Raw genomic sequence first — 226,627 nt, 5'->3', positions numbered from 1 at the left:
ACCTGCTGGCGGGGAACGGGCCGTCGGTCAGCGACATCGCGAGTCGGTGGCACTTTCACCATCTCGGCCGGTTCGCCCAACAGTACCGGCAGCGGTTCGGCGACTCCCCGTCGCAGACGCTACGCAGCCGCGCCGTCACCGTCCTGTAGCCTGCGGGCTCGTCTCCGAGCTCTGACCCAGCAGCAAGTACGCCGAGCCCCGGTCGCGGTCCCGGTCGGGCAGCAGGCCCGATGCCGCCTGTGCGCCGAGACAGTGCTCGCGCATTGACTTGCTCCTCGGGCTGAAGCCCGAGGATTCTGGCCTTCTCGATCGTTGCTGTGCCGCTACGCGGCACGGGCTTGGGTCGGGAGTCCGTGGCTTCCTGCTTCTTCGCGCTGTGCCGGGATCGCTCCTGGTCTTACCGGCGCTCCGCAGGCCGATACCGCCAGTCCGGCGGCCGTCTTCACGTTGATCGCGGCATTGTGGTCCCGGTCATGGACGCTGCCGCAGGCGGTACAGGTCCATTTCCGGACGCTGAGGGGTTTGGGTCCGTCCACGGCGCCGCATGTCGAGCAGGTCTGGGAGGTCGGCTCGAACCGGCCGATCGTGACCAGGGTGCGGCCGTACCGGGCCGCTTTGTACTCCAGCATGCTGACGAACGAGGACCATCCGGCGTCGTGCACGGACTTGGCCAGTCTGGTGCGGGCCAGTCCCGCCACCGACAGGTCCTCCACGGCGATCCCTTGGTTCTCGGAGATCAGCCTGGTGGAGAGCTGGTGGTGGAACTCGCGGCGGGCGTCGGTGACCTTGGCGTGAGCGCGGGTGACCTTCAGGCGGGCCTTTTCGCGGTTCTTGCTTCCCTTCTGTTTGCGGGACAGCTCCCGCTGGGCCTTCTTCAGCTTCTTCTCCGCGCGCCGCAGAAAACGCGGGGAGTCAATTTTCGTGCCGTCGGACAGGACGGCAAAGTGGGTGAGGCCGAGGTCGATGCCGATGGTGCGGTCGGTTTCGGGCATCCGTGCCTGGTCGGCGGCGGGGTCGGTGTCGATGACGAAGGAGGCGAAGTACCGCCCGGCCGCGTCCTTGATGACGGTGACGGAGGAGGGCGTGGTGGGCAGCGTGCGGGACCACTTCACCTTCACCGCGCCGATCTTCGGCAGGTTCAGACGGCCACTGTCGGTGATGGACCAGCGGGCGTTGGCGGTGAACCGGATCGACTGCCGCTTGTCCTTGCGGGACTTGAAATGGGGAGCACCCATCCTGGGCCCCTTGCGACCACCCTTGAGGGAGGCGAAGAAGTTGCGGTACGCCGTCTCGACGTCCCGCAGGGACTGCTGGAGCACCACCGCGGAGACCTCGCCCAGCCAGGACCGCTCCACCGTCTGTTTCGCCTCGGTAATCAGCCTCTTCGACAGCTCTGCGGCCTTGGGGAACGGCTGCTTGGCCGCTCTGGCCTCCTCACGGGCGCGGACCGCGTCGTTGAACACGACACGGGCGCACCCGAACGCCCTCGCCAACGCTCTCTGTTGGCCGGTGTCCGGGTACAACCTGAAGGAGTACCGGAGCTGCATGACCATTACGATACATACTTGGGTTATGGGCGACATGCATGAAATCAGAACTGGTAGGCACTGCGCTTTCGTGATGCACGTCCACTTGGTCTTCGTGACCAAGTTCCGGCACAAGGTGTTCACCGATGCCCACTTGAAGCGTATGGAAGAGATCATGCGGTCGGTGTGTAGGGACTTCGAATGCGAGCTGGTGGAGTTCAACGGCGAGAACAACCACGTCCACCTGCTGGTGAACTTCCCGCCCAAGGTCGCCGTGACCAAACTGGTCAACTCCCTCAAGGGCGTCTCCTCCCGCCGCCTGCGCCAGGAGTTCCCCGACCTGGTACGCCACTACTGGAGGGCCAACAAGCTGTGGTCCGGCTCCTACTTCGCCGGAACCGTCGGCGGCGCCCCGCTCAGCGTGGTCAGGCAGTACATCGAACAGCAGAACCGGCCGGTGTGAGCACCGCCCGGCTCCGCCGGGACCAGCCCGCGCGACGCTCCGCACCGCAGACGAGGAACTGCGGTGTCCGGCTCCGCCGGACCTGAATCCGCGACGCTCCGCGTCGCCGCCATCAGATTCGCTTCACCACCGGCCTGAAGGCCAATGCACTGCGAATGAATTCCGGTAGCGCAGAAGCCGCTGCCGGTGATGCCGTATCGAGCGTCCTGGTCGGCGAGTTGTCGCGCCGCGTCCACGTTCGCCCGGTTCAAGCCATGGCCATCAGGACCTGGGAATGAGGGTGGGCGTCAAGAAGCTCCTCGATCCGGGCGGCGAGGAGCAACAAAGGGGCGAAAATCCGGCTCGGCGTCGACCGTCGCGGCTGCCTCTGTCGATCGGCCGAGCTTCAGGCGGTCGACCGTCGGGCCTGCCCACAGGGCGAGGAACCGGTTCGCGGCGGTGCCGTGTCCGTGTTCCGCACCGTGTGGGCAGGTGACGGTCCTGCCGGGGTACGCGTCGTCAGGAGGCCGCGGGGAACGCGTGCACGCCGGTCAGGTCGGCCGAGAGCCGCCACAGGCGTGCCGCGGCCTCACGGTCGATCGCGTACGCCGCCACGCCCGGGCCGAGGCCCTCCACACCGCTGCTCTGGCTCACGGGCCTGATGTCCGCGACGTCGGTGTCCTCGCAGTAGACGCCGCCGGTGTTGACGAGCTGCGGGGAGGTGGCGGCCCACACCTGGGTCGACGCGCCCTGCTCGGGCGTCTTGAAGTCGGTCGCCAGCATGTTGCCCTGCTCGTCGACCCAGCCGAAGGCGACCATCTCCTCTTGGGGCAGATGGCGCTGCAGGTCGGTCATGATGTTGCCGGGGTGGACCGCGAACGCCCGCACGCCGGAGTCCTTGCCGAGCGCGTCGAGCTGTACGGCGAAGAGGATGTTCGCCGTCTTCGCCTGCCCGTACGCCTGCCACTTGTCGTAGCCGCGCTCCCACTGGACGTCGTCCCAGCGGATGTCCGAGAGCTGGTGCCCCAGCGAGGAGGTCGATACGACACGCGCGCCGCCTTGTGCGAGCGTGGGCCAGAGGTGGTTGACGAGGGCGTAGTGGCCGAGGTGGTTGGTCGCGAACTGCGCCTCCCAGCCCGGGCCCACGCGGGTCTCGGGGCAGGCCATGATGCCGGCGTTGTTGATGAGCAGGTCGATGGCGCGATCGGAGGCGAGGAAGCGCTCCGCGAAGGCGCGGACGCTGTCGAGGTCGGAGAGATCGAGTTCGTCGACCTCCACGTCGTCCAGATCCGCGATCGCGGCCTGGGCGGCCTCGGGCCGCCGCGCGGGGACGACGACATGGGCTCCGGCCGCGACCAGCGCGCGGGTCGTCGCCAGTCCGATGCCGGAGTAGCCGCCGGTGACGATCGCGAGCTTTCCGGTGAGGTCGATACCGTTCAGGACTTCGGCGGCGGTGCTGCCGAACCCGAAGCCCGAGCCGATCTTGTGCTGTTGCGTTGTCATGATCCGTTCCTGGGGTGTGACTGCGAAGCCTGTCGTTTCCCCCCGGGGTGGGCGTCACGCCGGTTTGATCGTCATCCTGTACTGGTACTTGGAGAGGTTCAGTAGCCCTACGTCTTCCCGGACATCGCCGAGGTGCACCAGGACGAACGGCGCCATCTTGCCGTTGCCGTAGAAATGACGACGGCATTCCAGAACTTGGAGTAGCACAGGTCGCCCCTGCGCGGACTCGACGTGGCCGGGGCCCCGTCGACGGGAAGGGGCGTGGGCGTCGGACCGTAATAGCGTTGTCCGCCGTCCTCGCCCACCGTTATGTCCATCGGGAGATGACGGAGCAGGCTGTCGACGGTCTTGTTGTCGTTCAACTCGACCGTGAAGTCATGTTCGTCGAGCATGACTTCGACCTTCTCCATGCCGTGCTTTTTCTCACTAGTACATGTATGCGCCATTGTCGACGGTGAGAACGCGGCCCGTGACCGCTCGGCTCATGTCGCTGGAGAGATACAGAATGGCGTTCGCCTGGTCGATCGGCTGCGTCGGCGCCAGCTTCGTGTTCGAGTAGGTGGCGGCGTACTCGAGCATGGTCGAACCGCCCGGCAGTTCGCCGGCGGCCCAGGCCTGCATCATCGGCGTGTCGGTTTCCCCGGGAGCGACCGCGTTGCAGCGAATGCCGGTGCCCGCGAAGCGGAGCGCGATGTTCTTGGTCATCGTGTTCACCGCGCCCTTGGTCGAGGTGTAGGCGACACCGCACACCGGCAGCGAGCCGTTGACCGACGTCACGTTGACGATCACGCCTTCGTCGCGCGGGATGAAGTGCTGGACCGCCTCGCGACAGAAGCGGAACACGCCGAAGTAGTTGATCTGGACCACTTCTTCGAAGTGCTCATCGGTCGTTTCCTCGATCGCGTACATGTCGCCGTAACCGGCGTTGTTCACGAGGATGTCGACCTGGCCGAACGCCTCGATCGCCTTGCCGAAGACAGCGCTCGGGGCGGCGGGGTCGGCGGAGTCGGCGACGACACCGATGGCGGTGTGGCCGGCCTCGGTGATCGTGCCGACGACGTCGTCGATGCCGGCCTGGTTGCGCGCCGTGATGACGACGTTGGCGCCTTCGGCGGCGAAGAGTTCCGCCGTCGCTCGTCCGATGCCCTTGCTGGCGCCGGTGATGACAGCCGTCTTGCCCGCGAGGAGTTGTGTCATGGTCAGTCTCCGATGAAAGGGTTGGTGCGGGGGGTGCCGTTCAAGGGCCTCGAAGCCGGGTGGGGTCTTTCCACTCGCGTTTCGGCCCCTGAGCGGGCTTGTGTGCCTGTGTGATCAGTTGCTGCGGGTGCGAGGGCCGCGGTACTGCTCCTCCGTGACCTTCTGCAGCCAGGTGCTCTCCGGGCGGTCGACCGTGGACCGAGGCTTGATGGCCTTCTGCGCGGCGGAGGGTTCCTGCGCCATGTCGTGCTCTCCATGGGTTCGAATCATGCAGAGCGGGCACCCATTCCGGGGTCGGCCGCGCTCTTTGGAGGCTGGTGGCTGCACAACGACCCCCCTCGGACTTTCCATCCGAAGAAGGGACGCTCTGTCTTTCCGACAGCCGCACGCACAATCCTCACGCCGACTTTGGAGCAAGAAAAGGGGAGGGTCTTTTCATGGGAGAGAATCATCCTGGGAAGAAACTCTCCCCCCTTCGCGCGGGAACGGCGATGCGAGACTGACTTCATGAGCCCTGACGCGCATCTGAACGAGCTGGGCGAGTTCCTCAAGGCCCGCCGGGCCGAACTCGCCCCCCGCACCGTCGGCCTTCCCGACCCGCCACGGCGGCGCCGCGTCGGTGGCCTGCGTCGCGAAGAGGTGGCTCAGCTCACCGCGATCTCCACCGACTATTACACCCGGCTGGAGCAGGGCCGCCTCCAGCCGTCCACAGCGGTTCTGATCGCTCTGGCACAGGCCCTGCACCTCGACGACGACCAGCGCACCTACGTCTTCGGTCTCGCCGGGAAGCAGACCCCGCGCCCGCGCAATCGCGCCCGGCAGAAGGTCCAGCCGCAGCTCCAGCGACTGCTGGACGACCTCAGTGCCACACCCGCCATCGTCCTCGGACGGCGCGGGGACATCATCGCCTGGAACCAGCTTGCGGCCGCCCTCATCACGGACTTCGCGACGATCTCCGAGAAGCACCGCAACTTCCTCCGGATCCTGATGACCGACCCGGCCATGCGCACGTTGTACGCCGACTGGGAGAACGTCGCACGTACGGCCGTCGCCCAGTTGCGCATGGAGGCCGCCAAGTATCCCGACGACCCCCGCCTCACCGCGCTCGTCGGCGAACTGTCCGTCCTCGACCCCCACTTCCGCCAGTGGTGGGCCGCCCACCGCGTGGCCACCCGCGCCGTCGGATCCAAGAAGCTCAACCACCCCGTCGTCGGTGAACTGTCCCTCGACTGGGACACGCTCACGGCCAGCACCGACCCGGAGCAGCAGCTCGTCATCTGGACCGCCGCCGTCGGCACCCCCACCCACGAACGGCTGCGTACCCTCGCTTCCTGGGCTACCGACCATCAACTTGACGTTCCGTCAGAGGACTGAGCCCGTCAACGGCTCCTGCTGCTCGGAGGCGGCGGAGCAGGCGCAGGAAATGTCCGGCAGCCTTTCGTGAAGGCCGTCAGTCAGCCGGCAGAACTGGAACCTGAGAGGTGGGGCAGGTCAGATCCGTCACCTGCGGCACGGTGTGCTTGATGCCCCCGAGCGTGGCCCGGCTCTCGGAGAACGACACCGCGCGGACGGCGGGCAGCAACGCGGGACCGCACCCGGTGGGCGATCTGACGGACAGCCGCCGGACCCTTGTCGATGGGCTTCGCGAGCCATTGGGCCGGATCATGTCGCACCGGTCCTGGCAGGGCGTCAGGTTTCGGGGGTGGCGTGCAGAGAGCGTGTCAGATTCTTGTGGACGTGCGAGAGGGCGGTGGCGGTCGCGATGAGGATGATGTCGAGGACGGCGAGGGAGGCGAGCGCGGGCAGCCAGATAGCAGCGATGCCGGCCGCCAGGCAGGCGGCGCAGGCGAGAAGTCGTTCGGTCCAGGCTCCATGGGTGGTGGTGCGGAAGAACCAGGCGGTGGCGGCGAGATAGAGCGCTGGGGCGCCGAAAAGGAGGAAGGCAAGGGCGAGGGAGCCGTGGCCGAGAGGGTGGACGATGGCGAGTTCGCTGCCGACAGCGAGGGCAACCAGGGCGGCCAGTACGGCGTAGGCGCTGTTCGTGCCCATCCGGACTGACCGCAAGGGATCGGTGGTGGTGGCGACGGCAGTGGTGAAGGCGTCCTCGGCACCGCCGAAGTAGACCGCCCACAGGCAGACCAGGGCGGTGAACGCGCCGATGGCCGCGAGCACACTGGACACGTCGACAGGGGCGTTGGCCATGGCGGTGCCTGTGGTGAGGACGGTTTCACCGAGGATGATGATGAAGAACAGCCGGAGGCGTTCGATCATGTGATCGGCGTCGAAGGGGAGTTCCTGGCTGCTGAGGGCGCGGCCGGGCAGCGGGTGGGCCAGCCAGGTGCCGGTGAGGTCGATCAAGGCGGCAACGGCCCACCACCACAGGCGGGCCCCGGAGCCCACGATGGCTCCGACGATCCACAGCGGGGCGGAGGCCAAGATCCAGATCAGGGTGCGGCGGAAGTGCTCACGCAGCGTGTCGGTTCGGCCGGCCACGGCGGTCACGGCACAGACGAAGAACAGGATCAGCAGCAGCGCTACGACGAAGACCCAGGCCCGTTCCCCGAAGGCGCGGGGAATCGCGGAGTTCATGAACAACCCCAGGCCCATGACGATGACCACCATCCATCGGGTGACGTCACGGTGGACGTCGAGCAGCGTGGCCACGTAGCTGGTGTAGACCCAGGTGCCGAAGACGGCGACCAGCAGCACGGCGGTCTCCGCGGCGCCCCGCCAAGTGAGGTGTTCCAGGAGGTGGTGGGAGAGCTGGGAGACCGCGAAGACGAAGACGAGGTCGTAGAACAACTCCACCGGGGACACTTCCCGGCGCACTCTCAGCGACTCGGGCATGCTCATCTCTGGCTCTCCTGTGCCTGTGGCGACGTTCCGGCCGGCACGTCGGGTGTTGTCCACGGGGCGTCGCGCCCTGTCGGGCCGCGGACGCGGCGGCATGGTGCGGCAGGCGGCCGCACTACGTGACCGGCCGCCTGCAGTGTAATCGGGGAGATTCGTCACTCCTGGTCAACGGGCTTGGCGGTGAGCGTTCCGGCAAGCACCGTGTGGAAGCGGCAACGCCTGGGACGGCTGGTCGAATCCGGCGCGAGGGGTGATGGTCACGTGGGCGGACGCCCGCGGCCGACGAGTCGTGTGCGACCCCCGCCCGGATGCGCGCGCGGCGGGGACGGACCGTAGGTGTCTCCGGGCCGCCCGCAGGCGCGGACGACGGCCGGGGCGCCGCGCACGCCCGATCCGGCGGTGCCCGAGCGGCGCCCCGGTACCGCGACCGGTCGTCCCGAAGCGGGAAGGCCGCGGGAACCGCCGGGGCGGCCGCCGGGTGGACGGCCGCCGGTTCAGCGGTACAGCGCGGGCCGGTCGATCAGCTCGACCTCCGTCCGGCGGCCCTCCGCCTGGGCACGCACCCCCGCCTCGCAGACGGCGGCCGCCGCGTAGCCGTCCCAGCTGCTCGGGCCGGTGACCTCGCCGCGCAGAGTGGCGTCGACCCAGGCCTGCACCTCACGGTCGTACGCGTTTACGAAGCGCTCCACGAAGTCGGGGGCGATGGAACCGCCCCACCGTCCGGCCGTGTTGACCAGCATCCCGTGCGCCTCGCCGATGCGTGCCGTGCCGTTCTCGCAGACCGCCTCGGCCTGCACCTGGTAGCCGAAGCGGCAGTTCGCGTAGATCTCCACGTCGACCAGGACGCCCCCGTCCGTCTCGAACACGACGAACTGCGGGTCGGACAGGCCCTCGGGCGCCTTGCCCGAGGGCCTCGGCTTCATCACCGTGATCGCGGTGATCTCCTGGTCCAGCAGCCAGCGGGCGACGTCCATCTCGTGGACGACGGAGTCGTTGATGAGCATCTGCTCGGTGAAGTACGGCAGGACGTCGGCGTTGCGGTGCCGGTTGTGCAGCATCAGCGGCCGGCCCAGCTCACCGCTGTCCAGCAGCGCCTTGAGCCTCAGGTACTCGGCGTCGTAGCGCCGCATGAACCCGACCTGGACCCGCCGGTGACCGAGCCGCTGTTCGGCCTCCATGACCCGCAGCGCCGACGCCGCGTCCGGGGTGAGCGGCTTCTCGCACAGCACCGGCAGGTCGTGTTCGAAGGCGGTGAGGAGCGCCGCCTCGTGCGCGGGTCCGGGGGAGGCGGCGATCACGGCGTCGACGTCGTCCGCGGCCAGCGCGGCGGCCGGGTCCGTGTACGCGGTGCAGCCGGAGATGCCGTCGGCGAGCTGCTTGGCCCGCTCGGCGTCGATGTCCACGACGGCGCTCACCCGCGCCCCGCTGGTCACCTCGGAGATGCGGCGCACGTGGTCGGCGCCCATCCGGCCGGTGCCGATGACGGCGACCCCGAGGGTTGCGTGCTGGGTCATGGTGGTCGGTGGTCCCTTCGGGTGGTCAGGCGCCGCAGGAGCGGAGGAACGCGCGGGTGCGGACGGCGATGGGCAGCGGCTTGTCCGGTTCGCAGGGGTACATGTCCTGCTCGACGATGGCGAACAGGTCGACGCCCAGTCGCTGGGCGGCGGCCAGCACCGGCTCCAGATCCGGTACGCCCGTGGGGGGTTCGCACATCACGCCGCGCTGCACGGCGGGACCGAACGGCACCTCGTTCTCGACGACGTCGGCGAGGACGGCGGGGTCCACCTGCTTGAGGTGGAGGTAGCCGATGCGTTCGCCGTAGGTCTCGATGAGCTTGACGCTGTCGCCGCCGCAGTAGGCGTAGTGCCCGGTGTCCAGGCACAGGTTGACGAGGTCGGAGTCGGTGGAGTCGAGGAAGCGTTCGACGTGGTCCTCGGTGTCGATGTGGGTGTCCGCGTGCGGGTGGACGACGATGTCGAGACCGTACGTCTCCCTGACCTCGTGGCCGAGCCGTTCCATGCCCTTGGTCAGATGGGCCCACTGCTCGGCGGTCAGCTCCCGCGGTTCGAGGAGCTCGGCGGTCTTGTCGTCGCGCCAGAAGGAGGGGATGACGACGAGATGCCGGGCGCCCATGGCGCGGGTGAGCGCGGCGACCTGGCCGACGTGCTCCCAGGTGGCGTCCCACACGGCCGGCCCGTGGTGCAGGGAGGTGAAGACCGTCCCGGCCGACACCCGCAGGTCGCGGGCGGCCACCTCGTCGGCGAGCCGGGCCGGGTCGGTCGGCAGATAGCCGTACGGGCCGAGCTCGATCCAGGAGTAGCCCGCCTCGGCGACCTCGTCCAGGAAGCGTTCCCAGGGCACCTGGTGCGGGTCGTCGCGGAACCAGACGCCCCAGGAGTCCGGGGCCGAGCCGACCCGGATGCGGTCCAGGGCTTGGGTCATGTCAGGGGGTCCCTTCCTCGGTGGCCGGTACGGGGGCGGTGGCCTGGAGGTCCTCGGCCTCCGGGAGCCCCTCGACGTCGACGCCGCGTACCTGCGCCAGTTCGTGCTTGAGCGCGGCGAGTTCGGCGCCGCCCGCCATGTGGTTGGTGAGCTCCTCCAGGCCCACCTCGTCGCGGTCCGCGCTGAGCTCCATGGTGCCAAGGCGCAGGACGCTGAAGTGGTCACCGACCATGTAGGCGTGGTGCGGGTTGTGGGTGATGAAGATGACGCCGAGTCCGCGGTCGCGGGCGGCGGCGATGTACTTGAGGACGACGCCGGACTGCTTGACGCCGAGCGCGGCGGTCGGCTCGTCGAGGATGAGCACGCGGGCGCCGAAGTAGACGGCGCGGGCGATGGCCACGGACTGGCGCTGGCCGCCGGACAGGGTGCCGATGGGCTGGTCCAGGTCGTCCAGGACGATGCCCATGTTGCGCAGTTCCTGGTCGGCGGTCCGCTTCATCCGCGCGATGTCCAGGCGTCGTACCGGCCAGGGGCCGCGGGTCATCTCGGAGCCCAGGAAGAAGTTCCGCCAGACCGGCATCAGCGGGACCGTGGCGAGGTCCTGGTAGACGGTGGCGATGCCGGCGTCGAGGGCCTCGCGCGGGCTGCCGAAGCGGACCGGCCGCCCGTCGACGTGGAACTCGCCCTCGGTGTGCTGGTGCAGCCCGGAGATGATCTTGATGAGGGTGGACTTGCCGGCGCCGTTGTCGCCGAGGACGCAGGTGACCTGGCCCGGGCGGACGGTGAGGGAGACACCGTGCAGGGCGCGGATGTTGCCGTACGACTTGCCGGCGGCGCGGAGTTCGACGATCGGGGCGGCGCCGTCGTCGGCCGGGGTGTCCTGGAGTACGGCGCCGGAGGGGCCGGAACCCTTGGTGGTCATGAGTCGGTTCACCTCCGGGTCGCCGTGCGGCGGACCCACAGATTGATGAGCGTGGCGCCGAGCAGCATCACGCCGAGGAAGGCCTTGAACCAGTCGGGGTTCCAACCGGCGTAGACGATGCCCTGGTTCACCATGCCGAACATGAAGGCCCCGAAGACCGGGCCGATCGCGGAGCCGTAGCCGCCGGTGAGCAGGCAGCCGCCGATCACCGCGGCGGCGATGTAGATCAGCTCCTGGCCGACGCCCTCGCCCGACTGCACGGTGTTGAAGGAGAAAAGCTGGTGCATGCCCACGAACCAGGCACCGAAGCCCACGGTCATGAACAGCGTGATCTTGGTGAAGGTCACCGGTACACCGACCGCGCGGGCGCTCTCCTGATTGCCGCCGACCGCGAAGATCCAGTTGCCGTACTTGGTGCGGAGCAGCACCCAGGTGGCGAGCGCGGCGAAGACCAGCCACCATACGATGGTGATCTTCACCTGGACGCCGCCGACGTCGAAGGACGAGGCGAAGATCTTCCGCGCCTGGCCGAAGCCGTCCATGTTGCTGATGTCGTCGGTGGCCACGTTGCCGGTCACCAGCTTGGTGATCGCGAGATTCACGCCTTGCAGGATCAGGAAGGTGCCGAGGGTGACGAGGAAGCTCGGCAGCCCGGTGCGGACCATCATCCAGCCGTTGAACGCGCCGACCGCCAGTGACACCACGAGGGCGGTGATCACACCGGCCCAGACGTTCATGGTCAGTTGGTAGCTGAGCATGCTCGCGGTGAGCGCCGAGGTGATCACCGCGACGCCGGACGACAGGTCGAACTCGCCGCCGATCATCAGCAGGGCCACCGGCAGGGCCATGATGCCGATCGTCGACGACTGGTAGAGCACGGTCGCCATCGAGCTGCCGGAGCGGACCGACGGCGCCGCCGCGAGGAAGAAGACGAACACGGCGACCGCACCGAGGAAGACGCCGACCTCGGGGCGGGCGAGCAGTCTGAGCGCCAGGGGGCGTTGCGCCGTCCGTCCGTCGGTCTCCTTGGGGCCGGGGGCCGGCGGTGTGGTCACCGCCGGCTCAGCCTGTTGGGCCATGCTCATCACCGGGTGCCCTTCGAGGCGAACTTGGCGACGGCGTCGACGTTGCTCTTGTCGACGAAGGCCGGGCCGGTCAGGGTCGGCTGCTCACCGCCGCCGCTGTAGTTGCCGTTGTTCTTGTAGAGCCAGAGGGAGTCGACCGCCAGATAGCCCTGGAGGTAGGGCTGCTGGTCGACGGCGAACTGGATGGTGCCCTTGCCGATGGCCGTGGTCAGGTCCTTGTTGAGGTCGAAGGTGGCGATCTTCGCCTTGCTGCCGGCGTCGCCCGCCGACTGCACGGCGGTCAGGGCGAAGGGGGCGCCGAGGGCGACGACGTAGTCGATGCCCTTGTCCTGCTTGAGCTTCGCGGTGATCGTCGACTTCACGGACGGCATGTCGGTGCCGTTGACGTAGAGCGTCTGCGTCGAGCCGCTGAACGTCTTCTTCACGCCGTCGCAGCGCTGGGTCAGGCCGATGTTGCCCTGCTCCTGGATCACGCAGACGGCCTTCTTGGCGCCTTCCGCGTTCAGCTTGTTGCCGAGCGCCTCGCCCGCCACCGTCTCGTCCTGGCCGAAGAACGACATCAGACCGAGCTTCTTCCAGTCGCTGACACCGGAGTTGAGCCCGACCACGGGTATGCCCGCCGACTTCGCCCTGCCCACGACGTCCTTCATGGCGTCCGGCTTGGCGAGGGTGATGGCGATGCCGTCGACCTTCTGGTCGATCGCGTTCTGGACGAAGTTGGCCTGGGTGCCCGCGTTCGGGTCCGCGGAGTAGACGAGCTTGATGTTGTCCTTGGCGGCCGCGGCCTCGGCACCCTTGCGGACGATGTCCCAGAACGTGTCGCCGGGGGCCTGGTGCGTGACCAGCGCGACCGTCATCCGGGGCGTGTTGGCCTTGCCGGCCGACCCGTCGGCGCTGCTCTCCTCCGCCTTCTTGCCGCCCGAGCTGCTGGAGCAGCCGGCGACCAGGAGGGCGGATGCCGCCGCCACCGCTACGAGCGGGGCGATTCTGCGTGAACGGGCGTGAAACGTGCGGTCCATCTTTCCAGCACCTCACTGTGCGACGGGGAAAGGGAAGGGGACGGCGCGGGGCGCAAGACCCAGCGGGGCCCGGACCGGGGGTCCGGGTCGTGTGGTGGTGCCGCGGCTGCTTCGTTGGGACGGGATACAAGTCCCTGTGGTACCCGCCTGTCAATACTTTGTTAAGACATCATTTCAGGAGCAGGTCCGAATGTCCGTACATACTCTTGACACAGGAGAACGAAGGGTCCTACACCTAAGAGGCATCGGGCGCCCCGTCGGCCCGCATCCCACGCATCAGGAGCGTCACGCATGCCTGAGTCCGCTGATTCCTTCGACCTCATCACCATGGGACGCATAGGCGTCGATCTCTACCCCCTGCAGACGGGAGTTCCACTCGCACAGGTCGAGTCATTCGGGAAGTTCCTCGGCGGCTCCGCGTCCAACGTCGCGGTCGCCGCCGCCCGGCTCGGCCGGAGCACCGCGGTGATCACCCGGACCGGCCGGGACCCCTTCGGCGGCTACCTCCACCAGGCACTCAAGGAGTTCGGCGTCGACGACCGCTGGGTCACACCGGTGGATGCCCACCCCACGCCCGTCACGTTCTGCGAGATCTTCCCGCCCGACGACTTCCCGCTGTACTTCTACCGGCAGCCCAAGGCACCGGACCTGGAGATCCACACCGACGAACTGGACTTCTTCGCCATCCGCGCGGCACGCGTCTTCTGGATCACCGGCACCGGCCTCAGCGAGGAGCCCAGCCGCTCGGCCACACTCGCCGCGCTCAAGGCGCGCGACTGGTCGGGAATCACCGTCTTCGACCTCGACTGGCGCCCCATGTTCTGGAAGGACCCCGACGCCGCGCGCCCGTACTACGCCGAGGCCCTGCGCCACGCCACCGTGGCCGTCGGCAATCTCGACGAGTGCGAGATCGCCACCGGCGTCCGCGAACCACGCGCCTGCGCCCAGGCGTTGCTCGACGCGGGCGTCGAACTCGCCGTCGTCAAACAGGGCCCGGACGGAGTCCTCGCCGTCCACCGCGACGGCACCGTCGCCGAGGTCCCGCCCGTCCCCGTCGAGGTCGTCAACGGCCTCGGCGCGGGCGACGCGTTCGGCGGCTCGCTCTGCCACGGCCTGCTGGCCGGCCTGCCGTTGGAGAAGACTATCCGGTACGCCAACGCGGCCGGCGCGATCGTCGCGTCCCGGCTCGCCTGCTCCTCCGCCATGCCCACTGAGTCCGAGATCGAGGACCTTCTCGCGCGCGGCTGACCGAGGCCACCCCCGAACGGAGCCCGACTTGAGTATCAGCATCCCCGACCTCGTCACGGTGCGCGCCCGGCACCCGGAGGCCATCGCCGAGGCGGCCGCCCGCCGTGTGCGCCGCCCGCTCGTCGGCGACAGCGGCCGGCTGATGATCGTCGCCGCCGACCACCCCGCCCGCGGCGCGCTCGGCGTCGGCGGTCACCGGCTCGCCATGGCGAACCGCGCGGACCTCCTGGAACGCCTCTGCGTCGCGCTGTCACGGCCCGGCGTGGACGGGGTGCTCGGCACCGCCGACGTCCTCGAGGACCTGCTGCTCCTGGGCGTCCTGGACGAAAAGGTCGTGATGGGCTCCATGAACCGCGGCGGGCTCGCCGGGGCGTCCTTCGAGATGGACGACCGCTTCACCGGCCACCGCGCCGAGGACATCGAACGGCTCCGCTTCGACGCCGGCAAGCTCCTGCTGCGCATCGACCACGACGACCCCGGATCACTGGAGACCCTGGAGAGCACCGCCCGCGCCGTCGACGACATGGCGGCCCGCCGACTCCCGCTGTTCGTCGAGCCGTTCGTCTCGCGCCGGGTGGACGGCACGGTCCGCAACGACCTCGGCGCCGAGGCCGTCACCCGTTCCATCGCCATCGCCTCGGGGCTCGGCGGCACCTCCGCCTACACCTGGCTCAAACTCCCCGTCACCGCCGACCCCGACGACATGGCCCAGGTGCTGGAGACCTCCACCCTGCCCGCGGTGCTGCTCGGCGGCGACGTGGCCGGGGACCAGGAGGGCGCCTACGAGAGATGGCGCAAGGCCCTGCGGCTGCCCACCGTCCAGGGCATGGTCGTCGGCCGGTCGCTGCTGTATCCCGCCGAAGGCAGCGTGGAGGCCGCGGTGGACACCGCGGTCGGGCTGCTCTGAACCTCCCTGCGGGAGCCTCCCGTCGGCCGTGCGCGGCAGCCCCCCGAACTCCGCGCAGGGGCAACCTGTTTGACGCACAGCGCACCAGCCGGCCGTCCGGTCCGGTGGGTGAGCCTCCCGCCTGGTCTCGTGGACGAGCCTTCCGGCCCGGTCCCGTGGACGAGACACCGACACGATCCGGCGCATGAGCCTCCTGCCCGAGCTCCCTCGCCCGAGCCACGGCCCGAACCCCCATGCACGAGTCACCCGCCCCAACCCCCTTGCAGGAGCCGCCCGATGACCACCGCGCACCATCTCCCCGCGGGCAAGGCCGCGACCGGCGCCTACGCCGTGGACGTGAACCCCGAGTCGGCCGGCTGGGGCCACTCCAGCCTGCGCGTGCTGGAACTGCCGCCCGGCGGCACGCACGGCCTCGACACCGGCGACAGCGAATGGATCGTGCTTCCGCTGTCCGGCGGATGCACCGTCTCCGTCGACGGCGAGACGTTCCCCTTGACCGGCCGGGCCGATGTCTTCAGCGGCGTCACCGACTTCGCGTATGTGCCTCGCGACGCCCGCGTCTCGATCATCTCCGAGGACGGCGGACGGTTCGCGCTCACCGGAGCCCGCTGCACCCGCCGGCTGCCCGCGCGCTACGGCCCCGCCTCGAACGTGCCGGTCGAACTGCGCGGCAGCGGCACCTGCTCCCGGCAGGTCAACAACTTCGCCGCCGCGGCCCCCGCCGGCGCCGGCCCGGAGTACGGATTCGAGTGCGACAGCCTCATCGCCGTCGAGGTGATCACCCCCGGCGGCAACTGGTCCTCCTTCCCTCCGCACAAGCACGACGAGCACCGGCCGGGCACCGAGTCCGAACTGGAGGAGATCTACTACTTCGAGTTCGCCGGCCACCGGGGCACTCCGGGCCTCGGCTACCACCGCGTCTCGCCCTCGGGAGACGGACGCGGCACGGACGTGCTCGCCGAGGTCCGCGACGGCGACGTCGTCCTCGTCCCGGACGGCTGGCACGGACCGTCCATGGCCGTGCCAGGACACCACATGTATTACCTGAACGTCATGGCGGGACCCGGCACCGAGCGCGCCTGGCTGATCTGCGACCACCCCGACCACGCCTGGATCCGCGACACCTGGCCCGAGCAGCCCGTCGACCCCCGACTGCCCCTCTACACCGCCCCCGAGAGGTCCCGATGAGCCCCACCACACGCCGCCTGACGACCGCCCAGGCCCTGGTGCGCTTCCTGTCCGTCCAGTACAGCGAGCGCGACGGCGTACGCCACCGGCTGATCGCCGGCACCTGGGGCATCTTCGGACACGGCAACGTGGCCGGCATGGGTCAGGCGCTCCTCGAGGCCGGCGAGGACGCCATGCCCTTCCACCAGGGGCGCAACGAACAGGCCATGGTGCACGCGGCCGTCGCCCACGCCCGCCAGCTCGACCGTCTCTCCGCGCAGGCCGTCACCACCTCGATCGGCCCCGGCGCCACCAACCTCGTCACCGGCGCCGCTCTCGCGACGATCAATCGGCTGCCCGTACTGCTCCTGCCGGGCGACTACTTCGCCGCCCGTTCCGCCGATCCCCTGCTCCAGCAACTGGAGCACCCCGTCGAGGCCGACGTCTCCGTCAACGACACACTGCGCCCGGTCTCCCGCTACTTCGACCGGATCACGCGCCCGGAGGCACTGATCCCGTCCGCGCTGAGCGCCATGCGCGTCCTGACCGACCCCGCAGAGACCGGCGCCGTCACGCTCGCGCTGCCCCAGGACGTGCAAGCGGAGGCCTACGACTGGCCCGAGGCGTTCTTCGCGGAGCGCGTGTGGCCGGTACGCCGTCCCGCGCCCGACCCGGCCGAACTCGCCGAAGCCGTACGGGCGATCCGCGCCGCCCGGCGCCCCCTCCTCGTCGCGGGCGGGGGAGTGCACCACAGCGAGGCCGAGGACGCCCTCCGGGCGTTCACCGACGCCACCGGAGTCCCGGTCGCCTCCACCCAGGCAGGCAAGGGATCGCTGCGCCACGACCACCCCGCCGACCTCGGCGGCATCGGCCACACCGGCACCGCCGTCTGCGACGCCGCCGCGCGCACCGCCGACCTGGTCATCGGCGTCGGCACCCGCTACAGCGACTTCACCACCGCGTCCCGGACACTGTTCCAGAATCCCGCCGTCCGCTTCGTCAACCTCAACATCACCGGCCTCGACGCCCACAAGCTCGCCGCCCGGCCCCTGGTGGCCGACGCGCGCACCGGCCTGGAGGCACTGACCGCGGCCCTCGCCGGACACCGTGTCGACCCCGCCTACGAGGCCGAGTACCGTGAGGGCAAACGCCGTTGGGAGGAGATCGTCGAGGCCGCCTTCCATGCGCCGGACGAGCACGCGGTCCCGACCCAGACGCAGGTCCTCGGAGTCCTGGACTCCGTCGTCGGCGACGACGACGTGATCGTCAACGCGGCCGGATCGCTGCCAGGCGACCTGCACAAACTGTGGCGGGCCCGCGGCCCGCGCCAGTACCACCTGGAGTACGGCTACTCCTGCATGGGCTACGAGATCCCGGCCGCCGTCGGAGTCCAGCAGGCCGCGCCGGACACTCCGGTCTGGGCACTGGTCGGCGACGGCACGTACCTGATGATGCCCACCGAGATCGTCACCGCCGTCCAGGAGCACCTGCCCGTCAACCTGGTGCTGATCCAGAACCACGGATACGCCTCCATCGGAGGCCTGTCCGAGGAGACCGGCGGCGAACGCTTCGGAACCGCCTACCGCTACCGCGCCCCCGACGGCACCTTCTCCGGCGACCCGCTCCCGGTGGACCTCGCCGCCAACGCCGCCAGCCTCGGCATGGACGTCCTCCGCGCCAAGACCGTGGGCGAACTCCGCCACGCCCTCGCCGAAGCGCGCGGCTCGCAGCGGCCGACCTGCGTGTACGTCGAGACCGACCCGACGTCCACCGCCCCGGCGGCCGAGGCCTGGTGGGACGTGCCCGTCGCGGAGGTCGCCGCCCGCGAACCCGCCGTACACGCCCGTGAACGCTACGACCGCCGGGCCGCCGACCGCCGGCACCACCTCTGAACTCCCCGCCGCCCAAGGGCCCCGCACCGGGCGCCCGGTGGACCGACCGTCAGGAGGACACGATGCCAAGGGGGCGAACCCGGCAGGCCGCCGGATCCCCGCGGGCGACGACCGCCGTCCCGCCCGCGGACCTCGACTTCACGCTCGACCGGAACAGTCCCGTTCCGCTCTACTACCAGCTCGCACGGCAGTTGGAGGCAGCGATCCAGCGGGGCACACCGGCCGCCGGAAGCCTGCTCGGCAACGAGGTCGAACTCGCGGGACGCCTCGGCCTGTCCCGCCCCACCGTCCGCCAGGCCATCCAGACCCTGGTCGACAAGGGACTCCTGGTCCGCCGCCGCGGAGTGGGCACGCAGGTCGTGCACAGCCAGGTGAAGCGCCCGCTGGAACTCACCAGCCTCTACGACGACCTGGAGAGCGCGGGCCAGCGCCCCACGACCCTCGTCCTGCACAACGCGGTCGAGCCGGCCGACGCCGAGGTCGCCGCAGCCCTGGGCATCGCGGAGGGCGGCGGAGTCCACCGCCTGGAACGACTGCGCCTCACCCACGGCCGGCCCGTGGCCGTCCTGCGCAACCACATCCCCGAGGGACTCCTCGACCTCGACACCGCCCGGCTGGAGTCGACCGGGCTGTACCGCATGATGCGTGCCGCCGGCATCACCCTGCACAGCGCCCGTCAGTCGGTCGGCGCCCGCTCGGCCGGCGCCGGCGAAGCGGAACGCCTGGACGAACCGTCGGGCGCGGCCCTGCTCACCATGCGGCGCACCGCGTACGACGACACCGGCCGCGCGGTCGAGTACGGCACCCACATCTACCGAGCCTCGGGGTACGCCTTCGAGTTCCAGTTGCTCGTCCGGCCCTGAGCGCGGAACGGGGCGTGACGGCGGACGCGGAGGAGCCCGGCAGGCGGTCCGGGACGCCGGTGAGCGCGCTGCGTGCGGTGCGCGCCAACGGTCCGGCGCAGGACGCGGGGGAGTGGGCGGGCGGTGCGAGGCCGTCCACCCGGGGACCCGGCCCCGGGCTCAGACGGCCTTGCGCGCGGCCTCGCGACGCTGCCGCTTGCCCAGCGGCGCCTGGGACAGGTCCTCGGCCTGCGACCTGAGGTTCTTGTACCCGTATCCGCGTGCGCCGAGCCAGGCCCTCGCGGCTTCCTCGGCGCGCTCGGCCGCCTCCAGGATGTCCTCCTCGGCCTCCCCCGAGTCGAGGAAGCGGAAGGTGAAGGCGGGGCGCGCGGCGATGTCGTAACTGAGGTGGCCCTCGGGGGTGAACGCCGCGCGCAGGACGTCGTGCTCGGCGGCCCGTGCCAGGAGTTCGGCCCGCTGGTCGGTGCCGAGCCCGTCGAAGACACCGCGAACGGTGATGCGGAAGGTGCGCGTACTCATGGCGCGACCCTAGACACCGCGGCCGTCGTCGATCCAACGGGTTTTCGCGGGAGCGAGGTGCCCGCACCCCTTCGGGCCGACTTCGGGCGACACGGCCACCCTCACACCCTCTCCTCGCCGGTCCGCTGCCCACGTCGCCCCGGCGAAACCCCGCGCCGCGCCCCGCAGGGCTCCGGTCATGCGAGGGACACCCAGGCACCCCGCTCGGCGGAGCGTGCCATCGCGTCGAGCGTCTCCGCGCTGTGCACCGCGTCGTCGAGCGTCGCCCCGTACGGAGTGCCGTCCTCGATGGACCGTAGGAAGTGGTGCGCCTCGATGACCTTGAGGTCGTCGTAGCCCATGCTGTTGGCCGCGCCCGGCTGGAAGGCGGCGTACTCGCCGTGTGCGGGGCCCACGTACACGGTGCTGACCGGCTGGTCCTGGTAGGCCGTGCCCCGGCTGACCGCGAGCTCGCCCATGCGGCGGAAGTCCCAGAACACCGCGCCCCGGGTGCCGTGCACCTCGAAGCCGTAGTTGTTCTGCTCGCCGACCGAGACCCGGCACGCCTCCAGCACACCCCGGGCGCCGGAGGCGAAGCGCAGCAGACAGCTGACGTAGTCCTCGTTCTCCACGGTGCCGAGCTCGCCGCCGGTCGCGCGTGCGTGGCCGGCCGTGGCACCCGCCGGGCGCGCACGTCGCGGCAGGAAGACCGCGGTGTCCGCGGTGAGCGCCTCGATCTCGCCGAGCAGGTGCCGGGCCAGGTCCACGCCGTGCGAGGCCAGGTCGCCCAGGACGCCGCTGCCGCCGCGCTCCCTCTCGTAGCGCCAGGTCAGCGCGCCCTCAGGGTGTGCGGCGTAGTCGCTGAGGAGCCGGATGCGGACATGGGTGACGGTGCCGATGCCGCCGGAGGAGATCAGTTCGCGGGCGGCGGCGACGGCGGGCGCGTTGCGGTAGTTGAAGCCGACGGTGCCCTGGACCCCGGCCTTGGCCGCCGCCTGCGACACCGCGCGGGCGTCCGCGGCGGTGAGCCCCACCGGCTTCTCGATCCAGATGTGCTTGCCGGCCTCGGCCATGGCCACGCCGATCTCGCGGTGCAGGAAGTTCGGTGCGGCGATGCTCACCGCCTCGACGCGCGGGTCGGCGGCGACCGTACGCCAGTCGCGGGTGCCCGTGGCGAATCCGTACCGCGCGGCCGCCTCCTCGGCGCGGCCCGGCACTTCGTCCGCCACGGAGACCAGCTCGGGCCGCAGCGTGAGCCCGGGGAAATGGTGCGGCACGCGCGCGTAGGCCTGGGTGTGCACCCGTCCCATCCAGCCGAACCCCACGACCGCAACGCCGAGCGTACACACCATGACTGCTCCTTTTGGACCGGTCCAAGACTCCTCCGGCCTCACACTGGGCTGCATCAGTGCACGTGTCAACCCTCCTGGCACCCTTTGACAAGCTCGCCACCGCTGTGGAACGGTCCAGACCATGAGAGCGCCGACGATCCGTGACGTCGCCGAGCGGGCCGGGGTGTCGAAGTCGCTGGTCTCCCTCGTGCTGCGCGGCTCCGACCAGGTCCGCGAGGAGAAGCGGCAGGCCGTGCTGGCCGCCGTCGAGGAGCTCGGCTACCGGACCAACGCCGCGGCCCGCAGCCTCAGCGAGCGCCGCACCCGCACCGTCGGCGTGCTGCTCAACGACATGCGCAACCCCTGGTTCGTCGAACTGCTCGACGGCCTGAACTCCCGGCTGCACGACTCCGGTCTGCACACACTGCTCGCCGACGGCCATCTCGGCCGGCGCCTCGGCGAGGATCTCACCCGTACGTTCATGGACCTGCGCGTCGACGGTCTGATCGCCGTCGGCACCCTCCCGCCCTCCGAGGCGCTGCGGGCGGCGGCGGCGCGGGTCCCCACGGTGGTGGCCGGTGCGCGGGAACCCGAACTGCCCGGTGTGGACATCGTCGCCAACGACGACGAGCGCGGCGCCCGGCTCGCCACCGAGCACCTCCTCGGCCTCGGACACCGCCGCGTCGCCCACATCGCGGGGGAGGGGACCGTCGGTGAACTGCGCCGCCGCAGCTTCGAGACCGTCATGCGCGAGCGCGGGCTCGGCCGGGAGGCGGTCGTGGAGCAGGGCGACCTGACGGAGGAGGGCGGCTACCGGGCCATGGTCCGGCTGCTCGCGGCCCGCGAACGGCCCACCGCCGTCTTCGCGTTCAACGACATGGCCTGCGTCGGTGCTCTGTCGGCCGCCGAGGAGCTCGGCCTCCAGGTGCCCCGCGACCTCTCCCTCGTCGGCTACGACAACACCTACCTCGCCCGCCTGCGCCACCTGTGGCTCACCACCGTGGACAACGCGGGTCACGACGTCGGCCGCCGCGCCGCGCAGCGCCTGCTCGACCGGATCGCCGATCCCGCCCGCCCCGCCTCGCTCGTCCTCGCCGACCCCGTTCTCGAAGTCCGGGGCACGACCGCGCGGGTCAGCCGCTCTTGAGCTCGTCGAGCCGCACGGGTCCCCGGACGGAGACCGACCGGACCGCGGCGAGGGCGATGGCGAGGCCGGCGCGGGCGTCCTCGCCGGTGACCGCCGGGGTGCCCCCGCGGCGGACGCAGTCGGTGAAGTCGGCGATCTCCGCCACGTAGGCGTCGTGGAAGAGGTCCTGGTCGTAGCCGACGCACTCGGCGGTGACGCCCCGCGGGCCGTAGCCGGTCAGGTGGGTGCGGCGCAGGTCTCCCATGGTGAGCATGCCGTCCGATCCGAAGACCTCACCGCGCACGTCGTAGCCGTACACCGCCTGGAAGCTGGCCTCGGCGGTGGCGAGGGCGCCGTTGTCGAAGCGGACGGTGACGAGGGCGGTGTCGAGCAGACCGCGTTCCTTGAAGTCGGGGCGCACCAGCGCGTCCGCCAGTGCGAAGACCTCGACCGCCTCGGCCCCCGGGTTGAGATACCGCAGGGTGTCGAAGTCGTGGATGAGGGTCTCCAGGAAGATCGTCCACGGCGGGACGGGCGCCGGATCGGCGAGCTTCGGATCACGGGTGAGCGAGCGGAGCAGCTGCGGGGTGCCGATGCCGCCCTCCGCGATCCTTTCGTGGGCGGCGCGGAAACCCTTGTCGTAGCGGCGGTTGAACCCGACCTGGAGAGGCACGCCCGCCTCGCGGGCCGCGGCCGTCGCACGGTCGGCCTCGGCGAGTGTGACGGCCATCGGCTTCTCGCAGTACACAGCCTTGCCCGCGCGGGCCGCCGCCACGACCAGATCGGCGTGCGTGCGCGCCGGAGTGGCCAGCACCACCGCCTCGATCCGCGGGTCGGCGAGCAGCTCCGCGATCTCGGTGTACGTCGTCGTACAGCCGAGCCGGTCGCCCAGGCGCCGTGCGGCGCCCGGTGCCGGGTCGGCGACCGCGGCGAGCCGGACGCCGGGCAGCCGGTGGGCGAGGGTCTCGGCGTGGAAGGCGCCCATCCGGCCGGCGCCCACGAGGCCGACGGCGAGGGGGTGGTGCGTGGTCATACGGCTTCTCCGTACCTCAGTTGGCGATTCGGTGATTCAGCGATTCAGCGATTCGACGATTCGATGGCTCGACGGCTCGACGGCTCGATGGCTCGACGGCTCGACGGCTCGACGGCTCGGGCGCCGGCGCCGTGACCGTCAGGGGGTGAAGGCGGTCCGGAAGCGTTCCAGCGCGAGGTCGCTGTCCTCGGAGGCCCAGGCCTCCAGGGCGACCGTGCCGTCGTATCCGAGGTCCGTCAGGGCGCCTGCGACGGCCGGGTAGTTGATCTCCCCGGTGCCGGGTTCGTGGCGGCCCGGCACGTCCGCCACCTGGATCTCCCCGATCAGTCCCAGACCGTGGGCGCGGCGGACCAGCTCGATCAGGTTCCCCTCGCCGATCTGCGCGTGGTACAGGTCCAGATTCATCCGCAGCCCCGGCCGGTTTACGGCCGCCACCAGGGCCAGCGTGTCGGCGGCCTTCGCGAACGGCACACCGGGGTGGTCCACGGCGGTGTTGAGGTTCTCCAGCGTGAAGACCACCCCGGAGCGCTCGCCCAGGTCCGCGACCCGGCTCAGCGTGCGCTGGGCGGCGATCCACATCGGACCGGTGGCCTCACCGGTCACCGCGGTCACCGGCAGGCCCTCGCAGTCCAGGCCGGTGCCGTGCAGATTGAGCCGGGTACAGCCGAGGCGCTCCGCGGCCCGCACCGACTCCGCGGCGGTGCGCAGCAGTTCGTCCGCGCCGTCCGGGTCCGTCAGACTTCCGCGGACGTACCCGGTCATGGAGGAGAAGGCCGCCCCGCTGCGCACAAGGGCGGTCAGGTCGTGCCGCGTCCAGTCCCAGATCTCGACCTGGAAGCCGGCGTCGTGGATATGTCGTGCCCGCTCGTGGACGGGGAGGTCCCCGAAGACCATCTCGGCACAGACCGCCAGCGTGTACATCGTCCATCGCCCGCTTCCCGGCTCTCGCGTCGCTAGAACGTTCTAGTCCCGGAGCAGCAGTACGCCAGCAGCCGAGCGCCTTGTCAAGGTGTCGCGGGCGCGCTGGACTAGAACGTTGCAGTACACCCGACCAGTGCGTTCGGCGCTGGTCTACGATCTCGTCGGGAAGCCGTGCCGCATCAGGAAGCCATGCCGAACAGGGAGGGCAGCCGTGTCTCCGAGCCCCTCGGTCCCGGGCGGGAAGCGGCCCACCCTCGCCGACGTCGCGGAACGGGCGGGGGTGTCCGTCGCCCTGGTGTCCATCGTGATGCGCGGGACCAAGGGTGCCGGTGCCGCCACCCGCGAGCGGGTGCTCCGGGCGGCGCGGGAGATCGGCTACCGGCCCGACGCGCGCGCCCGCCTGCTGCGCAGCAGCCGTTCGCGCCTGCTCGGCGTGCAGTTCGGCCTCCAGGAACCCTTCCACACCGACCTCGTGGAGGGCCTGTACGCCGCCGCCGAGCCGGCCGGCTACCAGCTCGCGCTCGGTGCCGTCGCGCCGAGCCGCGGTGAACAGCAGGCGGTGGAGGCCCTGTTGGCGGACCGCTGCGAGGCGCTGATCCTGCTCGGCCCACGGGCCCCGGCCGCCCGGCTGGCGGAACTCGCCGCCCAGGTCCCGGTCGTGTCCGTGGCCCGGCGGCTGCGCCCGCCCGTCGCCGGCGTGGACGTCGTGCGTACCGCGGACGACGAGGGTGCCCGCCAGGCGGTCGACCACCTCGTCGCACTCGGCCATCGCGACGTCGCGCACATCGACGGCGGCCGGGCACCGGGCGCCGCCGACCGCCGCCGCGGCTACCGCACCGCCATGAACCGGCACGGCCTCGGCGACCGGGCCCGGGTCCTGCCGGGCGGACCGACCGAGGACGACGGCGCCGCCGCGGCCCGCGCCCTGCTCGACGCGGACCCCCGGCCCACCGCGGTCCTCGCCTTCAACGACCGCTGCGCCACCGGCGTCCTCGACGTCTTCCTGCGCGCCCGCCTCTCGGTGCCCGGTGACATCTCCGTCGTGGGCTTCGACGACAGCCGTCTGTCACGCCTCGCGCACATCGACCTCACCACCGTCGGCCAGGACATCCCCCGGCTCGCGGGGGAGGCGGTCGGCCGGGCTCTCGCGCGTCTGGAGGGCGATGCGGCCTCCGACGGCCGGCCGTCGGAGGGGACCCGCCCGGGGGAGGAGACCGTCATCGCTCCGCACCTGGTGGTGCGCGGCACCACGGGGGCTCCGGCGGGTGACTGAACGGCCACCGAGGCTGGACGGCGCCCCGTCGCATGGCTACTGTGATCGGCGAATAGTCAATTTGTTGAGTATGGGTATGAGGATGAGGTGGGCGTGATGGATTCCTTCCGCAAGGCCGTGGAGGCCGGTGACCTCGCCGCGGTCGAGGACATGCTGGCCGACGACGTCGTCTTCCACAGCCCCGTCGCCTTCAAGCCCTACCCCGGGAAGGCGATCACCGCGGCCATCCTCCGCGGTGTCACACGCGTCTTCACCGACTTCCACTACGTCCGCGAGATCGGCGGCGCGGACGGCCGCGACCACGCGCTCGTCTTCGAGGCGAAGGTCGGCGACAAGAAGATCACCGGCTGCGACTTCCTCCACTTCGACGAGGACGGGAAGATCGACGACTTCATGGTCATGGTCCGCCCCCTGTCCGCCGCCCAGGCGCTCTCCGAGGCGATGGGAGCCCAGTTCGACCGGATCGCTCAGGAGGCGGCCGGCGCGTGACGCCGGGCGGCCCGGCGCGCCCGGTGCGCACCGGGCGGCGCACGCGGGCCGCGTTCCGGACGCGGCGGAGGGGTTTGAGGCGTAGGCGCGCGGCAACCCGCGCGTTGTGACATCGACGACTTCCCAGCAGGAGCTCATCCGGTTCCTGGAGGACCGCTTCGCCTGCGCCCAGGCGTGCACCGAGTGCGCCAGGGTCTGTGCGCTGCGCGCGAGCCTCATGGATCCGGACGGACCCAAGGAACAGGACCTCGTACGCCGCAAGGGCATCCAGTGCACGGAAGTGTGCGACGCGACCTGTCTGGTGCTGTCCGAGGGGGTGCACCGGGACGAGGCCGCCGTCCGTTCCCAGGTGGAATGGTGCCGCGACGTCTGTCTGGAGGGCGCCCAGGTCTTCGACGAGTACGACGGTGCGCAGGACGCGGCGAAGGAGTGCCGTGCGTGCGCGCAGGCGTGCGCGGACTTCCTCGCCGTCCTGCGCTGAGCGCCGTCCCGGCCGTCCTGCGTTGTCCCGGCCGTCCTGCGGCGTCCCGGCGGTCCTGCGGCTTTCGGGCCCCCGGGCTGAGCGGCGTCCGAGCCGTCCTGCGCCGAGCGTGGCCGGCCCGCCCGACGCTGAGCACTGTCCGAGCCGTCCTGCGCTGAGCGTGGCCGCACCGCCCAACGCTGAGCACCGTAGGGGCCGTTCCGGGCCGAGTGCCGTCCGGAGCCGCCCGCTCGCCCGCCGGGGCGTGGGTGGGAGCGGCACGGCGCGACGGGACCGCAACCACCGGGCCGGGACCGGCGCTCCGGCCGACGACCCGAACTCCGGCCGACGACCGGCGCTTCGGTCGGCAGGTCAGGCCGGCTCCACCAGCGGCCGCCCCGCGCGGACGTTCCAGCGTCCCGATCGCCCGCTGAACTCGGTGGCGGTCAGGGGCGGTACGTCGACGCGCCAGAAGGCCGCGTCCGGCGCCCCCAGAACGCGCACCAGCGCGGCCCGTACGACCTCCGGCTCCACCACGGCGACCGTCCGGCCCGACGTGTGCGCGGTGCCGTCCAGCCAGCCGGCCACCCGGTCGCAGAACGCTCGTACCGACTCGCCGCCGTGCGGCGCGGCCCCGGGGTCGGCCAGCCAGCCCGCCACCGCCTCGGGCTCCTCCGCGCTCACCTCCGCCAGCGTCGCACCGCGCCAGCGGCCCACGTCGAGTCCGGCCAACTCGGTTGCGTCCGGAACGTCTTCGAGGCCGAGCGCGTCGGCGGTCTCGCGGCAGCGCACGACGGGGGAGACCCACAGCCGCTCCGCGGCCGGCAGCCGTCCCGCCGCCGCCCGCGCGAGCCGCAGTCCGGACGCGTCGAGCGGACGTCCGTCGTCGAAGCGGGCCTCGCGCAGCGCGGCGCCGAGCGCGGCTGAGATCAAGATCACTCGACTTGTCATGTCCTCACTCTCATGGGTTCTCGTGGTGTCCACCGGCCCGAAAAGCCTTGCGGGGCAAGGGAATCCGCCGCACACCGGGTCCGTGGGGCGCGCCCCGTGCTCCCCCGTGCGCCCTTGGCCGGAACCCTCCGACGCGGTACCGTCGCGTCGAAATCGACGACGGCTCGGCGGAAGCCCGGTGGAAATCCGGCACGGTCGCGCCACTGTAAGCCCAGCACGAACCCCCCTCGCCAGGGGCGGTGAGGGCCGGGGCAAGTCAGACCCGCGGCTGTCGTCCAGTGCACCACCGGAATGGGACGCGAGTTCCCCAGGAGGTTCTGCCCCATGGCGCAGTCCGTTGCTCAGCCGACCGCCACACCCACCGCGGTACCCGCCAAGCTGCCGATCGGCGCGATCGCCCCCTGGGCGGTCTTCTTCGGCATCCTGATGCTGGTCCTGCTCTACTTCGTCGGCGCCGAACAGGGCGCCACCGCAGTCGTGTCCGGCGAGAACGTCCACGAGTGGGTCCACGACGCCCGCCACCTGCTCGGCTTCCCCTGCCACTGACGACCACGGGACGTACGAGCCGATGAATTCCGCAATCGTAAGAAATCTGCTGGTGCGTGGCATGCTCGCGGGACTCGCCGCGGGCCTGCTCGCCCTGGTCGTCGCCTACTTCCTGGGCGAGCCGCGCGTCGACTCGGCGATCGGCTACGAAGAGGCGCACTCCCACGCGCACGAGCACGGCGTGGAAGCGGTGTCCCGCACGATGCAGTCCACCGGCGGCCTGGCCACCGGTGTCCTCGTCTACGGGGTCGCGTTCGGCGGTATCGCGGCCCTCGCGTACTGCTTCGCGCTCGGCAGGATCGGCCGCTTCGGGCCGCGGGCGAGCGCGCTGCTGCTCTCGGTGGCCGGCCTGCTCGCGGTCTATGTCGTGCCGTTCCTGAAGTACCCGGCCAACCCGCCGTCGGTGGGCGATCCCGACACCATCGGGAAGCGCACGACGCTGTACTTCCTGATGATGGTGCTCAGCGTGCTGCTGGCCGTCGCGACCGTCATCCTGGGCAAGCGCCTCGCGCCGCGCCTGGGCAACTGGAACGCGACGATCGCGGCGGGCGCGTTCTTCGTCCTCGCGATCGGTCTCGCCTACGCGTTCCTGCCGGCCGTGAACGAGGTTCCGAAGGACTTCTCGGGCACCCTGCTCTGGCAGTTCCGACTCGCGGCCCTCGCCATCCAGCTGACCCTGTGGACCGCCTTCGGGCTCGTCTTCGGGTTCCTGGCCGAGCGGGTGCTGGCACCGAAGCCGGCCGCCGCGGGCGGTCAAGAGGTCACCGCGGGGGCGACTCCCGTGGCCCACTGAGCGGTGACGGAAGGGCGGCCCCGGTCCTCGACCTGGGCCGCCCTCCTCTGTACGCCGGACGTCAGGCCGGCCGGATCAGCAGCTCGAAGCCGTCCAGCAGCGCCGTGAGGCCGATGTCGAAGTGCTCGTCGATCTCCGTGTCGTCGGCGGCGCGGGCCAGGATGTTGTAATCGGGCGACTCGGGCGCCGGTTTGCGGCTGCGGCTCTGCGAGCCCAGCCGCACCACCGCCAGACTCAGTGCGTGCCCGATGGTGAACTCGCGCAGACAGCGGGCGATCTGCAGGGCACGGGTCGGTGTGAAGCCGCCGGCCTGCAACAGTTCGATGATGCGTACGCCGGTGTCGATGGACGAGGGCGAACGCACCGGGCGCGTCGCGAAGACGGACACCGCGTGCGGATGCCGGAGCAGCGTGTCCCGCAGCCGGTGGCAGTACTGCTCGGCGACCGCGCGCCAACTGCCGTCCCAGGGCAGCGAGTCGACGTCGAGCTCGTCGAAGAGCGCCTCCGCGATCCCGTCGAACAGCTCCTCCTGGTCCGTGAAGTGGCGGTACACCGCCATCGGGTCGACCCCGAGCCCCGCGCCGAGCTTGCGCATCGAGAAGTTGCCGAGGCCGTTGGCGTCGATCAGCGCCAGTGCGACCGCGCAGATGTACGGCCGGTTGAGCGTCGATCTGACGCCGGGGGAAGGCCGCGTGCCCCCCGCGCCGCCCTTTTCCGTCTTCATGAGGAGAGCCGGTCCAGAATTGTGGTGAGCCGTCGGGTGAATTCCTCGGGAAGCTGCTGGTACACCGTGTGCCCTCCGGGGAATTCCTCGCATGTTACGCCGAGCAGTCCGCCCAGGACGTGCGCGGGACGGTGGTACGGGCGTCCTTCGCTGTCCCGGCCCGTCGCAAGGCACCAGGGGGCGTCCGTGTCCCGCAGGGCCTGGAGATCCGGCCGGTAGGCGAAGCAGAACTCCGGCAGTTCCCGCTCGACGAGCAGGGCGGAGTTGGCCAGGATCCGCGTCATCGTGTCCGGCTTGCGTCCGGTGACGCGGCGGACGGAGCCGCCCGTGGCGAGCATCAGCCGCGAGGCCGCCGCGATCACCGCCTGGCCGCGCGGCGACACGAACATCCGGGGCGGCTCGGGCATCGTCATCGCCCCGAAGGCCGCGGCGGCCCGCAGGGGCCCCTTCTCCCGGCCGAGCCGCTCGATGTCCTCGACGGCCCGGCGCTCGGAGCTGTCGGCGGGCAGGATCTGCACGAGCGGCGGTTCGTGCGCGACGGCTCCCAGCAGGCGTTTCGCATGACGGGCCAGCAGTTCCAGCACGATGATCGCCGCGCTGCTGGTGCCGAACACGTACGCCCGGTCGATGCCGTGGTGGTCCAGGACCGCGACGACGTCGTCGGCCTGCCGCGCCACGTCCACCGGCGCCGCCGGATCCGTGAGCGGGCTGCGCGAGTTGCCCCGCCGGTCGAAGGTGATCACCGTGAACCGCTCGGCGAGCAGCGGGACGACGTCCTCGTACACGCCGGCGTCGCCGCCTCCTCCCGGGATCAGGACGAGCGCGGGTCCGTGACCGGTCCGCTCCGTGTGCAGTCGCGCGCAGGAGACGAGGACGGTCCCCGTGCCGGCGACGTCCGCCCGCCCGCGGATCGGCCCGTGGCCGCTCATGTCTGTCGTCATTTCACTTCTTGCCTTGAGATGTGATTGTGTCTACGTCGTAGTTCGAGTCTACGGTGTAGGTATCGATATTTCGAATGGGGGAATTCCAGTCATGAGCGCGGAAGTGGCGGACGGGACGACCACCTCGCCGGCCGAGCACGGAAGGGACCGCAGAAGGCGGACGTACGGGCGTGTGTACGCGGTGCTGATGTATGTGGTGGCCCTGGCGTACTTCGGGCAGGCGGTGCTGGCCGGACAGTTCCTTTCGGGCAGTTACGACGCCCTGCGCTGGCACCAGTACGGTGCGACCTTCACCGATGTGCTCCTGGTCTGCGCGCTGGTCGCCGCGGGCCTGCTGCGCTGGCACGGCAAGGGACGGCTGTGGCCGTTCCTGTCGGCGCTGGCGCTGCTGCTCGCCAACCAGGCCCAGAACGGCGCGGGCGCGGCCCGGCTGCTGTCCCTGCACATCCCGCTCGGCTTGGCGATGATCGCCGGCGCCGTACTGGTGGCGGTGCGGGTCCACAGCGCCGGTGCGCCCGTGGAGCGGGAGGTCTCCTCGTGACCGGACGAGTCTCCCGCCGTTCCCTGCTCCTGGGCAGCGGAGCCGCGGCACTGGCCATCGGCGGATCGGGCATCCTGGCCTTCGGCTTCCGCGGCACCACATCGACCGGCACCCTTCTGCGCAGCGAGATACCGCTGCCCGAGGCCTTCCGCAGGCCGCTGACCGTGCCGCCGGTGCTCAAGCCGTCGGGCACCGCGTCGGGTGTGGACACCTACGACGTGACGCAGCGCGAGGCGAGCGTGGAGATCGTCGACGGACTGCGCACCACGATCTGGGGGTACGACGGCATCCTCCCCGGCCCGACCCTGGTCACCCGCCGCGGCCGCAGAACCGTCGTCAGGCACCGCAACGAACTCCCCGTGCCCACCGTCGTCCACCTGCACGGCGGCCGGAACGCCCCCCGGCACGACGGCTATCCCACGGACCAGATCCTCCCCGAGGGCGGGGCCCACAGCGGCGCGCACCAGCACGGAGGCGACCTCAGCCACGGCACACGCACCTACGAGTACGACACCGACCAGCGCGCGGCCACCCTCTGGTACCACGACCACCGGATGGACTTCACCGGTCCGAGCGTGTGGCGCGGCCTCGCCGGACTGCACATCATCACCGACGACGAGGAACGGGCGCTGCCGCTGCCGGACGGCGACCGCGACCTGCCGCTCGTCATCATGGACCGCTCCTTCGCCGCGGACGGCAGCCTGCGCTATCCCAGCGTCGACAAGGACCTGGCCAGGACGCCCGGCGTGACCTCCGGCTACGAGGCGGGCGTCCTCGGAGACGTCGTCCTGGTCAACGGAACTCCCTGGCCGTACCGGGAGGTCGACGCCGTCCGCCACCGGCTGCGCCTGCTCAACGCCTCCAACGCGCGCCGCTACCGGCTGCGTCTCGACCCGGCGCCGGACGGCGTGGCCGAGCCGTTCGTGCAGGTGGCCTCGGACGGCGGACTCCTCGCCAGGCCGCTGACGCATCCGTACCTCGATCTCGCTTCGGCCGAACGGCAGGAGGTCGTCGTCGACTTCTCTGGCTACCGCGTCGGCCAGAAGGTCCGGCTCGTCAACGACTTCGGCGACGGACCGACGCGCCGGATCATGGAGTTCCGTGTCGCCCGCCGGGCGAAGGACGACAGCCATGTCCCGCGCACCCTCTCGGTGATCGAGCCGCTGGATCCCCGGCACGCGGTCCGCGAGAGGGACATGGTCTTCCAGTCCAAGTCGATCGGCGACCGGCACGGCTGGACCGTCAACGGCGAGCCCTTCTCCGTGGACCACGTCCACGCGGCACCGCGGCTCGGCGACATCGAGATCTGGAACCTGTACGCGGACTTCCACCATCCGATCCATCTGCACCTGGTGCACTTCCAGGTCCTCAACCGCGGCACCAAGGACCCCGGACGGTTCGACCACGGCTGGAAGGACACCCTGGACCTGCGGCCCGCCGAACAGGCCCGGATCATCACGCGGTTCGACGGACACCGCGGCAAGTACGTCTTCCACTGCCACAACCTGGAGCACGAGGACATGATGATGATGGGCAACTTCGAGGTCCGCTGAGCACGCCGCCCCAGGTGGGGAGGGTGCGCCGAGCGCGGGTCGAGCCCTTCTCCAGGCCCGTTCATGGCGGCGGGCATACGTTCGGCGCACCTCACCGGGTGCCTATCCGGGTGGGATCGACGACCGAGTCAGCCCAGGAGAGCCATGCCCCGCCGCCTGTTCACCTCGGAGTCCGTCACCGAGGGACATCCCGACAAGATCGCCGACCAGATCAGCGACACGATCCTGGACGCACTGCTGAAGGAGGACCCCACCTCGCGCGTGGCCGTGGAGACACTGATCACCACCGGTCTGGTGCATGTGGCCGGCGAGGTCTCCACGACCGCGTACGCGCCGATCGCCCAGCTCGTGCGCGAGAAGATCATCGACATCGGCTACGACTCCTCGAAGAAGGGCTTCGACGGAACGTCCTGCGGGGTCTCGGTGTCCATCGGAGCCCAGTCCCCGGACATCGCGCAGGGCGTGGACACCGGCGGCGCGGGCGACCAGGGCCTGATGTTCGGCTACGCGTGCGACGACACCCCCGAGCTGATGCCCCTGCCCATCCAGCTCGCCCACCGGCTGTCCCGGCGGCTCGCCGAGGCCCGGCGGGGCGGCGCCGTCCCCTATCTGCGCCCGGACGGCAAGACCCAGGTCACCATCGAGTACGACGGCGACCGCGCGGTCCGCCTGGACACCGTGGTGGTCTCCTCGCAGCACGCCTCGGACATCGACCTGGAGACACTGCTGCTCCCCGACATCCGCGAGTTCGTGGTGGAACCCGAACTGAAGGCGCTGCGCGACCACGGGATCGACCTGGTGACCGACGGCCACCGGCTGCTCGTCAACCCGACGGGCCGCTTCGAGATCGGCGGCCCGATGGGCGACGCGGGCCTGTCCGGCCGGAAGATCATCATCGACACGTACGGCGGCTACGCCCGGCACGGCGGCGGTGCCTTCTCCGGCAAGGACCCCTCCAAGGTGGACCGTTCGGCGGCCTACGCCATGCGCTGGGTCGCCAAGAACGTCGTCGCCGCCTCGCTCGCGCGCCGCTGCGAGGTCCAGGTCGCCTACGCGATCGGCAGGGCCGACCCCGTCGGGCTCTTCGTGGAGACCTTCGGCACCGCGACCGTCGACCCGGAGAAGATCGAGAACGCCGTCTCCGCGGTCTTCGACCTCCGGCCCGCCGCCATCATCCGCGACCTCGACCTGCTGCGGCCGATCTACGCCCAGACCGCCGCCTACGGCCACTTCGGGCGCGAGATGCCGGACTTCACCTGGGAGCGCACCGACCGCGTCGACGCGCTGCGCCGGGCCGCCGGTCTCTGACCCCCACCCGCCGACCGACGGTTCAAGGAGATCCCCGTGCGCATTGCCGTCACCGGATCCATCGCGACGGACCACCTCATGGCGTTTCCCGGGCGCTTCGTCGACCAGCTCATGAGCGAGCACCTGGAGAAGGTGTCGCTGTCGTTCCTCGCCGACACGCTGGAGATCAGGCGCGGCGGGGTGGCCGCCAACATCGCCGTGGGCCTCGGCCGCCTCGGGCTCACCCCCGTCCTGGTGGGCGCGGCCGGCACGGACTTCGCCGAGTACCGCGACTGGCTCGGCGCCAACGGCGTCGACACCGGGTCGGTGCGGGTGAGCGCCACCCGGCACACCGCCCGCTTCGTATGCACCACCGACGCCGACCAGAACCAGATCGCCACCTTCTACGCCGGCGCGATGGTCGAGGCACGCGAGATCGCCCTGGCCGACGTCGTCGAACGGGTCGGCGGGGTCGGCCTGGTGATGGTGGGACCCGACGACCCCGAGGCCATGCTCCGGCACACCGACGCCTGCCGCGCGCTCGGACTGGACTTCGCGGCCGACCCCTCGCAGCAACTCGCCCGACTGGGACGGCAGGAGACCCGGCGACTCGTCGACGGGGCCCGCTTCCTGTTCACCAACGCCTACGAGGCGGCCCTGCTCCAGGAACGAACGGGCTGGAGCAGGGCCGACGTCCTCGAACGGGTCGGCAGCTGGCTCGTCACCCACGGCCCCGAGGGCGTCGCCGTGCTCCGCTCCGGGCATCCCGAGCTGCGGCTGCCCGCGGTCGAGGCGGCCGAGGTCGTGGACCCCACCGGCGCCGGCGACGGCTTCCGCGCCGGATTCCTGGCCGGCGCCTCACGGGGATGGCCGCAGGAACGGGCCGCCCGGCTCGGCTGCGCCCTGGCGACCCTCGTGCTGGAGTCCCTCGGCACCCAGGAGTACAAGCTGTCCGCCGCCGAACTGCACCTGAGGACCGAGCAGGCCTACGGGGCCTCCGCTGCCGCCGAGATCACCCACGACCTGGAGAGGCGATGACGATCAAAGAGTGCCGCATCTGCGGCAACCGCACCCTGCTGCCGATACTCGACCTGGGCGAACAGGCCCTCACCGGCATCTTCCCGCGCACCCGCGACGAGGTGGTCCCCTCCGTACCCCTCGAACTCGTGCGCTGCTCACCGGACGGCTGCGGACTCGTCCAGCTGCGGCACACCGCCGACTTCGGGCTGATGTACGGCGAGGGCTACGGATACCGGTCCGGACTCGGCGAGTTCATGATCCGTCACCTCGCGGGCAAGGCCGCCCTGCTCACCGACCTCGTCCGTCCCGGCCCCGACGACCTCGTCCTGGACATCGGCAGCAACGACTCCACCCTCCTGCGGGCCTACCCCGCGGACGGACCCACCCTGGTCGGCATCGACCCGACCGGTGAGAACTTCCGCGAGTACTACCCCGAACACGTCAGGCTCGTCCCCGAGTTCTTCTCCCGCGAGGTCTTCACCGGGCACTTCGGCCGGCGCAAGGCCAAGATCGTCACCTCGGTCGCGATGTTCTACGACCTGCCGCGCCCCCTCGACTTCATGCGGGACGTCCACGACATCCTCGACGACGACGGGGTGTGGCTGCTGGAACAGAGCTACATGCCGGCGATGCTCGAAGCCACCGCGTACGACGTGGTGTGCCACGAGCACCTGGAGTACTACGCGCTGCGGCAGATCGAGTGGATGGCGGCGCGTACCGGACTGAGCGTCATCAGGGCGGAGCTGAACTCCGTGTACGGCGGCAGCCTCTGCGTCGTGCTCGCCAAGAACCCCGCACGCCACCACGTGGACGAGGCCGGGATCGCGGCGGTCCGTGCCCACGAGGCATCGCTGGGCCTGGACACCATGGCCCCCTTCGAGGCCTTCGCGCACCGGGCGGCCCAGTACCGCGACGGGCTGCGGGACTTCCTCGACTCCTCCCGCGAGGCCGGTCGGCTGACCCTCGGGTACGGCGCGTCGACCAAGGGCAACGTCATCCTCCAGTACTGCGGCATCACCGAACGCGACCTGCCCTGCATCGGCGAGGTCAACAAGGACAAGGACGGCTGCTTCACCCCCGGCACCGGCATCCCCGTCGTCACCGAGTCCGAGGCCAAGTCCCGCCGGCCCGACCAGCTGCTCGTGCTGCCGTGGATCTACCGGGACGGGTTCGTCGAACGGGAGCGGGCCTACCGCGAGAGCGGTGGCAAGCTGGTCTTCCCGCTGCCCGAACTCACCATCGTGTAGGCCCTGTCGACCGGAATCCGATGAACCACATTTGATCAGCGGTTGGGGTTCGCGCGCGGCCGCTGCGGCACAATGAGGACATGCCCACCGGTGCCGCCATCCGCATCCTCGGACCGTTGCGCGTACGCACGACGGACGGCGGGACGGCCGACGTGCGCGGGGCGCGGCTGCAGACACTGGTCGCGGTCCTCGCGCTCGCGGCGGGCAGGGAAGTGGCGCGCTCCGACCTCCTCGAAGCGCTCTGGGACGACGCCCTGCCGTCCGCTCCGGACAACGCGCTCCAGGCCCTGACCTCCCGGATGCGGCGCGCCCTGCCCGGGCTCGTCGTCGACTCCAGCCCCACCGGCTACCGGCTCGCCGTACGGCGGGACGATGTCGACGCGCTCCGCTTCGAGTCGCAGGTGTCGGCCGTGGCCGCGGTGCGGGGCGACCACGCGCGGCGCGCCGCCGCGCTGCGGGACGCCCTCGCCCTGTGGCACGGCCCCGCCCTGGCGGGACTGACCCCCACCCGGGCGGTGCGCGCCCACGCGACACGGTTCGAAGAGCTCCGCCGCCGCGCCCGCGAGGACCGGATCGACGCCGAACTCGCCCTCGGCGGCGGGCCCGCGCTCGTCGCCGAACTGGCGGGCCTGGTCTCCGAGGACCCGTTCCGCGAGAAGCTGCGCGTCCAGCTCATGCGCGCCCTCCAGACCGACGGCCGGCAGACCGAGGCGCTGGGCGTGTACCAGGAGGCGAGAACCCTGCTCGCCGAGACGTACGGGATCGACCCCTCGGCGGAACTCCATCAGGCGTACCTCGACGTCCTGCGCGGCGAAGGCACCACGGCGCCGCCCCGGCGCCCGCCGCGCGGGACACGGTTGCCGGTCCCGCTCACCGAACTCGTCGGCAGGGAGGCCGACGTGGAGCGGGTACGGGAACTGCTCGGCCACGCCCGGCTGGTGACCGTCGTCGGCCCCGGAGGCGTGGGCAAGACCCGGGTGGCCCTCGAAGCGGCCCGGCGCGTCGACGAGCGCGGCACCCTGCGCGTCGTCCTCGTCGAACTCGCCTCGGTCACCGACCCGGCGAACGTGCCCCGTACCGTCCTTGACACCCTCGGCGCGGGCGAGGGCGGGCTGCTGTCCGCGCCGGGATTCGAGACGCCCGGGCACGGGCCCGTGCTCGGGCGTCTCATGAGCCTGCTGGCGGGCGAACCGACCCTGCTCGTCCTCGACAACTGCGAACACCTCGTGGAAGCCGTCGCGGAGACCGCCGCGACCCTGCTCGCCCACTGCCCCGACCTGCGCGTCCTCGCCGCCGGCAGGCAGCCGTTGGAGGTCAGCGGCGAACGGCTGCACCGGCTCACCGGCCTCGCCCTGCCCAAGGGGCCCACGGACGCGGCGGGTTCGCCCGCGGTGCGTGTCTTCGTCGACCGCGCCCTCGCCGTCCGCCCCGCGTTCACCCTCGACGAGCGCACCCTGGACACGGTGGTCGCGATCTGCCGCGCCCTCGACGGGCTCCCCCTGGCCCTCGAACTCGCCGCCGCCCGGCTGCAGTCGCTGTCCGCCGAGCAGATACGCGACAGGCTCGACGACCGGTTCCGTCTGCTGGGGGCCGAGGGCAGGCCGGCCGACGGGCGGCGCCGCACCCTGCGGGCCGTGATGGACTGGACCTGGGACCTGCTGGACGACACCGAGCGCACCCTCGCCCGGCGCCTCGCCGTCTTCGCGGGCCGCGTCGACCTCACGCTCGTCGAGCGGGTGTGCGCGGGCGACGGACTCGACCCCGCCGACCTCGACATGCTGCTCGCCTCCCTCGTAGCCAAGTCCGTCGTGCAGACGGAGGAGAACGGCCGGCAGGTCGGCTACCGCATGCCCGAGACCGTACGGCTCTACGCCGCCGAGCAACTCGCCGCGGCGGGGGACGAGGCACTGCTGCGCACGCGCCACGCCCGGACCCTCCTCACAATCGCCGAGGCCGCCGAACCGGGGCTCCGCCGCCACGGCCAGGCCGCCGAACTCGCCCGGCTGACCGCGCTGCTGGACGACTTCCACGCCGCCCTGCGCTGGTCGCTCGACCACGCTCCCGACGGACTCGCGATGCGCCTCGTCGCCTCGCTGGAGTGGTTCTGGCTGCTCGGCGGACGCCGCGCGGAGGCCATGGAATGGACGCGCCGCGCACTCGACCTGCGGTGCGACAGCCGGCCCCGGGACCGGGCGATCGTCTGCGCCGTCGGGGGACTTCAGCACGGGGCCCTGCTCGGCGAGGAGACAGGCGTCACCTACCTCTTCGAGGCGCTGGCGCTGATCCAGGAACTCCCGGAGGCCGACCACCCGGTGCTCGTGGCCGCCGGCATCCTCGGCTCACTCGCCTCCGGCTCCCCGGAGGTCGTGAGCGAACAACTGCGCGCGCTCGGCGGCCACCGCGACCCCTGGATCGCCTCCCTCGCCCGGATGCTGGGGGCCCGCATGCTCGCCAACGCCGGACAGCCGCACGCGGCACGGGACGAACTCCTCGCCGCCCTCGACGGGTTCCGGACCCTCGGCGAGCGCCTCGGCCTGACCTACACGCTCTCCGCGCTCGCCGAGTCCGAGAGCGCCCGGGGCGACCACATGGGCGCGATCGGCGCACTGGAGGAGGCGCTGCGCGCCGTGACCGAACTGGGCCACGCCGAGGACCGGCCCATGCTCATGGTGCGCCTGGCGGTCGAGCAGGCCAGGTCGGGCCACCCCGAGGCGGCGGAGGCCGGACTGCTGGAGGCGGCGGCCGAGGCGTCCCGGCTGGGCCTCGGCGAGACCCTGGGCGTCGCCCACCACGCGCTCGGCGACCTGCGCCGTACGCAGGGCCGGACGGCCGAGGCGCGCGGGCTGCTCGACCGGGCCCTCGCCGAGGTCATGGCACACGGTCCCGGCGTCGGCTACCGCCCGGCCGTCCTCACCAGCCAGGGCCACCTCGCGGTCGCCGAGAGCCGCCTCCCCGCGGCGCTGGAGGCCTGCACGGCGGCGCTGGACCTCGCCCGGCAGGTCGACGAGGCACAACTGCTGGCCCAGGTCCTGGTGCTGGCCGCGGACATCGCCCTCGCCCAGGCCGAACCCAAACACGCGGCGGTCCTCCTGCACACCGCCGCGGACGTCCGCGGCCAGCCGCTCGATGCCGACCCGGACGTCCGCCGGGTGGCGCGGGCGACCCGGCTCGCCCTCGGGGACGACCGGTACGGGGCCGCGCGCCCCGTGGGCCACGACGAGATCGAGGGCCTGGTCGCGGGCCTCGCCGGCCGGCTGGCGCCGCCGCGGGCCGGGTGACCTGCGCGGCCGGCCGTCCACGGGGACAGCCGGCCGCGCAGGTCAGTGGCCCACAGGTGTCGCCGCCAGCTCCGTGAGCAGCGGCACCACGTCGCTCGGCGCCGGGAGCCGCCTGATCTCGTCGGCCAGGGACTCGGCGGCAGAGCGGTACCCGGGAGTGGAGAGCACCGACTCCACCGTCGCCCGCAGGCCCGCGGAGGAGTCCGCACTCAGGGCCGCGTCGAGGTCGAGGACCACGCCGGCCCCGCGCGCCGCGACGCGTTCACCGACCGCCGCCCACGACGGGTTCGACTGGGCGAGGACCAGCTGCGGCACCCCGAAGGCCAGGCCCGTCAGCGCGGTCCCGGCGCCGCCGTGATGCAGCAGCGCGTCGCAGTCGCCGAGGAACAGGTCCAGCGGAACCGCGCCCGGCGCGTGCACCGAGGCGGGCAGACCGGCCGCGTCGCGCGGGACCGCGGTGACGACCGACTCCATGTCCCGCACGGCGGCGAGCTCACGGATCAGCGCGTCCCAGATCTCCGGTCGCGTCAACATGGGGGTCTCGCCGCCGAAGCTGACGCACAGGCGCCTGCCCGTGTCCGGCCGCGGCGCCCAACGAGGCGGCGAACCCGCGCCGTTGAAGGGCACGAAGCGCACCGGCTGGGCCGCCGACGCCTCCGGGCACTGCAGACTCGGCGGGCACGGGTCCAGCACCAGCGAGGGCAGCGCCGGACCCGAGTCCACACCGCGCCGGGCGGCCACCTCGCCGAGCGCCTCGACGGCCCGCGGAACGGACTGGGAGCTGATCCGGTCCGGTCCCCATCGGTGCAGCACAGCCGGCACCCGCAGGGCGGCCGCCACGATCAGACCGCTGAACTCGATCGGATCCACCAGCACCAGATCCGGCCGCCACCGGCGGGCGACGTCCAGATGCTCGTCGAGTACGCCGTCGACGCGCTGTCGCCACCTCTCCTGGAGCAGCGTCCAGTCGGGACCGGCGCCGGGCAGCCCGGAGGGTGCCGCCGACCGCCGTACCGGTCGGCCCGGCGGCTCGCTCACCACGGCGCCCGACAGACCGGCCGCCGCGGCGCGCTCCACCACGGGAGCGCCGCCGGCGACCAGGACCTCGTGCCCGGCCGTCCGCAGGGCCCAGGCGACCGGGACCATCGACATCAGATGACTCGGTACCAGGGCGACGATGAGCACCCTCATCCCTGGACCTCCTTACCGTTCACGGTGGTAGGCGCGCAGGGCCAGCGGGGCGAAGACCACGAGGAGGACCGCCGCGGCGATCAGCGTCTTCGTCACGGGTTCCCCCACCGGTCCGCCGACGAGCAGACCGCGGATCGAATCGGCCAGCATGGTCACCGGGTTGAGCTTGACGACCGCCTGGAGCCAGCCCGGCATGGTGTCCACCCGCACGAAGGCGTCACTGATGAACGTCAGCGGCAGCATGAGTCCGAAGGCGAGGGCCTGCACGCTTTCGGGGTCCTTGGAGAGCAGCCCGGCCAGCACGGAGGCCCAGGACAGCGCGAACGAGAACGCCAGGAGCAGCAGGAACATCGGGATCAGCCGACCCCAGTCGGTCTCGATCCGGAAACCCAGCAGCATGCCGAAGGCGAGCAGCAGCACCACGGACCAGACCAGCATCACGTAGTCCGCCAGGATCCTGCCGATGAGCGGTGCCGTACGCGAGATCGGCAGGCTGCGGAAGCGGTCGAAGAGGCCCTTGGTGACATCGGTGTTCATCCCGATGGCCGTGCGCGCGGTGACCAGGACGGTGCTCTGCACGATCAGCCCCGGGACGACGAACTGCAGATAGGCCTCGCGCGAGCCGGCCATCTGACCGGCGAGGACGAAGGCGAAGAGGAAGACGAAGATGACCGGCTGGATGCCGACCTCCACCAGCGTCTCCGGGCTGTGCTTGATCTGCACGAGCTGCCGCCAGGCCACCGTTGCGCTCTGCCGCACGGCGGAGCCGGGCCCGCGGCGCCGCACCCGCGGTGCCTCCTCGGTCGTGGTGATGGCCGTCATACCGCCGCTCCCGTCACTGTCAGCTGCTTGAAGACCTCGTCGAGGCTCGGTTCGCGCACGGAGAGTTCGGCGACCTCGATCCCGGCGTCGTCGAGCCGTCGCACGATCGCCGACATCGCCGCCGTGTCCCGCACCCGCGCCTTGACCACCCGGCCGTCGCTCGTGTGCTCGCCGATCACCTCGGACACCAGCGCGGCCACCCGGTCCACCTGCGCGCCGTCCGTGGGACGCACCTGGAGGGTGGGCCTGCCGACCTCCCGCTTCAGCGTCTCAGGGGTTCCTCGAGCCACGACCGAGCCCTGGTCGACGACCACGATGTCGTCGGCGAGCTGGTCGGCCTCCTCCAGGTACTGGGTCGTCAGCAGTACGGTCACGCCGCGACGGACCTCGCCGCGGATGATGTCCCACAACTGGTCGCGGGCATTGGGGTCCAGCCCCGTGGTCGGCTCGTCCAGGAAGATCACCCGCGGCTCGCCCACCAGGCAGGCCGCCAGGTCCAGGCGCCTGCGCATACCGCCGGAGTACGTCTTGGCGGTGCGGTCCGCCGCGTCGGACAGCCCGAACCGTTCGAGCAGGCTCAGCGCCGTACCGCGCGCGTCGGCACGGGACTTGCCCAGCAGCCGGCCGAGGAACAGCAGGTTCTCTACGCCGGTGAGGCTGTCGTCGACCGCCGCGAACTGGCCGGTGAGGCCGATGAGTTCGCGGACCCGGTCCGGGGACTTGGTCACGTCGTGGCCGTGGATGAGGGCCTGTCCGGCATCGGGCCGCAGAAGGGTGGCGAGGATACGGACGACCGTGGTCTTGCCCGCGCCGTTGGGGCCCAGCAGCCCGAGCACGGTCCCCGCCTCGACATCGAGGTCGACGGAGGTGAGCGCGGCCGTCTCACCGAAGCGTTTGGCCAGACCACGGGCCTGGATCGCGGATGTCACAGGATTCCCCTTCTCTCTCCTCCCGAACCGGACGTCCCGGCTCGGACGGGGTCGCTCTGGATGCTAGGAACAGGTACTTCCATGTCGCTGACACGGCGCTGATACGCATCCGGGGCGAGTGTGGGGGCCGATCCTGGACCGCCGTTCCAGCCCCGCTTGAGCCCGGCCGACGAAGCTGGCCGGGACTTCAGGCGCCGACCGGGCGCCGCATGCTCCGGGCGAGGTGAGGGCGTATGCGCGTGCTGTTCACGACCTGGGCGGCACCGGGGCACTTGTTCCCGATGGTTCCGCTGGCGTGGGCCTTCCAGGCCGCCGGGCACGACGTCCAGGTCGCCGGACCGCCCGGCTGCCGGGACGCCGTGACCCGGGCGGGGCTGTGCGCGGTCGCCGTCGGCGACCAGGACGCGATCGCCGGACTGCCCAAGCCGCCCGAACTGGCCGCCTGGGGCCGCCCGGCCCGGTGGCCCCGCGGCTGGTCCGCCCACCTCGACCTGCTGGACAGCGGTCAGCGCAAGGTGATCCGCGCTCTGTACGAGAAACAGTGCGCGGTCGCCGGGCTGATGCTGGACGACCTGGTCGACTTCGGCCGCTGGTGGCGGCCCGACCTGGTCGTCCACGACGTGCTGGCCATGGCCGGGCCGGTGCTCGCCGCCGTGCTCGGGGTCCCCGCGGTCGGCCACGGCTGGGAGATCGGCAGCACCCTGCACACGCCGACCGGCGACACGGACAGCGAGCCGCTGCCCGCCTACCTCGGCCTGTTCGAGCGGTTCGGCGCCGACGTCACCGCGCCCGCCGGCTGGGTCGACCCGTGCCCGCCGTCGCTGCGGCCCCCGGACGGCGCGCCCGTGCGGCGACTGCCCATGCGCTGCGTGCCGTACAACGGTTCGGGTCCCCAGCCGGACTGGCTCGCGCGGCCCGAGCGCCCCCGCCGGGTGTGCGTGACCGCCGGAGTCGCCGGCGCACGCTATCGCGACCCCGGCGGCCCCGACGTACTCGCCCTGACGCTGGAGTCGCTGGACTCCGTCGACGCCGAGATCGTCCTGGCGCCGGGCGGAACCGTCCCGACGGACGCCCTGCCCGGGCAGGTGCGTGTCGCCCGTGACGTCCCGTTCCGCACGCTGCTGCCGACCTGCGACCTGGTGGTCCACCACGGCGGGGCGGGCACCGCACTCACCGCCGTCGTCATGGGCGTACCGCAGCTCGTCGTGCCGCCCTCCCCGATCTGTACGGAGATCGGCCACGGCATCGCCCGCTCCGGCGCGGGCATCATGCTGGACCGGCTCGACAGCACCGAACTGCTGCTGAAGACGGTCACCGAGATGCTGGCGGACCCCGGCCCCTGCCGGGAGGCCGCCGGCCGGGTGGCCTCGGAGACGGCGGCGCTGCCGTCCCCGAGCGCCCTGGCGGCCGGACTCGCGGCGTCGTGACCGCGCCGGAGCTGAACGGCGTCCTGACCGGCCCGCGGCGGGACGGTGCCGTGACCGGGCCGGGGCCGAACGCCGTCGTGGTCGGCGGCAGCGGCTTCCTCGGGCGGCACGTCTGCGCCGCGCTCACCGCGCACGGCGCCCGCGTCCTGTCGGTCGCCCGGCGCCCCGCGCCCGGTGTGGCGTCCGCGCGGATCGACCTCGTCGGCGGACCTCAGGCCGCCCTAGCCGACCTTCTCGTCGAACACCGCGCGAGTGTCGTCGTGAACGCCGCCGGAGCGGTCTGGGACTACGACGGGCGGGCCCTGGACGAAGCCAACGTGACGCTCGTGGAGCGGCTGCGCGACGCCGTCGCCAAGGTGCCCCACCGGGTCCGCCTGGTGCAGCTCGGCTCGGTCTTCGAGTACGAGATGCCCGCGCGCGGACGGCTCCTGACCGAGGAGGCGCCGACGGCCCCGTCGACCGCCTACGGCAGAAGCAAACTGAGGGGCAGTGAGATCGTCCTCGAAGCCACCCGGGCAGGCCTGCTCGACGGGGTCGTGCTCCGCGCGACGAGCTGTGCGGGACCCGGACTGCCGCGCTCCAGCCTGCTGGGCCGGGTGGCCGCCCGGCTGCGCGACGCGGCGGTGCGGGGCGAGCCGGCGGTGGTGACGCTCGCGCCCCTGACCGCCGAACGCGACTTCGTGGACTGCCGCGACCTCGCCGCCGCCGTGGCCGCCGCCGCGACCCTTCCCGTCGTCGGACGGACGGTCAACATCGGCAGCGGCACGGCCGTCGGCGTGCGCCGGCTGGTCGACCTGCTCGTCGCCGTGAGCGGAGTGCCCGCGACGGTCGTCGAGGAGGGCACCGCCACCGGGCGCAGCGCCGGGATCGACTGGCTCGCCGTGGACGGCGGGCTCGCCGCGCGACTGCTCGGGTGGCACCCGCGGCACAGCCTGGCCTCGACGGTGCGGGCGATGTGGAGCGAGGTCATCACCAACGCCGAGGAAGGGCCTGACTGAGCCGATGGACATACGCAGCGCACTGCTGGAACTGACCCGGAAATTCCACCAGGAGCAGACCGAGGACAGCTTCGTCCCCGGACAGACATCGATCCTCACCTCGGGCGCGGTGCTGGACGAGGAGGACCGGGTCGCCTTCGTCGAAGCGGCCCTGGACATGACGATCGCCGCCGGAGCGCGGGCCCGGACCTTCGAGAGCCGGTTCGCCCGCGCCATGAAGGCGCGCAAAGCACATCTGACCAACTCCGGTTCCTCGGCCAACCTCCTCGCGCTCAGCGCACTCACCTCGCCACAGCTGGAGGACGCCCGGCTGGTCCCCGGCGACGAGGTGATCACGGTCGCGACGGGCTTCCCCACCACCGTCAACCCGGTGCTGCAGAACGGCCTCGTACCGGTCTTCGTCGACATCGAACTCGGCACGTACAACACGACACTGGAACGCGTCGAGGAGGCCATCGGGCCGCGGACCCGCGCCATCATGGTCGCGCACGCGCTCGGCAACCCCTTCCCGGCGGCCGAGATCGCCGAACTCGCCTCCCGCCACAGCCTGTTCCTCGTCGAGGACAACTGCGACGCCGTCGGCTCGCTCTACCAGGGCCGGCTCACCGGCACCTTCGGCGACCTGTCCACCGTCAGCTTCTATCCCGCCCACCACCTGACAATGGGGGAGGGCGGCTGCGTACTGACCGGGAACCTGGCGCTCGCGCGGATCGTCGAGTCGATGCGGGACTGGGGACGCGACTGCTGGTGCGAACCCGGCGAGGACAACCGCTGCCTGCGCCGATTCGACTACAGCTTCGGCACGCTCCCGCAGGGATACGACCACAAGTACGTGTTCTCGCATGTCGGTTACAACCTCAAGACGACGGACGTCCAGGCGGCCCTCGGCCTGAGCCAGCTGCGCCGCCTGGAGGAGTTCGGCGCGGCACGGCGGCGCAACTGGCAGCGCCTGCGCGACGGGCTGCAGGACGTCCCCGGGCTGCTGCTGCCCGAGGCGACGCCCGGCAGCGACCCCAGCTGGTTCGGCTTCGTCCTCACCGTCCTGCCCGACGCCCCCTTCACCCGCGCCGCCCTGGTGTCCTTCCTGGAGGACCGCAAGATCCGCACCCGGAGGCTGTTCGCGGGCAACCTCACCCGGCATCCCGCCTACGAGGGACGGAACTTCCGGGTGGTGGGGGAGCTGACCAACAGCGACGTCACCACCGAAGCGACGTTCTGGATCGGCGTGTACCCCGGCATCACCCCGGAGATGGTGGACTACATGGTCGCCTCGATACGCGAGTTCGTGGCGGCGGCGTCCTGACCGGGCGGCCCTGACGCGCACACAGGTGAGGGGGCGGCCACAGGGCCGCCCCCTCACCTCGTGTCTTCGTGTCTCTCCTCGTCCACCCGACGGGGACCGTGTCACTCCTCGCCGAGCGCGTGCTTCGCCCAGCCGTCGGCGTTCACGTCCGGCTGGAGCGCGGCGTGCCCGGCCATGCAGTGCACGTCCCGCCACACCCGCTGAACCGGGTGGGACAGGGCCTGGCCCCGGGCGCCGCTCATCCGCATCAGCCCGTTCACGGAGTCGAGCAGCAGGTCCACCGCGGTCGAGTAGTCGCGCGTGACCCGCAACGTCAGGGCCGGGGTCAGCTCCGCCTCGTCGGCCTCGGCCGCCGCGTGGTCGACGATCAGCCGTGCCGCGTCGAGGCCGGCCGCGGCCCGGGCCAGCGTCAGGCGCACGCCGGGCCGGGACCCGGTCCGGACGCCGTTGATCTCGACGCGGCTCGCGGTCCATCGCGTCCACGCCCCGACGGCGCCCTCGACGGCGCCGACACCCGGGGCCACGAAGAACAGGCCGTTGATCAGCTTGAGCGGTACGCGGTGCAGGCGCGGAGCGGAGGGGGCCGGGTCGCCCGCGAGAACCGTACGGTGCTCGAAGCTGCGGTGCTCCGGCACGAACACGTCGTCGAGGACCACGCTGTTGCTGCCCGTGCCGCGCAGCCCCACATTGCGCCAGGTGTCCAGCACCCGGTAGTCACGGCGCGGCAGCACGAAGTGCCGCAGCGCCGGCGGACCTTCGGGACCGCGGACCAGACCGCCCACCATCGTCCACTGCGCGTGGTCCACCCCGCTGGCGAAGTCCCAGGTGCCGCTCAGCCGCCAGCCGCCCGGCACCGTGTCGACCGTGCCCGACGGTGCCAGCGATCCGGCGAGCGGCACGTCCGGCCCGTCGCCCCACAGTTCCTCCTGCCCCTCCTCGGGCAGGTGCGAGCACATGCGGCCCACGGCCGCGAGCACCCCGGCGCACCAGGCCGCCGACATGCAGCCGGTGCCCACCACGGACAGCGCCCGCGCGAGGTCGCGCATCGCGCCCGGGGCAGCGGCCGAGCCGCCCCAGCGCGGGCCCACCAAGTGCCGCGCGAACCCGGCGCTCACCAGCGCCTCGGCGACGGTGGCGGACAGCCGGTCGTCGGAGTCCGCGGCGGCCGCGTGCTCCGCGGCCAGCTCGGCCACCTTGCCCGCGGCCGCCGACAGACCGGCGTCCGGAGGAGGAGCGGTGGGCGTCGCGTTCGTCATCGGGAATCCGCCTCTCTGTGGTGGGTCGGGGGCTGCAGGCCGTGGAACGACCGCGCGAAATACACCAGCGGAGCACCCGTGAACGACTCGCAGCGGTGCACCAGACCGACGAGGATCACGTGGTCCCCGGCATCGATCCGGCGGTCCAGCACGCATTCGATACGGGCCACCACGCCGCCCAGCAGCGGCACTCCACCCAGGCCCGCGGAGACCGGCAGCCCTTCGTACTTGTCGATGTTCTTGGTGGCGAAGCGCTGCGCCAGGTGTGCCTGGTCCTCGCGCAGCAGATGCACGGCCATCACGCCGGCCGTCTCGAACGCCGGGCGGCAGTCGGCTCCCCGGTCCAGACAGACCAGCACCATCGGCGGGTCCATCGACAGCGACGAGAAGGCCGTCGCGGTGAAGCCGCGCGGCGCCCCGGACTCGTCCACCGTGGTCACCACGGCGACCCCGCTGGGCCACCGGGACAGCGAGTCGCGCAGGAGGGTCCGGTCGACGCCGGTGGACGCGGTGGTCATGGCGGACTTCCCGGACCCGGGCCGGCCGCCGCACGCACGGCGTCCACCAGCTCGGCCTGCCGCACGGCCGCCGTGCGCTCCGCCGCCGGATCCGCGCGGCCCCGCACCAGATCCGCGAAACGGGCCGCGATGTTGGCGAACTGGTCGTCGGCCGCGAGTGTCAGCTCCTCCACCCGGTCCTGCCGTTCGATCCGCAGGACGGGACGGTGCTCCGGGGGAGGGGTGAAGGCGCGGTCGAGGACGATCCGGCCGGCACTGCCCCACAGGGTGTACGCCGACCGGTAGGAGTGGCGGAAGCCGAACGACACATGGGAGCCGACGCCGTCGCCGCCGCGCAGCAGCGCGGCGCCGCCGACGTCCACGCCCGTTGACGCGTCGGCCGTCAGGGCCGCGCCCACCACCGACACCGTCCCGCCGAGCAGGAGCTGGGTGACGCGCAGCGTGTAGACGCCGGCGTCGAGCAGGGCGCCGCCGCCCAGCTCGGGGCGGTGCCGGATGTCCTGGGCGGGCAGCGGCGGGAAGCCGAACTCGGCACTCATCTGGCGCAGTTCGCCGATCTCGCCGCGTTCGAGCAGGTCCGTGACGGCCGCGTGCTGGGAGTGGTGGAGGAACATGAAGCTCTCCATCAGCACGAGCCCTCCCTCTTCGGCGAGCCCGGCCAGGTCGCGCGCCTGACCGGCGTCGGTGACCATCGGCTTCTCGACCAGGACGTGCTTGCCCGCCTTCAGCGCCCGTGCGGCCCAGGGAGCGTGCAGCGCGGGCGGCAGCGGTATGTACACAGCGGTGATGTCCTCGCGCTCCAGGAGCCGTTCGTATCCGTGCACCGGGTCCGCGTCGAACCGGTCCGCCGCCGACGCCGCGCGGTCCCGGTCCCGGCTCGCGATCGCCGTGACGCGGACCCCAGGGGTCCGCGCCATCGCGGGCAGCATGCGGCGCATGGCGATGCCGCCGCAGCCGAGGACACCGACCGGCAGGGGAGCCGTCCGCCCGGTCACCACAGGCTGTGCAGACATGCGACGAGGCTGCGCGCCTGGACGTTGAGATAGTGACTGTGCCGCAGCAGCCCGGTCACCTGATGGACCGTCAGCCATCGGTATCCCTCCGGTTCTTCGACGGGGAAGCCGTCCTCGACCTCGATCACCGTGTAGCGGCACTCGGCGTGGTGGAACCGGCCGCCCTCCTCGGACTGCACCGCGTCGAAGCGCACGCGGTCCCGGGGGACGCCGGTCACGTAGTCGAGGAACGGCGGCCGGTGGTCGTCGGGCAGCCCCCGGTAGGTGTCCGGGGTGCACTGCACGGTGGGGCCCAGCTCGACGCCGTGCGGGAATCCCGCCTCGGGACGGGCGTGGAACAGCAGATGGGTCACACCGCCGATGGTGCGCACCAGCAGTGCGGCCAGGCCGAGGCCGTGCGGGGCCAGCAGCGGCTGTGTCCAGTTGAGCACCTCGCGGCTGCCGGCCGTCACCCGGGCGCCGATGATCGAGAAGTGCCGTCCCTCCGCGTGGCTGATCGCGTCCTCGGTGCGGTTCCAGCCCTCGACCCGGTTCAACGGAATGCGTTCCGTGCGCAGTTCGTGGCGGGCCGTGGTGTCGGCGAACCAGCTCAGCACCGACGGCGTGCTGTGCAGCGCCCCTTCCTCCGGCGCCATGGAGCGGCGCAGGCCCGCGCGGAACTCGCCGTGCGGACCGGGCGGCGGCGCTCCGGTGGGCCGGGCGAACGGCACACAGGACAGGACGGTCCTCGCGTCCATGTTCACCATGTTGTCCAGGCGCAGGAGTTCCTGGATCTCGCCGACCGTCATCCAGCGGTAGTCGTCGTGCGGCGGGACGTCCTCGGTCGTCTCCACCACGATGTTGCGGTTGCGCTTGCCGAGGAACCACGAGCCCTGTTCGGACTGGAGGACGTCGACGAGCACCCGCGCCCGCCCGGGATCGGTGAAGTACTCCAGATACCTGACGCCCGAACCCTGGTGCACCCGCTTCTGGTTGCTCCGGGTCGCCTGCACGGTCGGCGACAGCTGCACGACGTTGACGTTGCCGGGCTCCATCTTGGCCTGCATCAGACAGTGCAGGACGCCGTCGATCTCCTTGACCAGGAAGCCGAGCATGCCGATCTCGGGCTGGTTGATGATCGGCTGGTCCCAGCGGGGCACCTTCCCGTGGTCGGTGTGCACGCGATGGCCCTCGATGGTGAAGAAGCGGCCGCTGCGATGGCCGAGATCGCCGGTGTCCGGCCGGAAGGACCACTCCGCCAGCTCGGCGAAGGGGACCCGGGTGACCTCGAAGGTGTGGGCCTTTCTACGTGCGGTCAGCCAGGCCAGCGTGGCCTTGACCGACGTCCGGTCCTCGGCCGCGGCCCCCGACTCGGTGAACCGCGCCTGCGGGCCGGGTCCGTCGGCCGTGAGCGGGTGCTCGGTGGTCATGAGGTCACCTCGGCCCTCGTCCCGTCCAGCAGACCCCGCAGAGCCTTCTTGTCGGGCTTGCCGACGGGTGTGTGCGGGAGATCGGGCAGGATCTCCAGGCGCTCGGGAATCTTGAACGCGGCCAGCCCTCGCGCGGTCAGCGCCGCCGACACGTCCTCCAGGGTGAGCGCGCGGCCCTCGTGGAGACGCACGAACAGACAGACCCGCTCGCCGACTTCGGGGTCCGGCGCCGGCACCGCGGCCACCTCCGCGACCTCGGGCATCTCCTGCACCAGGGTCTCTATCTCCCCGGCCGCGATCTTCTCGCCCCCGCGGTTGATCAGGTCCTTGACCCGGCCGCACACCACCACATGGCCCTGCGCGGTGATCCGCACCAGGTCACCCGTGCGGTACCAGCCGTCGGACGTGAACGACAGGGCGTTCTGGTCGGGCACGCCGTAGTAGCCGCGGGGCGTGTAGGGGCCGCGGGTGAGCAGCTCGCCCGTCTCACCGGGCCGCACCGGACGGCCGTCCGGGCCGACGACCAGCAGTTCGTCGTACGCGCTGACCGGTGCGCCCTGCGTGCCGTGGGCGACCTCGTCCGTCGCGTCGGGAGGGGTGTAGCAGATGAGGCCCTCGGCCATCCCGTACACCTGCTGGATCCGGCAGCCCAGGGCGGGCCCGATCCGGGCGGCGAGCTCCGGCGAGAGCACCGAACCGCCCACGTGCACATGGCGCAGGCTCGACAGGTCGCGGCCGCAAGCGGGCGCGGCCTCCGTCCACTTCAGGGCCACCGCGGGCACCGCCGAGGTGGTGGTGACGCGCTCCCGCTCGACGGCGGCGAACACCGCGTCGGGCCGCGGCGAGGACAGCAGCACGACCCGGCCGCCGGCTGAGAGGGTGCCGAGGATGCCCGGGCTGGCGAGCGGATAGTTGTGGCCGGCGGGCAGGACCGTCAGGTAGACGGTCTCCGCGGTGACGGCACAGGCGGCGGCGGACTGCCGGATGTTGTACTCGTAGTCGTTGTGCGTCCGGCTGATCACCTTCGGCAGGCCGGTGGTGCCGCCGGACAGCAGGAAGAGGGCCACCTCCATGGCGTCCGGGGCGGCCTTGTCCAGCCTCCCGCGCCGCGCGGCCGTGTCGCCGTCCGGCCTCAGCAGGGCACGCACGTCGATGCTGCCGGGCCGTACGTCGTCGCCGACGACCAGCACCAGGGGCTCGCCGGGCAGCCGTCCGGCGACCCGGTGGGCGAGTGCCTGATGGTCGTAGCCCCGCCAGGTGCCGGGCACGACGAGCGCCTTGGCGCGCACATGGGCCCCGATCGAGGCCAGTTCGTACTCGCGGTGCGGTGGCAGCATCATCACCGGCGCCACACCGAGCCGGAAACAGGCCAGTGTCACGACCACGAACTCCCAGCAGTTGGGCAACTGCACGAGAACCGTGTCGCCGTCGGCCAGACCCTGGCCCGCGAGCCGTTCGGCCAGGGCGTCCGCCGAGGCGGCCAGCTCCGCGTAGCCGAGCCGGACGTCGCCGTCGACCAGCGCGGTCCGGTCGGCCCAGGCGTCCGCCCAGTCCCACATCAGCGCGCCCAGCGGGCGGCCGCGCCAGCAGTCCGCCTCGACGTAACGACGCGCGGCGTCGGCGGGCCAGGGCACGAATCCTTCGCGTTTCACCGTGCGCTCCTCTCGTCGGCCGGAGCGGGGTCGGGGGTGCCGACGCGCTGCGCGAGCAGGTCGGCGACCGCGTGGACGGTGGGGCGGTCCCAGAAGAGCGTCGCGGGCAGCGGCATCCTGAACTGCCTTTCGAGACCGCGCCGGATCCGCACGGTCATCACCGAGTCGAGGCCCATCTCGGCCAGGGCCCGGTGCGGATCCATCTCGGACGCCGCCAGCCGGGTCTCGGCCGCGACCTGTCGGCTCACCGCGGAGGTGAGGAAGGTGCGCAGCTCCTCGCCCTCCAGGCCGGCCCACGGGACCTCGGCCTCGTCGTCCTCCTGGTCCTGCGGCGCGTCCGTGGGCACCTCGCCGAGCAGCGGGAGCCGCCGCTGTCCGGGTTCCGGCGGCAGCGTGCGCAACACGGCCGCGTAGCCGAGGCCGTAGCGGTCCGCCAGCTCCCAGGAGGCGAAGGCCTCCAGGGAACTGATGTCGGCGGTGCCGTGCGCGGCCAGCTCGGCGTCGATGACCTCGGACGAGGTGGACATGCCGAGCCCGCGCCACGACGTCCAGCCGAAGCTGACGGTGCCGGTGTCCCCGGCGGCACTGCGGTGCGCCGCCAGCGCGTCGAGGAACGCGTTGCCCGCCGCGTAGCTGGACTGCCCGGGCAGGCCCAGCAGTTGACCGCAGGACGAGAACAGCACCAGGAAGTCGAGACTGCCGGGCGGGAACAGCCCGTGCAGCACCCAGGCACCCTCGGCCTTCGGCCGCAGCACCGCCCGCAGCGAGTCCTCGTCGAGCGCGCGCAGCGGCCGGTCGTCCAGGACACCGGCGGCGTGCACGACGCCCCGGACGGGCGGCAGCCCCAGCGCGGTCGGCGACAGGAGCTTCTCCGCGGCGTCCGCGTCCGAGACGTCCAGCGCGACCGTGACCACGGTGCAGCCCAGCCGCTCCAGGGACCTGACCGCTTCCACCCGGCTCCGGACCGGCGGATCGGTGATGTCGTCCCACTCGTCCCGTGGCGGCAGCGACCGCCGTCCGGTCAGCACGAGACGGCGTGCGCCCCGCTCGGCCAGCCAGTGCGCGACCTCCAGCCCGAGCGCGCCCAGTCCGCCCGTGACCAGATACGTGCCGTCCGGGCGGCAGGTCGTCGCGGGCCGGACCGGCTCGCCGTCCAGCAGCGCGAGCCGTGCCACCTCCGGCTGTCCCTCGCGCACCGCCACGACGTCCTCGCCGTGCGTCGTGCCGAGCAGGTCCACGAACCCCGCGACGTCCCGGGGCGAGGACCCGAGGTCCACGATGCCGCCCCACAGGTCCGGATGCTCACCGGCGATGACGCGGCCCAGCCCCCACAGGGGACCGTGGGCGAGCGAGGCCTCGGTCGCGCTCTCGCGCACTCCCTGCGTCACGCACCACAGCCGGGGTGGACGCGGGGCCGGGGCCAGCCGCTGAGCTGTCCGGGCGAGCAGCCAGGCCGCCCGCAGGGACGCCCTGCCGACCGGTTCCCGAGGCCGTCCCGGAGCCGGCACGACCACCACGGTGTGGTCGTCGGAGAGCTCACCCTCGCGCAGCTCGTCCGGGTCGGACGCGATCCGGTGCGGCACCGCCTCGGCGACCAGCCGGCGGCTCAACCGCTCCACCAGGGAGCGGTCGTCGCCGACGAGCACCACCGTCCGATGCGCACCGGGGTCCTGCTGTTCCATGGGACGCCACCGCATGCGGTGGACGAGCCGGCGGGGACCGGTGGTGGTCCCCACGTCGCCCTCCAGCAGTCCGTACCGCAGGCCGTCGAGCCGGCCCGCCGGCGTGCCCCGCTCGTCCTCGATCTCCACGTCGACGACGTCCTCGCCGGTCAGCCGTACGGTGATGCGGGCGGTGGCCGGGCACGCCCCTTCGAGCGCGACCCGTTTGATGTGCGCGGGCATGCGCAGCACCGGCGGACCGGGGAACACCACGGACGCGGTGGACAGCGCGGCGTCCAGGACCGAGGCCCAGGTGGCCGGCGGCTCCGAGGACCCGGGATCCGCGACGACCCGGGCCACCAGGACGCCCTCGCCCCCGTGCAGTTCGGTGATCTTCCAGGCGAAGCCCATGGCGGCGACGCCGAGTTCCGCGAGGCGGTCCACCACACGCCCGGTGGGCAGCACGTCCGGTGCGACGACCGGGGTCGGCTCGCCGAGAGTGCCGTGCGGTTCGACGACGGCCGTGGTGTGGGTGACCAGGCCCCTGTCGTCTCCGGGCTCCCCGACGATGCGCGAGGTGAGCCGGAGCGTGGCGTCCTGGCTGACGACCTGGACCTCGCGCGGCTGGGACACCGACACGGGCACGCGCAGCGCCACGTCGGTGAGATCCGGCAGGGTGCCTCCCGAGGCGGCGGCGTTCAGGAAGGTGTTCAGCAGCACGGCGGCCGGGATGATCTCCACCTCGCGGACCGGATGGTCACCCGGGTAGGGCCGGCTGCCGTGGTCGAGGTGGGTCCGCCAGGCCTGCGCCGGGGTCGTGCCCGCGAACGTGGTCCGTCCGCCGAGCAGGGTGTGCGTGGTGACGTCGTGCCGGTCGCCGGCGGCCCGGCGCGGCGGCGGCTCCTCCAGCCAGTACGGCTTGCGCTGCCAGGCGACGCACGGCAGTTCGGCGGGGTCCGTCACCGGCCAGGAACGCGACCAGTCCACGTCGGCGCCGTGGCAGTAGAGCTGTCCGAGACCGGCCAGCAGTGTCTCGCGCTCGGGCCGGCGGCGACGCAGCGAGTGGGTGACGAAGGCGTCCTCGACGCCGAGATGGTCGAGCGACTCGCCGACCGAGTGCTCGACCACCGGATGCGGCGACACCTCCAGGAAGAGCCGGTACCCGTCCTCGACGGCCGCCGCGACGCCCTGCGCGAACCGCACCCGGCCGCCGAGGTTGGCCGCCCAGTAGCCGCCGTCGCGCGGGGCGACGCTGCGGGGGTCGTCCAGAGCCGTGCTGTAGACGGGAAGCGTGGCGGGGGACGGCACCAGGTCGGCCGCCGCGGCCGTCAGGTCGTCGAGGAGGGGGTCCATGTGCGGACTGTGGAACGCCACGTCCGAATCGACGGCCCGCACCGCGACGCCCTCGGCGCGCCACCGCTCGGAGATCTCCGCGACCGCGGGGACGTCCCCGGAGACGACGGTGGAGCCGGGCGACGCGGTGATCGCCACGGTCACGTCCCGGCGGTCGCCCAGACGGCGTGCGGCCTCCTCGGCGGTCAGCCCCACCATGGCCATGGCTCCCCGCCCGGCCACCCGGCGCAGCAGCAGGGAGCGCCGGCACACCAGCCGGGCGCCCTGCTCCTGCGTGAGCATCCCGGCGGCCACGGCGGCGGCGATCTCACCGACCGAGTGGCCGATGACCGCGTCGGGGTGCAGCCCGCGCTCCCGCCACAGTGCGCTCAGCGCCGTCTGCACGGCGAAGATCAGCGGCTGCACCACGTCGACGGGCTGCGGGGCGTCGTCCAGGAGGGCGGCGGTGGGGGAGACGCCCATCTCCTCAAGGAAGACGGGCTCCAGCTCCTCGACGACCCGCGCGAACACCGGTTCCTCGGCGAGGAGTTCGCGTCCCATGCCGGTCCACTGCGAGCCGTGCCCGGAGAACACCCAGACCAGACCGCGCCCGGCAGTCGGCAGCACCGAGCCGGTGCCGACCCCCGGCGCACCACCCGAGTCCGCGAACTCCCGGAGCCGAGAGAGGAGTTGGTCGCGGTTCGCGGCCACCACGGCGGCCCGGTGGAGCAGCTGGGTGCGCCGCGCGGCCAAGGTGTGGCCCACCTGCGCGAGGGCCGTCGCGGGGGTCTCGTCGAGCCGGTCGGCGAGCCTGCCCGCGTACTCCCGCACCGCGGCCTCGCTCGCACCCGACAGCGGATACACCGCGGGTTCCGCGTCCCGCGCGGCGCGCGGTCCCTTGTCCAGGGTCTGCGGACCCTCGGGGTCCGGAGCCTGCTCCAGGACGACGTGCGCGATGGTGCCGCCGTACCCGTAGCCCGAGACCCCGGCCCGCCGCGGACCGTCGGACGCGGGCCAGGGCGTCGGCTCGGTGACCACCCGAAGGCCCGAAGTCGCCCACGGGATAGCGGGGTTGGGCTCGGTGAAGTTCAGACTGGGCGGGATCTCGGCGTGCTGGAGAGCGAGGACCGTCTTGATCACACCGGCGATGCCCGCGCCCGCCTCCAGATGCCCGATGTTGGGTTTGACGGACCCGATCAGACACGGCCGGTCCTGCGGCCTGTTCACGCCGAAGACCGAGGCCATCGCCCCGGCCTCCAGCGGATCGCCCGCGCGGGTGCCCGTGCCGTGCGCCTCGACGTAGCCGACGGTGACCGGGTCGAGCCCCGCGTGCTCGTACGTCCGGCGCATCAGATGGGCCTGCGCCTCGCCGTTGGGCGCCATGATGCCGCTGGTCCTGCCGTCCTGGTGGACCGCGCTGCCCCGGATCAGGGCGAGGACGCGGTCCCCGTCGCGCCGGGCGTCCGACAGCCGCTTGAGGACGACGACCCCGCCGCCCTCACCGCGGCCGTAGCCGTCGCCGTTCGCGTCGAAGGACTTGCAGCGCCCGTCGGGTGCCGTCGCGCCCGCCGCGTCCAGCACCAGCGACAGACCGGGCGACGCCATCACGAGCACGCCGCCCGCCAGCGCCACCGGGCACTCGCCCGCCCGCAGGCTCTGCACCGCCATGTGGACGGACACCAGCGACGACGAGCACGCCGTGTCGACGGCGACGCTCGGCCCGCGCAGGTCCAGCGTGTACGAGACCCGGTTGGCGACCCCGCAGTAGGCGCCGCCGATGCCGGTCCACGCCTCGATGCGGGGCAGGTCCTCCAGCATCCGGCGCCCGTAGTCGTCCGAACCGACGCCCATGAACACACCGGCGTCGCTGCCCGCGAGATCCCGAGGGGGGATGCCGGCGTGCTCCAGCGCCTCCCAGGCCAGCTCCAGGACGATCCGCTGCTGCGGGTCCATCAGCGCGGCCTCGCGCGGGGTGACGTCGAAGAAGTCGGCGTCGAACCCCTTGATGTCGTCGAGGAACGCCCCGTACCGCGTCACGCCGTCCAGGGCCGCCGCGTTCTCCCGGTCGAGGGTTCCGTACCACTCCCAGCGGCCATCAGGCACTTCGCCGATCGCGTCCCGCCCCTCGACGAGCAGCGACCAGAACTCCTTCGGCGAATCGATCCCCCCGGCGAACCGGCACGCCATGCCCACCACGGCGACGGGTTCGGGCGCCGTCGTCACCGTGTCCACGACGGCACCTCGGTGATCTCGAACATCGCGCCCGCCACCGTCATACCGGGCCCGAGCCCGTACATCAGGTAGTGGTCGCCCGGCTTCAGCCTGCCGTCGCACAGCAGCCGGTCGAGCGCGACGAGCTGGTCGCTGACGCCCAGGTGCCCGATGTCGCGTCCCACCTCCCAGGTGGTGCGCTCCGCCGGCAGCCCCAGCAGGGGAAGCAGCCGCTTCTCGATCGTGGTGCGCGAGGTGTTCATGTAGCTGAGGAAGGTGACGTCCTCGACACCGAGGCCGGTGGCCGCCGTCCACCGGTCGTACAGGTCCTGGTGGGCCTTCATCAGGAGCGGCCGCATCTGCTCCCCCTCGTGCTTGAGGAAGTGCTGGTTGCGTTCGGAGAAGTCGAGCCGCCGCCCGATCGTGGCACCCGGCGGGAACATCGGCTCTCCGCTGCGGTGCATCGCCTCCAGCTCGGGTACGGCGACGCAGTCGACCCACAGCAGCTTGGCGAAGCCGGGTTCCTTGCCGAGCAGCAGCGCGCTCGCGCCGTCGCCGACCAGCATGCCGCCGCCCGTGGCCCGCCAGCGGTCGATCAGCGGCGTGCCGAAGTTCTCCGCGCCGAGCAGCAGCGCGTCCGACGACCGCGGATTGCCGCGCAGGAAGCCGGCGGCGAGCTGCAGACCGCTGAACACGCCGGTGCAGCCGTGCCGGAGCTCCACCGCGAGGGCCTCGCCCCCGAGGTGGCGCTGCACGTACGACTGCGGGCCCCAGCCGTCCGGGCCCTGGTGCCACACGCTCGCGTACAGGATCAGATCGACGACCGACGGGTCGGTTCCGACGCGTTCGAACAGCTGGCGGGCCGCGCGCACCGCGAGCTCCGGGGCGGGCACGTCACCGGCGACCCGCACGCCCGTCAGCTCGCCGTCGGCGACGTCCTCGGCATCCAGGCGGCCCTCGGCCACCGCCTGCGCGGTGCTCACGGGCTCCGGCAGATGCACCCCGAGGGACCTCACGTACAGGTCTTGTCCTTGCACTGAACTCTCCTTCTCCTGTGGGCCCGGGGGCTGCCGCCGGCCCGGACGAGGCGCCTACTTGTGGCCGACGACCAGGGAATGGCTGAACCCGAGGCCGTCGTAGCGCTCGACGCGGGAGAAGCCGGCGTCGCGAATGGCCTTGTCCATGTCCTTCGGGGCGTACGTCATGCCCTCTCCGGAGGCGAGGGTGAGGAAGTAGGGCGAGACCAGCCCGCCGCTCATCGAGCCGGTGCCCTCGTCGTTCGAGACGAAGTTGTAGACCAGGCAGACACCGCCGGGCGGCAGGGCCTCGTAGCACTTGCGCAGCAGCTCGGTGTTCCGCTCCAGCGACCAGATCTCGAAGATGTGGAAGAACATGATCCCGTCGGCGCCCTCGGGCAGCGCGTCGGTGAACAGGTCGCCCGGGTGGAAGTGCACCCGCTTGCTCAGCTCGGCGTCCTCGGTCCGCTGCGCCGCGATGCGGGTGACGCTCTCCTGGTCGAAGACCGTCACCTCCAGGTGCGGGTAGCGGCGGGCCAGTTCGATGCTGTTGGTGCCGTCGCCGCCGCCGATGTCGATGACGTGGTGCAGCCCGGAGAAGTCGTACCGGTCGAGGATCTGCGCGAACGCCTTCTTCGACGCGTCGCCCATGTTCCGGTAGAACACCTCCTGCAACTCGGGGTGCGCCGTGAGCCGTTCGTACAGCGTGTCGCCGGGACCCTCGATGTGGCGCAGCCCCACGTTGGTGTTCTGCCGCATCGACTCGGCGAAGTCGTCGAGCGAGCGGTTGATGATGTCGGCCTGGATGTCCACCAGCGGGCCCAGGAAGCGCGGGCTCGACCTCAGCAGCTTGCGCCGCACCATCTCGCTGTTGACGTACTTGTCGTCCTTCTTCTCCAGAAGCCGCAGCGAGGCGAGTCCGAGGAGCAGGATGCGGGCGGGCTGGGCCTCGGTGCCGATCGCCTCTGCGGCCTCCTCGATGTCCATGCCCTCGGCCGCCTCCAGGCGCTCGAAGAGGTCGAACTCGAGCCCCGTACGCAGCAGTTCGAACGCGGTCGTGCCGTGAATGAGGATCCGCAGGTAGTCCGCTTCGCTGACGGTGATGGTGCCGCTGGCCATGGACGTCCCTTCCGATGTGGGGAAGGCGAGCGGGCGCTCGCGGGCACACCGTCGCAAGGGCCTCTAGCGCGCGCCTCGACGCCCGCTCGAATCGAACCGGCGGCTGCCCTTCAACTTGCGTTCGAGGTCGCCTCAAGCGGTGCCCCGAATGCTTCGGGACGCGGCATTGCAGGCTGGATCCACTTCAGATATCGGGGGATGAGACAGCATGGCCCGAGATGTAGTGATAACGGGTGTCGGCGTCGTGGCTCCAGGAGGCATCGGCAGCAAACCGTTCTGGGACCTGCTCGTCTCCGGCCGCACCGCGACCCGCACCATCACCCACTTCGACGCCTCGCCCTTTCGGTCGACCGTGGCCGCCGAGTGCGACTTCGACGCGCAGGCCGAAGGGCTCACGGCCGAGGAGGCCGGCCGGCTCGACCGGGCCACCCAGTTCGCGCTGGTCGCCGCCCGCGAAGCCCTGGAGGACAGCGGCCTCGCCGGCGACGGGCCCGACCCCTGCCGCACGGGCGTCACGCTCGGCAGCGCGGTCGGCTGCACCACGAGCCTGGAACGCGAGTACGTCGTCACCAGTCACGGCGGCCGCGACTGGCTCGTCGACCCGGACCTCGCGGTCCCGCACCTGTACGACTACTTCGTCCCCAGCTCCATGGCCGCCGAGGTGGCCTGGGCCGCGGGCGCGCAGGGCCCCTGCTCCGTGGTCTCCACGGGCTGCACCTCCGGGCTCGACGCGGTCGGCCACGCCGTGCGGCTCATCGAGGAGGGCTCGGCGGACGTCATGGTCGCGGGCGGCACCGACGCGCCCATCTCGCCCATCACGGTCGCCTGCTTCGACGCGATCCGGGCGACCACGCCCCGCAACGACGAACCGGCCACCGCCTCCCGCCCGTTCGACCGCACCCGCAACGGCTTCGTCCTGGGCGAGGGCTGCGCGGTGTTCGTCCTGGAGGAACGGGAGCGGGCCAGGGCCCGCGGTGCCCATGTGTACGCCGGTGTCGGCGGGTTCGCCTCGCGGTGCAACGCCTTCCACATGACCGGACTGCGCCCGGACGGCAAGGAGATGGCCGCCGCCATCGAAACGGCCCTGGACGAGGCCCGGGTGCGCCCGGATGAAGTGAGCTACGTCAACGCGCACGGCTCCGGCACCAAACAGAACGACCGGCACGAGACGGCCGCGTTCAAGAAGGCGCTGGGCGACCACGCCCGCCGCACCCCCGTCAGCTCCATCAAGTCGATGATCGGCCACTCGCTCGGTGCCATCGGCTCCGTCGAACTCGCGGCCTGCGCGCTCGCCATCGAGAACGGCGCCGTCCCGCCGACGGCCAACCTGCACGAGCCGGACCCGGAATGCGACCTCGACTACGTGCCGTTGACGGCACGCGAGGCCCGGCTCGACGTCGTCCTCAGCGTCGGCAGCGGATTCGGCGGCTTCCAGAGCGCGATGGTGCTCACCCGTCCCGGTCGGGCGGAACAGTGAACGCTGTCGTCGTCACGGGCCTGGGCGTCGTCGCGCCGAACGGCCTGAGCACCGAGGAGTACTGGAACGCCACCCTCGCGGCCCGTTCCGGCATCGGCCGCATCACCCGCTTCGAACCCGAGCGCTACCCCGCCACCCTGGCCGGCGAGATCCGCGGCTTCGAACCCGCCGCCCACCTGCCCGGCCGGCTCGTCCCGCAGACCGACCACTCCACCAGGCTCTCCCTGGTGGCCGCCGACGAGGCGGTCCGCGACGCCGGCCTCGACACCGGACAACTGCCCGAGTACGGCGTGGGCGTGGTGACTGCGAACAGCGCGGGCGGTTTCGAGTTCGGGCACCAGGAACTCGACAACCTGTGGCGCAAGGGACCCGAGTACGTCAGCGCGTACCAGTCCTTCGCCTGGTTCTACGCGGTCAACACCGGACAGATCTCCATCCGGCACGGCCTGCGCGGCTCCAGCGGGGTGCTGGTCGCCGACGAGGCGGGCGGCCTCGACGCGCTCGCCCAGGCCAGGCGGCTGCTGCGCCGTGACCTGGACGCCGTGGTCACCGGCGCGGTCGACGGCTCCCTGTGTCCCTGGGGCTGGATCGCCCAGACCTCGACCGGGCAGCTGAGCACGGCCGAGGACCCGGCCCTCGCGTACCGGCCGTTCGACGAGCGGGCCGCGGGCTTCGTGCCGGGGGAGGGCGGCGCCATCCTGGTCGTCGAGGACGAGGCGAAGGCCCGCGCGCGGCACGCACCCCGGATCCACGGCAGGATCCTCGGACACGCCGCCACGTTCGACCCGAGACCGGGCACCGTGCCCGTGGACGACGCGTCCGCCCTGACCAGGGCCATCGAACTCGCCCTCGCCGACGCCGGTGCCGTGGCCGATGACATCGATGCCGTCTTCGCCGACGCGGCCGGTGTTCCGCACCTGGACCGGGCGGAGGCCGCCGCGCTCGGCGCGGTCTTCGGCGCGCGCGAGCTCCCGGTCGCCGTGCCCAAGACGCTGACCGGACGACTGTGCGCGGGCGCCGGTCCCCTCGACGTCGCCACCGCGCTGCTCGCCCTGCGCGACGGGGTCCTTCCCCCGGCGGCGCACACCCGGCCGTCCCCCCGGTACGGGCTCCGTGTGGTCGTCGGCCGGCCGCTGGAACTGCGCCTGCGTGCCGTGCTGGTCGTCGCCCGCGGCCTCGGCGGCTTCAACTCCGCGATGGTCGTGGGCGCCTCCCACTGAGCCCTGACCACGCTCGGCAACCCCACATAGGAGACCCAGCCATGCCAGAACTGACCATGGGCGAGCTCGCCCGCATCCTGCGTGAGTGCGCGGGCGAGGGCGAAGGCGTCGCCCTCGACGGGGAGTTCGCGGACACGCTCTTCACCGACCTCGGCTACGACTCGCTGGCCGTACTGGAGACCGCGTCCCGCCTCAAACGGGACTACGGCGTCGAGCTGACCGACGACGAGGTCGTCGACGTCGGCACCCCGGCCCGGCTCCTCGAACTGGCCAGGCGCCAGATCGCCGCGCGTTCATGAGCGCCCCGGCCGAGACGACCACGCCCGCGGCCTGGTGGCTGTGCGACCACTGCCGGCGGCCCGTCTACGCCAAGCGGCTCGCCCGGTCCTCCGGGGTGTGCCCGGAGTGCGGCCACCACAGGAGACTGTCGGCCCCGGAGCGGCTCGACCAGCTCCTCGACCCGGGGTCGGCCCAGGCCCTGGGCGTGCCGCGCACCGCCGACGACGTCCTCGGCTTCACGGACACCCGGCCCTACCACGAGCGACTGGCGGAGGCGCGCGACCGGACCGGACTCGACGACGCCGCGATCGCCGTCCGCGGCCGCATCGGCGGTTGCGAAGTGGCGGTCGTCGCCATGGAGTTCGGCTTCATGGGCGGCAGCCTCAGCGGCGGCGTCGGCGAACTCATCACGCTCACCGCCGAGACGGCCCTGGCCGAACGACGCCCGCTGGTCATCGTCTGCGCGTCCGGCGGCGCCCGGATGCAGGAGGGCCTGATCTCCCTGATGCAGATGGCGAAGACGAGCCAGGCCCTGCTCGCCCTCGACGAGGCCGGCATCCCCACCGTCTCCGTCATCACCGACCCGGTGTACGGCGGAGTGGCCGCCTCGTTCGCCACGCTCTGCGACGTGATCGTGGCCGAACCGGGAGCCCGTATGGGGTTCGCGGGGCCGCGCGTCATCGAGCGGACCATCGGCGAGCGGCTCCCGGAGAACTTCCAGCGCGCCGAGTTCCTCCGCGAGCACGGTCAGGTCGACGTGGTCGCACCGCGCCAGGAGCTGCGCGCCACCCTGATCCGGCTGCTCGGCGCGCTGGCTCCGCCGCGGGACACCCGGGCGGGACATCCGCGGGCGGAACGGACCGAGCCGGAGTCCACCGACACGGCACCCGGCGCACCGGACCCCGGCCTGCTCACCCGTCCCGAACAGGTCCCCGACCTCGACCCCTGGCAGGCGGTGCGCCTGGCGAGGAACCTCGAACGCCCCACCGCGCTCGACTACATCGGCCTGCTCGTCGACGACTTCCAGGAACTGCACGGCGACCGGCTCGGCGGCGACTGCCCGGCCACCGTCGGGGGAGTCGGCCGCCTCGACGGCCGGCCCGTGATGGTGGTCGGCCAGCAGAAAGGACACACCGCGGCGGCACTGCGGGAACGGAACTTCGGCATGCCGGTGCCCGCCGGCTACCGCAAGGCCGCCCGGCTGATGCGCCTGGCCGCGAAGGTGGGCATCCCGGTGCTCACCCTCGTCGACACCAGCGGTGCCTTCCCGGGCATCGAGGCGGAGCGCGGAGGCCAGGCCGTGGCCATCGCGGAGAACCTGCGGCTGATGTCCGGGCTGCCCGTGCCGATCGTCGCCGTGATCGTCTCGGAGGGCGGCAGCGGCGGCGCCCTGGGACTCGCCGTCGCCGACCGGGTGCTCGCGCTCAGCAACGCCGTCTACTCGGTGATCAGCCCGGAGGGATGTGCCGCGATCCTGTGGCGCGACCCCGAGGCGGCACCGCACGCAGCTCGTGAACTCGGCCTTCACGCACGCGAGTTGCTCGCCCAAGGAGTGGTCGACGGAGTCGTCCTCGAACCGGAGGGCGGCGCGCAGAGCGATCACCGCGTCGCGGCGGAGCGTCTCGCCGGCGCCGTACGGCCGCTGCTCGAGGAACTGACAGTGCTGACCACCGATCAACTGCTGGCCGGACGACGGGCCCGTTTCCGCGGCTTCGGCAGCCCGGCACCGGCCGGCCGCCCCGCGCCGGAAAGGTGATGAGATGCCCACGCCCGACAGCGTCGCCACCCTCGACGCCCTGCTGAGTGACGGACGACCCGACAGTCTTCCCTCGGTCCTGGAGGCCGCCAAGACGAGCATGATCGAGCTCTTCTCGGAGGCTCCCGTCCCACCGTCCGCCGTCCGTGTGACGGTCGGGCCGGTCACCATCGAGATGGACTGGCCGGGCACCCGGACCACGGCGCATGAGCTCGCGGCCCCCTCGCAGGCAGGTACCGCACCGGTCGCGACGCCCGCGGCCGAGCCGGCCGGACAGCCCCCGCTCGACCACATCCACGCCCCGACGGTCGGGGTCTTCTACCGCGCGCCCGAACCGGGCGCCAAACCCTTCGTGACCGAGGGGGACACCGTCGTCCCCGGTCAACAGGTGGGCCTCATCGAGGCGATGAAGCTGATGATCCCCGTCGAGTCGGACCGGCACGGTGTCATCGGCGAGTTCCTCCAGCCCAACGCGGGCCTCGTCGAGTACGGCGACCCGTTGTGCTCCCTCGTCCCGGCCGACGGGCGGTGAGGCGCAGTGTTCCGCACCGTCCTCGTCGCCAACCGGGGCGAGATCGCCCTGCGTGTCGCGCGCGCCTGCCGTGAACTGGGGATCAGGGTCGCCGTCGTGTACTCGACCGAGGACACCGACAGCGAGGTCGTGCGGTACGCCGACGAGGCGGTCCGCATCGGCCCGGGGTCGGCACAGGCGAGCTACCTCAGCATCCCCGCCGTCATCGAGGCCGCCCGGCGCGTCGGAGCGGACGCGATCCACCCCGGCTACGGATTCCTCTCCGAGAACGCCGACTTCGCCGAGGTGTGCGCCGCCGAGGGCATCACCTTCATCGGCCCGCCCCCGGAGGTGATGGAGGCGCTGGGCGACAAGTCCACCTGCCGCGGCCTCATGGCCGACGCCGGGCTGCCCCTGCTGCCCGGCACGCTGGACCCCGTGTCGTCGCCGCGCGAGGCCGAGGCGTTCGCGGCCGAGATCGGCTACCCGGTGGTGGTGAAGGCGGTCGCCGGGGGCGGCGGCCGCGGGATCGGAGTGGCGCACTCGGCCGCCGAGTTCCCCGCCGTCTACCGGGAGACGCGGCGCCACGCCGCCGCCGTGTTCGGGGACGGCAGGGTCTATCTGGAGCGCTATCTGCAGTCGGCACGGCACGTGGAGATCCAGATACTCGCCGACCGCTTCGGCAATGTGATCCATCTCGGCGAGCGCGACTGCTCGGTGCAGCGCCGCCACCAGAAGCTCATCGAGGAGACCCCGGCTCCCGGGCTGGACCGCGACGTGCTCACCGCGATGGCGGAACACGCCGTGCAGGGGGCCAAGGCCGCCGGATACGTCGGCGCGGGGACCTTCGAGTTCCTGTACGACGACAGCGGACGCTTCTACTTCATGGAGGTCAACTGCCGTATCCAGGTCGAGCATCCGGTCACCGAGATGGTCACCGGCGTCGACCTGGTCCATGAGCAGTTGTGGGTCGCCGCCGGGCATCCGCTGCGGCTCGGCCGGCGTGACGTCGTGCCCCGCGGGTGCGCCGTCGAGTGCCGCATCAACGCGGAGGACGCCGACCGGGACTTCACCCCGACGCCCGGGCTCATCGACGAACTCACCCTGCCGGCAGGCCCGTTCGTGCGCGTGGACACGCATGTGCGGGACGGCTCGCGCATCTCCGTCTTCTACGATCCGCTGCTCGCCAAGGTCGCCGTCTGGGCCCCCGACCGGGAGCTCGCGCTGGCCCGTATGCGCCGTGCCCTGGACGAGGTCCGGATCGAGGGCAAGGGCATGCACACCACGGCGGGCTTCCTCCGCTCGGTCGTCGAGAGCGACGAGTTCAGCACGGCCCGGCACGACACCGGGCTCGTCGGCCGGCTCCTGGAGCCCGAGCCGGCTGCCGCGGGGACCCGGGACCCGGGGCCCTCGCCGGCACAACCACCGAACGCCTCGTAGGGAAGGTTCAGCTCATGAAAGCGCTCGTGCTTTCCGGCGGTTCAGGAACCCGGCTGCGGCCGATCACCCACACGCTGGCCAAACAACTCGTGCCCGTGGGCAACAAACCGGTGCTGTTCCACGGTCTGGAAGCGATCGCCGCCGCGGGGGTGACGGAGACCGGCATCGTCGTCGGGGACACCCGTGCCCAGATCGAGGCCGCGGTCGGCGACGGATCGCGGTTCGGCCTGGAGGTCTCCTATCTGTGGCAGCGGGAGCCGCTCGGTCTGGCCCACGCTGTGAAGATAGCCCGTGACTTCCTCGGTGACGACGACTTCGTGATGTATCTGGGGGACAACATCGTCTTCGACGGCATCACCGACTTCGTGGAGCGGTTCCGGGCCCACCGGCCCGCCGCGCAGATCATGCTCGCCCAGGTCGACGACCCCCGGCAGTTCGGCGTGGCCGAGGTGTCCGCGGAGGGCCGCGTCACGGGGCTCCAGGAAAAACCGCGCCGGCCGCGGAGCGATCTCGCCGTCGTGGGCGTCTATCTGTTCAGCTCGGCCGTGCACAAGGCGGTCGCCGAGGTGGAGCCCTCGGCGCGCGGCGAACTGGAGATCACGGATGCGGTGCAGTGGCTCATCGACCACGACCTGCGGACCGACGCCGCCGTCATGACCGGCTGCTGGAAGGACACGGGGAACGTGCCGGACATGCTGGAGGTCAACCGGCTGGTGCTGCGGTCCCTCGATCCCTCCAGCGCCGGCATCGTGCGCGACAGTGAGATCAGCGGCCAGGTGGTCGTCGAGCCGGGGGCGCGGGTGACCGGTTCCGTGGTCGTCGGCCCGGCCGTGATCGGCTCGGGAACGACCGTCACCAACTCGCGTGTCGGCCCGTACACCTCGATCGCGGAGGACTGCCGTATCACCGACAGCTGGATCCGCGACTCGATCGTGATGCCGCGTGCCTCGATCACCGGTGTCCGGCCGCTGGAGTCCTCGCTGATCGGACAGGACGTCGAGATCGCCCGCACCCCCGAACCGCCGGGTGCGCACAATCTCGTCCTCGGGGACCGCAGCCGGGTGCGGATCGCGTCATGAACGGACCGCGCATTCTGGTCACCGGCGGCGCCGGTTTCATCGGCTCGCACTACGTGCGTGCCGTGCTGGCCGGGCAGTATCCCGCTTTTGCGGACGCGGAGGTGACAGTCCTCGACAAACTGACCTACGCCGGAAATCCCGCCAATTTGGGCGAAGTACGGTGCGAGTTCGTGTGGGGAGATTTATGCGACCCCGAGCTGCTGAGCAAGGTGATACCCGGCCAAGATGTCGTCGTCAATTTTGCCGCGGAATCCCACGTCGACCGTTCCATCGCCGGTTCCGCGGAATTCGTGCAGACCAATGTGCTCGGGGTCCACGCCCTGCTCCAGGCCTGTCTGGAGGCGGGCACGCCGCGTGTCGTGCAGGTCTCGACGGACGAGGTGTACGGATCGATCGACGCCGGCTCGTGGGACGAGGAGGCCCCGCTGCGGCCGCGTTCGCCCTACGCGGCGTCCAAGGCCGGCGGAGACCTGGTGGCCCGCGCCTACGCGGTCACCCACGGCCTGCCGGTGTCCATCACCCGCTGCGGCAACAACTACGGGCCGCGCCAGTACCCCGAGAAGGTCATTCCGCTCTTCATCACCAGGCTCCTGGAGGGCCGGAAGGTGCCGCTGTACGGCGACGGCGGCAACGTCCGCGACTGGGTGCACGTCGAGGACCACTGCCGTGGCGTGCAGCTGGTCGCCGAGCGCGGCGAGCCGGGCGAGATCTACCACATCGCGGGCACCGCGGAATTGACCAATCGTCAATTGACCGAGCGTCTTCTCGAAGCCTGCGGTCGTGACTGGGACATGGTGGAACACGTCATGGACCGCAAGGGGCACGACCGGCGCTACAGCCTGGACGACAGCAAGCTGCGCGCTCTCGGTTTTGCTCCACGCATACCTTTCGCCACGGGATTGGCCGAGACTGTTCGCTGGTACGCGGATCACCCAGAGTGGCGTATAGGGCAGAGCTTTGTTTCACGAGAGGGGGATCAGTCGTAACGGACGGTGTCCACGTTTGCGGCACGCCGCCGATTTTTCAGAGCTGCGCATTCGTGTGCAGTCTTGATCGCAATACTCACGAGTAAGGCATGGTTTTTTTGTCCGCTCGTGATAATCTGATTCATCTCGGATTGCCTTAGCAGCACTGACTGCGGGGGTAAGTTGTTTTTGGCCATCCTGGGGGTAAGCAAGATGAAGCTCGGAGTGCTCGGTACATTAACCATCGATGATGTCGAAGTAGCCGAAATCCTGACGGCACCCAAGCCTCGCAGCGTACTGGCGATGCTGATGCTCGAACCCGGCCGTGCGGTGTCCACGGCCTCCCTGATCCAGGAGCTCTGGGACGAGCGCCCGCCGCGCAGCGCGTCCACCACGCTCCAGACGTACGTCCTGCAACTGCGGAGGATGTTCCGCGACGTCGCCCAGGAAGTGGGCCGGCCTCCGACGGACGCGCTCGTCACCCGGGTCCCCGGGTACCTCCTCCAGGCGGACCACACCGAACACGACCTCAGCGCCTACGAGAACCTGGTCGAGCAGGGACAGAAGTTCCTGGAGCAGGGCGACAACGAAAGAGCGGAGGAGCTGCTCTCGCGCGCACTCGAGCTCTGGCGCGGCGCCCCGCTGAGCGACGTACGCCCCGGCCCGCTGCTCTATCCGCAGATCTGCGGCCTGGAGGAGAGCCGGCTGGCCGCGACCGAGATGCGCATCGAGGCCAACCTGCGGCTCGGCCGGCACCGCGAGGTACAGAGCGAACTGACCGTCCTGGTGGGCAGTTACCCCCTGCACGAGGGGATCCGCGTCAAGCACATGCTGGCCCTGTTCCGGGCCGGCCGGCTGTCCGCCGCGCTCGACTCGTTCCACCAGTACCGGCACCGGCTGGTCACGGACCTGGGCCTGGAACCGTCCCCGCGCATACGGGGCCTCCAGCACGCCATGCTGTGCTTCGACCCCATGGCCGACTCGCTGGCGATTCTCGACCGTGTGGCGTCAGGCGTTTCCCACTGAGTATTCCGTGAATGGAATCGGGGGAAATCCACACCTGTTTTATGTGTGTCATTGGGTTTGAGAGGTCTCGCCCGAGAAATGTTCGCCGGGCGCGCTCCGCCCGGGGCGTGCAGCCCCGGACGGAGGGGGACGGCCGGCGTCCTCGCGGCGGTCAGCGACCGGTGTCCCCGCCGCCTTCGGGAACCCGGCTGTCGATCATGTGCAGATACGGGCCGACCGGCCGGACGTCGGTCACCGTCAGCCCGGCCTCCTCGACCAGGCGCAGCAGACTGCGGCGCAGGTGCTTGCGGCCGTCGACGTTCAGCAGCAGGAGCAGGTCCATGGCAGTGGTGAACCCGGTCTCGGGGCTTCCGTCGACCAGGTTCTCGATGACGACGACCCGTCCGCCCGGACGGGCGGAGGCGGCGACATTGCGCAGCGCGGCCACGGTGGCCGCGTCGTCCCACTCCAGGACGTTCTTCAGGATGAAGACGTCCGCCTCCACCCGCACCGACTCCCGGCAGTCACCGGCCACCAGACGGCAACGGCCGTCCAGCGCACCGCCCTTGCGCAACCGCGGATCGACGTCCTCCAGCACACCGGGCAGGTCGAACAGGGCACCACGCAGGGACGGGTCGCGCTCCAGGACGGTCGCGATGAGATCGCCGTGCCCGCCGGCGACGTCCACCACGGTCAGGTCGCCGCGCAGGTCGAGCGTCTCGGCGATCGCCCCGGACGAGAGCCGGCTGGCCTGCGTCATGGCGCGGTTGAAGACCTCGGCCGACTCCGGCGCGTCCTCGTACAGATAGGTGAAGAAGTCCTTGCCGTGCGTCTCGCCGAAGCCGCCCTTTCCCGTACGGACGGCGTCGGCGAGACGCGGCCAGACCTCCCAGGTCCACGGTTCGGTGGCCCACAGGACCATGTCGCGCAGGCTGCGCGGAGTGTCGCCGCGCAGCAGCCGGGAGACCGGCGTGTGCGCGTAGCGGTCGCCCTGGGCGATGAACACGCCCTGCGAGCTGAGCGCGCGCAACAGCCGGTCCAGCGTGCCCGGTTCGGCGTTCACCAGGCGCGCCAGCTCGGCGGCGGTCGCGGGTTCCTCACCGAGCGCGTCGGCCACGCCGAGCTGTACCGCGGCGCGGAGCGCGGCCGCGTGGCCTGCGGCCAGGGCGAGTCTGCGGAGGTTCGTCACGGCTTCGAGAGCGGGAGCTGTCATGACACCAGCGTCGTCAACTCCACTCGACGGCAACTGGACCGCTGGTCGAAGCGGTGAAGTCCCGCCCGGGGCGCGGATGTCCCCTGGGCCTGGGTGTCCCTGGGGCGCGAACACCCCCCGGGGCACGGACATCTCCTGGGCCTGGGTGTCCCTGGGGCGCGAACACCCCCCGGGGCACGGACATCTCCTCGGCCCGGGTGTCGCTGGCGCGCGAACACCCGCCCCAGGGTGCGGATATCCCGGGGCCCGAGTACCCCCGGGGCGCGAGTACCCCACCCAGGGTGCGGCCACCCTCCGTTCGGCGTGCACTCGACCCTGCGGCGCGCCTCGGCCCCTGTGGCGTGCCCTGGCGGCCCCTGCGGGGTGCCCGGCCCCTGCGGCGTACCCCGGCCGCCCGTGCGGGGTGCCCCGGCCCGTGTCGCGTGCGCCCGCCCGTGCCAGGTGCACCCGCCCGAGCGAAGCGCACCCCCCCGTCCTCGGGAGGCGTGCAGCCGGTGTTCGTGCTCCCCGCGCGCTCCGCTCCGGCTCCAGCCACGATCGACCGTTCTGGGACACGGTGACAGCAACCAACCCACCCACAGGGCCAGTTCACCGAGTGCAGCCCGCGGCGGCCCGGACAGCGAGAGGAAGTGCACCGTGTCGGAACCGCACTCGCGCAGCGAAGTACCGCCGCTGCCAGGCCTGAAGGGCAGGAGCGCCCTCGTCATCGGCGGAACGCGCGGAGTGGGCCGGGCCGTCACCGAGAAGCTGGCCGTGTCGGGATGCGACGTCGTCGCGACGTTCGCCCACTCCGCCGCGGACGCCGGGACACTGCTCGCGGACCTGAAGGACACGCCCGGCAGCCTGGAGACGCTGCGCGGCGACGCGCGCCGGGCCGAGACCCTGCCCGAGGCGATGCGCCACGTCCGCGAGCGGCACGGCCGTCTCGACATCCTGGTCCACGCAGCCGCCTCGGCGCACCCCATGCCGGTCCTCGGCATGCGCCTGACGGAGGTGTACGCCGACACGGCGACCGCGCTGGTGCCGCTCGCCGCGTCCGCGGGGCCCGCCGCGGACCTGCTGTCCGAGGGCGGCCGGATCATCGTCGTCTCGGCGAGCGTCGCCCGCGGTGTGGCTCCCCACATGGTCAGCCTCGGCGTCGCCAAGGCCGCCCTGGAGAGCCTGACACGCTTCGTGGCCGTGGAACTGGCCGACCGCGGCGTGACCGTCAACGCGGTCTCCGCGTCCAAGCTCGACAAGGGCGCCGACACCCCGCGCCCCGAGGTCGCCCGCGCGATCGGTGCCCGCACCCCCGCGGGACGCCTCGCCACACCCCGGGACGTCGCCGACACGGTGGCGCTGCTCTGCCTGCCCGAGGCCCAGTGGATCACCGGCCACGTGGTGTCCGCCGACGGCGGCCTGAGCCTGCTGGCCTGACGGAGGACGACATGGAAGAAGACACTCGCACGGACGTCTGCGTCGTCGGTGGCGGCCCCGCGGGCATGACCCTGGCACTCCTGCTGCTGCGGTCCGGCGCGCGCGTCACCGTCGTCGAGCGCAGCTCCTCGCTCAGCCGCGAGTACCGCGGCGAGATCCTCCAGCCCGGCGGCCTCGCCGTGCTCGACGAGATCGGTGTCCTCAAAGGCGCCACCGACCGCGGCGCGCACGTCCTGGAGCGGTTCCGGCTGGTCGAGCACGGCCGCGTGCTGATGAACTTCGACTACCGCAGGCTCCAGTCCCCGTACAACTATCTGCTCAGCCTGCCCCAGGCGCATCTGCTCGCCGAACTCCTCGACCGATGCCAGGAGTTCCCGGAGTTCCGCTACACGGTGGCGCGGGTCAACGGCCTGATCCGGGAGGGCGACGCCGTACGCGGTGTGTACGCCAAGGCCCAGGACGTCACGTACACCGTGCGCGCCGCCTGCGTGGTCGCGGCGGACGGACGCCACTCGCAGGTCCGCCGGCTCGCCGGCATCGACCACGTCCGCCAGGACGTCTTCGACCAGGACGTGGTCTGGTTCCGGCTGCCCGCGACGGAGCGTCTCGGCGAAGTCATGGTGAACCGCGCTGGAGGCAACCCCGTCCTCGCCTACGACTCCCACCCGGGCGCTGTGCAGATGGGCTGGACCCTGCCCAAGGGGGAGTGGAAGCGCCTGGCCCCGCTCGGCATCGGCGAGGTGCGCCGCAGGATCACGGCGGCGACCCCGCAGTTCGCCGACCGGGTCGAGGGGGCGTTGCGCAGCTTTGCCGACGTCTCGCTCCTCGACGTGTTCGGCGCCGCCGCCGAGCGGTGGACCGGCGACGGCCTCGTCCTCATCGGCGACGCCGCCCACACGCACGGCCCGCTCGGCGCCCAGGGCATCAATCTCGCCGTCCAGGACGCCGCGCTGCTCCACCCGATCCTGCTCGCCGCCGTCAGGGACGGCGATGTGAGCGCGGCGCGGCTCGAGGAGTTCGAGAGGATCCGCAGGCCGCACATCAAGGCCGTCATGAAGTTCCAGGCCGTGCAGAGCCGGATGATGCTGTCCGCCGACAGCCTGGCCACCTTCCTGCGTCCCAAGCTCGCCCGAGTGGTGATGCGCACCCCGATCGGCGCCAAGTTCACCCAGCGGATCGCCTTCGGAGCCCCCGGCATCCGCGTCGCCGACAACCTCTTCACCGTCAACCAGAAAGAGTGATCGCGGATGAGACTGGTCGACCTGTCGTCACCCGTCGATGCCCGGGGCTGGGAGCCCGAGCCGGTGACCCACGAGGTGATCACACCGGCCGAGGGCGCCCGGCACATGGCCGACGAGATGCGTGAGCACTTCGGCATCGACTTCGACCCGAGCGTGCTCGACGACGGCGAACTGCTGTCGATCGACACGCTGCGGCTCACCACCCACACCGGCACCCACATCGACGCGCCGGCCCACTACGGGACCCGCGCCTCCTACCGCGAGGGCCCGCCCCGCACCGTCGACGAGCTCCCGCTGGACTGGTTCCACCGGCCCGCCGTCGTCCTCGACCTCACCGACGCCGAGCCGGGCGCCGTCGGGGCCGACCGGATACGGGCCGAACTGGACCGGACGGGTGTCGAGCCGGCACCCCTGGACATCGTGCTCCTGCACACCGGGGCCGACCGGTGGGCCGGGACGGAGAAGTACTTCACCCACTTCACGGGACTCGACGGACCCGCCGTGCACCTCCTGCTCGACCTGGGGGTGAAAGTGATCGGCACGGACGCGTTCAGCCTGGACGCGCCCTTCGGCGACATCCTGCGACGGTACCGGCAGACCGGGGACCGCTCGGTCCTGTGGCCCGCCCACTTCACGGGGCGCGACCGCGAGTTCTGCCAGATCGAGCGTCTCGCCAACCTGGACCGGCTGCCTCCGCGCGGCTTCACCCTCTCCTGCTTCCCCGTGAAGATCACGGGAGCCGGAGCAGGCTGGACCCGCGCGGTCGCTTTCATCGACGACGAGGGCTGACGGACATGACCGACGACATCCACGCGCACACACGCGGGGCGCAGGCAGCGCCGGGCGAGAGCGGCGCGGGCGACACCGGGCCGGTGCCGGCGTACTCCTTCGTCGACCGGCCGGACGTCCCGCCGCGCCAGCGGCTCATGCTGCTCGCCAACGGGCAGCGCTTCTCCGCCGTCGTGTACGCGCTCGCCGAGCTCAACGTCGCCGACCAGCTGGTCAAGGGACCCCGCACGGTCGCCGAACTGGCCGACGCGGTGGGCGCCGACGAGGCGGCGCTCTACCGCATGCTGCGCTGTGCCGCCCTCCTTGGCGTGTTCCAGGAGCTGGACGGGCGGCAGTTCGCCCTCACCCCCCTCGCCGAGGGGCTGCGCACCGACCTGCCGGACGGGGTGCGGGACGCCGTGCTGCTCGACGGATCCGGCTTCTTCTGGGGCTCGTTCGGATCGATCCTGCACTCCGCGCGGACCGGCCGGCCCGGCTTCGACGCCGCGCACGGCATGTCGTTCTGGGAGTACCTCCAGGGCAATCCGGAGGCGGGCGAGGTCTTCGACGACGCCATGACCACCATCAGCCGGCGGCTCGGCGGGCTCTATCTGGACCGCGTCGACTTCTCCCGGTTCCCCGTCGTCGCCGACATCGGCGGAGGCCGGGGATACTTCCTCGCCGAGATCCTGCGGCGCAACCCCGGCGTCCGCGGTGTGCTCTTCGACCGCGCGCAAGTCGCGGACACCGCAAATGAGTTGCTGAGCGAGCGTGAGGTCGCCGACCGTGTGGAGGTGGTCGGCGGCGACTTCTTCACCGACCCGGTCCCGTCCGGCTGCGACGCGTACGTCCTGAAGACCGTGCTGCACGACTGGCCGGACGAGAAGGCCGTGGAGATCCTGCGCGGCGTACGACGGGCCATCAGCGACTCCGCGGCGCGCCTGCTCGTCCTCGAACAGGTCGTGGCACCCGGCAACACCTGGGACACCGCCAAGTTCCTCGACGTCGACATGCTCGTGGTCATGGGCGGGCGCGAGCGCAACCTCGACGAATGGCGCGCGCTGCTCGCTGCCGGCGGATTCGCCCTGGACTGCGAACCGGCCGTCGGTGACTGGGCGGTACTGGAATGCAGGCCGCACTGAAGCGTTGCCCGCCCGGCCCGGCTGACCTGGCTGACCTGGCAGCGCCGGCCGATTGGTTGACTCGGCCGACCCGACCGGCTCGGCCGACCCGACCGGCTCGGCCGACCCGACCGGCTCGGCCGACCCGACCGGCTCGGCCGACCCGACCGGCCCGGGCGACCCGCACGACTCGGCACCCACCCCGATCACGGAGGACAGGACCGTATGACCGACACCACCCTCGACGCGGCGCCCGCTCAGGAGGCGCTCTACACCGAGGTACAGCAGTTCTACGCCCGCCACATGCAACTCCTCGACAGCGGCAGGGCCGAGGAGTGGGCGCAGACCTTCACCGAGGACGGGGAGTTCGCGCCGGAGCACCGCCCCGAACCCGTCGTCGGCAGGACCGCCCTGGCCCGTGCCGTGCGTTCCGCCCACGAGGCGCTGGTGGCCGCGGGCGAGGTGCGACGCCACTGGCACGGCATGGTCGCGGTGGACTCCGCGGCCGACGGTTCGCTGCACGTGCGGTGCTACGCGCTCATCATCGGCACCGTGCTGGGCGGCGATCCCCAGGTGAGGATGAGCTGTGTGTGCGAGGACGTGCTCGTCCGCGAGGACGGCGAGCTGAAGGTCAGCCGACGGCGCGTCACCAAGGACGGCGTGGGCGTACCCGGCTGAGCGGCGCCACACGGGAAGGCCCCCGGGAGAGATTCCCGGGGGCCTTCCCGTGTGGCCGGCGCCGGAGTGCGTCCGGCGCGGCCTCAGTGGTCCTCGCCGACCGGCGCGTACAGGTCGGCGTCGGGTGTGGCGAGACCGGCCAGGCCGCGGACGCGGTTGCGGAACTCCTCGCTCTGGACCGCCTTCTTGTGCGAGTCGGGGTCGTCCCAGTGGGCGGTCTCCACGAAGATGTTCGGCTTGCTGATCGAGCGGTAGACCTCGTGGCTGATGAAGCCGGGCTGCGCCTGCATGTAGGCGCTGACCTCGGCGATGGCGCGCCGGAACGCGTCGACTTCGCCCGTCACCGTGAACTTGTTGATCAGGGTCACCATGGTCGTACTCCTTGGTCGGGGTCGGTGGTGGTCCGGTGTCATCCGCGCGTGGCGAACAGTTCCGTGAAGAGCCGACGCAGGTCCTGGCGGCGGACCTTGCCGCCGCCGGACCGGGCGATGTCGGGGACCGCCCGGATGTGCCGGATGTGCTGGTAGTACGGCAGGCCGGAGTTGACGTCCGCGGCGATGGCGTCCAGTGCTTCGGGCCCTTCGGGACGACGGGTCACCACGAGGGCGACCGCCACGGCGCCGCTGAACTCGTCCGGGTGGTCGACGACCGCGCAGTCCGCCACGGCGGGGTGCGCGAGCAGCACCTGCTCGATCTCCTGCGGGGAGACCAGCCAGTTGTCGCATTTGAAGACGTCCTTGAGCCGGTCGACGACGAAGAGGCAGTCGTCCTCGTCGACCTCGCCGACGTCACCGGTGGCGAACCAGCCCTCGGCGTCCAGGGCCGCACCGTCCGGCTCGCCCAGGTACCCCTTCATCAGCTGCGGGCCGCGCACCTGGATCTCGCCGCGCTCACCGGGGCCGAGTGCCTTGCCGGTGGTGAGGTCGACGATCCGGCATTCGGTGCGGGGGACCGGAGGCCCGCACGAACCGTCCTTGGGCCGGGTGCGACTGCCGCAGTGGGTCATCGGCGCCGTCTCGGCGAGCCCGTACCCCTGGAGGACCGGGATCCCGAAGTGGTCGCCGAGCCTGCGTGCCGCCGGGACCGGCAGCGCGGAGCCGCCGGAGAACACGGCCTCCACGGTGTCGAGCCGCAGCTCCGCCAGGTCCGGTCGCGCCGCGAGACGGCTGAGCCGCATCGGCAGGCTGTAGTACCTCGTGGCCCGCGCCTCGTTCGCCGTCCGCAGCGACGCCGCCAGGTCCGGATCGGTGGCCAGCACCTGCTCGGCGGCCGCGAACAGCGCCGAGTTCAGGTGCATCGGGTGGAACGTGGGCAGATGGTTGACGGTCACCGAGCCGGCGTCCAGACCGTGCGCGTGCACGGTCTGTGCCGCGTTGACCGCCAGGTTGTGATGGGTCTGCCGCACGCCCTTCGGAGCGCCGGTCGTGCCGCTGGTGAAGTGGACGGACGCGACGTCGTCGGGGCGCACGGCGGGCGCCTCCCGCAGCGGTCCGGTGTCCCACAGCGTCCGGTCGCCGATGTCCAGCGAGGTCACCGTGTCGCCGAGCTCGGCGGCGATCTCCTCCGTCGTGAGCACCAGCCGTGCCCCGCTCGCGGCGACGAGGGCCTCCAGACCCTTCGCCCGGAGGAAGGGATTGACCGGCACGACGACATTGCCCGCGCGCAGCGTGCCGTAGTACGCCACGGCGAAGTCGGGATGGAGGACCGAGGTGATCGCGACGGTCGTGCCGGGCCCGCCCACCAGGCCGCGGATGCGTGCCGCGCAGCCGCTCACCCGCCGCTCCAGTTCCCCGAAGGTCAGCACGTCGCCGCGGTCCGTACGCAGGGCCACGCGGTCGGGGTGGGCCTCGGCGGCGAGCCGCGGCAGCTCGTCCAGGCGCTCGACGGGCTCACGCACGCGCCTGCTCCTCCGCGAACTCCTTGGACAGCCGCAGATTGGTCATGGAGTTGGTGCTCAGCACCCGGCGCAGATAGCGGCGCGCGTCCTCGACCGTGGTGCCCTCACCCAGGATCGGCAGCGCCGACGGCTTGATGACGGCGACGTGCCGCGACTCGACGACGATGCCCTCGCGGGTCGGGGTGAACAGCCAGTGCCCGGTGTGCGCGTCCAGCAGCGCCGGGAGCCCGATCTGCTTGTAGACGATCTTGGAGTGCGGGAAGCAGATCCGCACCGAACGGGTCGTGTGCGGGGCGCCGTCGGACGTCGTGGTGTCCATGTCGAAGAACTGGATGCCCGGCACGTCCTCGGTCATGTCGATCCGGGAGACATGGGCGAGCCGCTCGGGCCAGCGATCGGCCTCGTACAGGATCCGGTACGCGTCCTCGGCGGACCCCGCGGCGAACAGCGGGTCACGGAAGTCGACGACGAGGTCGGACAGTTCCTGCCGGTTCGCGGCGGCGTACGCCACCGTCGACAGCAGGTCGGAGCGTGCCGACTCCGCTCGGGCGAGGTCCTCGGGGGAGGTGAGCGCGCTCGTGTCCTGCCGCAGCTCGATCTCGGTCTTGTCCTCCGAGACCGCGCGCAGCACCCATGCGCCGCGCACACCGGCGAGCGAGGACTCGGGCGTGTCCTCGAACGTGACCCGCAGGCCGTCGGCGTCGAGCGTGCGGTCCTGGGTGCGGGACCACACCCGCTCGTCGTCGGTGATGGTCCAGATCGTCACGGAGTCCTGCGCCCCGCCCCGATCGGTGCGGTCCGCGTGGACGACGGAGGGGGAGAGATAGTGCAGCGGATCGGGATCGGTGATCAGGTCGAGGACGACCTTCGCCGGCGCGTCGACGACGACCGATTCGCCCACGGGGGCTTGGGTGTTGACCACTGGTGTTCCTTCCACGAGGAGTGCGGGCGGGCGGCCCGCGGGCGAGGGCCGGGCGCGGGTGGCGTCACCCGCGCCCGACCAGGGAGACCAGCTCGCCGGTGATGTTCTCGTTGGCCGCCGAGCAGTAGAAGACGACGGTCCTGGCGACCTCCTCCGGGCTGCCGAGGCGCCCGGTCGGCAGTGCCGCCGCGGCCTTCTCCAGGACGGCCGCGGGGAGGTGGCGCAGGGCCCCCTCGGTCGTGGTGAGCCCGGGACTGATCACGTTGACCAGGACCCCGTCGGGGCCGGCGTCGCGGGCCAGACTGAGCGCGAAGCCGTGCAGCGCCGACTTGGCCGCCGTGTAGACCTCCTGGCCCGCCTGGCCCTTGGCGGCCAGGTGGGAGGAGATCAGGGCGATGCGGCCGTGCCCCTGGGCGCGCATGGCGCCGAGCGCGGTCTGCACCGTGCGGATCGTCGCGGTCAGGTTGTCGTCCAGGAACGCGGCCCAGTCCGCCGGGTCCAGGCGCTCGAAGCCCGGGCGGGGGCGTCCCGCGGGCCGGCGCACGGCGTTCGCGACGAGCACGTCCACCGTGCCGAAGTGCCGCTCGACCGTCGGTACGAGGTCCTCGACCGTGCCGGGCCGGGCCAGGTCGTAGTGGACCGCCAGAGCCCTGTCCGGGCCGCCGAGTTCACGCACCAGGCAGTCCGCCCTGTCCTTCGCGCCGGCATAGGTCAGCGCGACGCGGGCACCCTCGGCGGCGAAGGCGCGCACGGTCGCCTCTCCGATGCCCCGGGTGCCGCCCGTGACGAGGACGACCCGGTCGGTCAGTCCGAGATCCATCGGGGCTCCTCAGCGGGGACGGGTGAGCGGCAGCCGCCCGAGCGCGGCGGACAGGGCCGGCCAGGACAGTGCGGGCCCACGGGCGAGCAGATAGCCGTCGGGGCGGACCAGGAGCCATCCACCGGGGGACAGGCCGAGCCGTTCCGAGACCCGTCCGTCGCTGTCGGGGACCACCTCCGGGTCGGTGGCCGACTTTGCCTCGGTGACGCTCAGCACCGACAGCCAGCCGCCGTGCTCCTCCCGTGCCCGGCCGACCGCGTCGGCGACGGCGGGCTCCTGCGGCGCCGGGGCGGTCAGCAGCAGCCAGCCGGGCCGGCGCAGTGCCGTGAGCAGCGCGGGCCAGCCGGTGCCCGTGAGGTCCGAGTCGGTGACCTCGGTGAGCCGGGTCCCCGGGCGTGGGCCGCTGCCGCCGCCGGCGTCCGCGACGGTCAGCGAACGGTTCGCGTACGAGAGCAGCAGCCCCGACATCCCGCCGAGCATCTCCCGCTGCATCCGCCTGCGTATGGGGGCGACCCGGCTCACCACCCCGAAGATCACGGGCAGTGCCAGATCCGTGAACCGGCTGCGCAGCTCGATCATCTGCGTGGCCTTCTTGGTGGACTCCAGGAGGGCCTCGCCCACCGGCACGCGCTCGCTGGTGTAGCTGTCCAGCAGCTCCGCGCGGGCATGTCCGTCGATGACCATCGCGAGCTTCCAGGCCAGATTGACGGCCTCCTGGATACCGGTGTTCATGCCCTGCCCGGACGCCGGGCTGTGCACATGGGCCGCGTCGCCCGCCACCAGACAGCGGCCCACGCGCATGGCCGGGACCATGCGCTGCTGCGCCGTGAAGACCGACACCCAGGTCGGGGTGCCGATCCGTACCCGGTGGCCGATGCCCTGGCTGAGCTTGCGCTCGAAGCGCGCCGCGAGACGGCCGGGGTCGCCGTCGTAGTCGGTCTCGGCGGTGTCCAGCAGCCGCCACCGGTCGTCGGCCAGGGGTACCGCCATGAGGGTGCCGCCCTCGGCGCGCACCCAGTAGATGCTGTTGGGCGGCAGCTCGCTGGTCATGGGCGCGTCGGCCAGCAGCCAGGTCTGGTTGGCCTCGCCGATCAGCGGGAGGTCGAGGGAACGGCGTACGGTGCTGTGCCCGCCGTCGCAGCCGACCAGCCACGGGGTGCGCACGGTCTCCTGCCGGCCGTCGGCATGGCTCAGCCCCACGGTCACGCCGTCGTCGTCGCGTGCGATCCGCTCCAGCTTCGTCCCCCATTCGGGGACCACCCCGAGATCCGCGAGCGCGTCGCGGAACACCTCCTCGGTCGCCGTCTGCTCGATGGCGAGCGTGAAGGGGAACCGGGTCGGCATCGTCGAGTAGTCCGCGTCGAGGCGGGCGAGCCGGCGGCCGTCCTGGAAGAGGGTGAAGGCCCGGATCTCCCGGCCCCGCTTGAGCATCTCCTCGACCAGGCCCATCTGGTCGTACGCCTCCAGGGTGCGCGGATGCGTGGCGACGGCGCGGCTGGTGGTCGCGGGTGCGTCCTTCGCGTCGATGAGACGCAACGGGATTCCGCGGCGGGCGAGTTCGAACGCCAGGGCGAGCCCCACCGGGCCGGCCCCCGCCACGAGTACCTGGGGAGTGCGAGGTCCGTTCGTCACTGCCATCCGATCCTCTGCTGCCGAAGGTCATCCGCTGCTGCCGAAGGTCATCCGCGCCCCAGGCTCGGGCACGCTGCTGGAGCCCCCCTCGACTCGTGGTCGACGTGGCGGCGGACCGGTCGACGGGTCCTCGACCCGGGCTCCAGAAGCCCCCGCAAGGGTGAGGGCATGCGCACTGCCTGGTACGACCTCGACTTCGCCCGTGCGCTCGGGCGCCGCATCGGACGGGGCCTGTGCACGCGGCTGGCGGGGCTCGGCCTGGCCGCCGGCCCGATGGCACCGGATCCGGCCCTGCTGGACGGCGATCCGCGCACGCCGCCGTACGGGGAAGACAGGGACAACGGGGACAACGGGGACAACGGGGATACGCCGCACAGGGACCTGGAGGTTCGATGAACACCGACGTCGTCGTGGTCGGAGGGGGCCCGGTCGGTCTGCTGCTCGCCGCCGAACTGCGGCTCGGGGGCGCCCGCGTGGTCCTCCTGGAGCGGCTGACGGAGCCGAGCGGGCACTCCCGTGCCTTCCGCATGCAGGCGAGGATGCTGGACGTCCTGGACCAGCGAGGCCTGCTCGACCGGTTCAAGGAGGGCAACCGCACCTGGCCGAAGGCCCACTTCGCGGGCCTGGAACCGTTGCTCGACTTCGGGCACCTGCGCAACGAGCACCCCTACGCCCTGCTCATCCCTCAGGCGCGCACCGAGGAGCTCCTGGAGGAGCACGCCCTGGCGTGCGGAGTCGAGATCCGCCGCGGGCACACCCTGCGGGGGCTCGACGCCACGCCCTCCGACGTCGTGGCCGAGGTCGAGTCGCCCGAGGGCACCTACCGGTTGCGCTCGCACTACCTGGTCGGCTGCGACGGCGGGCGCAGCACCGTCCGCAAGCTCGCGGGCATCGGTTTCGGCGGCTCACCGCCCACGGTCCGCGCGCTCCTCGCCGACGTGGAACTGGCCGACCCCGGACAGCTGCCCAACGGAGTGCCGGGCACCATGCGCACCCCCCGGGGTCTGCTCATGGCGATCTCCCTGCAACCCGGCGTGACCCGGGTGCTCACCACCGAGTTCACCCCGCCGGAGTCCGGCTCCGAGCACGCGCCGGTGACGCTGGACGAACTGCGCGAGACGGTGCGCAGGATCACCGGCATCGACGTCGCGATGGACCGGCCGCGCTGGCTGTCCCGGTTCGCCGACACGACCCGGCTGGCGGACACCTACCGGCAGGGGCGCGTGCTGCTTGCCGGCGACGCGGCCCACGTGCACTTCCCGATAGGGGCGCAGGGCCTCAACCTCGGCCTCCAGGACGCCGTGAACCTGGGCTGGAAGCTGGCCGGGACCATCGTCGGATGGGCGCCGCCCGGACTGCTCGACAGCTACGGCTCCGAGCGCCGCCCGGTCGCCGGGCGCGTGCTGCGCGAGACCCGGGTGCAGCTGCTGCTCATGGCCCCCGACCCCAAGGTCGACCCGCTCCGCGAGATGTTCGCGGAGCTTCTCGCGCTCCCCGAGGTCAACAGCCGTCTCGCGCACGAGATGACGGGCCTGGACGTCCACTACGCCGCCGCCGCGGGCCGCTACGAGCACGACCTGCTCGGCCGCCCCTGCCCTCCGCTGCCGGCCTCGGTCGGTGCCGAGGTCCGCACGGTCCTGCGCACGGGCCGCGGGGCACTGCTGCTGCCGGAGGGCCCGGCCGAGGAGGCCGCGCGGCTCGCCACCGAGTGGTCGCACCGTGTCGGCCGGGTCGCGACCGAGGACGGACAGGGACTGCTGCTCCGACCGGACGGCCATGTCGCGTGGGTGGACCCCGGCGACGGTGTGCCCCGCAAGGACGTGCTGCTGGAGCTGGAGGACGCCCTGCGGCGCTGGTTCGGCGCTCCCGGCTGCACGGTCCTGTCCCGCAACGACGACACGGCCGGCAGGTGACCGGGATGCGTACGCGCAGGCTCGCGGTGGCCGGCAGTTTCGAGTTCACCCCCGAGATCCACACGGACGCGCGGGGGCTGTTCGTGTCGCCGCTCCAGGAGGAGGCGTTCGTCGCGGCGGTCGGCGAGCCGTTCGTGACCGCGCAGACGAACCACAGCCGCTCCGCCCGGGGCGTGCTGCGCGGCCTGCACTTCACGACCACACCTCCCGGCCAGGCCAAGTACGTGTACTGCGCGCAGGGCCGGGCCCTCGACGCGGTCGTGGACATCCGGCTGGGCTCACCGACCTTCGGCAAGTGGGACATCGTGGAGATGGACGCCGTCTCCTACCGTGCCGTGTACATCCCCGACGGCGCCGGGCACGCCTTCCTCGCGCTCGACGACGACACCGTGATGTCGTACCTCGTCTCCAGCGCCTACCGGACCGAGCTGGAACAGGCCGTCGACCCGCTGGACCCGGTCCTCGGCCTGCCGTGGCCGTACGACATGGAGTTCGTCATGTCGGAGCGGGACACGGCCGCCGTCTCGCTCGCCGACGCGGAGGCGCGGGGGATGCTGCCCCGCTACGAGGACTGCCGGCAGTGGCCGGCGGAAGCGGAACCCGGCCGGTGAGCGAGGCGCCCACGACAGGGCCGGCGGCGTCCGGCGCGAACGGACGGGTCGCGGTCATCGGCGCGACCGGGTGCGTCGGCAGGCAGATCGCCCAGGCCTTCGCCGCCCGCGGCACCGAAGTGGTCGCCGTCGCCCGCCGACCCGCACCCCACATGGCGGCCCATCGGTTCGTCGCGCTGGACGTCGCCGCCGCACCCGCCGAACGGCTCGCCGACTTCCTGGCCGCACAGCGGGTGGACGCGGTGGTGAACGCGACGCTCGGCTGGGGCGAGGAACTCCACGCCACCAACGTCCGGTTGGTGGAGCGGCTGGTGGACGCGCTGAAGAAGACGCCCGAGCCTCCGCGCCTGGTGCAGCTCGGCACCATCCACGAGTACGGGCCCGTCCCCCGGGGCACCTCCATCGACGAGCGGGTCCGGCCGGATCCGCGACAGCCCTATCCCCGGTCCAAGCTGGTGGCGGCCCGGCTGGTGCTCGACGCCGCGCGCGCCGGAGAACTCGACGGTGTGGTGCTGCGCCTCACCAACACCATCGGGCCGCACCCCGCAGCCGAGAGCTTCTTCGGTTCCCTGGCCGCGCGACTGCGCGACGAGCCGGGCCCCGTCGACCTGACGCTGGCCGAGGCGCACCGCGACTACGTCGACTCGCGCGACGCGGCGGACGCGGTGGTGCGGGCCGCCGAAAGTCCCGCGGCCCACGGGGTGTTCAACATCGGCAGCGGCCGGGCCCGCGACATCCGGACCCTGGTCGCCGCGCTGGTCCGCGCCTCGGGGCGCCCGCGGGACTCGGTGCGCGGTCACCCGGGAGCCGTGCACAGCCGTGGCGCGGACTGGATCCAGGTCGACAGCACGCGGGCACGGCGGCTGCTCGGCTGGAGCCCGCGCCACGGCCTGGACGCGTCGATGCGGGCGATGTGGGAGACGGTGCGCGCCGAACGGGCCCCGGGGACCCGGTGATCGGGCAAGAGGTCCCGGGTGCACGGTGATTGGCAAGAGGCGCCGGGTTCCCGGTGATTGGGCAAGAGGTCCCGGTTACCCGGTGATGGCGCCCCGGGGGAGGAGTGGCGGTGGCCCCCGAAGGGGGCACGGGAAATCCCCCTGACGCGTCATCAGCATTCCCAAGTTCTGCAACACGTTCTACTGTGTGCGCCGACCAGCCGGGAGAACCAGCTCGGGCACCGGGCAACAGGAGGCGCCGTGCATCTCGAATACACGCCGGAACAGCAGCGTCTGCGCACCGAACTGCGCGACTACTTCGCCGAGTTGGTGCCCGACAACGCCTACGCCCGGTACGCCGACCCCGCCTCGCAGAAGCGGTTCTACCGCGAGACCGTCCGGCGCCTGGGCACGGACGGCTGGCTCGGCGTCGGATGGCCGAAGGAGTACGGCGGGCGCGGGCTGACCCCCATGGAACAGTTCATCTTCTTCGACGAGGCGGCCCAGGCGGGCGTGCCCCTGCCCCTGATGGCGCTCAACACCGTCGGCCCGACGATCATGCAGTTCGGGACGGAGGAGCAGAAGTCCCACTTCCTGCCCAGGATCCTCTCCGGCGAGATCGACTTCGCGATCGGCTACAGCGAGCCCGACGCCGGCACCGACCTCGCCGCGCTGAAGACGAAGGCGGTCCGCGACGGCGACGGCGACGGCGACTACGTCGTGAACGGGCAGAAGATCTGGACGACGAACGGCGACACCGCGGACTGGGTCTGGCTCGCCGTCCGCACCGACCCCGACGCCCCGCCCCACAAGGGCATCACCATGCTCCTGGTGCCGACCTCCGACCCCGGCTACTCGTGCACGCTGATCAACACACTCGCCTCGCACGACACCACCGCCAGCTACTACGAGAACATCCGCGTCCCCGTCACCCGCCGGGTCGGCGAGGAGAACAAGGGATGGCGGCTGATCACCAACCAGCTCAACCACGAACGCGTGACGCTCGCCGCGCACGGCACCATGGCGATCCGCGCCCTGCACGACGTGCAGCGCTGGGCCATGGAGACCAAACTCACCGACGGCCGCCGCGTGGCCGACCTCCCCTGGGTGCGCCGCCGGCTCGCGCAGACCCACACCCGGCTCGACGCCATGAAACTGCTCAACTGGAAGATGGTGAACGCCGTCCAGGAGGGCACCCTCACCCCGCAGGACGCTTCCGCGGTCAAGGTGTACGGCTCCGAGGCGCGCCGCGATGCGTACGCCTGGCTGATGGAGATCGTCGCCGCCCCCGGGGTGCTCAAGGAGGGCTCCGCGGGAGCCGTCCTGCACGGCGAGCTCGAACGTGGCTACCGCTCCGCGGTGATCTTCACCTTCGGCGGCGGCAACAACGAGATCCAGCGCGAGATCATCTCGTGGATCGGACTGGGGATGCCCCGGGTCCGGCGTTAGCCTGATGTGACCAGGCATTCCAATGGGCCTATGAGCCCGGCAGTTGGCACCGGCCGGTAGCCCTGATCTCCTCGGACCGACCTCGTCCGATGCCACAGCCGGCCGGCCAAGCCCGACGTCCACCCCGTGGCGGTGCGTGCTGGTCTTTCCGGTGCCGGTGCCTGCCTGCAGCACGGGATGGTGCCCCCTGGCGGAAGAACTCCGGGCGATATCCGTTGGTGCGGTTGACCCGCCGTCTCCAGGGCGCGACCGGCGGTTCACCGGGTCAGGGGCGCGGCTGTGTCAGTGGGGAGACCTCGCCGGCAGCCATGGTTCGTGCCATCGCGGATATCCGGCGACGAGCTTGCTCGCGCCCGCCGGCCCCCAGGTCCCCTGCCGGTAGCGCTCGGGGTCGCCGGGCACCTCCAGCAGTGGCTGGACGATTCGCCACGTCTCCTCCACCGAGTCCTCCCGGGTGAACAGGCTCGCATTGCCTTGCATGGCATCACTGAGCAGGCGCTCGTACGGCTCGGGTGCCTCACCGAGCTCGGCCGCGAAGAGGAGGTCGAGATCCACCAACTGCGTGTCCTGCTTGCCCGGCTGCTTGGCCTGGATGCGGAAGTTCATGCCCGGGCTCGGATCGATTCGCAGGATCCACTGGTCGCGCTCGGGCGCGAACCGCTCCGCGAACGCAAGCCGCGGCGGACGCTTGAACATGATCCGAATCTCGGTCACTCGCTCGGGGAGGGACTTGCCGGCGCGGATGAAGAACGGCACCCCGGACCAGCGCCAGTTCTCGATCTCCAGCCGCAACCCGACGAAGGTCTCGGTGCGCGAGCGCGGCCTCACACCGGGGACCTGCAGGTAACCCTCGTACTGCCCGCGGACGTAATGGGCCGGGTCTGCGTCGGGGATCGCCCGGAACACATCGACCCGGCGGTCCCGGAGCGCGTCCGCGTCGGCGCCTGACGGCGGCTCGGACGCCACCAGGGCGAGCAGCTGCAGCAGATGGTTCTGCACGACGTCGCGGAGCGCGCCGACCGGGTCGTAGAAGTGGCCACGGTCCTCGACCCCGAAGTCCTCGGCCATGGTGATCTGCACGCAGGAGACGTGGTCGCGGTTCCACACCGGCTCGAACACCGAGTTGGCGAACCGCAGGAACAGGATGTCCATCGCAGGCTCTTTGCCGAGGAAGTGGTCGATCCTCAGCAACTGGTCCTCGTCGAGGAGCTGACGCAGCTCGGCGTTGAGGGCGCGCGCCGACGCGAGGTCATGCCCGAACGGTTTCTCCACGACAACCCGGGCCCCCTTGGTCAGCCCGGCGCCTGCCAGGCCCCCGACCACCCGGGCAAACAGGGATGGCGGGATCTCCAGGTAGAAGACGGGGTGCCGACTGCCTTTGACCGCCCGGGCGAGGCGTTGGAACGTCTCCTCGTCGGCGTAGTCGCCCTGCACATAGCTGAGTCGGGCGGCGAACCGGGCGAAGACGCTGTCGTCGAGCGGCTCACCCGCTGCCTCGATCGCCGCGCGGGCGTGGTCACGCAGCGCGTCGTCGGACCAGTCGTCGCGCGCCACTCCGACGATCGGGCAGGTCAGCAGCTTGCGCCGCTCAAGCCGATAGAGCGACCGAAACGTCATCTTTCGCGCGAGGTCCCCCGTGATCCCGAAAATGACCAGCACGTCTGCGGGAACGTTCGACGAGTTCGAAGCCATCTGATCCCCCTCACGGGGCCGGCACTGCAAAAGAGTCGGGCGTCATGGTCATGCGGGCGACTGGGCACCGGCGCGCGGAGGGCCCTGGTCGGCCGCCGCCGTGTCCGCGAGGACGAGCGACGCCGCCGCCTCGACCCGGCCGGCGGGAATCGACCGGTCTCCCGCCACGAGTCTCGAGAGCGGTTCGCGCTTGTCCGCTCCGGTGATGAGCCAGAGCACTTGCTGGGCGCGGGCGAGTGCGGGGTAGGTGAGTGTCATGCGCTGATGGCCCATGTAAGGCGCCGTCAGGGCCACCAGCCGGTCCGAGACTTCGAGCACCGGGTCCCGTGGCACCAGCGAGGCGGTGTGCCCGTCCGGGCCGAGGCCCAGGTGCACGAGGTCGAAACTCTCGGGCAGCGACCGCCCGTAGGCGGCGGCCGCCGCGTCAAGGTCGGCGTCGTTCACGGGCATCGCGATGACCTCGGCCGGGGCCGCACCGAGGCTCTCCCGCAGGTGGGTGAGGTTGCGGTCCGGGTCGCCGTCGGGCGCGACGCGCTCGTCGACCTGGAACACCGCCACCTGCTCCCAGGGGACGTGCTCATGTGCCAGCCGCGCGAACATCGCCCAGGGAGTGTGCCCCCCGCTGACGGCGAACGTGAATCGGCCGTGGGCCTGCACGCAGGCCCGGGCCAGCCGCGCCACGAGCGCCGCCGCGGTGTCGGCGACCGCATCGGGGTCGGCGACGACTTGGAGTTCGTGACGCACAGCCCTCAGCCCTTCTTTTCGGCGTGCCCGCCGAACTCCGAGCGCATCGCCGAGAGGATCTTGTCGGTGAACTCCCCGGCCTGCCTGGACTCGAAGCGCTCGTAGAGCGAGGTGGTGATGACCGGTGCCGGGACGCCTTCGTCCACCGCGGCGAGGACGGTCCAGCGGCCTTCCCCGGAGTCGGAGACCCGCCCGGCGAAGCCGTCGAGGGAGGGCGAGCGGGCGAAGGCGTCGGCGACCAGGTCGACCAGCCACGAGCCGACGACCGAGCCGCGCCGCCAGACCTCGGCCACCTCTCCGACGTCGATGTCGTACTGGTAGGCCCACGCATCGCGCAGCGGCGTCGTCTCCGCGTCGACCTCTTGCCGGCTTGTGCCGGCGTTCGCGCGCTTGATGATGCCGAGGCCCTCGGCGATCGCGGCCATCATCCCGTACTCGACCCCGTTGTGGACCATCTTCACGAAGTGCCCGGCGCCGTTCGGCCCGCAGTGCAGGTAACCGAGCGGGGCGGTGCCGTCGGTCCGGGTCCGGCTCGGCGTCGGCTCGGCGCTGCCCTCGCCGGGAGCGATCGTCTTGAAGATCGGGTCCAGGTGAGCCACGACCTCGTCCTCGCCGCCGATCATCAGGCAGTAGCCGCGCTCCAGCCCCCAGACTCCACCACTGGTCCCGCAGTCGACATAGTGCAGCGACTTGTCGGCAAGACGCTTGGCGCGTGTGATGTCGTCGCGGTAGTAGGAATTGCCACCGTCGATGAGGATGTCGCCGGGCTCCAACAACGGCTCGAGCTGGTCGAGGATGGAGTCGACGATCGCAGCCGGAAGCATGAGCCACAGGGCCCTCGGCCTGTCCAGTTTCGCGACGAAATCCCGGAGTGAGTCCGCGCCCGTCGCGCCCTCGCCGGCCAGTTCGGCGACCGCGTCCGCGTTGACGTCGGACACGACGCAATGGTGTCCGTCTCGCATCAGCCGACGCACCAGGTTCGCCCCCATCCGGCCGAGCCCGATCATCCCGAGTTGCATGGGCTTGTCTGTCGCCATGTGGTGCCTCCTGCTCCTTGAGCGTGCGGTGGTGCCGGATCAGCGCGTTCGTGGACGAGTCGTGGCCGAGCTCAGGCTCGGTTGCGCTCCCGAGTTCCGGGATGATCGCGACAGCAAGCATCCGCCGACGGTCCGGGTGCCGTAGAAGTCGCCGTACCAGCCGGCGAGCAGTCCCATCGGGACCGGCAGGTTCTGTGCGAACGGCGCGGTGCGGGTTGCCGCTCAATGCGAGCCTCCCTGGAAGTGCTGCCCCTGCGCTCATATCGAGCGCGGCAGGCTAGGGTTGAGCTTTCCCGGCCGGGGCGAAGAGCGCCGCGCCGACAATGCCCGCATCGTTCAACAGCTGCGCCGGCACGATCTCGGTCCTGAGCTCGATGTACGGCAGGAATTTGTCGGCCTTCTTGCTGACGCCGCCGCCGATGATCATCAGGTCGGGCCACAGCAGTCGCTGGACGAGGTCGAGATACGTCTCCAGGCGGTGCGCCCACTTCTTCCAGGACAGGTCGTCGTGCTCGCGCACCGACTCCGCGGCCCAGTCCTCGGCATCGCCGTGATGCAGCGGCAGGTGCCCGAGCTCGCTGTTGGGCACCAGGTATCCGTCGGAGAAGACGGCGCTGCCGATACCGGTGCCGAGCGTCACCATGACGACGACGCCTTTGCGTCCCTTGCCGGCGCCGAAGCGCATCTCGGCGATCCCGGCCGCGTCGGCGTCGTTCACCACCCTCACGTCGCGGCCGGTCGCTCGTGCGAAGAGCTGGGCCGCGTCCGTCTCCATCCAGGCCGGGTCGATATTGGACGTCGTCTGGACCTTGCCGCCCCGGATGACTGCCGGCAGCGTCAGCCCGACCGGTCCTGGGACGCCGATCTGTGAGAGCACCTGCACGGTCACATCCGCGACTGCCCCCGGGGTCGCCGGATGCGGTGTCGGGATCCGGACCCGTTCACCGATGAGGCTGCCGACCCCGAGGTCGACCGGCGCTCCCTTGATGCCGGTCCCGCCAATGTCGACCCCCAGCACGTGGGCCGTCTTGTCCGGACTTGCCTGCGCCACTGCCCGCTCCCCTCAGGGGCCGGCCCAAAATGTGTTGCGTGAACTTTGGACGTCAAGCCCCGTATGAGTTTAGCCATACATATCTCAATATTCTCACATATCCCTTATATTCGCAATATAGCCGTTATAGGGTTATATGAAATCCCAAGGGGTACATCCAAGCATTGTGCGCCCTCAAGGGCGGCGGCATTCCCCTCTATTCGAGAAGGGCGTATTCGAGAAGGACGTATTCGCGAAGAACGCGACTGCGACTCACGCCGGCCCGCGACGGTGACCTCCAGCAACTTTCGGAGTTCGAGTCGACCGGGAACCCGTCCCCCAAATCCCCCGCATCCATGGGCCGTTGCCCCTCCCGCTCGGACCGGCCGCGACCGGAGCTCAAGGAGGCGTGATGCCAACCCGCCCGATCCGCCTGCTTCTTGCCGACGTCGACGGCACATTGGTCACGAGCGACAAGGTCCTCACCGACCGCGCCGTCCGTGCGGTCCACAAGCTCTACGACGCCGGCGTCCTCTTCGCGGTGACCAGCGGGAGACCGCCCCGCGGCATGTCCATGATCATCGAGCCTCTGACGCTGGCCACTGAACTCGCCGCCTTCAACGGTGGTCTCATCGTCAACCCGGACATGACCGTCGTCGAGCAGCAGGTCATTCCCGCGGAGGTGGTGGCCCCGGTCGTCACGCTGATGGAGTCGTTCGGCCTCGGCGTCTGGATCTACCGGGGTGCCGACTGGTACGTCCGCGACGTGAACGGGCCGCACGTGGATCGCGAGAGCTGGACGGTGCAGTTCGCGCCCACGCTCGTTCCCGGCTTCGACGGGCTAGAGCAGGGCATTGCCAAGGTTGTCGGAGTCAGCGATGACCACCAGGTCGTCGAGGCGGCCGCCGTCGCAGCTCGCACGCAGTTCGGCGAGCATGTCTCGGCCGCCCGCTCGCAGCCCTACTACCTCGATGTGACCCATCCGCAGGCCAACAAGGGGGGTGTCGTCAAGTACTGGTCCGCCAAGCTCCAGATTTCCCCCGAACAGATCGCCACGATCGGCGACATGCCCAACGACGTACTGATGTTCGCCCACTCGGGACTGTCGATCGCGATGGGCAACGCCGGCCACGAGGTCCAGCGTGCGGCGAGGCGGGTTACCACGAGCAACGAGGAGGAGGGCTTCGCGAACGCGGTCGAGCAGTTCATCCTCTGACCCGCGTCACCGCGTGCCAGGTGCCGCCCTTATCGAGTAGTTGTCGGTCTGCTCGCTCGGCATCTCGCTCGTGAAGTTCCACCGCGGATGGGAACGAACTCATGGTCTGGAGCCCCAAGAGGGACTGCCTGGTCGATCAGTTGAAGCTCGACGATGACTGTCGGCATCACCACAGGTCGGCAGCGTTGACTGGTGCCGACCGGAATGCTTGGTCACACTGACACGGTGGAGAGCACGTTCCCGGGCGACCCGGGACTCTTCGGTCCCGGCTCCGTGACCTGGCAGATGCACGGCGACCCGATGATGTGGGTCGCCGGCATCCGCGCGCTGTACCTCCAGGCCCTGCACCCGCGCGTCGTGCGCGGGGTGACGCAGAACTCCGACTTCCGGCGCGACGCCTGGGGCCGGCTGATGCGCACCGCGAACTTCGTCGGCACGACGACGTACGGCACCGGTGAGGCCGCCGAGAAGGCAGGGGCGAGGGTACGAAAGATTCACAGCATGCTCACGACCGCCGATCCCGACACGGGGGAGCGCCACCCGGTCGACGAACCCGGACTGCTGCTGTGGGTGCACTGCGCCGAGATCGACTCCTACCTCCACGTGCTGCGGCGCTCCGGCTTCCGGCTGACGGACGAGCAGGCCGACCGGTACGTCGCCGAACACCTGGTCAGCGCACGACTGGTCGGGCTCGACCCCGCGGACGTACCGGCGAGCCGGGCCGAGCTGGCCGCCTACTTCGGCAAGATGCTTCCGGAGCTCGCGGCCGGGCCCGAGGCCCAGGAAGTGGACGCCTTCCTGCGGCGTCCGCCCGTCCACCCGCTGCTGCTCCCGGCGCGCGCACTGCTCTGGCGGCGCGTGGCACACCTGGCGTACGCCGCTCTGCCGCCGTACGCCCACGAGTTGTACGGCAGGCCCGCACCACCGCCCGCCTCGGTGACCCGGCACCTGCGCGTCACGGGCACCGCCCTGCGCTGTGTTCCCGCACGTCTGCGCTGGCAACTCCCGCCCAAACACATTCTGCGCGCGATGTCACGGCTCGGCCCCGGCTCGCGCCCCGCACCGTACAAAGTCGGCAGATAGCTCGCCATACTGGACGGGCCGGGGGAGGGCGCGGGCTGAGCAGTGACGGGGGCGATCACACGAGATGGCGGACTCCAGGCTGATCCAGGGCCGGTACCGACTGCTCGATCTGATCGGGCGCGGCGGCATGGGCGAGGTGTGGCGTGCGCGCGACGAGTCGTTGGGCCGGCAGGTCGCCGTCAAGTGCCTCAAGCCGCTGGGACCGCACCACGACCATTCCTTCACGCGTGTCCTGCGCGAGCGGTTCCGGCGCGAGGCCCGTGTCGCCGCCGCTCTCCAGCACCGTGGTGTGACCGTGGTCCACGACTTCGGCGAGTCCGACGGAGTGCTGTACCTGGTGATGGAACTGCTCGACGGGCGCAACCTCAGCCAGCTCCTTGAGGACAACGAGCACCATCCGCTGGCGGTCGCCGATGTGGTGGACGTCGCCGACCAGGTGGCCGCCGCGCTGGCCTACACCCACCAGCAGGGCATCGTGCACCGAGACCTGAAGCCCGCGAACATCATGCGGCTGGCCGACGGCACCGTGAAGATCTGCGACTTCGGCATAGCCCGCCTCGGCCACGACATCGGCTTCACCTCCCGGCTGACCGGCACCGGCATCGCCATGGGCACGCCGCACTACATGTCGCCGGAGCAGATCAGCGGCTCCCATGTCGACCAGCGCAGCGACCTGTACTCGTTCGGGTGCGTGCTCTACGAGATCGCCACCGGGGCACCGCCGTTCGACCTCGACGACGCGTGGGCGGTCCTCGTCGGCCACCGCGACACACCCCCCGAGCCACCGCGCAGCCACCGCGCCGAACTGCCCGAGTACGTCGAGCGGATCATCCTGGACCTGCTCGCCAAGCAGCCCGAGGAGCGCCCGCAGGACGCCCGCGAGCTGGCCCGCCGCATCGGCGCGGGCCGCGCCACCCCGATGTACGTGCCCACGGTGGTCACTCCCGCGGTCACGGGCCGCCGTGCCGTGGCGCCCTCGACACAGACGCGCCCCGAACAGCCGCCGTCCCGCGAACCCCGGCTCCCGTCCTGGACCCGTGGCATGACCACCGGCCACAAGGCCGCCGGAGCCGGACTGCGCAGCACCCCGCCGGACGCCTCGGCCGGCCTCACCGGAGACTGGATCGCCCGGCCCTCGACCGCCGTGACGACCCGGCCGGCGGCCCCCGAACGGCCCGCCCCGCCACCGGAGTTGATCACCACACTGGCGGGGCGGCACAACGCCGGGCTGAGCCTCGGGCGGCTCGGCCGGTGGACCGAGGCGGGCGAGGTGCACCGCGCCGTCGCCGCCGAACGCGAGCACGCCCTCGGCCCCGATCACCCCGACACGCTCGCCAGCCGCTACGAGGTCGGCTTCACGCTCAGCCGCACCGGGCGCCCCGCCGACGCGCTGCGCGAGTACGCGCACGTCGCGGAGGCCAGGGAGCGCGTGCTCGGCGCGGACCACCCCGACACCCTCGCCGCGCGCCAGGAGATGGCGTACGTGCTCGGCCAGTTGGGCCGCCACTTCGAGGCGCACCAGACCTACACGTCGGTGCTCGCCGCCCGTGAGCGGGCCATGGGCGCCGACCACCCCGACACGCTGCGCTGCCGCCACAACCTCGCCTTCAACCTGAGCAGGCTCGGACGGCTGGAGGACTCGTACCGCATGGCGAGCGAGGTCGCCGCCGCCCGGGCCCGCGTCCTCGGCCCCACCCACCCCGACACCCTCGTCACCCGGTACGAGGTCGCCTACGCCCTCGGGCAGCTGGGTCACTGGCCCGAAGCGCTCCACGCCTACCAGGAAGTGGCCGACGCACGCGCCCAGGCGCTGGGGCCCGACCACCCCGACACCCTCGCCGCCCGCTACGAGGTGGGCATCAGCCTCGGCAGGCTCGGGCGCAGCGCACAGGCCCTGACGCTCTACCGGGACCTGATCGACGACCGCGTCCGCGTGCAGGGCCCGACGCACCCCGAGACCCTGCGCGCCCGGCACGGCCTGGGGGTGAACCTGGGCCGCATGGGCCGCTGGGAGGAGGCGCTCGCGGAGTCCCGCGACGTGTGCGCGATCCGCGAACGCGTCCTCGGCCCCGACCACCCGGACACCCTCGTGAGCCGCAGGGAGGTCGCCGTCGGCCTCGGCTGGCTCGGCCGCTGGGCCGACGCCCTCGCCGAGTACCGCGGTGTCGCCGCCGCCCGCGAACGCGTCCTCGGTCCCGACCACCCCGACACCCTCGGCAGCCGCAACGACGAGGCGCACTGCCTGGAGCAGCTGGGTCGCGGCCAGGAGGCCGTCGAGCTGTACCGCAGGGTGGCGGCGTTACGCCAGCAGCGGGCTTCCGGCGGCCACTGAACGGGGAGCCATGGCCGCCGGTCACCACACCCCGGCCGCGACGGGGCCGTGTGTCGGGAGCGCCGTGTTGCCGCACTCCGGTGGCGGCCGGGCCGTGTGTCGGGGGCGTCCGGCACCGCATTCCGGTGGCGGCCGGGAGGCGTGTCGGGAGCGCCGGGCACCGTACCCCGGTGGCGGCCGGGAGGCGTGTCGGGGCCGCCGGGCGCCGGACGCCGCCCTCCGCTGAACGGCGAGTCAGCACCGCTCCCGCCCGCTCGGGCGCCCGCCGCTTGCCGCGCACCCCTGGCCGACGTAGATCATCACGTGCTACGAAGAAGCATGCCTGCACACGAGGGATACGACGCCGTGATCGTCGGCGGTGGCCACAACGGACTGGTCGCCGCCGCCTACCTGGCCCGGGCCGGACGGTCCGTGCTGGTTCTGGAACGTCTGGGGAACACCGGCGGCGCGGCCGTCTCGACCCGTCCGTTCGCCGGAGTCGACGCGCGCCTTTCGCGCTATTCGTACCTGGTCAGCCTGCTGCCCCGGAAGATCGTCCGGGACCTCGGCCTCGACTTCCGGGTCCGCGGGCGCACCATCTCCTCCTACACCCCCGTCGAGCGCGACGGCCGGCCCACCGGGCTGCTCGTCGGCGGCGGCGAGCGGCGCACCCGCGAGGCGTTCGCGCGGCTGACCGGCTCCGACCGCGAGTACGAGGCCTGGCAGCGTTTCTACGGCATGACCGGCCGCGTCGCCGAGCGGGTGTTCCCGACGCTCACCGAACCCCTGCCCACGCGCGAGGAGCTGCGCGGCCGCGTCGACGACGAGGACGCCTGGCGGATGCTCTTCGAGGAGCCGGTCGGCGCCGCGGTGGAGGAGTACTTCGCCGACGACCTGGTCCGCGGTGTCGTCCTCACCGACGCGCTGATCGGGACCTTCGCGGACGCCCACGACTCCTCGCTGCGGCAGAACCGCTGCTTCCTCTACCACGTGATCGGCGGCGGCACCGGGGCCTGGGACGTGCCGGTCGGCGGCATGGGGGCGCTCACCGACGCGATCGCCGGCGCGGCCCGCAACGCCGGCGCCACGATCGCCACCGGTCACGAGGCGATCCGCATCGAGACGGACGGCACGTCCGCGGAGGTCACCTACCGGACCGCCGACGGCGAGGGCGTCGTCGCCGCCCGGCACGTCCTCGTCAACGCCTCACCGCGGGAGCTCGCCCACCTCACCGGCGACGAGCCGCCCACCCCGGCCGAGGGCGCCCAGCTCAAGGTGAACATGCTCCTCAAGCGGCTGCCCCGGCTGCGTGACAGCGCCGTCGACCCGCGCGAGGCGTTCTCCGGGACCTTCCACATCGCCGAGGGGTACGAGCAGTTGGCGACCGCCCACGCGCAGGCCGCGTCCGGCGAGCTGCCCGCCGCGCCGCCCTCCGAGATCTACTGCCACTCGCTCACCGACCCGAGCATCCTCGGCCAGGACCTCGTCGACCAGGGCTACCAGACCCTCACCCTGTTCGGCCTGCACACTCCGGCCCGGCTCTTCGAACGGGACAACGACGCGGTCCGGGACGAACTGCTGAAGTCGACGCTGGCGCAGCTGGACGCCCATCTCGCGGAGCCGCTGGCCGACTGCCTGGCCACCGACGCCGAGGGCCGTCCGTGCATCGAGGCGAAGACCCCGCTCGACCTGGAGCGCGACCTGCGGCTGCCGGGCGGCAACATCTTCCACCGCGACCTCGCCTTCCCGTACGCGCAGGAGGGCACGGGCCGCTGGGGCGTCGAGACCCGGCACGCCAACGTGCTGCTGTGCGGAGCGGGGGCGGTGCGCGGCGGCGGGGTGAGCGGCGTTCCCGGACACAACGCGGCGATGGCCGTGCTGGAGGAGGCCGGCCGGCAGGGCTGACCGCCCGAGGAGGCGGTGCCGGCCGGGCGCTCCCACGAGCGCGCCGGCCGGGCACTGCCACGAGCGCACCCGCCGGTGCGCGGCCGGCGCGACCGCGGCCCGCCCGGGCGGCCGGCACTCCCGTCTCCTCCGAGCCGTCAGTCCCGGGACGCCACCCAGCCGACCGCCTCGATCCGTGCGGCGTCCGCGGGACGTGCCTCGTCGAAGAAGACACGGTCACCGCTCTCGACCCGCTGGCCGTCGACGTACGCGCCCCGGCCGACGTACAGGCGGTCGGTCGTGTACCGCCAGCGCAGCGTGAGCCGTGGCGCCTGCGGCACCTGGGCGACGAGCCGGTGCCACACCCGCCCGGACCAGCCGGTGGCCGTACCGGCCGGATGCTCCTGAGGCTCCTCCCCGGGCGCCACCGTGGTGAACGGCACCGGCTGCCAGGTGGCCCCGTCGTCGGTCGAGGACTCCAGGAAGAGGAGGTCCGACTGCGGTTCCGTGTCCCACCACAGGGCGCAGCGCAGGCGGGCGGGGCCCGCGCCGGTGTCGAGCGGGGGCAGGGCCAGTGTGGCCGTCGTGGCGTTCGCCGTACCGGAGAACCAGGACGCCCGTCCACGTGCGGGGCGGACCGGCACGGCCCGTGCCAGGTTGGTGGCGGCGGCGACCCGGGGAGCGGAACCGGATCGCCAGGTGCGCACCGGGTGCACGGAGTTGCCGAGGACGACGAGGAAGGAGTCGGTCGTCGGGTCGAGGACGATCGAGGTGCCGGTGAAGCCGGTGTGGCCCGCCGTGCGCGGGGTGGCCATCGCGCCCATGTACCAGTGCTGGTAGAGCTCGAAGCCGAGGCCGTGCTCGTCACCGGGGAAGGCCGTGTTGAAGTCCGTGAACATCAGGTCGACGGTCTCCTGCCGCAGGATGCGGGCCTTGCCGTACGTTCCGCCGTTCAGCAGTGTCCGGCCGAGGACCGCGAGGTCCCAGGCGCAGGAGAACACACCCGCGTGTCCCGCGACTCCGCCGAGCGAGTAGGCGTTCTCGTCGTGCACCTCGCCCCACACGAGGCCGCGGTTCAGCCCCGACCAGGGAAGCCGTGCGTCCTCGGTGGCGGCGATCCGCGGTTTCCAGGAGGCGGGCGGGTTGTAGCGGGTGCGACTCATGCCCAGCGGGGCGGTTATCTCGTCGTGCAGGAGCACGTCGAGGGTGCGGCCGGTGATCTTCTCCAGGACCAGCTGGAGCGAGATCAGGTTCAGGTCGGAGTAGAGGTAGACGGTGCCGGGGGCATTGAGGGGCTTCTCGTCCCAGATGAGCTTGAGTTTTCCCTCGCGCGTCGGCGCGTTGTAGAGGGGGATCCAGGCGCGGAACCCGGAGGTGTGCGTGAGCAGTTGACGGATCGTGACGTCCTGTTTGCCGCCGCCCGCGAACTCGGGGAGATAGGAGGCGACGGTCGCCTCCAGCTCCAGCGCGCCTCGCTCCATCTGCTGCACCGCGAGGATGGAGGTGAACAGCTTCGACACGGAGGCGAGGTCGTAGACGGTGTCCTCGGCCGCCGGGATCTGCTGGTCCGCCGGGAACTCCACGCCGGTGTCCGTCTTGTCGTCGTACGCCGAGTAGCGCACGGCCATGCCGATCGGCCGGTGCAGGGCCACGGTCGAGCCGCGTCCGGCGAGGAGCACCGCGCCCGCGTACCAGGGGTGCCGGGGCGAGGGCGCGAGGAACGCCTCGGCGTCCGTGACCAGTTGATCCAGATGGTCGCCGAGCAGGCCCGCCTCGCGGGCGGTGCCGTGGCGCAGCGTCGCGCGATGCCCCGTCTCCCGCGCGGCCACCGCGGGGCCCGCGGGGAAGGGGGCGAGGGCCAGCGCGCCGCCCACGGCCAGTACGGTGCGGCCCCATTGACGACGGGTCAGCCCGCCGCCCGCTCTGTCCTCAGCGCCTTCGGTCATCGAGCTGCCTCCCGCGTCGCCTGAAAGTATCTTTCCGGACCCAGTGTGCGGAGTGAAACTTTCCTGTCAGACGTGCTCGTGTCAACCCTCCCGGGTGGGCGCGAAGAAATCTGACGGAGCATCAGAAAAGGCCTTCCCTCGTCCGGAGGACTGCGGCATCCTGCGCCCATGCAGACGGAGCTGAGCAAGAGACTGGGAGTCGAGCACGCCATCTTCGGCTTCACGCCGTTTCCCGCCGTCGCCGCGGCCATCAGCCGCGCGGGCGGATTCGGGGTGCTCGGCGCGGTCCGCTACACCGCACCGGACGAACTGGCCCGCGACCTCGACTGGATCGAGGCGCACGTCGAGGGCAGGCCCTACGGCCTCGATGTGGTCATGCCCGCGAAGAAGGTGGAAGGCGTCACCGAGGCCGAGGTCGAGGCGATGATCCCCGCAAGCCATCGCCAGTACGTCGAGGACACCCTCGCCAAATACGGCGTGCCCGAGCTCGCGGAGGGCGAGGCGTCCGGATGGCGCATCACCGGCTGGATGGAACAGGTCGCCCGCGGCCAGCTCGACGTCGCCTTCGACTATCCGATCAAACTCCTCGCCAACGCGCTGGGTTCACCGCCCGCCGACGTCGTCGAGCGCGCCCACGACCGCTCGGTCCTCGTCGCGGCACTGGCGGGCAGCGCCCGCCACGCCCGCAAGCACGCCGAAGCGGGCATCGACATCGTCGTGGCACAGGGCTACGAGGCCGGCGGACACACCGGGGAGATCGCCTCGATGGTGCTGACGCCCGAAGTCGTCGACGCCGTAGACCCGTTGCCCGTCCTGGCCGCGGGCGGGATAGGCAGCGGACAGCAGGTCGCCGCGGCGCTCAGCCTGGGGGCCCAGGGTGTATGGCTCGGCTCGCTGTGGCTGACCGTCACCGAGGCCGAGATGCACTCGCGCGCCGTCACCCGCAAACTGCTGGCGGCCGGGTCCGGCGACACCGTCCGCTCCCGCGCGCTGACCGGCAAACCGGCCCGCCAGCTGCGTACCGAGTGGACCGATGCCTGGGACTCCCCGGACGGACCCGGGACGCTCCCGATGCCGCTCCAGGGGCTGCTGGTGGCCGAGGCGCTCTCGCGCATCCAGAAGTACGAGGTGGAGCCGCTGCTCGGCACACCGGTCGGGCAGATCGTCGGCCGGATGAACAGCGAACGCAGCGTCCAGGCCGTGTTCGACGACCTGACGCGGGGTTTCGAGAGGGCCGTCGACCGCATCAACCGCATCGCGGGCAGGGAGGAGCGCTCGTGAACACACCGCCGAACGGATTCTGGGCCCAGGCCGCCGCCGACCCCGGGCGCACGGCGCTCGTCGCACCGGACGGAGAGGAGTGGACGGCGGGGCGGCTGCACGACGCGGCCAACCGGCTCGTCCACGGACTGCGCGCCGCGGGCCTCGAACGCGGCGACGCCTTCGCGGTCGTCCTGCCCAACTGCGCCGAGTTCTTCGTCGCCTACCTCGCCGCGTCCCAGGCGGGCCTCTACCTCGTCCCGGTCAATCACCATCTGGTCGGCCCCGAGATCGCCTGGATCGTCTCCGACTCCGGTGCCAAGGTCCTCATCGCGCACGAACGGTTCGGGGACGCCGCCCGGAGGGCCGCCGACGAGGCCGGGCTCCCGGCCTCGCACCGCTACGCCGTGGGCGCCGTCGACGGCTTCCGGCCGTACGCCGAACTCCTCGACGGTCAGCCCGTGACACCGCCCGCCGACCGCACCCTCGGCTGGGTCATGAACTACACCTCGGGCACCACCGGACGTCCGCGCGGCATCCGGCGCCCGCTGCCCGGCAAACTCCCCGAGGAGTCGTACCTCGGCGGCTTCCTCGCCATCTTCGGCATCAAGCCGTTCGACGGCAACGTGCACCTGGTCTGCTCGCCGCTCTACCACACCGCGGTGCTGCAGTTCGCCGGCGCGTCCCTGCACATCGGGCACCGGCTGGCCCTGATGGACAAATGGACGCCCGAGGAGATGCTGCGCGTCATCGACGTCCAGCGGTGCACCCACACCCATATGGTCCCCACCCAGTTCCACCGGCTGCTGGCGCTGCCGCAGGAGGTGCGGGCGCGCTACGACGTGTCGTCGATGCGCCACGCGATCCACGGTGCCGCCCCATGCCCCGACCATGTGAAACGGGCCATGATCGAGTGGTGGGGCCACAGTGTCGAGGAGTACTACGCGGCCAGCGAGGGCGGAGGTGCCTTCGCGACCGCCGAGGACTGGCTCAAGAAGCCCGGCACGGTCGGAAAGGCCTGGCCCATCAGCGAACTCGCCGTCTTCGACGACGACGGCAAGGAGCTGCCGCCGGGCGAGCTCGGCACCGTGTACATGAAGATGAGCACCGGCGGATTCTCGTACCACAAGGACGAGGCCAAGACGAAGAAGAACCGCATCGGCGACTTCTTCACCGTCGGTGACCTCGGATATCTCGACGAGGACGGGTACCTCTTCCTCCGCGACCGCAAGATCGACATGATCATCTCGGGCGGGGTCAACATCTACCCGGCCGAGATCGAGTCCGCGCTGCTCACCCACCCCGCCGTCGCCGACGCGGCCGCCTTCGGCATCCCGCACGACGACTGGGGCGAGGAGGTGAAGGCCGTGGTGGAGCCCGCCCCGGGCCATGAACCGGGCCCGGCGCTCGCCGCGGAGATCCTCGGCCACTGCGAGCAGCGGCTCGCCGGGTACAAGCGGCCCAAGAGCGTGGACTTCATCGAGGTCATGCCGCGTGATCCCAACGGAAAGCTGTACAAGCGGCGCCTGCGGGACCCCTACTGGGAGGGCCGTACCCGAGCGGTGTGACGCAGGTCACATCAGCGACCTGTCACGCGGAGGCGCACTCGCCCGTCCTGATGCCGAAACGCCCCCGGGAGCTGCTCCCCGGACCGCCCGGGGGCCCGACATCCAGGAGATGAATTCCCATGCGTGTACTCGTCGCCGGAGCCACCGGAGTCGTCGGACGGGCGCTCGTCCCGCTGCTCGCCTCGGTCGGACACGAGGTGGTGGCCCTCTCCCGCACCCCCGGCAAGGGCACCGTCGCCGCCGACGCCCTCGACCGCTCGTCGCTGCACAAGGCGGTGCGCGAGGCGGCCCCCGACGCGGTCGTGAACATGCTCACCGCCATCCCGGCCGCCATCGACCCGCGCCACCTCGCCCGCGACTTCGCCCTGACCAACCGGCTGCGCACCGAGGGCACCCGCAATCTGTACGAGGCCGCCCACGACGCGGGCGTCAAGAAGATCGTCGCCCAGGGCCTGGCCTACGCCTACGACCCGGCCGGACAGGGCGCCGCCGGCGAGGACGCCCCGCTGTGGCAGCGTCCGCCGAAGCAGTTCGTCCCGGTCCTGGAGGCGCTCAAGGAGCTGGAGCTGCGCACCGCCGACGCGGGCGGCACCGTCCTGCGCTTCGGACATCTCTACGGGCCCGGCACCATCTACGCCTCCGACGGCTCCTTCGTGCAGCAGGTCTCGGCCGGCAAGGTGCCGCTGGTCGGCGGCGGGAACTCCGTCTTCTCCTTCACCCACACCCACGACGCCGCCACCGCGGTGATCGCCGCGCTCGACAAGCCCGCGAGCGGCCCGCTGAACATCGTCGACGACACCCCGGTGGCGCTGCACGAGTGGCTGCCCGAACTGGCCCGGATGCTCGGCGCCAAGGAGCCCAAGAAAGCACCCGCGGCACTCGCCCGGCTCGCCGTCGGAAGCTGGGGCGTGGCCTTCATGAACGGGCTGCGCGGCGCCGACAACGCGCGCGCCGTGCTCACCCTCGACTGGCGGCCGAGGTACGCCTCCTGGCGCGCCGGGTTCGCCGCCGAGTTGAATGGTGTGACGGCCGGGCGCTGACCGGCAGGGAGCCGGCCGTACGCCGAACCGCAGGAAAGGAATGAGGAGTTGGAGACTCCGGAGCAGGCGACCGAGCAGTTCGAGGCGTACCGCCCGCTGCTGCTCGGCCTCGCCTACCGGCTGCTCGGCAGCATGTGGGACGCCGAGGACGTCGTCCAGGACGCCTACCTCCGCTGGACCGGCACCGACCGGGCGGACGTCCGTGAACCACGGGCCTTCCTCATCACGGTTGTCACCCGCCTCGCCCTGGACCAATTGCGCTCGGCCCGCGTCACCCGTGAGGCGTACACCGGGCCCTGGCTCCCCGAGCCGGTCGCGACGGGAGCGCTCGGCCCGCTCGACACCGCCGAGCTGCGCGACACGGTGGCCTACGCGACCGTGCATCTGATGGAACGTCTGGCGCCGCCGGAGCGCGCGGTGTTCGTCCTGCGCGAGGCCTTCGACCTGCCGTACGACGAGATCGCGCGCATCCTGGACACGACCGCCTCGAACTGCCGCCAGATGCACCACCGCGCGAGCCGCCGGGTCACCTCGGGGCGCGACAAGTTCGCCCTCGCCGAGGACGACCACGCCAAACTGCTGGCGAGCTTCCTGGAGGCCGCGCAGAGCGGCGACCTGAGCGGTCTCACCGACCTGCTGGCCGAGGACGTGATCGCCTGGAACGACGGCGGCGGCAAGGTCAGGGCGGCGCTGCGCCCGGTCGTGGGCCGCGACCACGTCGTCGCGTTCATCGCCGGACTGGTCGCCCGCTATCCGTTCGGCGAGGCACGGGTCGTCGACGCCAACGGCGCCCCCGCCCTCGCGCTCGCGGTCGACGGCATCGAACAGGTCGTCACCATCTCCGTGCAGGACGGACGCATCGACGGGGTCTACGCCGTCCTCAACCCCGAGAAGCTGGGGCACGTGGGCCGGTGAACCGGCGGTCCTGACGCACGTGGGCCCCACCCGCGTGGGGTGGGGCCCACGTGCTCGGCGTCAGCGGTGCTCGCCGACCCGGACCACCCTGAGGCCCGGCGAGGACAGGATGTCCTTCTCGCAGAACCGCGACGTGACCCACCGCTCACCCGAGAACAGTCGCGTCTGATCGCTGTAGTGCGGCGAGTTCGGGTTCGACGACTGCGAGTACGTCAGCAGCGTGCGCGCGACCGGGCAGCGGCTGCCGTCCCAGCCGACGGCCTGGATGTACGACGACCCGGTGGTGACCTCGGTGTAGCCGCCGGCCGCCGGGTTCCACACCGGCTCGACCTTGTTCCACACCCCGAGCGACTCGGTGCCGCCCGGCACCGGGATGCGCTCGCCGCCGCGCACGACGAACTGGTGCGCGCCGAGCTTCTCGTCCGGCGAGATGCCCGCCGTGCCCAACTCCGTCACGGTGTCCGCGAGGGCCGTGGCGAAGCCGGCCGCGTCCGTGTTCAGCGTGTTCGGGGTACGGACCGGGTCCGCCGGGGAGAAGGGCACCTTCCACAGCTGCGCGGCCGGTACGGCGGCCGTCAGCTTCCGCCAGAACCGGTCGAAGAACAGCGCGCCCCGGCTGCCCGTGTCCATGGAGTGGTCCCATGCCTCGAGCACACCGCACGCCTCGGTCACGTCGACGGCCTTGCCGTCGCTGCCGGTCGCCGTGCCGCCCGGCAGCGCGGCACACGCGCGCGCCACGTCGTCCGCGGCCAGATCACCCGCGGGCACCCGGTTCGCGAACTGCTGCGCCTGGAGATCCCGTACGGTCAGCCGGCCGCGGCCCGCCATCGCCGCCACGTCCTCGACGGCGCCGCGCGTGCGCATCGACCGCTGCGTGCCGATCGTGCCGAAGACCCGCTCGTACCCGGTCACCGGCCGGTCCGCGTTGGCCAGCCAGGCACTGTCGTTGGAGTTCTCCGCGTACGGCGCGTCCCGCAGCACCGGCATCTTCGCCGGTCCGAAGATCCCGGGCTGCACGGCGTCCGGGTCACTGCCCAGCGCGCAGTCCCCGCGTGAGCCGTCGAGGACGGCGACACCGGACGACGGATAGGTGACCTTGCCGAGCGGTGTCGAGCAGCGCTGCGCCAGGTCGTCGGTGATGCGCGGGATCACCTGGGACTGGGTGAACAGCGAGTGGCCGCCCGAGTCGGCGGCGATCGTGTTCACCCAGGGCAGCCCCTGGGTGCGCCGCAGGGCGCTGAGCACGCCGGCCGTGTCGCGGGCCTTGGCGAAGCCGAGCGCGGTGTCCGAGGCGCGGAGGTTGGCCGCGTTCGGGTCGCCCAGCGCGTACGCCGTGGTGGACGTCCAGGGCAGCGGCAGCTGGGAGCCGAGCGAGGTGACGACCGGGCCGTACCGCGTCCACCATTGGGTGCGCGTGACGGGCGCGCCGTCCTTCACGGCCACGGTGACGGTCCGCCGTGTCATCCGCTCCGACCTGCCGTCCACCAGGTACGACGTCGGATCGGCCGGATCCAGCGCGAGCTGGTGGAGGTTGAGGGTGACGCCCGTCGCGACGGTGTGGCTCCACGCGACGCGGGCGGTGTGCCCGATGGATATCGTCGCCGAACCGAGCAGGGCCCCGCCCTGGACGTCCAGCCGCCCCGGGATGGTCTGCTGCATCTGCCAGAAGCGCCGGCCGCCCTGCCAGGGGTAGTGCGGGTTGCCCAGCAGCAGGCCCCGGCCGTTGGCCGTCGTGGCACCGCTGAAGGCCACCGCGTTCGACCCCATGTCGGCGTTGTCGAAGAGCTCCCGGGCGGCCCGGGCGGCGGCCTGCGCGTTCGGGGTCGCGGTGCTCCCGGACGCATGGCCCGTCTCCTGCGAGGCGGCGGTTCCGGCGGGTGCCGTCGCGGGCGGCTGCGCGGCGGTGATGCCGTCGATGCCCCGGCCCTGGCCGCCCAGCACGGCCAGGGCGAAGCCCCGTGCGGCCACGTCCAGTCGGGTCACCGGGCGGACCCAGTCGGCGCCCCGGCACGCGGGATCGGTGACGCGGTTCTGAGCGAGCCAGGCGTTGTAACCGGCCGCCCAGCCGCGCATCAGATCCTCGGCGTCGCGCCCGGGCCCCCGCGGCGCGGGTTCCGCGAGCAGCTTCTCCACCGTGCCCGCCTCCCGGACACCACGGAAGTACAGGTCGCTGGAGAGGTTCTTGGCCGCCGAGGACAGCGAACCGTCCGGCGCCGCGTCGGGCCCGAAGTAGCGGGAGCGCTCCCCGCGCAGCGTCACGAATCCGTCGGCGAGGGTGCAGACCTGGTCGGCGGCCTGCGCCCAGCCGGTGCCGAAGCCGAGGTTCGCGTAGTCCTTCGCGACGATGTGCGGGATGCCGTACTCGGTGTAGCGGATCACGGCCGACAGGCCGCCGTGCGAGGGATGTTCCTGACGGTCCTGCCGCTCGGCCGCGGCCGCGGGCAGCGTGGCCGAGGCGGTGAGCAGGGCGACGGCCGTGACCACGAACCGTCTCAGGCGGGTGCGCATCGTGCCTCCCAACATCATTGGCGGAAAGGGCGGTTGAGCGTACCAACGGGTATGTCATCCGGAGAGGGGTCCGTCGCGATCCCGCTGCGCGGGCCGCGCGCCGCGGGGCACCCGGACGAGACCCCGGTGCGTTCGTCTTGACCTCCCTCGTGTCGCGGACCGAGGATCATGTGTCATGACGCCAGGACAGGGCAGCACGGTTGACGGGGTGCTGCGCCGCAGCGCCCGGCGCACCCCGGCACGCGCGGCGGTCGACTACCGCGAGCGCTCGTGGACGTACGCGGAACTCGACGACGCGGTCTCGCGCGCGGCGAGCGTGCTCCTCGGACAGGGGCTCACCCCCGGCGACCGGGTCGGCGCCTACGGACACAACTCCGACGCGTACCTGATCGGCTTCCTCGCCTGTGCCCGCGCCGGACTCGTGCACGTCCCGGTCAACCAGAACCTGACCGGCGACGACCTCGCCTACATCGTCGGGCAGTCCGGCAGCACCCTGGTCCTGGCCGACCCGGACCTCGCGGACCGGCTCCCCGACGGCGTGCGCACCCTGGCGCTGCGGGACGCCGACGACTCGTTGCTCGCCCGGCTGGACTCGGCGGTTCCGTACGACGGCGACGAGCCGCGCGGCGACACGCTCGTGCAGCTGCTCTACACCTCCGGCACCACCGCCCTGCCCAAGGGCGCGATGATGACGCACCGCGCCCTGGTGCACGAGTACCTGAGCGCGATCACGGCCCTCGACCTGAGCGCGGGGGACCGGCCCGTGCACTCGCTGCCGCTCTATCACTCGGCGCAGATGCACGTCTTCCTGCTCCCGTACCTCGCGGTCGGCGCCTCGAACGTCATCCTCGACGCGCCCGACGGCGACCGCCTCTTCGACCTGATCGAGGCCGGCCGCGCGGACAGCCTGTTCGCACCGCCCACCGTGTGGATCGGCCTGGCGAACCGGCCCGACTTCGCTACCCGCGACCTCGGCGGGCTGCGCAAGGCGTACTACGGGGCGTCGATCATGCCGGTGCCCGTCCTGGAGCGGCTGCGTGAACGACTGCCGAAGCTGGCCTTCTACAACTGCTTCGGCCAGAGCGAGATCGGACCGCTGGCCACCGTCCTCGGGCCCGACGAGCACAAGGGGCGGATGGACTCCTGCGGACGCACCGTGCTGTTCGTGGACGCGCGGGTGGTCGACGAGGACGGCAAGGACGTGCCGGACGGGACACCGGGCGAAGTCGTCTACCGCTCACCGCAGTTGTGCGAGGGCTACTGGGACAAGCCGGAGGAGACCGCGGAGGCCTTCCGCGACGGCTGGTTCCACTCGGGGGACCTCGCCGTGCGCGACGCCGACGGCTACTTCACCGTCGTCGACCGGGTGAAGGACGTCATCAACTCCGGTGGTGTACTGGTCGCCTCACGGCAGGTCGAGGACGCGCTGTACACGCACGAGAAGGTCGCCGAGGTCGCCGTGATCGGGCTGCCCGACGAGCGCTGGATCGAGGCCGTCACCGCCGTGGTCGTCGCCCGCGGCGAGGTCACCGAGGCCGAACTCGTCGCTCACGCACGCGAGAAGCTCGCCCATTTCAAGGCACCCAAGAGGGTCCTGTTCGTGGACGAGCTGCCGCGCAACGCCAGCGGGAAGATCCTCAAACGGGAGCTGCGGGACCGCTTCGGCGAGGACTAGGGCGCGTATCGAGTCGTGATCAACTTGCGGGATGTGTCTTCGTGGCACGGTCCGGTCCGATAGACGGTCTTACGTGACGCGAGTGCAACTGGCCGATCCGGATTGGGAGTTCATCGAGCCGTACCTGCCGATCGGCGTGCCGACCCCGCGGTGACGCGCTGAGGTGCCGGACGCCAAGGGCGGCAGGAGTCGAGTCAACGGTCGACCAGCCGTGGACGCGGGGCCTCACCCGAGGATTCCGCGTCGGTGTCGTCGGTGCCGACCGGGCCGCGGGGAAGCATCCGGTCCAGCCACTTCGGCAGCCACCAGTTGGTCCGGCCGAGGAGTGTCATGGTCGCCGGTACCAGCACCATGCGTACGACCGTGGCGTCGATGAAGATCGCGGTGGCCAGGCCGAGCCCGAACATTTTGGTGGAGGGGTCCTCGGCGACGGCGAAGGACAGGAAGACCGCCACCATGATGAGGGCGGCCGAGGTGATGATCCGGGCGGTGCGCGAGACGCCCTCGACGATCGCCGTGCCGTTGTCGCCGGTGCGCAGGTACTCCTCGCGTACGCGGGAGAGGAGGAACACCTCGTAGTCCATCGACAGGCCGAACAGGATGGCGAACAGGAACATCGGGATGAACGACACGATCGGAACCGTCGCTTCCAGCCCGATGAGTGCGCCTCCCCAGCCCCACTGGAAGACCGCGACCATGATGCCGTAGGCCGCGCCGATGCTCAGCAGATTCAGCAGTACCGCCTTGAGCGGTACGAGTATCGAGCGGAAGACCAGCATCAGCAGCAGGAACGACATCGCCAGCACGGCGGCGACGAACATCGGCAGGCGTTGGCTGGTGCGTCGGCCCACATCGGACAGGCTCGCGGCGCCGCCGCCGACGTGGGCCCTGGCCGGGCCGTGCCCGATCGCCGTCGGCAGCACGTCGGTGCGCAGCCGGGCGATGGTGTCGGCCGTGGCCTTGTCCTGAGGGCTGGTGGTCGGGAACACCACGAGGGTCGCGATGCCGGTGGCCCGATCGATGTGCGTCGGCGCGACGGATGCGATGCCCGGATCCGCCGCGACCGCCCCGACGAGTCGGTCCAGCACTCCCGGATCACCGGTGGGGTCCGCGGCGATGACGAGGGGACCGTTGGTGCCCGGGCCGAACCCCTCGGCGACGAGGTCGTAGGCCCGGCGCTCGGAACGGCTGTGGGGCAGTGAGCCGTCGTCGGGCAGGCCGACGCGCAGGCCGAGCACGGGCAGCGTCGCGGTCAGCAGCAGCCCCGCCGCGCCGACCGCGTACGGCACCGGATGCCGGCTGACGTGCCCGATCCAGCGACGCCACCCGGCGGCGTGCGCGGCGCCTGCCGCCGGGTCCCGCCGCCGTGCGAGTCGGCCCAGCATCCTGGTCTGCAGAGCCCGGCCGATCCGGCCGGCCCGGGCCAGGCGTGGGCCGGCGGCGCCGAGGAAGGCCGGCAGCAGCGTCACCGACGCGACCACCATGGTCAGAACGACGATCGAGACGGCGAGCCCGCCCACCGTCATGAACGGTACGTTCGCGACCGCCAGGCCGAGGATCGATACGACGACGGTGCCGCCGGCGAAGACCACCGGCCGCCCCGCCGTGGCCACCGCTCGTCCGGCCGCCTCGCGGGGATCGAGCCCGCGCGCGAGGTACTCCCGGTGCCTGGCGAGCACGAACAGCGCGTAGTCGATGCCCACTCCGAGCCCGACCATGCTGCCCAGGACCGGTGCGAAGGTGGGGACGTCCGTGACCCCCGCCAGTACCGTCATCGTGGCGACCCCGACGGTCAGTCCGAAGACCGCCATGCCGATCGGCAGCGCGGCGGCGACGAGCGAACCGAACGCCAGGAACAGGATCGCGGCCGCGGCGAGGAGGCCGATCAACTCGCTCGCGCCGCCGTCGGGGTCGGAGAAGGCGTAGAAGAGGCTCCCGCCCATCTCGATGCGCAGGGGCAGTTCGGCGCGCAGCCGGTCGCCGAGATCGACGAGGGCGTCGAGGTCTTCGGCCGACAGCCGGCTCTGGTCGGGGTACTGCACCCGCACGACCGCGATCCGCCCGTCGGCCGAGACGAGGCTGCCGCGCACGGCGGTGTCCCCGCCTGCGTCGAGTGCCCCCGCCGGGTCGCTCGTGCCGAGCACGTGCGGCAGCCGCTTCACCTCGGTCTGCAGCCGCGTGAGAGCGGTGCGCGCACTGCCGTGGTCGAAGAACGTCGCAGCGCCGTCGAGGGGGGTGACGACCACTTGGGCGGTCATCCCCTCCTGGCCGGTGCCGGCCCGCTCGATCAGTTCCGCGGCCCGCTGGGAGTCCAGTCCCGGAGCGGTCATCGAATCCGCATTCCGCCCGCCGAAGGCGACGGCGGCAAGGACGGCGAGCGTGGCGGCGACCAGCCATGCCGCGATCACCCGCCAGGGATGGCGGGCGGCGCTTGCGCCCAGGCGCAACAGGGCTTTCGAGAGCATCGGGTCCTCCAACCACCTCGTCGGCCGTCCTTGTACGGCCGCCGATGCCGAGGCTCGTCTCCACGACGCACTGCGGCATCGGCTCGCGGGCCGCGGATCCGTCGGCCCCAAGTCGGAGTGACGCCCTGTACTTTCGGCCGATGCGCGGCACGGCGCGGTCCCTACGCTGAGAACCGTGCTGCGAGACGACCTGCGAACCCTGTGGACCGAACCCCGTCCGCCCGACGCGCCCGCCCGGGTGCGGCGGGACTGGGCGCTGCTCGCCGCGGGGCTGGGCGGTGTGGTGCTGGAGGCCACCCTGCGCGAGAACGTCGTGTGGCGGCCGGTGGCGGTGGTGTTCGCCGTATGGCTGTGCCTGCTGCCCCTGTGGCGCCGGACCCGCCCGCTGGCGATGGTGACGCTGGCGTTCGGCTCGGTGGTCCTGCTTCAAGTGGCCTCGCTCGTCGCCGCACCGCGCGAGCCCGTCGGCCTGGACACCGGCGCGGTCGTGCTCGTGCTGGTGTACGCGCTGCCCCGGTGGGGATCGGGACGCGAGATCGTGCTGGGCGGCGCGGTGACCCTCGCGGCCAGCGCGCTGTGTTCCGTCACGGACGAGACCCCGGTCGTCGAGAACGTCGTGGGCTTCGTCTTCCTGCTGCTGCCCGGCGTGGTCGGGGCTGCCGTGCGGTTCCGGGTGACCGCTCGCGAGCGGCAGTTGGAGCAGGTGCGCTCCCGCGAGCGTGAGCAGCTCGCCCGGGAACTGCACGACACGGTGGCCCACCACGTGTCGGCCATGGTGATCATCGCCCAGGCGGGCCGGGTGCTCGCGGGCACCGACCCGTCCGCCGCCGTCGAGGCGCTGGAGGGGGTCGAGGAGGAAGGAGCGCGCACGCTGGAGGAAATGCGCGCCATGGTCGCCGCGCTGCGCGACCGCGGGGTCGGCGCCGAGCTGGCGCCCCCTGCCGGAGTCGCGGATCTGGAGCGCCTGGTGCGCACCCCGGGTGGTCGCCTCAGGGTCGACCTGGGGCTCGACGGCGAACTGGACGCGCTGCCCCCGGCCGTGGACGCGGCCGTCTACCGGATCGTGCAGGAGTCGGTGACCAACGCGCTGCGCCATGCGGTCGACGCGACCGAGCTCGTCGTTCGGGTCGCCGCGGAACGGCACTCGGTACGGGTGAGCGTGCGCGACAACGGCCGGCGCACCGGCCGGGGTCGCGAGGGATACGGACTTACCGGACTGCGCGAGCGCGCGACTCTGCTCGGCGGCACACTACGAGCCGGCCCGGGTATCGACCGGGGCTGGCATGTCGAAGCCGAACTGCCGGGAGCGAGGAGCGAGAGCGGTGTCCATTCGCGTCCTCGTCGCTGACGACCAGACGATCATCCGCACCGGGTTGCGGATCATGCTGAACGCCCAGCCCGGCATCGAGGTGGTCGGCGAGGCCGCCGACGGACAGGAAGCGGTACGTCTGGCCCGCGAACTGCGCCCCGACGTCTGCCTGTTCGACATCCGCATGCCCGTGATCGACGGGCTCGAGGCCACCCGGTTGGTCGCCGGCCCGAGCGTCGCCGACCCGCTGGCCGTGGTCGTCATCACCACGTTCGACCTCGACGAGTACGTCTACGGCGCGCTGCGTGCCGGCGCCCGCGGATTCCTCCTCAAGGACACGGGACCGGACCTTCTGGCGCAGGCCGTACGGTCGGCGTCCGGCGGTGAGGCGCTCATTGCGCCCAGCGTCACCGTCCGTCTGCTCCAGGCGTTCGCGGACCTGCCCGCCGGCCGGCCCGTGGCCCAGCCGGTCTCCCCCGTCACCGCCCGCGAGGAGCAGGTGCTCCTCGCCGTCGCTCGCGGGCTGACCAACACCGAGATCGCCGACGCACTGCACATCAGCCTCAGCACGGTGAAGACGCATCTGGCCAGCCTGATGGCCAAACTCGGCGCCCGCAACCGGGTCGAGATCGCGATGTGGGCCTACGAAACGCGCCGTATCCTCCCCGGAACCTGAGCCGGGTGCCGGGCCATGTCCCATGAGTCCCCGCCCGGACATCAGTGCAACGGTCGGCTCACGTCGGCTCCGCGATCAATACGCCTTGGGCCTCTCCGACAATTCCCGCCTGCGTCGCGACGATTCCCGCCCGCCCGGCGACGCCGGGAACTGCCGGACAGGCCCCAGGAGCCCGTGGCTCACGGTGTCCGGAGTTCCCGCAGGTCCATGATCCGCTTGATCTTCCCCACCGACCGCTCCAGCGACTCCGGTTCGACGATCTCGACCGAGACCGACACACCGATCCCGTCCTTGACCGCCGCCTTGATCGCCCGCGCCGCGGCGTCGCGGATCTCGGGGGTGGCGCCGGCGCGTGCCTCGGCCCGCACGGTGAGCGCGTCGAGGCGGCCCTCCCGGGTCAGCCGCAGCTGGAAGTGCGGGGCCACCCCCGGTGTGCGCAGCACGATCTCCTCGATCTGCGTGGGGAAGAGGTTGACCCCGCGGAGGATCACCATGTCGTCGCTGCGGCCGGTGATCTTCTCCATGCGCCGGAAGACGCGTGCCGTGCCGGGCAGCAGCCGCGTCAAGTCCCTTGTCCGGTAACGGATGACGGGCATGGCCTCCTTGGTGAGCGAGGTGAAGACCAGCTCGCCCTCCTCGCCGTCCGGGAGCACCTCACCGGTGATCGGGTCGACGACCTCCGGATAGAAGTGGTCCTCCCAGATGTGCAGCCCGTCCTTGGTGTCCACGCACTCCTGGGCGACCCCCGGGCCGATCACCTCCGACAGGCCGTAGATGTCGACCGCGTCGATCGCGAACCGCTCCTCGATCTCGCGCCGCATCTCCTGGGTCCAGGGCTCCGCGCCGAAGATGCCCACGCGCAGCGAGGTGCCGCGCGGGTCGACGCCCTGCCGCTCGAACTCGTCGAGCAGCGTCAGCATGTAGGAGGGGGTCACCATGATGATCTCGGGCTTCAGGTCCTGGATGAGCTGGACCTGACGTGCGGTCATGCCTCCGGAGGCGGGGATGACCGTGCAGCCGAGCCGTTCGGCGCCGTAGTGGGCGCCGAGGCCGCCGGTGAAGAGTCCGTAGCCGTAGGCGATGTGCGCCTTGTCGCCGGGCCGGCCGCCGGCCGCGCGGATGGAACGGGCCACCATGTCGGCCCACATCGACAGGTCGTTCTCCGTGTAGCCGACCACCGTCGGCCGTCCGGTCGTGCCGCTCGACGCGTGCAGCCGCCTGATCCGGTCCTGGGGGACGGCGAACATCCCGTACGGGTAGTTCTCGCGCAGGTCGGCCTTCGTGGTGAACGGGAAGCGCGCCAGGTCGGCGAGTGAACGGCAGTCGTCCGGGCCGACCCCCGCCTTGTCGAAGGACTCCCGGTAGAACGGCACGTTCTCGTACGCGTGCCGCAGCGACGCCCGCATCCGCTCCAGCTGGAGTGCCCGCAGCCCGTCCGCGTCCAGCCGCTCGCCCGCGTCCAGCAGGTCCTTCGGTCCCGTGGAATCCGCCATGGGGACTCCTCCCTCACCAACCGCATCATTCCGGACGACCGATCATTCGGTCGATGTGTTCGGGATCAGTAATTCAGGCTCACCGGCCCTCGGACAAGGGGGTGGCCCGGATTTTCTCGCGCCAGGAGCCTGCGCGGCGACCGGCCGGGACCGCGAACGGGGAGACTCCGCCCCCGGTCCTGCGGGCTCACGTGCCCCGGATCCACCGGCTCATGGTCTGGCCTGCCGGCCGGTCGCCCCGGGGCGCGGCGGAGCCCGGCCACCGCGCTCCCGCGGTGGCCGTGGCCTGCCCCTAGCGCACCAGGCAGGGGCGCTTCGGGTCGAACTGCCAGTCCGGGACGAGGTAGCGCATGCCGGCGGCGTCGTCGCGGGCGCCCAGGGCCTTCTCCCGGTAGAGCTCGTGGGCCGCGAGCAGGCGGTCCATGTCGAGGCGGACCCCCAGGCCGGGGGCGTCGGGGACGGCGATCTCGCCGCCGGTGATGCGCGGCGGTTCGACGGTGAGCCGTTCCAGGCCCTCCTGCCAGATCCAGTGCGTGTCGAGCGCGTTGTACTCGCCCGGAGCCGCGGCCCCGCAGTGCGTGACCATGGCGAGCGAGATGTCGAAGTGGTTGTTCGAGTGGCAGCCCCAGGTCAGGCCCATGGCATTGCACAGCTGGGCCACCCGGACCGAGCCCTGCATGGTCCAGAAGTGCGGGTCGGCCAGCGGGATGGAGACGGACTGGAGGGCCAGGGCGTGCGTCAGCTGCCGCCAGTCGGTGGCGATCATGTTGGTCGCGGTCGGCAGCCCGGTGGCCCGGCGGAACTCCGCGAGGATCTCGCGCCCGGAGTAGCCGCCCTCGGCCCCACAGGGGTCCTCCGCGTAGGCGAGCGTGCCGACCAGCGGCGCGCACAGCTCGACGGCCTCGCGCAGCGACCACGCGCCGTTGGGGTCCAGCGTGATCCGGGCCTCGGGGAAGCGGTCCTTGAGGGCCCGCACGGCCTTGACCTCCTCGGCACCCTCCAGGACACCGCCCTTGAGCTTGAAGTCCCGGAAGCCGTACAGGTCATAAGCGGTCTCGGCCTGCCGGACGATCGCGCCGGGGGTGAGTGCCTCCTCGTGCCGGACGCGGTACCAGTCCACGTCGGAAGCGGGCTCGCGGACGTAGTCCAGATCGGTGCGGTCCGGGTCGCCGACGTAGAAGAGGTAGCCCAGGACCCGTACGGAGTCGCGCTGTTGCCCGTCGCCGAGCAGTGCCGCGACCGGCACGTCCAGGTGCTGGCCCAGCAGGTCGAGCAGTGCCGACTCGACGGCGGTGACCGCGTGCACGGTGGTGCGCAGATCGAAGGTCTGCGCGCCGCGCCCGCCGGCGTCGCGGTCCGCGAAGCGGTTCCCGATCTCCCGCAGGACGCGCTTGTAGTCGCCCACCCCGGCACCTACGACAAGCGGTGCGGCATCGCGCAGCGTCTGTGTGATCTTCTCGCCGCCGGGCACCTCGCCGAGACCCGTACGGCCCTCGGAGTCCTTGAGGACGACCACGTTGCGGGTGAAGTAGGGGCCGTGGGCGCCCGACAGGTTCAGCTCCATGCAGTCCCGTCCGGCGACGGGATAGACGGAGAACTCGGTGACGGTCGGCTGCTGGCTCGTTCTCATCGAAATCCTTGCATGCGGGGTGATACGGGCGAAGTGGGCAAGAAGTTGGAGGTCAGAGGCTGAGCACGTCCAGCGCCCACTCGACGGCCAGGACACCGCCGAGGCCGAGCACGGCGAGCACCGTCGTGTAGGTGGTCCGGACCTTGATCGCGTCGATGACGGACAGGTTGAAGTACTCCTTGAACAGCCAGAAGCCGGGATCGTTGACGTGGGAGAAGGCGATCGAGCCGCAGGAGACGGCGAGCACCATCATCTCCGGGTGCGTCCCGCTTCCGGCCAGCAGCGGCAGCACCACGCCGGAAGCCGTGACCACGGCGACCGTGGCCGAGCCGAGCGCGATGCGCAGGATGACCGCGATCAGCCAGGCGAGGACGATCGGCGAGATCGACCAGTGCGCGGTGGCGTCCTTGATGTAGTCGGATATCCCGCCTTCGACGAGCACGTTCTTGAAGGCGCCGCCCGCCCCGATGACCAGGAGGATCATCGCCATGGCCTTCGCGGCGGAGGTGCAGGAGGCGCTCACCTCGTCGAGACTGCGGCCGATCCGCGGTCCGAACGCCCACACGGCGAGGAGCAGGGTCAGCAGGAGGGCGATCGGCGCCGAGCCGACGAACGCGACGAAGTGCAGGAAGGGCGTCTCGGCGGAGGTCGCGAGGTCGGTCACCGCGGCACCGGCGATCAGGACGACGGGGAACAGGGCCACGGACAGCGACCAGCCGAGGCCGGGCATCTCTCGGTCGGTGAACTCGCGCTCGCTGACCAGGCCCTGCGGGATCGCCGGGTCCATCGCGCGGATGAAGGGCAGGCGCGGCCAGACGAGCGAGATGAGGGCGCCGGCCGGTACGGCGATGAACAGGCCGTAGAACAGGGTCAGCCCGATCGACGCGTGGAAGGTGGAGGCCACGGCGGTGGGGCCGGGGTGCGGCGGAAGGAAGCTGTGCATGGTGGACAGTGCGATCGACATCGGCAGCCCGACCCAGAGCAGCTTCGCCCCGGTGACCCTCACCAGGGTGAACGCGATCGGCACGATGATGATGAACGCGACCTCGTAGAACATGGTCACGCCGATCAGCATCGAGGTGACCACCATGGCCACCTGGACCCAGCGGGGGCCGAACGCGTCGAGGAGCCGGCCGGCGATGCGTTGTGCGGCGCCGGAGTCGCCCATGACGCGGCCGACCATGGCGCCGAGCCCGATGGTGAGCATCGTGTCGCCGATCTGGCCCCCGATGCCCTCCGACAGGACGTCCGGGATCTTGTCCAGCGGGATGCCGCGGACTACGCCGACACCGACGGCCACGAGGAGGAGGGCGGCGAAGCCGTTCATTCGCAGCTTCGTCATCAGGAGCAGCAGAATCAGCACGCTGATTCCGACTACGAGCAGAGGCATGAAGTCAGTTCCCCTTTGAACTGTGGGTCCGGCTGCCGGGCACATCGGGAGGCGGCCCGGGTCCCGTCCGGGCCGCGCGCGGTCACCGGGCCGCTCGGCGCACCGCTTTGACGAGAGGGAGACCGGCGTCGAGGATCCGCTCCAGCTCGGCGAGGTCGGCCGGGCCGGGGTCGGTGAGCGGCGCGCGCACGGCGCCGACCGGAAGGCCGCGCAGCCGGGCGGCGGCCTTGACGAGTGACACGGCGTACCCGGGTACGCGGTCGCGCAGTTCGACGAGCGGGATGTAGAAGTCGCGCAGCAGCTCGGTGAGTGTCGTCTCGTCGCCGTCCCGCAGAGCGGAGAAGAAGGCGCCCGCGATCTCCGGCGCGAAGGCGTGCACCGCGGACGAGTAGGCGGGGACGCCGACGGTGGCGTACGCCCGGGCCTGGATCTCGGCGGTGGCCGCGCCGTTGAAGAAGAGGAAGCCGTCGGGGGCGGCGAGCGTCAGCCGCTGGAGCCGGTCGAGGTCGCAGTGCCCGTCCTTCAGACCGATGACCGTCGGGATTCTGGCGATCCGGCGCAGGCCCTCGGGCGTGAAGGCGACCGGGCCGCGCTGGTACGCGATGAGCGGCAGCCGCGTGCCGGCGGCGATCCGGCGCAGCTGCTCGACCAGGCCGTCCTGCGGGGCCTCGACCAGGTAGTGCGGGAGCACGAGCGCGGCGTCCGCGCCCGCCTCCTCGGCGATCCGGGCGAACCGCCGTGCCTGGGCCCACCCGTAGCCGATGCCGGCGACGACGGGGAGCCGGCCGTCCGCGACCTCGACGGTGATCTCGACGACCGTGCGGTACTCGTCCTCGTCCAAAGCGCTGAACTCACCGGTCCCGCAGGCGGGGAACACCGCGCCCGGGCCGGCCGCCAACTGGTCCGTCAGATACGCCCGGTACGCCTCCGGGTCGAGCTCGCCGTCCTCCCGGAAGCTCGTGAGCGGGAAGGACAGCACCCCGCCCGCCATGCCGTCCCGCAGTCGCTGCGCCACGGCTTCGGCCTCCACGCTGAACCCTGTCATCCCTCATCCTCATATGCAGATGGCGTCCATGTATGAGAATGGAGGCTAGATTCGTGAACCGCGAAGGTCAATGGGTGCGGCGACGCGGATTTACGATGGGGCCCATGCCGGAGAGTCCAGGGGTCCGCGGGGTGAAGTCGGCGGCCCGTACGGTCGCGTTGCTGGAACTGCTGGCCGACCGCGGCGACCACCCCTCGCGCCTGGACGAGCTGGCCGAGGCGCTGGGCGTGCCGCGCAGCAGCATGTACCAGCTGCTCAGGACACTCGTCGACTGCGGCTGGGTGCGCACGGACACCACCGGATCCCTCTACGGCATCGGCATCCGCGCCCTGCTCACGGGCACCAGCTATCTGGACAGCGACCGTCGTGTGCGGATGGTCCGCCCCTGTCTCGACGAGGCCTCGGACGCCCTCGGAGAAACCATCCACATGGCGCGGCTCGACGGCCCCGACGTCGTCTACCTCGCGACCCGCGAGTCCCACGAGTACCCGCGCACCATCAGCCGCGTCGGCCGGCGGATCCCCGCCCACGCCAACGCCCTCGGCAAGGCCCTCCTGGCCGAACGCCCCGACGACGCGCTCCCCTTGCCCACCGGACCGCTGGCGGCACTCACCGAGAACACCCGCACGGAGCGCATCGCGCTGCTCGCCGATCTCGCGGCGGTACGCGAACGCGGCCACTCCGTCGACCGGGAGGAGACTGTCCCCGGCATCGCGGGCTTCGGCTTCGCCCTGCGCTACGACAGCCCGGCCGTCGACGCCATCAGCTGCTCGGTCCCCCTGGACCGGCTGACCGCGGACCATGAGGTCCGCGTCGTCTCCGTCATGGGGGAGATCCGATCGAGGATCGAAGCACTGCTGCCGCCCGCTTCGGGGGCTCCGGACTGGCGGTGACCGGGCCGCTGCGGGCCCGGTCACCGATCGGCGCGCTCCCGGCGGGCGGCGGATCCTGCGTCAGCGTGCGGAAGTCGCCCCGGAGGCGCCGGGACGCGAGCCGTACGCCGTCATGAAGCGGTCGCGGAAGGTGTCCATGCGCCACTCCGGGGCGTTCTTCGCCGGCTTGAGCCCGTCCGTCCAGCCCCAGTCGGATATCCGGTCCAGGACCTTGGGGTCGTGCGCGACGATGGTGACGGGCACGTCGCGGCTCGAACTGCCGGCCGTGACGGTGGGGACGGGCTGGTGGTCGCCGAGGAAGACCAGCACGGTGTTCTTGTCGCCGTACCGCTCCACGTACTCGATGAGGCTGTGCAGCGAGTACTCGATGGCGTGCCGGTACTCGGTGCGCACGCTCTCGGGGTTCTTCCAGACCTCCTTGGGGTCCTTGCCCTCCTTCTTGATCTGCTCGAAGACCGATCCGTCACCGAGGTCGTTCCAGTCGATCATGTGGGCGACCGGAGCCCAGGGGTTGTGGCTCGACGCCAGGATGATCTCCGCCATCATCGGCTTGCGGTCCTTCTTGCCGTGCTCCAGGCGCTCGAAGGCCTCCAGGCTGAACTGGTCCGGGACGGGTGTCCAGCTGAAGTACGGGCCGTGGTAGCCGAGATGCTCGGAGTCGTAGATGTGGTCGAGGCCGAAGAACTTGCCCTCGGGCCACGCGCGGCGGACACCCGGCACGATGCCGACCGTGCGCCAGGCCCCGGACTTCTGGAAGTAGCTCGTCAGGGTGTGCCGGTCGCTGGTGGTCAGACTCCGGTAGCGCTGCTGGTTCTTGATCCACAGACCGGACAGGAAGGTGGAGTGCGCGAGCCAGCTCCCGGCGCCCGTGACCGGCGAGCGGAGCCAGGCGCTGCGCGAGGCGAACCCGGCCGCCTTCAGCGACTTCGTCCCCTCGGACAGCACCGAGCCGACCTGGTCGGCCATCGCGGGGTCGTCGATCGCCGTGCGGCCGTAGCTCTCGATGAACGTGAACAGGAGGTCCTTGCCCCGCAGTCCCGTCAGCAACTGGTCGGGCGGGGTGTCGGCGAACGCGTCGACGGAGGCCTGCTCGGCGAACACCTTCCCGTCGCGCAGGCCCGCCCGCACCTGGTGCACGCGGTTCTTCACGAGCTCCGCGTTGATCTGCGAGGCCACGGGTACGTCGGTGAACTGCACGCCGACCGTCACGCAGGTGATCCACGCGGTACCGAGGACGAGCACGGTGCGCGTGGCGACGGGGCGGTGACGCGCCATGAGATCACTGAGGCGTACGACGGCGAGGGTCATGAGGGCGAGCAGGATGACGACCAGTGCGAGGACCGCGATCACGGCGACCACCTCGCCGGTCTCCCCGAAGGACTCCTTGACCCACTCGGCGGCGTCGTCGAACAGGATCCAGTCCAGGACGAGGTCGAAGGGCCTCGCCAGCACCGAGTAGAAGCCCATGTCGACGAGCTTCAGGATGGTCACCAGGCCGAGGAACAGTCCGACCACGACCGCCGCGATCCGCCGGGGCCGCGGTGGCAGCACCAGCAGCAGACCGGCGAGCAGGACTCCCTCCACGGGGATCCGCAGGAAGGCGTCGGGCGCGAGGCGGTCGAGCTGGTTCGGCACGAGCAGGGCGAAGAGCACCAGGGCTCCGGCCAGGGCCGTGGTGCCGACGGTCACGGCACGCGCCGCCCGCGGGTACTTGAGCCGCCAGCCCCACCAACCCGGCCGTCCCGACGGGCCGTCGGCCTGCTCGGGGGAGGCGTCGGTCTGCCCGGCGGAGGCGTCGGCAGCGGGTGTCTCGTCGGCCGCTGCGGGCGCGTCGGGCTTCTCCGGCTTCTCGTCGGTCGCTGCGGGCGCCTTGGGCTCCTCGTCGGTCGAGGACGCGTCCGTGTCCGTCTCCGTGTCCGTCCCCGCGTCCGTCTCCCGCTCCGAGGCCCCGTCCGCGTCCCTCTCGGTGGCCGAGTCCGCGCCTGCGTCGGTGTTCGCGTCCGCGCCGGAGGCCTCGTCCTCCTCCGCCCGCTCACCGGCGTCCATGCCCGCGCCGGAAGCCTCGCCCGCGTCCGCGCCGGACGCCCCGTCGCCGTCCGCGCGCGCCGCGACGTCCGTACCGGCGTCCGTATCCGGTTCCGGTTCCGTGTCCGGCCGTTGCGGCAGCTGACGAGTGCGCGTGGAGTGCGACACGCCGAAGGTCCTTCCGTGCGAAGCCCGGCGTCGACGCGGCAGACCGGGCTCGGGGCAGATCAGAGGCCGCGATCATGCGTACGTCCGGGGTTCACCTGGCGTTCAACCGGAAGGTCAATGCCGTGCAAAGACTCCGACGCGAGGTCAGCGGGCCGCCTCCACCGCGACCGACCGGGCCCAGCGGTAGTCCGCCTTGCCGCTGGGGGAGCGCTGGATGGTGTCCGCGAGCACGAGCTGCCGGGGGATCTTGTAGCCCGCCAGGCGGGTGCGGCAGTGCGTCTGGATGTCCTCCAGGGACGGTCGCGGCGCGCCCTCGCGGAGCTGGACGACGGCGGCCACGTGGTTGCCCCACTTCTCGTCGGGAACGCCCGCGACCAGGGCGTCGTACACGTCCGGATGCGCCTTGAGCGCCTGCTCGACCTCCTCCGGATAGACCTTCTCGCCACCGGTGTTGATGCACTGCGAGCCACGCCCGAGGACGGTGACGATGCCCTCCTCGTCGACCGTGGCCATGTCGCCGAGCAGCACCCAGCGCTCGTCGCCCCGCCGGAAGAAGGTCTCGGCGGTCTTCTTGGGGTCGTTGTAGTAGCCGAGGGGCACATGGCCGCGCTGGGCGATGCGGCCCGGCTCACCGACGGTGACCGGTTCGTGCGTGACCGGGTCCACCACCTGCGTACGGGCGTTGACCTGTACGCGGAAGCCGCGCCGCGGGCCCGAGTCCGCCGTGGCGGTGCCGTTGAAGCCGGATTCCGAGGAGCCGAAGTTGTTGAGCAGCATCACGTTCGGGACGAGCGCCTGGAACTGTTCGCGCACCGTGTCCGACATGATCGCGCCCGAGGAGGAGACGCTGAACAGGGCCGAGCAGTCGGTGTCCTTCATGGGTCCGCTCAGCGCGTCGACGAGGGGCCGCAGCATCGCGTCGCCGACCAGCGACACGCTGGTGACCCTCTCCTTCTCGATGGTCCGCAGGACTTCCTCGGGCACGTACTTGCGGTGGAGCACGACGCGCTGGCCGAAGTTGAAGCCGATGAACGCGGTGAGTGTCGACGTCCCGTGCATCAGCGGGGGAGTGGGGAAGAAGGTGATCCCCTCGCCTCCGGCCGCGACCCGCTCGGCGAGTTCCTCCGGCCTCTTGACCGGTTCGCCCGTCGGGGCGCCGCCGCCGAGCCCGGCGAAGAACAGGTCCTCCTGCCGCCACATCACGCCCTTGGGCATGCCGGTGGTGCCGCCGGTGTAGATGATGAACTGGTCGTCCGCCGAGCGTGCCGGGAAGCCCCGGCCGAGGGAGCCCGCGGCCTCGGCGTCCTGGAACGCCACCGCGTCGAGCGCGGTCGCCCCGGGCGCCGGGTCCCCCACGCGCACGAGGTGCCGCAGTGCCGGGGCGTGCGGCAGGGCGGCCGCTACCCGGTCGGTGAACTCCGCGTCGAAGACCAGGGCCGTCAGGTCGGCGTCCTGGTAGAGATAGGCCAACTCCTCTTCCACATACCGGTAGTTGACGTTGACGGGGACGACCCGTGCCTTCAGGCAGCCGAGCACGGTCTGGATGTACTCGACGCCGTTGTAGAGGTGGAGGCCGAGGTGCTCACCGGGGCGTACGCCGCTGTCGGCGAGGTGGTGGGCGATCCGGTTCGCCGCCTCGTCCAGCCGCGCGTAGGTCAGCCGGCGCTCCGCGCCCGTGCCCGGGTGGTCGACGTAGACGAGTGCCTCACGGTCCGGGACCACGTCGACGACCGACTCGAACAGGTCGGCAAGGTTGTACTCCACCGCTCCTCCTGACCCCGAACGTCCGTGGCTGCCCTCGGCTCGACGGTCATCAGAGCAAAGCCCGACCCAACTGTGAAGGGTCCCGGCGAAGAAATCTGACTGTCTGTCAGAAAACTCTTGTACTGACTCCGCGCCTCCTGCAACCTGTTCTCGTTCCTGAGACGGGAGGACGGCAATGGGTGGGACAGAACACCTCACCGTGCAGCGCGAAGGCGCCACACTGGTGCTCACGCTCAACAGGCCCGAGGCCAAGAACGCGCTCTCGCTGCCGATGCTGGTCGGCCTGTACGACGGCTGGCTCGAGGCCGACGCGGACGACGCCGTCCGCTCGGTCGTGCTCACCGGGGCGGGCGGCGCGTTCTGCGCCGGGATGGACCTCAAGGCGCTGGCGGGCGGGGGGATGGAGGGCCAGGAGTACCGGGACCGGCTCAAGGCCGACCCCGATCTGCACTGGAAGGCGATGCTGCGTCACCACCGCCCCCGCAAGCCGGTGATCGCCGCCGTCGAAGGGTACTGCGTCGCGGGCGGCACGGAGATCCTCCAGGGCACCGACATCCGCGTCGCGGGGGAGTCCGCGACCTTCGGCCTCTTCGAGGTCAGGCGCGGACTGTTCCCGATCGGCGGCTCGACGGTCCGGCTGCAACGCCAGATCCCGCGCACGCACGCCTTGGAGATGCTGCTCACCGGCCGCGCCTACCCCGCGCGCGAGGCCGCCGCCATCGGCCTGATCGGACACGTCGTCCCCGACGGCAAGGCCCTCGACAAGGCCCTGGAGATCGCCGAGCTCGTCAACGCCTGCGGCCCGCTCGCCGTCGAAGCCGTCAAGGCGTCGGTCTACGAGACCGCCGAGATGACCGAGACCGACGGTCTGGCCGCCGAACTGGGGCGCGGCTGGCCGGTGTTCGACACCGCCGACGCCAAGGAGGGCGCACGCGCCTTCGCCGAGAAACGTCCGCCCGTCTACCGGCGCGCCTGAACCCGCGGCGCCCGTCCGCGCGCCGCCCCCGAGGAACGGCGCGGACAGGCACGACAGAGCCCGCACTCGGGCCCGAGGCCCGGCATAGGGGCACACCGCCCCGCAGCCCGGGCCCGCCCGGACCCGACCCCCGCACCGGCGCGCCCGGTCCTCGAAGCCCGTGACCGGGTTCGCCCGGCCCGGGCCCACCCGGCCGGCGCGCCCGACCTCCGAAGGAGACATCCGGGATGCCCGAAGTACTCAAAGCCCCCCTCGTCGTCGAATTCCCCTTCACCCGCTCGCTCGGCCCCGTCCAGAGCGCCTTCCTCACCGGCCTGCGCGAGCGCGTCGTCCTCGGCGTACGGACCGCCGACGGCCGCACACTGGTCCCGCCGGTCGAGTACGACCCGGTCACGGCCGAGGAGATCGGCGACCTCGTCGAGGTCGCCCCCACCGGCACGGTCACCACCTGGGCCTGGAACCACGAGCCCCGCCGTGGCCAGCCCCTCGACACACCCTTCGCCTGGGTGCTGGTCCGGCTCGACGGCGCCGACACCGCCCTGCTGCACGCCCTCGACACCCCGGGCCCCGACGCCGTACGCACCGGCATGCGCGTCCGTGTCCGCTGGGCCGCCGAACGCTCCGGCGCCATCACCGACATCGCCTGCTTCGAACCGTACGACGGCAGTGCCACCGACGACGAACCCACCACCCACAGCGGTGAGTTCGCGGACAAGGTGACCGGCATCGTCGCCCAGGCCCGCCTCGACTACGTCTACTCTCCCGGCCGGGCCCAGACCGGTTACATCCACGCCCTGTCAGGCCGGCGGACCGTCGGCGAACGGTGCCCGTCGTGCCGCAAGGTCTACGTGCCGCCCCGCGGAGCGTGCCCCACCTGCGGAGTCGCCACCTCCGAGCAGGTCGAGGTGGGCCCCCGCGGCACCGTGACCACGTACTGCATCGTCAACATCAAGGCCAAGAACCTCGACATCGAAGTGCCCTACGTCTACGCGCACATCGCCCTCGACGGCGCCGACCTCGCCCTGCACGGCCGCATCGGCGGCATCCCCTACGACCAGGTGCGCATGGGCCTGCGCGTGGAGCCGGTGTGGACACCGGGCGCCCGATACCCCGACCACTACCGGCCCACCGGCGAACCGGACGCGGACTACGAGACGTACAAGGAGCTGTTGTAGATGCGGCCCATCAGGGACATCGCCGTCGTCGCGTTCGCCCAGACCGATCACCGGCGCACCAGCGACGAGCTCTCCGAGGTGGAGATGCTCCTTCCGGTCCTGCACCAGGTGCTCGACGCGACGGGCCTGAAGGCCGGCGACATCGGCTTCACCTGCTCCGGATCCTCCGACTACCTCGCGGGCCGCGCCTTCTCCTTCACCATGGCGCTCGACGGGGTCGGCGCCTGGCCCCCCATCTCCGAGTCGCACGTCGAGATGGACGGTGCCTGGGCCCTCTACGAGGCGTGGACCAAACTCCTCACCGGAGACGCCGACACCGCGCTCGTCTACGGGTACGGCAAGTCGTCCCCCGGCTCCGTGCGGGACGTCCTCACCCGGCAGCTCGACCCGTACTACCTGGCCCCGCTGTGGCCCGACTCCGTGGCCCTCGCCGCCCTCCAGGCGCAGGCGCTCATCGACGCGGGCGAGACCGACGAGCCCGCGCTCGCCGGCATCGCCGCCCGCAGCCGCGCCTCGGCCTCCGCCAACCCCCACGCCCAGCTGCGCGGTCCGGTGGACCACGGCGACCACCTCGTACGGCCCCTGCGCACCGGCGACTGCCCGCCGATCGGCGACGGGGCCGCCGCCGTGATCCTCGCGGCCGGCGAACGCGCCCGTGAGCTGTGCGAGCGTCCCGCCTGGATCCGGGGCATCGACCACCGCATCGAGGCGCACGGCCTCGGTGTCCGCGATCTGACCGACTCGCCGTCCACGCGGCTGGCCGCCGAACGGGCCGGCGCGTTCGAACGGCCCGTCGACACCGCCGAACTGCACGCCCCCTTCACCTCCCAGGAAGTGGTCCTGCGCAAGGCGCTGCGCCTCGACGACAGCGTCGACGTCAACCCGTCCGGGGGCGCACTCGCCGCCAACCCGGTGATGGCGGCCGGACTCGTCCGCATCGGCGAGGCAGCCGCCCGGATCCACCGCGGCGCCTCCGACCGGGCACTCGCCCACGCCACCTCAGGTCCCTGCCTCCAGCAGAACCTGGTCGCCGTACTCGAAGGGGACGCCCGATGAGCAAGGAGCCCGTGGCCGTCGTAGGCATCGGCCAGACCAAGCACGTGGCGGCCCGCGGGGACGTGTCCATCGCGGGCCTGGTCCGCGAGGCCGCCCGGCGGGCACTCGACGACGCCCAGCTGACGTGGGCCGACATCGACGCCGTCGTCATCGGCAAGGCCCCCGACTTCTTCGAGGGCGTCATGATGCCGGAGCTCTACCTCGCCGACGCGCTCGGCGCGGTCGGCAAACCCATGCTCAGGGTGCACACCGCCGGCTCCGTCGGCGGATCGACGGCCCTGGTCGCCACCAACCTCGTCGCGGGACGCGTCCACGGCACCGTCCTGACCCTCGCCTTCGAAAAACAGTCCGAGTCCAACGCGATGTGGGGCCTGTCCCTGCCCGTCCCCTTCCAGCAGCCGCTGCTCGCCGGGGCGGGCGGCTTCTTCGCCCCGCACGTGCGCGCCTACATGCGGCGCACCGGCGCCCCCGACGCGGTCGGCTCCCTCGTCGCCTACAAGGACCGCCGCAACGCGCTCAAGAACCCCTACGCCCACCTCCACGAGCACGACATCACCCTGGAGAAGGTCCAGGCCTCGCCCATGCTGTGGGACCCGATCCGCTACTCCGAGACGTGCCCCTCCTCCGACGGCGCCTGCGCGATGATCCTCACCGACCGGGCGGGCGCGGCACGCTCCCCGAAACCGCCCGCGTGGGTGCACGGCGGCGCGATGCGCAGCGAACCCACCCTCTTCGCGGGCAAGGACTTCGTCTCGCCGCAGGCCGGCAAGGACTGCGCGGCGGACGTCTACCGGCAGGCCGGCATCGCGGATCCACGCCGTGACATCGACGCCGTGGAGATGTACGTGCCCTTCTCCTGGTACGAGCCCATGTGGCTGGAGAACCTCGGTTTCGCCGAGGAGGGCGAGGGCTGGAAGCTCACCGAGTCCGGGGTGACCGAACTCGACGGGGACCTGCCCGTCAACATGTCGGGCGGCGTCCTCTCCACCAATCCGATCGGCGCCTCCGGCATGATCCGGTTCGCCGAGGCCGCCCTCCAGGTGCGCGGACAGGCCGGAGAACACCAGGTCGACGGCGCTCGCAGGGCCCTCGGGCACGCCTACGGGGGCGGTTCCCAGTTCTTCTCCATGTGGCTGGTCGGCTCCGCACCGCCCACCTCCTGAATCCGTCCCCCTCACGTGGCCTGTCCGCCGCCCGGACCGATCGCTAGGCTGGCCGCGGACGACGAACCGGGAGGAGCACGGACGTGGCCGAAAGCACCATCGAGCAGCACCCGCTCGCGGGCTGGGACAAGCCGGAACTGGACCTCAGCAACGCCGAGTGGCAGTCCAGCAGCCGAGGGCGGGGAGACGTCCAGATCGCCTTTGTCGAGGGCTTCATCGCGATGCGCAACAGTGGCCGCCCGCAGAGCCCCTCGTTGATCTTCACGCCCGCGGAGTGGGGAGCGTTCGTTTCGGGAGCGCGCGAGGGGGAGTTCGACCTGACGTGATCCGGCGCGTCACCCCCGGGTGACGCGCCCGAAGGTGAATCCTTCTCCTTTTTCCGGACACTCGACCCACGACCCCTTCCTGGGGACCGGGCCTGCGTCAGGCTGGCCCCAGGAAGATCGGAAGTCTGTGCCGGAGGCGAGGATTCCATGAGTACCCTGCCGGTCGTCGCGGCGGTCGACGGATCGGACGACAGTCTGCGCGCCCTGGAGCTGGCGTTCACCGCGGCCCGGACCCGCGAGGCCCCCCTGCGCGTGGTCCACGCGCGGCAGTACGCGCCCTGGGGGCAGCCCGACGTGCTGGTCGCCGGCCCGCCGGACCCCGCCGACGACCCGGTGCTCGGCCAGGTGAGCGCCCACCTGGCCGACCGGACCGGCCCGCCCGTCCCGGAGTACGTCGCCCTGGAGGGCGCCCCGTCCGCCGTGCTGCCCGAACTCGGCGCCGACGCCCAGCTGTTGGTGCTCGGCTCGCGGGGCAGGGGCGGTTTCGCGAGCCTGCTCCTCGGCTCCACCTCCATGGCCGTCGCCGCCGACGCGGCATGCCCCGTCGTCGTGGTGCCGCGCCCCGGGCGAGACGTGCCCGACGCGCCCGCCGCCGAACCCGGGCCGCGTGTCGTCGTCGGCCTCCACGTCGACGGTCCGGACGAGGCCACCCTCGCCTTCGCGTTCGAGGAGGCGGGCCTCGGCGGGGCCCGCGTCCAGGTGATCGCCGCCTATCCCTGGCCGGTCCAGATCTGGTCCGCACCCGGTGACTTCGTACCCGTCGCTCCCGGCCAGGACGTCATCGAGGGCGAGACCCGCACACTGGCCGACGGCTTCGTCGCCCCGCACCGCAAACGGCACCCCGGCGTCCAGGTCGAGCTGACCGTGGCGCCGGGCGACGCGGCCGGTCACCTTGTCGCCGCCTCCAAGGACGCGGACCTCGTCGTCGTGGGCCGGCACCGGCGCCGCCTGCTCGCACCCGCACGGATGATGGGCTCGGTCACCCGGGCCGTCCTGCTGCACGCCGCGAGCCCGGTGGCGGTGGTACCGCCGAGCGGGGCCGACGAGGGCTGAGGGCGCGGCGACCGCCGTGGCGCGCCCGCGGCGCCGCCGAAGCCGCTGCGCGCCTGTCGCAACGGTGAAGCCCTCGCGTACCCGCCGCGCCACCGAACCGCCCGCGTACCCGCCGCGCCGCTGAAGTCCCGGCGTCGGTGACCGGGCCGGGTACCCCGGTGATGGTCGCCACCCCGCCGGGGCGACCGCGGGTGCTAATGGAACCCGGCGGGCCTATCATTAGCGCCATGGACGACTCGATCAGCGGCGACGCACGGCTCGCCCTCGACCTCGCGCTGACCGTGCGGCACGACGGGAACGGCGGAGTCGCGGACGACCTGGCCGCACCCGCCGGGCTCACCGCCTGGGTCAGGGACCACCCCGGCCTGCTGCCGGACACCCCGACGTACGTCGCCGACGACCGCGCGCTGAACGCGGTGCGCGAGCTGCGCGCGGCGGTCCGGGCGCTGTTCGCCCGCGCCGTACGGCCCGGCGAGCCCAGCCCCGCGGACGCCGCCCGCCTGCTGCCCGTGTCCGAGGCGGTCGAGCGGCTGAACACGGCGGCCGCCCGCACCCCGACCGTCCCCGTCCTGTCCTGGGCCGACGGCGCCGACCCCGTCGTACGACAGGAGTCCGCGGACGGCCGGACGGAGCTCACCGCGACGCTCGCCCACGCCGCCCTCGCCTTCCTCGCGGGCCCCGAGCGGCAGCGGCTGCGTGCCTGCCACGCGCCGCGCTGCGTGCGGTACTTCATCAAGGAGCACCCGCGACAGGAGTGGTGCAAACCGTCCTGCGGAAACCGGGCACGGGTCGCCCGCCACCACGCGCGACACCGCACGAGCGCCTGACGAACGCCCCCTCCATGCCGGAACGAGCGCGGGGTCGCCGGTTGTTGTCCCGCGTTCGTGGTCAGTCCTGCTCCAACGACCCCATCGGAGAAGATCCGGGCGTACGCTGAGGTGCCTGAACGTCACGGTGCGCACCCGCTCCCCGCGCCGGCTGTCTCACCGTGGCAGGGGGTGGATCATGACGCAGCGCGCCGTCCGCAGCCGTCGGACCATGTTCGAGCGCGAGAACGAACTCGCCGCCGTCGACGAGGCGTTGAGCGAGCTCACGGGCCTGCGCAGGGACGGAGGTGAGCCGCCGGACCGACCGCGTGGCGCACTCCTCGCCTTCGCCGGACGGGCCGGGATCGGCAAGACCACCCTCCTCGCGGAAGTGCGGCGCCGCGCCGCCGCCAAGGGGTGCACGGTGCTGTCCGCGCGCGGCGGCGAACAGGAACAGCACGTCGCCTTCCACGTGGCCCGCCAGCTCCTCCAGCCCCAGCTGGCCGGAACCGCCGAGTCCGAACTCCGCAGCTCGCTGGGGAGTTGGTACGCGATCGTCGGTCCGGCGCTCGGCCTGTGCGCGCCCTCCGAGGGCGCCCCGCCCGACCAGCAGGGCCTGCGCGACGGACTCGACTGGGTGCTCACCCACCTCGCGGTGCAGCGCGCCCCGATGGTCCTCGTCCTCGACGACGCGCACTGGGCCGACGCCGAATCGCTCAGCTGGCTCGCCGCCTTCGCGCCCCGCGCCGAGCAGCTCCCGCTGCTCCTCGTCGTCGGCTACCGTCCCGACGAACTCCCCGACCACGCCGAGGCGTTCAGGGGGCTGCCCGGCCGCGCCGGCCAGCGCCCCCTCGGCCTCGAACCGCTCAGCGCCGAGGCCGTCGCCCGCCTCGTGCGCGAGGACCTGGGCGCGCAGGCCGACGACGCCTTCTGCCGCGAGTGCTGGGCCGTCACGGCGGGCAACCCCTTCGAGGCGGTCGAGCTGACCGCGAAGGTCCGCGACCGCGGACTGACCCCGACCGAGGACGGCGCACACCTGCTGCGCGACCTCGCCGCCGCCGTCAAGGGCAGCGGCCTCATCACCCGCCTCGAACGCCTCGGCACCTCCACCGTCCGCTTCGCCTGGGCCTGCGCCGTGCTCGGCACCGAGATCCACCCCACGCTCGCCGCCGCCGTCGCCGGACTCGGCCCCGAGGAAGCCGCCGACGCCGCGGACGCCCTGCGCGGCGCCCGCATCCTCACCGGCGCGCTGAACGCCGCGGGCACGCTCGAATTCGTCCACCCCCTCATCGCCACCGCCGTCTACCGCGCCATCCCCGGCGGTGTCCGCGTCGCCCTGCACGGCCAGGCCGCCTGGTGCATCGTCGACGAGGGACTCGGCCCGTCGGCCGCCGCCCGCCACCTCATGGAGACCCACCCCGACGGCGACACCTGGATCGTCCAGCAGCTGCGCGCCGCCGCCCGCGAGACCCAGCGCGCCGGAGCCCCCGACGCCGCCCGCCGCTACCTCGCCCGCGCCCTGCGCGAACCGCCGCCCTTCGAGGACCGGGCCGCCGTCCTGTACGAACTGGGCTGCGCCTCCCTGCTCACCGAACCGGCGACCACCGTCAACCATCTGCGCGCCGCACTCGAAGAACCCATCGCCGACCCCGAGCTGCGCCACAACACCGTCTACCGCCTCTCCCAGGTCCTCGCCCACAGCGACCGCCTCGCCGAGGCCTCGGCGACCCTCGCCCACGAGATCCGCCAGACGGGTGACGCCCGGGTGCGCCTGCGCATGCAGTCCGAGCAGTTCATGTGGGACGCGTTCCGCGCCGACGAACCCGACTCGCCCGCCCGCTCCCGCCGGCTGGCCCGCCTTGCCGACCGGCTCACCGGACGTGACCTCACCGAGCGGTACGTCATCGGCCTGCGCGCCTGGGACGCCACCCTGCGCGGCGAGCCCGCCCACGTCGCCCTCCACCACGCCGAACGCGCCCTCGCCGGCGGATTCGGCTGGGCCGAGGCCGACCGCGGCTTCGAGGTGCCCGTCCTGGTCGCTCTCACCTTCATGTACGCCGACCGCCCGGGCCGCACCGAGGAACTCTTCGCCACCGGGATCGCCGACTTCGAGGCCCAGGGCTGGCACGGCGCCCACCTCTCCTTCGGCTACACCCTCCTCGCCTACCTGCGCTACCGCCGGGGCCGCCTCGCCGAGGCCGAGGACTTCGTGCGGGCGGGCCTGCGGCTCGCCGAACGGGTCGGGCCCGGGGTCCCGGCGCTCTGGTACGCGGTGGGCGTCCTCATCGAGGTCCTGCTGGCCCGCGGCCGGGTCGCCGAGGCCGCGCTCACCGCCGACGAATACGCCTTCGGCGCGCCGTTCCCCGCCGCCGTCGTCTTCCCCGACGCCCAGACCGTGCACGGCGAACTGCTCCTCGCCCGCGGCCTCACCAAGGAGGCCTCCGCCGAGCTGGCCTCCGCCGGGCGCCGCCTCGACCCGCGCGGCATCCGCAACCCCGCCTGGTGCCCCTGGCAGCTCCACCTCGCCCGGGCCGAGAGCCACGACGCACCGGAACGCGCCGTCACCACGGCACTCGAAGCGGTGAACCGTGCCCGCCAGTACGGAGCGCCCTCCGGGATCGGCCAGGCACTGCGCGCCGCCGCCGACGTCTCCACCGGTTCGCACCGCGTGAAACTCCTCGAAGAGGCCGTCTGCCACCTGGAACGCTCACCGGCCGCCTACGAACTGGCCTGCGCCCTGGTCGCGCTCGGCACCGAACTGCGGCGCGCCGGGCGCCCCAAGGAAGCCGCCGAACACCTCTACCGAGGCCTCGACGCCGCGGTCCAGTGCGGGGCCGACGGCCTCGTCGAGGAGGCCCGCGACGAACTCACCGCCGCCGGACTGCGGCCGCGCCGCCTGCACGGCACCGAGACGGACACGCTCACCGCCCGCGAGCGGGCCGCCGCCGCGCTCACCGTTCGGGGCCGGACCACGGCGCAGATCGCCGAGGAGCTGCGCACCGAGGAGCCCACCGTCGTACGCCTGCTGTCGGCCGTCTACCGCAAGGTCGGCACGGACCCGACGGGGCTGCCCGCCGCCCTGGCAGAAGCGGCGGAACGCTGACCCGGACGGCCGACGCGGCGATCCGGACGGCCGTCGGCGTGCCCCGGCCGACAGCCGTCCCGTGACCGGCGGCGACACCCCTGCCCACGCCCCGGGACCGGGCCCCTTCACACCGGTCCGCGCCGGGCGCCCCCGAGGCCCGGCACACGCCCGTGCACGTACCATTGCGGCATGTCCTTCCTCCGCCGCCGCAGCGCCACGCCCGCCGGGCCCGACTTCGACGTTCTGGCCATGGACCCGGGCGACTGGCCGGGCAACCTCGGCGCGGGCCTGCTGCCCGCCCCCGACGGCAGCTGCCAGGGCGTCTTCCTGCGCTACGACCTGTTCGGCGGCCGCGGTCCCGCGATGATCATCGGCAATCTGCCGGAGGGCTCCCCGGCCCGCGACGTCGCCGAGGACGAGGTCCCCTTCGAGGTCGCCCAGCTGCTGCTCGCCCTGGAGAACGACGAAGAGGTCACCGTCACCGGAACCGAGGACATGCCGGTGATGCAGGGCGACAACCTGATGATCGTGCGGCGCCTGAAGCTCTCCGAGTCGCGCATCTCGTGCGTCCAGTTCGACCGCAGCGACAACGTCCTGGTGACCATCGCCGCCTGGGACCGCCCCATCACGGACGACCTGTACGCCCTCCTGAAGCCGCTGCCGGCGGAGCTGTTCCAGCAGGGCTGACCGCCCGGCGCCCGAACGGGCGACCGCGACCCCCGGCCCCCGGACGGCCGGGCCCGCGTCCTGCGAGCCCGGCCGCTCGTCTCACGAGTGCGACGGGAGCACGGTCACGTCCGCGGCCCGGACGAACGCCACCCGGTGCCCGAACTGGATCTCGTAGTACATGTCCGAGCCGATCACGACCTTGTGCACAGTCGTGTCGAAGGTCGGCGAGTAGAAGTACTCGCCCGGCACCTTGTCGCCCACCGCGTACCGCTGGCCCTGGAGCAGCTTGTACGGCAGCGGCGACACCGCCTGGACGGGCACGCCCGCCGGGTAGGCCTCCTTCTCCGGGTAGGCACGCCCGTAGACCGGGATCTCCGCCTTGCCGTCCTTGGGCGTGACGACCAGCCCGGACGCGTTCACCGCCGTCGGCTGCTTCGCCGGATTCTTGAACCAGGCCTTCTGCCCCAGGTACCAGATCGCCGTCCAGTCGCCGTCGCGTTCCGCGAGCGCGTACTGCTGACCCGTGGACACGCGGGAGGCGACGTCGTTCACGTCGATGGTCGAGTCGGCGCCGCTCGGGTACAGGCCGATGTCCTTGACCAGCGGCGCGTTCTCGTCCGGCTGTGTGTGCAGCCGCACCTCACCGGAGCCGTGCGCCGCGCAGGGCTCTCCCTTGGTCACGCAGCCCGTGTACTCCGGCCGGTTCTCGTCGAAGTCCGGCAGGACGGTCACCAGCCCGCCGCCCTGCTTCACGGTCCGGTGGAGGGGGTGCCCGAGCAGGGTGAAGTAGTGCTGCCAGTCCCAGTACGGGCCCGGGTCCGTGTGCATCCCCGGGACGGTGGAGGTCGTCGGGCCCGGCACGTTCTCGTGCCCGAGGATGTGCTGCCGGTCCAGCGGCACGGAGTACTTCTTGGACAGGTACTTCACCAGCCGCGCCGAGGCACGGTACATCTCCTCCGTGTACCAGGCGTCCGGCGAGGCGAGGAAGCCCTCGTGCTCCAGGCCGATCGACTTGGCGTTGATGTACCAGTTGCCCGCGTGCCAGGCCACGTCCTTGGCCTTCACGTGCTGGGCGATGTGACCGTCGGTCGAACGCAGGGTGTAGTTCCACGACACGTACGTGGGGTCCTGCACCAGGTTCAGGACACCGTCCCAAGTGCCTTCGGTGTCATGGACGACGATGTACTTGATGCTCTGCGCCCCCGGCCGGTCGCCGAGGTCGTGGTTGCCGTAGTCGCCGTCCCCGAACTCCTCGTACGGAGCCGGGATCCATTCGCAGGACACCTCCGCGGGACACTCCGTGCCCTCGGCGGAGGCCGTCCGCAGTCCGGCCCGCCGCAGTGTCGCCGTGTCGGGACTGAGCGCCGGCTGGGCGGCGAGCGCCACGCGCTGACCGGAGTCCGTGGTGCGCTCCGCGCCGTCGCGCATCACCTCGTAGACGTCCCGTGCGTACGTCGCCGCCGTCGAACTGTCGTCGGCGCCCGAGAAGCGTGCGACGGCGCCGTACCAGTCGGCCGCGTCGGCGCTGAGCGGCTCGCCGAGGTCCAGCTGTGTCGCGGCGAGGAGCGCGGCACCGCCCTCCACGTTCGCCGCCGCGTCCGTCCGCAGCGCCTCGGCCGGCAGCCCGGTCAGCTCGGCCGCCTTCGGCAACGTCTTCAGGCGGTCGGGGAGTTCGGAGCTCTCCGGCACCTTCGCGGTGGGGATGCGGGCCGGGCGCGAGCTGTCGCCGCGGGCGTCCTCCGTCCCGTCGCTGTGGTGCGGGGCCCGTGCGATCGCCGTCCGGGCGTCGGTCAGGTGCATCGGGCCGTAGCCGCCGGTGACGCTCGGGGCACCGGCGTGGCCGTCCCAGCGGGACTGGAGATAGGAGACGGCGAGCAGCACGCTCTGCGGCACGTGGTACTCCGCGGCCGCGGCCGCGAAGGCCCGCTGGAGCCGCGCCGAGGACTGCTCCTCGGCCTGACCGGACGGGGCGGCACCGAGCAGCGGCAGCAGCAGCGCCGCGGAGGCGACGGCGCCCGCCGTCCTGCGCGTGCGTCTGCGCCCGTTGGGGGCCTGGGGAGCGGTGGCGGACCTGGGCAATGCTGCCTCCTGGGACGGTCGGGCGCGGTGGGGCGTGCGGGGCCGAACTTGGTCAGTGCTACCGGCTCTCCGACGATCCGTCAATCATGCCCAGTGGCAGGCGATTTCCCATGTCAGTGCGGGTTGTGAAGGTTTTCGTGGCGGCGGTGACGCGGCCTGCACGGCGTCAGTGGCGTGGACCAATGGACCGGACGGGTGAGGCCGCGACACGACAGAGGTCCGCGGTGCGCCCCTGTCCTGGCGCGACCGCGGACCTCCGTCCCCGTCAGCGAGTGCCGACCGCCGCTCGTACGGCCCGGCGGGCCATCTGGCAGTCGTCGTGCAGCCGCCTCAGCAGCAACCGCTGTTCCTCGCCCGACGGCGCGGCACCCGGGTGAGCCGGACCGGGCGCCGCCGGGGCCGTGTCGTGCATCGAACGCTGCACGGCCGTCTCGTAGGTGCGGATCTCTCGTGTCAGCACGAGCATCAGATTCACCAGGAAGGCGTCGCGCGCGGCGGGCCCCGCCGACTGGGCGAGCTGGCTGATCTGCCGCCGCGCGACGGGCGCGTCACCGAGGACCGCCCACAGGGTCGCCAGGTCGTACCCCGGCAGATACCAGCCCGCGTGCTCCCAGTCCACCAGCACTGGACCGGCCGGTGAGAGCAGGATGTTCGACAGGAGGGCATCACCGTGGCAGAACTGACCCATGCCCTGACGGCCCGCGGAGTGCGCGATGCCGTGCACCAGCTTCTGCAGATCGCCCATGTCCCGGTCCGTGAGCAGACCCAGCTCGTGGAATCGGGAGATCCGCTCCGCGTAGTCCAGCGGGGCGTCGAACGTGCCCGCCGGCGGCCGCCAGGCGTTCAGCCGGCAGATCGCGCCCAGTGCCGCCCGGATGTCCGCGCGGGGCGGGGCCTCGGCGGGGTGCCGCTGGAGCGCGGCGACCCGGCCCGGCATCCGCTCGATGACCAGGGTGCCGTTGTCCGGGTCCGCCGCGATCAGCCGCGGTACCCGGACCGGCGGCCGGTGCCGGACGAACGAGCGGTAGGCAGCTATTTCGTGCCTGATCCGGTCGGTCCACATCGGTGACTGGTCGAGTAAACACTTGGCGACGGCCGTGCTGCGCCCCGTCGTGCCCACGAGGAGCACGGAGCGTCCGCTGCGGCGCAGCACCTGTACCGGAGCGAACTCCGGACAGATCCGGTGCACCGACGCGATCGCCGTGCGCAGCTGCGCGCCCTGAGGGCCGGACAAGTCGATTCTCCCGCTGAGCGGCTGGGTGCCGAGCCCCGGGACGCGTCGCGTCCGGCCGGCACCGAGCACGGGCGCCTGGCGGGCGGGGTCGAGGTAGGGGCCGCTGCCCGCCGGGCGGGTGTGCAACGACCGGGGCGGAGCGGACACGGAGGACGATGCTGCGTACATGGGCGATACAGATCCCTTCGTGTGCCTGCGAGTTGCCGCGCTACCCGCCCCGGCCGCGCCGGAACACCCTGGGGAGTGTCCCTGCGGCAACCGGGTCGGGGTGGCGCGTTCCTACCTGACACCCGAGGTCCACTGGCACACCATCTGGCGCACCCTGGCGAACCCTGGCGAATAGTCGCTCAGCAACTGACAGGCGGTTACTGTCAAATCAGCCGAGAACCTGGGGGCTTGACGTGAACGGACAACCCAACACCCGCCTGTCGGACCTGTTCGGCCTGGCCGGCTGGTCCAAGGGCGAACTCGCGAGGATGGTCAACCGGCAGGCGGCGGCCATGGGCCACCCCCAACTGGCGACCGACACCTCGCGGGTGCGGCGTTGGATCGACATGGGAGAGATCCCGCGCGATCCGGTGCCGCGGGTGCTGGCGGCCCTGTTCACCGAGCGTCTCGGCCGTGTCGTGACCATCGAGGACCTCGGTCTGGTCCGGCACGGGCGTACGGGAAAGCGGCAGAGCGGCGGGAGTGCGGAACATCCCGACGGAGTGCCGTGGGCGCCCGAACGGACCGCCGCGGTCCTCACCGAATTCACGGGAATGGACCTCATGCTCAACCGACGCGGCTTGGTGGGCGCGGGTGCCGCGCTCGCCGCGGGATCCGCACTCAGCACGGCCATGCACGACTGGCTCCACACCGATCCGGCCCTCGCGGCCGACGCTCCCCGATTCGAAGATCCCCTGCACGCCGACCCCGCTGGGTTCGACCGGTACGAGGCCGCCCCCATCGGGTCGCAGGAGATCGAGGAACTGGAGCGCTCGGTCGAGGTGTTCCGGGCCTGGGACGCGGCTCGCGGCGGCGGGCTGCAACGCAAGGCCGTGGTGGGCCAGCTGAACGAGGTGGGAGGCATGCTCTCCTACCGGCACCCCGACCATCTGCAGCGACGCCTCTGGGGTGTCGCCGCCAACCTCGCCGTCCTCGCGGGCTGGATGTCGCACGACGTCGGCCTGGAGCCCACGGCTCAGAAGTACTTCGTCATCGCCGCACACGCGGCCCGAGAAGGCGGTGACCGGCCCCGCGCCGGCGAGGCGCTCTCGCGCGCGGCTCGCCAGATGGTGCATCTGGGCCGGCCCGACGACGCACTCGACCTCATGAAGCTGGCGAAGTCGGGTTCCGGCGAGGAGGTGCTACCCCGCACCCGGGCCATGCTCCACACCATCGAGGCCTGGGCGCAGGCCTCCATGGGCAAGGGGCAGGCGATGCGGCGCACCCTCGGCCTGGCGGAGGACCTGTTCGTCTCCGACCGGGGCGACGTCCCTCCGCCGAGCTGGATGCAGCTGTTCGACGAGGCCGACATGCACGGCATGCAGGCCCTCGCCTACCGCACCCTCGCCGAGCACGAGCCGTCGGCGGCGGCCACGGCTCAGCGCCACGCGAAGGAGGCGCTGAAGCTGCGCGAGTCGGGCCGGGACCGGTCGAAGATCTTCGACCACATCTCCCTGGCGTCGGCCTGCTTCATCGCCGACGATCCCGAACAGGCCGACCGGTACGCGCGACTCGCCCTGACCTCGATGGGGGCCAACTCCTCCCACCGGACCTGGGACAGGCTGCGCGAGATGTACCGGCTCACCGGGCAGTACTCCAGCTATCCGAAGATCCACGACCTGCGTGAGGAGATCAAACTGGCCCTGCCCAACGGTTCGTTGAAGCCGAGGGGCGGCGGAAACAGCGCGCGGGCGTAGGAAGCCCGTGCCGACGACACGGGTCGGTGGGCGGGTCGGGGTCCAGGCTTGACTCGGGTCCCTCGACAGGGTCAGGGGCGCATCCGGTCCTTGGCACCGTCGGTGGGCGCGGTGTGATCCCCGTTCGCGAAGCCGTCAGGAACCGATCCGGGCGATGAGCACGCACGCGTCATCCGCGCGCTCGGATTCGCCGAATTCCTCGACTACCATCCGTACACAGTCCTGGGCGGTACGGGCTCCGTCGAAGCGTGGGGCCAGGCCGAGCAGGCCTTGTACGGCGGCCGTTCCTGCCTCGCTCCCGGCTTCGGCCCGGCGAGAGGACCCCCATTGCCGCGGCACCAGTCCGTCGGTGTGCAGGAGCAGCAGGTCGCCTTCTTCGAGAGCCTCTTCGGCCTGCCCGTAGACGGCTCCCGAGGTCGCCCCGAGCAGCACGCCGTCCGGTGCTGTCAGTGCGCGCCCCGTCCCCTCGCGGAACAGCAGGGGGGCGGGGTGGCCTGCCTGTGCCCAGCTGAGGGTGCGGGTCTCGGGCCGGTAGCGGCAGCAGACGGCGCTGCCGAGGGCGGGCTGGACGGTGGTGTCGAGCAACTGGTTGAGCCAGGACATGAGTTGTCCCGGTTCGGTGCCCGCCATGGCCATCCCGCGCAGTGCGCCGAGCAGCATCGCCATGCCCGAGGTCACGGTGACCCCGCGGCCGGTGAGGTCACCGACGCTCAACAGCATCTGTCCGTCGGGGAGTTCGAGTGCGTCGTACCAGTCGCCGCCGATCAGCGCGCCGGTCGAGGACGGCAGGTAGTGCGCGGCCAGATCCAGGGTTCCGGGGCCGCGGTGCGGGGACCGCAGGGCACCGCGCCAGGGCGGCAGTACGGATTCCTGCAGTTCGACCGCGATGCGCCGCTCGGTCTGCGCGAGGTGCCGCTGGTGTTGCAGCGAGTCATGGCGCTCGCTCACCGTCCGCTGGCTGCGCCGCAGTTCACTGACGTCGCGGAGTACGGCCCACATCGAGGTGGTGCTGCCGTCGGCGTCGAGCACGGGCTCGGCCATCATGTGGACGGCCCGCACCTCGCCGTCGGGGCGCACGATGCGGAACTCCCCGTCGATCGGTTTGGCGTCGATGAGACAGTCCGTGACCATCGAGGTCAGTTTCACCCGGTCCTCGTCGAGCACCAGGGAGGGGAGCTCGTCCAGGGTGAGCGCGGGAGCGACGGGGTCGCGGCCCAGGATCTGGTAGAGCTCGCCCGACCAGCCGGCCTCGTCCGTCAGCAGATTCCATTCGGCGCTGCCGACCCTGCTCAGCAGTGAGCCGTGCCGGGATGCGGCGGGTACGGCCTCAGTGGTGGTCGGCGCGGCCGGGAGTGGGGCGGGGAAGGGTGGTGGCCCGTCCCGCAGCTGCGCCAAGTGCGCGTCCAGGTCGTTGAGTTGACGCATCGCCAAGTTGCACAGCGCACGCTGCCAGCGTTCCTGCGGATCCGTGCCGTCGGAGGGTGCCTCACGCCGTACGGCATCCACCTCGCCCCGCAGCTGCCGCGTCTGCGAGATCAGCGCGTCGACCGAGCCGCGCCGGGGCGGCTGGGCGGCGGAGCGGTCCGCAGAGAGATGGGAGGGCATGACGTACTCCGATGCGGGGACGGTACGACCTGTGTGCCGGAAGGACCGTTACGACTGTTGCACAGCCTGCGACGCGCTGTAAGGGATTTGGCAACACCCGATACGGTGGTGCATCTGGCATATGCCGCAGTCCTTCCGGGCCGGTCGCCCGGGACGGATGCGGTACGCGTGCGGCGGGTCAAGTCGTAGGTGGCGTACGTGACTTGACGGGTGACTGCGGGGTTGTGCCCGTCGTTCATTCTCCCGTTCGAGGAGCATATGTGCGAGTGCTCGTGAAGTCTTTCACCTCGGCGTCGTACAGGGCCGCCGGGTCGATGCCCATCGAGGCGAAATTGCCCTCGATCTCCAGGCTGGCCAAGCCGTGCAGACGGGCCCACAGGATGGTGGATCGCGCGGCGACCGCCTCCGGGACGTCCTCGATGCCGTGGCGCTCCATCCACTGCCGGAACTGTGCCGCCGGACCCTCCGGAGCCGCCGGGTCCGGCTGTGCCAGGTCGCTCACCGCCTCCAGTACGACGTTCATGGCGGGCTGGGACGCCTCGACGAGGCTGGCGGACTGGGCGTCGTACCCCTGGAGCGGCGCCCGGAAGAGGAGCCGGTAGCGGTGCGGCTCGGTCAGCGCCCAGGCGCGGTAGGCCCGGGCGATCGCCGCCAGCCGGGCGACGGCGTCCGGAGCCTCGGCGCCGCTCGTGCCCGTGCCGGTCGTGCGGCCCGCGTCGGTCGCGCCGCCCACGCGGGTCGCGTCGGTCGTGCCGCCTGCGTCGGTCGTGTCGCCCGCGTCGCTGTCGTGCGGGCCGCCGCCGGGGTGCTTCGCCTCGTGGCCCGCCGCCCGGGACAGTGCGGCCGCCAGGTCTCCGTAGGCGTCGACGACCAGCTCGGTGAGCAGGCTGTCCCGGTTGGCGAAGTAGCGGTACAGCGCGGGTCCCGTCATGCCCAGCTGCTTGGCCACCGCGTTGAGCGACAGTGCCTCCGGACCGCCTTCGGCCAGCTGCCCGAGCGCCGCCGTCTTGACCTCCTGTCGTACCTGCGCGCGGAACCGATCGCGCGGGCCCGTACCGGTCCGGCTTCCTGTGGCCACGTCATCGCCTCTTCGTCTGCTGGGGGTGCGGTGGTGACCGCTCTTGACTAACAGAATATAGAGGAGCAAGCTTTAGTTAGAACCTCTCACGCAAGCGAGAGTCAATAACGAAGGAGCTCTGTCCGTCATGAACCCGGAGGCCGTCATGGAGAGTCACCCCGTCGAGAACGGCGACCCCGCCGAGCGTGGCGACACCGCCGGGGGAGCGGTGACCGAGGTCGTCCTCCCCGGCGTCGTGGAGCCCGCCGGCCTGGAGATCCGCGTCCGCCCCGCGCCACGGCCCGCCGCGGGCGAGGTCGTCCTCGCCCTGGAGGCCTCCGGAGTGTCCTTCGCCGAGCAGCAGATGCGCCGCGGCAAGTACTACGACCAGCCGCCGTTCCCCTTCGTGCCCGGGTACGACATGGTCGGCGTCGTCGTCCGGGTCGGCGAGGGCGTGGACGCCTCCCTGATCGGCCGGCGCTTCGCCGCGCTGACCAAGGTGGGCGGATGGGCCAGCCTCGTCGCGCTCCCCGTCGCCGGTCTCGTCGAGGTCCCGGGCGGACTGGACCCCGCCGAGGCCGAGACGGTGGTCGTCAACGGCATCACGGCCTGGCAGATGCTGCACCGCGTCGCCCGGGTCCGTGCCGGACAGACCGTTCTGGTGCACGGGGCGAACGGCGGAGTGGGCTCCACCCTCGTACAGCTGGCCAGGCACGCCGGCATCCGGGTCATCGGCACGGCCTCGCCCCGGCACCACGAGGCGGTGCGCGCGCTCGGCGCGACACCGCTCGACTATCGCGCCGCCGATCTTCCCGGCCGGGTCCGGGAGTTGGCGCCGGGCGGCGTCGACGCCGTCTTCGACCACGTGGGCGGCGACGGCATCGTGGACTCCTTCGGTCTGCTGGCGAAGGGTGGCACGCTCGTCTCGTACGGCACCGCGGCCACCCGGGACGTCGCCGGCTCCTCCAAGCTGCCCGTGCTCAAGCTCATCGGCCGGCTGCTCCTGTGGAAGCTGCTGCCCAACGGCCGGCGCACGCACTTCTACAACATCTGGGCGGGCAAGCGCCGTTCGGCCGCCTTCCACGAGCGGCTGCGCACCGACCTCGGCCAGGTGCTCGCCCTGCTCGCCGACGGCACGATCACCGCGCAGGTGGCGGCGCGCGTCCCGCTCAGCCGCGCGGCGGAGGCCGTTCGGCTCGCCGAGTCCGGCACCGTCACCGGCAAGGTGATCCTCGTCCCGGACCCGGCGGACGGCACGGCGCCCGGTCCCCGGTGACGACGTCCCGGCAGCCCGGCCCGCGCGACGTGCCGGCCGCGGCCCGACGGCGCGCAGGGGCCCGTCCCCGCCGACTCGCTGGGATTCGGCCGCTGTTCACCCGGGTCTCACCGCGCGCTGTGGACCCTGACCGTCACCGCGTGCACGCCGGCGCGCGGTGTGCCACAGGGGCACGCCGGCGACGAGGGCGGGCGAATGACACCACCGGCGACGCGACGAAGGCGGGCAGGTCGGCCGAGGTCGGCTGCCGGTACGCCACCGAACCCGGCACCGGGAAGACGGCCGTCTACTTCCGGATGAGCGACACCGCCGCCTCCGCGGTCACGTTCACCGTCACCTCGAACCACTACCGCGGCGACGGCCCCTGGATGTACACGGTCGCCGCGGGCGGTTCGACGGAGGACTTCTTCAACGCGGTCGCGTACCAGAACGGCTGGTACGACTTCACGATCACCGTGGACTCCGACGCGAGCTGGTCACGGCGGTTCACCGGGCACATCGAGACGGGCGCGGCGAGCGTCAGCGGCTGCGCGGCGGCGGGCCGGGGAGCCCGCCGCCGTCGTTCACGCGTACAGGTCCGGGCGCGGGGCCAGTTCGACGGTCACCCGGCCGCCCTCCTCCAGGGCCCGGACGCCCGCCTCGGCGACGGCGGAGGCCGCGTACCCGTCCCAGGCGCTCGGGCCGGTGACCCGGCCCTGCCGGGTGGCGTCCACCCAGGCCTGCACCTCACGGTCGTAGGCGTCGGCGAACCGCACGAGATAGTCCTGCGCCACCTCCTCGTGCGCACCGCCCGCCCGCGTCACCACCATCGTGTGCTCGTCCCCGATCCGGGCGCTGCCCGACTCGCAGACCGCCTCGCACCGCACCTGGTACCCGAAGCCGCAGTTGACGAAGACCTCGACGTCGACCACCGCACCGTCCGCGGTCTCGAACAGCACGAACTGGGGGTCCTGCAGGCCTTCCGGGGCGTGCGAGGAGGGCCGGGGGCGGAGCACGGTCACGGCCGTGAGCTCCTGGTCCAGCAGCCAGCGCGCGGCGTCGATCTCGTGCGAGACGGAGCTGTTGACCAGCATCGCCGAGGTGAAGTGGGGCGGCGACGACACGTTGCGGTGGGTGCAGTGCAGCATCAAGGGCCTGCCCAGCCGGCCGCTGTCCAGCAGGGACTTCAGGCGCAGGTACTCCGCGTCGTACCGGCGCATGAAGCCGATCTGGGCGAGCCGGCGGCCGAGCCGCGCCTCCGCCTCCACCACCCGCAGCGCGCCCGTGGACTCCGGCACCATCGGCTTCTCGCAGAGCACCGGCAGCCCGCGCGCGAAGGCGGCGAGGAGCGCGTCCTCGTGCGCCGGGCCGGGGGAGGCGATCAACACCGCCTGCACACCCGGCGCGTCGAGGGCGGCGACGGCCTCGGCGTGCACCGAGACGTTCTCGATGCCGGCCACGGCGTCCTTCGCCCGGTCCGTCTCGGGGTCCGCCACGGCGGCGACCCGGGCGCCGCTCACCAGCTGGTCGATCCGTCGTATGTGGTCGGCTCCCATGTGTCCGGCACCCAGGACTGCGACACCCAACAGGTCGTTCACGCGCTCCGTACCTCTCCGCCGACGTTCGGTTCTCTGTCCGATTGTCGGTCGGAGTGATCAGTAACGCAGCACCCCGGCGATGCCTTTCGCGTCCCTGAGGCTCCCGTCGGGGACGAAACGGACCTCGGCACCCGTCTCCAGGCACTGTTCGACGATCTCGTCGACGATGTCCTCACGGGAGTCCAGATCACCGCTCTCCGCCGGGACGAGGTGGTCGCCGTCGTCGCGGACCGTCACACGGTAGTTCTCCTCGACGGCGAGCAGCCGGACGCGGCCCTCGGTCGCGCTGTGCCACACCTCGTCGACGCCGGCGGCGAACTCCTTGCGGCCGAGAGCCGTTTCGAGTTCGCGGGCGACCTCGACGGCGCCCTTGCGTTCCTCGGCGTTGATCAGCGGGCGGATCGTCTGCCACACGGCTTCGGCGGAACCGTGCGCGAGCCCGCCGTGCGGGATGTGCGTCGCGTCCTTGGTCACGGTGCCGAGCTCGTCCAGGAGGGAGAGCGCGGCGGTCTCACCGGTGACGTACAGCGGTCGCGGGTTCTCCCGCAGGACCGAGGCCACGACGGTGTCCGCGTCGCGCAGGAACCGGCGGGTGCCCTCGTCGCGGAAGGTGCTCGGCATGTCACCGATCTGCTCCTGACGTTCCGCGTCGAAGTTCTCGCGGCCCCTGACCAGCGGGAATCCGCCCGTGTGGTCCTCGACGACATGGCCTCCGCCGCCGTTCCAGAGGGTCACCCGGTCGGCGGCGACGGACAGGACCCAGAACGGGCGCTCGGAGGCCTGCGCGGCGACGAGATTGCGGGTCAGGAAGGTGTCCGAGAGCACGACGCGCTCGGGCACGGTGCGTGCCAGGGACCAGACCTGGTGTTCGCCGGGTGCCGCGAAGATCACCAGACCGTCCTCGGCATGCGCCAGGTCGACCTCGGACACGGCCCGGTCGAGCTGCTGGAGGACATCGGTGCGCCGCTCGCGGGTGACGGCGGGATCGGCCTCCAGCTGCTTCTTGGCTTCGGTCATCACATTGCGCAACCGGACCGGATCCTGGGCGTTGTCGGGCTCGCGGCGATGTGTCGGCGTCAGCACCGACACCGCCGGGTAGGGCCGCGGCCTGCGCAGCTCGGAGAGGGTCGCGGGGCTGAGTGCGTGCTCCATAACAGCACCATAGGACCAATTCCCTTATCGGGCATTTGGTGCAATTCGTTGCTAGGGTCGCTGCGTCGCCAGATGACGAGGTCCGCATCGTGGTCGCGCACGACGATGCCCTTCCCGGCAGGACGCCCATGACGCAGGTGGACACGGACGCGCAGGCGCCGCCGGCCGCGAAGCTGACACTGCTGACCCTCACGATGATGGTCGTCGGCTCGATGGTCGGAGCCGGAGTCTTCTCCCTGCCGAGCCGGTTCGCCGAGGAGACGGGCGTCGCCGGCGCCCTCATCGCCTGGGCCGTCGCCGGCACCGGCATGCTGATGCTCGCCTTCGTCTTCCAGCGCCTGGCGATCCGCAGACCCGACCTCGACGCGGGCGTCTACGCCTACGCGAAGGCGGGCTTCGGCGAGTATCTCGGCTTCTTCTCGGCGTTCGGCTACTGGGCCAGCGCCTGCGTCGGCAACGTGACGTACTGGGTGCTGATCATGTCGACCGTCGGGGCGATCGCGCCCGCGCTCGGCGAGGGCGACACCGTCCTCGCGGTGGTGATCTCCTCCGTCGGCCTGTGGGCGTTCTTCCTCCTCATCCGCCGCGGGGTCAAGGAGGCGGCGGCCATCAACCGGATCGTCACCGTGGCGAAGGTCGTGCCGATCCTCGTCTTCGTCGTCCTCGCGCTCTTCTACCTGAAACCGCACGTGTTCGCCGAGAACTTCGCCGGCGCCGACTACGCCGGTTCGCTCTTCAACCAAGTCAAGGGCACCATGCTGGCGACCGTGTTCGTGTTTCTCGGTGTCGAGGGCGCGAGCGTCTACTCACGGCACGCCGACCGCCGCGAGGACGTGGGCCGCGCGACCGTCCTCGGCTTCCTGAGCGTCTTCGCGATCTTCGCCTCGGTGACGATCGTGTCGTACGGGCTGATGCCGATGAGCGAGATCGCCGCGCTGCGCCAGCCGTCCATGGCCGGGGTCCTGGAGAGCGCGGTCGGCACCTGGGGCAAGGTCTTCGTCAGCGTCGGGCTGATCGTCTCCGTGCTCGGCGCCTACCTCGCCTGGACGCTGATGGCGGCAGAGGTGCTGTTCGTCGCCGCCAAGGACGAGGACATGCCCCGCTTCCTCGCCCGCTCCACCGCCGCCGACGTGCCGGTGCCCGCCCTGGTGATGTCGACGATCCTCACTCAGATCATGCTGGTCGTCACCCTGTTCTCGGACGACGCGTTCAACTTCGCGCTGGACCTGACCAGCGCCCTGACGCTGATTCCGTTCCTGCTGGCGGCCGCCTTCGCCGTGAAGATCGCGCGCACCGGACGCGGCAGGGACCTGGCCGTCGGCCTCCTCGCGACCCTCTACACCGCCTTCCTGCTGTACGCGGCAGGACTGAAGTTCATCCTCGTCTCCTTCATCATCTACGCGCCCGCCACGGTCCTGTTCGTGATGGCACGGCGCGAGCAGGGCAGACGGCTCTTCTCGCCCCGCGAACTCGTCATCCTCGCCGTCTCGACCGCGGGCGCGGCCCTCGGCATCGCCGCCCTCGCGCTCGGCTGGATCAGCCTCTGACCCGGAGAAAGGCACACCGTGACCAGTCAGGACACCACCGGCCGTCCCGCGTACGGCGTCCACTCGGAGGTCGGCAGACTGCGCAAGGTGCTGGTCTGCGCGCCCGGCCTCGCGCACCGCAGGCTGACCCCCACCAACTCCGACGACCTGCTCTTCGACGACGTCATGTGGGTGGAGAACGCCCAGCGCGACCACGCCGACTTCGTCAACAAGCTGCGCGAGCGCGGCGTCGACGTGGTGGAGCTGCACGAACTGCTCGCCCAGGCCATGGCGATCCCCGTCGCCCGGGACTGGCTCCTGGACCGGAAGATCACCGCGAACGAGGTGGGACTCGGACTCGTCGACGACACCCGGGCCTTCCTGGAGACCCTCGGACCCGCCGAGCTCGCCACGTACCTGATCGGCGGTCTGGCCACCGCCGACCTGCCGGACGCATTCCGCTCCGGCTACGTCGCCCTGGCCCGCGAGTCGACGGGCGTCCGCGAGTACCTGATGCCGCCGCTGCCCAACACCCTGTACACCCGCGACACGACGTGCTGGCTGTACGAAGGGGTCACGCTCAACCCGCTGTACTGGCCCGCCCGGCACGACGAGACGCTCCTGATGAAGGCGATCTACACCTTCCACCCGGACTTCGCGGGCTCTCCCGTGTGGTGGGGCGACCCCGAACGGGACTGGGGCCAGGCGTCGTTCGAGGGCGGCGACATCATGCCGGTCGGCAACGGGATCGTGCTGATGGGCATGAGCGAGCGCACCTCACGGCAGGCCATCACCCAGGTCGCGGCGGCCCTCTTCGAGAACGGGGCCGCCGAGCACGTCATCGTGGCGGGCATGCCGAAACTGCGGTCCGCCATGCACCTCGACACCGTCTTCACCTTCGCCGACCGGGACCTCGTCACGCTGTACCCGACCATCATGGACGCGGTCCACACCTTCTCCCTCCGCCCGAGCGACAAGGCCCCCGGGATCGAACTCACCGACGAGGGCTCGCGTCCCTTCACCGACGTCGTCGCGAAGGCCCTCGGCTTGTCCGAGCTGCGCGTCGTGGAGACCGGCGGGGACGTCTACGCCTCCGAGCGCCAGCAGTGGGACAGCGGCAACAACGCCGTCGCGCTGGAACCGGGCGTGGTGTTCACCTACGACCGCAACACCCAGACCAACACCCTGCTGCGCAAGGCCGGCATCGAGGTCATCACCATCGTCGGCGCCGAGCTCGGGCGGGGGAGGGGCGGCGGCCACTGCATGACCTGTCCCATCGTCCGCGACCCGGTGGACTTCTGAGCACGTCGACCGCGGGCGTTCAGAACACGTCCGGGTCCGCCGCCCGCCAGTCCGCCCGCCACGACGCGGGCGGCCCGGTCAGCAGCACACCGGGCTCCAGCCACTCGTGGAGCTCCGCGTACGAGCGCACCGTCGCCGCGTCGGTGCGCCGCAGCAGGAGACGGGGCACGAGGCCGGCCGGGTCCCGCACCCCCGCGGCCGCCATGATCCGGCAGGCGCTGCGCACGGTCGCCCGCTGATACCGGTGGACACGCTCGGCCTTGTCGGCGACGTCCAGGGCGCGCACCCGACGAGGGTCCTGCGTGGCGATTCCCGTCGGGCAGGTGCCGGTGTGACAGCGACGGGCCCAAAGACAGCCGAGGGCGAGCATCATCGCGCGCGCGGCGTTGGTGTAGTCCGCTCCCTGCGCCAGCCGCACGACGATGTCCGCGCCGGTGGCGACGCCACCGCTCGCACCGATCCGGACGCGGTCGCGCAGCCCGGCACCGACCAGCGCGTTGTGCACCGTGAGGAGGCCCTCCGTGAGCGGCGTCCCCACGGCGCCGGGGAACTCCGCCGGAGCGGCGCCCGTACCGCCCTCCGCGCCGTCGACGACGATGAAGTCCGGGGTGACCCCCTCGGCGAGCATCGCCTTGCAGACGGCGAGGAACTGACGGCGCGAACCCACGCACAGCTTGAACCCGGTGGGTTTGCCACCCGCCAGCTCCCGCATGCGGGCCAGGAAGCACACCATCTCCCGTGGAGTGGAGAACTCCCGGTGGTACGCCGGTGACACCACGGCCCGGCCCGCCGGCACGCCGCGCACCCGGGCCACCTCGGCACCGACCTTCGCACCCGGCAGGATCGCGCCGGCCCCCGGATGAGCGCCCTGCGAGAGCTTCAGCGACACGCACTTGACCTCCGGCAGCGCCGCCTTGTCCGCGAACTCCCGTGCCTCGAATCGCCCTTCGGCGGTGCGGCAGCCGAAATACCCGGTGCCGATCTCCCAGATCAGGTCCCCGCCGCCGCGCAGATGGTGGTCCGACAGACCGCCCTCGCCGGTGTCCTGCGCGAAACCGCCCTTCGCCGCCCCCCTGTTCAGCGCGAGGACGGCGTGCGAGGACAGTGCGCCGAAGCTCATCGCGGACACGTTGAGCAGGGCCATGTCGTACGGCTTGGTGCAGTCGGGGCCCCCGACGCGGACCACGGGTGGCTCGTCGGGCACCTCGGCCGGACACATCGACGGCTCCAGGAACTCGTGCCCGCTGGCGTACACGTCCCGTCGGGTGCCGAACGGCTCGGGTGCCTCGGCACCCGCGGCACGCTCGCGCACGAGGGCCACCACGCCCGGACCGTACGGTCGCCCGTCGTCGGCCCGTCCGGCGGAGTGACGTCCCGCCACGACGCGCGGGAAGCGGCCGAGCAGGGGGTGGTTCCGCAGCACCGCGCGGCGGCGCTGTGCCAGGTCGTGCACCGCGAGCGCGGTCAGGGCCAGCAGGATTCCGGCCGCGCACCACCACCACGCCGACACGGCGCATGCCAGGACCAGCGCCCCGGCCGCGCCGAGGGCGACGAACAGCGGCAAGAGCATCCGGCGCACACCACGAGTCAAGCCCACCTCGCGGCGCGGGGCGAAAGCTGAGCTGCCGCTCGGGTTGTCCGCGGCCCCGCGACCGCACACGCCCAGTGATGCCGGGAGGCGCTCAGCCGAGGCCGAGCGCCTTGTCCGCGGCCGCCACGGACGGCTTCCACCACGTCGTCACCGGCTCCCACACCAGCACGGCGTCCCCCGCGCCCAGCTGCTCCGCGGTGAACGAACGCCCGAACAGGGACGGGTCGGCCGACACGGTGATCGAGTCCACCCTGCGCGCCTCGGGATCGGCCGGGTCGGTGATCGTCCGGACGGCCGCGTACGCCGTCCGGCCCGGGCCCAGGCGGTACGGTCCGCTCTCTCCCGCGGGCGTCGGCAGGGCGGCGCCGTCCAGGTCCCCGAAGGTGACGGTGGGGATGCGGTCGACGGTGCAGGTTCGGGGGGAACGGTTCGTCACGCCGATGTGCACGACGCGGGCGTCCGCGGACTGCCCGGCCCGCAGCTGGAGGACCTTTTCCGCACACTTCGCGATCCGGCCGGCGGCCTGCTGCGGAGTGGCCGAGCCGCTCTGGGGCACCGCGAGGAGCACAGCGGTGGCGGCGGCCGAGAGGGTGAGGACGGTTCGGATGCGCATCGGCGGTTCCCCCTGGAGTCGTCACGAACGGTGCGCCGTGCCCGGTACGGGCGGCGCCCTGCCCAGTGTGACCACCGCGGCGTACGAGAGGTTGTAGCCGGCTCGTCCGTGTCACCCGGCCGTGTCACCGCCGGACCGCGCCGTCAGCGTGCCTTGTCGTCCTCGGCCCCGCAGGAGCTGCCGCTGCCCGGGAGGGAGCCGTACAGCAGGAAGTCGTCGACCTTCTGGTGCACGCACTTCGACGACGTGTAGCCGGTGTGCCCCTCGCCCTTGTTGTCGAGCACCACGGCCGAGGGACCCAGCCGCGCGGCGGTCTCGACGGTCCACCGGTACGGGGTCGCGGGGTCACCGCGGGTGCCGACGAGCAGCATCTTCGGGGTGTGGACGTCGCGCACGTGTTCGCGGATGAAGTCGGTGCCCTTGGGCCGCCCGTAGCACAGCATCACCTGGTTGAGCCGGAACGGGCCGAAGACGGGGGAGGCCTCCTCGAAGGTGGCGCGCAGCCGGCTCAGGTCGTCGGTGAGCCGGGCGGCGGTGGGCCGGTCGGGGTCGTCCGCGCAGTTGATCGCCATCAGGGCGGCGAGGAGGTTGTCGACGGGGACGTCCTCGTCGCCGACGAGGCCGCCGTCCGTCCGGCCCGCCGCGCGCACACCGGGCAGCGCGATGCCGCCCGACAACTGGGTCAGGGCGTGGGAGTCGCCGTCCTGGATCAGGGCGGCGAGGGCCTGTTCGAGCGAGGGCCACAACGACTCGCTGTAGAGCGCCTGGCTGATCGCGCCCACCAGGTCCTGGCCGGTGAACTGGGCGCCGAAGGCCGACGTCATCGGGTCCCGGTCGAGCGAGTCGACGAGCTGGACGACCTGCTTCCGCGCCCCGCGCGCGTCCTTGCCGAAGGGGCAGGCCACGCCCTTGACGCACCAGGTGAGGAAGTCGTCCAGCGCGGTCTGCTGCCCCTGGGCGCTCACCAGGGACTGCTCCGTGAGCGATTCGGTGAGCGTGTCCACTCCGTCCAGCGTCATCCGGCCCGTCTTGTCGGGGAACTGGGCCGCGTACACCGCGCCCAGCCGGGTGCCGTAGGAGAAGCCGAGGTAGTTGAGCTTCTTGTCGCCGAGCGCCTGGCGTATGACGTCCATGTCCCGGGAGGCGTTGATCGTGCCGATGTGGCGGAGCACCGGGCCGGAGTGCTTGACGCACTGCTTGGCGTACTGCTCCACCGTCCTGAGCGCGGCCTTGGGGTCGCCCGCCTCGACGGTGGGGTCCGTGGTGGCGGAGATGTCCTGGGCCCCCGCGCCGCAGCTGACGGGCGAGGACCGGCCGACGCCCCGGGGATCGAAGGTCACCACGTCGTAGCCGTTGGTGAGCCCCATGAAATCCTTGCTGTCGGCGGCGAGCTGGGATATCCCGGCGCCCCCCGGGCCGCCGAAGTTCAGCACCACCGAACCGCGCGACGCACCGGTCGCCCGATAGCGGGCGAGTGCCACGTCGAGGGTGCCGTCACCGGGCCGCGCGTAGTCCAGCGGGACGGTCACCTTGCCGCACTGCATGTCGTGAGGCATGCCGGAGCCCGTGCAGGCGGCCCACTTGACCTTCTGCTGGTAGAAACGCGACAGGTCGGGCTGGTCCGCGGCCGCCGCCACCGTGGGGAGGCTCGCCGCGAGCAGCGCGAGCGTCGCGGTCGCGGCTCCGGCGACCGTGCCTCGTTGGTGCACGGACAGCATGCATGCCTCCAGGCTCGCCCCGCGATGGACCGGCGACACCCCCTCGATCACGATAAGCGCGGCCCCGGGGGCACGCCTCCCGACGAGCGCCCCCGGTCGGTGTGCCTTACCCTGCGCGACCGCTCCTGTCGCAATCCGTCACCACCTGGTCGCGCCCGTTCGAAAACGGCGACCCTCGTTGGAGTGAAAGACCGATAAGCCATAACTCGGATGGTGCTCCTGCGTTTTACGCGATGCGGGTGAGTGCCCGCGACGATGTCTGGAAGGCAGGAAACCTATGAAACGGGCTACCCGAAATGGGTTGATCGCCGCGGCCGCCGCCTCGGGTGCGCTCGCCGTGACGATGCCGGCACACGCCGACTCCACGGCGGACGGCACCGCGGCCGGGTCGCCGGGACTGATCTCCGGCAACACCATCCAGCTCCCGGTGCACGTTCCCGTGAACGCCTGCGGGAACACCGTGGACGTGGTCGGACTGCTGAACCCCGCGGCGGGCAACAGCTGCGCCACCAGGAGTGACGGGGGAGCGCCGAAGGGGACGGGTGCGAGCTCGACACACGGCGGCGCGGTCGCCGAGGGCGGCGGAAAGGATTCGCCCGGGCTGCTGTCCGGCAACGGTGTGCAACTGCCGGTGGACCTGCCCGTGAACGTCAGCGGCAACTCCGTGAACGTCGTCGGGGTGGGCAACGCGGCCGTGGGCAACGAGTCGACGAACACCTCCGGCGGCCGTCCCGAGCAGCCGTCCACGCCCACGCCACCGGCGGCCCCGCCCAAGGCGCATCCCCGCCCCGTGGTGCCCCAGCAGGCCCCGGGTCAGCCGGTGCCCGCCCTCGCCAGCACCGGCGCGGACCAGACGGTACCCACGATCGCCGCGGGCGCCGCGCTGCTGCTGGGCGGAGCCGTCCTGTACCGGCGTTTCCGGCCCGTCGGGGTGCGCTGATCCGCGGCCACCGACGAAAGGCCCCACCGGGTCCGTGACCGGTGGGGCCCGAGCGGAGTCCGGCGGACCGGAGAGCCCGCGCGTCAGGGCGTGGCGTTCAGCAGGTCGAGCGCGCTCTGCTGCCGGGCCGCGTCGGCCCGGTCCGGCGGCCCGGTCCAGCGCAGACCGTACTGGTCGAGAGCAGTGCGGTCCCGGCGGAACGCGGCATCCGCCTGCCTGCGCAGATAGGCGGTGTACGGATGGTCGGGCAGCGCCGCGTCGAGCCTGCCCAGGCCACGCACGTGGGCGCCCTTGAAAGAGGGGCCGTCCGCCCCGCAGTCCCCGGTCTCGCACGGGTCCCGCAGTATCCCGTCCGCAGTGTTGAGCTCAGGGGACGTGGTGGCGGCGTCCGCGATCTGCCGGGCCGCGCTCAGCACCGCGCCGTCACCGGTCGCGCGGTTCAGCTCGGTGAGCGCGCCCAGCAGGACGCCCTGGTTGTAGGACCACACGGTGCCGCCGTTGTTGCGGCAGGTGGACAGGCTGATGCCGTCGTTCACCAGGTGCGCGGAGTTCACCATTCCCGTCGACCCGAACCACGTCCAGCCCGCCCGTGCGCGCGAGAGATAGGCGGTGTCGCCGGGGAGACGGTTGTGCAGGGCGGCGTTGAGCTGGATGTAGAGCGAATTGGCGATCGCGTTCTTGTAGGTCTTCGCGGTGCTCCACCACACCCCGCCGCCGCACGTCGTGTCCCAGTACGCGGCCATGTGCTCGGCGTCGGCCCGCGCGGTGGTGAGATAGCGCGCGTCCCCGGTCAGGTCGTACGCCGCCACCCAGGCGAGCCCCCACCAGCCGGTGTCGTCGATGTAGTCGTTGCGGAACTGCCCGCCCTGGGCGTTCAGCTGACGGTCGTAGGTGGTGGCGACGGCGTAGCGGTAGCTGCCCATGCCGGTCGCCCGGATGTTGTCGATCACGGCGGTGAGCGCGTTCGCCGAGTTCCACCAGCCGGTGGTCGCGAAGAGCCCGGTCGCGTTGTCGTAGAACATCATCTCGGCCGTGGCCGCGGCCGTACGGCGCTCGCCCGCGTTCCATGTCGTGCGCGCCCACGCGGTGCACGCGATGTCGCCGCGGTCACCGGCCTTTCCGCAGGCCCGCAGCGCGCCGACGCCACGGGCGTTCCAGTCGTCCACGTTGTACATCAGGGTGCGCCACCCTCGCTGTCCCGCGGGCACGGTGGTGTCGCCGAGCCTGCTGCCGGAGCTCCAGGTGCGGCCGCCGTCGAAGGAGCGGTCGAGCCAGACCTCGTCGCCGGGGCTGCCGTTGTCCAGCGACCCCCATCCCATCGCGTCGGCGTCGTCGAAGTGGAGGGTGATCGACCGGGAGAAGAGCGTGGTGGAGACCGGGGTCCGGTCCTGCGGGGACAGGGCGGGATCGCGGGCGTCGCAGTACTTGTTGCAGACGGCCGCGGCGAGCGCCGGCGTCGGACCGGCCCCGGGCGTCGTCCCGGCCGCGGCGGCGGACGACGAGGGCAGGGTGATGCCCGCCGCGAGGGCGAGGAGGACGGGCACGGCTCTTCGCAGATGCTGCGACAACGTTGTCGACATGATCGGCCTCCGTTCGGGAGGTGGGGAAGAGAGCGCTCCCGGAAGCTAGTCGCGTGACGTGGCCGCGTCAATGAAGGCGGTGGCGGACGAACCGTCGGGTGCGACTAGATGGAGGCGGTGGCGGACGAGTCGTCGGGTGCGACTTCCTCGCGGAGGATGCTGTACCGGACCCCGTCACGCCACCGTCCGTCACGGAACACGACACTGCGGAGCACCCCCTCGCGGGTGAATCCCGCCTTCTCCAGGGCGCGTTGCTCGGCGACGTTCTCCGACTCGGTGTCGGCCTCGACGCGCTTCACGAGCGTGTGGGCGAAGAGGTAGCGGACGAGCTGCCGCTGGGCCTCGGTCCCCACGCCCTTGCCGCGCGCGTCCGGCAGCAGGGCGATGCCCATGTTCCAGTAGTACGTGGTCCGGCTGGAGGAGACCTTCCGCCAGGCGACGAATCCCAGCCGCTCGGACTCCCGCACCACCATGAGATGGCCCGCGTCCTCGGTGATGAGGCCGGTGTCCGCCCACTGCCGCCGCCAGCGCCGGATGTCCCACCAGCCGAACCACTGGAAGGGGGTCGACACCTCGGGCTCCGTCAGGAACCGCTCCAGGACGGGCAGATCGTCCTCGGTCACCGGGCGCAGGGTCACGTGTTCGGCACTCATGACGGCAACCCTAGGCCGTCCGTGGGACAACACCCCCGAGAACAGACCGGGTTGACACCGTTGCCCGTGCCCCCGGGTGTCGTTCGCCGGACTGGCCGAATCTCTCCCGGCACGGGACTGTTGCGGCTGCGATCGTTGCGGAGATCGGGAAGGATGCTGCGCGTGCGGCGGACCACCGCACCGAAGCGACCCCGTACGGAATGGAGCGCCCACATGACCTCTCCGGGACCGGAGCATCTCGTCGTGGCCCAGGCCTCGATCGACGACTGGAAGGTGGTCGGCGAGTGGGCGGCGGACGAGGGGTGGAATCCCGGGCTGTCGGACAGCGCGAGCTTCTTCGCCCAGGACCCCGAGGGCTTCTTCATCGGACGCATCGGCGGTGAGCCCGTCTCGGCCGTCTCGGTCGTCAACTACGGCGCCGACTACGCCTTCCTGGGCTTCTATCTGGTACGGCCCGACCTGCGCGGCCGCGGCTATGGCCTCACCACCTGGAAGACGGCCCTCGCGCACGCCGGCGACCGTACCGTCGGCCTCGACGGCGTGGTGGCGCAGCAGGACAACTACCGCCAGTCCGGCTTCGAACTCGCCTACCGCACGGCCCGGTTCGGCGGGATCGTCCCCGAGGGCGAGGCGCCCACGGGAGTCAGGGCCGCCACGGACGCGGACCGGGCGGCCATCACGGCGTACGACAGCGCCTGCTACCCGGCCGACCGGCCGGTGTTCCTGGACTTGTGGCTGACCGGTCCGGGCCACCGCACCTTCGTCCGCACCGCCGCGGACGGGCGGCTCACGGGGTACGCCGTGATCCGCCCGGCCCGTGACTCCCTGCGCGTCGGCCCGCTGTTCGCCGACACCGCCGACGACGCCCGGGCGCTGATCGCCGCGCTGGCCGACGACGCCGCCGGCCGCCCGATCGCCATGGACGTGCCGCAGACGAACACGACGGGTGTCGCTCTCGCGGAGGAACTCGGCCTGACGCCTTCCTTCGAGACGGCCCGCATGTACACGGGACCCGTCAGGCCGTTCGCGGGAGAGCGCGTCTACGGAGTGACCACGCTCGAACTCGGCTAGCCCGCCGCGGGATCTGTCGGGCCCGGCCCCTCAGCCGGCGAGTTCGCGGGCGCGACGTGCCGCTTCGCCCACCGCGCCGCGGTGCACGGGGCCGTGGCCCGGCAGCAGGATGTCGGCGGGGAGGGACTCGATGCGCGCGAGGGAGGTACGAGCGCCGTCGCGATCGGTGTCGAACATCTCCGGGAGCAGCTGCGGGCCGCGCCCCCGTGCGGTGGGATGCCCGGTGACGAGGGCGTCACCGGAGATCACGATCCCGGCGTCCGGCAGATGGTAGACGCAGTGCCCCGGCGTGTGGCCCGGGGTGTGCACCGGCACTGGACGTCCGGGCAGGTCCAGCGCTCCCTCCTGGGGGAATGCCTCGGGCTGCGTCATCCGTACGTCCGCCTTGCCGCCGGACCGCAGGGCGTGCACCGCCCACGGCAGCACCCCGGGGCGCCACCCCTGGCGCAGCACCTGTCCCACGCTCACCTGGTGCAGGAACTCACGGCGCGCGTGCGGCACTTCCGCCTCGTGCATCAGGACCGGGACGCCGAAGACGCGGTTCAGATGGTCGGCGGAGCCGAGATGGTCGTTGTGCGCGTGGGTGACGAGGACGGCACGGACGGCCTCGGGCGCGTGGCCGAGCGCTTCGAGGGAGGCGAGGAGTTCCCCGCGGTCGCCGGGATAGCCGGTGTCGATCAGGGTGGCGGCGTCGCCGTCGCTCAGAACCACCCAGTTCGTGTTGCTGCCGTGCACCAGGTGCACTCCCTCGGCAGCCTCGACGATCGCATCCTCGCGCATGACCATCCCGACGTGTGAGACCTGTGCGCGGCCCGAGCCGCTGTGCCGAGGAGACGCTATCGCGACTTCCCACGAGCGCCGACAGGGGTGTGCGCGCCGTGTCCGGCACGATGCCCGACCTGCGCCGATGCCGATCGGCGGGGCGCGGCCTGCGGCCGCCGCGGCGGGCCGTGCGGATGCTGCCCGGCAGCGGCGAGGGGGCCGCTCGGCCGGACAGGGGCCGGTACCCGGTGGGGTGGCTGTTGGGCACGGTGGGGACGGGTGCCTGGTGGGGTGGCTGTTGGGCTCGGTGGGGACCGGTACCCGGGGAGGCGGCCGTTCGGCACGGTGGGGACCGGCGGTGGAGCGGCGATCGCCGGTCGCGGGTCGGTCGTGGGTCGCGGGTCAGGCGGCGGCCGGCGGTCCGGGGATATTCCGGTGCGAGGCGGGACCCTGCTTCCCTAGACTCCTCACATATTCGCGCACCGCCGCATCGGCGCCGCGCATCGTGACGAGTGAGGGGAGCCGGGCCGTGCGTGACCGCACCGCTGTCGTGGTTCCCCCGTCGCTGTACGAGGTGATCCTCGTGTCCTCGTGGGCCCGGTACCCGCTGCGCGGCCGGTACCGGAGGCCCGAGACGACCGTCTGATCTCCGCCCCTCGCCCTTCACACCGACAGGTCACCACCCGTCCGTACCGCGCACGCCGGCAGCCTTCCGGCTGCCCAGGTGTGCGCCCGCCGACGGCCCGGTCCGTCGGCGCCGACGCGGCGGCATGCGCCCGCCGCGTCGCGGTGCGGTGTGCAGGAGATCCCCCACGGCCCGAACCAGGGGCCGCCGTCCGGGAATCGCGCCACCCGATCCGGATCACCTGAAAGGCCATGCGCCGTGCGCACCGACCTGCACCGTCACCTGAGCAGCCCCCTGTCCACCGTCCGCAATCTGGGCATCCTCGCCCACGTCGACGCGGGCAAGACCACCGTCACCGAGCGGATCCTCTACGCCACCGGCACCACACACAAACGCGGAGAGGTGCACGACGGCACCACCGTCACCGACTTCGACTCCCAGGAACGCGATCGTGGCATCACCATCTTCGCCGCGGCCGTGACCTGTGCCTGGGACGGCCACCGGATCAACCTGATCGACACACCCGGCCACGTCGACTTCTCCGACGAGGTGGAGCGCTCGCTCCGGGTCCTCGACGGCGCGATCGCGGTGTTCGACGCCGTGGCCGGTGTCGAGCCGCAGAGCGAGTCGGTGTGGCGGCGGGCCGCCCGGCACGGCGTCCCGAGGATCGCCTTCGTGAACAAGCTGGACCGCGCCGGCGCCGACCTCGACGCGGCCGTCGAGTCGATCCGGCAGCGGCTCCATCCGGCGCCGCTCGTCGTGCAGTTGCCGATCGGTACGGAGGACACCTTCACCGGAGTGGTGGACCTGCTGCGCATGCGGTCCCTCGTGTGGGCCGACGGCAGCGACACCGCCGAGGAGGGCCCGGTGCCGGAAGCCCTGCTGGACGAGGCACGGCGGCGCAGAAGGCTCCTCGAAGAGGCGGTGGCGGAACTCCACCCGTCCGCGCTGGAGGAGTTCTGCGCCGATTCCACCGTGCGGGCCTCCACGCTGGCCTCGGCGCTGCGCGACCTGACCCGGACCGGCGAGGGCGTCGTGGTGCTCTGCGGCTCGGCCTACCGCAACCGCGGGATCGAACCGCTGCTGGAGGCCGTCGTGGCGTATCTGCCCTCGCCGCTGGACGTGCCCGCCGTACGCGGCACCGGCGACGACGCGGGGCAGGAGCGGACCGCCGACCCCGAGGAGCCGTTCGCCGCCCTGGTGTTCAAGGTCAACGCGACGGCGACGGGCCGGCTGACGTACGCGCGGGTGTACTCGGGAACCATCCGGAAGGGAGAGACAGTGGTGGACGTGGGAGCACGGCGCACCGAACGGGTCAGCCGCATCCTGCGCGTCCGGGCCGACCGGTACGCGGAGCTGGACACGGCCGTCGCCGGCGACATCGTCGCGCTGATCGGGCCGAAGTCCGCCCACGCCGGGGCGACTCTGTGCGCCCCGACGGCTCCGCTGCTCCTCGAACCGCCCGCGGTCGCCGAGCCCGTGGTGTCGGTCGCGGTCGAGGCGCGCCGGGCCGTCGACACCGACCGTCTGGTGTCCGCGCTCGCGCGGCTCGCGGAGGAGGACCCCTCGCTCGTCGTCCGCACCGACCCGGAAACCGGTCAGACGACGCTGTCGGGCGTGGGGGAACTGCACCTGGAGGTGGCGGTGGAGAAGATCCGGCGGGCCCACGGCATCGAGGTCGCCGTCGGCCGCCCGAAGGTGGCCTACCGGGAGACCGTCGTGCGCGGGGTGTCCGGTCTGGTCTACCGCCACGTCAAACAGGACGGCGGCGCCGGCCAGTTCGCCCACGTCGTGCTCGACGTGGAGCCACTGGAGGCCGCGCCGGGCGACGGAAGCGCGACGGGCTTCGAGTTCCGTTCGACGGTCGTGGGCGGCCGCGTGCCGCGCGAGTACGAGCGCGCGGTGGAGGCCGGCTGCCGGGACGCCCTGGCGGAGGGTCCGCTGGGCGGCCATCCCGTGACCGGGCTGCGGGTCACCCTGACCGACGGGGCGACCCACTCCAAGGACTCCTCGGAGATGGCGTTCCGCACGGCCGGCCGCCTCGGGCTGCGCGAGGCGCTCCGGGCCGCCACCATGGCGCTCCTGGAACCGGTGGCCGAGGTCACCGTCACCGTGCCCGACGACGCGGTGGGCGGGGTGCTCGGCGATCTCGCCGCACGCCGCGGACGGGTCTCGGGCTCGCTGACACGGGCGGACGCGACGGTGATCACCGCCACCGTGCCGCTGGCCGAACTCTTCGGCTACGCGACCCGGTTGCGCAGCCGCACCCAGGGCCGCGGTGTGTTCACCGCACGGCCCACCGGCCACGCGCCCGCACCGGCCACGGCGTCCCGCGAGACGCCGGTCCGGTGACACGGGCGGAGCGGTCCTGCCCCGACGCGGGTCCAGGACCGCTCCGCCTCGCACGTCCGGGCACGGGGCGTCGGGAGGTCCGTGCCGAGCGCCTCGCGCGCGAGGCGGGCGGTCAGCGGGGCGCCGTGACGGTCCGTGCCGCGTCAGCGGCGTCCCCGGGACCGGGCCCCGCGCGGCGGCCGGACGAACTGGAGCTCCAGCGCGGCCGGCGGCCGGGCGACGCCGGGACCTCCGGCCGTCGCCCAGCCGATCAGCTCCTCGGTGCAGTCGTCGTCCAGGGCGAATCCGATCCAGGCGGCCCGGCCCCCGCCGCGCCGCCCCTCGGCCGACGGCCGCACCACGATCACGTTCGCCTGGTCACAGGGGCCGAGACAGTCCGTCGTACGCACCGCGAACCGGCCCCCGGAGGCCTCGGCACCGGCCCGCAGCCGCGCCAGCTGGCGGGCGTGATCGCTCTGCGGATACTTGCGCGGATTGCCGCAGCAGCAGCCGCGGCAGACGACGAGCGTGCAGGGCAGCGCTCCGACGGCGCGCAGCACCGCAGAACGGGCGTGCGGGAGTGGACCGTTGGCTGTCAAGGTACGAGACCTTCCTCGAAGAGTGTCGAGCGGCACCGCACAAGCCAGGTCCCCCGTGCGGGGCGCCGGACCGATCCGCCCGGCGCCGATGATCAACGTACGAGATCCGTGGCCCGGCCGGCCTTCCGGCCCCGGCCGGCCCGGGATCGTCCCGGCGCACCGCGTTCATGCCGTACGCGGTGCGCCCCGCACGCGTGCCGTACGGATGCGCCCCGCGTGCGTGCCGTACGGGTGCGCCGGACCACGCGTCCGTGTGGGCCGCGCACCGAGACGTCACGCGCGCGACGACAGGATGCTCAGTGCGTTCGCGCAGACGACCCCCGTGATGGCGGACCACTCCCACGGACCGAGGGTCTGCCCCAGGACGACGGATCCCACGACGGCGGCGAGGACGGGGTTGACGCTCATGAACAGACCGAAGGTCTGGGTGGGCACGCGGCGCAGGGTCACCAGGTCCGCCAGGTAGGGCACGGCCGAGGAGAGGACACCGGCGACGACGGCGTACCCCACGGCGCCCGCGGTCGGGGGGTCGTGGAGGACGACGACCGCACCGACCGGCAGGAAGACGAGGGCCGACAGGCAGGCCGCGGCCGCCGAACCCTGCGCTCCCGGGATGCGCCGGCCGACGGTGCGGTTGAGCAGGATGTACGACGCCCAGCAGACCGCGGCGAGCAGCCCCAGCGCCATGCCGGTGTAGTCGGTGGAGGGCTGAGGGCGCATCAGGGTGACGACTCCCGCCGCGGCGATCACCGCACAGCACGCGTCCACCCGGCGACGTGAGGCGGCGAGGGCCACGGTGAGCGGACCCAGGAACTCCAGGGTCACGGCGAGGCCGAGGCCGACCCGGTCGATCGCGCTGTACAGGGACAGGTTCATCGCCGCGAACACGAGGGCCAGCAGCAGCACCGGCCACCACTGCCGCCAGGTGAACGTGCGCAGCCGGGGCCGTGCGACGGCGGTCAGCGCGAGCGCGGCGACGTACTGCCGGACGGCGACGACGCCGAGGGGGCCGAGGACGGGGAAGGCGAGGGAGCCGACCGCGGCCCCGATCTGGTTGGACAGGCCGCTGACGAACATCGTCGCCACGGCCGGCCACCGGGCACGGGAGCCGGAACCTGTGCCTGCGCCGGTGCTGGTGCCGGAACCTGTGCCTCCGCCGGTGCCGGTGCGTGCGCCAGGGGCCGGGCCGGTGGCGAGCCGACCCGGAGCGGAAGCCGGACCTGCACCCGGTGCCGGGGCCGAAGCGGGATCTGATGCCGCCGCGGGGGCGGGCGTTGCGTCCATGGCCCGATCGTGCGCCGGGAGCACTCTTGCGCAAAATGCATGCGCCGAACCATCTATACGCTTGAGTCATGGATGTGGAGCTCCGGCAGTTGCGCTGCCTCGTCGCGATCGTGGACGAGGGCACGTTCACCGACGCCGCCCAGGTGCTGGGCGTCTCCCAGGCGGCGGTGTCGCGCACCTTGGCTTCGCTCGAACGCGCCCTCGGGACAAGGCTGTTGCGGCGGACCTCCCGCGAGGTCACCCCGACGGGGACCGGTCTGCGTGTCGTCGCGCACGCCCGCCGGGTCCTCGCCGACGTGGACGAACTGGTCCGCCAGGCCACGTCCGGCACCGCCCAGCTGCGGATCGGCTACGCCTGGGCGGCGCTCGGCCGGCACACGCTGCCCTTCCAGCGAGGCTGGGCCGACCGGCATCCGGAGACCGAACTGACCCTGGTGCGGGTCAACTCGGCCACGGCCGGGCTCGCCGAGGGGGCCTGTGACCTCGCCGTCGTCCGCAGGCCGCCCGGCGACCGGCGGTTCGACTCCGCCATCGTGGGACTCGAACGGAGGCTGTGCGCCCTGGCCGCCGACGACCCGCTGGCCAGGCGCCGTTCGGTCCGGCTCGCCGACATCGGCGGGCGCACCCTGCTCGTCGACCGCCGCACCGGGACCACGACCACGGACCTGTGGCCGCCGGACGCCCGCCCGGCGACCGAGGAGACGCACGACGTCGACGACTGGCTCACCGTGATCGCCACGGGCCGGTGCGTCGGCGTGACGGCGGAGTCCACCGCCAACCAGTACCCGCGGCCCGGAGTCGTGTACCGGCCCGTGCGCGACGCGGAGCCGGTCGCCGTACGGATCGCCTGGTGGCGGGACGACCCGCACCCGGCCACCGCAGCGGTGATGGAACTGCTCACGTCGCTCTACCGCGCGGGCTGACCCCGGACACGGCAGGGACGTCTCAGCCCATCTGGTCCTCGTCCGAGAGGTGTTCCACCGTCCTGCCCGTCTCGGTGAAGGTCCGTGTCACGTGGCCCGACGAGTACACCCACAGGATGCGCAGCGGACGGTCGCCGACGTTCCTGAACAGATGGGGGAGGGGCGAGGGCACGTACGTGGTGTCGAACCGCTCCAGCTTCGTCACCGCGCCGTCGACGACGACCTCCGCCTCGCCTTCGAGGATCGTGACGTGCTCGTCGCAGTTGTGCGAGTGCAAGGGCGCACCCGAACCGACCGGATAGACGCTCATGCCGCTCGTGATGCGGTTCTCGCCGCCGGCCGACCGAGTCGTGATCAGCGGTGTCGTCACGACGGAGCCGCCGCGGTCGAGCAGGGGTACGGACCCGGCCTTGATGATCGTGGTCATCCGGAGCTCTCTCCGATCCTCGGGATCTGTGGGCGCTGCGTCGGACGACGTTAAGCCGCGGCCCCGCGAAAAGAAGGCCCTCCGGCGTGCAGTTTTACCTTGCAATCCGAGAAGGGTGAGCTTCTCGAACCCGGCTGTACCGTCGGCTGGCATCGCACGGCGTCCCGATCCGTGCCCGAAACACGCCGGAAAGAAAAGGCAGGTATCGGCCAGATGAGGCTCCCCGTACTCACCGATGAGGAAATGGATTCGCGGCAAAAGGAATTGGCCGCCCGCATAGCCGGCCGACGCGGCGCAGTCCGCGGGCCCTTCCGGGTCTGGCTGCACAGCCCGGAGATGTGCGAGCGCGCCGAATCCCTCGGTGCCTTCGCCCGCTTCGACTGCAGTCTGCCCCGGCACCTGCGCGAACTCACGCTGCTGATGGCCGCCCGGAACTGGGACGCGCAGTACTCGTGGAACGCCCATGTGCAGCAGGCGATCGACGCGGGCATCCCGCGGGCCGCGGTCGAGGCCATCGCGGAGAAGCGCGAGGCGGTCTTCGACGACGAGGCGGACCGGGCGTTCTACCAGTTCTGCCGTGAGGTCCTCGACGAGCACTTCGTGCGGGACGAGACCTTCGCCCGCGCGGTGGCCCACTTCGGATCCAAGGGACTGGTCGACGCCATCGGCGCGCTCGGCAACTTCACCATGCTCGGCATGTGCCTGAACACCTTCCAGGTGGACCTCCAGGCCGACCGCGAACCCCCCTTCCCGGACATTCGCGGCTACGGGCGGGTCCGTTCCGACGACGACCGGCCGCGGCCGTGACACCGCTCACGGACCGGAGCACACAGGGAGGTACCGCCGTGACCGCCGGGACACCGGCCGCGCCCACCGCCGACGGCGGAGGCCGAAGGGCACCCGAGGCCGTGCTCCGCGTACGCGGCGTCACCAAGAGCTTCGGCGGGGCCGCCGCCCTCAAGGGTGTCGACCTCGACGTCCACCCCGGCGAGGTGCACGCGCTGATGGGCATGAACGGCGCCGGCAAGTCGACACTGGTACAGATCCTCTCCGGCGCCCACCAGCCCGACAGCGGGACCATCGAGATCAACGGGCGTTCCCAGCACGGCCTGACCGTGCGCAGGGCCCGCCGGCTCGGCATCGCCTCGGTCCCGCAGCGCCGTGAACTGGCGATGGGGCTGACCGTGGCCGAGAACGTCATGCTCGGCGATCTGCCCACCCGGCACGGCGCGGTGCGCTGGAGGGAGCTGAAGTCCCGGGCAGGGCAGGCACTTTCGGACCTCGGCATCGCCATCGACGTGGAGCGCACCGCCGGCTCCCTCACCGTCGCCGAGCAGACCATGGTCGAGGTCGCGCGCGAAGTGCGGCGCGGCGGACGGATCCTGATCCTCGACGAGCCGACCGCCTGCCTGAGCGCGGAGGCCGCCCAGCAGATCAGGGACCTGGTGCGGACCCTGCGCGACGAAGGCGTCGCCGTCGTCTACATCTCGCACTACATCGACGAGGTCATGGCCGTCGCGGACCGGCTCACCGTACTGCGCGACGGAGCGGTGGTGCGCAGCGCGCCGGCCGCCGAACTCGATCCGGCCGGCCTCGTACGCAGCATGGTCGGCCGGGACGTCGTCTCCAGGCGTGCCCCACGGCCTGCCCCCAAGGACGAGATCGGCCTGGCGGTACGCGGGTTGAACGACGGGCGAGCCGTTCAGGACCTCACCGTCGAGGTGCGCAAGGGCGAGATCGTGGCCGTGCTCGGACCGGCCGGGGACGCGCAGTCCCGGCTGTTCGACCTGCTCTCCGGCCGCCGCCGCCCCGACACCGGCCGACTCCTCGTCGACGGAACCCCCGTGGCGCTCGGCCGGATCCGTGCCTCGCTCGCCGGCGGACTGCGCTGCGTCACCGGGGACCGCCGCGCCCTCGGCCTGGTCCCCGAACTGTCGCTGGACGAGAACCTGATGCTCGCTGACGACCGCTTCGCGCGCCGCCGCCTGCACCGGCGCGGGGCGCTCGCCCGGCGCGCGGCACCGCTGCGGCGGAGCTACGGGGTGGTCTCGCTCTCCGGCAACCCGCCGGTGAGCGCCCTGTCCGGGGGCAACCAGCAGAAGGTCCTGCTGGCCAAGTGGCTCGGGACCGAGCCCGTCGCCTGCTTCCTCGAGGACCCCACCAACGGCGTGGACGTCGCCGCCATGGCCGACATCCACACCCTCGTCGACGGCCTCGCCGCTCGGGGTGTGGCCGTGCTGCTCGCCTCCTCCTCCGCCGACGAGGTCATGCGGCTGGCCGACCGCGTGGTCGTCGTCAGCGCCGGCCGCACGGTCGCCGAACACGACATCACCGCCATCACCCGCGACGAACTCGTCGCCACCGCCCTCGGAGGTCAACCGCAGTGAGCGTCAAGACACTTCACGATGCCCCGGACCTCTCGGACCCGCCCGGAACGGCCCGGCCCCGGTTCTCCCTCGGCGCCCTGCGCCGAGCCCCGCACACCGGACTGACCGCGGTCCTGATCGTGGTGGTGGTCGTCACCGCCCTGCAGACCGAGTCGTTCGCCACCGACACGAACGTGATCAACATCCTGCGCCAGGTGAGCGTCACCGCCGTGATCGCCGCCGGTCTCACTCTGCTGATGACGGCGGGCGGCATGGACTTCTCCATGGGCAGCAACGTCTCGGTCACCACCGCGGTCGGGGCGCAACTGCTGGCGCACGGCCACTCCACCGGGTTCACGGTGGTCGCCTCGCTGGTGCCGGCGACGGTCGTCGGGCTGGTCAACGGGCTCGTGGTGACGTTCACCCGCGTCGCCCCGTTCGTGGTGACCCTGGCGACGGCGACGCTCCTGGACGGTGTCGCGCTCCTGGTGCTGAACAGCGTCAGTGTCTCCATCGGCACCAAGATGTTCGCGCTGGGCAACGACAAGGTCCTCGGCGTCCCCTATCTGCTCGTCCTCGCGATCCTGGTGCTCACGGCGACCGCCCTGGTCATGCGGTTCACCGTGTTCGGCCGCGACGCCTTCGCCATCGGCGGCAACGAACACGTGGCCCGTCTGAGCGGCATCAACGTCACGGCGCGCAAACTCACCCTGTACGCCCTCACCGGGGCCCTGTCCGGTCTGGCCGGTCTGATGCTGCTGTCCCGGCTGGGCTCCAGCAGCCCCGGCACGGGCGGCCTCTCGCTCCAGCTGACCGCGGTCGCCGCCGTCGTCATCGGCGGCACCTCGCTGGCCGGCGGACACGGCACCGTGATCGGCACCGCCCTCGGCGTGGTGCTGCTCGGTGTGGTCGCCAACGCCCTCAACCTCCTCCAGGTGTCCAGCAATTACCAGCAGGTCTCCGTGGGCGGCGTCCTCCTCCTCGCGGCCGTCGCCAACGAACTGCACAAAGCCCGGTCCGCCCGCCGGTGACCGCGCCGACTCCTGCCGGCCGGCGCGCGACCTCGCCGATGCCGGTCCGCCCGCCCGTCACCGCAAAGACCCTTGAAAGGCCTTCCGCCATGAGACTTTCCGCCCGTTCCCGACAAGCGCTGTTCGCCGCCGTCGCCGGCACCACCCTGGTGCTCAGCGGTTGTGGCAAGGACAACGGAAGCGGCGCCGGCACCGGCACCGGCGACATCACCCTCGGGTTCGTCAACGGCGCCGACACGGAGTTCCACACGTGTCTGCAGAAGTCCGTCGAGGAGACGGCCGAGAAGAAGGGCGCCAAGGTCTACACGGCCAACTCCCACCAGAACGCCGGGACCGAGCTGTCCAACATCGAGGACATGATCGCCCGCAATGTGAGCGCGCTGATCGTGCAGACGGTCAACGTCGACTCGCTCAAGGGAGACATAGCCAAGGCGAAGGCCTCCGACGTCCCCATCTACCTGACGTCCGTGGTCACCAACGACGTGAACGACGTCCTCGGCGCGGCCGTCGTCGACCTCCAGAAGGTCGGCGCCATGGACGCCGACTGGGTCCGCAAGGACGCCGGCGGCAAGCACGTGCAGGTCGGCGTGATCGCGGGTGCGCCCGGCGCCGCGTCCGACCTGCTCGTCGGTGGCTTCACCAAGGAACTGCCGGCCACGGCCGAGGTGGTCGCGAACCAGCCCGGCATGTTCAACCCCGTGAAGGCCCAGGACGTCGCCGAGAACATGATCCAGGCCCATCCCGACCTGGACTACGCCTTCGTCGCCAACGAGGAGATGGGCTTCGCCGTCCGCAAGGCGTTCGACGCGGCCGGGGCGAAGGGCGTGAAGATCGTGACCGTCAACGGCACCGACAAGGGGCTGGCCGCGGTGAAGGACGGCCGCTTCTCGGCCACCGTGGCCAACTCGGCGGCGGCACTCGGCCGGACGGCGGTCGAGAACGCGATCGAACTCCTGGGCAACAAGAAGGTTGACAAGATTGCCAACATTCCTCTTCTCTTGGTCACCAAGGACAACCTGACCAAGGCCCCGGAGTACTGCCCCACGTCATAGCGCCCGCGTGGGGGCCGGTGCCTGTCTCACAGCGTCCTCAGCCGCCCGTCCACCCGCGTCGCCGGCATGTCCTGATAGGGCCGCTATGGGGACATTCCGGCCCCTCGTGACCTGCCCCCGGACCGCCGCCAGGCCGCGCTTCGGGTGACGTACCCGTACACCCGAACGACCGGCACCGCCGCCGGGGCCCACCCCTGGCAACCGTGGGCCACCGGAGGAAACATGGACCGCTTGCTCCTCATGCACAGCTTCGTCACCGTCGCGCAGATCGGCAGCTTCAGCGGCGCGGCCAAGAGGCTGGGCTCCTCCGGCTCCCTGGTCTCGCGTCATGTCGCCGAGCTGGAACGGCAGGTGGGCGTCCGCCTGGTCAACCGCACGGCACGCTCCGTGAGTCTCACCGAACCGGGGCAGCGGTACGCCGCGTTCGCGGCCCGCATCCTGGAGGAGATAGAGGCCGAGGACGCCGGAATCGCGCAACTCCACGACCGCGCCGAAGGAACGCTCAGCATCATCTGCCCCAAATGGATAGGAAGCCTCGACCTCGGCGACGCCATAGCGGCCTTTTCCGCGGCCCATCCGAAAATTCAGGTCCGCTTCGAACTCGGCGGCATGTCCGACCGGACGTACGACTTCCTGGACAGCGGATTCGACGTGGCCTTCCACACCCGGGACCTCAGGGACTCCAGCGTCCGTCTCAAGAAGATCGCCTCGCTGCCGTTCGTCCTGTGCGCGTCCAAGGACTACCTCGCCCGCAAGGGGCCGCTCACCGAACCGAACGGCCTCGCCCACCACGACTGCCTCGTGCACGTCAACGACCCCGTCTGGCGCATCGGCCACGGCCACGCGTCCACCCTGCACAAGATCCGCACCATCGCGTTCTCGTCCAACTCCTACATCGCGCTGCAGAAAGCTGCCGTGCACGGGCGCGGCGTCGGCCTGCTGCCGCAGCGCCCCGCGTACGACGACCTCGTCTCCGGCGCCCTCCAGGTGCTGCTGCCAGAACTGGCGGTGCCCGAGCGTCCGCTCTACGCGATCTACGGACCCGGGCAGGACACCCCGCGCAAGATCAGCGTATTCCTGGACTTCCTCACCGAGTGGTTCTCGCAGAATCCCATCCCGGCGATCCGGCCGTAGTCGCAAGAAACGATTGCACATTCCGTCGAGCCCGGAGCATTGAGGCTCTCGAGATCCGAAAACTACGCTCACCGGGCGACCCGCGAAACGAGGACCCATGGGAATCCAGAGAATCGAATCGGTCACCTACGGAATCGAAGAACTCGCCGAATGCGTCCGCTTCTTCGACGACTTCGGACTCCGCTTGGCCGAACGGACCAACGAGCACGCGGTCTTCGAGACGCTCACCGGCCAGACCCTCCGGCTCGACACCGTGCCCGGCCCGCTGCTGCCCCCGCCGGTGGAGGCCGGCCCCACCCTGCGCGAAGTGGTGTGGGGCGTGGACACTCCGCGTGAACTCGAACGGCTGGTCGCGGCGGGAGGCCGCGACCGGGCGGTACGGGAGGACGCCGCCGGTGTGTTCCACACGGTGGACGAGTCCGGGTTCGGGACCGGCCTGACCCTGGCCCGCCCCCGGACGGTGGACGTCACCCCACGGCCCGTCAACACGCTGGGCCGCGTGCACCGCTGGAACACCGCCCTGGCCCCGATCGCCCGCGTGCGGCCCCTGCGCATGTGCCACGTCGCCCTCAACATCCGCAAGGAGGGCCGGGAGGACGCCGTCGCCTTCTACACGGACCGCCTCGGCTTCCGGCCCACCGACGTGGTCGAGCCCATGGGCGTCTTCATGCAGGCACCCGGCGACGACGACCAGCACACCATGCTGCTGTGCCACCGCCCCGACCGGGCCGGCGTCAACCACGTCGCCTACGAGGTCCCCGGCTTCGACGACGTCGTCGAAGGCGGCAACCACATGATCGACCAGGGCTGGCGCGAGGCCCGCCGGCTCGGCCGCCACACCGTCGGCTCCAACGTCTTCCGCTTCCTGCACGCACCCTGCGGCGGCCGGGTGGAGTACGCCGCCGACATGGACCGGGTCGACGACTCCTACGAGACCCGCGTGCACGCGACCGCACCGCCGCACCACATCTGGGCGCTGCGCACCCACCGCGACCAGCAGGACACCCCCGCCTCCTGACCCGACAGCCAGCCTGAGAGGGCACCCACTCATGACCACCGACCACGGCTACCCCGCCGTCCGCATGTACATAGCGGGCGAGTGGTGCCAGGGCGGCACCGGACGTACCGCCCCGATCGTGAACCCCGCCACCGAAGAGGTCGTCGGAGACGTACCGCTCGCCACCGCCTCCGACCTGGACCGCGCCCTCGAAGCCGCGGCCGAGGGCTTCCGCGTCTGGCGCGACACGCCCGTCGCCCGGCGCACCGCCGTCCTGCACGCCGCCGCCGACCTGCTCACCGAACGCAGCGCCGACATCGGCCGCGTCATGACCCTGGAACAGGGCAAACCCCTCGCGGAGGCGACCGGGGAGGCCCGCCGCGTCGCCGACACCCTGCGCTGGCACGCCGAGGACGCGCGGCGCGCCTACGGCCGCATCATCCCCTCCGCCCCCGGCACCCTGCTGTCCGTACGGCGCGAACCCGTCGGCCCCGTCGCCGCCTTCGTCCCGTGGAACTTCCCCGCGGGCGGCCCCATGCGGAAGATCTCCTCCGCACTCTCCGCCGGATGCTCCCTCGTCATCAAGGCGTCCGAGGAGACCCCCGCGACCGCGGGCGCCCTGGTGCGCTGCTTCGCCGACGCCGGACTCCCGGCCGGTGTGCTCAACCTCGTGTTCGGTGAACCGGCGGAGGTGTCCGCCCACTTGATCGCCTCACCCGTCACCCGGCTCGTCGCCTTCACCGGATCGGTGCCCGTCGGCAAACTGCTCGCCGCCAGGGCGGGCGAGGTCATGAAGCCGTCCCTGATGGAACTGGGAGGCCACGCCCCCGTGCTCGTCTGCGCGGACGCCGACCCGGCGGTGGCCGCCCGCCGTGCCGCACAGGCCAAGTTCGCCAACGCGGGACAGGTGTGCACCTCGCCGAGCCGCTTCCTGGTCCACGACAGCCTGGTCGAGGACTTCACCGCCGAGTTCGTGAAGGCCGCCGAGGCCGTGGTCGTCGGCGACGGCCTCGTCGAGGGCACCACCATGGGACCGCTCGCCAACGAGCGCCGGCTCCGCGCGATGGAGCGTCTGACCGCCGACGCGGTGGGACGGGGCGCCACCGTGCGCACGGGCGGCGCACGCCTGGACCGGCCCGGCTACTTCTTCGCGCCGACCGTCCTGACCGACGTCCCGGCGGACGCCGGCCTCCTGCACGAGGAGCCGTTCGGCCCGCTCGCCCCCGTCCTCCCCTTCACCGACCTCGACGACGCGCTGCGCACCGCGAACCGGCTGCCGTACGGACTCGCCGCGTACGGCTTCACAGAATCGGCGGCCACCGCCGAGCGCCTGGTGCGCGAACTGGAGGCCGGGATCCTCTCCCTCAACCACTGCGGCGGCTCCGTCAGCGAGGCACCCTCCGGGGGCGTCAAGGAGAGCGGCTACGGCAGGGAGGGCGGGCCCGAGGCCCTGGACGCCTACCTCATCACCAAGCGGGTCTCGCACCTGCTGGCGGGCTGAGGAGCCATGAGGTACACCCGCGTCTCGGTCGGCGGGCGAGCGGTGTGGGGCCGTGTGGGGGAGGAGGACGTCGAACTCCTCGCGGAGTCCCCCCTGGAGGCCGCGCGGCGTCCTTCGTACCCCGAAGCCGGCCCGACCGTCATCGGCACCGTGCCGCTCACCACGGCGACCTGGCTGCCGGTCGTCGTCCCGCCCGTGTTCTACGCCGTCGGCATGAACTACCGGCGTCACATCGCCCACGCACGGGCCGTTCAGCCCACCCGCCCCGAAGTGGGCTACCGGGCCAACAACGCGCTCACCGGACATCGCGCAGCCATCGTCAGACCGGCCGGCGTACGGGGACGCTTCGAGGCCGAGCCGGAACTCGTCGCCGTCATCGGCCGCACCCTGCGGCACGCCACCCGGGAGGAGGCACGCTCCGCCGTGTTCGGTTGGACGATCGGCAACGACGTCAGCGCCCGCGCCTGGCAGCACGAGGACCGCACGTTCTGGCGCAGCAAGAACAGCGACACCTTCAAGCCGATGGGCCCCTGGATCGAGACCGACGTCGACGCCCTGGCCCAGACCACCACGCTCCGCGTCAACGGCGAGGTCCGCGCCGCGTTCCCCACCGGCGACATGGTCTTCGACCCCTTCGACTACATCGTCGAGATCACCCGGCACATCACCATGCACCCCGGCGACGTGCTGTGGATGGGCGCCGAGGCCACCTGCCAGATCGAACCGGGGGACACCGTCGACATCGAGATCAGCGGCATCGGCGTCCTGTCCAACACCGTCCGAGGAGAGACCACGGAAAGGCGTCAGCAGTCATGAGCAAGGAACCCCGCTACATCCACCACGTCAACTTCCCGACCACCGACCCCGACCGCACCGCCGCCTGGTACACGAAGGTCTTCGGGATGAAGCGCATCATGCCCAAGTCCAACACGCGTGTGGTGCTGATGACCCGCGGCAACTTCGACCTGCACTTCACCCCGGTCGAGGAGATGGAGCGCATGGCGCCCTACCACTTCGCCGTCGAGGTCGACGACTGGGACGAGTTCCTCGCCCACCTCGCCGAGCTCGGCATCCGGCACACCCGGCCGATCGAACGCCCCGAGAACCAGTCCAAGTTCTGCTACATCCACGACCCCGACCACACCATGATCGAGCTCGTCTTCCACGGCCGGCGCCCCGACTGAGCGCGCACCGCCCGGAGTTCAACCCCCAGTACCGCTAGGAGCTCACTCCCATGCCCCTCGCCGATTCCGACGGCACCTCCCTCTACTACGAGCGCCACGGCAGCGGCCCGGCGATCCTGTTCGTGCACGGCAGCGGCGGCAACCATGCCGCCTGGTGGCAGCAAGTGGCAGCGCTGCGCGACGAGTTCACCGTCGTCACCATGGACCTGCGCGGCTTCGGCAAGTCCGACTCGTCGATGCCCGAGTTCGACGGACAGGACTTCCCCGGTGACGTCGTCGCCGTGCTGGACGCCGAAAACCTCACCGACGTCATGGTGGTCGGGCAGTCCATCGGCTCGGTGGCGGCCCTCCGCGCCGGACTGCTCCGCCCCGACCGGGTCGGATCCGTCGTCCTCGGACACTCCCTCGGCGGCATCAGCCACCCCGAGCTGAGAGAACTGGCCGCCGCCGACCGGGCCGAGGCCGTCGGACTCCCCGTCATCGACCGCCTGCTCACCCGCCGCTTCCAGCGGGAGCACGCCGACCGCACCTTCCTCTTCCAGCAGATGGGCACCTTCAACGTCGCGCGGATGGCCGACCTGCGCAACCTCGACACCGACGGCCCCAGCCTGGACGACATCCGGGACTCGGGCCTGCGGGTGGCCTTCCTGCTCGGCGAGAAGGACGCCGTGCTCAGCGTGAAGACCGTGACCCGCGCCCACGAACTGCTGCCCGGCTCACTCCTGGAGATCGTCCCGGGCGCCCCGCACTCCATGTACTGGGAGGCGCCCGGCCCGTACAACCGCGCCGTGGCCCACCTGCGCCGCACCCTCACCGGACCGAAGGAACCAGCATGAACAGCCTCACCCTCGACGCGGCCGAGGAGATCGTCGACGCCGCCCTCCGGCACGCCCACGCGCTCGGGAAGGCCGTGAGCGTCGCCGTGGTCGACGCGGGCGGATTCGTCGTCAGCGTCCGCCGGTCGGACGGCGCGCGGCCCCTCACCCCCGACATCGCCCGGGCCAAGGCCTACACCGCGGCCGTCATGCAGCGCCCCGGCCGGATGCTGAAGAAGTGGCAGGAGAGCCAGCCGGTCTTCTTCTCCCAGCTCTCCCAACTGCCCGGAGCGGCCCTGCCCATCCTCGCCACCGAGGGCAGCGTCACGATCAAGAAGGACGGCGAGATCATCGGCGGCCTCGGCATAGCCGGCGGAACGGCGGACGAGGACCAGCAGGTCGCCGACGACGTCCTCGCATCCCTCGGCTACGAACTGGAGTTCGCCGCCTGGGGCGTGGCGGGCAACCCGGCCGGCAACACGGAGAAGGAGGCCTGAGCGATGGCGGACACCTTCAACTACCGCATCGACCACCACGGCAGCCTGGTCCGGCCCGCCGCCCTGCTGGCAGCGCGGGCCGCGGACGACCCCGCGGCCCTGGAGAAGGCGGAGGCCGAGGCGGTCGCGGCGGCGGTGGCCGACCAGCGCCGGCTGCGCTGCACCGTCGTCACCGACGGGGACTTCCCCAGGGAGGACTTCCGCAGCGCCGTCCTCGACGGCGTCCGCGGGTTCCGACGCACCGGGGAGGAGACCCCCGACGGGCTGCCGCGATGGGTGGCGCATTCCCTGCCCGAGGCCGACGGACCGCTCCTCGCCGACCGGGCCGGACGCCTCGCCGAACTCACCGCCATCGCGCCCAAGGCCTGCCTGCCGTCCCCGGCCTACCTCGCCGCGACCACCTTCGACCCCGGGCTCGCGACGTCCGGCGGCCCCGCCTCGGCCCGCGTACTCGGCGAGGCCCTCGCGGAGATCATCCACGCGGAGATCGAGCTGCTGGTCTCCCGTGGGGTGCGGTTGATCCAGCTCGACAACCCCTTGCTCCTCGGCCACGTGTCCACGGACCCGGCCGCCCCGGGGGCCCTCTCCTACGAGGACACCCTCGCGGTGGAGGCGTCGGCGGTACGGGCTGCGGAGCGTCCCGAGGGCGTACGGATCGGTCTCTGCCCCGGCTGGCGGGCACCCGCCGAGGTCGATACGGCGAGGCTGCGGCGTCTGTACGACGGCGTACCGGTGGACCGCTGGGTCCTGCCGTACGACCAGGGAACCGACGCCGAACTCGACCTCGTCAGGGCGTTGCCCGAGGACCGGGACGTGTGCCTGGGCGTCGTCGACGCGACGGTGCCCGACCTGGAGGACGTCGACACGGTGATGTCCCGCATCGACGCCGCCGCCGGGCTGAAGGACATCGAGGACATGGCCGTCGCGCCGTCCCGGGGCTTCGCCGCCACGGCGACGCGCCCGCTGCTGACCGTCGAGGACCAGCGCCGCAAGCTGGTGCTGGTGGAGACGCTCGCCCGCTACTGCTGGGGCAACGAGTTCTGAACCCCGGGCCGCGGGGGCCGGGAAGCGCGACCGCGCTTCCCGGCGGACCCTCAGAGCACCTCGGCGAAGGCCACCGTGCGCTCCGTCAGCAGCGGGAACACCCGTCCCACGACCAGCTCGCAGAAGTGCTCCGCCGCTCTGTGGGCGTCGAAACCGGCCCGGTCGGTGTACTGCTCGTACAGCACGAAGCTCCCCGCCCGCCCGGCCTCCGCGTGCACCTCGTACACGAGGTTCCCCGGTTCCTTCCGGGTGTGCTCGCGCATCGTCAGCAGCGCGGCACGCACCACCGCCTCGTCGGCGGGCTCGCAGCGGTAGTGGGCGATGACCGCGTACGCCATCCGTCTTCTCCTCACGGCTCCGACAGCGACGGCCGCTCTCCCGGCACCCGCTGTCCCGATGTCTCCTCACGGCTCCGGACGAAGGGCCTTCGCGGGCCGTCCGCGGGACACCGCGGCGCGGCCGAGAGGCCGTCCGGCCCGCCGATTCCAGCACGGATCGACCGCCCCGCGGCCCGCGCGCGGCGCAAGCAATGACTGCCCCCACAGGGCTGGTGACCCACCCCGACATGGTGTGTCGTCGCATCTCCCGGCCCTGTGCAGACCGCGGACCGGCGCCGCGGCGGACGAAGGAAGTGATCTCCATGCGAACCCTGGAAACCCTCTCCGGTGGGGAGTGGGTGACGACCGGTGAGTGGATCGACGTCCACGACCCGGCCGATCTGCGCGCCCCCGTCGCCCGCGTGCCCGCGCTGAGCGCCGCCGACGTCACCCGGGCCTACGACCACGCCGAGCGGGGCTTCACGACCTGGCGGCGCACCAGCCCGTTCGAGCGGGCCCGCATCATGACCGACGCCGCCCGGCTGCTGCGCGAACGCGTGGCGCGGATCGCCGAGGACCTGGCGGGCGAGATGGGCAAGACCCGGGCGGAGGCGACGGGGGAGACGGTCAAGGCCGCGGACTTCCTGGAGTACTACGCGGGCGTCGCCCGCCAGGGATACGGCACGCTCGTGCACGACGCACGTCCGGACACCCGTACCAGCCACCAGCGCGAACCCCTCGGGATCGTCCTCGCCGTCACCCCGTGGAACGACCCGCTGATCACCCCGGCCCGCAAGCTCGCGCCCTGCCTCGCGGCGGGCAACGCCGCGCTCCTCAAGCCGGCCACCGACACTCCTCAGGCCGCCCTGCACCTCGCCCGCGCCCTGCACGACGCGGGCCTGCCGCCCGGTGTCCTGAACGTCGTCACCGGCCGCGGCGCGCAGATCTCCGAGGCGCTCCTGTCCGACCCGCGCCTGGTCGCGTTCACCTTCACCGGCAGCAACGAGGTCGGCGAGGACCTGCGGGCCCGGCTCGCCGGCCGTAACGTCCGCTTCCAGGGCGAACTGGGCGGCAAGAACGCCACGGTCGTCCTCGCCGACGCGGACCTCACCGCCGCCGCCAGGGCCGTCGCCGCCGCGGGCTTCGCCCAGGCCGGACAGCGCTGCACCGCGACCAGCAGGGTCGTCGTGGAGCGGCCCGTGTACGAGGAGTTCACCCGGCTCCTGCTCGCCGAGACGGCCGCGCTGCGCATCGGGCCGGGCCTCGCCGAGGGCACCACCATGGGACCGCTGGTGAGCGCCCGACAGCGCGACGGCGTGCTCCGCGCCGTCGAACGCGCCGTCGAGCAGGGCGCGAAGGTCCTCGCGGGCGGCGACCGTCCGGCGGACGAGGCGCTGGGCCACGGCTGCTACGTCGACCCCACCGTGCTCGGTGACGTGAGCGACGACGTGGACATCTGGCACGAGGAGGTGTTCGGACCGGTTCTCGCCCTGCGCGCCGTCGACTCCTTCGAGGAGGCGGTGCGGGTGGTCAACGACTCCGACTTCGGCCTCGCCGCGGCGGTGTTCACCCGCGACCTGGGTGCCGCCCACCGCTTCGCCGAGGAGGCCGAGTGCGGCCAGATCGCCGTGAACACCACCACCTCGGGCTGGGACGTCCACCACCCCTTCGGCGGCTTCCGCGACTCCGGGTCGCCCTTCAAGGAGCAGGGCGAGGAGGCCCTGCGCTTCTACACCCGCGTCAAGACCGTCGCCGTGCACTTCGGTGCCTGACGGCGGGCGGCCCCGGCCGGGGGCTCGGCCAGGGGACGTCGCACGGCCCGGCGGCGACAGGGCCCGCACAGAACAACGCACGGCTGGAAACGGGGACTTCGCAGGACCCCGGCAAGAGAAGAGGAGGTAGCCGATGGCTGACGAGACGATCGGCGTCGTCGGCGCCGGCATCGTGGGCCTGGCCACGGCCCGCGAGCTCGCCCTGCGCCGCCCCGGCACCCGGGTCGTGGCGCTGGACAAGGAGCAGCGGGTCGCCGTCCACCAGACCGGTCACAACTCGGGCGTGGTGCACGCCGGGATCTACTACACACCCGGCAGCCTCAAGGCCCGGCTGTGCACACGGGGCATGGCGATGCTGCGCGAGTACTGCCGCGACCGGCACCTGCCGTACGACGAGTGCGGCAAACTCGTCGTCGCGGTCACCGAAGCCGAAGTCCCGCGCATGGAGGCCCTGTACGCCAACGCGCTGCGCAACGAGGTGCCAGGGCTGCGACGGGTCGGCGCACACGAGATCCGCGACATCGAGCCGTACGCCGAGGGCCGTGCGGGCCTGCACTCGCCGCGCACCGCCATCACCGACTACACCGCCGTCGCCCGGTCCTTCGCCGAGGACGTCGAGGCGTCCGGCGGGGAGGTGCGGCTGGGCTTCCCGGTCACCCGCGTCACCCGGCTCACCGGCGGCGGCATCGAAGTGGCCTCCGGACCCGAGACCCTGCGCGTGGACCGCCTCGTCCTGTGCGCGGGACTGCACAGCGACAGCGTCGCCGCACTGGCCGACGACGGCGACGAACCGCGCATCGTCCCCTTCCGCGGCGAGTACATGTCGGTCTCCGCCGAGAAGGCGCACATGGTCCGCGGCCTCATCTACCCCGTGCCCGACCCGCGTTACCCCTTCCTGGGGGTGCACTTCACGCGCCGCGTCGACGGCGCCGTGGAGGTCGGCCCCAACGCGGTCCTCGCCTTCGCCCGGGAGGGATACCGCCTCGGGGACGTCGATCCGCGCGAACTGAGGCGCATGGCGGCCTTCCCCGGCCTGTGGCGGCTGGCCCGGCAGCACTGGCGCACCGGCATCGGCGAGATGCGCGGCTCCTTGTCGATGCGGGCCTACATGAAGGCCGCCAAGGCGTACGTGCCCGGCATCGACGCGTCCGACGTGGTGCGCGGCGGAGCCGGTGTCCGCGCCCAGGCACTCGGCAGGGACGGCGCGCTGGTCGACGACTTCGTGATCCATCAGGCCGGCGGGGTCACGGCCGTCCGCAACGCGCCCTCGCCCGCCGCGACCTCGTCCATGGCGATCGCGGAGCACATCGCCGACACGGTCCTCGGCGACACCCGCGCAACCTGAACATGCCCTGCGTACAGGGCATTTCCGCGCAACAACTGCTTGCGCCCCCAGCGCTCCGCAAGAGCTCCGCGGCCGCCTAGCGTTCCCCGCGCACCACCCCACCACCCCCATCGAAGAGAGACGGTCACCGACATGTTCGTCGTCGACACCCAGATCCACATCTGGAAGGAAGAGACCCCGGACCGCCCCTGGGTCCCCGGCGCGCGTGAGCGCATCCGGCTCAACGGCCACCGGGAGGAGCCCTTCTCCTACGAGGAGGCCCTGGAGCTGATGGACGAGGCCGGCGTCAACCGGGCGCTGATCCTGCCGCCGTCGTGGGAGGGCAACCGGATCGACTACGCCCTGGAGGCCTGCGAGGCCCACCCGGACCGCTTCGGCATCATGGCCCGAGTCCCGCAGGACCACCCGGTCGAGGGCACCGCCCTGCTGACGGATTTCGCGCAGAACCCGCACGTCAAGGGCACCCGGCTCACCTTCCACCGGCCGCAGGACCGCAACTGGATGATCGACGGCACCAACGACTGGTACTGGCCCGTCGCCGAGGAGCTCGGCGTCCCGACCATGGTCCACGCCCCGATCTGGAAGCGTGAGCTCGGGCAGATCGCCGGGAAGCACCCCGCCCTGAAGATCATCATCGATCACATGGGGATCATGGCCCGCTGCGTGGACGACGCGATCGGCTACTGGGTCCAGGAGACCGCCGACCTGCACGTCCACCCGAACATCTACGTCAAGGTCTCGGCCCTGCCCGGCTATTCGACGCAGCCCTTCCCGAACAAGAACATCGAGAAGTACGTGCGCGAGATGGTGGACAGGATGGGCCCGCAGCGCTGCTTCTACGGCACCGACATCACCCGCCTGCTGGGCCACGGCATCACGTACACCGACACCATCGAGCAGTTCACCAAGCACTGGGACTTCACGCCCGACGAGCTCGAATGGATCATGGGCCGGGGTATCAGCGAGGTCCTCGACTGGCCGATCGAGGGCTGAGGACGTACCGAGATGACGGACACCAGGAATCCGGTGGGTGCCGACGGCGGCGACGCCCTCGTCTCCGCCTTCAACGCCGCCGGCGCCGACTACCTCTTCTGCTCGTCGGGCTCCGAATGGGCCCCGGTCTGGGAGTCGTTGGCCCGGCGGCACCGCGACGGCGAACCGGCCCCCCGGTACCTCGACCTCACCCACGAGACCGTGGCCGTCGGCATGGCCACCGGATACGGACTGATCACCCGCCGCCCGCAGGGTGTGCTCCTGCACGCGGCTCCGGGCCTGCTCCAGGGCTCGATGGCGGTCCACGGGGCGCTGCTGGCCGGTGTGCCCATGGTGGTCGCCTCCTCCGAGTCGACCAGCTACGGCGACGGGCCCGGCCCGGACCCCGGCGGCCAGTGGTACCGCAACCTGTCGGTCGTGGGCGGCCCGCACGCCATCGCGCGCCCGTTCACCAAGTGGTCCAACGAGGCCGCCGACGTGCACACCCTGCCCACGATGGTCACGCGGGCGGCCGAACTGTCCTGGCGGGCCCCCGCCGGGCCGGCGTACCTCAATGTCCCGCTGGAGATCCTCCTGGAGGAGTGGGACGGCCGCGAGGCCAAGCCGATCGTGCCGCCGGGCTCCACGCACAGCTCACCCGAAGAGGCCGACGCGGTCGCCCGGATGATCCGCGAGGCGGACAATCCCGTGATCGTCACGGAGACGGCCGGCCGGGAGGCGGGCGGCTTCGAGGCCCTCCTCGCCTTCGCCGAGGCCTGGGGCATCCCGGTCGTCGAGCCCGACTCCGCGGTGTGCGGCAACTTCCCGCGCACCCATCCGCTGCACGCGGGCGGCGACATCGGCCCGTGGATGGACGACGCGGACCTCATCCTCCTCGTCAACTGCCGGGCCCCGTTCTATCCGCCGAGCCGACGCCCCGCCAGGGCGCGGGTCGTGGTCATCGACGAGGTGCCGCAGCGCCCGCACATCGCCTATCAAGTGCTGTTCGCCGACCGCTACTTGGAGGGTGACGTCACCAACACCCTGCGCCAGCTCGCCAAGCGGGGCGAGGCGGTGCGGGCCGACGCGGCGGTCCGGGCCGCCGTCACCGCGCGGCGCGCGGCGCAGGTGGAGCGACATGCTTCCGAGTGCGCGGCGATCGCCACCGCGGAGGCGTCGGCGGCGCGGTCCGAGGGCATCGACCCGGTGCTCGTCGCCGCCACGCTGCACACCCTCCTCGACGGCCGGGACGCGATCGTCGTGGACGAGACCATCACCCACAGCCGCGTCGTCAGGCGGCATGTCCGGACGGCCGACCCGGACTCCTACTTCTATGTGCAGGGCGGGCTCGGCCAGGGCATCGCGGTCGCCCTCGGCGTCAAGCTCGCCGCCGGGAACCGGCCCGTGGTGCTCACCATCGGCGACGGCGCGTTCGCGTACAACCCGGTCGTCCCGTCGTACGACGCCGCCCGTGCCCACGACCTGCCGGTGCTGGTCGTCATCTTCAACAACCGTGTCTACAAGTCGATGAACCTCAACCACCGCCGCTTCTACCCCGACGGCGCGGCGGCCGACACCGGAGAGTGGCTCGGCACGGATCTGCGCCGGCTGCCCCGGCTCGCCCGGTTCGCCGAACCGTTCGGCATGCACACCGAGACCGTCGACACGCCGGACGCGCTCGCCCCCGCCCTGGAGCGCGCCCTCAAGGCCGTGGCGGACGGCACCACGGCCGTCGTCGACGTGCTCGTCACCCGCTGACCAGGAGGCACCCGCCACCATGTCCGACACCCCGACACCGCCCGCACCGGGCAAGGTCCTCGTCCCCGCCGAGGACCTGCGCACCTTCGCGGCCGCCCTTCTGGAGAAGGGCGGGCTCAGCGCCGAGCACGCCCGCACCACCGCCCACGCGTTCGTCTGGGCCGCCCTGCGCGGCATCGACTCGCACGGCATCGGACGTGTGCCCGCCTATCTCGACCTGCTCGCCAAGGGCGTGGCCAACCCGAGGCCCGAGCTCAGGGTCGAGTCCGCCACCCCGGCCGCGGCGGTCGTGGACGCCGACCGTGCGCCCGGCCCGGTCGCCCTCACCCTGGCCGCCCAGGAGGCCGTGAACCGTGCCAGGGCGGGCGGGATCGCCGCCGTGGGAGTGCGCCGCACCGTCCACACCGGCGCCGTCGGCCATTACGTCGCGAAGATCGCCGAACAGGGCCTGGTCGGCATCGCCTTCGTCGCCGGGATGCCCAACATGGGCTACACCGGCGTCAGGGGCGCCGCCGTGGCCACCAGCCCGCTCGCCGTCGCCGTCCCCACCGACGCCGCGTCGGCCCACGCACCCCTGCTCCTCGACATGGCCACCGCCACCGTCGCCCTGGGCCGGATCCGCGAGGCCAGGGCGAACGGCACCCCGTTGCCCGAGGGGGCCGCCGCCACCGAGGACGGCACGCCCACCACGGACCCGGAGAAGGCGGTCATGCCCCTGCCGCTGGGCGGTGCCAAGGGGTCGGGCATGTCGCTCGCCTTCGAGCTGCTCACCAGCGTGCTCGTCGGGGCGCCGATCTTCGCCGGCTTCCACTCGGACGACCCCGACGGCCGAAAGCACCGTCAGAACGCCCTGCTCATCGCGATCGACCCGGCGGCCTTCGGCGACGCGGACGCCTTCGCCGCGGCCGTCGGCACCACTCTGGGCACGCTCAAGAGCCTGCCGCCGGCGGACGGTGCCGAGGGTGTCTTCTATCCCGGCGAGCGCAGCGCCTCGGCCGCCGTGCGCCGGGCCGACGAAGGGGTGCCCGTCGCGCGGAAGGTGTGGCGCGAACTCACCCTGAGCGCCGAGCGGTTCGGCATCACGCCGCCCGTGACCGCCGCCACCCGAGCCGAACGGGCTCGTACCTGAGCCGACCCGTGCCGGGGCCGAGTGTTCCCGCGCGGCAGCCGGGTCGGCCCCGCCCTCGTGCAGAGCCGGCGGAGCCGACCCGCATCCGAGCCGAACAGCGGGGGCACGCCCGAAGCGTTCCACCCCGAGACGCCCGCCCGGTCCGCCGGAGCCGGGCGTCTTCGGCGTACACGGCCCTCGTCGACAAGGCGCCCCGCCGCTGCGCCGACAAGACGGTCGGCAAGATGCGAAACAAAATTGTTGACAATCTTGTTGGTCTAGATTTACGTTCGACAGGCACTCACTCAGGGAGGGCGCAATGCAGAAGGAAGCCCGTCCAGGCACCGGCGAGCAGGCCAAGCAGCATGCACTGGTGCAGCTGCGGCAGGCGATTCTGCGCGGAGAGATGGCACCGGCCCAGCGGCTGGTGGAGAACGAACTCGCCGAGCAGTTCGGTGTCACCCGGGCCAGCGTCCGGGCGGCGCTGATCGAGCTGGAGTCGGAGGGACTGGTCGAGCGGATCCGCAACCGCGGGTCCCGGGTCCGGGTCGTGACGGTCGAGGAAGCGGTGGCCATCACCGAGTGCCGCATGGCGCTCGAGGGGCTCTGCGCGGCCAAGGCCGCCGTCGAGGCCAGCGATGAACAGCTGGCCGAGCTGGCCGACTTGGGCGCGGCGATGACCAAGGCCGTCGCCGACGGCGAGCCGGTGACCTATTCCGAGCTCAATCATGAAGTGCACGCCCGCATCAGGGAGTTCTCCGGCCAGCAGACGGCCGTGGGCCTCCTGGAGCGGCTCAACGCCCAACTGGTGCGGCACCGCTTCCAGTTGGCTCTGCGGCCGGGGCGTGCCCAGCAGTCCCTGAGTGAACACCTGGCCATGATCGAGGCGATCTCGGCCAGGGACCCGCAGGCGGCCGAAGCGGCCGTCCGCGTCCACCTCGGCAGCGTGATCGACGCGCTGCGCGACTGACGCAGCGCGCGGCCGACGCGCGGTGCGGCGGACGGTCCGAGGTGGGCGCGCACCTGTCCACCAAGGAGATTTCTGCAATGACGCACGGCACAGCGCCTGCCTCGCCCGCGCCTCCGGCTCCGCCGGAGCAGGGGGAGACCCCGCCACGATCGACGCTGGTCGTCACCGCGCACGCCGGGGACTTCGTGTGGCGTGCCGGGGGAGCCATCGCCCTGGCCGCCTCGCGAGGGGAGAAGGTCACCGTCGCCTGCCTGACCTTCGGTGAGCGCGGCGAGTCCGCCAAGGCCTGGCGCGAGGGCAAGAAGCTGGAGGAGATCAAGGCGATACGCCGGGCGGAGGCCGAACGGGCCGCCGCCACGCTCGGCGCCGAGGTCCGCTTCTTCGACGCCGGCGACTACCCGCTGACCCCCACCGCCGAGCTGACCGACCTGCTGGTGGCCGTCTATCGCGACACGCAGCCCGACGTCGTCCTCACGCACCCGGCCGAGGACCCGTACAACGGCGACCACCCGGCCGCCCACCGCATGGCCCTGGAGGCCCGCGTCCTCGCCCAGGCCATCGGCTACCCCGGCCCCGGCGAGATCATCGGAGCACCGCCGGTCTTCTTCTTCGAACCGCACCAGCCCGAGATGAGCGGCTTCCGGCCCGAAGTCCTCCTGGACATCACCGAGGTGTGGGACACCAAGCGCAAGGCCATGGAGTGCCTCGGCGCCCAGCAGCACCTGTGGGACTACTACACCGACCTCGCCGTCCGCCGCGGCGTCCAGCTCAAGCGCAACGCCGGCCCCAACCTGGGCCTCGCCCACAGGACGATGGCCGAGGCGTACATGCGTCCCTACCCGCAGATCGCGAAGGAGCTGGCATGAGCGGCGTGATCGTCACCGACCCGCCGAAGGCGGACGCCGAGGAGGTCGAGGCGCTCGCCGCGTTCGGTGTCGCCACCGTGCACGAGGCGATGGGCCGCACCGGCCTGCTCGGCACCCACCTGCGCCCGATCCAGCAGGGCACGCGGGTCGCCGGCACCGCGGTCACCGTCCTCTCGTGGCCCGGCGACAACCTCATGATCCACGCGGCTGTCGAGCAGTGCGGCGAGGGCGACGTCCTGGTGGTCACCACCACCTCGCCCTCGACCGACGGCATGTTCGGTGAACTGTTCGCCACCGCGCTCCGGCGGCGCGGCGTGCGCGGCCTCGTCATCAACGCCGGTGTCCGGGACACCGCCGAACTGCGCGAGATGGGCTTCCCGGTCTGGTCCGCGGCGGTCAGTCCGCAGGGCACGGTGAAGGCGACGGGCGGCTCGGTCAACGTGCCGGTGGCGATCGGCGGCCAGATCGTCCGGGCCGGCGACGTGATCCTCGCCGACGACGACGGGGTGGTGTGCGTGCCCCGCGAGGACGCCCGCCGTGCCGCCGAGGCGTCGGAGGCCCGCGAGAACAAGGAGGCCGCCGCACGTGCCGCCTTCGCCGAGGGCCGGCTCGGCCTGGACCGCTACGGCCTGCGCGAGACCCTCGTACGGCTGGGCGTGTCCTACGTGCCCTACGAGGACCACGTCCGGGGTGCGACGCCCGGGCGGGGCGGAGCCCGGCCATGACCGCGCCCGAGGCGGTGCGCTGCATGCTCCTGCGCGGCGGCACCTCCAAGGGCGCCTATTTCCTGGCCGAGGACCTGCCCGCCGACACCGCCGCCCGCGACGACCTGCTGCTGCGGGTCATGGGCAGTCCCGACCCGCGGCAGATCGACGGCCTGGGCGGCGCGCACCCGCTCACCAGCAAGGTCGCCGTGGTCCGTGCCTCGGCGGACCCCGCGGCCGACGTCGACTACCTCTTCCTCCAGGTCGCCGTGGACCGGGCGGAGGTGAGCGACCGTCAGAACTGCGGAAACATCCTCGCCGGGGTGGGACCGTTCGCCGTCGAACGAGGACTGGTCGCGCCGGGGGAGGGCCGCACCCGCGTACGCATCCGCATGGTCAACAGCGGGGAACTGGCGGTCGCGACCTTTCCCACCGAGGACGGACGCGTCGACTACTCCGGGACCGCAGAGATCTCCGGGGTGCCGGGTACGGCCGCTCCGGTGGTGATCGAGTTCCCCGGGGGCGGCGGTCCGCTGCTGCCCACCGGCCACGCCCGCGACATCGTCGCCGGCACACCCGTGACCTGTGTGGACAACGGCATGCCGACCGTACTGATCGCCGCCTCGGCCGTCGGTGTCAGCGGCCACGAGACACCCAAGGACCTGGAGGAGGACCTCGCGCTCGCCGACCGGCTCCGGGAGATCCGCCTGGCGGCGGGCAAGCTGATGGGCCTCGGCGACGTCGAGGCCGCCACCGTGCCGAAACTGACCCTGCTGGCCGCGCCCCGGCACGGGGGCGCGGTCATGACCCGCACGTTCATCCCGGTGCGCTGCCACACCTCCATCGGTGTCCTCGGCGCCGCGAGCGTCGCCGCGGGGCTGCGCGTGGCGGGCGGTGTCGGGCAGCACGTGGCGCGGCTGCCCGCGACGGGGGACCGGCTGCGCATCGAACACCCCACCGGGTTCCTCGACCTCGAATCCGGCATCGAGTACGGCCGTGACGGCGCCGTACCGGTGGCCCGCCGCACCGCCGTCGTCCGCACCGCACGCAAGATCTTCGACGGCACGGTCTTCCCCCGGCCGTCCGGAGCCGCACAACACCCTTAAGGAGGCCCGCATGGCGCCGCCCCTCGGAGACATCGCCCACCTCGGGCACGTCGAACTGCTCACCCCTGACCTGGACGCCAGTGTCCGCTTCTTCACCGACTACCTCGGCCTGACCGAGAACGGCCGCTCCGGAGACTCCGTCCACCTGCGGACCTGGGACGACTACGAGCACCACAGCCTGACCCTCACCGCGCACACGACCCCCGGCCTGCGCCGCACCGCCCTGCGGGCGTCCGGTGAGGAAGCCCTGCACCGGCGGGTCAAGGAGATCGAGAACAGCGGTCGTCCGGGCCGCTGGGTGGAGGACGAGCCGGGCATCGGCCCGCTGTACGTGACCACCGATCCGGACGGCCACGAACTCGCCCTGTACTGGGAGAGCGAGTGGTACCGCGCGCCGGACGAGCTGAAGCCGGCCCTGAAGAACCAGCCGCAGGCCAAACCGGGCCACGGGGTGGGCGTACGGCGCCTCGACCACGTCAACTACCTGGCCGCCGACGTCGCGTCCAACGGAGACTTCGTCCGCGACGTCCTCGGCGCCCGCCCCACCGAGCAGATCCGGCTCGACAGCGGGCGGATCGCCGCCCAGTGGCTGACGTTCAGCAACAAGTCGTACGACGTCGTCTACACCGAGGACTGGACCGGCTCGAACGGGCGCCTGCACCACATCGCGTTCGCCACCGACACCCGCGAGGACATCCTGCGCGCCGCCGACCTGGCGATCGACACCGGCGTGTTCATCGAGACGGGCCCGCACAAGCACGCCATCCAGCAGACCTTCTTCCTGTACGTGTACGAGCCGGGCGGCAACCGGATCGAGCTGTGCAACCCGCTGACCCGTCTGGTGCTGGCTCCCGACTGGCCTCTCATCACGTGGACCGAGGACGAGCGGAAGAAGGGGCAGGCCTGGGGTCTGAGGACCATCGAGTCCTTCCACACCCACGGAACCCCGCCCGTCGACTGACCGCTTGAGCGGCGGGCCGGGCGCCCGCCGCGGGTTCCCTCATGGGCGACGGGCCGTCGGACGGCCCGTTCCGTGCCTCGTTCCGGCCGGGTCCGTGAGCGGGCGGCACGCTGCTTCGTGCTGCCCGCTCACGTCGTGACCTGGCTCTTCAGCTGTTTCTCAGTCGCCCGTGACAGGGTCGCGCGGTGGCCGAATCGTTTTCTGGATTGTTGACAAAAGCGTTGACACTTTCCGGGTGCGGTCCTTAGCGTCTGGCGCACCATCGGGTCAGCCGCACGAGCCGCGTCGACCCGCCTCACCGATCCCCCTTCCAGGGCCCACACCTCCTGGACGAGAGGAAACAACGATGTCCTCCTCCCTCGCCCTGCCCGCTCGCGGCGGCAGCAGACTGGCCGTGCTGGTCGTCGGCCTCTGCTGGCTGGTCGTCCTCTTCGACGGCCTGGACATGTTCATCTACGGCTCGGTCCTCCCGCACATGCTGGAGACCAAGGCGCTCGGCATCGACCCCGGCAAGGCCGGCGACGTCGGCTCCTACGCCACCTTCGGCATGCTGATCGGTGCCCTGTCCTCCGGCACCGTCAGCGACTGGGTCGGCCGCAAGAAGACGATCATCGCGTCCACCGCCGTCTTCTCCCTGGCCTCCGCCGTCTGCGCCGCGGCCGGCAGCCTCGGCGTCTTCAGCCTCGGCCGGTTCCTCGCCGGCCTCGGCCTCGGCGGCCTGCTGCCGAGCGCGATCACGCTGGTGTCCGAGTACGCCCCGCGCGGCCGGGGCGCGCTGATCGTCGGCTCCCTGATGACCGCCCACCAGGCCGGCGGCATCGTCGCCGGATTCGTGGCCCTGTGGACCGGCGACTGGCGGGTCTCCTTCTGGATCTGCGTGATCCCGCTCTTCATCGGCGTGCCGCTGGCCGCCAAGTACCTGCCCGAGTCGATGGCCTTCCTCCAGGCCAAGGGCCGTGACGCGGAAGCCCTGGCACTCGCCGACCGCTACGGCGTCGAGCCCACCGCCCGGGACGGCGAACGCCCGGCCGCCGCCGACCGCTTCGGCGCGGTCGCCGCCCTGTTCCGCGGCGGTCTGTGGATCCAGACCCTGCTCTTCTGGCTGGCCTCCTTCGGCGGCCTCCTCCTGGTGTACGGCGTCTCCCAGTGGCTGCCCTCGCTGATGAAGGCCAACGGCTACAACCTCGGCTCCTCGATCGGGTTCGTCATCGTCATCAACCTCGGCGGCATCGTCGGCATGCTCGTCGGCGGCCGGCTCACCGACCGGTTCGGCGGACCGCGCATCGCCGCGATCTGGTTCGGCGCCACCGCCGTCGGCGTCTACACCCTCAGCGTCCGCATGCCGCTGCCCCTCACCTACACCGTGGTCTTCCTGACCGGCCTGTTCCTCTTCAGCGCCCAGGCCATGATCTACGCCACGGTGGCCGCCCGCTCCAGCGACGACAACCGCGCCACCGCGGTCGGCTGGACCTCCGGCATGGGCCGCTTCGGCGCCGTCTTCGGCCCCTGGCTCGGCGGCCAGTTGCTCGCGACCGGCTCGACCACCGCGGGCTTCACCGCCTTCGCCGCCGCGGGCCTGTTCTCCCTGGTGTTCGTCAGCCTGACCGGGCTGCGCCGCGTCCAGCCCCCGGCCACGAGCGCCACCCGGCAGGAACTGACCGTCACCGGCTGACCGGAGGGGCGGGGGAGCGCGCCCGGGCGGGGTCTCACGGCCCCGCCCGGGCGCGTACGTGCCCTCGGGCCGGGCACGGCCGCCGCCCACAAGGTGAAATCCCCGTTGCCCCGGGCGGCTCCCGGGTGCTGGAGTGAGCCCATGGATCACGCTGCGGTACTGGCCCTGTTCGACCGGGACATGCGGGAAGGGGCGCGGCCCGACGCGCCGGGCGCGCGGGTCGAGCGCGCCGGCAAGGTGGTGCGCCAGACCGGCGCCGAACACGGCTGGAACGGAGTGGTCTGGTCGGACCTGGACGAGACGACGGCCGACGCGGCGATCGCCGACCAGATCCGCCACTTCACCGGACTGCGGCGGGAGTTCGAGTGGAAGCTGTACGGGCACGACAAGCCGGAGGACCTCGGGTCCCGGCTGCGCGCCGCGGGCTTCACCGCGGAACCCGAGGAGACCGTGATGGTCGCCGAACTGGGCGACCTGGCGCTGGACGCCGAACCGCCGGAGGGCGTACGCCTGCTGCCCGTCACCGACCGGGCGGGCGTGGACCTCGTGGCCGAGGTCCACGAACAGGCCTTCGGTACGGACGGCACACGGCTGCGCCACCAACTGCTCGCCCAGCTCACCGGCGACGCGGACACGGTCGTCGCCGTCGTGGCGCTCGCCGGCGACGTGCCGGTCAGCGCGGCCCGCATGGAGCTGCTGCCCGGAACCCGGTTCGCCGGACTGTGGGGCGGCGGCACCGTCGAGGCCTGGCGCGGCCGGGGCATCTACCGGGCACTCGTCGCCCACCGCGCCCGGGTGGCGGCCGACCGCGGCTACCGCTACGTCCAGGTCGATGCCTCCGGTCAGAGCCGCCCCGTCCTCGCCCGGCTGGGCCTCCAGCCGCTGACCACCACGACCCCGTACGTGTACGCGCCCTGAGGCGCTCCGGGCACGGACGCTCCGTGCCCGGAGGGTGACGCCCGGCCCCATGCGGGGGAGCCGCCCCGAGCGATGTCACATTCCGGCCCCCGCCGACCGTCGCACGGGTATGACGACGAACCAGAGCATCCTCCTGGCCGGCGCGAGCGGCGTTCTCGGCCGGCACATCTCCAGCGCCCTGACCGAGGCGGGCCACCACGTCACGAGTCTCGGCCGGGGCGCCGGCAACGGCGTCCGCGCCGACCTGATGGACCGCGACGCGCTGCTGCGGGCCGTCGACGGACGGCACTTCGACACGGTGGTCCACGCCGCGACCGCCCTGCGCAAGGCACCCCTGCGCCACCGGGACATGTACGCGACCAACGCGCTGCGCACGGAAGGCACCGTGCATCTCGTCGAGGCCGCGCGCGCGACCGGCGCCCGGCGCATCGTCGCCGAGTCGATGGTCTTCGGGTACGGATACGGCGACCACGGCGACCAGGTCGTCACCGAGGACGTCCCCTTCGGGCCGCCCGGCGCCACCGCGCAGCTGGAACGGCACATCGCGGGGATGCGGACCAAGGAACGACTCATGTTCGAGGCCGAGGGACTGGACGGCATCGCGCTGCGCTTCGGCCTCTTCTACGGCCCCGGCGCCACCGACGCCACCGTGCCCATGCTCCGCAAGCGGCAGCTGCCCGTCGCCGACGACCGGGGCCGCGTCCTGCCGTGGATCGACCTGGTGGACGCGGCGAGCGCGGTCGTCGCGGCCGTCGAGCGCGGGCGCCCCGGCGAGGCCTACAACATCACCGACCGCACCCCGCTGGGCTTCGCCGCCCATGTCCGCGCCGTCGCCGCTCGGTTCGGCCTGCCCACGCCGATGGCCGTGCCGCGGTGGGTGATGACGCCGATGTCGTACGCGCACACGATGACCGGGACGTCGATGCGGGTCTCGTCCGCGAAGGCGGAACGCGAACTGGGCTGGACTCCGGCCTACCCGTCCAGCCAGGAGGGCCTTGCCGCGCTGGAGGACCTGGCCGCGTAGGCCGCCGGACCGGCGCAGGCCGTGGGGCGCCCCTCCGGCGAGGGCCGGGCGGGGCGCCACGGATCGGGCACCCCGCCGCCGGGCGCGCCGTGAATGGCGCGACCGGATCAGAGGTCGAGCTGGTACTCCACCGCGCTGTGCGTGGGCAGATAGCCGAGTGCGTCGTTGATGCGGCGCATGGGCGCGTTGCTGTCGGCGGTGTCGGTGAGCAGTCCGCCGAGTTCGGGGTGGTGCCGACGGGCCAGGCGGATCGACTCGGCCTTCATCCAGAGCCCGAGGCCGTGGCCCCGGTGCTCGGGGAGCACACCCGTGCCGTAGTGCTGGGCATCGCCGCGGCCGTCGCCGGGCACGACGAGTTCGGAGAAGCCGACGACCGACCCGTCCGAGCGGTCGAGCACCGCCACCGTGTGCAGTGACTCGCCGCGCTTGGCGATCGCCTCGGCCGCCGACACGACCCGGTCCACGTCCCACACCACGGTTCCGTAGTCGGTGTCGTCCATCGGCATGTCGTCCATGGCCCGCCGCGAGTGGGCGAACGACAGCGCGAGGCCGGACGGCACGACGCCTTCCCAGTGGGTCAACGCGTAGCCGGAGTGCGGACGTTCGGCGATCTCGGTGATGCCCGCGACGTCCGTGTCCGCCAGCGGGAGCCGCGCGTACGTCAGCGCGAGCACCCGGCGGAATCCGCGCGCCGCCAGGAACAGGTCGCCGGGCGAGCCGGTCTCGGCCTGGGCGACGAGCGAGCGCCGCCCTTCCTCACGCGCCGCCGAGACGGCCGCGTCCAGCAGTTGGCCGCCCACTCCCTGCCGCCGCTCGGCGGAGTGCACGGCGATCTCCAGCTCGGCGAGGTGGTGCTGTCCCTCCTTGGTGAACAGCCGGAGGAAGGCCGAGCCGACGGGAGCGCCGTCGGTGCCGGACGCCAGCCATGCGAGGCGCCGGCTGGAGGGTGTGGTCTCGGGGTCGGTCAGCGGTGTGACGCGTGGCGGCAAGATCTCTCCGTGATGTCGGGCGTGCGGTGCGAAGCCCGCAGAAACTAGCCCTGCGGGTGCGCGCTCCGCAACGGAATTGAGCGCGCACCACGGCACACGGCTCCTGTACTCGCAAGGGCCTCGCCGGTCAGCGGCGTGCCCTCGACCGGTCCAGCGCCGCGACGCCCAGCGCCGCGAGCCCGATCTGGATGAGCCACTCGATCCAGTCGACGCCCTTGGTGTCGGCGACGTCGAAGGCGGCGGCGAGCGCCGAGCCGATCAATGCCGCCACGATGCCGACGACGATCGTCAGCAGAATGCCGATGCGCTGGCGGCCCGGGACGACGAGCCGTCCCAGCACACCGATGATGATGCCGATGACTATGGCACTGATGATGCCTGAGATCTCCATCTCCGCCCCTCTATGTCGGTTCCCTGCGGTTATCTAGTGCCCCCTGGCGGCCGAGCCAGTCCCGATCCGGTGCCGCCCGCCCCGGATCGGGTTCGGCCCGGTTCCTGTTCGGCGGCCGACTAGTCATGTACCGTTCAAAAATCTGTCGCGTGGTGGACGGCCACCCACCGTTCTACGCGCGCAGACTTGGCGCCCGCACCGCCTCTCCCCACCCCACTCGGAGGTTCGCCGGATGCTCGGACTCAGACGTTCCCGCCACAGAATCATCACGGTGCCGGCCGTGTTCGGACTCCTCGTCACGGGCGCCGCCCTCCAGACGGCCGGCGCCGCGCCCGCCCAGGCCGCCACCCCCCACCGCGTCCTGTTCGACAACGCCCACGCGGAGACGGCGGGCAACGCCGACTGGATCGTCTCCACCAGTCAGCCCGACCCGCTCGGCCAGGACTCCTCCCCGTCCGCCGAGACGGACTGGAACGGCGCGCTGTCCTCATGGGGCGTGGCCCTGCAGAAGACGGGCGACTACAGCCTCAAGACACTGCCTTCGGGGGCGAGTCTCACCTACGGAGGCTCCGCCGCGACCGACCTGAAGAACTTCGACGAACTGGTGCTGCCCGAGCCCAACACGCCGTTCACCACGGCGGAGAAGACCGCGATCATGACCTTCGTCAAGAACGGCGGCGGTCTGTTCATGGTCTCCGACCACACGGGCGCCGACCGCAACAACGACGGCTACGACGCGGTCGAGATCTTCAACGACCTGATGACCACGAACAGCGTCGACAACACCGACCCGTTCGGCTTCTCCGTCGACTCGCTGAGCATCGGCTCCGACCATCCGAGCGCCGTCGCCGACAGCACGAACGCCGTCCTGCACGGCTCGTTCGGCACCGTCACCAAGAGTCTGATCGCCAGCGGTACCACCGCGACGCTCAAGCCCGCCGACAACCCCGCCGTCGAGGGCCTGCTCTACCGCACCGGTTACTCCGGCAACACCGGCGCGTTCTTCGCGACCAGCACCTTCGGCAGCGGCCGGGTCGCCTTCTGGGGCGACAGCTCACCCATCGACGACGGCACCGGTCAGTCCGGCAACACGCTCTACGACGGCTGGAACGACTCCGGAGCCACCAATGCCGCGCTCGCCCTGAACGCCACCGAGTGGCTGGCGGGCGCGAGCGGCAGCGGCGGCGGGGGCGGCGGCACCTGCACGGCCGCCCAGCTGCTCGCCGACCCCGGCTTCGAGTCCGGCGGCACGTCCTGGAGCGCGAGCAGCGGTGTGATCACCACCGACACCGGCGAGGCCGCCCGCACCGGCTCGTACAAGGCGTGGCTGAACGGCTACGGCTCGGCGCACACCGACACCCTCTCCCAGTCGGTCACCGTGCCGTCCGGCTGCTCGGCGACCCTGAGTTTCCACCTCCACGTGGACACGGCCGAGACGACCACCAGCACGGCGTACGACACCCTCAAGGCCCAGGTGCTCAACAGCGGCGGAACCGTGCTGTCGACCCTGGCCACCTACTCGAACCTGAACGCCGCCTCGGGGTACACCCAGCGCACCTTCGCCCTCGGCACCGCGTACGCCGGGCAGACGGTGACGATCAAGTTCACCGGCACCGAAGGCTCCATGCTCCAGACGTCGTTCGTCATCGACGACACGGCCCTGAACGTGAGCTGATCCACAGCGGACAGAAGGGCGGGCCCGCGGCACCGGGCCCGCCCTTCTCCTGCTCCTCCGCCTCTCGCGATCTTCCCGGCGCCTCCCGTCTAGGACGCCGGGACCGTGGTCTCGGGTGTGTTCCAGCCCGAGACGCGGATCCGCGGAGCCGAGCCCCGCAGATCGGCCGTCCGATAGGTCACCGTGAGTGTCGTGGACTCGCCCGGCCACAGGCTGACCTGGTTGTCGGACCACTCGGCCGGCAGCACCGGCCTGCCCCCGGCGTCCACCAGATGCGCATCGGTGAGCAGCGAGGGGGTCTTCCCTGTCCCCGTGTTGCGCAGGGTGACCCGGGTCGTCGCGATGCCGTCGGGCCCGGTGCCCGTGGTCGCCGACGCGGAGACCGGGACCTGCGCCATCGCGCCGAGGCCTTTGAGGTCCGCGTAGCTCGTGGTCGGCGTGTAGTACCAGTCGGTGCCGGCCCAGTCGAGGGTGTCCGGCTTCGTCGACAGCCAGTAGACGTTGCGGCTGACCTCCTTGCCCCGGGAGTCGGTCAGGACCAGCCGGGCGAGATACGTCGTGGACAGTCCACTCACCGAGGACGGCACCGTGAGAGCGGTGCTGTGCGCCCCGTCTCCGGCCACGTCCACACCGGTCGCCGTCCGGTCGTACTTCTGTGTGCCGTCGGTGTCGAAGAGCGTGACCCGGGCCGTCAGCCCGGACGTCGGCTCGTGCCGGTTGTTCACCACGACGACCGAGCGGTCGTCGTAGGAGTACTGGACGTGCAGTGGCTCATTGGCCTTCTTTGCGCCGAAGTAGGCGCCGCCCTGGTCCAGGTATCGGTCCATCAACTGCCAGTGCAGTGACGTCCACCCGCTGTTGAGCATCCAGTACACGACGCCGGTCGAGGGCTTCGAGGCGTCCGTGGCGTTGCGCCCGTACGCCTCGAACTGGGCCCGCACGTTCTCGTACTGGGCGAGCTGTGCCTTGCGCACGTAGTCGGCCAGGCCGGTGGGGGCGCCGTAGCGTCCGGCCAGGGCGTTGTCGTAGATCTTCAGGGTGGCGAAGGTCGACGACGGCGAACGGTGGTACTGCTTGGCGCCCGGGTCCTTCCAGAGCGTGTCCAGTTCGGCGGGCGACATCATGCGGCGCAAGGTGTCCAGGGTCGGGATGTCGGGGCCCGCGCCGGTCTCGGAGTTGAAGCCGGTGGCCCCGCCCTCGCGCTTGGCGTACCAGTAGTTGGGCGGGATCCACTCGTAGGGCCCGGTCATCTTCATACCCGAACTGCCGCTGACGGGGGCGGACTTGTCGCTGGCCGCGGGGACCACGGGCGTCGGCCAGTCGGCCGCGTGGAGCGCGTCCAGGTAGTTCTTCTCGATCGTGGCGTCCGGGGCGGCGTCGCTGCCGATGAGGAACGAGATGACGCTGGGATGGGAGCGCAGTCGTGCGGCCTCGGCGGCCATCGACGCCTTGGCGACGGGATAGTCGGCGGCCGTCCAGGGCTCCCCGGCCTCGCCGCTGTTGACGTTGCCCTCCCACTTGGTGCAGCACTCCCAGCCGGGCAGCGTGAGGACGCCGTACTTGTCGGCCAGGTCGAAGAACTCGTCCGGCTCGATGTGCCCTTCCAGCCGGACCGTGTTGAGCCCCAGATCGAGCACGTACTTCAACCGGTCCTCGACGTAGGTCCGGTCCCAGCGCAGGAACTCGTCCGGCGACCAGCCGCCGCCCTTGATCAGCAGTCTGCGGCCGTTGATGCTGTACTGCCGTGCCCCGTCGCGGTTCAGGGGAGCCTTGACCTCGCGGATGCCGAAGTCCTCGTGCGCGCGGTCGGAGCGCTCGCCCGCGACGGAGACGCTCAGGTCGAGGCCGTACAGGGGCTGTCCGCCCATGCCGGCCGGCCACCACACCTTCGGTGTCTTCAGGTGCAGGCCGGGGGCGTCGGCGGGGGTGAAGGTGACCGTCCTCGTCTCGTGCGGGCCGAGCGGGACGGTCCGGGCGAAGACCGCGGGTCCGATGCTGCCGGAGACGGTGGCGGTCACGGCCTTGTCCGTCTCGTTGCGTGCCTGCGCCTTCACGGTCAGGTCCGCGGAGGCGAGCGAGGGCACGTCCAGCTTGGTGACCACGTGGGCGTCGCGCAGTGCGACCGGCCCGCCGCGGCGGACCAGGACGTCCCGGACGATGCCCATGTTCTGGTCGGGCGGCGGTTGCAGCCAGTCGAGCCAGCCCATGGTGAGCATCTTGGTCGGGTCGTTGGGCTGGATCCGGAAGGCGACGGTGTTGGTGCCGGCCCGCACCAGCGAGGTGATGTCGAGCTCGTGGTGCGTGTACGCGCCCTTCACGTCGGAGGTCTTGGCGACCTGGCGGCCGTTGACGTACACGTCGGCCGCGGAGATCACGCCGCTGAAGTCCAGGTAGCTGCGCTCGGAGGTGTCGTCGACCGTGAAGTCCGAGCGGTACCACCAGGGCACGGCGAAGTCGGACTTCGGGATGTTCTGGAGGTTCGTGGAGTGGAACGGATCGGCGTACTTCCCGTCGGCGAGCAGCGCCGCGAGCACCGTCGAGCGCGGGCCCGCGGGTACCCAGCCGCTCGCCGGATAGCCGGGGGTCGACAGTTTCGCCGGTGAGTCGGTGACCTGGGCGCTCGACCGGATCGCGTAGCCGCCGAGCGCGGTGGCGCTGCCGGGGGTGGAGGCCACCTTCGTCACGGGGGACCGCTGCGCGGGGCGCACGGTCGCCGGCCCGTCGACCTCGGCCCACGCGCCCGTGGACAGGGCGCACAGGGCACACAGGGTGACAGTGGCCGTGGCGAGGCGCCGTCTTGCGGCACGGCGGTGGAACACGGTGGTCTCCTTGGGGGTGGGGGAGCATCCGCGCTGCGACACTGCGAGAGTCAGCTCAAGTTAGGAAACTTTACTAACTGCGGCCCACAAGCTAGGCCGGTGAGTAATTCATGTCAATCACCGCGAGGTCCGGTGCCGTCCGGGCAGCGGAGTACGGGCCGGCGGACGGTTCACCGCCGCCGGTGGCGGTGAGCCCCCGTCAGCAGGGCGGTCACCTGCGGGAAATGCGGCTCTCGCGGCATGAGATACGCCGTCAGGAAGCGGGTCCGATGGGAGGAAGGCACGACCACTGGGGCGTGAGTCGCCGTCAGGAAGCGGGTCCGGAGCGAGGGAGGTGCCCGGCGCCGGACATGAGTCGTCGTCAGGAGGCGTTGCCCGTACGGGGAAAGCCCCGTCCACCAGAGGCGAGGCTCCGTCAGGAAGCCTGCCGCCGGGCGGAGCACTCGCGGAGGCGACCTCGCTCAGGAGGCGGAGCGGCGCTCGAACACCACGTCGCGCGCGGTGCCCAGTGCCGTCGCCACGGCCCCCAGCAGCACCGCGTCCTCGCCCAGCCGTCCGGGCACGATCCGCGGGCGCAGCGGTGTCAGCGTGCGCAGCGTCTCGCGTATGGGGCGCAGCAGCAGGTCGACGCTGTGGCCCACCCCGCCGCCCAGCACCACCAGATCGGGATCGAGCACCGCCGCCGCGGCCGCCACCGTGTGGGCGATCCGCTCGCCCTCCAGCCGGACCGCGTCGACCGCGGCGGGAGTGCCCGCGCGCGCCGCGTCGAAGACCGCCTTCGCGGTGAGCTGCCCGGTCATGCCGAAATGCCTGGCGGCCTCGACCACGGCCACGCCGGACACCGCGTCCTCCAGCGTCTCCGGCTTCTGGCGGCCCGGCCAGGGCAGGAAGCCGATCTCCCCGGCTCCGCCGTGCGCCCCGGTGAACAGCCGCCCCTCGTTCACGACGCCCATCCCGAGACCCGTCCCGATCATGATGTACGCGAACAGCCGGCTGCCCGCGCCGACCCCGTAGGTGTACTCGCCGAGGGCCGCGAGGTTGGCGTCGTTGTGCACCTCCAGCGGGATGCCCAGCTCCTCGCGCATCCGGTCGAACAGGCCGGCGCGGCCCCACCCGGGCAGGTGCATCGCGTAGCGCACCCGCCGCTGCGTCTCGTCGTACACGCCCGGCGTGCCCATCACCGCGTGGGCCACCTCGTCCGCGCCGACGCCCGAGCCCGCGACGACCTGGTGGGCGGTGGCGACCACCAGATCGGCCAGGGCGCCGGAGGTGCGGGCCCGGTTGCGTACGTCGGTCCGTGCGATCACGGTGCCGTCCAGGTCGGCGACCGCGACGCGCAGCCACCCGCGGCCGATGTCGATGCCGAGGGCGTGACCGGCCGAGGGATCCGGGGCGTACAGGACGGCCACCCGGCCGCGCTCGGGTGCGTGCGTGCCGACCTCGTGGACCAGGCCCGCTCCGGCGAGGGCCGCGAGCGCGCTGGAGACCGTCGGCTTCGACAGGCCGGTCTCGCGGGCGAGCTGGGCGCGTGAGGCGGCGCCGCCGGTGCGCAACCGGTCCAGCAGCAGTCGCTCGTTGGTGCTGCGCAACCGCCTGCGGTTCCAAGGCTGTTCGGACTGCTCTGCGACGTCACGGGCGGGCATCGCACCATTCTCACGCATGCGGGTCACCCTCTTGACGCATCTAGTAAGGCTCCTTAACTTTATCGCCCAGTCAGCCTCGCCGGGCGAGCCGGCGGGAGAGGAACCGGCACCGGCCGGTGACCCGCCCGTCGATCCGCCCCTCGATCCGCCGTCCTTGATCCGCTCTGATCCGTCGGCCGCCGACGAGGAGGCCGCCCCGTCTCTCTCCGTGCCTCGTCCGAGGAGGACCCATGTCCGGTAGCCCACCGCCGAGCGGCGGATTCGTCCGCCGCGTCGGCCTGTTCCAGGCCACGGCCATCAACATGAGCCAGATGTGCGGCATCGGGCCGTTCGTGACGATCCCGTTGATGGTCGCCGCGTTCGGCGGTCCGCAGGCGGTCATCGGGTTCGTCGCCGGAGCGCTGCTGGCCCTTGCGGACGGTCTCGTCTGGGCCGAGCTGGGCGCCTCGATGCCCGGCTCCGGCGGCAGTTACGTCTATCTGCGCCAGGCCTTCCAGTACCGGACGGGCCGCCTGATGCCGTTCCTGTTCGTGTGGACGGCCATGCTCTTCATCCCGCTGATCATGTCCACCGGTGTGGTCGGCTTCGTCCAGTACCTGGGCTATCTGGCCCCCGGCATGGGGCAGACCACCGGTGACCTCGTCGGCCTGTGCATCGTCGCGCTCGTCGTGCTCCTGCTGTGGCGGGGGATCGAGCACATCGCCCGGATCACCGCCGTCATGTGGGCCGTGATGATCACCTCGGTGCTCCTGGTGATCCTCGCCGCGGCCACCGACTTCAGCGCGCACCTCGCGTTCACCTACCCGGCCCACGCCTTCGAACTGACCAGCAGTCACTTCTGGCTCGGTTTCGCCGCGGGCCTCACCATCGGCATCTACGACTACCTGGGCTACAACACGACCGCGTACATGGGCGCCGAGATCAAGGACCCCGGCCGCGTCCTGCCCCGCTCGATCGTCTTCTCGATCCTCGGCATCATGGCGATCTACCTGCTGCTCCAGATCGGCACGCTGGGCGTCGTCGACTGGCACCGGATGACCGACCCGGGAGACATCGCCTCCACGTCCGTGGCCTCGGCGGTCCTGGAGAAGACCTGGGGCAAGGGCGCCGCCGACACGGTCACCGTCCTCATCCTCGTGACCGCGTTCGCCTCGGTCTTCACCGGACTGCTCGGCGGCTCGCGCGTGCCCTACGACGCCGCCCGCGACGGGGTGTTCTTCCGCCCCTTCGCCAAGCTGCATCCCCAGCACCGCTTCCCGATGCTCGGCCTCGCGGCCATGGGCGTCGTCACCGCGATCGGCTTCCTCATCGGCCGGCACACGGACCTGGCCACCCTCATCCAGTTGCTGACCACGGTCATGGTGATCGTCCAGGCGCTGGCCCAGGTGGTCGCCCTCTCGGTGCTGCGCAAGCGGCAGCCCGACCTGCACCGGCCGTACCGGATGTGGCTCTACCCGGTGCCGAGTTTCGTCGCCCTGGCGGGCTGGCTCACCATCTACGGCTACGCGGACAAGAACTCGCCGGGCCGCCACCCGATCGAATGGTCCCTGGCCTGGGTGGCGCTGGGTTGTGTCGCCTTCGTCGTGTGGGCGCGCCTGGAGAAGGTGTGGCCCTTCGGCCCGAAGGAGACCAGCGAGGAGTACCTGGCCGCGCCGGCACCCGACGCGGAACCCGCCGGCGCGTGACCCACGACGTGCCTTCTCTCTTGTGACCCGGGGTGCCCGTGGGCGCGTGAAGCGGGGCGCGCCCGCCGGTACGTGATGAAAGGCGCGTCCGTAGGCGCGTGACGCACGGTGGCCGTCGGAGCGGGAACCCCGACGGCCACGGTCACCGCGCTGCCTGATCGTCAGGTGGCGGCCGGGCCGGAACCGGCCAGGGCGGGCCGGCATTCCGTACGGCCGGACGTACGACGCTCCGGCGGCCGGAACCGGGCGTGGCGGGGTGCCGGATGCGGATGGCAGACTGCCCGGATGATCGACGACCTTCCGGCCGGCCTGACGGCGCGGCACCCTGCCGAAGAGGACCACGCGCGGGTGCTCGGGGTGCTGGACGCGTGGTGGGGCGGCCTGAAGGGGCCGGCAGGTGCGCTCGAACGCGCGCTGCTGCTGCCGCGGTTGTACTTCCAGCACTTCACCACGACCGGCTTCCTGGTGGAACGCGACGGCGGAGAGGTGGCCGCCTTCCTGGTCGGCTTCCTCTCGCAGACCGAGTCCGACGCCGCCTATGTGCACTTCGTCGGCGTCGACCCGCGCCTGCACGGACAGGGCATCGGCCGCGTCCTGTACCGGGCCTTCTTCACCCTCGCGCGGTCGCACGGCCGCCGCTACGTGCACTGCGTCACCAGCCCGCAGAACACCGCCTCGCGCGCCTTCCACACCCGGCTCGGCTTCACCGAGTCGGCCGTGAAGGCCGACTACGACGGCCCCGGACTCGACCGGGTGGCGTTCACCCTCGACCTCTCGGCGAGCCCGCTCTCTCGCGGTTGAGGACCGTGGGCCGCCCCCTCGGCCCCTGAGACCCGGGGCGCGTCGCGGACCGGATCAGGAGCTCGCGCTCCCGGAGGTGTCGCTCGCGTCGTGGCTCCAGGTCCTCAGGACGACCTCGCGTCCCTTGGCCTCTCGGACCACCGGCCGGTCGTTCGTCAGCGAGAAGCCGGCCGCCCTGGCGACGCCCTCGCTCGCCGTGTTCCCGTTCTCGATGGACAGCACCACGCGCCGCGGCAGGACCCGGCGACCGGCGAAGTCCACCGCGAGCCGCACCGCGCGGGTCGCGATGCCCCTGCCTCGGTGGGCGGGCCCCACTCCGTAGGCGAGTTCGAGGTCCCGCTCGTCGACCGCGTTGCGGAACAGCAGGATCTCGCCCTGCGGCGGCCCGCCGTCCGTGGTGATGGCGAGCTGCACCGTCCGCCCCTCGACCCCCTTCTGTTCGGCGGCGGCCAGATAGGCGCTCGCGGCCACCGCGTCGAAAGGTGACGGGACCGGCGTCCACCGGTCGATCTCGGGATCGTCGTAGATCGCGACGAGGTCCGCCACGTCGTCGTCGGACCATTCGCGCAGCTGAAGGCCCAGTCCGTCGATCAGCAGCGGCCTGGGGAAGTCGAAGGCAGGTCGGTTGTCCATCGGGTGATCGTGCCGCGCCGGGCGGGGCGCGGCCAAGGGGCCTCGCGCGGCGGGAGTGCTCCGGGCGTCGCACACCGTGGTCAGGAGGGTGCCCGCGGGGCGGGCAGACCGGGACGCAGGTTGACATGCAAGTGATTGCCTGCATAACGTTGAGTGTGCGATCAGAGAGTGACTCCGGAATGGATCAGGTCTTCAAGGCGCTGGCCGACGGGACCCGGCGGCGACTGCTCGACCGGCTCCACGAGCACAGCGGTCAGACGCTCGGGGAGCTGTGCGAGCACATCGACATGACCCGTCAGTCGGTGACACAGCACCTCGCCGTCCTGGAGGCCGCCAACCTCGTCAGCACCACGCGGCGGGGGCGGGAGAAGCTCCACTACCTCAATCCGGTGCCGCTCCACGACATCCAGGAGCGGTGGATCGACAAGTTCGAGCGCCCGCGCCTGCGCGCACTGAGCGCCCTCAGACGAAAGGCCGAGGAAGCCATGACCGACAAGCCCGACTTCGTGTACGTCATCTACATCCGGAGCACGCCGGAGAAGGTCTGGGACGCACTCACCGATGCCGACCTGACCGCCCTGTACTGGGGCCACAGCAACGTCTCGGACTGGCGGCCGGGGTCCCGCTGGGAACACCGCCGCACCGACGGTTCCGGGGTCGCCGACGTGATCGGCACCGTCGTGGAGAGTGACCGCCCGACACGCCTCGTGACCACCTGGGCCGCGCCCGAGGACGAGGGCGACGCGGACCGGTACTCCCGGGTCACCTTCGACATCCAGCCGCACGCCGACATCGTCCGGCTCACGGTGACCCACGAGGATCTCGCCGACGCGTCCGAGCTGCGCGACGCCGCCTCGGGCTGGGCGGCGGTGCTGTCCAACCTCAAGTCCCTGCTGGAGACCGGCAGTCCGCTGCCGCAGGAGCCGTGGCTGGTGCCCGGCCGCTGACCGGCGCGGACGCGGAGGGGCCGGCCCGCTCGATGCGGGCCGGCCCGCGGTCGTACGTGGTCGACCTCCGTTCCTCACCCGTCGCCGGGTCGCGTCCGGGAACGTGCCGTCGTCGGGTCATGCCCCAGAAGGTGCCGTCGCCGGGCCGCGCCCGGGATCGCACAACTGCCGGGTCACGCCCTGGTATTGCTCCTGGTCGCCGTCGCGGCGCACACGGCGCCCAGCACCACGGCCAGCGCGCCCATGATGATGCTGTTGATGACCACTCCGGCGTCCGGGCTGGTGCCGACCACCCACGGGGAGATGATCAGCCATGCGCCTATCGCGCAGATGGCCCAGCTCAGGCCGTACATCCTTTCCGGCATCATGGTGAATCCGAGAGCCAGCGCGGCTATCGCGATCCCCAGGATCAGGTTGTGGGCCGCCAGCGCCGGCTGGTTCGTCGTGTAGTGGAGTATCCACGGGGACACCGCGCAGTACAGGCCCAGCAGGAACACCGGCCCGTCCACGAGCGCCACATCGCGACCACCGAGCACGCGGTCGTACCGAGCCCGCATTTCGGATACGTCGGGGTGGCTGGTGATGTCACCCCTGGTATGCGAGACGTTGGCCATGACTCGTCTCCTTCGGTCTCTCTACGATCTCCACGGCCCGACCGCGTCCGGTGCGCATGCGGTAAGTGCCGCTTACGCCCATTCTGCGCTTATTTTCTCTTTATGTGTAGAGCTTGCGGGTCCGGAGGGTCGTGAGTGATGTCCTCGGCCCCCTCTCGCTGGGGGCGGGGGCCTGTCTCAGGGGGCGATGAGCAGGCGTGCGACGGCGCGTCGGGCCCGCGTGGGTGCCTGTGGATCGCGGTGCAGCTGGATCGACTGATTCGCGGCGAGTGCCACGCCGTTGAGCTCGAAGGCGAGCTGTTCCACGTCGGTGCGCTCGGGCAGTTCGCGGTTCTCGACCGCCGTGTCCAGTTCCGCCTTCACGTAAGCCGACCAGGCGTCGAGTGCGTCGAGCACGCGGTCGCGGACCGTGCCGGGGCGGCCGTCGAACTCGCCGGCCGCCGAGGCGAGGAAGCAGCCCCCGTGTCCCTCGTCCTGCGACATGTAGTCGATCCACTCGTCGAAGGCGCGCGTCAGCCGCTCCGTGCCGGGCCGTGCGCCGACGGCGCGGGCCGGAACCCGTAGCCGGAAGCGCTCCGTCGCGGCGTCCAGCACGGCGAGCTGGAGGCCCTCCTTGCTGCCGAAGTGGCCGATCACGCCTGCCTTGCTCATCTCCAGCTCGGTCGCGAGACGGCCGATGGTGAGGCCTTCGAGCCCTTCGACGGAGGCCAGCGTCAAGGCACTCTCGATGATCCGGTCACGGGTGGCGGCTGTCTCGGCGACGGACTTGCGCGGGCTCATGGGATCACTTTAACCTAACGACCGTTCGCTATTAGCTCACGAACGTTCGTTATCTAATTCTCGTCGCCCTGTACCGACCGCGGCGTCCCGACGCCCTGCGTACGAGACCGCGTCCTGGGCGGCCGAAAGGACTCATCGTGAAGGTCCACCACCTGAACTGCGGCTCCATGCGGACGATCGACACCGACGACGGGAGCCTGCCCGCGGTGTGCCACTGCCTGCTCGTCGAAACCGACCGCGACGGTCTCGTCCTGGTCGACACCGGCATCGGCACCGCCGACGTGGCGCGGCCCGAGGAGAATCTCGGCGCCGACTTCCTCGGCCGCGCGCAGCCCGTCCTGGACCCCGCCGAGACCGCGGTCCGCCAGGTCGCCGCGCTCGGCTTCCGCCCCGAGGACGTCCGGCACATCGTGCTCAGCCATCTCGACCTCGACCACGCGGGCGGCCTGCCCGACTTCCCCTGGGCGAAGGTCCACCTCTCCGAGGACGAACACCGGGCGGCCATGGCGGCGCCCGGCGCCCACCCCGAGGACCGTGTCCGCTACCGCCCGGCCCAGTGGGCCCACCGGCCGCACTGGGTGACGTACGCGCAGACCTCGGGCGACCCCTGGTACGGATTCGACGCGGTGCGACCGCTGGCCGGACTGGACGCGGACATCCTGCTCGTGCCGCTCGGCGGTCACACCCGCGGCCACTGCGCGATCGCCGTGGAGGACTCCGGCCGCCGGCTCCTGCACTGCGGCGACGCCTACTACTTCCACCGCGAGATCGACCCCGACGCCCCGCAGGGACACCCCGGCATGGACATCCTCCAGCAGATCACCGAGGTGGACCGGCCGCTGCGTCTCGCCAACCACGCACGGCTGCGCGAACTGGTGCGGCTGCACGGCGACGAGGTCGACGTCTTCAGCGCCCACGATCCCTGGGAACTGGCCCGCTGCACGGGCTGACGGCGACGTCCCTCGCCCGGCTCGTCGTCATCCGATCGGAGGAAGGTCGCGTTCGGGCAATCCGAAAGCGTCGCAGCTCCGGAACAAGGGGTGAACGCTGATCGGAGCCGGGTGGGAGGACACAGTGCGGCGAGCGTCGGAGAACGCCCCTGACGTGGCCGGGGGAAGCGCGGAGCGGGGACGGCACGACATACGAGGAAGTACGGCCGTGGTGGGTTCGGGCGTGGCCGGACTCACCGCGGCCCATGTACTGAGCCGGGTACGACGCGTGGCCCTCTACGAGGCGGACGACCGGCTCGGCGGCCACGCGCACACCCACGACCTCGCCTCGTCCGACGGGCGCGTGCACCGCGTCGACTCCGGCTTCATCGTGCACAACCGGCGCACGTACCCGAACCTGTTGCGACTGTTCCGCGAACTCGACGTCGCCACCCAGGAATCCGAGATGAGCATGTCGGTGCGGTGCGAGGGGTGCGGCCTGGAGTACGCGGGCGCCCGCGGGCCCGCCGGACTCCTCGCCCGCCCGCGCAGCGCACTGCGCGGCCCCTATCTGCGCATGCTCGCCGAGGTGCCGATCTTCCACCGGGCGGCCCGCCGCCTGCTCGCCGAGGGGACCGAGGGCGCGGGGGACACCCTCACCCTGGGGGGATTCCTGACGCGCGAGCGCTTCTCGCCCTACTTCGTCGGACACTTCATGACCCCGCTCGTGTCGGCGGTCTGGTCGTGCGACGCCACCACGGCGCTCGACCACCCGGCGGTCCATCTGTTCCGCTTCCTGGAGCACCACGGCATGCTGTCGGTCGGCGACTCACCGGTCTGGCGCACGGTCACCGGCGGATCCCGCACCTACGTCGACCGGCTGGCCAAACAGCTCGACGCCGTGCACACCTCGGCCCCGGTGCGTGCCGTGCGCCGGCATGCCGACCGCGTCGAGATCACCACGGACGACGGCACCACCGCTTCGTACGAATCCGTCGTCGTCGCCGTCCACCCCGACCAGGCGCTGCGACTGCTCGCGGACCCGACCGAACGGGAGCGCGAGGTGCTCGGCGCCTTCCGCTACTCCCGCAACTCCACCCTCCTGCACACCGACACCACCCTGCTGCCGCGCGCCCGCCGCGCCCGCGCCTCCTGGAACTACCTGATGCCGTCCTGCGCCGCCGCCGCGGACCGGGTCCGGGTGAGCTACGACATGAACCGGCTCCAGCGCCTCGACGCCCCCGAGACCTACGTCGTCACCCTCGGCGGCGAGGACCGCGTCGACCCGGACCGCGTCCTCGCGCGCATGGAGTACGAACACCCGGTCTTCACCCCGGAGTCCGTCGCCGCCCAGCGGCAACTGCCCGCCCTGAACACCGCGGTGACCGCCTTCGCGGGCGCCTATCACGGCTGGGGCTTCCACGAGGACGGCTGCCGGTCCGGCGTGACCGCGGCCGCCGCGCTGGGGGTGGTCTGGTGATCCGCACCCCCGCGCTCTACCCGTGCGCGGTCGTCCACGTCCGCACCGCGCCGACCCGCTACACGCTGCGCCACCGCACCTACATGTGGCTGACGGACCCCGGGCATCCTCCCGAACTTCCCTTCCTCCTACGCCCCTTGGCCCGATTCGACCCCCGCGACCACTTCGACGGCGACCAGCCCACCATCCGCGCCGGCCTGGACCGCTTCCTCGCCGCCCACGGCATCGACCTGCGCGGCGGGCCGGTCGCGATGCTCACCCACGCCCGCGTCCTCGGCCACGTCTTCAACCCGCTGACCCTGTACTGGTGTCACGACCCCGACGGCACACCGCGCTGCGTGGTCGCCGAGGTCCACAACACCTACGGCGAACGGCACTGCTACCTGCTCCGCCACGACGGCGGCGGGACCGCGCACACGCGCAAGGAGTTCTACGTGTCGCCGTTCTTCCCCGTCGACGGCGACTACCGCATGCGGCTGCCTCCGCCCGGTCCACGACTGGATCTGACGGTCCGTCTGGAGCGTGCCGGCGGGCGCCCCTTCACCGCGACGCTGCGCGGCACACGACGCGAGGCGACGCCGCGCGCGCTGCTCGGCCAGGCGCTCCGGCACCCGTGGTCCACCGTGGCCGTCTCGGCGGCGATCCGCCTCCACGGCATCCGCCTCTTCCTGCGGGGACTGCCCGTCCAGCCCCGCCGCCACCGAGATCAGGAGAGAACGACATGACGACAGCCGAGCCCCGTGCCCTCACCACGCGGCACGAGGACGCGCACCGTGGCGGCCGCCCGGGCCCGGAGACGCCACCGGACGCCTCCCGGGCGCGGATCGCACTGACGCGTGCCGTCCTGCGCGGAGCGCTCGGACGCCTCCCGCTCCAGGTGCGGTGCGACGACGGGACGCGCCTGGGCACGGGCGGCCCCCGCGTCGACCTCCACGACACGGACGCCTTCCACCGCCGCATCGGCGTGCACGGCCTGGTCGGCTTCGGCGAGTCCTACATGGCGGGCGAATGGGACGCACCCGACCTGGTCGCGGCCCTCACCGTGCTGGCCGGCCACGCGGCCGACCTGATCCCGGCCCCGCTGCAACGGCTGCGCCGCGTGTGGGCCCTGAAGCAGCCCGACGCCCAGCGCAACACACCGGGCGGATCCCGCGACAACATCAGCCACCACTACGACCTGTCCAACGACCTGTTCGCCGTCTTCCTCGACGAGACCCTCACCTACTCCTCCGCCCTCTTCCGCGGCTTCCCCGCCACCTGGCCGACGCTGGCCGCCGCACAACACCGCAAGATCGACCGGCTGCTGGACCTCGCCGGGGTCACCGACGGCACCCGGCTCCTGGAGATCGGCACCGGCTGGGGCGAGCTCGCCATACGCGCCGCCGCCCGCGGAGCCCGCGTCACCACGCTGACCCTCTCCCACGAACAGCGCGACCTCGCCCTCCGGCGCGTGGCACGGGCCGGGCTCACCGACCGGGTCGACATCCGGCTGTGCGACTACCGCGAGGCCGAGGGGACCTACGACGCCGTGGTGAGCGTCGAGATGATCGAGGCGGTGGGCGAGGAGTTCTGGCCCGCCTACTTCCGCACGCTCGACGAACGGCTCGCCCCCGGGGGCCGCGCCGCCCTCCAGGCCATCACCATGCCGCACGACCGGATGCTCGCCAGCCGGCACACCCACACCTGGATCCAGAAGTACATCTTCCCGGGCGGGCTGCTGCCCTCCGCCGAAGCCGTCGAGCAGACCGTCCGCGACCACACCCGGCTGAGCGTCACCCGCAGGGACGCGTACGGCGCGCACTACGCCGAGACCCTCCGGCTGTGGCGCGAACGCTTCACCGCCCGCACCGACGACGTCGACGCACTCGGCTTCGACGAGACCTTCCGCCGCATGTGGTCGTTCTACCTGGCCTACTCCGAGGCCGGATTCCGCTCCGGCTACCTCGACGTCCAGCACTACCTGCTCACCAAGGAGGACCTCAGCCGATGACTACCGTCCGCCCCGCCCACGAGGGCACCGCCCACCGGCTGGCGGCGCTGGCCGAGGACGCGCTCGGCGGCCCGCTTCCCATGCGGCTGCGCGCCTGGGACGGCAGCGAGGCCGGTCCCGCCGACGCGCCCGTGGTGGTCGTCCGCTCGCGGCGCGCCCTGCGCCGACTGCTGTGGCAGCCCGGCGAACTGGGCCTGGCGCAGGCGTACGTGACCGGTGAGCTCGACGTCGAGGGCGACCTCGCCGACGGGCTGCGCAGAATGTGGGGCGCCGTGCGCGAACGCGGAGCGCACGCGCCCCGCCTCACCCCCGCCGACCGTGCGCGCGCGGCCGCCGCCGCCCTGCGCCTCGGAACCGTGGGCCCGCCGCCCCCGGCACCCGCGTCCCAGGCACGGCTGCGCGGCGGCCTGCACAGCAAGGCCCGCGACCGGGCCGCCATCAGCCATCACTACGACCTGTCGAACGAGTTCTACCGGCTCCTCCTCGACGAGACGATGGCCTACTCGTGCGGCTACTGGACCTCCGACGAACCCGGCTTCACCCAGGCCGACGCCCAGCGGGCCAAACTGGAACTGATCTGCCGCAAGCTGGGCCTCGTCCCCGGCGCCCGCCTGCTCGACATCGGATGCGGCTGGGGCTCCCTCACCCTGTACGCGGCCGAACACCACAAGGCGCAGGTCACCGCCGTCACCCTGGCCCGCGAACAGGCCGCGTACGTCCGTGGGCGGATCCGCGAACGCGGCCTGGAGCACCGCGTGGACGTGGTGTGCCAGGACTACCGGGACATCGAGGGAGGCGCCTACGACGCCGTCGCCACCGTGGAGATGGGCGAACACGTCGGCGACGCCGAGTACCCGGCCTTCGCCGCCGCCCTGCGCCGGCTGGTCCGCCCCCAGGGACGCGTCCTCGTCCAGCAGATGTCACGAGGGACCATCGCTCCCGGCGGCGGCGCCTTCATCGAGGCGTTCATCGCCCCCGACATGCACATGCGTCCGCTCGGGCAGACCGTCGGCATGCTGGAGGACGCCGGACTCGAAGTACGGTCCGTGGAGTCGCTGCGCGAACACTACGTGCGCACGGTCGAGGCCTGGCACCGCACGCTGGAGGACCGCTGGGACGACGTCGTGCGGCTCGTCGGCGAGGAGACGGCCCGGGTGTGGCGGCTGTATCTGGTCGGCGGCGCCCTGGCGTTCGAGGAGCGCCGCATGGGCGTCGACCAGATCCTCGCCGTGCGGCCCACCGCCCACGGACGCAGTGGACTGCCCGCCACCCCGCGGGCCTGGTACACCGGGCCGGTCGAGCCGTGACCGGCTTCCCCTGGGGCGCCTTCACCCAGAATCTGGCTCTCGCGGCGGGCGCCGCGCTCGCCGTCATGCTGGCCACCTTCGCCGTCGCCGTCCGCAAGGGCGTCCACCGCATCGTCGACATCGCCTGGGGGCTCGGCTTCACCGCCGTCGCCCTCGTGACGTTCGCCGCGTCCGGCGGCACGGGCGACGACGGACGGCGGATCCTGGTGACCGCACTGACCTCGGTGTGGGGGATGCGGCTCGCCGTGCACATCGCGCGGCGGGGCCGCGGCCACGGCGAGGACCCCCGTTACGAGGCGATGCTCGCCAAGGCACCGGGCCACCGCGACCTGTACGCGCTGCGCAAGGTCTACCTGCTCCAGGGAGCCCTGGTCTGGCTGGTGTCGCTGCCCGTGCAGGCGGCCCAGTACGTGCCCGGCCCGCTCGCCGCGTTCGCCTGGGCCGGCACCGCGCTGTGGACCCTCGGCCTGTTCTTCGAGGCGGTGGGCGACGCCCAGCTGGCCCGGTTCAAGGCCGACCCGGCCAACCGGGGCCGGATCATGGACCAGGGGCTGTGGAGCTGGACACGGCATCCCAACTACTTCGGGGACTTCTGCGTCTGGTGGGGCCTGTACCTGCTCGCCTGCGACTCCGGCGCGTCCGCGGTGGTCGCCGCCGTGTCCCCCCTGGTGATGAGCGGCCTGCTCATCAAGGGCAGCGGAAAGCCCATGCTCGAACGGCACATGGCCGAACGCCCGGGATTCGCCGACTACGTCGCGAGGACCAGCGGATTCCTCCCCCTGCCTCCGAAGCGGCGCGGGTCCGCGCCCACACCCCCGAGCTCGGTCTGACAGGCCCCCTTCCGGCCGGCCACACCCCGCTCGATAGGCGCCGCCCGCCGGAAGGGGGCCGACGGACGACGCGGGGAAGACCGTCCCGCCCCCGGAGGCCGGAGGGGGACGGGACGGTCAGGCGGGGAAGTCCAGCAGCGCCACCGGCGCGGAGGTCGGCTCCGTCGAACCGCCCGCCGGTTCGACGGTGACGCCCACACCGGACGCCCTGTCCACGGGGCCGCGCATCAGCACCGCCTCGTCGGTGCGCCCCGGGTCCATCAGCCCGGCCGACCGCATGCTGCCCCCGTCGTCGAACCACAGCTGATAGACCTTGCCGTCCGGCGGTGCCGCCATCCCCGAGGCGATGAACACGGCCCGGTCGAGACCCTTGGACACCACCACCGTGCCCGTCGCGCCGTCCGCCAGCCTCGCCGTCCGTGTCCGGGCGTCCGGGGCGGCCAGCACGGAAGCGAGCTCGTCGCCCTGCCGTTCCGACCGCCGCGCCCGGTCCTGTGCCTCCTCGGCGCGGTCGTGCTGCCACACCGCCACACCGCCGAACAGGGCCGCGGCGGCCAGGCAGGCGGCCGGCACCCAGCGCGACAGGCGGTGCGCACGGGCCGCGAGACGTCCGGGCCGCGCGAGCGGAACAGTGCGGGGCCCCTCCTGCCGCACGGCGGTGATCCGCCGCATGACCTCGGACTTGAGCGCGGGGGCAGGGGACACCGTGACCGCGAGGGCCAGCCGCGCGGCGGCGGCCCGCAGCTCCAGGACCTCCTGCGTGCACGCGTCGCAGTCCGCGGAATGCGCCTCGAACCGCGCCCGCTCGTCGTCGTCGAGGGCGTGCAGCGCGTACGCGCCGGTCAGAGTGTGCAGATCGGCCGTCCTCACGCCGCCACCCCCAGGCAGTCGCGCAGGCGGATGAGACCGTCGCGCAGCCGGGTCTTGACCGTGCCGAGCGGCAGCGACAGCAACTCCGCCACCTCGCGGTACGTCAGCCCGCGGTAGTAGGCCAGCGTCACCGACTGCCGCTGAAGCTCCGTCAGCGTGCGCAGACAGCGCCGCACCTGCTCGTGCTCCAGGCGTGCCTCGACCTGCTCGGTCACCTCGTCGAACTCGGGCGTGCGGTCCAGCAGGGCGGCCCGCTGCTCCCGGGCGGCCGACGCCTCGACCGAGCGGACCCGGTCCACCGCACGCTGATGGGCGAGGGTGAGGACCCAGTTCGTCACCGAGCCGCGTTCGGGACGGTACCGGGCGGCCGTCCGCCACACTTCGATCAGCACTTCCTGGGCCACCTCCTCCGACTGGGCCCCGTCCCGCACCACCCTCCGAACGATCCCCAGGACCGGGCCCGCCACGACGTCGTAGAGCGTGGCGAAGGCCTCGGTGTCGCCACGGGCGACCTCGGCCATCAGATCCGGCAGATTCGGTTCCGCAGCCGGGTTCTTCCCGATCTCCACGGCTTCCTTCACGGGGTGGTCCTCCAGGACGGGCGAGCGCGACGGTACGTACGTGATCCGGAACCGGTACGCGAACGGATTGGCCGGATCGGCGCGAAGCTGCGACGGGTTTCCCGACGGGCCGTGACAGGGGGCTCGGGCGCCGGGGACGTCCGGCCCGGCCGGGCCCGGTCGGTCAGCCGGGCGTCTCCGGCCTCAGACAGCGGCGCAGCTGGAGCAGCCCGCGCCGGCAGTGGCTCTTGACGGTGCCCAGCGGCCAGCCGGTGCGCTGGGCGATCTGCGTGTGGGTCAGGTCCTCGTAGAACGCGAGGCGCAGCACGTGCTGCTGCGGAGGGGGCAGCTTCGCCAGCTCGTCCTGCACGAGCACACGGTCCAGCACCGCCTCCGGGTGGGCCGAGGCGCCGTCGGCGTCTGCCGGCAACGAGCCGGCGGCAGCGGCGATCAGCTCGCCGCGGCGGGTGCGCGCGGCCAGCGCGTCGGCGGTCTTGCGGCGGGTGATGCCGACGAGCCAGCCGGCGACGGTGCCACGCTCGGGCCGGTAGCCCTGCCGGCCCCGCCACGCGGCCAGGAACACCTGCTGCGTGACGTCCTCGGCCTCCCGTGTGTCGCCCAGCGAGCGCCACGCGAGGGTGTGCACCAGAGCGCCCCAGCGACGGTAGGCGGCGGCGAGACCGGCCTCGTCGCCCGCCACCAGGCGCGCACCGATGGACGCGTCCGCGATCAGGTCGGTCACGACGACCGGCTCGGAGCGCGCCGGCACGGAGGCGGTGCCGTCGGCCCGCGGGCGGGGGAGCAGGACCACCTCGTGGCGCGCGTCGGACACGATCGGTGGGGCACCGCACGGCTCCGGGATCGGATCTGCGGTCATGGCCGGGGCTCCTCGGTCGTGCGGGTTCGGTCCCGGCCGCGGCCGGGCCGGCGGGTGCCGGCCGCTGCCCCCGGCACGTCCGGATCCCCATCGTGTGAAGCGCACGACCATCCCCACAACTCGCGTCGTTTCTGCGTCGTATAGTCGCCGCATGGGTGACCTGCCACCGGCGGACCGGCACGGACCGGCCGCACAACCCGCCGAACCGGGACTCACCACGGGCGCCCTGGCGCGCCGCCTCGGGGTGTCGCCCACCACCCTGCGGTCCTGGGACCGGAGGTACGGCGTGGGACCGGCGGCGCGCTCCGGCGGGCACCATCGCCGTTGGACGCCGCAGGACGTGGCGATGCTGGAGGAGATGTGCCGGCTGACCTCGGCCGGTGTTCCGCCCGCCGAGGCGGCCCGGGCCGCACTGGAGGGCGTCGACCGGTCACCGTCCGAGCGCGACCGCCCGCCGGCCGACCGCGCCGACACCGCACGGCCGCGGTCGCGGGCTCCCGGAGCCCTGCCGCTGGGGGACGCGCGCAAGGAGTGCAAGGGCCTCGCGCGCGCCGCGGTCCGGCTCGACGCACCCGCCGTGGACGACCAGTTGACCGCGCTCGTCACCCGGCACGGCCTCGTCGTGGCCTGGGAGGAGGTGATGGTGCCGACCCTGCACGCGGTCGGCCGCAAGTGGGAGTCCTCCGGGGACCGCTACGTGGAGGTCGAGCACCTGCTCTCCTGGCACATCTCCCGCGCGCTGCACCGCGCCACCGGCGAGGTCGCACCCGGAACGCCGGGCGTGGGTCCGGTGCTGCTGGCCTGCGTCCCGGGCGAACAGCACAGCCTGCCGCTGGAGGCGCTCGACGCGAGCCTCACGGAACTCGGCCTGCCCACGCGGATGTTCGGCGCGGCCGTCCCCACGGAGGCGCTCACCGCGGCCGTGCGGCGCCTCGGCCCGGTGGCGGTCGTCCTGTGGGCGCAGGCACGCTCCACGGCCGACCATCCGCTGGCCCGGCACGTCGCGAGCACCAGCTGGGGCGTCAAGGGCGCGCGGTCCCGGCCCACCGTCCTGCTGGCCGGGCCGGGCTGGGCGGGACGGCAGGTGCCGGGGACGCTCCGCCCGCAGGGACTGAGCGAGGCGCTGACCACCCTCGCGGGCCTGTACGACTCCTTCGCCGCGCCCGGCGAGAACCGGCCGGTGCCGGTGCCCTGACATGGTTCCCCGGCGTCCTGCCGCCGGCCGCGCTCACCCCACCGTCGGGGAGGGGGACGGGGAGGTGGCGGCCGGCGGGGACGCCGGGGAGGACGGGGAGCCGCCCGCGGGCGGGGTGAGCACGACGGTCGGCTCGCCCGGTTGCGGCGCCGGGGGCGTCAGGTTCTGCTGGGGCAGCTTCGCAGGGCTGGTCTCCTGGACCAGCACCTGGCCGAAGTTGACCAGTCCGGTCTTCTCCATCACCGTGATGTGGTCCAGCACGGTGTCGTTGGCCTGGTCGGCGAGTTGCCGTACCAGCGTGTTCCGGGTGGTGGCCCGGATCTTCGCGATGACCGGGAAGATCTGACCGTGTGTCACCCGCAGGATGTTGGCCAGGTCGGTGTCGAACTGCTTGCCGCTGTCGCCGCTCAGCGTCGCCACGAATCCCTGCTGCTGCGGGGACGGCTTGTTCGGCAGCGTGATGCCGAGCTGGGCGGCGACCTTGCGGCAGGTGGCGTCCAGCGCGGCGTGGCCCCTGACGAGGTGCTGACCCGCTGTCCTGACGGCCGGAACCGTGCCCTTCTGCAAGGCCAGTTGCCCCGACGGGTACTCCCACAGACCGGCCGCGCGCACCTTCACCACGAAGTCGCGGTCGGCCTCGGTCAGCGGGCCCGCCGCCGTGTTCGCGATGACACGGCTCTGGTCGCCGGCCGTCGTCTGCAGGCCGAGCACCGCTGGATAGGCGAGCGCGGCCAGGGTCATGGTCAGCGCGCCGGTCACGAAGAGGGTTCCCACGTTCCGTGCGATGCGCATGAAGCCTCCTGGCCGGTGCGGCGGCCCGGAGCCGGACACCGCGGCCGGCCGCGTCGTGGACCGGTCCGGTGCGGACGGGTCCGGTACGAGTCGTTCGGTCGCCCACCAGTACGGCTGCCTGCGGAAAGGAATCCTCTACGCCCGGTAAAGACCGCCCCCTGATCCGGTCAGAGACGGCCCCGGGCGTTCTTGAACCGGGCGAGTCCCTCGGAGAGTTCGACCACCGGGTCCGGGTAGTCGTACGCGGCCCGCTCCAGCCCTCGCAGCTTCCACGGTTCGTGCACGGAGGCGTCCGTGAGGCCCTCCAGCTCGGGCACCCAGCGGCGTACGTAGGCGCCGTCGGGGTCGTAGCGCTTGCCCTGCACCACCGGGTTGAGGACCCGGTTGGGGCGGGTGTCCGTGCCCGTCCCGGCCATCCACTGCCAGTTGAGCTGGTTGTTCGCGACGTCACCGTCGACCAGCAGCTCCAGGAAGTACCGCGCGCCGACCCGCCAGTCCACGTACAGCGTCTTGGTGAGGAAACTCGCGGTCAGCAGGCGCCCGCGATTGTGCATCCAGCCCTCGTGCCGCAGCTGGCGCATCGCCGCGTCGACCACCGGGTAGCCGGTGCGGCCCCGCTTCCACGCCTCGATGTCCTGCTCGGCGCGCGCCCCCGACCGCCAACGGTCGCGCTGTGTGCGGTAGTCCGCGTCCGAAGCCGCCGGACGGGCCGCCAGCACCTGGTGGTGGAAGTCCCGCCAGGCGACCTGGCGCACGAAGGCCGCGGCGCCGGGGCCGCCCGCCGCGCGTGCCCGGTGGACGAGCTCCACCGGCGAGAGCGTGCCGAAGTGCAGATGGGGGGAGAGCCGCGAGGTGGCGTCGCCGGCCAGGTCGTCGTGGCGGTCGTCGTACGAGCCGATGCCGCCGCGCAGCCACGCCGTCAGCCGCCGCCGGCCCTCGCCCTCGCCGCCCGCGGCCAGCCCTTCCGACACCCCGGCGACCTTCGCGCGGGCGGGCACCTCCTCGGAACCGACGCCGTCCGGCACCCGGACCACCCGGGGCGCGGCCAGCGCCTCCCGCAGATGCTGCTGCGACCAGTGACGGTAGTACGGCGTGAAGACGGCGAAGTGGTCGGAGGCGGCCGGGGTGACATCGCCGGGAGCCACCGCGGTGATCACCGTGTCGTGGACGTGCAGACGGCACCCCTCCGCCTCCAGGGCGGCGCGCAGCCGCTCCTCCCTCCGCTGGGCGTACGCACTGACTCCGGCGGCCATGTGCACCTCGTCGGCGTCCGCCTCGGCGACCACCGCGCACACCTGCTCGACGACGTCGCCCGACCGCACCACCAGACGGCCGCCGCGCTCGCGCAGCCCCGTGTCGAGGTCGGCCAGGCAGTCGGCGAGGAACGCCGCACGGTTGGGGGCGGTGAACCCGGACGCGGCGATGCCCTGGTCGCGCACGAACAGCGGCACCACGGCGGTCGAGCCGTCGAGGGCCGCCCGCAGCGGCGGGTGGTCGTGCAGCCGCAGGTCCGAGGTCAACAGGACGATGGAGAGGGTCATGGCGTGGCTCCGGGTGGGGGCTGCGAGGGTTTTGGCGTTCACCTGCTTCCGTTCGGGCGCCGTCCTCGGATGCGGCGGTCAACGTGACATCGCGGTGTGTCCCCTGCGCGAGGGAGTCTCCTTGGCCGCGGTCCTGGCGATGTTGCGGGCCATGCCGCCGAACACGACGGTGTGGAACGGCGACACGCTCCACCAGTACAACTGGCCGAGCAGACCGTGCGGGTGGAACAAGGCACGCTGCCGGTACCGGGTGCGCCCGTCGTCGGTCACCTCCGCGTACATCTCCAGCCAGGCCAGGCCGGGCAGCCTCATCTCGGCGCGCAGCCGCAGCAGACGGCCCGGCACGATCTCCTCGACGCGCCAGAAGTCCAGCGAGTCGCCGACCCGCAGTCGCGTGGCGTCCCGCCGCCCGCGCCGCAGACCCACACCGCCGACCAGCCGGTCCATCCAGCCGCGCACCGCCCAGGCGAGCGGGAAGGAGTACCAGCCGTTGTCGCCGCCGATCCCCTCGATGACCTTCCACAGCGCTTCGGGCGGTGCGTCCACGATCAGTTCGCGTTCGTCGGTGAAGAGGCTGCCGCCGGCCCAGTCGGGGTCGGTGGGCAGCGGGTCGCTGGGCGCACCGGGGTAGGCGGCCGACGACCACCGGGTGGTGACCTGCGCGTCCTGCACGCGTTGCAGGGCCAGTGCCACCGCCTCGTCGAAGCCGATCGGCCGGCCCGGCGGATCGGGCACGTAGCGGGTGATGTCGTGCTCGTGGCACACGACCTCGTGCCGCAGCGACTCGGTGAGCGGACGGGCGATGGACGCGGGCACGGGGGTGACGAGCCCCACCCAGTGACTGGAGAGTCCGGGGGTGAGCACCGGCACGGCGAGGATGATCCTGCGGGGGAGTCCGGCGACGGCCGCGTACCGCCGCATCATGTCCCGGTACGTCAGGACGTCCGGGCCGCCGATGTCGAAGGCACGGTTGACGTCCGAGGGCATCCGGGCGCTGCCGACGAGGGTGCGCAGCACGTCCCGTACGCCCATCGGCTGGATGCGGGTGTGCACCCAGCTCGGCGTGACCATGATGGGCAGCCGTTCCGTGAGGTAGCGCAGCATCTCGAAGGAGGCCGAGCCGGAGCCGATGATCACCGCGGCGCGCAGCACCGTGGTCGGCACCCCCGATTCCAGCAGGATGCGGCCGACCTCGGCCCGGGACCTGAGGTGCGGGGAGAGCTCCTCCTCCGGCACCCCCGCGGGTGTGAGGCCGCCGAGGTAGACCAGGCGGCGCACTCCCGCCGCACGCGCCTGCTCGGCGAAGATCAGGGCCGCCTTGCGGTCGGTTTCCTCGAAGTCGCGGCTCGAACCGATGGCGTGCACGAGGTAGTACGCGACGTCGATGCCGCGCATCGCCTCGGCGACGGAGCCGACGTTCGTGACGTCGCCGCGCATGACGTCCACGTCGCCCGCCCAGGGGTGGTCGCGCAGCTTGTCGGGAGAGCGGGCCAGACAGCGCACATGGTGCCCCTCGGTCAGCAGCTCGGGCACCAGTCGTCCGCCGATGTAGCCGGTGGCGCCCGTCACCAGGCAGTTCAGCCCGGTGCGGGCGTCGTCGTCGCTCATGGGGTCCCTCCGTCACTCCGGCTCGCCGCCCCCCTTCCGCAGTCTGTACTGATCCCTTCCACGCGAGCGGCACCGGCGGATGCGAACGGCGGATCTTCGCACGATCGATGGGACATGTCCGCGGAAAACGCGGGCAAGCGGAGGTCACGGGACTCGTCGGCCCGAGTCCGAGGCCACAGGTGGAGGTGTCTGCCGGTATGGGTACGAAGGTGCTGGAGCGATTTCCTGCCGGAGCCCCGCGCGGATCCTGGACCGCGGAGGAGTACGCGGCCCGGCGCCGCACCGAGGGCGTTCCCGCGACCGTGGTCATGGACCTGAAGACGGACGCGTTCCTCGTGGTCGTCCCTGCCGGGGACGAGGACTGACCTCGCCCGTGCGGGCGCGGCGTGGGCTCAGCGGCCCGCCCCGTCGCCGACCGGCTTCAGCGATGCGCCGGTGTCCAGACGTGCCGTCACCCGGGTCCGGGCCTCCCGTGCGGCGCGGACCGCGAGCGTCGGGCCGCTCGCCCGGGCGGTCACAGCCCCTCCGACGTCGATCCGGGTGACCGCGCGGCTGCCGGCCGCGAGGAGATACCAGTGGCCGGTGCGCGCACGCCAGCGAGTGTCGGCCACCACGTGCCGGCCGAACCGGCTGCACGCGGCCGTCCCGCGGGCCCGGCCGACCGGCTCCGCCGGAGCGGCGGGCGAGTCGGCGGGCGTGCGCAGGAACAGCCCCACGTCGCCGGGCCCGCGCCAGGTGGTGGCCCGGGTGCACGACCACACCGCGTGCCCGCCGCCCTCCGGCAGGTCCTGCTCGGCGAAGTCCCAGGTGTTGACCGCCCGTACGCCGCTCCCGCGCAGGTCCTCGAGCCCGCAGGCGAGGTGTGCCCAGGCGAGCAGGGCGGTCGCGCCGGTCGCCTCCCTGGGCTGCCGTGCTGGCGGGCTGCCGTGCCCGGGCAGCGGGGTGTACGTGAGGTGCACGGGCGACAGCTCGCCCAGGTCGGTCAGCAGGAAGGCGTGCTTCTCCGCGATACGGGCGGACGAACGCAGTTGCACGACGGGACGGTGGTCGCAGGCCGCGCCGCCCGTCGGGGCGGGGACCGGCCCGGTGATCCCGTCCCGGGCCACGTCGAGCGGGCGCGCGGGCGAGTCGGGGTCGAGCAGATCACGCGTCCCCGCTTCGGCGACCCACGGGGCGAGCAGATACCGGACGCCCTTCTTGCCGCGTGCGACGAGCACGGCGGCGGCGGTCGTCACGTCCGCGTCGTCGGCGCGCGCCAGGACGAGCGTGCCGTCCCCGGGTGCCTCGAGCGGCTCGCTGTAGCGCACCACGCGCCCGCCGTCGTGCAGCAGGACCACCGCGGTGCCGTCGACGTCCCCCGCGTAGAGCAGTTGAGGTGTCCGCGGGGGCGGGTCCGTCGGGGTGCCGTCCGTCGTGTCGTACCGGCCGCGCGAGGGGCGGGTCCACGCGGACAGCGCCCGGGTCAGGAGGTCGGCGTCGTGGGTGCGGTCGCCGCGCGCGGGCCAGGCGGTGAAGTCGATCCGCGCCGTACGGCTCCAGGCGTCCGCGGGCGTGCGGACCAGGTCGGCGGGGCGGGGAAGTCCCGCGGGCACGTCGTCGCGGGGCCCTGACGGACGGGATGTGGTCCAGGAGAACGCGAGGAGCACGGCCGTGATGACGACGGCCGTCAGCGCGGCCCACAGCAGGTGCACGCGACGCCTGCGGCGCAGCAGGTCGGTCGGGCGCGTCTGCACCGAGCAGGCGTCGAACTCCCGTGACGCGAGCAGGGTGCGCGCCGCCGTCCCCACGGTCTCCTGGAGCCGGGTCGCCGACCGCAGGGCGCTCGCGGGGTCGGCGACACCGGCGGTGCGCAGCAGAGCCTCGATCGACGCGTCGGGCAGCCCGTCCACCTCGCGCAGCACGAAGGCGGTGCGTGCCGCGGCCGTGGTACCGGCGAGTGCCTGCCCCAGGGCGATCTCGTCGGCGCCGCCCGCGCGGGGAAACAGCCGCAGCCCCCACACCACGGGCAGCGCGGGCAGCAGGGTGCGCGGCGGGGGCAGCCGGCGCGGCCAGCCGCGGGGCGGCCGGGCGTGCGCCAGGGCGGAGCGCACGACGCGCGAGCGCAGCCGGTCCTTCTCGGCGACGGCCGGCTGTGCCTTCCCCGTCTTCCTCCCCCGCGGCGCCGGAACCCGGGGCGCGGACCTCCCGCGGGAACCCGGCAGCGACCGCTGTACCAGGGAATGGGCGAGCAGTACACGCCGATGCCTGCTCAGGGAGGGAGGCAGTGTGAGGTACGCCAGGCGTACGAGTCCGCCGTACTCCTCGACGAGGGCGCTCTCGGCCCGTTCCAGTCCGGCCCGGGTGTGCAGGACGGTCCGCGGGAGTGGGGGGATGGGCATGGAGCAAATGCCTTCCGAAGGAGCTGCCGTGATGGCACGTCGATCCTTCAAACGAGTGACTCTTCGGATGGTCACAGGGGTTGTGGCGCCCGCCGGCCGACGGGTCACCGCGGGGGCGTCACGCTGCCCCGAGCTCCTGGGACCTGCGGACGAACGTGTCGTGCGGGTCGCCCGCGGCGTGCGGCACGGAGCCGGTCCGGCGGCGCCGGAGCACCAGCCGCACCCGGGGCGCTCGCGCTCCGGCAGGTCCACCCCTGGCTCGCGCTCCGGATTTTGCACGGCCTCGCTCAACGTGGGCTGCGCGAGGCGGAGTTCATCAGCGGCCCGGCCCGGCCCGGCCCGGCCCGGCTCAGCGCAGCTCAGCGAACCGAACCGGGCCGAGGCGGGTGACCGGCCCGACGTTTTCCGGCTGCTCCATTCCCGCGACGACGGAATGCGACCGCCACGCGCAGAGTTTCAGGGGTTTCCCTGTCGCGCTCTCGTGAATTCAGCGGTCCGGGATGCGAGATCGGCCGATGATTCCTTGACGGTTCGGACCGGGGGCTGCGACGATCGACGGCATGCAGATGCGACTGGACCTCACGCGGCGACGCCATGTCGATCTCGCGCGTGTCTCCAGCTCCTCCTGTTGCCGCGAAGCCTGACGGCCCCACGGCAGGGTTTCCTTCGCACAGGCCCGGTCCGCCCCGGTGAATTCCTCCCGGCGCACCCCTGTGATCCCCGGAACCGCCGTTTCTTTTCGACTCCGCGCATTTCCCTCGGAATTGCCGCGCCCGTAATGCGTCATGCCTTCGTTCCGGCACCGGGAGTTCTCCGCTCCCGTCACGGAATCCGTCACCGGCGCCGCCGAACCCGTCCGACAAGAGGCTCGCTGTCGACCTCTGCCTCCTCGGCCTCTCCGCTCACGAAAGAGGACCCATGTCCCTCGTCCTGTCCGTCTCCGGCAGCCCCTCCGCCTCGTCCCGCACGGCCGGACTGCTGCGCCACCTGGACGCACGGCTCGCCGCACAGGGCCACCAGGTGATCCCGCTCGACGTCCGCACGATCCCCGCCGAGGCCCTGCTCGGCGCCGACTTCGGCCATCCCGCCGTCGTCGAGGCGACCGAGCTCTTCGCGCGGGCCGACGGCGTCGTGATCGGCACCCCCGTCTACAAGGCCGCCTACTCGGGCGTCCTCAAGGCACTGCTCGATCTGCTCCCGCAGTACGCCCTCACCGGCAAGACCGTGCTCCCGCTCGTCACCGGGGGCAGCACCGCGCACGTCCTCGCCCTCGACTACGCGCTGCGCCCGGTGCTGAATTCCATGGGGGCGGCACACATCGTCCAGGGCTGGTTCACCCTCGACAAGGACATCACCAGGGGTGAGGACGGCAGCGTCACCGTGGCACCGGCCACGGCCGAGGCCCTCGCCCACGTGGTGGACCAGTTCTCGGCCGCCCTGACGGGCGGGCCCGTCCTGGCCGCGGCGAGCTGAACGATGACCGCGAAAGTGATCGCCGACGACGAGGCGGCCGACGCCCTGTTCGAGGTGTCGGGCACCCGCGCCGCGCTCGACTCCGCCGATCCGCACCGTCACTGGCGCGACGCCCGTACCGACACCCCGCACGCACCGGCCCGCCGGAGGCTCCAGCACTTCGGCCGGCACGTACTCGACGGCACCAAGCCGCCCCGCCACGGCCTGCTCTGACGCGCGCCGGGCCCCACGAATCGGAGAACCGCCGCCGTGCCCCTCACCTTCCACTGGTTCCTGCCCACCAACGGTGACAGCCGCGACGTCGTCGGGGGCGGCCATGGCACACCCGCCACCGTGTCCGGCCGGGACCGGCCGCCGACGATCGGCTATCTGAGCCAGATCGCCCGGGCCGCCGAGGATCTCGGCTTCGTCGGCGCGCTCACCCCCACCGGCGCCTGGTGCGAGGACGCGTGGCTGACCACCGCGATGGTCAGCCGGCACACCGAGCGACTCAAGTTCCTGGTCGCCTTCCGGCCGGGGTTCGTGTCGCCCACACTCGCCGCGCAGATGGCGTCCACCTTCCAGCGGCAGAGCGGGGGACGTCTCCTGCTGAACGTGGTCACCGGAGGCGAGAGCCACGAGCAGCGCGCCTACGGCGACTTCCTCGACAAGGACGCCCGGTACCGTCGTACCGGCGAATTCCTTCGGATCGTCCGGGACTTGTGGGACGGCAAGACCGTCGACCTGTCCGGCGAACACCTCCACGTCGAGGACGCGCGGCTGGCCCGGGTGCCCGACCCGGTCCCCGAGGTCTACTTCGGCGGCTCCTCACCCGCCGCCGGCGAGGTCGCCGCCCGGTACGCCGACGTCTACCTCACCTGGGGCGAACCGCCCGCCCAGGTCGCCGAGAAGATCGCGTGGATCCGCGGACTCGCGGCGGACCAGGGGCGTCGCCTCCGGTTCGGCATCCGGCTGCACGTCATCACCCGCGACACCTCGGAGCAGGCCTGGGCCGAGGCGCGCCGGCTCCTCGACGGATTCGACCCGCGGACGGTGCGTGCGGTGCAGGCCGGACTCGCCCGCAGCGAGTCGGAGGGGCAGCGCCGCATGCTCGCCCTGCACGGCGGCGGCGGCGACGGACTGGAGATCCACCCCAACCTGTGGGCCGGGATCGGCCTGGTCCGCGGCGGCGCGGGCACCGCCCTGGTCGGCAGCCACGCCGAGGTGGCCGAGCGGATCGGGGAGTACCACGCGCTCGGCATCGACGAGTTCGTGCTCTCCGGCTATCCGCATCTCGAAGAGGCGTACTGGTTCGGCGAGGGCGTCCTGCCGAGGCTGGCCGAACAGGGCCTCTGGCGGCACCCGTTCGCGCCGACGACCGTGCCCGCCGCGCAGGTCCCCTTCACGGGCTGAGCGGTGCCGGTGATCCCAGCGAGGCGAGGTGCGCCCGGCGCACCTCGCCGGTCTGCCCCTGCACCAGCAGGAACATCCCTTCCCGCGCCAGCCGTTGCGCCGGACTGTCCAGGCCCATGGCCCGACCGCCGCCGGCCACCACCGCGGCGGTCGTGGCCGCGCGCATCACGTCGTACGCCCGTGTCTTGGCGGCCAGCCGCTCCTCGATCCGCTCGCCCGGCACCGGGTGGTCGGCCAGCCCGTACGCCACGCGCCTGACCTCGTCGAGGCGGGCGCGCAATTCCTGGGCGGTGGCCCGCGCGGCCGGGTCGCCGTCCGGGGAGTCGAGGAGGCCGAGCGCCGCCTCGGCGATGCCGAAGACGGCGGGGGAGGCGTTGGTGTTCTTCGGACGGTCACCCGCCGCCCACGTCGCATAGGGGACCCGGAGGGCGACGGCGTCGTCCGGCAGCAGGAGGCCGTCCAGTTCCAGCGACACCGTCCGGGACGCGGTGAGCGCGGCGAGCCGCATCGGCGGCGAGGCGCGCAGACCGGGCTGCTCACGGGCCTCGGTGAACGCGAACAGCGCCTCGTCGGCGTCCGTCACACCGGCCAGCAGCATCACGTCGTTCAGCCCCCATCCCGTGTACCAGGGCACCGTGCCGTCGAAGCGCCAGCCGCCGCGCTCCCGGGACACGCGCACCGGGACGCGCGGATGGGCGCGCAACTGCGCGTAGGCGACCCCCGACAACAGCTCACCGCTCGCCATCCGCCTCAACAGGCGCTCCCGCAGAGGGTGTTCGCACTGGGCGAGCGTCGTGACCGGCGTGTGGTGCTGCGTCTGGACGAACCAGGTCGAGCAGCACGCCCCCGCCAGGATCTCCGCGACCTCCCGGACCACCGCGGCCGGTGCCGCCGCCCCTCCGTACGAAACCGGCGCGCTCAGCCCGAGCAGCCCCGACCGCTTGACCGCTTCGATGCTGTCCGCCGGCACGCCCTCCTGGTCGACGCGCTCCGCCCGGGGCGCCAGCACCTCGGCCGCCAGCCGCCGGGCCCGGGTGACGAGTGGATGGGGTGGGGTGGTCATCGAAGATTTCTCCCGCTCGTGTCGTGGCGCGTGTCGATCCGGCGGTCTCCCGTTCGTGTAGTCAAGGAGAGACCACCGAGGAGGCCACACCATGAAGTACTACCTCTTGAGCGTCATGCAGCCGGTGGGCGAGCCGCCCGCGCCCGAGGCCCTGGAAGAGATCATGCACAACCTGGACGTCTTCCACGCGGAGCTGCGCGAGGCCGGTGCCTGGGTGTTCGCCGGCGGCCTGCACGGGCCGGAGACGGCCACCGTGCTGCGCGCCCGGGACGGCGACGTCCTGGTCACCGACGGCCCCTACACCGAGAGCAAGGAGTACCTGGGCGGGATCTGCCTGATCAAGGCACCCGACCTGGACGAGGCCCTCGCCTGGGGCCGCAAGGCGACGCTGGCGACCACGCTGCCCATCGAGGTGCGGCCGTTCACGCACGAGGCCGAGGACCGATGATCCGGCCCCGGCGCCGGCGCGGCGGAGCCGACCCCAGCGACGCGGGTGGGAGGCGGTCGACCGTCACCATGGAGGTCACCATGGGGCGGGGGCGTATGACCGTCACGACGGAGGAGAGACCCCATGACGGTCACCGGGGCGGAGGAGATCACCCTCGCCACGGCGGAGGGGGACGTATGACTGTCACCACGGCGGAGGAGGCCGTATGACCGTCACCACGGCGGGGCGGCGCGCGTGACCGCCACCGCGGCGGACGTCGAAGCCGTCTTCCGTGCCGAGTACGGCCGCGCGGTCGCCGTCCTCATCAGCTTCCTCGGCGACATCGACCTCGCCGAGGAAGCGGTGCAGGACGCGTTCACCACGGCCGTGCGCAAGTGGCCGGAGACCGGCACACCGGCGAGCCCCGCCGGGTGGATCATCACCACCGCCCGCAACCGCGCCGTCGACCGGCTGCGCCGGGAGTCCACCCGGGACGCGCGGCACGCCGAGGCGGCGCGGCTGTACGCCCCGGAGGCACCCGCCGAGGAGGGACCCGTGCGCGACGACCGGCTCCGCCTGATCTTCACCTGCTGTCATCCCGCGCTCGCCACCCAGGCCCAGGTGGCGCTCACCCTGAGACTCCTGGGCGGTCTGACCACACCGCAGATCGCGCGTGCCTTCCTGGTCCCCGAGCCCACCATGGCCCAGCGGCTGGTCCGGGCGAAGGCGAAGATCCGCGACGCGGGCATCCCGTACCGGGTCCCGCGCGACGCCGACCTCCCGGAGCGCGTCAAGGGGGTGCTCGCCGTCGTCTACCTGATCTACAACGAGGGCTACGGCGGCCGGGAGGACCTCTGCGCGGAGGCCGTCCGCCTGGCGCGGCTGCTCGTCGAGCTCATGCCGGACGAGCCCGAGGCGCTCGGCCTGCTCGCACTGGTCCTGCTCATCGAGGCACGCCGGCCCGCCCGCGCGACGGCGGACGGCGACCTGGTCCTCCTCGCCGACCAGGACCGCTCCCTGTGGGACCGGAGCCTGATCGCCGAGGGGCAGGCCCTGGTACGGCGCTGTCTGCGTCTGAACCGGCCCGGCCCGTACCAGATCCAGGCCGCGGTCAACGCCGTGCACAGCGACGCCCCGACCGCCGACGCCACGGACTGGGGCCAGATCCTCCGCCTCTACGACCAGCTGACGGCCGTCGCCCCAGGCCCGGTGGTCGCCCTCAACCGCGCCGTCGCGGTGGCGGAGACCGACGGCCCGGCGGCAGCCCTCGCGATCGTCGACGCGCTCGACCTGGACGGTTACCACGCCCACCACGCCGTACGGGCCGAGCTGCTGCGCCGGCTGGGCCGCACGGCGGAAGCCGCGCTGGCCTACGAGGCGGCCGTCGCGCTCACCGCCGGCGACGCCGAGCGAGCACACCTCGAACGCCGCCGACGGGATCTGCCGGACGTGTAGCCGGGCTCGCCGTCCACCCGGCGATCACGGCCGGTGACGGAAAGTGGTCCGCCGCTCCCGGAATTTCTCCGCGAGCCGGAAAGGTTGGCAATTACATACAGATACGGTTGGCTTATACATCCAACCGTCGAGCACGTTCGCGCGGCCGGCCCGCCGGCCCGCGCCCCGACCAGCGAGGCACCGTGAACCAGTCGATCCCCGAACAGCCCGCCGACGTCGTCTCCCGGCTGCGCGCCACCTTCCGCTCCGGCCGCACCAAGCCCGTCGCGTGGCGCACGGACCAGCTGCGCCGACTGCGCGGGATGCTCACCTCGCACGGCGAGGACTTCGCCGCAGCCCTCCGCGAGGACCTCGGCAAGAGCTCCACCGAAGCCTTCCGTACCGAGATCGACTTCACGGTGCGGGAGATCGACCACACCTTGGAGCACCTCGACGGCTGGCTGCTGCCGGAATCCGCCCCGGTCCCGGCGCACCTCGGCGCCGACGCCACGGCCTGGACGCAGTACGACCCGCTCGGCGTCGTGCTGGTCATCGCCCCCTGGAACTATCCGCTGCAACTCCTGCTGACCCCGATGCTCGGCGCGCTGGCCGCCGGCAACGCCGTGGTCGCCAAGCCCAGCGAACTCGCCCCGGCCACCTCCGCCGCGCTCGCGCGGCTGCTGCCGCGCCACCTCGACACCGACGCGGTCGCCGTCGTCGAGGGCGGTGTCCCCGAGACGACGGCCCTGCTGGCCGAGCGGTTCGACCAGATCTTCTACACCGGCAACGGCACGGTCGGCCGCGTCGTCATGCGGGCCGCCGCCGAGCACCTCACCCCGGTCGCCCTCGAACTCGGCGGAAAGTCACCGGCGTTCGTCGACCGCGACGCCGAACTCGGCACCGTCGCCGACCGGTTGGCCCGCGGCAAGTTCCTCAACGCCGGGCAGACCTGCGTCGCGCCCGACTACGTCCTCACCGACCCGGAGACCGCCCGCGCCCTGGAGGCCCAACTCGCCCGGGCCACCGAGGCGCTCTTCGGCACCGAGCCGCGGACGTCCGCCGAGTACGGGCGGATCGTCAACGAACGGCACTTCGACCGGCTCACCGCGCTACTCGGCTCCGGCCGCACCGTCGTCGGCGGCGACAGCGACCGGGAGGCCAAGTACATCGCGCCGACCGTGCTCGCCGACGTCGACCCCGAGTCGCCCGTGATGCGGGAGGAGATCTTCGGCCCGATCCTCCCGATCGTCACCGTGGCCGACCTCGACGAGGCCATCGGCTTCATCAACGACCGCGACAAGCCCCTCGCCCTGTACGTCTTCACCGACTCCGAGACCACCCGCCGGCGGATCGCCGCGGAGACCTCGTCCGGAGGCCTCGGCTTCGGGTTGCCGCTCGCCCATCTGACCGTCTCCGACCTGCCGTTCGGCGGAGTCGGCGAGAGCGGCATGGGCAGCTACCACGGCCGCTGGTCCATCGAGACGTTCAGCCACCGCAAGGCGGTGCTGGAGAAGCCGCTCGGCTGAGCCGGAACGACGGCCCGCGCCGGTGAACACCGGCGCGGGCCACGGTACTTCGGGTCCGTCACAGCACCTCGGTCTCCGCCCGGCCCGTCTCGCCCCACAGGGTGTGGAAGCTGCCGTCGCGGTCGGTGCGACGGTAGGTGTGGGCGCCGAAGTAGTCCCGCTGCCCCTGAGTGAGGGCGGCGGGGAGGCGGTCGGCGCGCAGTGTGTCGTAGTACGACAGGGCGGCCGAGAACGCCGGCACCGGCACACCGCGGCGTGCGGCCGTCGCGATCACCTCGCGCCAGGGGACCTGCGCATCCTTGATCTCGGCGGCGAAGCCCGCGTCCGAGAGCAGGCTGACCAGGGCGGGGTCCACGGCGTAGGCGGCGCGGATGCGGTCCAGGAAGGCGGCGCGGATGATGCAGCCGCCGCGCCAGATCTTCGCCACCTCGCCGAGGTCGATGTCCCAGCCGTACTCGTCTGCGGCGTCCAGGATCATCTTCCAGCCCTGGTCGTAGGCGATGAGCTTGGACGCGTACAGGGCGTGCTCGACCTGGCTGGTGAAGCGTTCCGCCTCGGTGGCGGACAGTTCCCAGTGGGTGCCGCCGGGCAGGTCCCGGTACGCGGCGCGCAGCCCGGACTGGCTGGAGGCGGCACGGGCGAACGTCGCCTGCGAGATCGCCGTGACCGGGGATCC

The 226,627-nt window shown here is 72.0% G+C and carries 196 protein-coding genes, 2 pseudogenes and 1 riboswitch (2 of these 199 only partly in view); of the genes and pseudogenes, 117 read left to right on the top strand and 81 right to left on the bottom strand.

Annotated features, from left to right (window positions below; translation table 11 throughout):
• Positions 1–149 carry the end of an AraC family transcriptional regulator gene (locus ACSYGO_RS05945; RefSeq protein WP_460385989.1) on the top strand. 856 nt of this gene lie to the left of the window's left edge, so only the last 149 of its 1,005 coding nucleotides appear in the window; its start codon lies beyond the left edge, outside the window; it ends in the stop codon at positions 147–149.
• Here the strand turns inward: ACSYGO_RS05945 and ACSYGO_RS05940 are convergent.
• Together ACSYGO_RS05940 and ACSYGO_RS05935 are read right to left on the bottom strand one after the other, a co-directional pair.
• On the bottom strand, positions 136–264 hold the full coding sequence (locus ACSYGO_RS05940) for a hypothetical protein (protein ID WP_426678300.1): 129 nt from the start codon (positions 262–264) through the stop codon (positions 136–138). The genes ACSYGO_RS05945 and ACSYGO_RS05940 overlap by 14 nt on opposite strands.
• A gap of 59 nt (positions 265–323) precedes the next feature.
• Positions 324–1,547, bottom strand: a complete 1,224-nt coding sequence (locus ACSYGO_RS05935) for an RNA-guided endonuclease InsQ/TnpB family protein (protein WP_460385988.1) — start codon at positions 1,545–1,547, stop codon at positions 324–326.
• A 25-nt stretch (positions 1,548–1,572) separates the two neighbouring features.
• On the opposite strand from ACSYGO_RS05935, the gene tnpA reads away from it, so the two are divergent.
• Entirely contained in the window at positions 1,573–1,989 is a 417-nt protein-coding gene (gene tnpA, locus ACSYGO_RS05930; RefSeq protein WP_460385987.1) for an IS200/IS605 family transposase, read from the top strand.
• Positions 1,990–2,487: 498 nt separating this feature from the next.
• On the opposite strand, the gene ACSYGO_RS05925 is transcribed toward tnpA, so the two are convergent.
• The 4 genes from ACSYGO_RS05925 to ACSYGO_RS05910 all read right to left on the bottom strand — a co-directional run bounded on the left by ACSYGO_RS05925 (position 2,488) and on the right by ACSYGO_RS05910 (position 4,911).
• Positions 2,488–3,471: an SDR family NAD(P)-dependent oxidoreductase gene (locus ACSYGO_RS05925; protein ID WP_460385986.1), complete on the bottom strand. Its 984-nt coding sequence runs from the start codon at positions 3,469–3,471 to the stop codon at positions 2,488–2,490.
• Between the two features lie 107 nt (positions 3,472–3,578).
• Entirely contained in the window at positions 3,579–3,881 is a 303-nt protein-coding gene (locus ACSYGO_RS05920; RefSeq protein WP_460385985.1) for a cyclophilin-like fold protein, read from the bottom strand.
• A 16-nt stretch (positions 3,882–3,897) separates the two neighbouring features.
• Positions 3,898–4,668 (bottom strand): SDR family NAD(P)-dependent oxidoreductase, encoded by a 771-nt coding sequence (locus ACSYGO_RS05915; RefSeq protein WP_426678305.1) that lies wholly within the window; start codon positions 4,666–4,668, stop codon positions 3,898–3,900.
• Positions 4,669–4,782: 114 nt separating this feature from the next.
• Entirely contained in the window at positions 4,783–4,911 is a 129-nt protein-coding gene (locus tag ACSYGO_RS05910; RefSeq protein ID WP_426678306.1) for a hypothetical protein, read from the bottom strand.
• Between the two features lie 264 nt (positions 4,912–5,175).
• Here ACSYGO_RS05910 and ACSYGO_RS05905 point away from each other — a divergent pair, with 264 nt between their 5' ends.
• Positions 5,176–6,042, top strand: a complete 867-nt coding sequence (locus ACSYGO_RS05905; RefSeq protein WP_460385984.1) for a helix-turn-helix domain-containing protein — start codon at positions 5,176–5,178, stop codon at positions 6,040–6,042.
• A gap of 315 nt (positions 6,043–6,357) precedes the next feature.
• Here the strand turns inward: ACSYGO_RS05905 and ACSYGO_RS05900 are convergent, their stop codons facing one another.
• The 6 genes from ACSYGO_RS05900 to ACSYGO_RS05875 all read right to left on the bottom strand — a co-directional run bounded on the left by ACSYGO_RS05900 (position 6,358) and on the right by ACSYGO_RS05875 (position 12,989).
• Positions 6,358–7,521, bottom strand: coding sequence for a low temperature requirement protein A (locus ACSYGO_RS05900; protein WP_460385982.1), 1,164 nt, complete (start codon positions 7,519–7,521; stop codon positions 6,358–6,360).
• Positions 7,522–8,015: 494 nt separating this feature from the next.
• The gene (locus ACSYGO_RS05895) at positions 8,016–9,035 is read right to left on the bottom strand and encodes a Gfo/Idh/MocA family protein (RefSeq protein ID WP_460385981.1); all 1,020 of its coding nucleotides are present in this window, start codon (positions 9,033–9,035) and stop codon (positions 8,016–8,018) included.
• 25 nt (positions 9,036–9,060) lie between these two features.
• Complete coding sequence (locus tag ACSYGO_RS05890; protein ID WP_432187019.1) at positions 9,061–9,963, bottom strand: sugar phosphate isomerase/epimerase family protein; 903 nt, start codon at positions 9,961–9,963, stop codon at positions 9,061–9,063.
• Between the two features lies 1 nt (position 9,964).
• Positions 9,965–10,885, bottom strand: a complete 921-nt coding sequence (locus tag ACSYGO_RS05885; RefSeq protein ID WP_460385980.1) for an ATP-binding cassette domain-containing protein — start codon at positions 10,883–10,885, stop codon at positions 9,965–9,967.
• Between the two features lie 8 nt (positions 10,886–10,893).
• The gene (locus ACSYGO_RS05880) at positions 10,894–11,970 is read right to left on the bottom strand and encodes an ABC transporter permease (RefSeq protein WP_345658491.1); all 1,077 of its coding nucleotides are present in this window, start codon (positions 11,968–11,970) and stop codon (positions 10,894–10,896) included.
• Positions 11,970–12,989: a sugar ABC transporter substrate-binding protein gene (locus ACSYGO_RS05875; RefSeq protein WP_426678313.1), complete on the bottom strand. Its 1,020-nt coding sequence runs from the start codon at positions 12,987–12,989 to the stop codon at positions 11,970–11,972. Before ACSYGO_RS05875 ends, ACSYGO_RS05880 begins: the two co-directional genes overlap by 1 nt.
• Before the next feature lie 291 nt (positions 12,990–13,280).
• On the opposite strand from ACSYGO_RS05875, the gene iolC reads away from it, so the two are divergent.
• The 5 genes from iolC to ACSYGO_RS05850 all read left to right on the top strand — a co-directional run bounded on the left by iolC (position 13,281) and on the right by ACSYGO_RS05850 (position 19,066).
• A complete protein-coding gene (gene iolC / locus ACSYGO_RS05870) occupies positions 13,281–14,237 on the top strand; it encodes a 5-dehydro-2-deoxygluconokinase (RefSeq protein ID WP_460385979.1) in 957 nt (318 codons plus the stop codon).
• Between the two features lie 28 nt (positions 14,238–14,265).
• Complete coding sequence (locus tag ACSYGO_RS05865; RefSeq protein ID WP_426678315.1) at positions 14,266–15,144, top strand: Cgl0159 family (beta/alpha)8-fold protein; 879 nt, start codon at positions 14,266–14,268, stop codon at positions 15,142–15,144.
• A gap of 276 nt (positions 15,145–15,420) precedes the next feature.
• On the top strand, positions 15,421–16,332 hold the full coding sequence (gene iolB, locus ACSYGO_RS05860; RefSeq protein WP_460385977.1) for a 5-deoxy-glucuronate isomerase: 912 nt from the start codon (positions 15,421–15,423) through the stop codon (positions 16,330–16,332).
• Positions 16,329–18,203, top strand: a complete 1,875-nt coding sequence (iolD, locus tag ACSYGO_RS05855) for a 3D-(3,5/4)-trihydroxycyclohexane-1,2-dione acylhydrolase (decyclizing) (protein WP_460385975.1) — start codon at positions 16,329–16,331, stop codon at positions 18,201–18,203. Before iolB ends, iolD begins: the two co-directional genes overlap by 4 nt.
• A 62-nt stretch (positions 18,204–18,265) precedes the next feature.
• On the top strand, positions 18,266–19,066 hold the full coding sequence (locus ACSYGO_RS05850; protein WP_460385974.1) for a GntR family transcriptional regulator: 801 nt from the start codon (positions 18,266–18,268) through the stop codon (positions 19,064–19,066).
• A 159-nt stretch (positions 19,067–19,225) separates the two neighbouring features.
• Here ACSYGO_RS05850 and ACSYGO_RS05845 read toward each other — a convergent pair whose 3' ends face one another.
• Positions 19,226–19,585, bottom strand: coding sequence for a DUF6204 family protein (locus ACSYGO_RS05845; RefSeq protein ID WP_432187012.1), 360 nt, complete (start codon positions 19,583–19,585; stop codon positions 19,226–19,228).
• 176 nt (positions 19,586–19,761) lie between these two features.
• Entirely contained in the window at positions 19,762–20,916 is a 1,155-nt protein-coding gene (locus ACSYGO_RS05840; protein WP_460385973.1) for a Gfo/Idh/MocA family protein, read from the bottom strand.
• Positions 20,917–21,037: 121 nt separating this feature from the next.
• Here ACSYGO_RS05840 and ACSYGO_RS05835 point away from each other — a divergent pair, with 121 nt between their 5' ends.
• A complete protein-coding gene (locus ACSYGO_RS05835) occupies positions 21,038–22,042 on the top strand; it encodes a LacI family DNA-binding transcriptional regulator (RefSeq protein WP_460385971.1) in 1,005 nt (334 codons plus the stop codon).
• Here ACSYGO_RS05835 and ACSYGO_RS05830 read toward each other — a convergent pair.
• Together ACSYGO_RS05830 and ACSYGO_RS05825 are read right to left on the bottom strand one after the other, a co-directional pair.
• Complete coding sequence (locus tag ACSYGO_RS05830; RefSeq protein WP_460385970.1) at positions 22,029–23,054, bottom strand: Gfo/Idh/MocA family oxidoreductase; 1,026 nt, start codon at positions 23,052–23,054, stop codon at positions 22,029–22,031. The genes ACSYGO_RS05835 and ACSYGO_RS05830 overlap by 14 nt on opposite strands.
• 138 nt (positions 23,055–23,192) lie before the next feature.
• A complete protein-coding gene (locus ACSYGO_RS05825; protein WP_460385969.1) occupies positions 23,193–23,975 on the bottom strand; it encodes a TIM barrel protein in 783 nt (260 codons plus the stop codon).
• Between the two features lie 211 nt (positions 23,976–24,186).
• Between ACSYGO_RS05825 and ACSYGO_RS05820 the strand changes: the two genes are divergently transcribed.
• The 3 genes from ACSYGO_RS05820 (at position 24,187) to ACSYGO_RS05810 (ending at position 26,218) form a co-directional block, all read left to right on the top strand.
• Entirely contained in the window at positions 24,187–25,248 is a 1,062-nt protein-coding gene (locus tag ACSYGO_RS05820; RefSeq protein ID WP_460385968.1) for a LacI family DNA-binding transcriptional regulator, read from the top strand.
• A 96-nt stretch (positions 25,249–25,344) separates the two neighbouring features.
• A complete protein-coding gene (locus tag ACSYGO_RS05815) occupies positions 25,345–25,737 on the top strand; it encodes a nuclear transport factor 2 family protein (RefSeq protein WP_095932358.1) in 393 nt (130 codons plus the stop codon).
• Between the two features lie 106 nt (positions 25,738–25,843).
• Complete coding sequence (locus ACSYGO_RS05810; RefSeq protein WP_426678326.1) at positions 25,844–26,218, top strand: ferredoxin; 375 nt, start codon at positions 25,844–25,846, stop codon at positions 26,216–26,218.
• A gap of 351 nt (positions 26,219–26,569) precedes the next feature.
• Here the strand turns inward: ACSYGO_RS05810 and ACSYGO_RS05805 are convergent, their stop codons facing one another.
• Entirely contained in the window at positions 26,570–27,148 is a 579-nt protein-coding gene (locus tag ACSYGO_RS05805; RefSeq protein WP_460385967.1) for a histidine phosphatase family protein, read from the bottom strand.
• Positions 27,149–27,292: 144 nt separating this feature from the next.
• Positions 27,293–27,434, top strand: a riboswitch (cobalamin riboswitch).
• Between the two features lie 38 nt (positions 27,435–27,472).
• Here ACSYGO_RS05805 and ACSYGO_RS05800 point away from each other — a divergent pair.
• Positions 27,473–27,694, top strand: coding sequence for a CbtB domain-containing protein (locus tag ACSYGO_RS05800; RefSeq protein ID WP_028799529.1), 222 nt, complete (start codon positions 27,473–27,475; stop codon positions 27,692–27,694).
• Positions 27,695–27,716: 22 nt separating this feature from the next.
• Positions 27,717–28,487, top strand: coding sequence for a CbtA family protein (locus tag ACSYGO_RS05795; RefSeq protein WP_460385966.1), 771 nt, complete (start codon positions 27,717–27,719; stop codon positions 28,485–28,487).
• Between the two features lie 61 nt (positions 28,488–28,548).
• On the opposite strand, the gene ACSYGO_RS05790 is transcribed toward ACSYGO_RS05795, so the two are convergent.
• Together ACSYGO_RS05790 and ACSYGO_RS05785 are read right to left on the bottom strand one after the other, a co-directional pair.
• Positions 28,549–29,211 (bottom strand): TetR/AcrR family transcriptional regulator, encoded by a 663-nt coding sequence (locus ACSYGO_RS05790; RefSeq protein WP_426678329.1) that lies wholly within the window; start codon positions 29,209–29,211, stop codon positions 28,549–28,551.
• Positions 29,208–30,152, bottom strand: a complete 945-nt coding sequence (locus ACSYGO_RS05785; protein ID WP_460385965.1) for an alpha/beta fold hydrolase — start codon at positions 30,150–30,152, stop codon at positions 29,208–29,210. The genes ACSYGO_RS05790 and ACSYGO_RS05785 overlap by 4 nt, the downstream gene beginning before the upstream one ends.
• Positions 30,153–30,243: 91 nt before the next feature.
• On the opposite strand from ACSYGO_RS05785, the gene ACSYGO_RS05780 reads away from it, so the two are divergent.
• From ACSYGO_RS05780 to ACSYGO_RS05755, 6 genes are all read left to right on the top strand, one after another.
• Positions 30,244–30,693, top strand: coding sequence for a hypothetical protein (locus ACSYGO_RS05780; protein WP_460385964.1), 450 nt, complete (start codon positions 30,244–30,246; stop codon positions 30,691–30,693).
• Entirely contained in the window at positions 30,690–32,246 is a 1,557-nt protein-coding gene (locus ACSYGO_RS05775; protein ID WP_460385963.1) for a multicopper oxidase family protein, read from the top strand. Before ACSYGO_RS05780 ends, ACSYGO_RS05775 begins: the two co-directional genes overlap by 4 nt.
• Positions 32,247–32,390: 144 nt before the next feature.
• The gene (metK, locus tag ACSYGO_RS05770; RefSeq protein WP_460385962.1) at positions 32,391–33,554 is read left to right on the top strand and encodes a methionine adenosyltransferase; all 1,164 of its coding nucleotides are present in this window, start codon (positions 32,391–32,393) and stop codon (positions 33,552–33,554) included.
• 36 nt (positions 33,555–33,590) lie between these two features.
• Complete coding sequence (locus ACSYGO_RS05765; protein WP_432174683.1) at positions 33,591–34,571, top strand: carbohydrate kinase family protein; 981 nt, start codon at positions 33,591–33,593, stop codon at positions 34,569–34,571.
• Positions 34,568–35,800 (top strand): class I SAM-dependent methyltransferase, encoded by a 1,233-nt coding sequence (locus tag ACSYGO_RS05760; protein WP_460385961.1) that lies wholly within the window; start codon positions 34,568–34,570, stop codon positions 35,798–35,800. The genes ACSYGO_RS05765 and ACSYGO_RS05760 overlap by 4 nt, the downstream gene beginning before the upstream one ends.
• A gap of 80 nt (positions 35,801–35,880) precedes the next feature.
• Complete coding sequence (locus ACSYGO_RS05755) at positions 35,881–39,078, top strand: BTAD domain-containing putative transcriptional regulator (protein ID WP_460385960.1); 3,198 nt, start codon at positions 35,881–35,883, stop codon at positions 39,076–39,078.
• Positions 39,079–39,120: 42 nt separating this feature from the next.
• Here ACSYGO_RS05755 and ACSYGO_RS05750 read toward each other — a convergent pair whose 3' ends face one another.
• From ACSYGO_RS05750 to ACSYGO_RS05740, 3 genes are read right to left on the bottom strand one after another with little or no spacing between them, the layout of a single operon-like run.
• Positions 39,121–40,269 carry a nucleotide disphospho-sugar-binding domain-containing protein gene (locus ACSYGO_RS05750; protein ID WP_460385958.1) on the bottom strand — a complete coding sequence of 383 codons (1,149 nt, stop codon included), beginning with the start codon at positions 40,267–40,269 and terminating at the stop codon, positions 39,121–39,123.
• Positions 40,270–40,281: 12 nt separating this feature from the next.
• Positions 40,282–41,091, bottom strand: a complete 810-nt coding sequence (locus ACSYGO_RS05745) for an ABC transporter permease (protein ID WP_426678338.1) — start codon at positions 41,089–41,091, stop codon at positions 40,282–40,284.
• Complete coding sequence (locus ACSYGO_RS05740) at positions 41,088–42,020, bottom strand: ATP-binding cassette domain-containing protein (protein WP_460385956.1); 933 nt, start codon at positions 42,018–42,020, stop codon at positions 41,088–41,090. The genes ACSYGO_RS05745 and ACSYGO_RS05740 overlap by 4 nt, the downstream gene beginning before the upstream one ends.
• Before the next feature lie 233 nt (positions 42,021–42,253).
• Between ACSYGO_RS05740 and ACSYGO_RS05735 the strand changes: the two genes are divergently transcribed.
• The 3 genes from ACSYGO_RS05735 to rfbH are packed head-to-tail and all read left to right on the top strand — an operon-like array spanning position 42,254 to position 45,748.
• Positions 42,254–43,447: a nucleotide disphospho-sugar-binding domain-containing protein gene (locus tag ACSYGO_RS05735; protein ID WP_460385954.1), complete on the top strand. Its 1,194-nt coding sequence runs from the start codon at positions 42,254–42,256 to the stop codon at positions 43,445–43,447.
• Positions 43,444–44,445: an NAD-dependent epimerase/dehydratase family protein gene (locus ACSYGO_RS05730; protein ID WP_460385953.1), complete on the top strand. Its 1,002-nt coding sequence runs from the start codon at positions 43,444–43,446 to the stop codon at positions 44,443–44,445. The genes ACSYGO_RS05735 and ACSYGO_RS05730 overlap by 4 nt, the downstream gene beginning before the upstream one ends.
• 4 nt (positions 44,446–44,449) lie before the next feature.
• Entirely contained in the window at positions 44,450–45,748 is a 1,299-nt protein-coding gene (gene rfbH / locus ACSYGO_RS05725; protein WP_460385952.1) for a lipopolysaccharide biosynthesis protein RfbH, read from the top strand.
• Between the two features lie 101 nt (positions 45,749–45,849).
• Here the strand turns inward: rfbH and ACSYGO_RS05720 are convergent, their stop codons facing one another.
• The 8 genes from ACSYGO_RS05720 to ACSYGO_RS05685 are packed head-to-tail and all read right to left on the bottom strand — an operon-like array spanning position 45,850 to position 58,935.
• Positions 45,850–47,004: an acyl-CoA dehydrogenase family protein gene (locus tag ACSYGO_RS05720; RefSeq protein WP_460385951.1), complete on the bottom strand. Its 1,155-nt coding sequence runs from the start codon at positions 47,002–47,004 to the stop codon at positions 45,850–45,852.
• Positions 47,001–47,522, bottom strand: a complete 522-nt coding sequence (locus ACSYGO_RS05715; RefSeq protein ID WP_432186990.1) for a flavin reductase family protein — start codon at positions 47,520–47,522, stop codon at positions 47,001–47,003. The genes ACSYGO_RS05720 and ACSYGO_RS05715 overlap by 4 nt, the downstream gene beginning before the upstream one ends.
• Entirely contained in the window at positions 47,519–48,535 is a 1,017-nt protein-coding gene (locus tag ACSYGO_RS05710) for a Gfo/Idh/MocA family protein (protein WP_460385950.1), read from the bottom strand. Before ACSYGO_RS05710 ends, ACSYGO_RS05715 begins: the two co-directional genes overlap by 4 nt.
• On the bottom strand, positions 48,514–49,944 hold the full coding sequence (locus ACSYGO_RS05705) for an NDP-hexose 2,3-dehydratase family protein (protein WP_460385949.1): 1,431 nt from the start codon (positions 49,942–49,944) through the stop codon (positions 48,514–48,516). The genes ACSYGO_RS05710 and ACSYGO_RS05705 overlap by 22 nt, the downstream gene beginning before the upstream one ends.
• Positions 49,941–51,596 carry a (2,3-dihydroxybenzoyl)adenylate synthase gene (locus tag ACSYGO_RS05700; RefSeq protein WP_460385948.1) on the bottom strand — a complete coding sequence of 552 codons (1,656 nt, stop codon included), beginning with the start codon at positions 51,594–51,596 and terminating at the stop codon, positions 49,941–49,943. Before ACSYGO_RS05700 ends, ACSYGO_RS05705 begins: the two co-directional genes overlap by 4 nt.
• A complete protein-coding gene (locus ACSYGO_RS05695; RefSeq protein WP_460385946.1) occupies positions 51,593–56,821 on the bottom strand; it encodes a type I polyketide synthase in 5,229 nt (1,742 codons plus the stop codon). The genes ACSYGO_RS05700 and ACSYGO_RS05695 overlap by 4 nt, the downstream gene beginning before the upstream one ends.
• Positions 56,809–57,837 carry a ketoacyl-ACP synthase III family protein gene (locus ACSYGO_RS05690; protein WP_460385945.1) on the bottom strand — a complete coding sequence of 343 codons (1,029 nt, stop codon included), beginning with the start codon at positions 57,835–57,837 and terminating at the stop codon, positions 56,809–56,811. Before ACSYGO_RS05690 ends, ACSYGO_RS05695 begins: the two co-directional genes overlap by 13 nt.
• Before the next feature lie 54 nt (positions 57,838–57,891).
• A complete protein-coding gene (locus ACSYGO_RS05685) occupies positions 57,892–58,935 on the bottom strand; it encodes a methyltransferase (RefSeq protein WP_460385944.1) in 1,044 nt (347 codons plus the stop codon).
• Positions 58,936–59,143: 208 nt separating this feature from the next.
• On the opposite strand from ACSYGO_RS05685, the gene ACSYGO_RS05680 reads away from it, so the two are divergent.
• From ACSYGO_RS05680 to ACSYGO_RS05640, 9 genes are all read left to right on the top strand, one after another.
• Positions 59,144–60,412 (top strand): beta-ketoacyl-[acyl-carrier-protein] synthase family protein, encoded by a 1,269-nt coding sequence (locus ACSYGO_RS05680; RefSeq protein ID WP_435227956.1) that lies wholly within the window; start codon positions 59,144–59,146, stop codon positions 60,410–60,412.
• Positions 60,409–61,632, top strand: coding sequence for a ketosynthase chain-length factor (locus ACSYGO_RS05675; RefSeq protein WP_460385943.1), 1,224 nt, complete (start codon positions 60,409–60,411; stop codon positions 61,630–61,632). The genes ACSYGO_RS05680 and ACSYGO_RS05675 overlap by 4 nt, the downstream gene beginning before the upstream one ends.
• A 41-nt stretch (positions 61,633–61,673) precedes the next feature.
• A complete protein-coding gene (locus tag ACSYGO_RS05670) occupies positions 61,674–61,931 on the top strand; it encodes an acyl carrier protein (RefSeq protein WP_426678353.1) in 258 nt (85 codons plus the stop codon).
• Positions 61,928–63,667 (top strand): acetyl-CoA carboxylase carboxyl transferase subunit alpha, encoded by a 1,740-nt coding sequence (accA, locus tag ACSYGO_RS05665; RefSeq protein ID WP_460385942.1) that lies wholly within the window; start codon positions 61,928–61,930, stop codon positions 63,665–63,667. Before ACSYGO_RS05670 ends, accA begins: the two co-directional genes overlap by 4 nt.
• A 4-nt stretch (positions 63,668–63,671) precedes the next feature.
• Positions 63,672–64,199: an acetyl-CoA carboxylase biotin carboxyl carrier protein gene (locus tag ACSYGO_RS05660; RefSeq protein WP_460385941.1), complete on the top strand. Its 528-nt coding sequence runs from the start codon at positions 63,672–63,674 to the stop codon at positions 64,197–64,199.
• Between the two features lie 6 nt (positions 64,200–64,205).
• Positions 64,206–65,618, top strand: a complete 1,413-nt coding sequence (locus ACSYGO_RS05655; RefSeq protein WP_426678356.1) for an acetyl-CoA carboxylase biotin carboxylase subunit — start codon at positions 64,206–64,208, stop codon at positions 65,616–65,618.
• A 14-nt stretch (positions 65,619–65,632) separates the two neighbouring features.
• On the top strand, positions 65,633–66,697 hold the full coding sequence (locus ACSYGO_RS05650) for a glucose-1-phosphate thymidylyltransferase (protein WP_432174704.1): 1,065 nt from the start codon (positions 65,633–65,635) through the stop codon (positions 66,695–66,697).
• Positions 66,694–67,683, top strand: coding sequence for a dTDP-glucose 4,6-dehydratase (gene rfbB, locus ACSYGO_RS05645; protein ID WP_460385940.1), 990 nt, complete (start codon positions 66,694–66,696; stop codon positions 67,681–67,683). Before ACSYGO_RS05650 ends, rfbB begins: the two co-directional genes overlap by 4 nt.
• 192 nt (positions 67,684–67,875) lie before the next feature.
• Entirely contained in the window at positions 67,876–68,688 is an 813-nt protein-coding gene (locus tag ACSYGO_RS05640; RefSeq protein ID WP_460385939.1) for an AfsR/SARP family transcriptional regulator, read from the top strand.
• 151 nt (positions 68,689–68,839) lie between these two features.
• Here the strand turns inward: ACSYGO_RS05640 and ACSYGO_RS05635 are convergent, their stop codons facing one another.
• Positions 68,840–69,880 (bottom strand): methyltransferase, encoded by a 1,041-nt coding sequence (locus tag ACSYGO_RS05635; protein ID WP_460385938.1) that lies wholly within the window; start codon positions 69,878–69,880, stop codon positions 68,840–68,842.
• A gap of 636 nt (positions 69,881–70,516) precedes the next feature.
• Here ACSYGO_RS05635 and ACSYGO_RS05630 point away from each other — a divergent pair.
• The 6 genes from ACSYGO_RS05630 to ACSYGO_RS05605 are packed head-to-tail and all read left to right on the top strand — an operon-like array spanning position 70,517 to position 75,104.
• Complete coding sequence (locus ACSYGO_RS05630) at positions 70,517–71,296, top strand: SDR family oxidoreductase (protein ID WP_460385937.1); 780 nt, start codon at positions 70,517–70,519, stop codon at positions 71,294–71,296.
• A gap of 11 nt (positions 71,297–71,307) precedes the next feature.
• Positions 71,308–72,537 (top strand): FAD-dependent monooxygenase, encoded by a 1,230-nt coding sequence (locus tag ACSYGO_RS05625; protein WP_460385936.1) that lies wholly within the window; start codon positions 71,308–71,310, stop codon positions 72,535–72,537.
• Positions 72,538–72,543: 6 nt separating this feature from the next.
• Positions 72,544–73,326: a cyclase family protein gene (locus tag ACSYGO_RS05620; protein WP_460385935.1), complete on the top strand. Its 783-nt coding sequence runs from the start codon at positions 72,544–72,546 to the stop codon at positions 73,324–73,326.
• Between the two features lie 5 nt (positions 73,327–73,331).
• Positions 73,332–74,447 (top strand): methyltransferase, encoded by a 1,116-nt coding sequence (locus tag ACSYGO_RS05615; protein ID WP_426678364.1) that lies wholly within the window; start codon positions 73,332–73,334, stop codon positions 74,445–74,447.
• Positions 74,448–74,499: 52 nt separating this feature from the next.
• A complete protein-coding gene (locus ACSYGO_RS05610; protein WP_460385934.1) occupies positions 74,500–74,655 on the top strand; it encodes a hypothetical protein in 156 nt (51 codons plus the stop codon).
• The gene (locus ACSYGO_RS05605) at positions 74,652–75,104 is read left to right on the top strand and encodes a nuclear transport factor 2 family protein (RefSeq protein WP_426678365.1); all 453 of its coding nucleotides are present in this window, start codon (positions 74,652–74,654) and stop codon (positions 75,102–75,104) included. Before ACSYGO_RS05610 ends, ACSYGO_RS05605 begins: the two co-directional genes overlap by 4 nt.
• A gap of 83 nt (positions 75,105–75,187) precedes the next feature.
• Here the strand turns inward: ACSYGO_RS05605 and ACSYGO_RS05600 are convergent, their stop codons facing one another.
• The 5 genes from ACSYGO_RS05600 to ACSYGO_RS05580 form a co-directional block, all read right to left on the bottom strand.
• Positions 75,188–75,475, bottom strand: coding sequence for an antibiotic biosynthesis monooxygenase family protein (locus tag ACSYGO_RS05600; RefSeq protein WP_426678366.1), 288 nt, complete (start codon positions 75,473–75,475; stop codon positions 75,188–75,190).
• 38 nt (positions 75,476–75,513) lie between these two features.
• Positions 75,514–77,001 carry a class I adenylate-forming enzyme family protein gene (locus ACSYGO_RS05595; RefSeq protein ID WP_460385932.1) on the bottom strand — a complete coding sequence of 496 codons (1,488 nt, stop codon included), beginning with the start codon at positions 76,999–77,001 and terminating at the stop codon, positions 75,514–75,516.
• Positions 76,994–77,923, bottom strand: coding sequence for an SRPBCC family protein (locus tag ACSYGO_RS05590; RefSeq protein WP_460385931.1), 930 nt, complete (start codon positions 77,921–77,923; stop codon positions 76,994–76,996). Before ACSYGO_RS05590 ends, ACSYGO_RS05595 begins: the two co-directional genes overlap by 8 nt.
• Before the next feature lie 64 nt (positions 77,924–77,987).
• Positions 77,988–78,743: an SDR family NAD(P)-dependent oxidoreductase gene (locus tag ACSYGO_RS05585; protein ID WP_460385930.1), complete on the bottom strand. Its 756-nt coding sequence runs from the start codon at positions 78,741–78,743 to the stop codon at positions 77,988–77,990.
• A 9-nt stretch (positions 78,744–78,752) separates the two neighbouring features.
• A complete protein-coding gene (locus tag ACSYGO_RS05580) occupies positions 78,753–80,375 on the bottom strand; it encodes an FAD-dependent monooxygenase (RefSeq protein ID WP_426678370.1) in 1,623 nt (540 codons plus the stop codon).
• Positions 80,376–80,543: 168 nt separating this feature from the next.
• Here ACSYGO_RS05580 and ACSYGO_RS05575 point away from each other — a divergent pair, with 168 nt between their 5' ends.
• The 5 genes from ACSYGO_RS05575 to ACSYGO_RS05555 all read left to right on the top strand — a co-directional run bounded on the left by ACSYGO_RS05575 (position 80,544) and on the right by ACSYGO_RS05555 (position 85,283).
• Positions 80,544–80,771: a hypothetical protein gene (locus tag ACSYGO_RS05575; RefSeq protein WP_460385929.1), complete on the top strand. Its 228-nt coding sequence runs from the start codon at positions 80,544–80,546 to the stop codon at positions 80,769–80,771.
• A complete protein-coding gene (locus ACSYGO_RS05570) occupies positions 80,768–82,288 on the top strand; it encodes an FAD-dependent monooxygenase (RefSeq protein WP_426678372.1) in 1,521 nt (506 codons plus the stop codon). Before ACSYGO_RS05575 ends, ACSYGO_RS05570 begins: the two co-directional genes overlap by 4 nt.
• A 5-nt stretch (positions 82,289–82,293) precedes the next feature.
• Positions 82,294–82,899, top strand: a complete 606-nt coding sequence (locus ACSYGO_RS05565) for a dTDP-4-dehydrorhamnose 3,5-epimerase family protein (RefSeq protein ID WP_426678373.1) — start codon at positions 82,294–82,296, stop codon at positions 82,897–82,899.
• Positions 82,896–83,855 carry an NAD-dependent epimerase/dehydratase family protein gene (locus tag ACSYGO_RS05560; RefSeq protein WP_426678374.1) on the top strand — a complete coding sequence of 320 codons (960 nt, stop codon included), beginning with the start codon at positions 82,896–82,898 and terminating at the stop codon, positions 83,853–83,855. The genes ACSYGO_RS05565 and ACSYGO_RS05560 overlap by 4 nt, the downstream gene beginning before the upstream one ends.
• A 240-nt stretch (positions 83,856–84,095) precedes the next feature.
• Entirely contained in the window at positions 84,096–85,283 is a 1,188-nt protein-coding gene (locus ACSYGO_RS05555; protein WP_426678375.1) for an acyl-CoA dehydrogenase family protein, read from the top strand.
• A 282-nt stretch (positions 85,284–85,565) separates the two neighbouring features.
• Here the strand turns inward: ACSYGO_RS05555 and zwf are convergent, their stop codons facing one another.
• From zwf to ppgK, 4 genes are all read right to left on the bottom strand, one after another.
• Positions 85,566–86,975 (bottom strand): glucose-6-phosphate dehydrogenase, encoded by a 1,410-nt coding sequence (zwf, locus tag ACSYGO_RS05550; protein ID WP_426678376.1) that lies wholly within the window; start codon positions 86,973–86,975, stop codon positions 85,566–85,568.
• A gap of 48 nt (positions 86,976–87,023) precedes the next feature.
• Positions 87,024–87,719 carry a 6-phosphogluconolactonase gene (pgl, locus tag ACSYGO_RS05545; protein WP_426678377.1) on the bottom strand — a complete coding sequence of 232 codons (696 nt, stop codon included), beginning with the start codon at positions 87,717–87,719 and terminating at the stop codon, positions 87,024–87,026.
• Positions 87,720–87,724: 5 nt separating this feature from the next.
• Positions 87,725–88,756, bottom strand: a complete 1,032-nt coding sequence (gene gnd / locus ACSYGO_RS05540; RefSeq protein WP_426678378.1) for a phosphogluconate dehydrogenase (NAD(+)-dependent, decarboxylating) — start codon at positions 88,754–88,756, stop codon at positions 87,725–87,727.
• 277 nt (positions 88,757–89,033) lie between these two features.
• On the bottom strand, positions 89,034–89,807 hold the full coding sequence (gene ppgK, locus ACSYGO_RS05535; protein ID WP_426678379.1) for a polyphosphate--glucose phosphotransferase: 774 nt from the start codon (positions 89,805–89,807) through the stop codon (positions 89,034–89,036).
• A gap of 391 nt (positions 89,808–90,198) precedes the next feature.
• On the opposite strand from ppgK, the gene ACSYGO_RS05530 reads away from it, so the two are divergent.
• From ACSYGO_RS05530 to ACSYGO_RS05515, 4 genes are all read left to right on the top strand, one after another.
• Entirely contained in the window at positions 90,199–91,002 is an 804-nt protein-coding gene (locus ACSYGO_RS05530; protein ID WP_432174726.1) for a Cof-type HAD-IIB family hydrolase, read from the top strand.
• Between the two features lie 285 nt (positions 91,003–91,287).
• The gene (locus ACSYGO_RS05525; RefSeq protein WP_426678455.1) at positions 91,288–92,085 is read left to right on the top strand and encodes an oxygenase MpaB family protein; all 798 of its coding nucleotides are present in this window, start codon (positions 91,288–91,290) and stop codon (positions 92,083–92,085) included.
• A 64-nt stretch (positions 92,086–92,149) separates the two neighbouring features.
• Positions 92,150–94,417 (top strand): serine/threonine-protein kinase, encoded by a 2,268-nt coding sequence (locus ACSYGO_RS05520; RefSeq protein WP_460385927.1) that lies wholly within the window; start codon positions 92,150–92,152, stop codon positions 94,415–94,417.
• A gap of 318 nt (positions 94,418–94,735) precedes the next feature.
• Entirely contained in the window at positions 94,736–96,301 is a 1,566-nt protein-coding gene (locus tag ACSYGO_RS05515) for a phytoene desaturase family protein (RefSeq protein WP_426678382.1), read from the top strand.
• A gap of 137 nt (positions 96,302–96,438) precedes the next feature.
• Here ACSYGO_RS05515 and ACSYGO_RS05510 read toward each other — a convergent pair whose 3' ends face one another.
• Positions 96,439–98,226, bottom strand: a complete 1,788-nt coding sequence (locus tag ACSYGO_RS05510; protein WP_460385925.1) for a serine hydrolase domain-containing protein — start codon at positions 98,224–98,226, stop codon at positions 96,439–96,441.
• A 168-nt stretch (positions 98,227–98,394) separates the two neighbouring features.
• Here ACSYGO_RS05510 and ACSYGO_RS05505 point away from each other — a divergent pair, with 168 nt between their 5' ends.
• The 4 genes from ACSYGO_RS05505 to ACSYGO_RS05490 all read left to right on the top strand — a co-directional run bounded on the left by ACSYGO_RS05505 (position 98,395) and on the right by ACSYGO_RS05490 (position 103,009).
• A complete protein-coding gene (locus ACSYGO_RS05505) occupies positions 98,395–99,507 on the top strand; it encodes a nitronate monooxygenase (RefSeq protein ID WP_426678384.1) in 1,113 nt (370 codons plus the stop codon).
• The gene (locus ACSYGO_RS05500) at positions 99,504–101,054 is read left to right on the top strand and encodes an acyl-CoA synthetase (RefSeq protein WP_460385924.1); all 1,551 of its coding nucleotides are present in this window, start codon (positions 99,504–99,506) and stop codon (positions 101,052–101,054) included. Before ACSYGO_RS05505 ends, ACSYGO_RS05500 begins: the two co-directional genes overlap by 4 nt.
• Before the next feature lie 119 nt (positions 101,055–101,173).
• Entirely contained in the window at positions 101,174–102,094 is a 921-nt protein-coding gene (locus tag ACSYGO_RS05495) for an NAD-dependent epimerase/dehydratase family protein (RefSeq protein ID WP_426678386.1), read from the top strand.
• A 48-nt stretch (positions 102,095–102,142) separates the two neighbouring features.
• Positions 102,143–103,009, top strand: a complete 867-nt coding sequence (locus ACSYGO_RS05490; protein WP_426678387.1) for an RNA polymerase sigma-70 factor — start codon at positions 102,143–102,145, stop codon at positions 103,007–103,009.
• Positions 103,010–103,069: 60 nt separating this feature from the next.
• Here the strand turns inward: ACSYGO_RS05490 and ACSYGO_RS05485 are convergent, their stop codons facing one another.
• Positions 103,070–105,517: a penicillin acylase family protein gene (locus ACSYGO_RS05485; protein ID WP_460385923.1), complete on the bottom strand. Its 2,448-nt coding sequence runs from the start codon at positions 105,515–105,517 to the stop codon at positions 103,070–103,072.
• A gap of 175 nt (positions 105,518–105,692) precedes the next feature.
• Between ACSYGO_RS05485 and ACSYGO_RS05480 the strand changes: the two genes are divergently transcribed.
• A complete protein-coding gene (locus ACSYGO_RS05480; RefSeq protein WP_460385922.1) occupies positions 105,693–107,192 on the top strand; it encodes an acyl-CoA synthetase in 1,500 nt (499 codons plus the stop codon).
• A 194-nt stretch (positions 107,193–107,386) separates the two neighbouring features.
• Here ACSYGO_RS05480 and ACSYGO_RS05475 read toward each other — a convergent pair whose 3' ends face one another.
• Positions 107,387–109,657 carry an MMPL family transporter gene (locus ACSYGO_RS05475; RefSeq protein ID WP_460385921.1) on the bottom strand — a complete coding sequence of 757 codons (2,271 nt, stop codon included), beginning with the start codon at positions 109,655–109,657 and terminating at the stop codon, positions 107,387–107,389.
• A gap of 175 nt (positions 109,658–109,832) precedes the next feature.
• Here ACSYGO_RS05475 and ACSYGO_RS05470 point away from each other — a divergent pair, with 175 nt between their 5' ends.
• Positions 109,833–111,005 carry a sensor histidine kinase gene (locus tag ACSYGO_RS05470; RefSeq protein WP_435220774.1) on the top strand — a complete coding sequence of 391 codons (1,173 nt, stop codon included), beginning with the start codon at positions 109,833–109,835 and terminating at the stop codon, positions 111,003–111,005.
• Complete coding sequence (locus tag ACSYGO_RS05465) at positions 110,980–111,642, top strand: response regulator (RefSeq protein WP_435220775.1); 663 nt, start codon at positions 110,980–110,982, stop codon at positions 111,640–111,642. Before ACSYGO_RS05470 ends, ACSYGO_RS05465 begins: the two co-directional genes overlap by 26 nt.
• Positions 111,643–111,821: 179 nt before the next feature.
• Here the strand turns inward: ACSYGO_RS05465 and paaK are convergent, their stop codons facing one another.
• From paaK to ACSYGO_RS05445, 4 genes are all read right to left on the bottom strand, one after another.
• Positions 111,822–113,135, bottom strand: a complete 1,314-nt coding sequence (gene paaK / locus ACSYGO_RS05460; RefSeq protein ID WP_432186956.1) for a phenylacetate--CoA ligase PaaK — start codon at positions 113,133–113,135, stop codon at positions 111,822–111,824.
• A 292-nt stretch (positions 113,136–113,427) separates the two neighbouring features.
• On the bottom strand, positions 113,428–114,765 hold the full coding sequence (locus tag ACSYGO_RS05455; protein ID WP_432174736.1) for an enolase C-terminal domain-like protein: 1,338 nt from the start codon (positions 114,763–114,765) through the stop codon (positions 113,428–113,430).
• Positions 114,766–114,817: 52 nt separating this feature from the next.
• Positions 114,818–116,155, bottom strand: coding sequence for a gluconate:H+ symporter (locus tag ACSYGO_RS05450; protein ID WP_432186954.1), 1,338 nt, complete (start codon positions 116,153–116,155; stop codon positions 114,818–114,820).
• Positions 116,156–116,237: 82 nt separating this feature from the next.
• A complete protein-coding gene (locus tag ACSYGO_RS05445; RefSeq protein WP_460385920.1) occupies positions 116,238–117,200 on the bottom strand; it encodes a 5-dehydro-4-deoxyglucarate dehydratase in 963 nt (320 codons plus the stop codon).
• Between the two features lie 104 nt (positions 117,201–117,304).
• Here ACSYGO_RS05445 and ACSYGO_RS05440 point away from each other — a divergent pair, with 104 nt between their 5' ends.
• Positions 117,305–118,093, top strand: coding sequence for an IclR family transcriptional regulator (locus ACSYGO_RS05440; RefSeq protein WP_460385919.1), 789 nt, complete (start codon positions 117,305–117,307; stop codon positions 118,091–118,093).
• A gap of 60 nt (positions 118,094–118,153) precedes the next feature.
• Here the strand turns inward: ACSYGO_RS05440 and ACSYGO_RS05435 are convergent, their stop codons facing one another.
• Both ACSYGO_RS05435 and ACSYGO_RS05430 read right to left on the bottom strand, forming a co-directional pair.
• The gene (locus ACSYGO_RS05435) at positions 118,154–120,286 is read right to left on the bottom strand and encodes a sulfatase (protein ID WP_460385918.1); all 2,133 of its coding nucleotides are present in this window, start codon (positions 120,284–120,286) and stop codon (positions 118,154–118,156) included.
• Between the two features lie 144 nt (positions 120,287–120,430).
• The gene (locus ACSYGO_RS05430; protein WP_460385917.1) at positions 120,431–122,050 is read right to left on the bottom strand and encodes an acyl-CoA synthetase; all 1,620 of its coding nucleotides are present in this window, start codon (positions 122,048–122,050) and stop codon (positions 120,431–120,433) included.
• A 175-nt stretch (positions 122,051–122,225) separates the two neighbouring features.
• Here ACSYGO_RS05430 and ACSYGO_RS05425 point away from each other — a divergent pair, with 175 nt between their 5' ends.
• The 9 genes from ACSYGO_RS05425 (at position 122,226) to ACSYGO_RS05385 (ending at position 132,377) form a co-directional block, all read left to right on the top strand.
• Positions 122,226–123,026 (top strand): crotonase/enoyl-CoA hydratase family protein, encoded by an 801-nt coding sequence (locus ACSYGO_RS05425; protein ID WP_460385916.1) that lies wholly within the window; start codon positions 122,226–122,228, stop codon positions 123,024–123,026.
• Positions 123,027–123,253: 227 nt separating this feature from the next.
• Complete coding sequence (locus ACSYGO_RS05420; RefSeq protein ID WP_460385915.1) at positions 123,254–124,201, top strand: Zn-ribbon domain-containing OB-fold protein; 948 nt, start codon at positions 123,254–123,256, stop codon at positions 124,199–124,201.
• Positions 124,202–125,257, top strand: a complete 1,056-nt coding sequence (locus ACSYGO_RS05415; RefSeq protein ID WP_460385914.1) for a thiolase domain-containing protein — start codon at positions 124,202–124,204, stop codon at positions 125,255–125,257.
• Positions 125,254–126,420 (top strand): thiolase domain-containing protein, encoded by a 1,167-nt coding sequence (locus tag ACSYGO_RS05410; protein ID WP_460385913.1) that lies wholly within the window; start codon positions 125,254–125,256, stop codon positions 126,418–126,420. Before ACSYGO_RS05415 ends, ACSYGO_RS05410 begins: the two co-directional genes overlap by 4 nt.
• 83 nt (positions 126,421–126,503) lie before the next feature.
• Complete coding sequence (locus tag ACSYGO_RS05405; protein WP_028799506.1) at positions 126,504–126,746, top strand: DUF397 domain-containing protein; 243 nt, start codon at positions 126,504–126,506, stop codon at positions 126,744–126,746.
• Positions 126,747–126,893: 147 nt separating this feature from the next.
• Complete coding sequence (locus ACSYGO_RS05400; RefSeq protein ID WP_426678402.1) at positions 126,894–127,799, top strand: universal stress protein; 906 nt, start codon at positions 126,894–126,896, stop codon at positions 127,797–127,799.
• A 227-nt stretch (positions 127,800–128,026) separates the two neighbouring features.
• Entirely contained in the window at positions 128,027–128,626 is a 600-nt protein-coding gene (locus ACSYGO_RS05395; RefSeq protein WP_460385911.1) for a CGNR zinc finger domain-containing protein, read from the top strand.
• Positions 128,627–128,804: 178 nt separating this feature from the next.
• Positions 128,805–131,708 carry an ATP-binding protein gene (locus ACSYGO_RS05390; protein WP_460385910.1) on the top strand — a complete coding sequence of 968 codons (2,904 nt, stop codon included), beginning with the start codon at positions 128,805–128,807 and terminating at the stop codon, positions 131,706–131,708.
• Between the two features lie 171 nt (positions 131,709–131,879).
• Positions 131,880–132,377 (top strand): hypothetical protein, encoded by a 498-nt coding sequence (locus ACSYGO_RS05385; protein WP_426678405.1) that lies wholly within the window; start codon positions 131,880–131,882, stop codon positions 132,375–132,377.
• A gap of 81 nt (positions 132,378–132,458) precedes the next feature.
• Here the strand turns inward: ACSYGO_RS05385 and ACSYGO_RS05380 are convergent, their stop codons facing one another.
• Together ACSYGO_RS05380 and ACSYGO_RS05375 are read right to left on the bottom strand one after the other, a co-directional pair.
• Positions 132,459–134,438 (bottom strand): N-acetylmuramoyl-L-alanine amidase, encoded by a 1,980-nt coding sequence (locus tag ACSYGO_RS05380; protein ID WP_460385909.1) that lies wholly within the window; start codon positions 134,436–134,438, stop codon positions 132,459–132,461.
• A gap of 265 nt (positions 134,439–134,703) precedes the next feature.
• Positions 134,704–135,840, bottom strand: a complete 1,137-nt coding sequence (locus tag ACSYGO_RS05375) for an aminoglycoside phosphotransferase family protein (RefSeq protein WP_432174745.1) — start codon at positions 135,838–135,840, stop codon at positions 134,704–134,706.
• Between the two features lie 233 nt (positions 135,841–136,073).
• On the opposite strand from ACSYGO_RS05375, the gene ACSYGO_RS05370 reads away from it, so the two are divergent.
• Positions 136,074–137,576 carry a DNA-binding protein NsdB gene (locus ACSYGO_RS05370; RefSeq protein ID WP_345658438.1) on the top strand — a complete coding sequence of 501 codons (1,503 nt, stop codon included), beginning with the start codon at positions 136,074–136,076 and terminating at the stop codon, positions 137,574–137,576.
• Between the two features lie 135 nt (positions 137,577–137,711).
• On the opposite strand, the gene ACSYGO_RS05365 is transcribed toward ACSYGO_RS05370, so the two are convergent.
• Both ACSYGO_RS05365 and ACSYGO_RS05360 read right to left on the bottom strand, forming a co-directional pair.
• Positions 137,712–139,181 carry a PP2C family protein-serine/threonine phosphatase gene (locus ACSYGO_RS05365; RefSeq protein ID WP_432186948.1) on the bottom strand — a complete coding sequence of 490 codons (1,470 nt, stop codon included), beginning with the start codon at positions 139,179–139,181 and terminating at the stop codon, positions 137,712–137,714.
• A 235-nt stretch (positions 139,182–139,416) separates the two neighbouring features.
• Positions 139,417–140,259: a TetR/AcrR family transcriptional regulator gene (locus tag ACSYGO_RS05360; protein WP_460385908.1), complete on the bottom strand. Its 843-nt coding sequence runs from the start codon at positions 140,257–140,259 to the stop codon at positions 139,417–139,419.
• Between the two features lie 145 nt (positions 140,260–140,404).
• Between ACSYGO_RS05360 and ACSYGO_RS05355 the strand changes: the two genes are divergently transcribed.
• Together ACSYGO_RS05355 and ACSYGO_RS05350 are read left to right on the top strand one after the other, a co-directional pair.
• Positions 140,405–141,514 carry a medium chain dehydrogenase/reductase family protein gene (locus tag ACSYGO_RS05355; protein WP_460389675.1) on the top strand — a complete coding sequence of 370 codons (1,110 nt, stop codon included), beginning with the start codon at positions 140,405–140,407 and terminating at the stop codon, positions 141,512–141,514.
• 296 nt (positions 141,515–141,810) lie between these two features.
• A pseudogene (locus tag ACSYGO_RS05350) lies at positions 141,811–141,951 on the top strand (phospholipase domain-containing protein); the annotation flags it as partial.
• A 126-nt stretch (positions 141,952–142,077) separates the two neighbouring features.
• Here the strand turns inward: ACSYGO_RS05350 and ACSYGO_RS05345 are convergent.
• A complete protein-coding gene (locus ACSYGO_RS05345; protein WP_432186946.1) occupies positions 142,078–143,091 on the bottom strand; it encodes a Gfo/Idh/MocA family protein in 1,014 nt (337 codons plus the stop codon).
• A 57-nt stretch (positions 143,092–143,148) separates the two neighbouring features.
• Positions 143,149–144,243 (bottom strand): baeRF3 domain-containing protein, encoded by a 1,095-nt coding sequence (locus tag ACSYGO_RS05340; protein WP_460385907.1) that lies wholly within the window; start codon positions 144,241–144,243, stop codon positions 143,149–143,151.
• Between the two features lie 128 nt (positions 144,244–144,371).
• Between ACSYGO_RS05340 and ACSYGO_RS05335 the strand changes: the two genes are divergently transcribed.
• Together ACSYGO_RS05335 and ACSYGO_RS05330 are read left to right on the top strand one after the other, a co-directional pair.
• Positions 144,372–145,790, top strand: coding sequence for a basic amino acid/polyamine antiporter (locus ACSYGO_RS05335; protein WP_432174750.1), 1,419 nt, complete (start codon positions 144,372–144,374; stop codon positions 145,788–145,790).
• Between the two features lie 18 nt (positions 145,791–145,808).
• A complete protein-coding gene (locus ACSYGO_RS05330) occupies positions 145,809–147,071 on the top strand; it encodes an arginine deiminase (RefSeq protein ID WP_460385905.1) in 1,263 nt (420 codons plus the stop codon).
• 19 nt (positions 147,072–147,090) lie between these two features.
• On the opposite strand, the gene ACSYGO_RS05325 is transcribed toward ACSYGO_RS05330, so the two are convergent.
• The 3 genes from ACSYGO_RS05325 to ACSYGO_RS05315 all read right to left on the bottom strand — a co-directional run bounded on the left by ACSYGO_RS05325 (position 147,091) and on the right by ACSYGO_RS05315 (position 150,993).
• Entirely contained in the window at positions 147,091–148,641 is a 1,551-nt protein-coding gene (locus ACSYGO_RS05325) for an FMN-binding glutamate synthase family protein (RefSeq protein ID WP_460385904.1), read from the bottom strand.
• 112 nt (positions 148,642–148,753) lie between these two features.
• Positions 148,754–149,275, bottom strand: a complete 522-nt coding sequence (locus ACSYGO_RS05320; protein ID WP_432174752.1) for a DUF4232 domain-containing protein — start codon at positions 149,273–149,275, stop codon at positions 148,754–148,756.
• Between the two features lie 143 nt (positions 149,276–149,418).
• The gene (locus ACSYGO_RS05315; protein WP_460385902.1) at positions 149,419–150,993 is read right to left on the bottom strand and encodes an alpha/beta hydrolase; all 1,575 of its coding nucleotides are present in this window, start codon (positions 150,991–150,993) and stop codon (positions 149,419–149,421) included.
• Positions 150,994–151,270: 277 nt separating this feature from the next.
• Between ACSYGO_RS05315 and ACSYGO_RS05310 the strand changes: the two genes are divergently transcribed.
• Positions 151,271–151,933, top strand: coding sequence for a chaplin (locus tag ACSYGO_RS05310; RefSeq protein ID WP_460385900.1), 663 nt, complete (start codon positions 151,271–151,273; stop codon positions 151,931–151,933).
• Between the two features lie 83 nt (positions 151,934–152,016).
• Here the strand turns inward: ACSYGO_RS05310 and ACSYGO_RS05305 are convergent, their stop codons facing one another.
• Positions 152,017–153,513 carry a glycoside hydrolase family 76 protein gene (locus ACSYGO_RS05305; RefSeq protein WP_460385899.1) on the bottom strand — a complete coding sequence of 499 codons (1,497 nt, stop codon included), beginning with the start codon at positions 153,511–153,513 and terminating at the stop codon, positions 152,017–152,019.
• Between the two features lie 104 nt (positions 153,514–153,617).
• Positions 153,618–154,166, bottom strand: coding sequence for a GNAT family N-acetyltransferase (locus ACSYGO_RS05300; RefSeq protein ID WP_460385898.1), 549 nt, complete (start codon positions 154,164–154,166; stop codon positions 153,618–153,620).
• 213 nt (positions 154,167–154,379) lie between these two features.
• Here ACSYGO_RS05300 and ACSYGO_RS05295 point away from each other — a divergent pair, with 213 nt between their 5' ends.
• Positions 154,380–155,237 carry a GNAT family N-acetyltransferase gene (locus tag ACSYGO_RS05295; RefSeq protein WP_460385897.1) on the top strand — a complete coding sequence of 286 codons (858 nt, stop codon included), beginning with the start codon at positions 154,380–154,382 and terminating at the stop codon, positions 155,235–155,237.
• A 30-nt stretch (positions 155,238–155,267) separates the two neighbouring features.
• On the opposite strand, the gene ACSYGO_RS05290 is transcribed toward ACSYGO_RS05295, so the two are convergent.
• Entirely contained in the window at positions 155,268–156,017 is a 750-nt protein-coding gene (locus tag ACSYGO_RS05290; RefSeq protein ID WP_426678420.1) for an MBL fold metallo-hydrolase, read from the bottom strand.
• A gap of 865 nt (positions 156,018–156,882) precedes the next feature.
• On the opposite strand from ACSYGO_RS05290, the gene fusA reads away from it, so the two are divergent.
• Positions 156,883–158,976, top strand: coding sequence for an elongation factor G (gene fusA, locus ACSYGO_RS05285; RefSeq protein ID WP_460385896.1), 2,094 nt, complete (start codon positions 156,883–156,885; stop codon positions 158,974–158,976).
• A 143-nt stretch (positions 158,977–159,119) separates the two neighbouring features.
• On the opposite strand, the gene ACSYGO_RS05280 is transcribed toward fusA, so the two are convergent.
• Together ACSYGO_RS05280 and ACSYGO_RS05275 are read right to left on the bottom strand one after the other, a co-directional pair.
• A complete protein-coding gene (locus ACSYGO_RS05280; RefSeq protein WP_426678422.1) occupies positions 159,120–159,554 on the bottom strand; it encodes a (2Fe-2S) ferredoxin domain-containing protein in 435 nt (144 codons plus the stop codon).
• A gap of 273 nt (positions 159,555–159,827) precedes the next feature.
• The gene (locus ACSYGO_RS05275) at positions 159,828–160,640 is read right to left on the bottom strand and encodes an EamA family transporter (RefSeq protein ID WP_460385895.1); all 813 of its coding nucleotides are present in this window, start codon (positions 160,638–160,640) and stop codon (positions 159,828–159,830) included.
• 266 nt (positions 160,641–160,906) lie between these two features.
• Here ACSYGO_RS05275 and ACSYGO_RS05270 point away from each other — a divergent pair, with 266 nt between their 5' ends.
• Positions 160,907–161,761 (top strand): LysR family transcriptional regulator, encoded by an 855-nt coding sequence (locus tag ACSYGO_RS05270; RefSeq protein ID WP_432174762.1) that lies wholly within the window; start codon positions 160,907–160,909, stop codon positions 161,759–161,761.
• Between the two features lie 22 nt (positions 161,762–161,783).
• On the opposite strand, the gene ACSYGO_RS05265 is transcribed toward ACSYGO_RS05270, so the two are convergent.
• Positions 161,784–162,188 (bottom strand): cupin domain-containing protein, encoded by a 405-nt coding sequence (locus ACSYGO_RS05265; RefSeq protein WP_426678425.1) that lies wholly within the window; start codon positions 162,186–162,188, stop codon positions 161,784–161,786.
• 243 nt (positions 162,189–162,431) lie between these two features.
• On the opposite strand from ACSYGO_RS05265, the gene ACSYGO_RS05260 reads away from it, so the two are divergent.
• The 12 genes from ACSYGO_RS05260 (at position 162,432) to ACSYGO_RS05205 (ending at position 173,809) form a co-directional block, all read left to right on the top strand.
• Positions 162,432–162,995, top strand: a complete 564-nt coding sequence (locus ACSYGO_RS05260; RefSeq protein ID WP_432186932.1) for a carboxymuconolactone decarboxylase family protein — start codon at positions 162,432–162,434, stop codon at positions 162,993–162,995.
• A gap of 38 nt (positions 162,996–163,033) precedes the next feature.
• Entirely contained in the window at positions 163,034–164,575 is a 1,542-nt protein-coding gene (locus ACSYGO_RS05255) for a sugar ABC transporter ATP-binding protein (protein ID WP_460385894.1), read from the top strand.
• On the top strand, positions 164,572–165,585 hold the full coding sequence (locus ACSYGO_RS05250; RefSeq protein WP_426678428.1) for an ABC transporter permease: 1,014 nt from the start codon (positions 164,572–164,574) through the stop codon (positions 165,583–165,585). The genes ACSYGO_RS05255 and ACSYGO_RS05250 overlap by 4 nt, the downstream gene beginning before the upstream one ends.
• A gap of 89 nt (positions 165,586–165,674) precedes the next feature.
• A complete protein-coding gene (locus ACSYGO_RS05245; RefSeq protein WP_435220799.1) occupies positions 165,675–166,637 on the top strand; it encodes a sugar ABC transporter substrate-binding protein in 963 nt (320 codons plus the stop codon).
• A gap of 222 nt (positions 166,638–166,859) precedes the next feature.
• On the top strand, positions 166,860–167,771 hold the full coding sequence (locus tag ACSYGO_RS05240) for a LysR family transcriptional regulator (RefSeq protein WP_426678430.1): 912 nt from the start codon (positions 166,860–166,862) through the stop codon (positions 167,769–167,771).
• A gap of 97 nt (positions 167,772–167,868) precedes the next feature.
• Positions 167,869–168,789, top strand: a complete 921-nt coding sequence (locus ACSYGO_RS05235) for a VOC family protein (RefSeq protein WP_460385892.1) — start codon at positions 167,869–167,871, stop codon at positions 168,787–168,789.
• Between the two features lie 31 nt (positions 168,790–168,820).
• On the top strand, positions 168,821–170,269 hold the full coding sequence (locus ACSYGO_RS05230; protein WP_435220800.1) for an NAD-dependent succinate-semialdehyde dehydrogenase: 1,449 nt from the start codon (positions 168,821–168,823) through the stop codon (positions 170,267–170,269).
• A gap of 6 nt (positions 170,270–170,275) precedes the next feature.
• The gene (locus tag ACSYGO_RS05225; protein ID WP_460385891.1) at positions 170,276–171,085 is read left to right on the top strand and encodes a fumarylacetoacetate hydrolase family protein; all 810 of its coding nucleotides are present in this window, start codon (positions 170,276–170,278) and stop codon (positions 171,083–171,085) included.
• Positions 171,082–171,453 carry a VOC family protein gene (locus ACSYGO_RS05220; RefSeq protein ID WP_426678434.1) on the top strand — a complete coding sequence of 124 codons (372 nt, stop codon included), beginning with the start codon at positions 171,082–171,084 and terminating at the stop codon, positions 171,451–171,453. The genes ACSYGO_RS05225 and ACSYGO_RS05220 overlap by 4 nt, the downstream gene beginning before the upstream one ends.
• Positions 171,454–171,503: 50 nt before the next feature.
• Positions 171,504–172,289 (top strand): alpha/beta fold hydrolase, encoded by a 786-nt coding sequence (locus ACSYGO_RS05215; RefSeq protein ID WP_426678435.1) that lies wholly within the window; start codon positions 171,504–171,506, stop codon positions 172,287–172,289.
• Complete coding sequence (locus ACSYGO_RS05210; RefSeq protein WP_435220803.1) at positions 172,286–172,765, top strand: GlcG/HbpS family heme-binding protein; 480 nt, start codon at positions 172,286–172,288, stop codon at positions 172,763–172,765. Before ACSYGO_RS05215 ends, ACSYGO_RS05210 begins: the two co-directional genes overlap by 4 nt.
• 3 nt (positions 172,766–172,768) lie before the next feature.
• Positions 172,769–173,809 (top strand): methionine synthase II (cobalamin-independent)-like protein, encoded by a 1,041-nt coding sequence (locus ACSYGO_RS05205; protein ID WP_460385890.1) that lies wholly within the window; start codon positions 172,769–172,771, stop codon positions 173,807–173,809.
• Between the two features lie 50 nt (positions 173,810–173,859).
• Here ACSYGO_RS05205 and ACSYGO_RS05200 read toward each other — a convergent pair whose 3' ends face one another.
• Positions 173,860–174,147: a putative quinol monooxygenase gene (locus ACSYGO_RS05200; RefSeq protein WP_460385889.1), complete on the bottom strand. Its 288-nt coding sequence runs from the start codon at positions 174,145–174,147 to the stop codon at positions 173,860–173,862.
• Between the two features lie 302 nt (positions 174,148–174,449).
• On the opposite strand from ACSYGO_RS05200, the gene ACSYGO_RS05195 reads away from it, so the two are divergent.
• The 13 genes from ACSYGO_RS05195 to ACSYGO_RS05135 all read left to right on the top strand — a co-directional run bounded on the left by ACSYGO_RS05195 (position 174,450) and on the right by ACSYGO_RS05135 (position 189,302).
• On the top strand, positions 174,450–175,898 hold the full coding sequence (locus tag ACSYGO_RS05195) for an aldehyde dehydrogenase family protein (protein ID WP_460385888.1): 1,449 nt from the start codon (positions 174,450–174,452) through the stop codon (positions 175,896–175,898).
• A 133-nt stretch (positions 175,899–176,031) separates the two neighbouring features.
• A complete protein-coding gene (lhgO, locus tag ACSYGO_RS05190; protein ID WP_426678440.1) occupies positions 176,032–177,243 on the top strand; it encodes an L-2-hydroxyglutarate oxidase in 1,212 nt (403 codons plus the stop codon).
• A gap of 132 nt (positions 177,244–177,375) precedes the next feature.
• Positions 177,376–178,236, top strand: coding sequence for an amidohydrolase family protein (locus tag ACSYGO_RS05185; RefSeq protein WP_460385886.1), 861 nt, complete (start codon positions 177,376–177,378; stop codon positions 178,234–178,236).
• Positions 178,237–178,248: 12 nt separating this feature from the next.
• Entirely contained in the window at positions 178,249–179,973 is a 1,725-nt protein-coding gene (locus ACSYGO_RS05180; RefSeq protein ID WP_460385885.1) for a thiamine pyrophosphate-dependent enzyme, read from the top strand.
• 19 nt (positions 179,974–179,992) lie between these two features.
• A complete protein-coding gene (locus ACSYGO_RS05175; RefSeq protein WP_460385883.1) occupies positions 179,993–181,102 on the top strand; it encodes an Ldh family oxidoreductase in 1,110 nt (369 codons plus the stop codon).
• 298 nt (positions 181,103–181,400) lie between these two features.
• The gene (locus tag ACSYGO_RS05170) at positions 181,401–182,051 is read left to right on the top strand and encodes a GntR family transcriptional regulator (RefSeq protein WP_426678444.1); all 651 of its coding nucleotides are present in this window, start codon (positions 181,401–181,403) and stop codon (positions 182,049–182,051) included.
• A gap of 77 nt (positions 182,052–182,128) precedes the next feature.
• Positions 182,129–182,917 carry a PIG-L deacetylase family protein gene (locus ACSYGO_RS05165; RefSeq protein ID WP_426678445.1) on the top strand — a complete coding sequence of 263 codons (789 nt, stop codon included), beginning with the start codon at positions 182,129–182,131 and terminating at the stop codon, positions 182,915–182,917.
• Positions 182,914–183,642: a 4-carboxy-4-hydroxy-2-oxoadipate aldolase/oxaloacetate decarboxylase gene (locus ACSYGO_RS05160; RefSeq protein WP_460385882.1), complete on the top strand. Its 729-nt coding sequence runs from the start codon at positions 182,914–182,916 to the stop codon at positions 183,640–183,642. The genes ACSYGO_RS05165 and ACSYGO_RS05160 overlap by 4 nt, the downstream gene beginning before the upstream one ends.
• A complete protein-coding gene (locus tag ACSYGO_RS05155) occupies positions 183,639–184,727 on the top strand; it encodes a 4-oxalomesaconate tautomerase (RefSeq protein WP_432186918.1) in 1,089 nt (362 codons plus the stop codon). Before ACSYGO_RS05160 ends, ACSYGO_RS05155 begins: the two co-directional genes overlap by 4 nt.
• A 10-nt stretch (positions 184,728–184,737) precedes the next feature.
• Positions 184,738–185,688, top strand: coding sequence for a catechol 2,3-dioxygenase (locus tag ACSYGO_RS05150; protein WP_426678448.1), 951 nt, complete (start codon positions 184,738–184,740; stop codon positions 185,686–185,688).
• Positions 185,689–186,034: 346 nt separating this feature from the next.
• Positions 186,035–187,360: an MFS transporter gene (locus ACSYGO_RS05145; RefSeq protein ID WP_432186917.1), complete on the top strand. Its 1,326-nt coding sequence runs from the start codon at positions 186,035–186,037 to the stop codon at positions 187,358–187,360.
• A gap of 141 nt (positions 187,361–187,501) precedes the next feature.
• Positions 187,502–188,278, top strand: coding sequence for a GNAT family N-acetyltransferase (locus ACSYGO_RS05140; protein WP_426678450.1), 777 nt, complete (start codon positions 187,502–187,504; stop codon positions 188,276–188,278).
• Between the two features lie 109 nt (positions 188,279–188,387).
• Positions 188,388–189,302, top strand: a complete 915-nt coding sequence (locus tag ACSYGO_RS05135) for an NAD-dependent epimerase/dehydratase family protein (RefSeq protein WP_460385881.1) — start codon at positions 188,388–188,390, stop codon at positions 189,300–189,302.
• A 107-nt stretch (positions 189,303–189,409) separates the two neighbouring features.
• Here the strand turns inward: ACSYGO_RS05135 and ACSYGO_RS05130 are convergent, their stop codons facing one another.
• Both ACSYGO_RS05130 and ACSYGO_RS05125 read right to left on the bottom strand, forming a co-directional pair.
• Complete coding sequence (locus ACSYGO_RS05130) at positions 189,410–190,291, bottom strand: GNAT family N-acetyltransferase (RefSeq protein WP_426678452.1); 882 nt, start codon at positions 190,289–190,291, stop codon at positions 189,410–189,412.
• Between the two features lie 127 nt (positions 190,292–190,418).
• Positions 190,419–190,682, bottom strand: coding sequence for a GlsB/YeaQ/YmgE family stress response membrane protein (locus tag ACSYGO_RS05125; RefSeq protein WP_359490424.1), 264 nt, complete (start codon positions 190,680–190,682; stop codon positions 190,419–190,421).
• A gap of 232 nt (positions 190,683–190,914) precedes the next feature.
• Between ACSYGO_RS05125 and ACSYGO_RS05120 the strand changes: the two genes are divergently transcribed.
• Complete coding sequence (locus tag ACSYGO_RS05120) at positions 190,915–192,357, top strand: hydrolase (protein WP_460385879.1); 1,443 nt, start codon at positions 190,915–190,917, stop codon at positions 192,355–192,357.
• Positions 192,358–192,446: 89 nt separating this feature from the next.
• On the opposite strand, the gene ACSYGO_RS05115 is transcribed toward ACSYGO_RS05120, so the two are convergent.
• Together ACSYGO_RS05115 and ACSYGO_RS05110 are read right to left on the bottom strand one after the other, a co-directional pair.
• Positions 192,447–195,176, bottom strand: coding sequence for a glycoside hydrolase family 2 protein (locus ACSYGO_RS05115; RefSeq protein ID WP_460385878.1), 2,730 nt, complete (start codon positions 195,174–195,176; stop codon positions 192,447–192,449).
• Positions 195,177–195,637: 461 nt separating this feature from the next.
• Positions 195,638–196,837: an ROK family protein gene (locus ACSYGO_RS05110; RefSeq protein ID WP_432174780.1), complete on the bottom strand. Its 1,200-nt coding sequence runs from the start codon at positions 196,835–196,837 to the stop codon at positions 195,638–195,640.
• A 212-nt stretch (positions 196,838–197,049) separates the two neighbouring features.
• On the opposite strand from ACSYGO_RS05110, the gene ACSYGO_RS05105 reads away from it, so the two are divergent.
• Both ACSYGO_RS05105 and ACSYGO_RS05100 read left to right on the top strand, forming a co-directional pair.
• Positions 197,050–198,504 (top strand): APC family permease, encoded by a 1,455-nt coding sequence (locus ACSYGO_RS05105; RefSeq protein ID WP_426679432.1) that lies wholly within the window; start codon positions 197,050–197,052, stop codon positions 198,502–198,504.
• Positions 198,505–198,789: 285 nt separating this feature from the next.
• Entirely contained in the window at positions 198,790–199,305 is a 516-nt protein-coding gene (locus ACSYGO_RS05100) for a GNAT family N-acetyltransferase (RefSeq protein ID WP_426679431.1), read from the top strand.
• Positions 199,306–199,359: 54 nt separating this feature from the next.
• On the opposite strand, the gene ACSYGO_RS05095 is transcribed toward ACSYGO_RS05100, so the two are convergent.
• Complete coding sequence (locus tag ACSYGO_RS05095) at positions 199,360–199,938, bottom strand: GNAT family N-acetyltransferase (protein WP_426679430.1); 579 nt, start codon at positions 199,936–199,938, stop codon at positions 199,360–199,362.
• Positions 199,939–200,117: 179 nt separating this feature from the next.
• Between ACSYGO_RS05095 and ACSYGO_RS05090 the strand changes: the two genes are divergently transcribed.
• Positions 200,118–200,885: an ArsR/SmtB family transcription factor gene (locus ACSYGO_RS05090; RefSeq protein WP_426679429.1), complete on the top strand. Its 768-nt coding sequence runs from the start codon at positions 200,118–200,120 to the stop codon at positions 200,883–200,885.
• 173 nt (positions 200,886–201,058) lie between these two features.
• Here ACSYGO_RS05090 and ACSYGO_RS05085 read toward each other — a convergent pair whose 3' ends face one another.
• Positions 201,059–201,499, bottom strand: a complete 441-nt coding sequence (locus tag ACSYGO_RS05085) for an SPW repeat protein (RefSeq protein ID WP_426679428.1) — start codon at positions 201,497–201,499, stop codon at positions 201,059–201,061.
• A 177-nt stretch (positions 201,500–201,676) separates the two neighbouring features.
• The gene (locus ACSYGO_RS05080) at positions 201,677–202,279 is read right to left on the bottom strand and encodes a TetR/AcrR family transcriptional regulator (RefSeq protein ID WP_426679427.1); all 603 of its coding nucleotides are present in this window, start codon (positions 202,277–202,279) and stop codon (positions 201,677–201,679) included.
• A 137-nt stretch (positions 202,280–202,416) separates the two neighbouring features.
• Here ACSYGO_RS05080 and ACSYGO_RS05075 point away from each other — a divergent pair, with 137 nt between their 5' ends.
• From ACSYGO_RS05075 to ACSYGO_RS05050, 6 genes are all read left to right on the top strand, one after another.
• On the top strand, positions 202,417–203,229 hold the full coding sequence (locus ACSYGO_RS05075; protein WP_426679426.1) for an MBL fold metallo-hydrolase: 813 nt from the start codon (positions 202,417–202,419) through the stop codon (positions 203,227–203,229).
• A gap of 154 nt (positions 203,230–203,383) precedes the next feature.
• On the top strand, positions 203,384–204,688 hold the full coding sequence (locus ACSYGO_RS05070; RefSeq protein ID WP_460389674.1) for an NAD(P)/FAD-dependent oxidoreductase: 1,305 nt from the start codon (positions 203,384–203,386) through the stop codon (positions 204,686–204,688).
• Positions 204,685–205,413: a DUF1365 domain-containing protein gene (locus ACSYGO_RS05065; protein WP_460385876.1), complete on the top strand. Its 729-nt coding sequence runs from the start codon at positions 204,685–204,687 to the stop codon at positions 205,411–205,413. Before ACSYGO_RS05070 ends, ACSYGO_RS05065 begins: the two co-directional genes overlap by 4 nt.
• On the top strand, positions 205,410–206,678 hold the full coding sequence (locus ACSYGO_RS05060) for a class I SAM-dependent methyltransferase (RefSeq protein WP_460385875.1): 1,269 nt from the start codon (positions 205,410–205,412) through the stop codon (positions 206,676–206,678). The genes ACSYGO_RS05065 and ACSYGO_RS05060 overlap by 4 nt, the downstream gene beginning before the upstream one ends.
• Complete coding sequence (locus ACSYGO_RS05055; protein WP_460385874.1) at positions 206,675–207,985, top strand: class I SAM-dependent methyltransferase; 1,311 nt, start codon at positions 206,675–206,677, stop codon at positions 207,983–207,985. Before ACSYGO_RS05060 ends, ACSYGO_RS05055 begins: the two co-directional genes overlap by 4 nt.
• Complete coding sequence (locus ACSYGO_RS05050) at positions 207,982–208,815, top strand: DUF1295 domain-containing protein (RefSeq protein ID WP_460385873.1); 834 nt, start codon at positions 207,982–207,984, stop codon at positions 208,813–208,815. Before ACSYGO_RS05055 ends, ACSYGO_RS05050 begins: the two co-directional genes overlap by 4 nt.
• Before the next feature lie 117 nt (positions 208,816–208,932).
• Here ACSYGO_RS05050 and ACSYGO_RS05045 read toward each other — a convergent pair whose 3' ends face one another.
• The 3 genes from ACSYGO_RS05045 to ACSYGO_RS05035 all read right to left on the bottom strand — a co-directional run bounded on the left by ACSYGO_RS05045 (position 208,933) and on the right by ACSYGO_RS05035 (position 211,122).
• Positions 208,933–209,685, bottom strand: coding sequence for an anti-sigma factor (locus ACSYGO_RS05045; protein WP_432186903.1), 753 nt, complete (start codon positions 209,683–209,685; stop codon positions 208,933–208,935).
• Positions 209,682–210,266, bottom strand: coding sequence for a sigma-70 family RNA polymerase sigma factor (locus ACSYGO_RS05040; protein WP_426679420.1), 585 nt, complete (start codon positions 210,264–210,266; stop codon positions 209,682–209,684). Before ACSYGO_RS05040 ends, ACSYGO_RS05045 begins: the two co-directional genes overlap by 4 nt.
• A 163-nt stretch (positions 210,267–210,429) precedes the next feature.
• Entirely contained in the window at positions 210,430–211,122 is a 693-nt protein-coding gene (locus ACSYGO_RS05035; RefSeq protein ID WP_460385872.1) for a sigma-70 family RNA polymerase sigma factor, read from the bottom strand.
• A gap of 151 nt (positions 211,123–211,273) precedes the next feature.
• On the opposite strand from ACSYGO_RS05035, the gene ACSYGO_RS05030 reads away from it, so the two are divergent.
• On the top strand, positions 211,274–212,317 hold the full coding sequence (locus ACSYGO_RS05030; RefSeq protein ID WP_460385871.1) for a MerR family transcriptional regulator: 1,044 nt from the start codon (positions 211,274–211,276) through the stop codon (positions 212,315–212,317).
• 33 nt (positions 212,318–212,350) lie between these two features.
• Here ACSYGO_RS05030 and ACSYGO_RS05025 read toward each other — a convergent pair whose 3' ends face one another.
• From ACSYGO_RS05025 to ACSYGO_RS05015, 3 genes are all read right to left on the bottom strand, one after another.
• Complete coding sequence (locus tag ACSYGO_RS05025) at positions 212,351–213,109, bottom strand: DUF4142 domain-containing protein (RefSeq protein WP_432186900.1); 759 nt, start codon at positions 213,107–213,109, stop codon at positions 212,351–212,353.
• Positions 213,110–213,276: 167 nt separating this feature from the next.
• A complete protein-coding gene (locus tag ACSYGO_RS05020; protein ID WP_460385870.1) occupies positions 213,277–214,650 on the bottom strand; it encodes a cryptochrome/photolyase family protein in 1,374 nt (457 codons plus the stop codon).
• A gap of 78 nt (positions 214,651–214,728) precedes the next feature.
• Entirely contained in the window at positions 214,729–216,258 is a 1,530-nt protein-coding gene (locus ACSYGO_RS05015; RefSeq protein WP_460385869.1) for an SDR family oxidoreductase, read from the bottom strand.
• A 197-nt stretch (positions 216,259–216,455) separates the two neighbouring features.
• Between ACSYGO_RS05015 and ACSYGO_RS05010 the strand changes: the two genes are divergently transcribed.
• A complete protein-coding gene (locus ACSYGO_RS05010; protein WP_179332286.1) occupies positions 216,456–216,623 on the top strand; it encodes a hypothetical protein in 168 nt (55 codons plus the stop codon).
• Between the two features lie 27 nt (positions 216,624–216,650).
• Here ACSYGO_RS05010 and ACSYGO_RS05005 read toward each other — a convergent pair whose 3' ends face one another.
• Entirely contained in the window at positions 216,651–218,636 is a 1,986-nt protein-coding gene (locus ACSYGO_RS05005) for a hypothetical protein (protein ID WP_460385868.1), read from the bottom strand.
• Between the two features lie 560 nt (positions 218,637–219,196).
• Between ACSYGO_RS05005 and ACSYGO_RS05000 the strand changes: the two genes are divergently transcribed.
• From ACSYGO_RS05000 to ACSYGO_RS04985, 4 genes and pseudogenes are all read left to right on the top strand, one after another.
• On the top strand, positions 219,197–219,280 hold the full coding sequence (locus tag ACSYGO_RS05000; protein WP_425589386.1) for a putative leader peptide: 84 nt from the start codon (positions 219,197–219,199) through the stop codon (positions 219,278–219,280).
• Positions 219,281–219,554: 274 nt separating this feature from the next.
• Complete coding sequence (gene ssuE / locus ACSYGO_RS04995) at positions 219,555–220,109, top strand: NADPH-dependent FMN reductase (RefSeq protein WP_426679413.1); 555 nt, start codon at positions 219,555–219,557, stop codon at positions 220,107–220,109.
• A gap of 30 nt (positions 220,110–220,139) precedes the next feature.
• Positions 220,140–220,322, top strand: a pseudogene (locus ACSYGO_RS04990) (SfnB family sulfur acquisition oxidoreductase); the annotation flags it as partial.
• A gap of 36 nt (positions 220,323–220,358) precedes the next feature.
• On the top strand, positions 220,359–221,501 hold the full coding sequence (locus ACSYGO_RS04985; RefSeq protein WP_460385867.1) for an LLM class flavin-dependent oxidoreductase: 1,143 nt from the start codon (positions 220,359–220,361) through the stop codon (positions 221,499–221,501).
• On the opposite strand, the gene ACSYGO_RS04980 is transcribed toward ACSYGO_RS04985, so the two are convergent.
• Complete coding sequence (locus tag ACSYGO_RS04980) at positions 221,491–222,564, bottom strand: acyl-CoA dehydrogenase family protein (protein WP_426679411.1); 1,074 nt, start codon at positions 222,562–222,564, stop codon at positions 221,491–221,493. The two genes, ACSYGO_RS04985 and ACSYGO_RS04980, sit on opposite strands and share 11 nt — an antisense overlap.
• A gap of 91 nt (positions 222,565–222,655) precedes the next feature.
• Here ACSYGO_RS04980 and ACSYGO_RS04975 point away from each other — a divergent pair, with 91 nt between their 5' ends.
• The 3 genes from ACSYGO_RS04975 (at position 222,656) to ACSYGO_RS04965 (ending at position 225,951) form a co-directional block, all read left to right on the top strand.
• Positions 222,656–223,012, top strand: coding sequence for a YciI family protein (locus ACSYGO_RS04975; protein WP_426679410.1), 357 nt, complete (start codon positions 222,656–222,658; stop codon positions 223,010–223,012).
• Positions 223,013–223,246: 234 nt separating this feature from the next.
• The gene (locus tag ACSYGO_RS04970) at positions 223,247–224,446 is read left to right on the top strand and encodes an RNA polymerase sigma factor (protein WP_460385866.1); all 1,200 of its coding nucleotides are present in this window, start codon (positions 223,247–223,249) and stop codon (positions 224,444–224,446) included.
• Positions 224,447–224,628: 182 nt separating this feature from the next.
• A complete protein-coding gene (locus tag ACSYGO_RS04965) occupies positions 224,629–225,951 on the top strand; it encodes an aldehyde dehydrogenase family protein (protein ID WP_460385865.1) in 1,323 nt (440 codons plus the stop codon).
• A gap of 58 nt (positions 225,952–226,009) precedes the next feature.
• On the opposite strand, the gene gndA is transcribed toward ACSYGO_RS04965, so the two are convergent.
• Positions 226,010–226,627: the end of an NADP-dependent phosphogluconate dehydrogenase gene (gndA, locus tag ACSYGO_RS04960; protein WP_432176946.1), read on the bottom strand. It continues 825 nt past the right edge of the window; 618 of the gene's 1,443 nt are visible here — the last part of the coding sequence; its start codon lies beyond the right edge, outside the window; the stop codon is at positions 226,010–226,012.

The organism is Streptomyces krungchingensis (assembly GCF_054729265.1).
The sequence above is the reverse complement of the archived record's forward strand: the minus strand, read 5'-3'. Positions and strand labels throughout refer to the sequence as shown.

Excerpts from the sequence above, each read along its gene's own strand:
- ACSYGO_RS05940 (WP_426678300.1), bottom strand. The coding sequence starts at position 264 with ATGCGCGAGCACTGTCTCGGCGCACAGGCGGCATCGGGCCTGCTGCCC.
- ACSYGO_RS05935 (WP_460385988.1), bottom strand. The coding sequence starts at position 1,547 with ATGCAGCTCCGGTACTCCTTCAGGTTGTACCCGGACACCGGCCAACAG.
- tnpA (WP_460385987.1), top strand. The coding sequence starts at position 1,573 with ATGGGCGACATGCATGAAATCAGAACTGGTAGGCACTGCGCTTTCGTG.
- ACSYGO_RS05925 (WP_460385986.1), bottom strand. The coding sequence starts at position 3,471 with ATGACAACGCAACAGCACAAGATCGGCTCGGGCTTCGGGTTCGGCAGC.
- ACSYGO_RS05920 (WP_460385985.1), bottom strand. The coding sequence starts at position 3,881 with ATGGAGAAGGTCGAAGTCATGCTCGACGAACATGACTTCACGGTCGAG.
- ACSYGO_RS05915 (WP_426678305.1), bottom strand. The coding sequence starts at position 4,668 with ATGACACAACTCCTCGCGGGCAAGACGGCTGTCATCACCGGCGCCAGC.
- ACSYGO_RS05910 (WP_426678306.1), bottom strand. The coding sequence starts at position 4,911 with ATGGCGCAGGAACCCTCCGCCGCGCAGAAGGCCATCAAGCCTCGGTCC.
- ACSYGO_RS05905 (WP_460385984.1), top strand. The coding sequence starts at position 5,176 with ATGAGCCCTGACGCGCATCTGAACGAGCTGGGCGAGTTCCTCAAGGCC.
- ACSYGO_RS05900 (WP_460385982.1), bottom strand. The coding sequence starts at position 7,521 with ATGAGCATGCCCGAGTCGCTGAGAGTGCGCCGGGAAGTGTCCCCGGTG.
- ACSYGO_RS05895 (WP_460385981.1), bottom strand. The coding sequence starts at position 9,035 with ATGACCCAGCACGCAACCCTCGGGGTCGCCGTCATCGGCACCGGCCGG.
- ACSYGO_RS05890 (WP_432187019.1), bottom strand. The coding sequence starts at position 9,963 with ATGACCCAAGCCCTGGACCGCATCCGGGTCGGCTCGGCCCCGGACTCC.
- ACSYGO_RS05885 (WP_460385980.1), bottom strand. The coding sequence starts at position 10,885 with ATGACCACCAAGGGTTCCGGCCCCTCCGGCGCCGTACTCCAGGACACC.
- ACSYGO_RS05880 (WP_345658491.1), bottom strand. The coding sequence starts at position 11,970 with ATGAGCATGGCCCAACAGGCTGAGCCGGCGGTGACCACACCGCCGGCC.
- ACSYGO_RS05875 (WP_426678313.1), bottom strand. The coding sequence starts at position 12,989 with ATGGACCGCACGTTTCACGCCCGTTCACGCAGAATCGCCCCGCTCGTA.
- iolC (WP_460385979.1), top strand. The coding sequence starts at position 13,281 with ATGCCTGAGTCCGCTGATTCCTTCGACCTCATCACCATGGGACGCATA.
- iolB (WP_460385977.1), top strand. The coding sequence starts at position 15,421 with ATGACCACCGCGCACCATCTCCCCGCGGGCAAGGCCGCGACCGGCGCC.
- iolD (WP_460385975.1), top strand. The coding sequence starts at position 16,329 with ATGAGCCCCACCACACGCCGCCTGACGACCGCCCAGGCCCTGGTGCGC.
- ACSYGO_RS05850 (WP_460385974.1), top strand. The coding sequence starts at position 18,266 with ATGCCAAGGGGGCGAACCCGGCAGGCCGCCGGATCCCCGCGGGCGACG.
- ACSYGO_RS05845 (WP_432187012.1), bottom strand. The coding sequence starts at position 19,585 with ATGAGTACGCGCACCTTCCGCATCACCGTTCGCGGTGTCTTCGACGGG.
- ACSYGO_RS05840 (WP_460385973.1), bottom strand. The coding sequence starts at position 20,916 with ATGGTGTGTACGCTCGGCGTTGCGGTCGTGGGGTTCGGCTGGATGGGA.
- ACSYGO_RS05835 (WP_460385971.1), top strand. The coding sequence starts at position 21,038 with ATGAGAGCGCCGACGATCCGTGACGTCGCCGAGCGGGCCGGGGTGTCG.
- ACSYGO_RS05830 (WP_460385970.1), bottom strand. The coding sequence starts at position 23,054 with ATGACCACGCACCACCCCCTCGCCGTCGGCCTCGTGGGCGCCGGCCGG.
- ACSYGO_RS05825 (WP_460385969.1), bottom strand. The coding sequence starts at position 23,975 with ATGTACACGCTGGCGGTCTGTGCCGAGATGGTCTTCGGGGACCTCCCC.
- ACSYGO_RS05815 (WP_095932358.1), top strand. The coding sequence starts at position 25,345 with ATGGATTCCTTCCGCAAGGCCGTGGAGGCCGGTGACCTCGCCGCGGTC.
- ACSYGO_RS05805 (WP_460385967.1), bottom strand. The coding sequence starts at position 27,148 with ATGACAAGTCGAGTGATCTTGATCTCAGCCGCGCTCGGCGCCGCGCTG.
- ACSYGO_RS05800 (WP_028799529.1), top strand. The coding sequence starts at position 27,473 with ATGGCGCAGTCCGTTGCTCAGCCGACCGCCACACCCACCGCGGTACCC.
- ACSYGO_RS05795 (WP_460385966.1), top strand. The coding sequence starts at position 27,717 with ATGAATTCCGCAATCGTAAGAAATCTGCTGGTGCGTGGCATGCTCGCG.
- ACSYGO_RS05790 (WP_426678329.1), bottom strand. The coding sequence starts at position 29,211 with ATGAAGACGGAAAAGGGCGGCGCGGGGGGCACGCGGCCTTCCCCCGGC.
- ACSYGO_RS05785 (WP_460385965.1), bottom strand. The coding sequence starts at position 30,152 with ATGACGACAGACATGAGCGGCCACGGGCCGATCCGCGGGCGGGCGGAC.
- ACSYGO_RS05780 (WP_460385964.1), top strand. The coding sequence starts at position 30,244 with ATGAGCGCGGAAGTGGCGGACGGGACGACCACCTCGCCGGCCGAGCAC.
- metK (WP_460385962.1), top strand. The coding sequence starts at position 32,391 with ATGCCCCGCCGCCTGTTCACCTCGGAGTCCGTCACCGAGGGACATCCC.
- ACSYGO_RS05760 (WP_460385961.1), top strand. The coding sequence starts at position 34,568 with ATGACGATCAAAGAGTGCCGCATCTGCGGCAACCGCACCCTGCTGCCG.
- ACSYGO_RS05755 (WP_460385960.1), top strand. The coding sequence starts at position 35,881 with ATGCCCACCGGTGCCGCCATCCGCATCCTCGGACCGTTGCGCGTACGC.
- ACSYGO_RS05750 (WP_460385958.1), bottom strand. The coding sequence starts at position 40,269 with ATGAGGGTGCTCATCGTCGCCCTGGTACCGAGTCATCTGATGTCGATG.
- ACSYGO_RS05745 (WP_426678338.1), bottom strand. The coding sequence starts at position 41,091 with ATGACGGCCATCACCACGACCGAGGAGGCACCGCGGGTGCGGCGCCGC.
- ACSYGO_RS05735 (WP_460385954.1), top strand. The coding sequence starts at position 42,254 with ATGCGCGTGCTGTTCACGACCTGGGCGGCACCGGGGCACTTGTTCCCG.
- rfbH (WP_460385952.1), top strand. The coding sequence starts at position 44,450 with ATGGACATACGCAGCGCACTGCTGGAACTGACCCGGAAATTCCACCAG.
- ACSYGO_RS05720 (WP_460385951.1), bottom strand. The coding sequence starts at position 47,004 with ATGACGAACGCGACGCCCACCGCTCCTCCTCCGGACGCCGGTCTGTCG.
- ACSYGO_RS05715 (WP_432186990.1), bottom strand. The coding sequence starts at position 47,522 with ATGACCACCGCGTCCACCGGCGTCGACCGGACCCTCCTGCGCGACTCG.
- ACSYGO_RS05710 (WP_460385950.1), bottom strand. The coding sequence starts at position 48,535 with ATGTCTGCACAGCCTGTGGTGACCGGGCGGACGGCTCCCCTGCCGGTC.
- ACSYGO_RS05705 (WP_460385949.1), bottom strand. The coding sequence starts at position 49,944 with ATGACCACCGAGCACCCGCTCACGGCCGACGGACCCGGCCCGCAGGCG.
- ACSYGO_RS05685 (WP_460385944.1), bottom strand. The coding sequence starts at position 58,935 with ATGGCCAGCGGCACCATCACCGTCAGCGAAGCGGACTACCTGCGGATC.
- ACSYGO_RS05680 (WP_435227956.1), top strand. The coding sequence starts at position 59,144 with ATGGCCCGAGATGTAGTGATAACGGGTGTCGGCGTCGTGGCTCCAGGA.
- ACSYGO_RS05670 (WP_426678353.1), top strand. The coding sequence starts at position 61,674 with ATGCCAGAACTGACCATGGGCGAGCTCGCCCGCATCCTGCGTGAGTGC.
- accA (WP_460385942.1), top strand. The coding sequence starts at position 61,928 with ATGAGCGCCCCGGCCGAGACGACCACGCCCGCGGCCTGGTGGCTGTGC.
- ACSYGO_RS05660 (WP_460385941.1), top strand. The coding sequence starts at position 63,672 with ATGCCCACGCCCGACAGCGTCGCCACCCTCGACGCCCTGCTGAGTGAC.
- ACSYGO_RS05650 (WP_432174704.1), top strand. The coding sequence starts at position 65,633 with ATGAAAGCGCTCGTGCTTTCCGGCGGTTCAGGAACCCGGCTGCGGCCG.
- rfbB (WP_460385940.1), top strand. The coding sequence starts at position 66,694 with ATGAACGGACCGCGCATTCTGGTCACCGGCGGCGCCGGTTTCATCGGC.
- ACSYGO_RS05640 (WP_460385939.1), top strand. The coding sequence starts at position 67,876 with ATGAAGCTCGGAGTGCTCGGTACATTAACCATCGATGATGTCGAAGTA.
- ACSYGO_RS05635 (WP_460385938.1), bottom strand. The coding sequence starts at position 69,880 with ATGACAGCTCCCGCTCTCGAAGCCGTGACGAACCTCCGCAGACTCGCC.
- ACSYGO_RS05625 (WP_460385936.1), top strand. The coding sequence starts at position 71,308 with ATGGAAGAAGACACTCGCACGGACGTCTGCGTCGTCGGTGGCGGCCCC.
- ACSYGO_RS05620 (WP_460385935.1), top strand. The coding sequence starts at position 72,544 with ATGAGACTGGTCGACCTGTCGTCACCCGTCGATGCCCGGGGCTGGGAG.
- ACSYGO_RS05615 (WP_426678364.1), top strand. The coding sequence starts at position 73,332 with ATGACCGACGACATCCACGCGCACACACGCGGGGCGCAGGCAGCGCCG.
- ACSYGO_RS05605 (WP_426678365.1), top strand. The coding sequence starts at position 74,652 with ATGACCGACACCACCCTCGACGCGGCGCCCGCTCAGGAGGCGCTCTAC.
- ACSYGO_RS05600 (WP_426678366.1), bottom strand. The coding sequence starts at position 75,475 with ATGGTGACCCTGATCAACAAGTTCACGGTGACGGGCGAAGTCGACGCG.
- ACSYGO_RS05585 (WP_460385930.1), bottom strand. The coding sequence starts at position 78,743 with ATGGATCTCGGACTGACCGACCGGGTCGTCCTCGTCACGGGCGGCACC.
- ACSYGO_RS05575 (WP_460385929.1), top strand. The coding sequence starts at position 80,544 with ATGCGCACTGCCTGGTACGACCTCGACTTCGCCCGTGCGCTCGGGCGC.
- ACSYGO_RS05570 (WP_426678372.1), top strand. The coding sequence starts at position 80,768 with ATGAACACCGACGTCGTCGTGGTCGGAGGGGGCCCGGTCGGTCTGCTG.
- ACSYGO_RS05565 (WP_426678373.1), top strand. The coding sequence starts at position 82,294 with ATGCGTACGCGCAGGCTCGCGGTGGCCGGCAGTTTCGAGTTCACCCCC.
- zwf (WP_426678376.1), bottom strand. The coding sequence starts at position 86,975 with ATGGCTTCGAACTCGTCGAACGTTCCCGCAGACGTGCTGGTCATTTTC.
- gnd (WP_426678378.1), bottom strand. The coding sequence starts at position 88,756 with ATGGCGACAGACAAGCCCATGCAACTCGGGATGATCGGGCTCGGCCGG.
- ACSYGO_RS05530 (WP_432174726.1), top strand. The coding sequence starts at position 90,199 with ATGCCAACCCGCCCGATCCGCCTGCTTCTTGCCGACGTCGACGGCACA.
- ACSYGO_RS05525 (WP_426678455.1), top strand. The coding sequence starts at position 91,288 with ATGCACGGCGACCCGATGATGTGGGTCGCCGGCATCCGCGCGCTGTAC.
- ACSYGO_RS05520 (WP_460385927.1), top strand. The coding sequence starts at position 92,150 with ATGGCGGACTCCAGGCTGATCCAGGGCCGGTACCGACTGCTCGATCTG.
- ACSYGO_RS05515 (WP_426678382.1), top strand. The coding sequence starts at position 94,736 with ATGCCTGCACACGAGGGATACGACGCCGTGATCGTCGGCGGTGGCCAC.
- ACSYGO_RS05510 (WP_460385925.1), bottom strand. The coding sequence starts at position 98,226 with ATGACCGAAGGCGCTGAGGACAGAGCGGGCGGCGGGCTGACCCGTCGT.
- ACSYGO_RS05505 (WP_426678384.1), top strand. The coding sequence starts at position 98,395 with ATGCAGACGGAGCTGAGCAAGAGACTGGGAGTCGAGCACGCCATCTTC.
- ACSYGO_RS05495 (WP_426678386.1), top strand. The coding sequence starts at position 101,174 with ATGCGTGTACTCGTCGCCGGAGCCACCGGAGTCGTCGGACGGGCGCTC.
- ACSYGO_RS05485 (WP_460385923.1), bottom strand. The coding sequence starts at position 105,517 with ATGCGCACCCGCCTGAGACGGTTCGTGGTCACGGCCGTCGCCCTGCTC.
- ACSYGO_RS05480 (WP_460385922.1), top strand. The coding sequence starts at position 105,693 with ATGACGCCAGGACAGGGCAGCACGGTTGACGGGGTGCTGCGCCGCAGC.
- ACSYGO_RS05475 (WP_460385921.1), bottom strand. The coding sequence starts at position 109,657 with ATGCTCTCGAAAGCCCTGTTGCGCCTGGGCGCAAGCGCCGCCCGCCAT.
- paaK (WP_432186956.1), bottom strand. The coding sequence starts at position 113,135 with ATGGCGGATTCCACGGGACCGAAGGACCTGCTGGACGCGGGCGAGCGG.
- ACSYGO_RS05455 (WP_432174736.1), bottom strand. The coding sequence starts at position 114,765 with ATGAGAACGAGCCAGCAGCCGACCGTCACCGAGTTCTCCGTCTATCCC.
- ACSYGO_RS05450 (WP_432186954.1), bottom strand. The coding sequence starts at position 116,155 with ATGCCTCTGCTCGTAGTCGGAATCAGCGTGCTGATTCTGCTGCTCCTG.
- ACSYGO_RS05445 (WP_460385920.1), bottom strand. The coding sequence starts at position 117,200 with ATGACAGGGTTCAGCGTGGAGGCCGAAGCCGTGGCGCAGCGACTGCGG.
- ACSYGO_RS05440 (WP_460385919.1), top strand. The coding sequence starts at position 117,305 with ATGCCGGAGAGTCCAGGGGTCCGCGGGGTGAAGTCGGCGGCCCGTACG.
- ACSYGO_RS05425 (WP_460385916.1), top strand. The coding sequence starts at position 122,226 with ATGGGTGGGACAGAACACCTCACCGTGCAGCGCGAAGGCGCCACACTG.
- ACSYGO_RS05420 (WP_460385915.1), top strand. The coding sequence starts at position 123,254 with ATGCCCGAAGTACTCAAAGCCCCCCTCGTCGTCGAATTCCCCTTCACC.
- ACSYGO_RS05415 (WP_460385914.1), top strand. The coding sequence starts at position 124,202 with ATGCGGCCCATCAGGGACATCGCCGTCGTCGCGTTCGCCCAGACCGAT.
- ACSYGO_RS05410 (WP_460385913.1), top strand. The coding sequence starts at position 125,254 with ATGAGCAAGGAGCCCGTGGCCGTCGTAGGCATCGGCCAGACCAAGCAC.
- ACSYGO_RS05400 (WP_426678402.1), top strand. The coding sequence starts at position 126,894 with ATGAGTACCCTGCCGGTCGTCGCGGCGGTCGACGGATCGGACGACAGT.
- ACSYGO_RS05395 (WP_460385911.1), top strand. The coding sequence starts at position 128,027 with ATGGACGACTCGATCAGCGGCGACGCACGGCTCGCCCTCGACCTCGCG.
- ACSYGO_RS05390 (WP_460385910.1), top strand. The coding sequence starts at position 128,805 with ATGACGCAGCGCGCCGTCCGCAGCCGTCGGACCATGTTCGAGCGCGAG.
- ACSYGO_RS05385 (WP_426678405.1), top strand. The coding sequence starts at position 131,880 with ATGTCCTTCCTCCGCCGCCGCAGCGCCACGCCCGCCGGGCCCGACTTC.
- ACSYGO_RS05375 (WP_432174745.1), bottom strand. The coding sequence starts at position 135,840 with ATGTACGCAGCATCGTCCTCCGTGTCCGCTCCGCCCCGGTCGTTGCAC.
- ACSYGO_RS05365 (WP_432186948.1), bottom strand. The coding sequence starts at position 139,181 with ATGCCCTCCCATCTCTCTGCGGACCGCTCCGCCGCCCAGCCGCCCCGG.
- ACSYGO_RS05355 (WP_460389675.1), top strand. The coding sequence starts at position 140,405 with ATGGAGAGTCACCCCGTCGAGAACGGCGACCCCGCCGAGCGTGGCGAC.
- ACSYGO_RS05340 (WP_460385907.1), bottom strand. The coding sequence starts at position 144,243 with ATGGAGCACGCACTCAGCCCCGCGACCCTCTCCGAGCTGCGCAGGCCG.
- ACSYGO_RS05335 (WP_432174750.1), top strand. The coding sequence starts at position 144,372 with ATGACGCAGGTGGACACGGACGCGCAGGCGCCGCCGGCCGCGAAGCTG.
- ACSYGO_RS05325 (WP_460385904.1), bottom strand. The coding sequence starts at position 148,641 with ATGCTCTTGCCGCTGTTCGTCGCCCTCGGCGCGGCCGGGGCGCTGGTC.
- ACSYGO_RS05320 (WP_432174752.1), bottom strand. The coding sequence starts at position 149,275 with ATGCGCATCCGAACCGTCCTCACCCTCTCGGCCGCCGCCACCGCTGTG.
- ACSYGO_RS05315 (WP_460385902.1), bottom strand. The coding sequence starts at position 150,993 with ATGCTGTCCGTGCACCAACGAGGCACGGTCGCCGGAGCCGCGACCGCG.
- ACSYGO_RS05310 (WP_460385900.1), top strand. The coding sequence starts at position 151,271 with ATGAAACGGGCTACCCGAAATGGGTTGATCGCCGCGGCCGCCGCCTCG.
- ACSYGO_RS05305 (WP_460385899.1), bottom strand. The coding sequence starts at position 153,513 with ATGTCGACAACGTTGTCGCAGCATCTGCGAAGAGCCGTGCCCGTCCTC.
- ACSYGO_RS05300 (WP_460385898.1), bottom strand. The coding sequence starts at position 154,166 with ATGAGTGCCGAACACGTGACCCTGCGCCCGGTGACCGAGGACGATCTG.
- ACSYGO_RS05295 (WP_460385897.1), top strand. The coding sequence starts at position 154,380 with ATGACCTCTCCGGGACCGGAGCATCTCGTCGTGGCCCAGGCCTCGATC.
- ACSYGO_RS05290 (WP_426678420.1), bottom strand. The coding sequence starts at position 156,017 with ATGCGCGAGGATGCGATCGTCGAGGCTGCCGAGGGAGTGCACCTGGTG.
- ACSYGO_RS05270 (WP_432174762.1), top strand. The coding sequence starts at position 160,907 with ATGGATGTGGAGCTCCGGCAGTTGCGCTGCCTCGTCGCGATCGTGGAC.
- ACSYGO_RS05265 (WP_426678425.1), bottom strand. The coding sequence starts at position 162,188 with ATGACCACGATCATCAAGGCCGGGTCCGTACCCCTGCTCGACCGCGGC.
- ACSYGO_RS05260 (WP_432186932.1), top strand. The coding sequence starts at position 162,432 with ATGGATTCGCGGCAAAAGGAATTGGCCGCCCGCATAGCCGGCCGACGC.
- ACSYGO_RS05245 (WP_435220799.1), top strand. The coding sequence starts at position 165,675 with ATGAGACTTTCCGCCCGTTCCCGACAAGCGCTGTTCGCCGCCGTCGCC.
- ACSYGO_RS05240 (WP_426678430.1), top strand. The coding sequence starts at position 166,860 with ATGGACCGCTTGCTCCTCATGCACAGCTTCGTCACCGTCGCGCAGATC.
- ACSYGO_RS05235 (WP_460385892.1), top strand. The coding sequence starts at position 167,869 with ATGGGAATCCAGAGAATCGAATCGGTCACCTACGGAATCGAAGAACTC.
- ACSYGO_RS05230 (WP_435220800.1), top strand. The coding sequence starts at position 168,821 with ATGACCACCGACCACGGCTACCCCGCCGTCCGCATGTACATAGCGGGC.
- ACSYGO_RS05225 (WP_460385891.1), top strand. The coding sequence starts at position 170,276 with ATGAGGTACACCCGCGTCTCGGTCGGCGGGCGAGCGGTGTGGGGCCGT.
- ACSYGO_RS05220 (WP_426678434.1), top strand. The coding sequence starts at position 171,082 with ATGAGCAAGGAACCCCGCTACATCCACCACGTCAACTTCCCGACCACC.
- ACSYGO_RS05215 (WP_426678435.1), top strand. The coding sequence starts at position 171,504 with ATGCCCCTCGCCGATTCCGACGGCACCTCCCTCTACTACGAGCGCCAC.
- ACSYGO_RS05210 (WP_435220803.1), top strand. The coding sequence starts at position 172,286 with ATGAACAGCCTCACCCTCGACGCGGCCGAGGAGATCGTCGACGCCGCC.
- ACSYGO_RS05205 (WP_460385890.1), top strand. The coding sequence starts at position 172,769 with ATGGCGGACACCTTCAACTACCGCATCGACCACCACGGCAGCCTGGTC.
- ACSYGO_RS05200 (WP_460385889.1), bottom strand. The coding sequence starts at position 174,147 with ATGGCGTACGCGGTCATCGCCCACTACCGCTGCGAGCCCGCCGACGAG.
- ACSYGO_RS05195 (WP_460385888.1), top strand. The coding sequence starts at position 174,450 with ATGCGAACCCTGGAAACCCTCTCCGGTGGGGAGTGGGTGACGACCGGT.
- lhgO (WP_426678440.1), top strand. The coding sequence starts at position 176,032 with ATGGCTGACGAGACGATCGGCGTCGTCGGCGCCGGCATCGTGGGCCTG.
- ACSYGO_RS05185 (WP_460385886.1), top strand. The coding sequence starts at position 177,376 with ATGTTCGTCGTCGACACCCAGATCCACATCTGGAAGGAAGAGACCCCG.
- ACSYGO_RS05180 (WP_460385885.1), top strand. The coding sequence starts at position 178,249 with ATGACGGACACCAGGAATCCGGTGGGTGCCGACGGCGGCGACGCCCTC.
- ACSYGO_RS05175 (WP_460385883.1), top strand. The coding sequence starts at position 179,993 with ATGTCCGACACCCCGACACCGCCCGCACCGGGCAAGGTCCTCGTCCCC.
- ACSYGO_RS05170 (WP_426678444.1), top strand. The coding sequence starts at position 181,401 with ATGCAGAAGGAAGCCCGTCCAGGCACCGGCGAGCAGGCCAAGCAGCAT.
- ACSYGO_RS05165 (WP_426678445.1), top strand. The coding sequence starts at position 182,129 with ATGACGCACGGCACAGCGCCTGCCTCGCCCGCGCCTCCGGCTCCGCCG.
- ACSYGO_RS05160 (WP_460385882.1), top strand. The coding sequence starts at position 182,914 with ATGAGCGGCGTGATCGTCACCGACCCGCCGAAGGCGGACGCCGAGGAG.
- ACSYGO_RS05155 (WP_432186918.1), top strand. The coding sequence starts at position 183,639 with ATGACCGCGCCCGAGGCGGTGCGCTGCATGCTCCTGCGCGGCGGCACC.
- ACSYGO_RS05150 (WP_426678448.1), top strand. The coding sequence starts at position 184,738 with ATGGCGCCGCCCCTCGGAGACATCGCCCACCTCGGGCACGTCGAACTG.
- ACSYGO_RS05145 (WP_432186917.1), top strand. The coding sequence starts at position 186,035 with ATGTCCTCCTCCCTCGCCCTGCCCGCTCGCGGCGGCAGCAGACTGGCC.
- ACSYGO_RS05140 (WP_426678450.1), top strand. The coding sequence starts at position 187,502 with ATGGATCACGCTGCGGTACTGGCCCTGTTCGACCGGGACATGCGGGAA.
- ACSYGO_RS05135 (WP_460385881.1), top strand. The coding sequence starts at position 188,388 with ATGACGACGAACCAGAGCATCCTCCTGGCCGGCGCGAGCGGCGTTCTC.
- ACSYGO_RS05125 (WP_359490424.1), bottom strand. The coding sequence starts at position 190,682 with ATGGAGATCTCAGGCATCATCAGTGCCATAGTCATCGGCATCATCATC.
- ACSYGO_RS05120 (WP_460385879.1), top strand. The coding sequence starts at position 190,915 with ATGCTCGGACTCAGACGTTCCCGCCACAGAATCATCACGGTGCCGGCC.
- ACSYGO_RS05110 (WP_432174780.1), bottom strand. The coding sequence starts at position 196,837 with ATGCGTGAGAATGGTGCGATGCCCGCCCGTGACGTCGCAGAGCAGTCC.
- ACSYGO_RS05105 (WP_426679432.1), top strand. The coding sequence starts at position 197,050 with ATGTCCGGTAGCCCACCGCCGAGCGGCGGATTCGTCCGCCGCGTCGGC.
- ACSYGO_RS05100 (WP_426679431.1), top strand. The coding sequence starts at position 198,790 with ATGATCGACGACCTTCCGGCCGGCCTGACGGCGCGGCACCCTGCCGAA.
- ACSYGO_RS05095 (WP_426679430.1), bottom strand. The coding sequence starts at position 199,938 with ATGGACAACCGACCTGCCTTCGACTTCCCCAGGCCGCTGCTGATCGAC.
- ACSYGO_RS05090 (WP_426679429.1), top strand. The coding sequence starts at position 200,118 with ATGGATCAGGTCTTCAAGGCGCTGGCCGACGGGACCCGGCGGCGACTG.
- ACSYGO_RS05085 (WP_426679428.1), bottom strand. The coding sequence starts at position 201,499 with ATGGCCAACGTCTCGCATACCAGGGGTGACATCACCAGCCACCCCGAC.
- ACSYGO_RS05080 (WP_426679427.1), bottom strand. The coding sequence starts at position 202,279 with ATGAGCCCGCGCAAGTCCGTCGCCGAGACAGCCGCCACCCGTGACCGG.
- ACSYGO_RS05060 (WP_460385875.1), top strand. The coding sequence starts at position 205,410 with ATGACGACAGCCGAGCCCCGTGCCCTCACCACGCGGCACGAGGACGCG.
- ACSYGO_RS05055 (WP_460385874.1), top strand. The coding sequence starts at position 206,675 with ATGACTACCGTCCGCCCCGCCCACGAGGGCACCGCCCACCGGCTGGCG.
- ACSYGO_RS05035 (WP_460385872.1), bottom strand. The coding sequence starts at position 211,122 with ATGACCGCAGATCCGATCCCGGAGCCGTGCGGTGCCCCACCGATCGTG.
- ACSYGO_RS05030 (WP_460385871.1), top strand. The coding sequence starts at position 211,274 with ATGGGTGACCTGCCACCGGCGGACCGGCACGGACCGGCCGCACAACCC.
- ACSYGO_RS05025 (WP_432186900.1), bottom strand. The coding sequence starts at position 213,109 with ATGCGCATCGCACGGAACGTGGGAACCCTCTTCGTGACCGGCGCGCTG.
- ACSYGO_RS05020 (WP_460385870.1), bottom strand. The coding sequence starts at position 214,650 with ATGACCCTCTCCATCGTCCTGTTGACCTCGGACCTGCGGCTGCACGAC.
- ACSYGO_RS05015 (WP_460385869.1), bottom strand. The coding sequence starts at position 216,258 with ATGAGCGACGACGACGCCCGCACCGGGCTGAACTGCCTGGTGACGGGC.
- ACSYGO_RS05010 (WP_179332286.1), top strand. The coding sequence starts at position 216,456 with ATGGGTACGAAGGTGCTGGAGCGATTTCCTGCCGGAGCCCCGCGCGGA.
- ACSYGO_RS05005 (WP_460385868.1), bottom strand. The coding sequence starts at position 218,636 with ATGCCCATCCCCCCACTCCCGCGGACCGTCCTGCACACCCGGGCCGGA.
- ACSYGO_RS05000 (WP_425589386.1), top strand. The coding sequence starts at position 219,197 with ATGCAGATGCGACTGGACCTCACGCGGCGACGCCATGTCGATCTCGCG.
- ssuE (WP_426679413.1), top strand. The coding sequence starts at position 219,555 with ATGTCCCTCGTCCTGTCCGTCTCCGGCAGCCCCTCCGCCTCGTCCCGC.
- ACSYGO_RS04980 (WP_426679411.1), bottom strand. The coding sequence starts at position 222,564 with ATGACCACCCCACCCCATCCACTCGTCACCCGGGCCCGGCGGCTGGCG.
- ACSYGO_RS04975 (WP_426679410.1), top strand. The coding sequence starts at position 222,656 with ATGAAGTACTACCTCTTGAGCGTCATGCAGCCGGTGGGCGAGCCGCCC.